The organism is Streptomyces sp. NPDC053427 (assembly GCF_044544985.1).
GTDB lineage: Bacteria > Actinomycetota > Actinomycetes > Streptomycetales > Streptomycetaceae > Streptomyces.
In genome coordinates this window covers 410,163-591,492 of sequence record NZ_JBITYA010000006.1, presented here as the reverse complement: position 1 = coordinate 591,492, position 181,330 = coordinate 410,163, and the positions used below count along the sequence as shown (strand labels likewise).

Sequence of the window (181,330 nt, the reverse complement as noted above, 5' to 3'; positions counted from 1 at the left end):
GTCGTAGCGGCGGAGCCGTGTAGGCCCGGTGCCGCTGCCGAACAGCCCCGCGCAGCGGCAACCAGCCCGCCGCAGGCGCAACGGCGAGAAAGCCCTACGGCGGGGAAGCCGACAACGTACGGCCACGGCAAAGCGCAGCGAACGGGCCGCAGGCGAAACGGCGAACAACCACCACGGCGGGAAAGCCAAAAACGTGGGGCCCAAGCAAAGCGCAGCGAAAACGTAGGGCGCCCCCACCGCGTTGGTGGGGGCGCCTCAATACGGCTGCAGCTCCCGTACGGGGTCGGCCTTGCCGGCCCCGGGCGGCATTGCCGGATGGCTGCCGATCAGGACGATCCCCGCGATCACGGCCACTATCCCGGCCGCCTCCCAGGCCAGCGCGCCCGGCGTCACCCGCAGCTGGTCGCCCAGGAAGCCCACCCCGCAGGCGATCCCGGCCAGCGGCTGGGCGGCGGTCAGTGCGGGCAGCGACATCCGCAGCGGTGCGGTCTCGAAGGCGCTCTGCACCATCACGAGTGCCAGGATGCCGAGGACGAGGATGGCGTACGGCTGCCAGCTGATCAGCAGGCCGGCCCAGCCGCCCTGCCCGAAGCGTTCGCCGCTGATCCGGGTCAGGGCGTCCTGCAGTCCGTACAACAGCCCGGCCGCCACGCCCAGCAGCGCCGCCTCCAGGCTGACGTGCACCCGCTCGCGTTTGGCGACGGCCGCCAGCACCAGGGCGGTCGCCAGCACTATGCCCATGATCAGCCACTGGGCGGGCCGCCCGGCCTCGCTGGTGCCGCCGTGCGGCTGCCCGGCCACGATGAACGCCGTCACCCCGCCCGCCAGCAGCCACAGCCCCGCCCAGCCGCTGCGCCCGAGCCGCTGTCCGCTCAGCCGCCGGGCCAGCGCCATCGCGAACAGCAGATTCGTCGCCAGCAGTGGCTCCACCAGAGTGATGTCACCCATTCCCAGCGCCAGCGCGCCGAGTGCCATGCCCACGATGAAGAGCGCGATACCGGCCACCCAGCGCGGCATCCGCACCAGGTCCAGCAGCAGGCGCAGGGAGAGGTAGTCCTTGGGCGGGGCGTGCTGCGCCGCTTCCTGCTGGAAGACGAAGCCCAGTCCCAGACAGCAGGCCGCCCCAAGGGCGAGCAGAATCACCGTCACGTCGCACTCCTCGTATCGCGCGGGGGCGGGGGATTGCGCCTGAGGACAGTCGGCCGGCGACGGCCCTGGGTGGCCCTCAACACCCACCATTCTTGCGCGCACCCGCCTGTACCACCGGGTAACAAAGGGTTGACGGCATGGTCCGGCGCGCCAAGGATCGTGTGCACCACGGCGGCCGGGGCGTCCGGCGGGCACCGGCGAGGAGAGCTGAGATGGCGTACGACGCTGATGTGATCGTGATCGGGGCGGGCCTGGCGGGACTGGCGGCCACCGCGGAACTGGTGGATGCCGGGCGCAAGGTCATCCTGCTCGACCAGGAGCCCGAGCAGTCCCTCGGCGGTCAGGCCCACTGGTCCTTCGGCGGCCTCTTCCTCGTCGACTCCCCCGAACAGCGCAGGCTGCGCATCCGCGACAGCCGCGAGCTGGCCTGGCAGGACTGGCTGGGCACCGCCGGCTTCGACCGGCCCGAGGACCACTGGCCGCGCAAATGGGCCGAGGCGTACGTCGACTTCGCGGCGGGTGAGAAGCGCGCGTGGCTGCACCGGCAGGGCGTACGGATCTTCCCCGTCGTCGGCTGGGCCGAACGCGGCGGCTACGACGCGACCGGGCACGGCAACTCCGTCCCCCGCTTCCACGTCACCTGGGGTACCGGGCCCGGCCTCGTTGCGCCGTTCGAGCGCCGGGTGCGGGCCGGGGTCGCGCGCGGACTGGTGGAGCTGCGCTTCCGGCACCGCGTCACCGGGCTCTCGCGCAGCGCGGGGAACGTGGACACCGTCGGCGGGGAGATCCTCGCGCCCTCGGGTGCCGAGCGGGGCACGCCCAGCAGCCGGGAGGTCACCGGCGCCTTCGAGCTCAAGGCGCAGGCCGTGATCGTCACCTCGGGCGGTATCGGCGGCAACCACGATCTCGTCCGCGCCAACTGGCCGGAGCGGCTGGGCACGGCCCCCGAGCGGATGCTGTCCGGGGTGCCCGCGCATGTGGACGGCAAGATGCTGGGCATCACCGAGGCGGCCGGCGGCCGGATCATCAACCGCGACCGCATGTGGCACTACACCGAGGGCATCGAGAACTGGAACCCCATCTGGCCGATGCACGGCATCCGGATCCTGTCCGGCCCCTCCCCGCTGTGGCTGGACGCCCGCGGCAAGCGGCTGCCGGTGCCGCTGTTCCCCGGCTTCGACACCCTCGGCACGCTCGAGCACATCATGCGGACCGGCTACGACTACACCTGGTTCGTACTCACCCGGAAGATCATCGAGAAGGAGTTCACCCTCTCCGGCTCCGAGCAGAACCCGGATCTGACGGGCAAGAGCGTGCGCGACGTACTGGGGCGGGCCAGGGCCGGGGCGCCGGGGCCGGTGCAGGCGTTCATGGACCACGGTGCGGACTTCATCGTCGAACGGTCGCTGACGACTCTCGTGCGGCGGATGAACGCCCTCACCGAGGACCCGCTGATCGACGAGGTCGAGCTGCGCCGCGAGATCGTCGCGCGCGACCGCGAGATCGCCCACCCCTTCACCAAGGACCTCCAGGTCACCGCGATGCGCGGGGCCCGTAAATACCTCGGCGACCGGCTGATCCGCACCGCCGCCCCGCACCGCCTGCTCGACCCCGGGGCCGGCCCGCTGATCGCCGTACGGCTCAGCATCCTCACCCGCAAGACGCTCGGCGGCCTGGAGACCGATCTGTCCTCGCGGGTGCTGACCGAGGGCGGCGAGCCCCTGCCCGGTGTGTACGCGGCGGGGGAGGCGGCGGGATTCGGCGGCGGCGGGGTGCACGGCTACCGCTCGCTGGAGGGCACCTTCCTCGGCGGCTGTCTCTTCTCGGGGCGCGCGGCGGGGCGGGCGGCGGCCGGGGCGGTTTCCTAAGAGGAAGTAAAACGCGGTCGATTCCGGTCGACGATCGGTCAATATCGTGTTCCGGAAGGGGACTTGGCGTGGATCCAGCCATTCCCTTTCCGGCCTTGACGCGAAGCTGTGCGGAACGCTTTGCTGTGCGTGAAATTCCCGCGGTGGACCAGACCACTTTCCGCTGACGTGCTACGCGCGCAGACCCGGTCCGCTCCCACTCGGACGACACGGTTCCCCCGGGCGACACGGTGCGCCCGGACGACACAGCGAGGTGGAAGATCGGTGCAGCGCGGCATGGAGTGCCCCGGTCCATGAACCCGCGCCCGTCATCTCCGCTGGGACGCTCCCGCCGCAAGGACACCCCGGCCCTCACCCCGATCCTGGACGACGCCGAACTGGCCTCCGCGGCAACGGCGTTGACCCACGGCCGGTGGGGCGAGGTGCGCACCCTGCTCGCCGAGACCAGCGAGGAATGGGACCTGCGGGGCCACCGATTAACGGTCCTGGGCACCGCGCCGGGCTGCGCCGCCTGGGCCCGCGACTGGCAGCTCGCCGAACCGGACAGCGGCGACGCCGCCACCCTGCTGGCCTGCGCCACCGTCCACCTCGCGCTGGCCGGCAAGGGCGGCATCCAGGCCGCCGCCGAGGCCTGCCGAACCGCCGCCGCCATGCTGCCCGCCGACCCCACCCCCTGGCTCGGCACGCTGCTCCTCGCCCGCCACACCGGCACCGTCGACGAACGCGAGCAGGCCTTCGACCGGATACGGGCCCGCCACCCCGACCATCACCACGCACACCACCTCATGACGGCCTGCCTCGCCGAATTCCAGGAGGGCGACCGCGACGACCCCCTGCACCAGGTCTACGACTTCGCCGCCTGGGCCGCCGAACAGGCCCCGGCCGACTCCCCGCTGGCCGTCCTCCCCGTCATCGCGCACGCCGAGCGCTACCGCGTCCTGGTCGCCCACGGCCTGGAGCCCGCCGACCCCGCCGCCTCCGGCCACTGGTCCACCCGGCGCGCCCGCCAGGCCATGAAGGCCGCCTTCGACTGGTGGCTGGAGTGGGAGGGTGAGGACCACCCGCGCTCCAAGGTCGACCTCAACTTCCTCGCACACGCAAAGTTCCACGAGGGGCGGATGGCCGAGGCGGCCGCGCTCTTCCACCGCATCGGCAACCACGTCACCCCCGAACCGTGGTCGTACGCGGGCCGCCACCCCGTCAAGGCGTTCAAGGCCGCCCGCGCCGCCGCCCTCGGCGCCACCTGACCCCAACCCCCTTCCCTGGAAAGGACAACCCCGCCATGCCGATCGGCAGTTCGGGAAAGACGAACAGCGCCCTCGCCACCGCCGGCCCCGGGCGCACGACCGGCCCCGGCGGTGCGATCCGCACCTTCAAGGGCACCGAACGCGCGCTGCGGGCCGACCGGATCGGCACGCCGGGCCTGCTGCTGTCGGTGCTGGCCGCCAGCGCCCCCTTGATGGTCGTCGCCGGCATCATGGTCACCACGTACCAGGTCATGGGGATCGTGGGGCAGCCGCTGCTGTTCGTCGCCCTGGGCGTGGTGATGGCGCTGTTCAGCGTCGGCTATGCCGAGATGAGCCGGCACGTCCACAACGCCGGTGCGTTCTACGCCTACATCGCCCGCGGCCTGGGCGGTACGGTCGGCGCCGGCGCCTCCTTCGTCGCGCTCGTCTCCTACAGCATCATGCAGACCGGCATCTACGGCATGTTCGGCTTCGAGGTCTCCGCGCTGCTGGAGCGGTATCTCGGTGCCTCCGTCGCCTGGTGGATCCCCGCGCTGCTGGGCGTCGCCGTCGTCGGCGCGCTCGGCGCCCTGAAGATCGACCTCAACGCCAAGGTCCTCGGCGTCCTCCTGCTCCTCGAGGTCGTCATGATCGTCATCTTCGATCTCGGCTTCGCCGCCCAGCCCGGACCGCAGGGCCTGTCCCTGCACGCCTTCGACCCCGCCACCCTCGGCGGCGCGGGCCTGGGCACCTCCCTGTGCTTCGCGGTCACCGGCTTCGTCGGTTTCGAACAGGCCCCCGTCTACGCGGAGGAGACCAGCCGGCCGGGCACCGTCGTGGCCCGCGTGATGTTCCTGACCGTCGGCTTCGTCGCGGTCTTCTTCGCCCTCAGCTGCTGGCTCATCGGCGTCGCCACCGGCCCGGACCACGTCGTGGCCGCCGCCGGCGAACACGGCCCCGGGCTGATCTTCACCCTGGCCGAACAGCGCCTGGGCACCCTCTTCACCGACGTCCTGCATCTGTTCTTCGTCACCGGCATCTTCGCGGCGATGCTCAGCTGCCACAACGTCGTCGCCCGCTACGCCTTCGCGATGGGCCGCGAGGGCCTGCTGCCCGCCCCGCTCGGCCGTACCGCCAAGGCCAGCGGCGCCCCCGCGCTCGGCTCCCTCCTCCAGACCGTTCTCGCGCTGGTCGTCGTCACCGCCTTCGCCGTCAGCGACGACAAGCCCGCGGGCGACCCCACCGCCCCCGTCATCCACCTGTCCGCCTGGGCCGGGAACATCGGCGCGTTCGGCGTGATCCTGCTGATGGCCACCGCCTCCCTCGCCGTCATCGTCTTCTTCGTACGCCGCGGAGCGGGCCGCGCCCAGGCCGGCCGGCTGACGGCCTCCGGGCTCGCCGCCCTCGCCCTGCTGGCCGTACTCGTCTACGGCGTCAAGGACTTCGACATCCTGGTCGACGCCGGGGAGGGCTCCGTACTGGGCTGGCTGCTGCCCTCCCTCATCGGGGTCGCCGCCGTCATCGGCCTCGTCCACGGCAGCCTGCTGCGCGCCCGCAAGCCGGCGGTGCACGCCCGGATCGGGCTGGGCAACGAGGCCTTCCAGCTGGACAAGGCGGCCGGCGCCTCGGCCCCCGGCGGCGCGGACGCCCCCGCCCCGCACAAGGAGAGCCGCCCATGACCGCCGCCCACCCGCTCGACCCGCTGACCGCCGACGAGATAGCCACCGCCCGCGCCGTCCTGGAAGAGGCCGGCAAGGCAGGGGAGACCACCCGGTACCCGCTCGTCCTCCTCGACGAGCCGGACCGGCACACCGTCACCGCGCACCTCCCCGGCACCCCCGTCGTCCGCCGGCTCCGCGTCACCCTCCTCGAACCGGCCACCGGCACCGGCCACGAAGCCCTGGTCGACGTCACCGCCCGCACCCTGCTCACCTACCGCGCACTCGACCCGGAGACCGACGGCCGGCCGCCGATCCTGGTCGAGGAGTACGAGCGCTGCGACGCGATCGTCAAGGCCGACCCGGGCTGGCGCACGGCCATGGCCGAACGCGGCATCACCGACACCGGCCCGGTCATCTGCGCAGGCCTCGCGGCCGGCAACTTCGCCGTCGAGGCGGAACGCGGCCGCCGGATGCTGCGCGCCCTGACCTTCCTGCGCTGCGACACCACCGACAACCCCTTCGCGCACCCCGTCGCCGGCCTGGTCGCCGACGTCGACCTCACCGAAGGCCGCGTCATCCGCCTCATCGACACCGGCCCGGTCCCCGTCCCCGCCGAATGCGGCCGCTACGAGGCCGAGTTCACCGGCCCGCCCCGCACCGACCTCAAACCGCTGGAGATCACCCAGCCCGACGGCCCCTCCTTCACCCTCGACGGACCGGTCCTCACCTGGCAGAACTGGCAGCTGCGGATCGACTTCAACGCCCGCGAGGGCCTGGTCCTGCACCAGCTCTCCCACCGCGACGGCGACCGGCCGCGCCCCGTACTGCACCGCGCCTCGCTCGCCGAAATGGCCGTCCCCTACGCCGATCCCGACGCCTCCCGCAACTGGGTCTGCTACCTCGACGTCGGCGAATACACCCTCGGCCGCCAAGCCAACGCCCTGCGCCTGGGCTGCGACTGCCTCGGCGAGATCCGCTACCTCGACGCCGTCGTCGCCGACGACCACTGCGCCCCGCAGACGCTCCCCAACGCCATCTGCATCCACGAGGAGGACCACGGCCTCCTGTGGAAGCACACCAACATGTTCGACGACTTCGCCGCCGAGAGCCGCCGCTCCCGCCGCCTGGTCATCTCCTTCATCGCCACCCTCGGCAACTACGACTACGGCTTCTACTGGTACCTCTACCAGGACGGCACCCTCGAGTTCGAGGCCAAGTCCACCGGCCTGCTGCAGACCACCGCCACCGTGCCCGGCGAGCACACCGGCTACGCCACCGAGGTCGCCCCCGGCCTCCAGGCGCCCTTCCACCAGCACCTCTTCTGCGCCCGGCTGGACCCGGCGGTGGACGGCCACGCCAACACCGTCGAGGAGATCGACGTCGTACCGCTCCCGACGGGTCCGGACAACCCCTACGGCAACGCCTTCACCACCCGCGCCACACCCATAGCCGACTCCGCCGAGTCGGGCCGGCTCGCCGATGCCGCCGCCGGCCGCCGCTGGGCGATCACCAACCCCGCCGCCCACAACCGCATGGGCCGCCCCGTCGCCTACACCCTCACCCCTCAGCCCGCCCCCACCCTCCTCGCCCGCCCCGGCTCCTCCGCCGCCCGCCGCGTCGGCTACGCCACCCGCCACCTCTGGGTCACCCGCGCCCGCCCCGAACGCCGCTTCCCCGACGGCGACTACCCCAACCAGCACCCCGGCGGCGCCGGCGTCCTCGAGTGGTCCCGGCCCGGCGAATCCCTCCTGGCCACCGAACTCACCCTCTGGCACACCTTCGGCCCCACCCACCTCCCGCGCCTGGAGGACTGGCCGGTCATGCCCGTCGACCGCTGCGGCTTCACCCTCCGCCCCACCGGCTTCTTCGACCGCAACCCCGCCCTCGACCTCCCGCGGGAGAGCGGCGGCCACTGCGCGAGCGCCGCCGGCCACGGATGACGAAAGTCTGACGCCGGGGCCGCGGCACTGGCCCCGGCCGCCCTCCGGTGTTCGAATCCAAGGGTGAACACGGACGATGCGATTCCGCCCCGCGCGGCGGACGACGACGGCAGCGGTGCGGACCGGCGCGGGACCCCCGTCGGCCGCCGCGTGGTGCTCGGCATGCTCGCCGCCGGCGCCGCGGGCGTCGCCGCCGCCCCCCTCCTGCAGCGCGCCTACGACAACACCATCGGCGCCGCCGCCCGGAACGACCCCACCGGAATCTCCGGCCTGCTCCCCGCCGGCGGCGGCTTCCGCTACTACTCCGTCACCGGCTCCGTCCCGCACAAGGACGAGCGCACCTACCGCCTCACCATCGACGGCCTGGTACGCCACCGCACCAGCTACCGCCTCGCCGACCTGCGCCGGCTCCCGCAGACCCGGATCGTCCACGACGTCCAGTGCGTCACCGGCTGGCGGGTGCCCGGCACCCCCTTCGAAGGCGTACGCCTGTCCACCCTCCTCGACGCCGCCGGCGTCAGCCCCCGCGCCAAGGCCGTCCGCTTCACCTGCTTCGACGGCGCCTACAGCGAATCCCTCACCCTCGCCCAGGCCCGCCGCAAGGACGTCCTGGTGGCCCTCCGCATGCAGGACAAGCCCCTCGGCCACGACCACGGCGGACCGGTACGCCTCTACGTCGCCCCCATGTACTTCTACAAGTCGGCGAAATGGCTCTCCGGCATCACCGTCACCGACCGGGTCGAACCCGGATTCTGGGAGGAGCGCGGCTATGACGTCGACGCCTGGGTCGGCCGCTCGAACGGACGTGACGATGCCCCGACCGGCTGAGCACACCGAGAGCGGCACCGGGAACGGCACGGGCACGGCCCGCATCCCCCGCTTCACCCCCGCCGAACACTGGGTGCACCGCGCCACCGCCACCCTGCTGACCGTCTGCGTCCTCACCGCGGGCTGCCTCTACCTGCCCTTCCTCGCCGAACTCGTCGGCCGCCGCGCCCTGATGGTCACCGTCCACGAATGGTCCGGCATCCTCCTGCCCGTTCCCCTCCTCCTCGGCCTCGCCTCCCGCGCCCTGCGCGCCGACCTCACCCGCCTCAACCGTTACGGCCCGCACGACCGCCGCTGGCTGCACTCCGCCCTGCGCCGCCGCCGCACCGGCCGCCCCGCCGGCAAGTTCAACGCCGGCCAGAAGCTCTACGCCGCATGGATCGCCGGCGCCGTCCTGGTCATGTTGGGCACCGGCCTGCTGATGTGGTTCACGCACCTCGCCCCGCTGGCCTGGCGCACCGGCGCCACCTTCGTCCACGACTGGCTCGCCCTCGCGGTGATCGTCGTCGTCGCCGGCCATGTGTGGAGGGCGTTCGGCGACCCGGAGGCGCGGCGAGGGATGCGCACCGGGTCGGTGGACGCGCAGTGGGCACGGCGGGAACATCCGCTGTGGGTGCACGACAGGAACCGGCACTGAGAGCCGCCGCGGCGAACGCGGCGGCACTTTCGAGGAGCCCGGCGCCGCAAGTGCCCCCGGTCCGCGGGCCGAAGGCGGCGAACACCGGAGCCGTCCGTGAGATCATGCGTTCGCCTGTGCGCCGGTGGCGACCGACTGTGGAAGGTGTCGATGTACGCGATATCCCTGGGCGACGACGGAGCCGAACTGCGCCCGCTCGAGCCGTGGCGGGCCGAGGAGTTCCTGGCCCATATGAACCGGGGCCGGGAGTTCATCGGGCAGCACAACGCGCTGCCCGACATCGTCACGGACCTGGCGTCGAGCCGGGCGTTCCTCCAGGCGTACGCCGAGAAGACCGCGGCCGACACCGGTCGGATCCACGGCATCTGGACGGACGGCCGACTGGTCGGCGCGGTCATCTTCCGCACGATGAACGTCGCGCAGGGCACCGCTGAGGCGGGCTGCTGGCTGGAGCCGTCGGCGGTGGGCAAGGGGCTGGTGACCCGGGCCGCGCGGATGATCATCGACTGGGCCGTCGAGGAGCGGGGCATCCACCGCGTGGACTGGTGGGTCTCGGCGTCGAACGCGCCCAGCATCGCCGTGGCGCGGCGGCTCGGGATGACGAGGGACGGCGTGCTGCGGGGGAGCCATCTGCACCGGGGGCAGCGGCACGACGAGGAGATCTGGTCGGTGCTGGCGCCGGAGTGGCGGGCGGGCAAGCGGGCCGCGTGAACCGCCGACCCGCTGCCTCCCCGACCCGCTGACCCGTTCCCCCGGCCCTCACTCCGCGGGCGGCCCCGGCTGCGACTCCGCGGGCGGCTCGGCGGCCGGCAGCTCCACCTCGAACCGGCACCCCGCCCCCGTGTTACGGACCGTGGCCCGGCCCTGGTGCGCCTCCACGATGCCCCGCACGATCGCCAGCCCCAGCCCCGCGCCGCTCTCACCGATGGGGGCACCTCCCGCTCGGGAGAAGCCGGGAGCGGGGGAGCGCGGCGTGCGGGCCGGGGCGCCGCGCCAGCCGGTCTCGAAGACCCGGGCCAGGTCCTCGGGCGGGATGCCGCCGCAGCCGTCCTCGACCGCGAGGACCACCCGGCCCTCCTCATGGCGCGCGCTGACCGCGACGGTACCGTCGGCCGGGGTCGCGCGGATCGCGTTGACCAGCAGATTCCCCAGCACCCGGGTGATCTGCTGGGCATCGACGCGGACCGGCAGCGGCGCCACCCCGCCGTCCACCAGCCGCACCCCGCTCGCCCGCGCCAGCGGCCGCGCCCCCGCCAGCGCATCGTCCACCAGGTCGTACACCGACACCCGCGACATCGTCAGCGCCAGCGCACCGGCCTGGATACGCGACAGTTCGAAGAGGTCGTCGACCATCGCCGCCAGCCGGTCCACCTCGATCCGCATCCGCGAGTGATAGCGCCCGGTGTCCTCGGCGACGCCGTCCTCGAGGGCCTCGGCCATCGCCCGCAGACCGGCGAGCGGGGTCCGCAGATCGTGCGAGATCCCGGCGATCAGATCCCGCCGCGCGGCGTCCAGCGTGCGCTCCCGCTCCCGCGCCGCCGCCAGCCGTCCGCTGGTCTCCTCCAACGCCCGTGACAGCGCGGCCAGTTCCGCCGTCGGCGGTTCGGCGGGCGCCGCGAATCCGCCCTCGCTTCCGACCGTACGGGCGGACCGGGCCAGCTCCCGGCTGCCCGCCGCGATCCGCCGCCCGAACAGCAGCGCGGCGGCCAGCGACACCACCCCGGAGACACCGACCACGGCCATCACCACGCCCAGGTCGTGCCCCGACAGAAACATCGCCTGGGCGACCGCCACGGTGCCCGCCGCCATCGCGGCCACCGCCAGCGCCGCCACGGCGAACAGCGACAGCACGACGGAGCGCCGCCGCAGCACCCGCACGGCGGGCGCGGCCAGCAGCCCGACGAGCGCCGCACCGAGCGCCGCCAGCGCGACGATGACCAGGAAGTCCGTCATGCCCGCACCTCGTCGCCCGCCCGGGAGACCGCCACCCTGACCACCCTCGTCCGCACGTCCGTCATGCCTGCGGCCCGTCCCCCGCCGGGTCGAAGCGGTAGCCCGCGCCCCATACCGTCGTCACCAGCAGCGGCGCCGCCGGATCGTCCTCGATCTTCTCGCGCAGCCGGCGCACATGCACGGTCACCGTCGACAGATCGCCGAACTCCCAGCCCCACACCCGGTGCAGCAGCTCCTCCCGGGAGAACACCCGCCCCGGGTTCCGCAGCAGAAACACCAGCAGGTCGAACTCGCGGGCGGTGAGGGAGAGGTCGCGTCCGGCGCGGTCGGCGCGGCGGGCCGCGGGATCGGCGGTGAGGTCCCCGGCGCGCAGGACGGGGGCGTGGCCGGCGGCCGGCGGCGCGGCCTCCGCCCGGCGCAGCACCGAGCCGATCCGCAGGACCAGTTCGCGCGGGCTGAACGGCTTGGTGACGTAGTCGTCCGCGCCCAGTTCGAGCCCGAGGATCCGGTCCGCCTCCTCGCCGCGCGCCGTCAGCATCACCACCGGGACGGCCGGCCCGTCACCGGCCCGGCGCAGCCGCCGGCACACCTCCAGGCCGTCGATGCCCGGCAGCATCAGATCGAGGACGACCAGATGCGGGCGGAACGCCGCGGCCCGGTCGAGGGCGGCGAACCCGTCGGCGGCGTGCTCGGTGACGTACCCGGCGCGGGAGAGATAGCCGGTGACGACCTCCGCGACCGTCGGATCGTCCTCGACGACCAGGACACGCCGCGGCGGCCCGTGCGGGGCAACCGGCGCGGGCGGCGGGGATGCGGCGGACATCATGCTGACAGCCAACACCACCGGACGCCATGCCGGGCAATCGCCCCTGGGCCCGTAAGACTCCGGTAACCGGCGCGCGTCCGGCCCCCGGCCCCCGGCCCCGCGGCCGGACCCGGCCCGGCCACGCATGCGGTTGCGGTGGTTGCCGGACCGGTCCTTCAGTCCTTCAGCCCCTCCCGGACCCGCCGCGACACCGTGAGCGCGTACAGATCGAGAACCCCGGGCGGTTCGGCGATCCCGGGTCCCCCGGCCCGTATCCAGGCGGCGATGTCCGCCAGCGCGTCGTCGTCGTTGACCAGCCCCAGCCACACGGGCCGTCCGCCCGCCGCCCGCCCCGCCGCCGACGGCTGGACCACGACCACGTTCGCCTGGTCGCACACGTCCAGACACTCCGAGGCCCGCACCGGCGCCGCGCCCGCGAGCGCCGCGCGCAGCCGCGGTATCTGCCCGCTGTGGTCGACGCCCGGAATCTTGGCCGGATCGCCGCAGCAGCAGCCGCGGCAGACGGTGACACGACAGGGAGCCTCGCCGGCCGCCCGGCCGGAGCGCTTGGTGATCATCCGGCCCATGCTACGTGCCATATCCGGGCCGCCGCTGGACAGGAATGCGTCATGACTCCTCCCACGGCCTCCCGCGCCGCCGCACCCGGCCCGGCCGGCCTGCCCCTCCTCGGCTCGCTGCTCGACCTGCGCCGCGACTCCCTCGGCACGTTCTTACGGGCCCGGCGCACCCATGGCGAGGTGGTCCGCCTCCAGGCCGGCCCGCCCGGCCTGCGCAGCGTCTTCCACGCGGTCTTCGCGCCCGAGGGCGTCCAGCAGGTCCTCGCCTCCGAGGCCGCCGGCTTCCGCAAGGACCACCCGCTGTACGAGGAGGTCCGCCAGTCCTTCGGCAACGGCCTGCTCACCAGCCAGGACAGCGATTACCTGCGTCAGCGGCGGCTGGTGCAGCCGCTGTTCACCAAGCGGCGGGTCGACGGCTATGCGGGGGCGGTCACCGCGGAGGCCGGTGCCGTCGCCGCCCGCTGGCGTACCGCGGACGGCGGCACCGTCGACCTCGTACGCGAGATGAACCGGCTGGCCCTGGGCACGGTCTCCCGGATCCTGTTCGGGACGGACGCGGCGGCCGCGGCGGACGCCATCGACCGCTGCGCACCGGTCATCAACGCCTATGTCGTCAGCCGTGCCTACGTACCCGTGAAGCTCCCGCGTGAATGGCCCACGCCCGGGAACCGGCGGGCGCGGGCGGCCACCGACGAGCTGAACGCGCTGTGCGACCGCATCCTCGCCGAGCGGCGGGCGGCGGCCGGGACACCGGCGGACGGTGCCGTCGAGGGCGAGGACCTGCTGTCCCTCCTCACCCGGGCCGGCAACGACGCGGACGGCTCCCTCGACGCGACGGAGATCCGCGAGCAGGTCCTGATCTTCCTGCTGGCCGGGCACGAGACCACGGCGACCTCGCTGGCCTTCACCCTCCATCTCCTCGCCCGGCATCCGCAGGAGCAGCAAAGGGTCCGGGAGGAGATCGACCGGGCGCTGGGGGACCGCGTCCCCACCGCCGCCGATCTGGACCGGCTGCCGTATCTGACGCAGGCCCTCAAGGAGTCGATGCGGCTGTACCCGGCGGCGCCGGTCATCAGCCGCCGGGCGGTCGAGGCCACCGAGATCGGCGGATTCCCGATTCCGGCGGGCGCCGATGTGGTCGTCGCGCCCTGGGTCACGCACCGCGATCCGGAGCTGTGGGAGGACCCCGAGCGCTTCGATCCGGGCCGCTTCACCCCCGAGCGCGAGGCGGCGCGTCACCGCTACGCATGGTTCCCGTTCGGCGGCGGCCCCCGCGCCTGCATCGGGCAGCACTTCTCGATGCTGGAGTCGGTGCTGGCGCTGGCGACGCTGCTGCGGGCGTGCGAACTGGAGGCGGTGGACCAGGAGGTGCCGGTCGCCGCCGGCATCACCCTCCAGGCGACGGGACCGGCCCGGGTGCGGCTGCGCCACCAGTAAACGCAACCAAAATAGCGTTTGCATTTCGGGGGCGGTGCGCGTACGGTCGATACCGGTCCAGCGCGCGCCGCCATGGCGCCCCCCGCCCGACAGGAGAAGGCCGTTGCTCGTCTGAGGTCCCGAGACACCGCGCCCGCGCAAGGTGGAACTCCCGTACCCGTTCAGGGTCATGAGGAGCACCGCGCGGCCCGTCCGCGACCTCGGCGTACCCCTCGGCGTACTCCGGCGCACCTCGACGTTCTCCCGCGGTGTCTCCCTGCGCAGTCCTTACCTTCATCCCGCGCACCAGGAGACCTGTATGTCAAAGTCCCCCACCCCCGCCGCCTCCGCGGCCTCCGTCGCCTGCACCGGCCTCGGCTTCGCCTGGCCCGACGGAACCCCCGTCTACGACGGCTTCCAGCTCGCCGTCGGCGCCGGCCGCACGGGCCTCATCGGCCTCAACGGCTCGGGAAAATCAACCCTGTTGAGGCTGATCGCCGGCGAACTGACCCCGACCGCCGGCCGCGTCAAGGTCGCCGGCGACGTCGGCTACCTCCCGCAGCACGCCCCGCTCGACACCCACCTCCGCGTCGACCAGGCGCTCGGCATCGCCGCCGCCCGCGCGGCCCTGCACGCCATCGAGAACGGCGACGCGAGCGAGGAGCACTACACCGCCATCGGTGACGACTGGGACGTCGAGGAACGCGCCCGCGCCACCCTCGACCAGCTCGGCCTCCCCGCCGTCGACCTCGACCGCACCATCGGCGAGGTCTCCGGCGGCGAATCCGTCCTGCTCCGGCTCGCCGCGCTCCTCCTGCGCAGGCCGGACGTCCTGCTCCTGGACGAGCCCACCAACAACCTCGACCGCGCCGCCCGCCGGCGGCTCCACGACGCGGTCACCGGCTGGTCCGGCGTCCTCCTCGTCGTCAGCCACGACCGCGAACTCCTCGAACGCGTCGACCGCATCGCCGACCTCCGCGACGGAGAAGTCCACTGGTACGGCGGCAACTTCACCGCATACGAACAGGCCCTGGCCGTCGAACAGGAGGCGGCCGAGCGGATGGTGCGGGTCGCCGAGGCCGACGTCCAGCGCCAGAAACGCGAACTGGCCGACGCCCACGTCAAGTTGGCCCGCCGGGTCCGCTACGGCAACAAGATGACCGCCAACAAGCGCGAACCCAAGATCATCATGAACGAGCGCAAAAGAGAGGCCCAGGTATCCGCCGGCAAACACCGCATCATGCACACCGAACGCCTCAAGGAAGCCAGGGAACGCCTCGACGAAGCCGCCGAAGCCGTCCGGGACGACGACGAGATCCGCATCGACCTGCCGCACACCGCGGTACCGCCCGGCCGCACGGTCCTCACCCTGAACGACCTCACCGCCCGCCACGGCGCCCACGCCCACCTCGAGGTCCGCGGCCCCGAACGCATCGCCCTCACCGGCCCCAACGGCTCCGGAAAAACCACCCTGCTCCGCACCCTCGCAGGCGAGCTCCCACCCGAGTCCGGCACCGCCCACACCCACGTCCCCTACCGCTTCCTCCCCCAACGCCTGGAGGTCCTCGACAACGACCTGACCATCGTCGAGAACGTCGCCCGCTACGCCCCGGACGCCACCAACAACCGCATCCGCGCCCGGCTCGCCCGCTTCCTGTTCAAGGGAGCCCGCGCCGACCAGCAGGCCGGCACCCTCTCCGGCGGCGAACGCTTCCGCGCCTCCCTCGCCGCCCTGATGCTCGCCGAACCGGCCCCGCAGCTCCTGATGCTGGACGAGCCGACGAACAACCTCGACATGGCCTCCGTACGCCGCCTCGTCACGGCCCTGGAGTCCTACGAGGGCGCGCTCGTGGTCGTCAGCCATGATCTGCCGTTCCTGCGCGAACTGGGGATCACCCGCTGGCTGGCCCTGGAGGACGGCGAACTGACCGACGCCGAGCCGCTGTAACGGGCGCCGGCCGCCGCACCCCGGCGAGCGCCGCCCGCTGCGGTGCGCCGGTACGCCGGTGCGCCGGTACGGACCGCCGTACCGGCGCACCGCCGCACCGCAACGGCATCCGCCACCAACACACCGGCCGACGAAGTCGCCCCGCGGCCGAGGCGGTTCAGAAGTGCCGCACCAGTTCCCCGAACGCCGCCAGCCGCAGAACCTTGTCATCGGCCGGATCCAGCTCGCTGTGCTCCAGCACCCAGGTGTGGTCGTTCGGAATGAACACGGCGTTCAGCCCGGCCGACCGCGCCGGCAGAATGTCCGACTTCGGGGAATTCCCGATCATCCACGTCGCGTCCGGCACCAGCGCATACGCGCGCACCAACTCCTCGTACGTGGCCACATCCTTCTCCGCCACGATGTGCACACCCTTGAAGTGCCGCGTCAGCCCCGACGCCACCACCTTGCGCTCCTGCTCCTCGCGCGCCCCCTTGGTCAGCAGCAGCAACTCGTGCCGCCGCGCCAGCTCCGCGAGCGTCTCGGCCACCCCCGGAATCAGCTCCACCCGGTCGACCTCGAAGGCCGCCGCCCACCCCGCGATCCGCGCCGACTCCTCGGCCGTCGCCGCCCGCCCCCGCAGCCGCGCAACGCACTCGCCCAGGCTCCGCAGGAACACCTTGCTGCCGTACCCGTGCGTCAGCGCATTCTCCGCCTCGATCCCGTCGAGCACCGCCCGCGCCTCGTCCCGGTCGAGCCCGGGAAGCGTCATCCACCCCAGGAACTCGTCGATGACCCGCTCGAAGATCACGTTGTTCTCCCACAACGTGTCATCCGCATCGAAGATCAGCACCGTGGCCCCTCTCCTGCCTCAGCCGTACTGCCGCGGCTCTCCCGCCTCGGCGCCCCGCGCAGCGTAGACATGCCCCGTCCCGGCCCGCACCGGAAATTCAGCGCGGCCGAGCGGCGGAGTCCCACGCCGCCAGCCGCAACCCGCTCTCGAACCGGCACACCCGCCCGTCCACCGGATCCGTGAACTCCAGCCGCTTCGCCAACAGCTGCAACGGTGCACGGAAATCACCCGGATCCGGCTCCGGACGCTCGCCCCCACCCGGAAGGACCGGATAGACCGGATCGTTCAGAATCGGCAGCCCGAGCCGGTTCATGTGCACCCGCAGCTGATGGGTACGCCCCGTCGCGGGCAGCAGCCGGTACCGCCCGAGCCCGCCCCGCCGCTCGACCAGCTCGACCCGGCTCTCCGCATTGACCTCACCCGGCACCTCCCGGGCGGCCATCACCCCACGCTCCTTCACGATCCGGCTGCGCACCGTCACCGGCAGCGCCACCCCCGCGTCGTACGCCGCCACCGCCTCGTACTCCTTGCGCACCCGCCGCCCGGCGAACAGCCCCTGATACGCCCCCCGGTCCTCGGGCCGTACGACGAACAGCGCCAGCCCCGCCGTCAGCCGGTCCAGCCGGTGCGCGGGCTGCAGCGCGGGCAGCCCCAACTCACGCCGCAGCCGGGCCAGAGCGGTCTCGGTGATGTGCCGCCCCCGCGGCGTCGTGGCGAGAAAGTGCGGCTTGTCGACGACCACGATCCGCTCGTCCCGGTGCACGACCCCCACCTCGAACGGCACCGCGACCTCCGCCGCGAAATCCCGGTGGAACCACACATGGCGCCCCGCCCGGTACGGCTCGCCCCCGCTCAGCGCCCCGTCCGCCCCGACGAACCGCCCCTCGCCCAGCATCTCCTCCACCCGCGCGGCCCCGATCGCCCCCTCGAACCGGCCGACGAGATGATCGCGCACCGTCCGCCAGACCCCCTCCGGATCGGCCGGCAACCGCACCCGCACGGGGTCGATGCCGTGACGCTGGGGGAGCGGGGCGGGCGGAACGGGGGATCGGCGTCTCACGGAGCCAAGGGAACCCCAGCCCGGCCACCGTTCACAAGTCGCACCGGCGGGCGGGCACCAGGGCTCCACCCCGGTCGCCCGCCCGCCGCCCGCGCGGCAGGTCAGCCGCCCGCCGGCACGACGTTGGTGGCATCCACCGCGGGCCGCAGGGCACGGGCGAGCCTGACGGCGTCACCGACGGCCCAGAAGTGGGTGAAGAACAGCCGGGGCTTGTCCGTCAGGCCGTGGTTGTGCAGCTCGACCAGCGAGGCCCCGGCACGCCGCAGGGCCACCAGGACGTCCCGGACCTCCGAGGCGATCATGGCGCAGTCGGCGCTGACCGCCGCCCGGCCGCCGCCCAGCGGCTGGAAGTTGAACGCACTGGTCGACCCCAGCCCCGGGGGCAGCACCAGACGGCCGTCGGTGATCTTCTCGCGACGGACGAAGATGCACTTGTAGATCCCGTCGTCGTCGTTGGACCCCTTGGCACCCAGCGCGGCATCGATACCCCGGGTGTCCAGATCGGCGGGCGGCTGCGGAACGGACGGCATCGCGGGCGGGGTGCCGGTGCGGTCGAACGCCGCGCGCAGTCCCCGGGCGAGCGCCACCGGATGGTGGCCGTGTCCGTGGATGTGGATCCACCAGATGTCGGGGGTCTGGGACAGCAGATGCTTGTGGATCGCGGTCTGCTCGAGCCCGTGCTCCTGCAGGGCGTCGACGAACTCCTGCAGTTCGTCCTCCGTGACCACCACATCGCCCATCACCAGCGTGCTGCCGTCCGCGTAACGGACGAAGGACACATGCGAACCCAGAGCGAGCGCCGGTTTGACGACGACGCCATGTGAGACCACCAGGAGATCCCGGCGCGGCAGGCCCGTGTGGTACATGACCTTCCGCTTCATGTCGCCGGTCCGGCCCAGCGCCCTGGCCACGCCCTTCCAGTCCGACAGCGTGGTGTGCACCGGCTCGACCAGCTCGCGGCTTCGCGACCCGGCGGACCGGGCGCGGGCCGGGGCCGGCGCCCCGGCCAGCACCGGAGCCAGAGCGGCCGCGGCCAGCACGCGCCGCCGCGGCGCACCCGCCCCGGGATGGGTGTCCTGCTGTCGGTCTCCAGCCATCACGTCAGCACCTCCATGACGAGATGGAAGCACGGCGGGCCCGGGACACCGTCGCCATCGGCATCGCTCGGGGCCAGGTGGGGCCGGCTGGGCTAAGCACCCGCCACGACGGGTGCGGCAACCGGGTGTACCGGCGGCGGGCGCCCCCCCCGCGGGGCGGACCATCGCGCCGCCGGCACCGCTGACCGTCCGCGGCCGACGACCGTCCGAGACCGGTATCTGTTGCGCATACCGCGCAGGTGTGAAGCCATGGGCATACCGACGCAGTCGGTGAGGCGCAGCGTGCCGTGACTCCGGTTTCCTTCCGCATCGCGAGCCCGGCCCGGCAGCAGGAGAAGCACAGTGAAAGGCTTGCAGCCCACGCCGGTGAAAGTGCCATGGATGCTCGTGGCGCTGTCCCTGGTGACCGGCGTCCTGCTGGACCTCTTCGGGCCCGAACCGTACCTGGGACTGCCCCTCCTCGCCGCCGGACCGCTGATCGCCGGCGCCACCCTGCCGTTCCGCTCCGCGGTCGCCGTCGTAGGCCTCGCATGCGGACTCTCGATCGGGCTGGACATCGAGCGCCGACGGCCGGCGACGCCCCTGCTCGTCGATCTGGCCGTGGTCGGCCTGATCGGTGCGCTGGCCCTGGCCATCAACGCCCTCATCGCGCGGCAAGGGCGCGATCTGGCGCTGACCCGGGACCTCGCGGAGGCGGTCCAGCTGGCGGTCCTCCCGGACCCGCCCAGCGGAGCCGGCCCGCTGGCCGTCGCCGCCGGATACACCGCGGCACAGGCCGAGGCACGGATCGGCGGTGACCTGTACGCGGTGCAGGAGACCCCCTTCGGCGTGCGAATGATCATCGGCGATGTACGGGGCAAAGGCATACACGCCGTCGCCGCCGTCTCCGTCGCCATCGGCGCCTTCCGACAGGAAGCCGAGTACGCCCCCACGCTGGCCACGCTGGCGCAGCGGCTGGACGAGGCGATGGCCAGAGCGGCCGCCCGCGGCGGCCCCATCACCTCGAGCGAGGGCTTCACCACCGCCGTACTCGCCGAGGTGTCCGCCGACGGCGAGCTGCTGAGCCTCGTCAACCGAGGCCATCCGCCCCCGTACCTGAGCCACGACGGACAGCTCGTACGACTCGACCCCACCGTCCCCCAGCTGCCCCTCGGCATGGGCCTGAACGACCTCGCCCCCGCGGGCCATCCACCGGTCGACGTGGTGCGCCTGCCCCCGGGCGCCTCACTGCTCCTGGTCACCGACGGTGTCACCGAGGCGCGCGACAACCGGGGAACCTTCTACGACCCGCTGCGCTCCCGGCGCATGGGCCGGCGCTTCACCCACCCCGACGCCCTGGTCGACGCCCTGACCAAGGACGTCGGCCGCTGGACCGGCGGCGCAGGCCACGACGACATGGCCATCCTGGCCGTCACCCGCCGCCGCCCTCCCCGCGCCCCCTGACAACCGCCACCGACGCGACCGGCCACCCAAGAGGCCTCCTGCACCCCGAACCACACACGCACACCCGGGCCAGGACAAAGCCGTTGCGTACGGGCCACCGCACCACCAAGATCTCGACCCGGGGCGGGTCCGCCGCCGCGCCGAGGAGAGGGCCCGATGGAAACGCCGGAACACCGCAGACGCGAAGCGGGCCCCGAGCGGGCACTCGTCACGGCGGTACGGGCACGCAACGCCGACGCGGTGCGCACGCTGCTGGACGAGGGCGCGGATCCCGACGCGGCCGGCGCGGACGGACTCCCGGTGCTGTGCGCGGCCCTGGCGGCGTACGACGAACCGGTCGCCGAGGCGCTGATGGCCGGCGGCGCGAACCCGGACCGGCCGCTGCCGGACGGCACGACACCCCTGCTGCGGGCCGTCGACCTCGGCTCCCCGGCCATGGTCACGGCCGTCCTGGGCAACGAACCGCGGCTGCGGCTGCCGCCCGCCGCACGAGAACGGCTGCTCGCCCTGGCCAGGAACTGGTACGAGACCGGCGCGGCCGAAGAGTTGCGCCGCAGGACGGGAGCGCCGGGCCCGGCCGAAACATCCCTGGTCCACGACGACGCGTACGACCACGTCGAACAGGTCTCCCTCGGCGGGCTCACCGTACGGGCAGGGCACGGCGCCGTCCTCACCTCGCTGGAGTGGGCCTTCCGCATCCTGACGCCGGCCGACGAACTGGTGGCCCGCGCCGTCCGGCACCCCGACGAGAACCATGTGGACCGGTCCGCGTCCTGCTTCGTCCTCAGCAATCGCCGCAGCAAGGAAACCTGGTCGGCCGTCGTGGCCCACCGCCACCACCCGTCGCCCGCCCACCGCCGGTTCGTGGCCCGCTACCTGTGGACCAGAGCGGTCCTCGACACCGCCGGCCCCCACTCCTCCGCCGACGAGGAGAGCCGACTCCTCGCCGTCTGGGCGGCCGAAGAGACCGACAGCGAGGTGCTCGCCCAGATCCTCGAGGCCTGCACCACCCGCCAACACCCCGACCAGGAAGCCATCGGGCTCCGGCACGCCGACCACCCCGACCCCCGCGTGCGCCGTGAAGTGCCCTACTGCTTCCTCACCCACGGCACCCCCCGCACCCCCACGGCCACCGGCGCGCTGTTCACCCTCGTCCACGACCCCGATGCCGAGGTCCGCAGCGCCGTATGCACCGTGCTCGGCAGGGAACGCGAGCCCACTCCCCGGACCAGGCACGCGCTGCTCGCCCTGATCCGGGACCCCGACACCGCCGTACGGGCCTCCGCCGCGGCCGCCCTGTCCACATCCGCCGACCGCACGCCCGCCGTCACCGACACGTTCGTGGCACTGCTCGACGACGACGACCGACAACTACGCCTGGAGGGCGCCTACGGCCTCGCCCGGCGCGACGATCCCAGGACCGAAGCGGCGTACGAACGCGTGGGACCGCTCGGCCCCCACCTCGACCACGACCACCGCGCGGACGAACTCTGGCGCTGGAGACGACGCAACACCCCCGACCGACCCTGACCGCCCCCGCACCGCCGCCGGCTGCCGACTGCGCAACACCGACCTCCGCCCTCGGCGCAGTGGACCACGGTTAGGCCGAACTCGCCTACGCGCGCCACCTGTTGACGCAACCCGGTGCCCGCGACCACATCCGGAACAACGGGGCAACGGCACCCCTCGCCCCCTCGGAGACCTCACCGACCGGCCGCTCGCCACCGAGCCCGACCGCAAGGCACCAGCCTCTTGGCCCTTCTCAGCCCTTCGGTCCCCCATGACCTGTAACGCGAAGAAGCGGACGGTGACTGTAGAGTCACCACCCGCTTCTCCGGTGTACACAAGATCGTGTCCGAGGGGGGACTTGAACCCCCACGCCCGATAAAGGGCACTAGCACCTCAAGCTAGCGCGTCTGCCATTCCGCCACCCGGACAAGGTGTCTGCCGTTGCGGCCTGGGCCGTTCCGACGTGGAAAACAATAGCAAACCTTCGGGGGTGGTCGATCACCCGTGCATCCGGCCGGGGCCGTGGCTGTGACCAGCACATGTCGGGGGTATTGCGGCCTTGGGTGTGGCGGGCGGGAGGGGGAGGATGGCCGTGGACCCCCGCCGGTGAGCGCGCTTCTCCGGGAGCGCGACGCGGCCGTGAACCAAGAGGAGGCAGTGTGAGCGAGCTCCGCGAGCGAACCATGGAGAGGTGCGAGTCCCGCGAATGCGGGGCCGAGCGAAGCGAGGTGTCGGCATGAGCGAGCTCCGCGAGCGAATCATGGAGAGGTGCGAGTCCTGCGAATGCGGGGCCGAGCGAAGCGAGGTTCCGGCATGAGCGAGTCGCAGCCGGCCCGCACGGTCACCGGTGAGGACGAGGTCGTCGACCTCTGCCGTGATCTGATCAGGATCGACACCAGCAACTACGGGGACCACTCGGGGCCGGGTGAGCGGGCCGCCGCCGAATACGTCGCGGAGAAGCTCGCCGAGGTCGGCCTGCAGCCGCGGATCTTCGAGTCGCACAAGGGCCGGGCCTCCACCGTGGCCCGGATCGAGGGCGAGGACCGCTCGCGGCCCGCGCTGCTCATCCACGGGCACACCGACGTCGTGCCGGCCAACGCCGACGACTGGACCCACCACCCCTTCTCCGGCGAGATCGCCGACGGGTGCGTCTGGGGCCGCGGCGCGGTCGACATGAAGGACATGGACGCGATGACGCTCGCCGTTGTACGCGACCGGCTGCGTACGGGGCGCAAACCGCCGCGGGACATCGTGCTGGCGTTCCTCGCGGACGAGGAGGCGGGGGGCACGTACGGCGCGCGTTTCCTCGTCGACAAGCATCCCGAGCTGTTCGAAGGCGTCACGGAGGCGATCAGCGAGGTCGGCGGCTTCTCCTTCACCGTCAACGATCAGGTCCGGCTCTATCTCATCGAGACTGCCCAGAAGGGCATGCACTGGATGAAGCTGACGGTGGACGGCAATGCCGGGCACGGTTCGATGATCCACAAGGACAACGCGATCACCGAACTGTCCGAGGCCGTCGGCCGGTTGGGGCGACACGAGTTCCCGGTACGGGTGACCAAGACGCTGCGGTCGTTCCTGGACCAGCTCGGGGACGCGCTGGGCACCGAGCTCGACCCGGAGAACATGGACGCCACGCTCGCCAAGCTCGGCGGTATCGCCAAGCTGATCGGCGCGTCCCTGCGCAACACCGCCAACCCGACGCAGCTGGGCGCCGGCTACAAGGTCAATGTCATTCCGGGGCAGGCCACCGCGCATGTCGACGGACGCTTCCTGCCGGGCTACGAGGAGGAGTTCCTGGCCGATCTGGACCGGCTCCTGGGCCCGCGCGTCAAGCGCGAGGACGTCCATGCGGACAAGGCGCTGGAGACGACCTTCGACGGGGCGCTGGTGGACGCGATGCAGTCGGCCCTGCAGGCCGAGGACCCGATCGCGCGCGCGGTCCCGTACATGCTCTCCGCCGGTACGGACGCCAAGTCCTTCGACGACCTCGGGATCCGCGGATTCGGGTTCGCGCCGCTGAAGCTGCCGCCGGAGCTGGACTTCGCCGGGATGTTCCACGGCGTGGACGAGCGAGTGCCGGTGGACGGGCTGAAGTTCGGCGTGCGGGTGCTCGACCGGTTCATCGACCAGAGCTGAACACCGGTTCGGTGCGGCCGAATTCGGCACGAATCCCCTGCCGTTCGTGTCGAATTAGCTGAAAAGAGTGAATGTTGCGATGTGTTCGTAGCTTCAACGGCTCGGTCCTCGTTGCAGTGTGTGCGGTCCGCGGCTGGGATCGCATTGCCTACAAGGAGGAACAATGATCAAGAAGGTCGTCGCAGCTGCGGCAATCACCGGTGGTCTCGTACTCGCCGGCGCGGGGCTCGCCGTTGCCGACTCGGGCGCTCAGGGCGCGTCCCTGAACTCCCCCGGTGTGGCGTCCGGCAACACGGTCCAGATCCCGGTCCACGTGCCGGTCAATGCCTGCGGCAACACCATTTCCGTGATCGGGCTGCTGAACCCGGCCTTCGGCAACACCTGCATCAACAAGTGACGTTCTGACGTTCTTAGACGTTCTGACGTTCTTAGGCGTTGTACAAGAGCCCATAAGGGCCTGATCCAGTTCGGCTCCGGAATGCATGCCATGCATTCCGGAGCCTCTGGGTATTTCTGCGCCGGGTCGATCTCGAAAGAGGTCCGCCCGCGTGCATTCCCGTAAGGCACAAGGCAGGGGAACAACCTATGAGGCAGGTCGCAAGAAGGGGCCTGATCACGATGGCGGCCGCGGGTGGCGTACTCGCCGCCGTCAGCGGATCCGCACATGCGGACTCGGGCGCCACCGGAGGCGCGGCGAATTCGCCCGGCGTGGGGTCGGGCAATTCGGTGCAGGTACCGGTCGATGCCCCGGTGAACGTGTGCGGCAACACCGTCGACGTCGTCGGACTGCTCAATCCGGCGTTCGGCAACGACTGTGCGAACGGCTCCGGCGGCAAGCACCGCGGCGGCCACCACGGCCACGGTGGCCAGCATCAGGGGGGCGGCTCGGGCAGGCACGCCGGAGCCACCGCCACGGGCGGGACGTCCCGTTCGCCCGGCGTTGCCTCCGGAAACAACGTTCAGGTACCGGTCAATGTGCCGGTGAACGTGTGCGGCAACACCGTCGACGTCGTCGGACTGCTCAATCCCGCGTCGGGCAACGACTGCGGCAATGAAGCCCACCCGCAGTCGCCGCACCACCCGGGCCACCCGGGTCACCCGCACCACCCGGGTCACCCGCACCACCCAGGTCACCCAGGTCACCCAGGTCACCCGGGCCACCCCACCCACCCGAGCCCCGAGCAACCGCCGGGCCCGGGCAACCCGCATCACCCGGGGACCAAGGGAGGCTCGGAGACCACCCCCGAGCACCCGCGCACCCCGGGCGACCTGGGTACCCCGGAAGGCCCGGGCATGCGACCGCAGGCCGAGGCGCCGGGGAAGGCCGCCATCGTCACGACCCCGAACGGCCCCGGGCATCTCGCCCAGACCGGCACCGGCATGATCGGCTACGCCGTACCGGCGAGCGCCGGACTGCTGCTCGGTGGGGCCGTGCTCTACCGCCGGGCGCGCACCGCGCGCAGGTGATTCACGCCACGTAGCGCGAGCACGTGGCGGAGCACACACAACGGAGCGGGCCCTGTCGCTATGGGGCCCGTTCTGCTGGGGTCACGCCCTGCCGGCGCTCACCACGTGGCGCGGAGCTGGCGGATGATCCGCCGACGCAGCCGCACTCTGCGGCTCCCGTCGGGGTTGAGACGAAGTCGGTCCAACTCCCAGTGTCCGTACTCGGCATGGTCGGTCAGCAGGCGCGTGGTGGCCGACCGGGAGACCCCCCGGGGCACATACACATCGCAGAATTCGTATTCCGGCATCGCATCTATTGTGCGGGACCGGCCCCGGTACGGATAGCGTCTGCACTATGTCTGATGCTGCGCAGCCTTCCGCTGCCGAGGTACGTGCCGCCGCCGAGGCGGTCAAAGCCGCGCTGGACCGTCACCTCGACGCGGTCGAACGCCGCTCGGGGCCGGACGATCCGGCTGTCTACGCCGCGTTCGACGAGCTCGCCGCGGCGGCCGAGGTCTATGACGAGCTGCTGTACGACACCCACGACGAGGTCACCCCCTTCGAGATCCCCGGGAACGAGGCGCTGCCCGCCTATGCGGGCCCCGAGGAACCGAGCGCGCTGAGCGTGCTGATCCGGCGCGACTACATCGTCGCCGAACCGCAGCGGCTGCTGCATCAGGCACAGCGCATCGCCGATCTTGATCCGGACGCCGTCGACGAGGCGGCGGCGAACGGCTCCGGCGAGGCCGCCGGCGTGGTCGGCACCAGCGTGCATGCGGCGCTGGGAGTGCTCTTCGGAGAGTTCGAACCGGACGAGATCGCCTCCCGGCACAAGGAGTTCGGCCTGGAGGAGGGCGACTCCACGCTGTGGGTGGCGGCCGCCGACGAACCGACCGAGCCGGGGGAGTGGCTGTCCGCGCCGTTCGATCAGGCCGATCCCCAGCGGGTGGTGTGCCGCTTCGACGTCAGCGCGGTCTTCGATGAAGAGCTGGGCGACGACGATGACTTTCTGGAGCCGCTCGACCGGTAACGCCGATCCAGCGAAGGCGGTAACCCTGATGCAGCGAAGGCTGATCCGGCGAACGCGGAACCCCGAGGGATGGTGATCCCCGGGGGTGCTGAACCCCAGGGGACGCTGATCCCTCGGGGTGCTGATCCCTCGGGGGTACTGAACCCATCGCCGCGGAGCGGCGGGGGGCCGCGGGCGGTCGGGGAGCCCACGGGGCGCGGTCCGGGAACCCACGGGGCCGGGGAGCCCACGGGGCTGGGTCCGGGAGCCCGCGGGGCCGGGTCGTGAGGCGCTGGGGCCGTGCAATGGGCCAATGGGTCAATGGGCCCCAAGGGCGGGCGTGAATTCTCCGGGGTCCGGGCGCGCTCCGGGGGCGCAGCGCTCTGCCGCCGGAGCGGCGCGCTGCGGTGCTGCTCCGGCGGCGCGGTCGGTCTCGCGGCCGACCGCGGTTTGTGGGGTGGGTGGCGTGGGCCGGGGCGGGCCTGGGGGGATTGCGTCGCCCTTGGGGCGTTTTTCAGTCGCGGTGAACGGCCTGTAACCGTTCAGGCCATTCGCCGCGACTTTCGTGCGTCCGCCTTTAGTGCGCCCGCCCCTTGGCGCTCCCGCCCCGTGGTTGGCCCGTCCCGTGGTTTCTCTGCCCCGTGGTTCGTCCGGCCCGTGGTTCCTCCGGCCTTGGATTGCCGTGACGGGCCTCGTGCGCCGCGCCTTCCTCTTTCGGCAACGATTACGGAGAGTTAATTGTTCCCGTGGATCGTCACTCTTTGTTACTGGGGTGTGGTGGGGGTGGGGGTGGGGGCGGCGTCTGCTTCGGGCTGGGTGTTTTGGAGTTGGAGGAGTGTGCGCAGCCGGGTGGTGCGTTCCTTTACGGGGACTTCGGCCACCGCGCGGGGCAGGGCCTGGTCGGCGCCTTGGACGACCGAGAGGTGGCGTTCGCCGCGGCTGAAGGCGGTGTAGGCCCAGGCGCGGGTCAGGCCGCCGGCGGCGTCGCCGGGCAGCACGACCACCGCGGCGGGCCAGCGGAGGCCGACCGCCTGGTGGGCGGTGAGGGCCCAGCCATGGCGAAGCGCGCCGGCCTCGACCTGGTCGCGCGGTACGGCGACGGGGGTGCCCTCGCAGTCGAGGTGGAGGCCCGCGGCGTCGGCGCCCGTGACCGTGCCGGGCAGTGTGCGGCCGGGGGTGGGGGTGTAGGCGATGCGGTCGCCGGGGTCGAAGCCGGCGAACCGGCCGGGGCCGGGGTTGAGGCGTTCCTTCAGGGCCGCGTTCAGCGCGCGGGTGCCGGCCGCGCCGCCGTGGCCGACCGTGATGACCTGGGTCTGGTCGGTGGGGACGCCGAGTGCCCGGGGTACGGAGTCGGCGACCAGCTGGACGGTGCGGTGCACCGCCTCTCCGGCGTCGCGCACCGGGACGATCACGACCTCCTTGCCGGGCGCCTCGACCTCGCTCAGCTCGCCGATGCCGATGCCCGACACCAGCTCGCCGATCGGGCCGAAGTCCGGGGTCCGGGAGGCGACCTGGGGGCAGAAGCGGGCGCCGAGGAGGTCGGCGAAGAGGCGGCCGGGGCCGGCGGACCACAGGACGCCGGGGTCGCCGCTCAGGATCAGCCGGGTGCCGTCGGTGAGGGATTCGACGAGCACCGCGGCGGTGTCCAGGTCCAGCTGCGGGGCGTCCAGCACCACCAGGAGGTCGAGGGCGAGTGCGCCGTCGGCGTCCCGGCCCGGGCCTTCCCGGCCGGAGAGCAGGCCCGATACGGTCACCGCTGCCGAGCTGAGGTCGTCGGCGGGCCGGTCGGGTGCGGCTTCGGTGAGGTGGGTGGCCAGGCGTCGGCGGCCGTTCTCGGTGTGGGTGGCGCCGTAGGCCCGTAGTCCCAGGGAGCGGGCGGCGGCGATCAGCGCGGCGGGCTCGGCGCGGGCCGCCTCGGCGCCGGTGTGGGCCACCAGGCCGCTGCCCGCGGCGGCCCGGATCAGTTCGGCGGCGGACGGCGAGGGGGCGGCGTCGGCCGCGGCCTCCCAGTCGGCGAGGGAGGGGGTGGGGCGGGCGGCGGTTTCCTCCGGGGCGGCCGGGGCGGCTGAGGTGGTGGCGGGCTTTCCGGCGTCGGCCGAATCCGGTTCGTCGGCCGAATCCGGTTCGGCGGCCGGCGCCGGTTCGGCGCTTTGTGGTTCGTCGCCCGTTGTCTCCGCCGCGTGCTCCGTCGTCGCCTCGAAGGTGTTGAGCAGTCGTGCCAGGCCGTCGGCCACGCTTTCCTCGGCCATGGCGAAGCGGTCCAGGCCGAGCAGGATCCGGACCGGTCGCTCCTCCTCGTCCTCGTCGCTCGTCGCGGGACGGGCCTGGCCCGGGGTGTCGAGTGCGTCCTGGAAGACCAGCACCGTGCCCTCGGCGATGGCCGTCTGGAGGGCGTCATCGGGGTCCGGTACGGCCCGCTGGGCGAGCGCGGCGCGGAGGGCGGCGGCCTCCAGGGCGGAGTGGCCCGCCACGGCGGCCTGTTCCAGCAGCCACCGGACCAGGGCCTGGGCGCGCCGCTCGTCGTCGGGGCCGCAGGCGGGGCCGAGCAGCGCCCGCGCGAAGCCGTCGGCCTGGTCGGGGCGCACCCCGGGCACGCCGAGCAGCTGCCAGGGGTCGTCGCTCAGCGTCTGCGCGGCCCGCTCGCCCAGCGCGGCGGCGGTCTTCTCGGCCAGCGCCGGCGGGGCACCGCCGGCGGTGAGGAGCTGCCGTACGCCGTCGAGGCCGGGGGCCGTCGCCGCGGCGGGACGGGCGGCGGGGGCGGCAGGGGCGGCGGGCGGCTGGGGGGCGGCCGGGGCGGGGCCGCGCTGGGCCGCGACCGCCGGTGCCGGGCGGGTGCGTTCCGACGGGGCGCCTTCCGGCTTCCCGGCCGGCGGCTCGGCAGCGGCGGCCGGTGCGGCCGCGCGCGGCTTCTCGGCGAAGAAGGAGGCGGCCGAGCGCTCGCCGCTCTCCACGGCCCGTACCGCCGCGGCGAGCTGCGCCGCAGTCGCCGCGGCCGGGCCGGACGGCTTGGCGCTCGGCTCGGTGCCCGGCCCGGCCGTCTTCGCGGGCGCGCCGCCCGGGGACGGTGCCGTGGTGCCCGCCTCGCCGGTCGCGCCCGCCTGCGCCGCGTCGCTCGCTGCTGCGCCGTCCGCCGTCGTGCCGTGCTCGGCCGGCCGGGCATCCGTGGCGGCGGGCGCGGCCTCCTGCTCGGGCGGGGTTTCGCCGGCGAGGCGGTCGGTACTCACAGCGTGCTCCAGTCGTGATCGGGATAGTGGTGCACCGGAGCCGATACATCGTCCAGCGCCCGGCGGATCTCGTCAGGAAGACTAAGGGTCTCCACTGACAATGCCGCTCTGAGCTGCGGCGCCGTGCGGGCGCCCACGATCGGGGCGGTGACGCCGGGACGGTCGCGGACCCAGGAGAGCGCGACGTGCAGTGGGGTGACGGCCAGTCCGTCGGCGGCCGTGCTGACCGCTTCGACGACCCGGCCCGCCGTCTCGTCCAGATAGGGGGCGACGAACGGCGCCAGCTGCTCGGAGGCGCCGCGCGAGTCGGCGGGGGTGGCGTTGCGGTACTTGCCGGTGAGCACGCCGCGGCCCAGTGGGGAGGACGGGAGGAGGCCGAGGCCGAGGTCGAGGGCGGCGGGCAGTACTTCGCGTTCGACGCCGCGCTGGAGCAGGGAGTACTCCATCTGCGTACTGGCCAGCCGGTTGCGTACCCCAGGTGCCGTCAGCTGCCAGGTGGCGGCCTTGGCGAGCTGCCAGCCGGAGAAGTTCGCCAGCCCCGCATAGCGGGCCCGGCCGCTGGTGATGGCGAGGTCGAGGGCCTGGAGGGTTTCCTCCAGAGGGGTGTGCGGGTCGAAGGCGTGCAGCTGCCACAGGTCGACGTAGTCGGTGCCCAGCCGCTCCAGGGAGGCGTCGAGGGCGGCGAGGAGGTGGCGTCTGGAGCCGTCGACGCGGCGGTCCGTCTCCAGGACGCTGCCGGCCTTGGTGGCGATCACCAGGTCCTCGCGCGGAACGAGCCCTTCCGTCAGCCGGCCCAGGAGGTACTCGGCGCCGCCGTCGGCGTAGATGTCGGCGGTGTCGACGAGGGTGCCGCCGGCCTCCCAGAACGTCTTGAGCTGGTCGGCGGCTTCCTGCTCGTCGGTGTCGCGCGCCCAGTTGAGGGTGCCGAGGCCGAGGCGGGACACGCGAAGGCCCGTACGGCCGAGGTGCCTTTGCTCCATGGGCCCTGAGGTTACGCGCCGCGGACCGGGATCAGGGGACCTGTGGACAACCAGCCGATGACGGCCGGCGGGGTCCCGCGCTAGAGTCCCCGCAACAGCGACGTTACTGATCAGTAAGGGGAGCGGCATGAGGCTTGGCATCAACCTCGGCTACTGGGGTGCCGGGATGGACTCGGACAATCTCGCGGTGGCACAGGAGGCCGATCGCCTCGGCTATTCGGTCTGCTGGGCCGCCGAGGCCTACGGTTCCGACGCCCCCTCCGTGCTGTCCTGGGTGGCCGCCCAGACGGAGCGCATCGACATCGGCTCGGCGATCTTCCAGATCCCGGCCCGTACGCCCGCGATGACGGCCATGACGGCCGCGACCCTCGACTCGCTCTCCGGCGGCCGCTTCCGGCTGGGCCTGGGCGTCTCCGGCCCGCAGGTCTCCGAGGGCTGGTACGGCGTCAAGTTCGACAAGCCGCTGGCCCGCACCCGTGAGTACGTCGACATCGTCCGCAAGGCCATGTCGCGCGAGCGGCTGTCGTACGAGGGCGAGCACTGGACGCTGCCGCTGCCCGGCGGCCCCGGAAAGCCGCTGAAGCTGACCGTGCACCCGCAGCGCGAGCACATCCCGCTCTACATCGCCGCGATCGGCCCCAAGAACCTGACGCAGACCGGTGAGATCGCCGACGGCGCGCTGCTGATCTTCCCGTCCGCCGACCACCTGGAGGAGACCGCGATCTCCCACATCCGGGCGGGCCGGGAGAAGGCCGGCCGGACGCTGGACGGATTCGACGTCTGCCCCACGCTGCCGCTGGCGGTCGGCCAGGACAAGGACGTCAGCGCGCTGGCCGACATGTTCCGCCCGTACACCGCCCTGTACGTGGGCGGCATGGGCAGCCGCAAGCAGAATTTCTACAACCAGCTGGCGCAGCGGATGGGCTACGAGAAGGAAGCCGCCGAGATCCAGGACAAGTACCTCGCCGGCGACAAGGACGGTGCGGCCGCGGCGATCCCGGAGCGGCTGATCGACCAGACCACGCTGCTCGGCTCCGTCGACCGGATCGCGGAGCGGATGCAGGCGTACGCGGCGGTCGGGGTCACCACGCTGACGCTGGCTCCGGCGGGCTTCACGCTGGAGGACCGGCTGGCGTCGCTGCGGGCGGGTACCGAGGCCCTGGAGCGCGCGGGACTGGCGTAGGGCCTTTCGTAGGGCCCCCGGCAATGCGAAGGCCCGGCGCTCCTGGGCGCCGGGCCGGTGCGGCTCTGCGGCCGTGGTGGGGGCTCGGGGGTCTTCCCCGCCACGGCCGTCACGCAGCACAACGCCGCGGTGGCGACCTGGTTACGCCCCGCGGCCACCAGGGCGTCCTTCGAACGGGCGCAGGCGCCGGGCCGTGCGGTTGCCCTGCCCGCAGGGCCGCACTTGACTGGGTTGCGGTGTGGTCCTGCGGAAGGTGGCGCGGATGCTCTCGGCCAGGAGTGTGTTCCAGGAGATCGTCGACAACGACGACGCCTACCGGTTGTTCTGCTCCATCGCGGCCAGCGGGGAGTCCCAGGGCGGGTGGGAGAACGGCCGGATCGCCGCGCTGATCCCCGCCTCGCAGCGGGAGCTGGCACCCAAGGTCACCCGGCACGGCGCCGACGAGGACAAGCACGGCCGGATCTTCCACGCCCTGCTGCGCAAGCGCGGCCTGACTCCCGCCGAGGTTCCCGAGGCGGCCGACTACACCATGCTGCTGGAGCGCAGCGGAATCGGCCTCGCCCACGACAAACTCCGCCGCGACGAGCCGCTCACCGAGCTGGACGTCATCACCTACCTCGCGCACAGCAGGGTCACCGAGCAGCGCGCCTCGGATCAGATGGACATGCTCAGGTCCTGCTTCGGAGACCACCCCGAGGTGGGCAGGGCGATCCGGATGATCTCCCACGACGAGGACAACCACCTCGCCTACTGCCACGAGGAGCTGCTGCGGCTGGCCCGCGCCGGGCACGGCCGGACCATTCAGCGGTTGCTGCGCGACTGCGCGCTCGCCGAGGTCGGCATCTACCGGGACGTCAGCCTCGCGGTGATGGACCACATGGGCCGTATCCTGCGCTGGCCGGCGGCCAAGTCCGTGCTGCTCAAGGCCGCGATCTGGGGGATGTACGGCTATGAGCGGGCGTGGGGCTGGCGGCGGATGGTGCAGCTGCGGATGCCCGAGCGGCGCAACGCCCTGGGCGGGCCGGCCGCCTCGGCGCGGGAATTCGCCTGAGCCGCAGCCGTCCCCGGGACGGCGCCCTCACAGCCACCCGCGCCGCTTGAACAGCCGGAACAGCGACACCTCGATGACCACCATCACCAGCAGGATCGCCGGATAGCCGTAGTGCCACTTCAGCTCGGGCATCCACTCGTAGTTCATGCCGTAGATGCCGGCGATCAGGGTGGGGACGGCCGCCAGCGCCGCCCACGCCGAGATCTTGCGCATGTCGTCGTTCTGGCGGACGCCCATCTGCGCCAGATGCGCCGAGAGAATGTCCGAGAGCAGCCGGTCCAGGCCGTCCACCGACTCGTTCGCGCGGGTGAGGTGGTCGTCGACGTCGCGGAAGAACGGCCGGGCGTGTTCGTGGACGAACGGCACCCCGGGGTTCTGCAGACGGGCCATGGGCTCCACCAACGGGCCCGTGGCGCGCCGGAATTCCATGACCTCGCGCTTGAACTGGTAGATCTCGGCAGCGGTGTTCTTGGTGTCGCCGCGGACCGGGGCGAACACCTCGGCCTCCAACTCCTCCATGTCCTGCTGGAGTTCGGCGGCGACCTCGATGTAATGGTCGACCACCGCGTCGCTGACCGCGTAGAGCACCGCCGTCGGGCCGTGCCGCAGGATCTCCGGCTGGTGCTCCAGCCGTTTGCGCACCGCGCCCAGCGGGCTGGCCTCGCCGTGCCGGACGGTCACCACGAAGGAGTCGCCGACGAACAGCATCAGCTCCGACGACGTCACGGTGTCCGCGGCCACGTCGTACGTGATCGGCTTCAGCACCAGGAAGAGCGAGTCGTCGTACACCTCCAGCTTGGGCCGCTGGTGGGCGTTGAGGGCGTCCTCGATGGCCAGCGGGTGCAGCGCGAATTCGGACGTGACCATGTTGAACTCCTCCTGCGTCGGCTCGTACATGCCCAGCCAGAGGAAGGAGTGGCCCTCGGCCCGTGCCGCGCCGAGGGCGTGCGCGAAGTCGGCCGCGCAGTCGATCCGGCGGCCCTCCCGGTAGATGGCGCAATCCACGATCACATCTGGCATTCTCGCCCGTCACCCGGCGGCCTGCCAGGAATGGCCGCCGGGAACGTAGGGTGGCGGTCATGCCCACGCTGATCCTGGTGCGGCACGGCCGCTCCACCGCCAACACCTCCGGGGTGCTCGCCGGACGGCTGCCCGGCGTCGCCCTCGACGAGCGGGGCCTCGCCCAGGCCGCGGCGCTGCCCGCCCGGCTGGAGCCGATTCCGCTGGCCGCCGCCGTCTCCAGCCCGCTGCAGCGCTGCCGGGAGACGCTGCGGCCGCTGCTGGCCGCCCGCCCCGGTCTGCCGCTGTACACCGAGGACCGGATCAGCGAATGCGACTACGGGGACTGGGCGGGCCGCAAGCTCGCCGAGCTGAACGACGAGCCCCTGATGGAAGCCGTTCAGCGGCACCCGTCGTCGGCGGCCTTCCCCGGTGGCGAGTCGATGCGGGCCATGCAGGCCCGCGCGGTCGATGCCGTACGGGACTGGAACGCCCGCATCGAGGAGCGGCACGGCGCCGAGGCCGCCTATCTGATGTGCTCGCACGGCGACATCATCAAATCCCTCGTCGCGGACGCCCTCGGCATGCATCTCGACCTCTTCCAGCGGATCTCCGTCGAGCCCTGCTCGGTCACCGTCATCCGCTACACCCGGCTGCGGCCCTTCCTCGTGCGGCTCGGCGACACCGGCGACTTCGCCTCCCTGGTGCCGCCCGACGGGGGCGCCGCGGCCGCCGACGGGCGGGACGCCGCCCTGGGAGGCGGTGCGGGAGCACCGTGATCAGTCGGCGCAGTAGGGTGGTGCGACGGCGCTGCTCTGCCGTGCCCCTGTGAACCGCGCAGTGACCGCAGGACCGCGCAGCGACCGCAGTGCCCCCGAAGTCGAGCAATCGGAGCAGGACGTTGTCCCGTCAGGTGTTCTTCTACGACGCGCCGGACCGCTTCGTGGCCGGTACGGTCGGGCTGCCCGGACGCCGTAGCTTCTTCCTCCAGGCGACCGCGGCCGGCCGCACCACCAGCGTCGCCCTGGAGAAGACCCAGGTCGCCGCCCTCGCCGAGCGGATCGACGAGCTGCTGGACGAGGTGGTGCGGCGCAGCGGCGGCAATGCCCCGGTGCCCGCCGTCCCGCCCGTCGAGCTGACCGACACCGCGCCGCTGGAGTCGCCGGTCGAGGAGGAGTTCCGGGTCGGCACCATGGCGCTGGCCTGGGACGGCGAGGACCAGCGCATGATCGTCGAGGCGCAGGCGCTGGTCGAGCTGGAGGGCGACAGCGACGAGGACCTCGCCGACGCCGAGGAGCGGCTCCTCCAGGACGACGAGAACGGCCCGCCGATGCTGCGGGTGCGCCTGACCGGCATGATGGCCCGGGCCTTCGCCAAGCGGGCCCTGGAAGTCGTCAACGCGGGCCGCCCGCCGTGCCCGCTGTGCAGCCTGCCGCTCGACCCGGAGGGACACGTATGTCCGCGCCAGAACGGATACCGACGGGACGCCTGAGCGCCATGGAGCCCGCCGCCGAACCGGCCGTGCCCGCCGCGTCCGCGGATCCGCAGCGGAGCGCGCAGCAGGCCGCACACGGTTCCCCGGAGCCCGCACAGGGTCTTACGGATGCGTTTCTCGCCGACGGCGAGCTGACCGTCCGCGGGCAGATCCGCGAGGCGTCCAACGCGGTGCTCTACTGCATCGTCGAACGCGACGGCCGCAGCGCCCCCGCCGTGTACAAGCCGGTGGCCGGTGAGCGTCCGCTGTGGGACTTCCCCGACGGCACGCTCGCCCAGCGCGAGGTCGCCGCCTACGAGATCTCCCGGGCCACCGGCTGGGACCTGATCCCCGCGACGGTGCTGCGGGACGGCCCGTACGGCACCGGCATGGTCCAGGAGTGGATCGAGCCGCCCGACGGCGACGGCGACGAGCTTCCCGAGCTGCTGGCCCTGGTGGAGGACGAGGAGCCCGGGCCGGGCTGGAAGGCGGTCGGCCGCGCGGACATCGGCGAGGGCCGCACCGCGCTGCTGGTGCACGCCGACCACCCGTGGCTGCGGCGGCTCGCCGTACTGGACGCGGTGATCAACAACGGTGACCGCAAGGGCGGGCATCTGCTGCCCGGTGCCGGCGGCCGGCTCTTCGCCATCGACCACGGCGTCACGTTCAACGCCGAGGACAAGCTGCGCACCCTGCTGTGGGGCTGGGCGGGGGAGCCGCTGACCGAGGAGGCGCTGGAGGTCCTGCGAGGCCTCCAGGAGGCGCTGGCGGACGGTGCGCCGCTCGCCGCCCGACTGGCCGAACTGATCACCGATGACGAGAACGAGGCGCTGCGGGAGCGGGTGGCGGCGCTGCTGCGCACCGGCAAACACCCCGGGCCGAGCGGCGAGTGGCCCGCCATTCCCTGGCCGCCGGTCTGACCGCCGCCGCTGCCACCGGCCGCCCCGAAGCACGCTTCGCCACGGAACACAAGAGCGCGAATTCGGCCAAGACCACTGGTCCGGTTCGTATGCGGAACATGCGTCCGGTTACGCTCAAGGCATGCATGCATGGCCCGCTTCTGAGGTCCCCGCCCTGCCTGGCCAGGGCCGCGACCTGAGGATCCACGACACCGCGACCGGCGGCCGGGTAACCCTCGACCCCGGTCCCGTCGCCCGTATCTATGTCTGCGGCATCACGCCGTACGACGCCACCCACATGGGGCACGCGGCGACCTACAACGCGTTCGACCTGGTTCAGCGCGTGTGGCTCGACACGAAGCGCCAGGTTCACTACGTGCAGAACGTCACCGACGTCGACGATCCGCTGCTGGAGCGGGCCGTGGCCACGGGTGACGACTGGACGGCGCTCGCCGAGCGCGAGACCGCTCTCTTCCGCGAGGACATGACGGCGCTGCGGATGCTGCCGCCCCGCCACTACATCGGCGCGGTCGAGTCGATACCGGGCATCGTCCCGCTGGTGGAACGGCTGCGCGAGGCAGGCGCCGCCTACGAGCTGGACGGTGACACCTACTTCTCCGTCGCCTCCGACGCCCACTTCGGCGAGGTCTCCGGGCTGGACGCCGAGGCGATGCGGCTGCTGTCCGCCGAGCGCGGCGGCGACCCGGAGCGCGAGGGCAAGAAGAACCCCCTCGACCCGATGCTGTGGATGGCCGCCCGCGACGGCGAGCCGAGCTGGGACGGTGGCTCGCTGGGCCACGGCCGGCCCGGCTGGCACATCGAGTGCGTCGCCATCGCGCTGGAGCACCTCGGCATGGGCTTCGACGTCCAGGGCGGCGGCTCCGATCTGGCCTTCCCCCACCACGAGATGGGCGCCTCGCACGCCCAGGCCCTCACCGGCGAGCACCCGTTCGCCAAGGTCTATGTCCACGCCGGGATGGTGGCGCTCAACGGCGAGAAGATGTCCAAGTCCAAGGGCAATCTCGTCTTCGTCTCCAAGGTGCGGCGCGAGGGGACGGACCCGGCCGCGATCCGCCTGGCGCTGCTCGCGCACCACTACCGCGCCGACTGGGAGTGGACCGACGCGGTGCTGACCGAGGCCGTGGAGCGGCTGGCACGCTGGCGTGCCGCGGTCTCCCGTCCCGACGGCCCGTCCGCGGACGCCCTGCTGGAGCAGATCCGTACGGCGCTCGCCGACGACCTGGACTCACCGGCCGCCCTCGCCGCGGTGGACGCCTGGGCCGCCGCCCAGGAGTCCGGCGGTGGCACGGACGAGGGCGCGCCCGGCCTCGTCTCGCGCGCCGTCGACGCGCTTCTCGGGGTGGCGCTGTGACGTAGCTGCGCTCGGCCCGGGCCCCACGTTGTCGGCCGTCCCGCCGTGGTGGCTTGTCTTTCCCGCCGTGGTGGGCGGGCGGTGCCGCTGCGCGGGGCTGTTCGGCCAAGGGGCCGGCCCGCAGGACTTCGTCCTGCGGGCCGGCCCCTTCCCGTTGGGGGTGGGAGAAGGGCCGGTGGGGGTGTGCGTCGGTGGTTCCGACCAGGTTGTGGATGCCGGATTGCCGGACTGCCGGACCCGTGTCCGTGCCGTGGATGCTGCTTCCCGGTTCCTGATCGGAGGGGCCAGGGCTCCCCGTCCGGCGTGAAGTTCAGGACGAACGGGGGGACCAGCAGGAGCCGCAGGAGCTCGGGCAAACCGCTCGCCATCCCTCTCGGCGCCGCGCGTCCATCGGAGTCCGCATACGGGACCGGATGCCCCTCGCCCCCTCGGTCCAGGTCGATGTCACCCGGCCGGGCGGGGCAGTGGGAGGCCTCGTCGGACGTCAAACGCCCGCCGCCACCGGCCTCTTACCCCCCACTCACGGGAGGGGACGTCCCGCAGGACGAAGTCCGGAGGGCCGGCACCGCTCCCGACGATCCCGCGCCCGCCGCAGGCGCAACGCCACCACGGCGGGAAAGCCGACACCGTGGGGCGCAGGCCGGGCGGCAAGGCGGAGGGTCAGTCCTCGTCCTCCGGCTGGTCCGTGGGGCCGGTGGAGGGTGGGCCCGGGTCGTCGGTGGGTCTCGGTTCGCGGGGTTCCTTGGGGGCCGGGCGGGGTGGGCGCGTCCGGCCGCTGGAGGTGTCGCGCAGGTAGGAGCCGTCGCGGCCGTCGGCCAGCCCGCCGTCGGTGGCCAGGCCCGGTCCGGCCTGGGGGTCGCGGCGGCGGAGATAGCGCTCGAATTCGCGGGCGATGGCCTCGCCGGACGCCTCCGGCAGTTCGGCGGTGTCCCGGGCCTCCTCCAGCGACTGCACGTACTCGGCGACCTCGCTGTCCTCGGCCGCGAGCTGGTCCACGCCCAGCTGCCAGGCGCGCGCGTCCTCGCTGAGCTCGCCGAGCGGGATGCTGATGTCGAGCAGGTCCTCCAGGCGGTTGAGCAGCGCCAGGCTGGCCTTCGGGTTGGGCGGCTGGGAGACGTAGTGCGGCACCGCCGCCCACAGGCTCACCGCCGGGACGCCGGCGTGGGTGCAGGCTTCCTGGAGGATGCCGACGATGCCCGTGGGGCCTTCGTAGCGCGACTCCTCCAGGTCGAGCCGGGCCGCCAGATCCGCGTCGGAGGTGACGCCGCTGACCGGCACCGGACGGGTGTGCGGGGTGTCGCCGAGCAGGGCGCCCAGCACCACCAGCATCTCCACGCCCAACTCGTGGGCGAAGCCCAGGATCTCGTTGCAGAACGAGCGCCAGCGCATGCTGGGTTCGATGCCGCGGACCAGGACGAGGTCGCGCCGCCGCCCCTTGCCGCCTCCGTCGCCGACGCGGACGACGGAGAGCCGGGTCGTCGGCCACGTGATTTTGCGTACGCCGCCGTCGAGGAAGACGGTCGGGCGGTTCACCTGGAAGTCGTAGTAGTCCTCCGCGTCCAGCGCGGCGAACACCTCGCCCTTCCATTCCCGGTCCAGATGTGCGACCGCGGCGGAGGCGGCGTCGCCGGCGTCGTTCCAGCCTTCGAACGCGGCCACCATGACCGGGTCGATCAGCTCGGGAACCCCCTCGAGCTCGATCACCCAGCGCCTCCTTCCGACCGGTCCGGCCGCCCCGCGGCGGCCACCGGTTGCCGTTCCATTGCGTGCGGTCCCCACACTACGGCGTCCGGGGCGCCCGCTCGCAGCCCCTGTGCACGAATGGGTACGTATTCATCCGACCTGTTGCGGGGATGCCGGCCGTCGGCCGCTCCCTTTTCCGTACCAGGTTTCCGTACGAGGTCTGGACGCGGTCTCGGGAGCGGGTCTATACATCGGATGACCCGGAAAGGTCCGATGTTCCGCTCTGTTGTTCCGTGCCCGACGCTCCGCCGCGACACCCCGGTCCTCAGCCCAGTCTTCCGCGACACCTCAGGGGGCGTGCCCATGGCCGCAGACATCGTCACCGAGCTGGAGGTCCACGACGTCCGCTTTCCCACCTCGGAGCGGCTCGACGGCTCGGACGCCATGAACCCCGACCCCGACTACTCCGCTGCCTATGTGGTGCTGCACACCGACGGCGGGCCGCCGGGCCACGGCTTCTGCTTCACCATCGGGCGCGGCAACGAGGTCATGGCGGCCGCGATCCGGGCGCTGGCGCCGTATCTCACCGGCCGCCCGGCACCCGCCACGGCCGGTGACCTCGCCGCGCTGCACCGCGATCTCACCCATGACTCCCAGCTGCGCTGGCTCGGCCCGGACAAGGGCGTGATGCAGATGGCGGCGGGCGCGGTGGTCAACGCCGCCTGGGATCTGGCGGCCGCCCGCGCGGGCCTGCCGGTCTGGGAGTTCCTCGCCGCGATGACCCCCGAGGACCTGGTCTCGCTCGTCGACTTCCGCTATCTGACCGACGCGCTGACGCCCGACGAGGCGCTGGCCATCCTGCGCGCCGCCGAGCCCGGCCGCGCCGAACGCGCCGCCCGACTCAGGGCGGAGGGCTACCCCGCGTACACCACCTCACCGGGCTGGCTCGGCTACGACGACGGCAAGCTGGTGCGCCTCGCCAAGGAGGCGGTGGCGGACGGCTTCGGGCAGATCAAGCTCAAGGTGGGCGCCGATCTCGAGGAGGACAGGCGCAGGCTGCGGCTGGCCCGGGACGCCGTCGGCCCCGGCGTACGGATCGCGGTGGACGCCAACCAGCGCTGGGACGTGGCCGAGGCGGTCCGCTGGATGACCGCGCTGGCGCCGTTCACCCCGCACTGGATCGAGGAACCGACCAGCCCGGACGACGTCCTGGGGCACGCCGCGGTGCGCGCCGGGCAGCCCGTGAAGGTCGCCACCGGCGAGCATGTCGCCAACCGGGTCGTCTTCAAGCAGCTGTTGCAGGCCGGCGCCGTGGACTTCGTCCAGATCGACGCGGCCCGGGTGGCCGGGGTCAACGAGAACCTCGCCGTTCTGCTGCTCGCCGCGAAGTACGGCGTGCCGGTCTGTCCGCACGCCGGCGGGGTGGGGCTGTGCGAGCTGGTCCAGCACCTCGCGATGTTCGACTACGTGGCGGTGTCCGGGAGTTGGGACGACCGGGTCATCGAGTACGTCGACCATCTGCACGAGCACTTCGCCGATCCCGTGGTCGTCGAGCGGGGACGGTACCGCGCCCCGGCCGCGCCCGGATTCTCGGCGCGGATGAAGCCCGAGTCCGTATCCGCCCACCGCTTCCCGGACGGCCCCGTCTGGCGCAGCCGTCGGGAACGGCACGAGCAGGAGGTCTCCGTATGAGCGACGGCCGGCGGCCCGCCGATTTCGCGGGCATGGCCGCCCTGGTCACCGGCGGCGGTTCCGGCATCGGCGCGGCCACCGCCGCCCTGCTGCTGGCGCGCGGCGCCGAGGTCGCCGTCCTGGACCGCGATCCGTCCGGCGCGCCCGACGGGGCTCTCCGGGTGACGGCCGATGTCACCTCCGGCGCCGCAGTGCGGGCCGCCGTCGACGCCGCCGTACGGGAGCTGGGCGGCGCCCTGCACACCGTCGTCGGCAACGCCGGAATCGGCGCCGTCGGCACCGTCGAGGACAACGACGACGCGGAGTGGGGCCGGGTCCTGGACGTGAACCTCCTGGGTCTGGTGCGCACCGACCGCGCCGCGCTGCCGCATCTGCGCCGCAGCGCGGCCGGGGCCCCGGGCCGCGTCTCCATCACCCACACCTGCTCCATCGCCGCCACCGCCGGCCTGCCGCAGCGCGCGCTCTACAGCGCCAGCAAGGGCGCGGTCCTGTCGCTGACCCTGGCGATGGCCGCCGACCACGTCCGCGAGGGCATCCGCGTCAACTGCGTCAACCCCGGCACCGCCGACACCCCCTGGATCGGCCGCCTCCTCGACCGGGCGGACGACCCGGGCGCCGAGCGCGCCGCCCTGAGCGCCCGCCAGCCGATGGGGCGGCTGGTCACCGCCGACGAAGTGGCCGCCGCCATCGTCCACTTGGCGTCCCCGTACGCCTCCGCCGTCACGGGTACCGCGTTCGCCGTCGACGGCGGCATGCAGGGCCTGCGCCTGCGCCCCGCCACCTGACCCCACCGCCCCGTATCCCAGCCGCACACCACGACCGAGGGACCACCATGAGACTGCGTACGACCGGCGCGGCGGCCTGTGCCGTGCTGCTCGCCACCGCCGCGCTCGCCGGCTGCAACCGCGGCAGCGACGCCGCGGGCGGCAAGGTCGGCATCGACATGCCCCGTACGGACACCGACTTCTGGAACTCCTACCAGCAGTACATCGAAAAGGGCCTGGACCGCGGCGAGGTCTCCGCGCTGCCGCTGTCCAACTCGCAGAACGACATCGCCAAGGTCGTCTCCAATGTGCAGGCGCTGACCGACCAGGGAGCCAAGGCGATCGTGATGGCGCCGCAGGACACCGGCGCCATCGCCGCCGAACTGCGGCGCCTGGCGGACAAGAAGATCCCGGTGGTGAGCGTGGACACCCGCCCCGACGAGGGCAAGGTCTACATGGTCGTCCGCGCCGACAACCGCGCCTACGGCGAGAAGTCCTGCGACTACCTCGGCAAGCGGCTGGGCGGCCGGGGGCGGGTCGCCGAGCTCCAGGGCGACCTCAGCTCCATCAACGGGCGGGACCGCTCCCAGGCGTTCGCGTCCTGCATGAAGAAGAAGTTCCCGAAGATCACCGTGCATGAGCTGCCCACCGACTGGAAGGGCGAGGTCGCCTCCGCCAAGCTGCAGAGCCTGCTCGCCCAGCACAAGGACCTCGACGGGATCTATCTGCAGGCCGGGGGCGCCTTCCTCCAGCCGACGCTGGCCCTGCTGGAGCAGCAAGGGCTCCTCCGGCCCGCCGGGACCAAGGGCCACATCACCATCATCTCCAACGACGGCATACCCGACGAGCTGGCCGCGATCCGCGCCGGGAAGATCGACGCCACCCTCTCCCAGCCCGCGGACCTCTACGCCGAGTACGCGCTGTACTACGCCAGGGCGGGCCTGGAGAAGAAGACCTTCCGGCCCGGCCCGACCGGCCACGGCTCCACCATCGTGAGGATCCGGAACGGTCTGGAGGACCAGCTGCCGGCGCCGCTGGTCACCAAGGCCAACGTCGACGACGGAAAACTCTGGGCCAACCAGCTCGGGAAGAAGAAGGAGCCGTGACCGTCGCCATGGAGGAGCGGCCCGCGGTCCGCGCCGCGGGCATCGTCAAACGCTACGGGCCCACCCTGGCCCTCGACGGCGCCGGGCTGACCGTACGGCCGGGGGAGGCGCATGCGCTCGTCGGCCGCAACGGCGCGGGAAAGTCCACCCTGGTGTCCGTACTGACCGGAATGCAGCGGCCGGACGCGGGGGAGGTGGGCTTCGGCGGCGAGCCGGCGCCCGGCTGGGGCGACACCGCCGCCTGGCAGCGCAAGGTCGCCTGCGTCTACCAGAAGTCGATGACCGTGCCGGAGCTGACCGTCGCGGAGAACCTCTACCTCGGGCGCTTCCAGGGCGGGCCCACCATCCGGTGGCGGGCGCTGCGCGAGCGGGCCGGCGAGCTGCTCGCCGAGTACGGCGTCGAGGTCGATCCGGCCGCCCGCATCAAGGAACTGGGCGTCGAGCAGCGGCAGTTCGTGGAGATCGCCCGTGCGCTCTCCTTCGGCGCCCGTCTGATCGTCCTCGACGAGCCCACCGCCCGGCTGGACGCGGCCGGCATCGCCCGGCTCTTCACCAAGCTGCGCTCCCTGCGCGCCCAGGGGGTCGCCTTTCTGTTCATCTCGCACCACCTCCAGGAGGTCTACGAGCTGTGCGACACCGTCACCGTCTTCCGTGACGCCCGGCAGGTGCTGACCGCGCCGGTCCAGGGGCTGGCGAGGAACGAGCTGGTCGCGGCGATGACCGGGGACGAGGCGGGCGCCGTGCGGCGGGGGCGGACGGCCGCGGGAGGGGCGGCGCGCACGGTGGGGGAGCCGGTGCTGCGCACCGAAGGGCTGGCGCTGGCCGGGCACTTCGCGCCGCTCGATCTGACCGTGTGTGCCGGTGAGGTGGTCGGCCTCGCGGGCGCCACGGCGAGCGGGAACACCGCGATCGGCGAGACGTTGGCGGGGCTGCGGGCTCCGGACGGCGGGCGGATCACGGTCCGCGGGCGGCCGGTCCGTACGGGCAGCGTGCCGCACGCGCTCGATGCGGGCATCGGCTACGTCCCCGAGGACCGGCACCGCGAGGGGCTCGTCCTGGGCCGGAGCGTGGCCGAGAACGCCACCCTGACGGTCGCCGCCCGGCTGGGGCCCCTGGGGACCGTACTGCCCTCCCGTACCCGTGAGTTCGCCCGGCGGATGATGGCGTCACTGGACATCAAGGCGACCGGGCCCGGACAGCCGGTGTCCGGGCTCTCCGGCGGCAACCAGCAGAAGGTCGTGATCGCCCGCGCGCTGGCCCGCGAGCCGAGCGTGCTGGTCGCCGTACGTCCCACCAACGGCGTGGACGTCAAGGCGAAGGATGCGCTGCTGGGTGTCGTACGGGAGGTGGCGGACGGCGGCAGCGGCGCCGTGATCGTCTCCGACGAGCTGGACGATCTGCGGGTCTGCGACCGGGTGCTGGCGGTCTTCCACGGCCGGGTCACCGCGGTATTCGGCCGGGGCTGGCGCGAGCACGAACTGGTCGCCGCGATGGAGGGGATGGCAGGCGAAGGCGGCCGGGAGACCACCCAGGACACGGAAGGGACCGCGCCATGACCGGGACCGCATCGACCGACAAGTCGTCGTCCGGCAAGACACCGGCCGGGAAGGCATCGCCACCGGTCACCGGCGCGGCGGACGAGCCGCCGGTGCGCAGCCGGCCCCGGATCGGTCCGGCCCGCTGGCGGGACTTCTCCCTCGTACCGGTGATCTTCGTGCTGGGCGTCATCGGCTTCATCGTCTCGCCCGCCTTCCTCACCCAGGACAACCTCATCGGCGTCGTCCAGCAGTCCACGGAACTGGGCCTGCTGGTGCTCGGCGAGGCGCTCATCCTGATCAGCGGGCGGATGGACCTGTCGCTGGAGTCGACCATCGGGCTGGCCCCGGTGGTCGCCCTGTGGCTGGTGATGCCCGCACACGGCGCCCGCTTCGCCGGCCTGGAGCTCTTCCCCGCCTGGACGGCGGTCCCGCTCTGCCTGGCCGTCGGCGCGGTGGTCGGCGCCGTCAACGGGTTCCTCATCCTCACCCTGCGGGTCAACGGCTTCATCGCCACCCTGGGCATGCTCACCATGCTCCGCGGCCTCCAGGTGGGCCTCTCCGAGGGCCAGTCCATCGGCAATGTCCCCGACTCCTTCGCCTATCTGGGCAAGGCCGACTGGTTCGGCATCCCGGCCGCCGTCTGGATCTGCCTCGCCCTCTTCGCGCTCGGCGGCGCGGTCCTGGGCTATTTCCGGCACGGACGGGCGCTGTACGCCATCGGCGGCAACCCGGAGGCGGCGCGCGCGGCCGGTATCCGGGTGGACCGCATCACCTGGACCGTGCTGGCCGTCGGCGGGGTGCTCGCCGCCTTCGCGGGCATCCTCTACACCGGCCACTACGGCGCGGTCTCCGCCTCCCAGGGCGACGGCTGGATCTTCCAGGTCTTCGCGGCCGCGGTGATCGGCGGTATCGGCCTCAAGGGCGGGCGCGGCACCCTCTTCGGTGCGCTCACCGGCGTCCTCACGCTCCAACTGGTCATCAACGTCATGACGTTGGGCGGCGTGCCGCCCCTGTGGACGCAGTTCCTCAACGGCATGATCATCATCATTGCGCTGGTCATCTCCCGCTTCACCAGCGGCGAGAAGCAGGACTGAGAGGCTCTCGCGCCATGCCGTATCCGCCCCGCGGGCCCCGGGAGCTGGGCCGTACCGGCGTCACCGTCCCGCCGCTGGGCCTGGGCTGCGCGCCGCTCGGGAACCTCTACCGCGCCGTCCCCGAGGAGCGCGCGCGGGACGTCGTCCGTGCCGCCCTCGCCACCGGCGCCGCCTACTTCGACACCGCCCCGCACTACGGCCTCGGCCTGTCGGAGGAACGCCTGGGCCGGGCCCTGCGCGGCCGGGACCGCGGCACCTACACCCTCTCCACCAAGGTCGGCCGCCGGCTGCGCCCGCTCGCGCCGGGGGAGGCGGTGGACGGGCAGGGGTTCGTGGACACCCCCGCCCGCGCCAGGGCCTGGGACTTCACCCGCGACGGCATCCGCGCCACCCTCGAGGCGTCGCTGGCACGCCTCGGCGTGGACGCGGTCGACATCGTCTACCTCCATGACGTCGAGGACCATCTCCCCGAGGTCCACCGCACCGGCTTCCCGGCCCTGGCCGAGCTGCGCGACCAGAAGATGGTCCGCGCCATCGGCTTCGGCATGAACCACAGCGGCGTCCTCGCCCGCCTGGTCGCCGATCTCGACGTCGATGCCGTGCTGTGCGCGGGCCGCTGGACGCTCCTGGAGCGCACCGCCCTCGACGACCTTCTGCCGGTGTGCGAGCGCCGCGGCACCTCGGTGGTCGTCGGCGGCGTCTACAACTCCGGTCTGCTGGCCGACCCGTCCCCCGGCGTTCCGTACGACTACGCGCCCGCGCCCGCCGCCCTGCTGGAGCGGGCCCGTCAACTGGCGGCGGTCTGCGCCGAGTTCGATGTCCCGCTGAAGGCCGCCGCGCTCCGCTTCCCGTTCGGGCACCCCGCCGTCGTCTCGGCCGTCGTCGGCGCCGCCACCCCCGAGGAGGCCGCCGAGAACGCCGTACTGTTCGCCCGGGACATCCCCGACGGCCTCTGGCACACTCTCGTCGCCCGCGGGCTGCTCGCCCCGGACCTGCCGCTGCCCCTCACCGCCCCGGGAGACTGATGCGTATCGACGCCCACCACCACCTGTGGGACCTGACCCGACGCGACCAGCCGTGGATGGACGGGCCGTGGGCCGACCCGATCCGCCGCAGCTACGCGCTGGCCGACCTCGCCCCGCAGCTGGCCGCGCACCGCGTGGCGGGCACCGTCGTCGTCCAGTCCTCCTCCTCGTACGAGGAGAGCGCCGAGCTGCTCGCGGTTGCCGCCGGGGACGGGCCGGTGCTCGGCGTCGTCGGCTGGGCCGACCTCACCGATCCCGGGCTCGCCGGCGTTCTCGCGGCGCTGCGTCTCGGGCCGGGTGGCCTGGTGGGCATCCGCCACCAGGTGCAGGACGAGCCGGACCCCGGCTGGCTCGCCCGCCCCGAGGTGCGGCGCGGCCTGGGCGTTCTCGCCGATGCGGGCCTGGTCTACGACCTCCTGGTCACCCCGCGCGAACTGCCCGCCGCACGGGCCGCCGTGAGCGCCCTGCCCGCGCTGTCGTTCGTCCTCGACCACGCCGGGAAACCCGGGGTCGCGAAGGGCGACTGGCAGCCCTGGGCCGACGAGATCACCGCGCTGGCCCGCCATCCGAACGTCAGCTGCAAACTCTCCGGCCTGGTCACCGAGGCCGGCCGGTCCGGCTGGCGCCCGCAGCAGATCCTCCCCTACGCCCGCCATGTCCTCGACGCCTTCGGCCCCGACCGCCTCCTCTTCGGCTCCGACTGGCCGGTGTGCACCCTCGCCGCCGACTACGACGATGTCCTCGCCCTCGCCGAGTCCGCCACCGGCCGGCTCACCGCGGCCGAGCGGGCGGCCGTGTTCGGGGGGACGGCGGGGCGGGTCTATCGGCTCGGTGAGCCGGGCCGGGCCTGACCGCGGGAGTGCCGGACGCCTCGGCTTCCCGTCCGGATTCCGCCAGCCCCGGCCTGCGCGCCGCCGGACCATGGAGACGTGCCGCTGCCACGCACGGCGCGGCGTACGGGACGGACGCGAGACGTACGAGGTGATGACGATGGCGACAGCGGTGACGGCTCACGGTGCGGGGCCGCTCGGCGGCAAGGCGGCGCTGGTGACCGGCGGCAGCCGGGGGATCGGCGCGGAGACGGCGGTGCGCCTCGCCGCCGAGGGGGCCGCGGTGGCGCTGACGTACCGGAGCCGGAAGGACCTCGCGGAGCAGGTGGTCGAGCGGATCGCGCGGGCGGGCGGAGTGGCCTGGGCGGTACGGGCGGACTGCGCGGACCCGGAGGAGGTGTGGGCCGCGGTCGAGGGGGTCGCCGACCGGTTAGGCGGGATCGACATCCTGGTCAACAACGCGGGCATCAATGTGGTGGGTCCGTTCGAGGGGATCTCCGTGGAAGACGTCGACCGGGTGCTGCGGACCAATGTCCGGGGGCCGTTCCTGGTGACGCAGGCCGTGGCCCCGCATCTGAGCGAGGGCGGGCGGATCATCTGCATCGGCAGCTGTCTGGCCGAGCGGGTGGTGATCCCCGGCAGCACCCTGTACGCCACCAGCAAGGCCGCGCTCATCGGCCTGACGAAGACGCTGGCCAGGGAGCTGGGGCCGCGCGGCATCACCGCCAACCTGGTGCAGCCCGGCCCGATCGACACCGACATGAACCCGGCCGACGGCGCGACCGCGACGACCCAGGCCGGGCTGACCTCGCTCGGCTCCTACGGGCGGGCGTCGGACGTGGCGGCGACCGTGGCCCATCTGGCGGGCGAGGGCGGGCGGTACATCACCGGCGCCGCCATCACGGTGGACGGGGGATTCGCGGCCTGAGCGGGGGCACGGCCCGAGCCGGCGGCGGGGCGGGCGGGGGAGCGGCGGCGAGCGGGCGGGGGAGCGGCGGGCGTCACAGCGACGCGCGCAGCCACTGCTCCACGCTGGCGATGTGCACCGTCGCCCAGGCCCGCGCGGCCTCCGCGTCCCGGTCGCGCAACGCGCCGAGGATGGCGCGGTGCTCGGTCAGGGTGCGGGTCACCGCGTCCTTCTGCGTCAGGCCGCGCCAGATCCGGGCCCGGGTGGTGGGGCCGGACAGGCCGTCCAGCAGGGAGCAGAGCACGGAGTTGCCGGACGCGGCGACGATCCCGCGATGGAACTCCAGGTCGCAGGCGACCAGGTCCTCGACGGACGGCTTCGGGCCCAGCGCATCCAACTGCCTCTCCAGGGCGTCCAGTTCCGCCGCGGCCATCCGGCCGGCCGCCATCGCCGTCGCGGCCGGCTCCAGGATCCGGCGGACGGCGAGGAACTCCAGCACGGTGTCATCGCGGTGGAAGTCCACCACGAAGCTCATGGCCTCGAGCAGGAGCTGGGGATCGAGACTGGTGACGTAGGTGCCGTCGCCCTGGCGGACGTCGAGGATCCGTATCAGCGACAGGGCGCGCACCGCCTCGCGCAGCGAGTTGCGGGACAGGCCGAGCTCGGAGGCCAGCTCGCTCTCCTTCGGCAGCCGGTCGCCCGGCCGCAGCGCGCCGGAGACGATCATGCCCTTGATCTTCTCGATGGCCTCGTCGGTGACCGCCATGGCCGCCCTCCCCGCAGACATCCGATGTCTGGGCCATTATGACCCCTCGCGCCCTCCCCACCCGGTCCCGTACGCCGACCAGTCCTCCTCCGTGGCCGCGAAATCGACATACAGCGCCGTTCCGAACCGCTGCCGGCCCCGGTCCTCCCGGGTCAGACCCAGCCGGACGCCCCGCACCGCGGCCCGTACGGTCTCCGCCGAGGCGTGGTGGCCCATGTCGTCGGTGTGGAAGAACGGCAGCCCCATCAGCAGGTCGGTGTCCTTGGGCGTCGCCTCCAGCGCGAGCCGGGTCTGCTGCGCCACATAGCCGCCGTACAGGCTCTCGGCCGGCAGCGCGGTGTCGTACGACATCAGCGCGATCTGATCGACGCGGCGCGCCACCTGGCCGAAGAACCGCTGGGATATCCACTTGCGGTGGCCCGTCAGGGCGTTGCTGACCGTGTGCAGATGGGGCAGCGGGTCTATCTGGTGGACGGCGACGGACAGGACGCCGCCGCGCGCGTGGACCGCGGGGCCGAGCCGGTCCAGCAGCCGCAGATAGTCGCCGTTGTCGGAGTGGAGCGGTTCCACGTCGAGATGGACCCCGGCGAAACCGTCGGCGAGGACCTGCCGGGCTCCGGCCACGATCGCCTTACGGGCCGCGGCGTCGGACAGCCGCAGCCCGCCGCGCTCGCCCGGCTCGTAGACCAGCCGGTCGCCCAGCCAGGCGTGCACCCTGACCTTCGGCAGCTCGCGGTGCACCGCGGCGATCAGCCACCGCGCCCGAGGGTAGGCCTTGCGGGCCGGCGGCAGGGTGCCGTCGTGTTCCAACGGCCCGGCGTGGACGTACAGATCGCGGATGCCCGTGCGCTCGAGGCGTCGGCCCAGCGCCGCCACATCGGAGGCGCCGCGCCGCCCGTCCACCCAGGCGTGCCCGAGCCAGAGCGCATCGCGCCCGCGGGTGACGGCATCGGGCGCGGCGGTCCCCGCGTACCCGGCGCGCAGCGCCGTCGCCGCCACCGTCGTCGGCAGGACGACCAGCACGGCCACCAGCCAGGCCGCCCATTTCCCCGCACGCCGCAGCCTTCGCCGATCCATCGCAGCCCCCCGTGTTCGCCCGTGTCCCCCGCCGAGGCGCTTCGCGTCCCGGCCGAGGTGTCTTGGTGAACATCATCGCAGTCGTCACTGACAGTGACCATCCGGGCCGCCCGGCCTGTGGACAACCGCGCGCGGACACGGCGCGCGGAGACGACGATGGGGCGGCCCCGCGGCCCGCCCCATCGTCGTCGCCTGCTCCGGCCTGACGTTGCGTCAGCCGGCGAGCATGTCCTTGACCTTGGCCCGGACGTCCTCCGTGTCCAGTCCGCGGATCGTCAGCGTGGTCCGGCGGCGCAGCACGTCGTCGACCGTCTCGGCCCACTCGTGGTCGCGGGCGTAGGCGACCTGCGCCCAGATCTCCGGCGCGTCCGGGTGGATGCGCTCGGCCAGCGCCGGGTCGTCGTTGGCCAGCCGGGCGATGTCGAAGGACAGCGAGCCGTAGTGGGTGGCCAGGTGGCGGGCGGTCTCCGGGGCCATCCGCGGGCCGGGCGTGCCGCCGTCGATCAGCAGCCGGTGGGCGACCGCGTTCGGGTTGGCGATACCGGGCAGCGGGAGCTTCTTCGGCAGATGCGCGATCGGCTCCATGTCCTCGGCCAGCGGGTGGCCGGGCAGCGCGGCGAGCTTGTTCATCACCGTGCGGCCGATGTGGCGGAAGGTCGTCCACTTGCCGCCGGCGACCGACAGCATGCCGCCGCTGCCCTCGGTGACGACGGTCTCGCGCTTGGCCTTGGAGGTGTCGCCGGGGCCGCCGGGCAGCACCCGCAGACCGGCGAAGGAGTACGTGATCAGGTCGCGCGAGAGCTGCTGGTCGCGGATGGAGAAGGCGGCCTCGTCCAGGATCTGGGCGGTGTCCTTCTCGGTGACCGCGACGTCCGCCGGGTCGCCCTCGTACTCCTCGTCCGTGGTGCCCAGCAGCAGCATGTCCTCCCAGGGGAGGGCGAAGGTGATGCGGTACTTGTCGATCGGGGTGGCCAGCGCGGCCTTCCACGGGGCGGTTCGCTTGAGGACCAGGTGGGCGCCCTTGGACAGGCGGATGGAGGGCGCCGCGTTGGGGTCCTCCATCTTGCGCAGGTGGTCCACCCACGGGCCGGTGGCGTTGAGCACCAGGCGGGCGCTGACGCCGAACTCCTGGCCGTCCATCCGGTCCTTGAGCTCGGCGCCGGTGACCCGGCCCTGGGTGAAGCGCAGCCCGGTGACCTCGGCGTGGTTGAGGACCGTGGCGCCGGCCGCGACCGCCGCGCGGACGGTCATCAGGGCCATCCGGGAGTCGTTCATCTGGTCGTCGCCGTACACGGCCACGGCCTTGAGGTTGTCCGTCCGCAGCTCGGGAACGTCGCGCTGCGCCTTGGCGGGCGATATGACGTGGCCGACGCCGTCGCCGAACGCGGACAGCGCGGAGTAGGCGAAGACGCCCGCGCCGAGCTTGGCCGCGCCGTGCGGGCCGCCCTTGTAGACGGGCAGGTAGAAGGTCAGGGGGTTGGCGAGGTGCGGTGCCACCTGGCGGGACACCGCACGACGCTCGAAGTGGTTCTCCGCCACCAGCTTGACCGCGCCGGTCTGCAGGTAGCGCAGACCGCCGTGCAGCAGCTTGGAGGAGGCGGAGGAGGTGGCGCCGGCGAAGTCACCGGCGTCCACCAGGGCCACCCGCAGTCCGGCCTGCGCGGCGTGCCAGGCGGTGGAGATGCCCAGGATGCCGCCGCCGATCACCAGGAGGTCGTACGTCGCCTTGGAAAGCTGCTCCCGGGTCTCGGCGCGGCTCGCGGTCGAACCGTTGGCCGGGTGCGTCCCGAGTGCCGGGACGCTCTGCAGGGTGCTCATGTTGTGCTCCTCGTCAGCTCTCGTCGTCGATCCAGCCCATGGTCCGCTCGACGGCCTTGAGCCAGTTCTTGTATTCGCGGTCACGGGTGTCCGCGTCCATGCGGGGGGTCCACTCGGCGGCCCGGCGCCAGTTGGCGCGCAGCTCGTCGGTGCTGGACCAGAAGCCGACGGCCAGACCGGCCGCATAGGCAGCGCCGAGGCAGGTCGTCTCGGCGACCATCGGGCGCACCACGGGTGCGTCCAGGAAGTCCGAGATGGTCTGCATCAGCAGGTTGTTGGAGGTCATTCCGCCGTCGACCTTGAGCGCGGTCAGTTCGACGCCGGAGTCCTTGGTCATGGCGTCGGTGATCTCGCGGGTCTGCCAGGCGGTGGCCTCCAGTACGGCGCGGGCGATGTGCGCCTTGGTGACGTAGCGGGTCAGGCCCGCGATCACGCCGCGCGCATCCGAGCGCCAGTAGGGGGCGAACAGGCCGGAGAAGGCCGGTACGAAGTAGGCGCCGCCGTTGTCGTCGACCGTGCTGGCCAGCGTCTCGATCTCGGCCGCGCTGTTGATCAGGCCCATCTGGTCGCGCATCCACTGGACGAGCGAGCCGGTGACGGCGATGGAGCCTTCCAGGGCGTAGACCGGCTGCTGGTCGCCGATGCGGTAGCCGACGGTGGTCAGCAGCCCGTTGTAGGAGTTGACCGGCTCGTGGCCGGTGTTCATCAGCATGAAGGTGCCGGTGCCGTACGTGGACTTGGCCTCGCCCTGCGCGAAGCAGGTCTGGCCGAAGAGCGCGGCCTGCTGGTCGCCGAGCGCGGAGGCGACCGGGACGCCGGCGAGGACGCCCGCGGCGGCGGTGCCGTAGACCTCGGCGGAGGACTTGATCTCCGGCAGCACGGCGGCCGGGATGTCCATCGAAGCGAGGATCTTGTCGTCCCACTCGAGGTTGTGCAGGTTCATCAGCAGGGTGCGCGAGGCGTTGGTGACGTCGGTGACGTGGTGGCCGCCGTCGACGCCGCCGGTGAGGTTCCAGATGACCCAGGAGTCCATCGTGCCGAAGAGGATGTCGCCGCGCTCGGCGCGCTCGCGCAGGCCCTCGACGTTGTCGAGCAGCCAGCGGATCTTCGGGCCCGCGAAGTAGGAGGCCAGCGGGAGGCCGGTCTCGCGGCGGAAGCGGTCCTGGCCGACGTTGCGGCCGAGCTCCTTGCAGAGCGCGTCGGTACGGGTGTCCTGCCAGACGATGGCGTTGTGGACGGGCTCACCGGTGTTCTTGTCCCAGAGCACGGTGGTCTCGCGCTGGTTGGTGATGCCGATGGCCTTCACGTCGCGGGCGGTGATCCCGGCCTTCTCGACGGCGCCGTCCACGACCTGCTGGACGTTGGTCCAGATCTCCGTCGCGTTGTGCTCGACCCAGCCCGGCTTCGGGAAGATCTGCTCGTGCTCCTTCTGGTCGACCGAGACGATCCGGCCGTCCTTGTCGAAGACGATGCAGCGGCTGGAGGTCGTGCCCTGGTCGATCGCGGCGATGAACGGGCCGTGGCCGTGCGAGGAGGTGGTGGGGGTGTCGCTCATGGTGTGCTCCAAGAAGTCTGTGCGGGCGGAGTCGGGGCGGTCAGGCGGCTCAGGCGAATGCCACCTGGTAGATGCCACCGGCGATGGCTCCGCCGATGAGCGGGCCGACGACCGGGATCCATGCGTAGCCCCAGTCTGAACCGCCCTTGTTGGGCAGCGGCAGCAGCGCGTGCACAATGCGCGGGCCGAGGTCGCGGACCGGGTTGATGGCGTATCCGGTCGGGCCGCCCAGCGACAGACCGATGCCGACGACGACCAGCGCGACCAGCAGCGTGCCGATCGTGCCGACGCCCTTTCCGTTGTCGCTCAGGCCGAGCGTGAGGATCGACAGCACGAGCACGACGGTGGCGATGATCTCGGTGGCCAGGTTCTGCACCGTGTGACGGATTTCCGGGCCGGTCGAGAAGATGCCGAGCACCGGGCCGGCCTTCGGGGCGGTCTTGAGGTCGACCATGCCCTCTTCGCTGGTGTGGTCGGCCAGCACCTCGGGGTCGGTCAGGTGGGTCTGGAACTGTCCGTAGTACACGACCCAGACCAGCACCGCGCCGATCATGGCGCCGAGCATCTCGCCGGCCAGGTACACCGGCACCTGGCTCCACTGGATCGCGCCCTTGATGGCGAGACCGAGGGTGACCGCGGGGTTGAGATGCGCGCCGGACTTCGCGGCGATATAGGCACCCGTGAGGACGGCGAAGCCCCACCCGAAGGCGATGGCGACCCATCCGGCGTTGAACGCCTTGGAGCGCTTGAACGTGACGGCGGCGCAGACGCCGCCACCCATCAAAAGCAGTACAGCGGTACCGATGGTCTCGCTGAGGAAGATGTCGGAGCTGGACACCGGCGACTCCTTTGTCCTTCGTCCAGGGGAAGGCGAACCCCGGGTCCCTCCGGTGGTCCGCGCCCTCCGAGAGGGCGGTGGTCGGCCGGCGGCAGTGCCCACCATAGCGAATATTGTCGTTAGGTGTTCGACAATGCCGACCGACGAACGGCAGTTTTGTTCACCCTAAGAACCCCGTCAAGGGTTCTGTGGCGAAAAACTTAGGCGAACAAAAGGGGTGAATGCGGTCAAAATCGCCCTGCGCCAAGATCCCTTGACACTGCACGCGCGCAATCCCTCACGGCAGCGATGATTTCCGGCCGCAGTTCACCCTCCCGGCAGACCCGCTCGACGGCACCCGTGACCCCCACCGCCCCCACCGGCATCCGCCGCCGGTCATGGATCGGCGCGGCCACCGAGGCGACGCCGTCCCAGGTCTCCTCCACGTCCGCGGCCCAGCCGCGCGCCCGGGTCAGGTCCAGCAGCTTCTCGAAGTCGTCCAGGCCGGTCACCGTGCGCGGCGTGAACGCCTCCCGCTCCGCCTCGGCCACCTCGCTGTGCGCCACCGGGTCGTACGCCGACAGCACCTTGCCCAGCGCCGTGCAGTGCAGCGGCTGCATCGCCCCGACCTCGAGGACCTGCCGGCTGTCGTCGGGCCGGAAGACGTGGTGCACGATCAGCACGCCCTGCTGGTGCAGGACCCCCAGATAGACGCTCTCCCCGCTGGAGCGGGCCAGATCGTCGGTCCACACCAGGGCGCGGGCGCGCAGCTCGTGCACGTCCAGATAGCTGTTGCCCAGGCGCAGCAGCTCCGCGCCCAGCTGATAGCGGCCGGACGCCAGGTCCTGCTCGACGAACCCCTCCTGCTGCAGCGTGCGCAGGATGCCGTGGGCCGTCCCCTTGGCCAGTCCCAGGGAGGAGGAGATGTCGGAGAGTCCCAGTCGCCGTTCCCCGCCTGCGAGCAGCCGCAGCATCGCGGCTGCTCGCTCCAGCGACTGGATGGTGCGTGCCATCGGGCAACCTCCGAATGTATGCGGTTCGACAATGCCAAACGATATCGGTCCATGCCGACTCTTGGTTAGAGATCAGGGTCTCCCAGCGATCATGGATAGTCCATGGACCCCCCGCCCGGCCCCGCTGTCCACGGCGTGGAATGGGGAACCCCTGTACGGGACCGCCAGCTACGCTGACCGGGTGCGCCCTCTTCCGGAGGACGCAAAGCCGACAGCCGTCGCAACCAGGGAGCATCTCCATGGCCTCGTACACGCCATCGTCCACCAGCACATCCCGAGTCGAATCACTGCGTGAGGCACTGGCCTCCCGGGTGGTGGTAGCCGACGGGGCGATGGGCACCATGCTGCAGGCGCAGGACCCGTCGCTCGAGGACTTCCAGCAGCTCGAGGGCTGCAACGAGATCCTCAACCTCACCCGCCCGGACATCGTCCGCTCGGTGCACGAGGAGTACTTCGCGGTCGGCGTCGATTGCGTCGAGACCAACACCTTCGGCGCGAACTTCGCGGCGCTGGCCGAGTACGACATCCCCGAGCGGGTCTTCGAGCTGTCCGAGTCCGGCGCCCGCATCGCCCGCGAGGTGGCCGACGAGTACACCGCCTCCACCGGGCAGCAGCGCTACGTCCTGGGCTCCATGGGCCCCGGCACCAAGCTGCCGACCCTGGGCCACGCGCCGTACGTCACCCTGCGCGACGCCTACCAGCAGAACGCCGAGGGCATGATCGCCGGCGGCGCCGACGCGCTCCTGGTGGAGACCACCCAGGACCTGCTGCAGACCAAGGCCGCGATCCTGGGCGCCCGCCGCGCCCTGGACGCCACCGGCACCCACCTGCCGATCATCTGCTCCGTCACCGTCGAGACCACCGGCACGATGCTGCTGGGCTCCGAGATCGGCGCCGCGCTCACGGCCCTGGAGCCGCTGGGCATCGACATGATCGGCCTGAACTGCGCCACCGGACCGGCCGAGATGAGCGAGCACCTGCGCTACCTCGCCCGGCACTCCCGCGTCCCGCTCTCGTGCATGCCGAACGCCGGTCTGCCGGTGCTGGGCAAGGACGGTGCGCACTACCCGCTGTCCGCCACCGAGCTGGCCGACGCCCAGGAGACGTTCGTCGCCGAGTACGGGCTGTCGCTGGTGGGCGGCTGCTGCGGTACCACCCCCGAGCATCTGCGGCAGGTCGTGGAGCGGGTCCGGGGCGTGGCCCCCACCGCCCGCGAGCCGCGCCCCGAGCCCGGCGCCGCCTCGCTCTACCAGACCGTGCCGTTCCGCCAGGACACGTCGTACATGGCGATCGGCGAGCGCACCAACGCCAACGGTTCGAAGAAGTTCCGCGAGGCCATGCTGGAGGCCCGCTGGGACGACTGCGTGGAGATGGCCCGCGACCAGATCCGCGAGGGCGCCCACATGCTCGACCTGTGCGTCGACTACGTCGGCCGGGACGGCGTCGCCGACATGCAGGAGCTGGCCGGACGCTTCGCCACCGCCTCCACGCTCCCGATCGTCCTGGACTCCACCGAGGTCCCGGTGATCGAGGCGGGGCTGGAGAAGCTCGGCGGCCGCGCGGTGATCAACTCCGTCAACTACGAGGACGGCGACGGCCCCGAATCGCGGTTCGCGAAGGTCACCGCGCTGGCCAGGGAGCACGGCGCGGCGCTCATCGCGCTGACCATCGACGAGGAGGGCCAGGCCCGCACCGTCGAGCACAAGGTCGCCATCGCCGAACGCCTCATCGAGGACCTGACGGGCAACTGGGGCATCCATGAGTCGGACATCCTCATCGACTGTCTGACGTTCACGATCTGCACCGGCCAGGAGGAGTCCCGGGGCGACGGCATCGCCACCATCGAGGCGATCCGCGAGCTGAAGAAGCGGCACCCCGACGTCCAGACCACGCTCGGCCTGTCGAACATCTCCTTCGGTCTCAACCCGGCCGCCCGCGTCGTGCTGAACTCCGTCTTCCTGGACGAGTGCGTCAAGGCCGGCCTGGACTCCGCGATCGTCCATGCGTCCAAGATCCTGCCGATCGCGCGCCTGGAGGAGGAGCAGGTCAAGGCCGCCCACGACCTGGTCTACGACCGCCGCGCCGAGGGCTATGACCCCCTGCAGAAGCTCATGGAGCTCTTCGAGGGCGTCAACATGAAGTCGATGAAGGCCGGCAAGGCGGAGGAGCTGGCCGCCCTCCCGCTGGAGGAGCGCCTCAAGCGCCGCATCATCGACGGCGAGAAGAACGGCCTGGAGGCCGACCTGGACGAGGCCCTCCAGGACCGCCCCGCGCTCGAGATCGTCAACGACACCCTCCTGGAGGGCATGAAGGTCGTCGGCGAGCTGTTCGGCTCCGGCCAGATGCAGCTGCCGTTCGTCCTGCAGTCCGCCGAGGTCATGAAGACCGCGGTGGCCTTCCTCGAGCCGCACATGGAGAAGTCGGATGCCGAGGGCAAGGGCACCATCGTGCTGGCCACCGTGCGCGGCGACGTGCACGACATCGGCAAGAACCTCGTCGACATCATCCTGTCCAACAACGGCTACAACGTCGTCAACCTCGGCATCAAGCAGCCGGTCTCCGCGATCCTGGAAGCCGCCGAGGAACACCGCGCCGACGTCATCGGCATGTCCGGGCTCCTGGTCAAGTCGACCGTGATCATGAAGGAGAACCTGGAAGAGCTCAACCAGCGCAAGATGGCCGCGGACTTCCCCGTCATCCTCGGCGGCGCGGCCCTCACCCGCGCCTATGTCGAGCAGGACCTGCACGAGATCTACGAGGGCGAGGTCCGCTACGCCCGCGACGCGTTCGAGGGCCTGCGCCTGATGGACGCCCTGATCGCCGTCAAGCGCGGCGTGCCCGGCGCCGTGCTGCCCGAGCTCAAGCAGCGCCGCGTGGCCAAGAAGGACACCGCGGTCCTCGAGGTCGAGGAGCCCGAGGGCTCGGTGCGCTCCGACGTCTCCATCGACAACCCCGTCCCCACCCCGCCGTTCTGGGGCACCCGCGTCGTCAAGGGCATCCAGCTCGCCGACTACGCGTCCTGGCTGGACGAGGGGGCGCTCTTCAAGGGCCAGTGGGGCCTCAAGCAGGCCCGCACGGGCGACGGCCCCAGCTACGAGGAACTGGTGGAGACCGAGGGCCGTCCCCGGCTGCGCGGCTGGCTGGACAAGCTGCAGACCGAGAACCTCCTCGAGGCCGCCGTCGTCCACGGCTACTTCCCCTGCCACTCCAAGGGCGACGACCTGATCCTCCTGAACGAGGACGGCACCGAGAGCACCCGCTTCACCTTCCCGCGCCAGCGCCGCGGCCGCCGCCTGTGCCTGGCGGACTTCTTCCGCCCGGAGGAGTCCGGCGAGCCCGATGTCGTCGGCCTCCAGGTCGTCACCGTCGGCTCGAAGATCGGCACGGAGACGGCCAAGCTCTTCGAGGCCAACTCCTACCGCGACTACCTCGAACTGCACGGGCTGTCCGTCCAGCTGGCCGAGGCGCTCGCCGAGTACTGGCACGCCCGGGTGCGCGCCGAACTCGGCTTCGCGGGCGAGGACCCGGCCGACGTCGAGGACATGTTCGCGCTCAAGTACCGCGGCGCGCGCTTCTCGCTGGGCTACGGCGCCTGCCCCGACCTGGAGGACCGCGCCAAGATCGCGGACCTGCTCCGGCCGGAGCGGATCGGGGTCGAGCTCTCCGAGGAGTTCCAGCTGCATCCCGAGCAGTCCACGGACGCCATCGTCATCCACCACCCGGAGGCGAAGTACTTCAACGCGCGATAGGGCGGCGCGGCCGGCCGGGGTCCGTTACCGCGTCCCCAGGGCGCGGTAACGCCGGGTAACACCGCGTCCCGGACGATTTCCGTCCGCTTGACCGCGCGGATCGGCCCGCACCGTCGTACACTGGTCGGTCCGGTAGAGGCCGGTCGCAACCCCCACCGGGGGCGGCGACCGGCCCTTTCGTCCCTTCGGGGACGTCTCAACGGAGGTGGATGGATGACCAGCAGCATCCCCGCAGTCGGCACCCGGACGGCCGAGCCGGCCACCCTGCAAGCCGTCTTCCTCGACCTGGACGGCACCCTCGTCGACACCGAGGGTTTCTGGTGGGAGGCCGAGGCGGAGGTCTTCGCGGAGCTGGGCCACGACCTGGACGACGGTCACCGTGAGGTCGTCGTCGGCGGCCCGATGACCCGTAGTGCCGGCTATCTCATCCAGGCCACCGGCGCCCAGATCGGCCTCGCCGAGCTCAGCGGACTGCTCAACGCCCGCTTCGCCGCCCGGATCGGCCGCGGGGTGCCGCTGATGCCGGGTGCGCGCCGGCTGCTGGCCGAGCTGAGGGCCCATCAAGTGCCGACCGCCCTGGTCTCCGCCTCGCACCGCGCCATCATCGACCGGATGCTGCACTGGCTGGGCCGCGAGCACTTCGACCTGACCCTCGCCGGCGACGAACTCGAGCGCACCAAGCCGCACCCGGACCCGTATCTGACGGCCGCCGCCCGGCTGGGCGTGGACCCGGCGCGCTGTGCCGTCATCGAGGACACCCTGACCGGCGTGACGGCCGGGGAGGCCGCGGGCTGCCGGGTCGTGGCCGTGCCGTCGGTGACGCCGATCCCGCCCGCCGACGGCCGGACGGTCGTCGGCTCGCTGGAGGACGTCGATCTCGCATTTCTCCGCGCGCTCATCACGGAAAGCCGCTGAATCGTGCACTGAGCGTGTCCCGGCCGCTCGGCGCGGAATACGTCGGGGACCGCGCCGGGAACTCAGCGGAACGGTGCGCTCATTTTCCGTAACGCAGGCGCGGGCGGAATTCCCCCGGCATCCGGAGTACTGGAATACGTGACGTTTCTCACGTGCCACGCCGTCGACAGCGGGGTCGATAGGTGTTCCAGGGGGTGAACTCGGGGGTTTCTACGGGGGGAACTGTCCCTATTGATGGAGCAAACACGTGAATCGTTCCACCGTCCGGATATCGGTCACCCCGGCGCCGTTATCCCATGGCGATATTGATTCAACTCCGTTGTGTCCCGGACCGACTGACGACCGGCTGACTGTTCCTACTAATGTCGACGCGAGCAACACCTCTGCGCTGATAAGGAACCTGCCGACGATGAACCGCAAGACCTTGGTGCTGCCGGTCGTGGCCGGTCTGCTCGCCCCCGTCCTCGCTGCCTGCGGTAGCACGGACGGTGCGGGCGACGGCGGCGACCCCATCGTCGTCGGGGTCGCCTCCCAGATCGAGGCCACCGAGGCGGCGCCCGCCCCCCTCGACCCGGCGCAGGCCTACGACGTCGACGCCTGGAACATGCTGCGCGGCACCCTCCAGACGCTGATGCGGCTGCCCCGCACCGGCACCGCTCCGGTGCCCGAGGCGGCCGAGTCGTGCGGGTTCCGGGACACGCAGAACGAGCAGTACCGCTGCACCCTGCGCAAGGGGCTGAAGTTCTCCAACGGGCACGCGCTGACGGCGCGGGACGTCAAGTTCTCCATCGACCGGATGCTGAAGATCGACAACACCAGCGGCCCGGTGTCGCTGCTCTACGGCATCGACAAGGTCGAAACGCCCAACGACTCCGAGGTCGTCTTCCACCTCAAGAAGCCGGACGCCACCTTCCCGCAGAAGCTCGCCACGCCGGCCGCCGCCATCGTCGATTCCGAGGTGTATCCCAAGGACCGCCTCTACAAGGGCTTCGACCTGATCGGCTCCGGCCCGTACACCCTCAAGGCCGAGCACTCCTCCGACCGCGTCACCAAGGCCGTCTTCACCAAGAACCCCCAGTACAAGGGCGGGATCGAGGTCAAGAACGACAAGGTCGAGATGCGCTTCTTCGGTGACTCCGGGGCCATGGAGAAGGCGCTGCGCAAGGGCGATATCGATGTGATGAACCGCGGGATGTCGCCGGACCAGATCAAGGGCTTCGAAAACGCCCGGGGCCAGCACATCGTGCTCCAGGAGGTGCCCGGCCAGGAGATCCGCTACATCGCCTTCGACACCAAGGACCCCAAGGTCGCCAACAAGGCCGTGCGGCAGGCGATGGCGCAGCTCGTCGACCGCTCGCAGCTGGTGCGCGATGTCTACGCCTACACCGGCGACCCGCTGTACTCCCTGGTCCCCACCGGTCTGACCGGCCACATCAACTCGTTCTTCAACAAGTACGGGAACCCCAGCGTCGCCGCCGCCGGCAAGACCTTGCAGCAGGCGAACATCACCACCCCGGTGAAGTTCACCCTCTCGTACACCACGAACCACTACGGCTCCAGCACCGCCAAGGAGTTCCGTGCGCTGCAGTCGCAGCTCAACGACAGCAAGCTGTTCGACGTCAGCATCAAGGGCGTCGACAGCTGGCAGCAGTTCCGCGCCGACTCCCGGGCCGGGAAGTACACCGCCTACGGGATGGGCTGGTTCGCCGACTTCCCGGACGCGGACAACTACATCGCGCCGTTCATCGGCAAGGGCAACTTCCTCAACACCCCGTACCGCAACTCCAGGATCGAGTCGCAGCTGATCCCCGCCACCCGCCAGCAGACCGACCGCAACGCCGCGGCGGACGGCTTCAAGCAGGTGCAGAACGCCCTCGCCGACGACGTCCCGATCCTGCCGCTGTGGCAGGGCAAGCAGTACGTCGCCGCCCGCGACGACATCACCGGCGTGGGCTGGGCCCTCAACTCCTCCTCGGCACTGCAGATCTGGGAGCTGGGCCACGGCGTCGCCGACTGACCCCGGCAGCCACATCACTCGTACGCACACCCGCGCCGCGGCGGCAGGCCCGCCGCGGCCGCAGCGTGCGCCCGCACACCATGCACCACAGCGAAATCCGCGAGATCCGCGGCACCGCACCATGCACCACAGCGATACCGAACGTGAGGAACCACTTAGTGAGGCAGCGTGACCAGTGGCTGGCCGCCCCGATCGGAGCAGGGCTGGCGACAGCTCTGCTCGCGATCGCAGGATGCAGCGCCGATGACTCGGGGGCGGCCGGCCAGGGCGAGCCCGTCGTCATGGGAATGACGGACAAGGTCGTCGCCATCGACCCGGCCGCCGGCTACGACCCGGGGTCCTGGCTGCTGTTCAACAACGTCTTCCAGTCCCTGCTGAGCTTCCCCAAGGGCAGCACCAAGCCGGAGCCGGAGGCCGCCAAGAGCTGCACCTTCACCGACACCCGCAGCCAGGTCTACCGCTGCACCCTCAAAAAGGGTCTCACCTTCAGCAACGGCGACGCGCTGACCTCGAAGGACGTCAAGTACTCCTTCGACCGCACCCGGCGCATCAAGGACAAGAACGGCCCCGCCGTCATGTTCTCCGCCCTCGACAAGGTCGAGACACCCGACGCCGAGACCGTGGTCTTCCGGCTCAAGACGCCCGACGCCACCTTCCCCATGAAGATCGCCTCGGGCGCCGGCTCCATCGTCGACCACACCGCCTACCCCGCCGACCGGCTGCGCACCGACGGCAAGGCCGTGGGCTCCGGCGTCTACACCCTCAAGGAGTACGGGGCCAAGCAGGCCGTCTTCGGCGTCAACTCCTCCTACAAGGGCCCCGCCAAGGTCAAGAACTCCGGGATGACCGTGAAGTTCTTCCACGACCCCGGCACCCTGAAGAAGGCCGTCCGCAGCGGCGACGTCGACGTCGCCTACCGCGGACTGTCCATGCACGACATCGCGGCGCTCTCCAACGCCTCGCTCCACCAGCAGCACGGCACCCAGGTGATCGAGGGCGGCAGCGCCGAGATCATGCACCTGGTCCTCAACCTCAAGGACCCGGTCGTCGGCAAGCTCGGCGTCCGCAAGGCGATCGCCTACCTCCTGGACCGCTCCACCCTCGTCCGCGACGTCTACCAGCACACCGCCGAACCGCTGTACTCCATCGTTCCCGCGGGCATCACCGGCCACAACACCGCCTTCTTCAACACCTACGGCGACCGGCCGCACCCCGACAAGGCGGCCGCCGCCCTGCGCGACGCGGGCATCACCGGCAAGGTCCCGCTCACCCTGTGGGCCACCCCCGACCGCTTCGGCCCCGGCACCGTGCCCGCCGTCAACGAGATCGCCCAACAGCTCAACGCCGGCGGCCTGTTCGACGCCAAGGTGCGCACCGCGCCCACCAAGGAGTACGAGCAGGGCGTGGAGTCCGGCCGCTTCGGCGTCTACGTCAAGGGCTGGATCCCCGACTACCCGGACCCGGACAACTTCACCCAGCCGTTCTTCGGCAAGGACAGCGTGCTGTCCAACCACTACAACTCGCCGCAGATCGCCGGCCGGCTGCTGCCCAGGACCGCCGACCAGCCCGACCGCGGCGCCACCAAGGACACCTTCCGCCAGGTGCAGGACATCGTCGCCCGCGACGTGCCGGTCATCCCGCTGTGGCAGGGCAAGCAGTACGCCGTCGCCCGCGACGGGGTCTCCGGCCTGGAATGGACCCTGGACTCCTCCACCGTCTTCCGGTTCTGGGAGATCAGCAAGGCGGCCGACGCCTGATCCGGCACCGACAACGGTGGGGCGGGTCCGGGGCATCCCCGGACCCGCCCCACCGGCGTTCCACCGCCGCCGGCTACTGCGCGCCGGGGCGCACCAGCCCGCTCTCGTACGCGTACACCGCCGCCTGCACCCGGTCCCGCAGCCCCAGCTTCGTCAGCACATGGCCCACATGCGTCTTGACGGTCGTCTCGCTGACGAACAGGTCCGCGGCGATCTCGGCATTCGACAGCCCGCGCGCCACCAGCTTCAGCACCTCCACCTCGCGCTCGGTGAGGGTGCCCAGGGTGTCCGGCACCGACTCCTCGCCCGACGGCAGATGGCCGGCGTACTTGTCCAGCAGCCGGCGCGTGATGCTGGGCGCCAGCATCGCCTCGCCCGCCGCCACCACCCGGATCGCCTGCACCAGCTCATTGGCCGGCGCATCCTTGAGCAGAAAGCCGCTGGCCCCGGCCCGCAGCGCCTCGACGACGTACTCGTCCAGGTCGAAGGTGGTCAGCACCAGCACCTTGGCCGGGCCGTCCTTCGCCGGCCCGGTGATCTGCCGGGTCGCCTCGACACCGTCCATCCGGGGCATCCGGATGTCCATCAGCACCACATCGGGCTGCAGGGCCCGCACCTGGTCCAGCGCCTGCAGACCGTCACCGGCCTCCCCGACGACCGCCAGATCCTGCTCGGCCTCCAGGATCATCCGGAATCCTGTGCGCAGCAGGGGCTGGTCGTCGACCAGCAGGACGCGGATAGCCACAAGCTCTCCTTCGTTAGACCGGCTCCATTCTGCCCTGCTCATCGCCGCCGCCCGCCGCCGGGCGGACCGTCAGCGGATAGACCGGGGGAGTACCGCCGAATTCCGGACAGTGCGCCTGGTGGTCGCACCAGCCGCACAGCTTGGTCTGCCGCGGCCGCCAGTCACCGGTCTCCGTCGCCAGCCGGATCGCCTCCCACAGCGCCAGCAACTTCCGCTCCACGCCCCGCAGATCGGCCTCGGTCGGGTCGTACGTCACCAGATCGCCGCTGCCCAGATACACCAGCTGCAGCCGCCGCGGCACCGCACCGCTGCGCCGCCACATCACCAGCGCATAGAACTTCATCTGGAACAGCGCGCCCTCGGCGAACTGCGGCCGCGGCGCCTTACCGGTCTTGTAGTCGACGATCCGCACCTCGCCCGTCGGCGCGACGTCGACCCGGTCGATGAAGCCGCGCAGCTGCAGCCCGGACTCCAGCACCGTCTCCACGTACAGCTCGCGGTCGGCCGGCTCCAGCCGCGTCGGATCCTCCAGCGAGAACCACCGCTCCACCAGCGCCTCGGCCTCCGCCAGCCACGCCGCCAGCCGCTCGCCGTCCGCGTCGTCCGCGAACAGCTCCGCCAACTCCGGCCGCTTGGCCAGCAGCTTCGCCCACTCGCCCGGCACCATCGCCCGCGCGCCGGGCGCCGTACGCTCCGCCGCCGGCGCGTCGAAGAGCCGCTCCAGCACCGCATGCACCACCGTGCCCCGGGTCGCCGCCGCGCTCGGCTTCTCCGGCAATTTGTCGATCACCCGGAAGCGGTACAGCAGCGGACACTGCATGAAATCGCTCGCCCGCGACGGCGACAGCGCGACCGGCGGCTGCGCCCCGCCCGCCGCCCGCTCGCCCTCCGGCGCCACCCGCTGGGCCCCGGGCCCGCCCGCGGTCCGCTGCCCGCCCTGCCCGCCCTGCGTGGCCGCCTCGGCCCTCTCGGTGCTCGTTCCCATACCACCGACCCTACGGCCCGCCACTGACAAGCGCGTACGGCCCACGCGAGGCAGGGCCCCGCAGCGGATACGGTCCGAACGCTCCGCATACCATCGACGCCGTACCCCTTTGCCCTGCATGATCGGGAGATCACACCACGCAGGCGCAGAGGCCGCATTCGACGAGGGGACGCCGTGGACGACAGCGGGAAGCCGCAGGACCCCCAGGAGTCCGTGCAGCACCGGCCGCCCGAGCCGCCCAGGGACGCCAAGGAGCCCAAGGAGCCCAAGGAGCCGGGGCGCAGGAAGGGCGGTGGCATCCTCATGGGCCGCCCCTTCGGCGTGCCCGTGTACGTCGCCCCCAGCTGGTTCGTCGTCGCCGCCCTGATCACCTGGGTCTTCGGCGGCCAGCTCGAGCGCGTCCTGCCCGAGCTGGGCGGCGCCCGCTACCTCGTCTCCCTCTTCTTCGCCGTCGCCTTCTACGCCTCGGTGCTCGTCCACGAGCTCGCCCACACCGTCGCCGCGCTCCGCTTCAAGCTCCCCGTACGCCGTATCCAGCTGCAGTTCTTCGGCGGCGTCTCGGAGATCGAGAAGGAGTCCGAGACGCCCGGCCGGGAATTCGTCCTCGCTTTCGTGGGCCCGCTGCTCTCCCTCGTCCTGGCCGGCGTCTTCTACATCGGCATGCTGCTGGTCGAACCCGGCACCGTCCCCGGCGTCCTGGTCGCCGGCCTGATGATCTCCAACCTCATCGTCGCGATCTTCAACCTGCTGCCCGGCCTCCCGCTCGACGGGGGCCGGATGCTGCGCGCCGTCGTCTGGAAGATCACCGGCAAGCCCATGACCGGCACTGTCGCCGCCGCCTGGGTCGGCCGCGCGCTCGCCGTCACCGTCCTCATCGGCCTCCCGCTGCTCACCCACACCGGCGCCCTGGGCACCGCCCCCGAAGAGATCGGCGGCGCCGACTCGCTCACCGACGCCCTGCTGGCCGCGATCCTCGCCGCCATCATCTGGACCGGCGCCGGCAACAGCCTGCGCATGGCGCGGCTGCGCGAACGCCTCCCCGACCTCACCGCCCGCACCCTCACCCGCCGCGCCGTCCCCGTGGAGACGGACACCCCGCTCTCCGAGGCGCTGCGCCGCGCCAACGATGCCGGTGCCCGCGCTCTGGTCGTCGTCGACCGCCAGGGCAACCCCACCGCCGTGGTCCGCGAGGCCGCCATCGTCGGCGTCCCCGACCACCGCCGGCCCTGGGTCCCCGTGGGCACCCTCGCCCAGGAACTCAAGGACGGCATGCGCGTCTCCGCCGAACTCGTCGGCGAGGACCTCCTGGAATACCTGCGCGCCACCCCCGCCACCGAGTACCTCGTCGTCGAGGAGACCGGCGAGATCTACGGCGTCCTGTCGACGGCCGACGTGGAGCGGGCCTTCGTCGCGGCGATGGCCCGCCCGTCCTGACACGCGGGCCCCTTCCCGGCCGCCCGGCCGACTGCCCGGGCCCTGTGAGCGGGCGGGCGGGCTTCGCCTCCGTCACGCCTGGGTAACCCCCAGCCGGGGGGACAGCGGTGTTCGACCGGCCGGTTGGCGCCGAGGTCCACGACGTACCCCCGGCAGCCGCAGCCGACCGGAACCAGCCGACCGGAACCAGCAGCGCGAACCCGCCCGGCCCGCCCCAGCGCCCCGCCGGCGACCCGCCCGGCCCGCCGGCCCACCCGCCCGCCCCGCCCACTGGTCCGCCCCGCTCCCATCGGCCGGTAGGCTGGTCACATGTCCGAACCGACCGGTGCCGCCCGCCGTCGCGGGCCCTTCAAGGTCGGGGACCAGGTCCAGCTCACCGATCCCAAGGGACGCCACTACACCTTCACGCTCGAAGAGGGAAAAAGCTTCCACACCCACAAGGGAGCTTTCCCCCACGACGAGCTGATCGGTGCTCCCGAGGGCAGTGTTGTCCGTACCACCGGGAACGTCGCCTACCTTGCGCTGCGCCCGCTGCTCCCCGACTACGTCCTGTCCATGCCCCGCGGCGCCGCCGTGGTCTACCCCAAGGACGCGGGGCAGATCCTGGCGATGGCCGACATCTTCCCCGGCGCCCGCGTCGTCGAGGCCGGTGTGGGCTCCGGCTCGCTCAGCAGCTTCCTGCTGCGCGCCATCGGCGACGACGGCATGCTGCACTCCTACGAGCGCCGCGCCGACTTCGCCGAGATCGCCACGCAGAACGTCGAGCGCTACTTCGGCGGCCCGCACCCCGCGTGGACCCTCACCGTCGGCGACCTCCAGGACAACCTGTCCGACACCGACGTCGACCGCGTCATCCTCGACATGCTCGCCCCCTGGGAGTGCCTGGAGGCCGTCTCCAAGGCCCTGGTGCCGGGCGGCATCCTCTGCGCCTACGTCGCCACGACGACGCAGATGGCCCGCACCGTCGAGGCGATCCGCGAGCACGGCACCTTCAACGAGCCCTCGGCCTGGGAAACCATGGTCCGCACCTGGCACGTGGAGGGCCTCGCCGTCCGCCCCGATCACCGCATGATCGGGCACACCGGCTTCCTGCTCACCGCCCGCCGCCTCGCCGACGGCGTCGAGCCCCCGCTGCGCCGCCGCCGGCCCGCCAAGGGCGCGTACGGCGAGGACTACACCGGCCCCGGCAAGAAGCCCCAGGGCACGGCCTCCGACGGCGCCGACGCCACCGAAGGCGCCACGGACCGCGGCTGACGGTCCCGGACCGCCGACGAACCACCGGGCGCCGCCGACGAGTTCCCCCAGGGGGCCGTCGGCGGCGCCGTTCGTTCACCTCTGCGTGCACCGCGTGTTCAGCACGTAAAACTCCGGTCCCGCTGGTTCCCCGCCGCCGCCTGCTGTGGAACGATGCTGGGCACTCCCACCGCAACAGCTCTTCACAGGAGTTACCCCGCGTGCAGCCCTTGGCAGGCCAGGACCTTTTGCACACCCAGCCCCATCCCATGCACTGGCTCGCCACTGCCACCGCCGTCTCGGCGGTCGTCGCGGCCGCGTCCTTCATCCAGCCGCCGGACGCCACGGCCACCACCGCCCACGGCGCAAGGACCGGCCGGCACATCACGGCCGCCCCCGACCCGGCCAAGGTCACCTTTCCCGTCAACTGCGGACCCAACCGTCTCGACGTGGTCAAGAAGACCTCCGGCGACCTCGACGGCGACGGCACCACCGAAACCGTCGCGGTGGTCCGCTGCCACAGCGAGACCGGCACCCCGCCCAGCGGCGTCTTCGTCCTCGCCCGGCCGACCGACCCCAAGGCCGCGCCGCGCGTCGTGGCGACCCTCCTCGCGCCCGCGCAGAGGCTCAGCGTCCAGGACTTCGCCCTCCAGGACGGCGAGATCTCCGCGACGCTCCTGGGCTACTCCACGCTCGACGTCCCGCACTGCTGCCCCGACGTCCACAAGAGCGCCAAGTGGCAATGGAAGGGCGGGAAGTTCATCGAGAGCGAACTTTCCGCCGATGCCAGCACCGAGGGTGTCTGATCCGTCACATGCTGTGCGCGTAGGCGAGGCGTTTCCTACGCTTCGCCTACGCCGTGTCTGCGCTGCGTCTACGCTGTGTCGCGGTCAGTCCGCGTCCGGCCCGTAGACCTCGACCCGGTCGGCGACCCGGCGCACATGAATGCAGTCCCCGGGGCACTCCTTGGCCGAGTCCCGGACGTCGTTGAGCAACGTCAGCGGGACGGGCGTTGTGGCCCCCTTGTCCTGGAGCAGCTCGTCATCGGTGCTCTTGACATAGGCCAGGCCGTCGATATCGAGCTCGAAGACCTCCGGGGCGTACTGCACGCAGATCCCGTCGCCCGTGCACAGGTCCTGGTCGATCCAGACTTCAAGCTCTGGAGAGGCTTCATCCTGCGCGGTCATCTCGCCTGCCGTTCCTGCGTACGTGAACCGTTTTTGTCTAAGTGGCGCCAGCCCTGACGGGTGTTGACCGACTCGACGATACAACCGGTCGCTTTCCGATGTTGTTGGGTGGGTATTCCCTTGGCGTGAGGACGTGCGCAAGGGTGAAGATCGGACACGCCCCGACAGTCTTTTCGATCTAGGGGTTTCAACCTGCACCGGCCCAGGTAGGGTCAGGAAGCGTCCAGCTCCTTGGAGGAGGTGAGGACCGTGGCAGCCCACGACGACGACATCAACCGCGGCATCCGGCCGGGGCGAGGGTCTGAAGATCCAGCCGGCCAGGTTGCCTATCTTGAGCAGGAGATCGCCGTCCTGCGACGCAAGCTCGCCGACTCTCCGCGACACACGAGGATTCTCGAAGAGCGGATCGTCGAGCTGCAGACCAACCTGGCCGGCGTTTCCGCCCAGAACGAGCGACTCGCCAATACTCTCCGCGAGGCCCGCGACCAGATCGTCGCGCTCAAGGAGGAAGTCGACCGGCTCGCACAGCCCCCGGCCGGCTTCGGTGTCTTCCTGCAGGCGAACGAGGACGGCACGGCCGACATTTTCACCGGAGGCAGAAAGCTCCGGGTGAATGTCAGCCCCAGCGTCGAGCTCGAGGACCTCCGGCGCGGCCAGGAGGTCATGCTCAACGAAGCGCTCAATGTGGTCGAGGCCATGGAGTTCGAGAGCGCCGGCGACATCGTCACCCTCAAGGAGATCCTTGAGGACGGCGAGCGTGCCCTGGTCATCGGGCACACCGACGAGGAACGGGTGGTGCGGCTCGCCGAGCCCCTGCTGGACATCACCATCCGCCCCGGCGACGCCCTGCTGCTCGAATCCCGCTCCGGCTACGTCTACGAAGTCATCCCGAAGAGCGAGGTCGAGGAACTCGTCCTCGAAGAGGTCCCGGACATCGACTACACCAAGATCGGCGGTCTGGGCGGCCAGATCGAACTGATCCGGGACGCGGTCGAGCTTCCGTACCTCTACCCCGACCTCTTCAAGGAGCACGAACTGCGCCCGCCCAAGGGCGTCTTGCTCTACGGCCCTCCCGGCTGCGGCAAGACGCTCATCGCCAAGGCGGTCGCCAACTCCCTTGCCAAGAAGGTCGCCGAGGTGACCGGGCAGCCCGCGGGGAAGAGCTTCTTCCTCAACATCAAGGGCCCCGAGCTGCTCAACAAGTACGTCGGAGAGACGGAGCGGCACATCCGGCTGGTCTTCCAGCGGGCCAGGGAAAAGGCCAGCGAGGGCACTCCCGTCATCGTCTTCTTCGACGAGATGGACTCCCTCTTCCGCACCCGGGGATCCGGCGTCAGCTCGGACGTGGAGAACACCATCGTCCCGCAGCTGCTCTCCGAGATCGACGGCGTGGAGGGCCTCGAGAACGTCATCGTCATCGGTGCCTCGAACCGCGAGGACATGATCGACCCGGCGATCCTGCGCCCCGGCCGCCTCGATGTGAAGATCAAGATCGAGCGTCCGGACGCGGAGGCCGCCAAGGACATCTTCTCGAAGTACCTCACGGCGAATCTTCCGCTGCACGCCGATGATCTCTCCGAGCACGGCGATTCCCGTAAGGCCGCGGTCAGCGCGATGATCCAGTCGGTCGTCGAGCAGATGTATGCGGAATCCGAGGAAAATCGCTTCCTCGAGGTCACCTATGCCAATGGTGACAAGGAAGTCCTTTACTTCAAGGACTTCAACTCCGGAGCGATGATCGAAAACATCGTCGGACGTGCAAAGAAGATGGCCATCAAGGCTTTCCTCGAGCACAATCAAAAGGGCCTGCGGGTCTCCCATCTCCTCCAGGCATGCGTGGACGAGTTCAAGGAGAACGAGGACCTTCCCAACACCACCAACCCGGACGACTGGGCCCGTATCTCCGGCAAGAAGGGCGAGCGGATCGTATACATCCGTACGCTGGTCACCGGAAAGCAGGGCGCCGACACCGGCCGCTCCATCGACACGGTGGCGAATACCGGCCAATACCTGTAACACCGCACTCCGGCTGCGGATGTCCTGCACGGGGCGTCCGCAGCCGGACGCTTTTCCGGGGCCGCAGGGGCCGGCCCCCGTCAAGAGCGCGAGGGACCAGGGAAAACCGGACTGGAGCAATGACTGTAATGATCTCCCCAGAGCCGCAAAGGCGTTCTAGGCTCGTCGGTACCGCCGCGTCACGCTGTGCGGGAGCGGGGAACGCACACGGACCGGAAGCGCAGCGGTACTTGAGCGCCGACCCCATCCGGGGGCGCCGCCGGGCAAGGAGGGCCGCATGACCGTACGGCGAGTAATGGGGATCGAGACGGAGTACGGGATCTCCGTCCCCGGCCACCCGAATGCCAATGCCATGCTCACCTCGTCCCAGGTCGTCAACGCCTACGCGGCCGCGATGCACCAGGAACGACGTGCTCGCTGGGATTTCGAGGAGGAGAATCCGCTGCGGGACGCCCGTGGCTTCGACCTCGCCCGCGAGGCCGCCGACTCCAGCCAGCTCACGGACGAGGACATCGGCCTGGCCAATGTCATCCTCACCAACGGGGCCCGGCTCTACGTCGACCACGCACACCCCGAATACAGCGCTCCTGAGGTCACCAATCCGCGTGACGCCGTCCTGTGGGACAAGGCAGGCGAGCGGATCATGGCCGAGGCCGCCGCGCGGGCCGCCCAGGTCCCCGGCGCCCAGCCCATCCACCTCTACAAGAACAACACTGACAACAAGGGCGCGTCCTACGGCACGCACGAGAACTACCTGATGAAGCGGGAGACCCCCTTCTCGGACATCGTGCGGCATCTGACCCCGTTCTTCGTCTCCCGCCAGGTGGTCACCGGCGCCGGCCGGGTCGGCATCGGCCAGGACGGCCACGAGCACGGCTTCCAGCTCAGCCAGCGCGCCGACTACTTCGAGGTGGAGGTCGGCCTGGAGACGACCCTCAAGCGCCCGATCATCAACACCCGCGACGAACCGCACGCCGACGCGGAGAAATACCGCCGCCTGCATGTGATCATCGGCGACGCGAACCTCTCGGAGATCTCCACCTACCTCAAGCTCGGCACCACCTCGCTGGTCCTGTCCATGATCGAAGACGGCTTCATCGCCGTCGACCTGGCCGTCGACCAGCCGGTACGCACCCTCCACCACGTCTCCCACGACCCGACGCTGCGGCATCTGATCACTCTCCGCAGCGGGCGCACGCTCACCGCCGTACAGCTCCAGATGGAGTACTTCGAGCTGGCCCGCAAGTACGTCGAGGACCGCTACGGCGTGGACGCCGACGAGCAGACCAAGGACGTGCTGACCAGGTGGGAGGACGTGCTGGGGCGGCTGGAGAACGACCCGATGAGCCTGTCGGGCGAGCTCGACTGGGTGGCCAAGCGCGAGCTGATGGAGGGCTACCGCCGGCGTGACGGCCTCGAGTGGGACGCGGCGCGGCTGCACCTCATCGACCTGCAGTACGCCGACGTACGCGCCGAGAAGGGCCTGTACAACCGTCTGGCGGCCCGCGGCAAGATGAAGCGGCTGCTGGACGAGGCCGACGTCGAGCGGGCCCAGCAGAAGCCGCCGGAGGACACCAGGGCCTACTTCCGCGGCCGCTGCCTGGAGCAGTACGCCGATGACGTCGCGGCCGCCTCCTGGGACTCGGTCATCTTCGACCTCCCGGGCCGGGACTCGCTGCAGCGGGTCCCCACCCTGGAGCCGCTGCGCGGCACCCGTAAGCACGTCAAGGAGCTCCTGGACCGCTGCCGTACGGCCGAGGAGCTGGTGAGGACGCTTTCCGGCCGCTGACGTGCGGCGGAATCGCGACAGATTCATGGCGATCGACGGCTGATCCGCGGCTGAACCGGCCGCGGTCCGGGAATGATCCTGGGGACTCCCGGACGTTGCACCAAGTGCAGGGCCGATGTCGGACCCTGCTTGTAGGGTCGGATCTTGAAGGTCACATCGAGCGGGGCGAACCGAGCGGGGTGAGGGATATGGCGACCAAGGACAGCGGCGGCGGACAGCAGAAGGCCACGCGTTCCACCGAAGAGGTCGAGGAGCAGACGCAGGACGCGCAGGCCTCGGAAGACCTCAAGGAACGCCAGGAGAAATTGTCGGACGATGTCGATTCCGTTCTGGACGAAATCGACGATGTGCTCGAAGAGAACGCCGAGGATTTCGTGAGGTCATTTGTCCAGAAGGGCGGCGAGTAGTCCGAAGGGCGTCCGCCCTTGCATGCAGCGGGGAATCCGCGCCATGCGGGCGGACGGCGTCCTCGGACGTATTCGCCGGTCACCCCTCGCTATGTGACGGGCTGCGGGCGTAATGCCGGGAGTGCTCCGCGGAGCGCTCCCGGCAGCGCCGGGCAGCCAAGGGGCGGACGGCCCGTGAGAAGGCGCCGGCGCCTTTGGGCGCCGGTCGACGGAACCGGGAGACGCTCTTCCGGTGCGCATACGGTACGACCGGGGCGGGATGCGTCGCGATGATCCCGGTCCCGGCATGTGGATCACGGCCAGCAGACGGGTAAGGTCCGAGACGTACTGTGCTTCAGCTGCAACGCAGCCTTGGGCCAATTCAAGGATCGGCCGGACGTTTTGAGGCGGGCGGCCGAGTATCCGGAAGGAAACGTGTGGAAGCCAACACTCGTAGCACCGGGCGTCTGCCAGCGGCCTTCCTGACGCCTGGATCCTCGTCGTTCATGGACTTTCTCGGTACGCACTCGCCCGATCTGCTGCCGGGCAACCGCCCGTTGCCGCCCGTGCAGGGGGCCATCGAGGCGCCGCACGGGACGACGATCGTGGCGGCGTCGTTCCCCGGCGGTGTGGTGCTCGCTGGTGACCGCCGGGCGACGATGGGCAATGTCATCGCGCAGCGCGACATCGAGAAGGTCTTCCCGGCCGACGAGTACTCCGCGGTCGGCATCGCCGGTACGGCCGGACTCGCCGTGGAGATGGTCAAGCTGTTCCAGCTGGAGCTGGAGCACTTCGAGAAGGTGGAAGGCGCCCAACTCTCCCTGGAGGGCAAGGCGAACCGCCTCTCCACGATGATCCGCGGCAACCTCGGGATGGCCATGCAGGGCCTGGCGATCGTGCCGCTGTTCGCCGGCTGGGACGTGGACCGCCAGAAGGGCCGGATCTTCTCCTACGACGTCACCGGCGGGCGCTCCGAGGAGCACGGCTTCGCATCGACGGGCTCGGGTTCCGTCTTCGCCCGCGGTGCCCTCAAGAAGCTCTACCGCGACGACTTCACGGAGAATCAGGCGGCCACGGCCGTGGTCCAGGCGCTGTACGACGCGGCGGACGACGACTCGGCGACCGGTGGGCCCGATCTGGCCCGGCGGATCTATCCGATCGTCACCGTGATCACCGAGGACGGCTTCAAGAAGCTGACCGAGGCCGAGGTGTCGGAGATCGCCCGTGCCATCCATGAGCGCCGCCTCGACCAGCCCGACGGCCCGCGTGCCGCGCTGCTCTGACGGGACGGACGATCATGCATGCGCCAGTGAGAGAGCCATTGACAGAAAGGGACGGATAGCCGGTGTCGACGCCGTTCTATGTCTCACCCCAGCAGGCCATGGCCGATCGCGCCGAGTACGCCCGCAAGGGCATCGCGCGCGGCCGCAGCGTCGTGGTGCTGCAGTACACCGACGGCGTGGTTTTCGTCGCCGAGAATCCCTCCCGCGCCCTGCACAAGGTCAGCGAGATCTATGACCGCATCGCCTTTGCGGCGGTCGGCAAGTACAACGAGTTCGAGAATCTGCGGATCGGCGGTGTGCGCTATGCCGATCTGCGGGGCTACACCTACGACCGCGCGGATGTGACCGCGCGCGGTCTGGCGAATGTCTATGCCCAGACGCTCGGCACGATCTTCTCCAGCGCCGCGGAGAAGCCGTACGAGGTCGAACTGATCGTCGCCGAGGTCGGCAACGGCCCCGAGGACGACCAGATCTACCGGCTGCCGCACGACGGATCGATCGTGGACGAGCACGGCTCGGTCGCGGTGGGCGGCAACGCCGACCAGATCAGCAGCTATCTCGATCAGCATCACCGCGAGGGCATGACGCTGGGCGAGGCGCTGAAGCTGGCCGTGGAGTCGCTGTCGCGGGACACGAGTGGCAGTGAGCGCACGCTGACCGCGGAGCAGCTCGAGGTCGCCACGCTGGACCGTACGCGGCCGCAGCAGCGCAAGTTCAAGCGGATCCTGGGGCGTCAGCTGTCCCGGCTGCTGGACGAGCACGGTGGCGCGGACGGCGGGAAGTCCGCGGACGATGCCGGGGAGGCGGAGGCGGAGGCGGGCGCGGAGGGCGATGCGGCCGCCGAGGGCTCCGGCGCGAAGGCCGCGGGCGCTTCGGACACCGCGGCCAAGTCCCGTAAGGACGATTCCGGTTCGGGATCCTCGAAGGACGGCGGCGGTTCCGAGGGGACGTCGGCCGACTCGTAGGACCGAGCGGTTTTCCTCGCGCGCCCCGGTGGGTCATTCCCCGCCGGGGCGCGCGGCGTTGTCGGCGTCGGCGGGCGGCGGGGCCGTGGAGCCGCGGGGGATCAGTTCCACCGGGAGGGTGGGGGCCTCGGGGCGGGCGCCGTCGAGCACGGCCATCAGGGCCCGCATTCCGGCCTCGCCGAACTCTTCGGCGGGCAGCCGTACGGTCGTCAGCTCCGGTTCGATCGCCACCGCGAGCGCCAGATCGTCGAAGCCGGTGACGGAGATGTCCTCGGGGATCCGCAGGCCCAGCCGGCGTACGGCCTTGCAGGCACCGGCGGCGATGATGTCGTCGTCGCACAGGAGGGCCGTGGGGCGGGGGCCGGGGGCGGTCAGCGCGGCGTGTGCGGCGTGCAGGCCGGACTCGACGGTGAGGGCGGCCGGCTGCCGGCGCAGCAGCGTGCCGGGGACGTCGGCGAGCGCCTCGGTGACGGCGCGGGCGCGGAGCGCGAAGGTCCAGGAGTCCACGTCGGCCGCGAGGTGGGTGATGCGGCGGTGGCCGAGGGCGGTCAGGTGGGCCGCCAACTGGCGTGCGCCGTCGGCGATGTCGAGGTTGACGGTGGCGGTGGCGCGGTCGTCGCCGGGGTCGCTGTCCAGCATGACCAGGGGCAGGCCGGCGTCGCGCAGCGCGGCCAGGGCGCCGGCGGCCATGGAGGAGGCGATCACGCCGTCCAGGGCGGCCGCGGCGGAGTCGAAGGGGTCGCGGGCGGGGCCGATGCCCTCGGGGGAGGGGTAGAGGACGACGCCGAAGCCGTGGTCGGCGGCGGCGCGGGCGGCTCCGGTGTAGACCCGGGCGAAGAACTCGGTGGTGAGGGCGGGGACGACGAGAAGCGCGGTGCGGGTGCGGCCCATGCGCAGGCTGCGGGCGGCGAGGTTGGGGCGGTAGCCGAGCTCGCGGGCGGCGGTGCGGACCGCCTCGGCCTTGGCGGGGGAGACCCGGCCGCGCCATTTGTCCCCGAGGACGAGGGAGACGGCGGCCTGCGAGACACCGGCGGCGCGGGCCACGTCCCGGCTGGTGACGCGGGCCACGGCGGCCGGGCCACCGGGGGGCGCGGCGTCGGCCGTGCCGGTGCTCGTCCCGGCAGGCGTCGGGGTCTCGTGGTGGGTCACCGGGTGTGTCACTCCTCGCGTTCGGCCGTCGCGGGGTGGACCGCGGATTGTCGTCATGGTACGTATGACGTCGAAGGTTATACGTAACACCTCCGGGTCGGTCCGGACGGAAAGGGGCAGGGATGGCCACGGGATACGGTGAGCTGCTGAGGACCCGGCATGCGGTCCGCCTGCTGACGGGGACGCTGGTCGGCAGGCTGCCGAACGCCACCGCGGCGCTGGCCGTGGTCCTTTTCGTCCGCGCCGAGGGAGGCAGCTACGCCCTCGCCGGTGTGCTCTCCGCGCTCTACGGCGTCTGCAACGCCATCGGCCAGCCGCTGCTCGGCCGCGCCGTGGACCTCCACGGCCAGCCACGGGTGATGCTGCCGGCCTCGGTGGTCTCCGCCCTCGGCATGGCGCTGCTGGCCGCCGTCGGCCTGGACCCGCTGTGGCTCGCCTGCGCCGCCATGGTGATCGCCGGTTTCTTCACCCCGCCCCTGGAGGGCGGTCTGCGCGCCCTGTGGCCGGGTGTCCTCAAGCGGGCGGACCGGGTGCATGCGGCGTACGCGCTCGACGCGGTGGCGCAGGAAGTCATGTTCGCGGTGGGGCCGTTGCTGGTGACCTTGTGCGTGGCGGCCTGGTCGGCGGGGGTGGCGCTTCTGGTCATCAACGTGATCGGGGTGCTCGGCGCGCTCTCCGTCGTCGTCTCCGAGCCGTCGCGGCAGTGGCGCAGCGGGCCGCGGGAGGCGCACTGGCTGGGCGCGCTGCGCTCCGCCGGACTGCTCGTGCTGATCGCCGGGTTCTTCTTCGTCGGGCTGGCGCTGGGATCGATAGCGGTCGCGGCGGTGGCGTACGCCGACGAGCACGGCGGGGGAATGGTCTCCAGCTATCTGCTCTCCGCGCTCGGCTTCGGGGCGCTGGCCGGCGGTGTGGTCTACGGCGCGCGGGAGTGGCCGGGGCGGCCGGAGAGCCGGCTGCGGCTGCTCATCGGGCTGCTGGCGCTGGGCTATCTGCCGCTGGCGCTGGCCCCCGGTGTGGTGGGGATGACGGCGCTGACCGGGGTCGCCGGGGTGTTCCTGGCGCCCGCGCTGGCCTGTGCGTTCGTGGTGGTGGACCGGCATGCGCCCAAGGGGACGGTGACGGAGGCGTTTTCGTGGCTGGTGACGACGTTCGGGGTCGGATCGGCCGTGGGTGCCTCGGTGGTGGGACCGGCGGTGCAGGCCGGTGGCGCGGTGGCGGGATTCGCCGTCGCGGGCGCCGGGGGGATCGCCGCGCTGGTCGTCCTTTTGTCGACGAAGCGATTTCTGGGGGATCCGGTGCAGGGTACGGCGGGTGCGGCCCCGGCGGAAAATGATCGGAACGGGGCCGTCGAACCCGGTTTCAGAGCAGGCCATCAGGCGTAATGTTCAGTCATGGACCGCCGCATTTTCGGGCTGGAGAACGAGTACGGCGTCACGTGCACGTTCAGGGGACAGCGCCGACTGTCGCCTGACGAAGTGGCGCGGTACCTCTTCCGCCGTGTTGTGTCATGGGGCCGCAGCAGCAATGTCTTCCTGCGGAACGGCGCCCGCCTGTACCTGGACGTGGGATCGCATCCGGAATACGCAACTCCCGAGTGCGACAACGTGACCGAGCTGGTCACCCACGACAAGGCCGGTGAGCGCATTCTCGAAGGCCTGCTCGTCGATGCCGAACGCCGCCTGCACGAGGAGGGAATCGCGGGCGACGTCTATCTCTTCAAGAACAACACCGATTCGGCGGGAAACTCCTACGGCTGCCACGAGAATTATCTCGTCGCCCGCCATGGAGAGTTCTCCCGGCTCGCGGACATCCTCATTCCGTTCCTCGTCACCCGCCAGCTGCTGTGCGGCGCGGGCAAGGTGCTGCAGACCCCGCGCGGCGCCGTCTACTGCGTCAGCCAGCGCGCGGAGCACATCTGGGAGGGCGTCTCCTCGGCGACGACCCGCTCCCGGCCGATCATCAACACCCGCGACGAACCGCATGCCGACGCCGAGCGCTACCGCCGGCTGCATGTCATCGTCGGTGACTCCAACATGTCCGAGACGACCATGCTGCTCAAGGTCGGGGCCACCGATCTCGTCCTGCGCATGATCGAGGCGGGCACGGTCATGCGGGATCTGACGCTGGAGAATCCGATCCGCGCCATCCGCGAGGTCAGCCACGACATCACCGGCCAGCGCAAAGTACGACTGGCCAGCGGGCGGGAGGCATCGGCGCTCGAGGTGCAGCAGGAGTACTACGAAAAGGCCGTCGACTTCTGTGAGCGCCGCGGAATCCGTACGGGAACCGTCGAGCAGGTCCTGGAGTTGTGGGGCCGCACCCTCGAGGCAATCCGGGACCAGGAACTGGACCGTATTGCGACCGAGATCGACTGGGTGATGAAACATCAGCTCATCGAGCGGTATCGCGCAAAGAACAACATCACCATGTCCCACCCGCGGGTGGCGCAGATAGACCTCGCGTATCACGACATCCACCGCCGCCGGGGGCTTTACTACCTCCTGGAACGGAAGGGGCAAGCGGCGCGGATCTGCAACGACTTGAAGATCTTCGAGGGCAAGTCGGTCCCGCCGCAGACCACCCGCGCCAGGCTGCGCGGCGATTTCATCCGGCGCGCCCAGGAGCAGCGCCGCGATTTCACCGTCGACTGGGTGCATCTCAAGCTCAATGACCAGGCGCAGCGCACGGTTTTGTGCAAGGACCCGTTCCGCTCGGTGGACGACAGGGTGGAGAAGCTGATCGCCGGGATGTGACCGGCATTCCGTGCGTGCCGTACGGGCGGGAATCCGGCCCGTCGCAGTGGCGGTGCCCACGGCGTCCGGTGACGGTTCGGAGGGAACGGTGGCGGGGTCCGTGTGACACGGACCCCGCCACCGCCGCGTGGCGTGGTTAGAGTGGCTCTGTCCATTCACTTGATCGCAGCCCGTTTTGAGGGATATACGTGCGCCGACGCCGAATCGCAGCCCTGATCGCCGTGCCCCTGCTTCTTGTTTCCGCAGCGGCCTGCGGCGATGACGACTCATCCAAGGCCGGCTCAGCGCCGACGGTGAGCGGAAAGGCGGATGCCAAGCCCAAGGTCGACAAGGGTGAGGGCGACCCGCCGAAGAAGCTTGTGGTCAAGGTCCTCAAGAAGGGCGACGGGCCCGCGGTGAAGAAGGGCGACGCCCTCAACGCCAACTACCTCGGCCAGACCTGGCAAGGCAAGGCCTTCGACAACAGCTGGGACCGTGGCGTGCCGGCCACCTTCGAGATCGGCAGCGGCAAGGTCATCAAGGGCTGGGACGAGGGCCTGGTGGGCCAGAAGCTCGGCAGTCGCGTCGAGCTGGTCATCCCGCCGGACAAGGGGTACGGCCCGGAGGCGAAGGAAGGCATTCCGGCCAACTCCACGCTGGTCTTCGTCGTCGATCTCAAGAAGATCATGCCGAGCAAGATCGAGGGCAAGCCGGTCGCGCAGGACAACGCCGATCTCCCCAAGGTCGGGACCGCCATCGACGAGAAGGCGCCGAAGATCACCCTGCCCAAGGGCAAGGACGCGCCGAAGGACATCACCAGCGCGACGGTCGTCGAGGGCAAGGGCGCGAAGATCGGTGACAAGAGCATCGTGCGCGCCAACTTCGAGGCGGTCGCCTGGAAGGACGGCAAGGTGCTCGCGGACACCTGGGCGCCGGGGCAGCCCGGGGCGCAGGACGTGCCGGTCACGCAGTACCCGGGCTGGAAGGAAGGCCTCAAGGGCAAGAAGGCCGGCAGCCGGGTGCTGATCGTGGTGCCCAAGGGCAAGCTGCCGCCTCAGCAGCAGAAGGCCATCGGCTCCGATCTGGTGTTCTCCGTGGATGTCCTCAGCGTCAGCTGACGCCGATCTGCGAGACTGACGCCGTAATCGTAAAGATTCGTAAGTAGGAGCACATTCGTGAGCATCGACAAGCCCGAGATCGACTTCCCCGACGGCCCGGCTCCGACCGACCTGGAGATCGTCGACGTGTGGGAGGGCGACGGGGCGGTCGCCAAGGCCGGAGACTTCGTCAAGGTCCACTACGTCGGCGTCGCCTTCAGCACCGGCGAGGAGTTCGACGCGAGCTGGAACCGCGGCAACCCGCTGGAGTTCCAGCTGGGCGCCGGCCAGGTCATCGCCGGCTGGGACAAGGGCGTGCAGGGCATGAAGGTCGGCGGCCGTCGCAAGCTGACCATCCCCGCGCACCTGGCGTACGGCGACCGTGGCGCCGGCGGCGGCCGGATCGCCCCGGGCGAGACGCTGATCTTCGTCTGCGACCTGGTCTCCGTCTGAGACCGCGTCCGACGCACCCGTAGGGCCCCTGCCGCCATGGCAGGGGCCCTCGGCTTTGCCCGGAGCACCCCGAGGGGTACGGTCAGCGATCGGGAGTTCCACGAGAAAGGGCGTCGATGGCCATTGCCAAGGCCGAGCGGCTGATGAATCTGGCGCTGTGCCTGCTGGGGACGCGACGCCCGCTGACCAAGCGTGAGCTCAGGTCGTCCATCGAGGCCTATATCGAGGCGAACAGCGACGATTCCTTCAACCGCATGTTCGAGCGGGACAAGGACGATCTGCGCGAACTCGGGCTGGTCATCGCGACCGTGGACGCCATCGACGGCGAGGTCGGCTATCTCGCCCGCCGCGACAGCAACCGCCTCCCCCCGATCACCCTGGACGCCGAGGAGGCCGCGGCCCTCGGGCTCGCCGCCAAGATCTGGCAGCAGGCCCGGCTCGCCGGCGCCGCCAGCGGCGCGCTGCAGAAGCTGCGGGCGGCCGGTATGCCGCTGGCCGCGGAGGGCGAGGAGTACGACGACCGGCAGCCGCACAGCGCCCTCGAACCCCGCATCCCGGCCCATGAAGCCGCCTTCGAACCGCTGATGCTGGCCTGCCGCGACCGCCGCCCGGTGGTCTTCGACTACCGCAAGGCCAACGCCGCCCGCCCCGAGCAGCGGCAGGTCGAACCGTGGATCCTGGAATGCTGGCGCGGCCACTGGTACGTCGCCGGCTGGGACCGGGACCGCAAGGCCGAGCGGGTCTTCCGGCTCTCCCGGATCACCGGCAAGGTCCGTTCCCGGCAAGGGGCGTTCACCGCGCCGGTGCCCGATCACGTCACCGTACGGGAGACCGTCGAGAGCTGGGCCGGGGAGACCGCCACCGGCACCGCCCGGATCAAGCTCCGCGCCGACCACGGCTACCCGCTGCGCTCCCGCGCGCTCTCCGTCCGGGACCTGGGCGACGGCTGGGACGAGCTGGAGATCCCCAACGGGCACGGGCTCGACGCCTGGCTGGTGGAGTTCGGGCCCGATGTGGTGGTGCTGGAGCCGGCCGAACTGCGGGCCGATGTCATCGACCGGCTGCGCGCCGTGGCCAAGGGCTGAGAGGGATACGTAACCCATGGCGACGAACGCGATCGACCAGACCCGCCGGATGCTGTCCCTGGTGACCTATCTGCGCGAGCGCCCCGGCGCCCGCGTCGGGGATGTGGCACGCGCCTTCGGCATCACCGAGGACGAGCTGATCGCCGACCTGGACGTGCTGCCGATGTGCGGTACGAGTTTCCGCGGCGGCGACCTCCTGGACATCGACACCGACGGCGACCGTATCTGGTGGCACAACCCCGACGACGTGGCCGAGCCGCTGCGGCTGGCCGCCGATGAGGCCACCGCCCTGCTGGTCGCGGCCCGTGCGGTGGCCACCCTGCCCGGGCTGCGCGAGGGCGACCGGCAGGCGCTGCTGCGCGCCACCGCCAAGCTGGAGGCGGCGGCGGGCGAGGCGGCGGGCGCCAGCTCCCGGCTGTCGGTGACCTTCGAGTCCGAGGGCGGGGTCTTCGCCGACGTGGACCGCGCCATCGCCGAACGCCGCCGGCTGTGGCTGCGCTACTACTCCCCGGCCCGCGACGAGCTGACCGAGCGCGAGGTCGACCCGATCCGGCTCTTCGCCGTCGGCCACACCTATGTGGAGGCCTGGTGCCGGCTCTCCGAGGCGCGCCGGACCTTCCGGCTCGACCGGGTCGCCGAGATCAAGCTGCTGGACGCGCCCGCCGACCCGCCGCCCATCGAGCTGCGCGATCTGTCGGAGGGCCTGGTCCAGCCCGCCGCCGAGGACCCCGAGGTCTGCATCGAGGTCGGGCCCGGCGGCCGCTGGGTCGCCGAGTACTACCCGCACGACAGCGCCGAAGAGCTCCCCGACGGCGGGCTGCGCATCACCCTGCGGACCCCCGACCCTGCGTCGCTGCGGCGCCTCGCGCTGCGGCTGGGCCGGGACGGGCGGATCGTGGCGCCGCAGGCGCTCGCCGACAGCGCGCGGCGCGCGGCGGCCGCGGCCCTCGCGGCATACGGCGAGTGAGCGCGGCGCGCCGCTCACCGTAAGGTCCAGCGAGATCCGTAAGGAGGAGGCAGCGAAGGATGACGACCACCACTGTGGGGACCTCGACCGCTCCGGTGCTCTTCAAGGCGGCCTGCCCGGACTGCCGGGGCCGCTTCGAACTGGCCTCGGACGCCTTCCGGCTGGCCATCGGCGCCAGCCGCCGTACCACCTTCTACTCCTTCACCTGCCCCGACTGCGGCCGCGCGGTACGCCGCCCGGCCGGCGAGCGGATCGTGGAGCTGCTCACCGGCGGCGGGGTCCGCACCCTGCGGCTGCACACCGGCTGACCGATAGGCTCGCCCCATGCTCTGGCCCATGATCGCTGTCGCCCTCGGCTTCCTCGGGATCGCCGTGCTCGGCGTTCTCGCCGTCCGCGTCTTCGTCGAGGTACGGCGGCTGGCCCGGCAGGTCGGCGCGGCGTCGGCGCGGATCCAGCGGGCCGCCGAGGATCTCGAGCGGGCGGCCACCCCGCTTGCCGCGTCCCTGGATCTGACGAAGAAGTAACGGTCCGGCGGTCGGGTCCGATCCCCTGTTCCCCATGGGCGGTACGCTGTTGCCCAGGGCCGATGGTCGAGGCGCGGCCCCGCAACCGGGAGTGCGCACAGGGGTTGCCCCGTATTCACCCGTGAGCGTTACGATCGCTGCAAGTACGGCGGGCGGACGGATGTCCTGCCAAGTCGAGCTAGTTCCATCCCCAGCCGCCTCGGTGAGAAGGTAAAAACTTATGTTCGGTGGAAAGATCGGCGTCCCTGAGCTTGTCCTCATCGTCGTCGTCCTCCTTCTTCTGTTCGGCGCGAAGAAGCTTCCCGACATGGCCCGCTCGCTGGGCAAGTCCGCCCGCATCCTCAAGAGCGAGGCGAAGGCGATGAAGTCCGAGGCCTCCCAGAAGCAGGAAGCGCCGGCCGACCCGCCGAAGGACGAGCCGCAGGCCGAGTACAAGACCATCAAGGCTGCTCCGGGGGATGTGACCAGCGCGCGGCCGGTCGCCGATCCCGAGCACACCGCGCAGCGCTGACCGAGGGCTTGACTGCGGCGGCGGCCGGGCCGCCGCCTGTGGCATGAGATGAGGACGAGGGTTGCGCAAGTCTGCCCCTGAAAAGCGAGCCAAGGAGAAGGACCCCGAGGGGCGCATGCCGCTCGTGGAGCATCTGCGTGAGCTGCGCAACAGGCTGGCCAAGGGAATTCTGGCCATTGTCATCGCGACGGTCGTGGCCGCGTTCTTCTACGAAGCGATCATCGATTTCTTCACCAAGCCGGTGCTGCGGTCCGTGGGCTGCGATTCGCTTTTCACCGACCTCGCGAAGCTGGGCAAGACCGACCTGAGGAACCTGCACAGGGGGCAACCCTGCGCCAACATCGTGATGATGGACCTTCTCGGGCCGTTCACCCTGGCCCTGAAGGTCTCCCTGATGGCGGGCGTCGTGCTGTCCTCGCCGGTGTGGCTGTATCAGCTGTGGGCCTTTCTGGCGCCCGGTCTGCACCGGCATGAGAAGAAGTACACGCTGAGCTTTGTCGCGGCCGGCTTCCCGCTGTTCCTCTGCGGCGCCTATGCCGCGTACTGGATGCTGCCGACCACGGCGAAGGTGCTGACCAGCTTCACGCCCGAAGGCGTCGGCAACCTCCTCCAGCTGGACATGCTGCTCGACCTGATCACCCGCATGGTGATCGTCTTCGGGCTGTCCTTCGAGCTGCCGCTGCTGCTGGTCATGCTCAACTTCGCCGGAGTGATCACCGGCAAGCGGATGCTCGGCTGGTGGCGCGCGATGGTCATGGGCATCACGGTCTTCTCGGCCATCGCGACGCCGAGCACGGACCCGCTCACCATGCTCGGGCTGGCCGTGCCCATCGCCATCCTCTACTTCGCGGCCGTCGGCATCTCGCTCTTCAACGATCTGCGGCGCAGGCGCCGGGAAGAGGCGGGCCCCGACGACGACGAGGCCTCCGAGCTGGATCTGACGCCCGACGACATCGGCGAGCTGGAGCCGGTGGCCGCTCCGCCCGCGCTCGGTGACGGTACGGGCACCGACGACGCCGGACGCGGCCGCGGCGGCTACGACGACGTCACCTGAGGACGCCGGACGCGGACGGAACGCCGGCCGCGGACGAAACGAAAGAGGCGGGGAGCCCGGGGCTCCCCGCCTCTTTCTCGTCGATCAGCGCGTCAGCACTTCTTCAGGCCCTGCAGCGCGCCGGTGCCCCGGTAGTAGAGGCTCTTGTTCGGCTTGACCGTGTGGCAGCTGCTGTCCGGCCACCAGCGCTCGGCTATCCGCACCTTGATCGACGACTTGCAGCCGTTGTGGATGTTCACCGCGTTCTTGTTCATGTGCCACGTCGCGCTGACGCACTTGCCGAACTCGGAGCTCGCGGCGGCGGCCGGGCCGGCGGTGGCCATCGGGATGCCCATCGCGGTCACGGCGAGCGCCGCGGTCACCGTTGCTGCCTTGAACTTGTTCATCGTTCCCCTTCATCACGGGGGTGTCCGCTGCCCCCTCCTCTTCCGCCCGCGGATGTCGCGCCTGGTCAGGGGCGTGACGTACGAGATCCAGCGGTACGCGCGGAATGATCTTGATGAGTATGAGCAGACCGTTTTGGCGTGATCGAATCGGGTTTCGGAGGGTAAAGGGCCCGCATAAAGATCCGGTCGTTGTCAGAGGTGGCCGGTAGGCTCGTAAGCACGATGACCGAGGACATGTCCCCTGCTGAGCGCTATGCCGCCGCCAAGCTCCGGGCGGCCGAGCAGGCCACCGCACTCGCCCCTTTCCGAGAGATGTACGACTTCGAACTGGACGAGTTCCAGCTCGAGGCGTGCCGTGCCCTGGAGTCCGGCAAGGGAGTGCTGGTCGCGGCACCCACCGGATCCGGCAAGACGATCGTCGGCGAATTCGCCGTCCACCTGGCCCTGGAGCAGGGCCGCAAATGCTTCTACACCACCCCCATCAAGGCGCTGTCCAACCAGAAGTACCAGGACCTGGTCAAGCGTTACGGGGCCGACAAGGTCGGCCTGCTGACCGGCGACAACAGCGTCAACTCCGAGGCGCCGGTGATCGTGATGACCACCGAAGTGCTGCGGAACATGCTCTATTCCGGCTCACAGTCCCTGATAGGCCTCGGCCATGTGGTCATGGACGAGGTGCACTACCTTTCCGACCGCTTCCGCGGCGCCGTCTGGGAAGAGGTGATCATCCATCTCCCCGAGTCGGTGACGCTGGTGTCGCTGTCGGCCACGGTCTCCAACGCCGAGGAGTTCGGCGACTGGCTGGACACCGTCCGTGGTGACACCGAAGTGATCGTCGCCGAGCACCGGCCGGTGCCGCTGTGGCAGCACGTCCTGGCGGGCCGGCGGATGTACGACCTGTTCGAGGAGCGGGACGGCGGCCAGGGCGGCGGCCGCCGCGAGGTCAACCCCGACCTGGAGCGGATGGCGCGGATGGAGAACAGCCGCCCCACGTTCGGCCGGGACAAGCGGCGCGCCCGCACCATGCGCGAGGCGGACCGCGAGCGCGAGCGGCGCCAGCGGGCCCGCATCTGGACGCCCAGCCGGCCCGAGGTGATCGACCGCCTCGACAACGAAGGCCTGCTGCCCGCGATCACCTTCATCTTCAGCCGCGCCGGCTGCGAGGCGGCCGTCCAGCAGTGCCTGGCCTCGGGCCTGCGGCTCAACGACCAGGAGGGCCGCGAGCGGGTCCGGCGCACAGTGGAGGCGCGTACGGCCGGCATTCCGGACGACGACCTGCATGTGCTGGGCTACTTCGAGTGGCTGGAGGGCCTGGAGCGGGGCATCGCGGCGCACCACGCCGGCATGCTGCCGACGTTCAAGGAGGTCGTCGAGGAGCTGTTCGTCCAGGGGCTGGTCAAGGCCGTCTTCGCGACCGAGACGCTGGCCCTGGGCATCAACATGCCCGCCCGGTCGGTGGTGTTGGAGAAGCTCGTCAAGTGGAACGGCGAACAGCACGCCGACATCACCCCCGGCGAGTACACCCAGCTCACCGGTCGGGCCGGGCGCCGGGGCATCGACGTCGAGGGCCATGCCGTGGTGCTGTGGCAGCGCGGCATGGACCCCGGTGCGCTGGCGGGGCTGGCCGGAACGCGGACGTACCCGCTGCGGTCGTCGTTCAAGCCGTCGTACAACATGGCGGTCAACCTCGTCTCGCAGTTCGGGCGGCACCGTTCGCGGGAGCTGCTGGAGATGTCCTTCGCGCAGTTCCAGGCCGACAAGTCGGTCGTCGGGATCTCCCGGCAGGTGCAGAAGAACGAGGAGGGGCTGGCGGGCTACAGCGGCTCGATGACCTGTCATCTGGGCGACTTCGAGGAGTACTCGCGGCTGCGGCGGGAGCTGAAGGACCGTGAGACGGAGCTCGCCAAGCAGGGCGCGGCGCAGCGGCGGGTGGCCGCCGCGTCGGCGCTGGAGAAGCTGAAGCCGGGCGATGTCATCCATGTGCCGACGGGCAAGTACGCCGGCCTTGCGCTGGTGCTGGACCCCGGCATGCCCTCGGGCCGTACGGACCGGCACCGCGGCTTCGAGAGCCAGGACGGCCCGCGGCCGCTGGTGCTGACCGCCGAGCGGCAGGTCAAGCGGCTGGCATCGATCGACTTCCCGGTGCCGGTCGCGGCGTTGGACCGGATGCGGATCCCCAAGTCCTTCAACGCCCGCAGCCCGCAGTCGCGCCGCGATCTGGCGTCCGCGCTGCGTACGAAGGCCGGTCATCTCGTGCCCTCGCGGCACCGCAAGCAGCGTTCCGAGGCGGCCGACGACCGCGAGATCGCCCGGCTGCGTACGGAGATCCGCGCGCATCCCTGCCACGGCTGCGCCGAGCGCGAGGACCACGCCCGCTGGGCCGAGCGCTACCACCGGCTGCTGCGCGACACCCGCCAGCTGGAGCGCCGTATCGAAGGCCGGACGAACACCATCGCCCGCACCTTCGACCGGATCTGCGCGCTACTGACCGAGCTGGACTACCTGGAGGGCGACACCGTCACGGAAGAGGGCCGGCGGCTGGCCCGGCTCTACGGCGAGCTGGATCTGCTGGCCAGCGAATGCCTGCGGGACGGCGTCTGGGAGGGGCTGGGCCCCGCGGAGCTGGCGGCCTGCGCCTCGGCGCTGGTGTACGAGGCGCGGCAGGCGGACGACGCGGTGGCCCCCAAGCTGCCGTCCGGCAAGGCCAGGGACGCGCTGGCGGAGATGGTCCGGATCTGGGGGCGGCTGGACGCCCTCGAGGAGGACCACAAGATCAACCAGGCGGAGGGCGTCGGCCAGCGCGAGCCGGACCTCGGCTTCGCCTGGGCCGCCTATCGCTGGGCCTCCGGCTTCGGCCTCGACGAGGTGCTCCGCGAGGCGGAGATGCCGGCCGGCGACTTCGTCCGCTGGTGCAAGCAGCTGATCGACGTCCTCGGCCAGATCGCGGCGGCGGCCCCGGCCGGCAGCTCGGTGGCCCGGACGGCCCGTAAGGCGGTGGACGGGGTGCTGCGGGGCGTCGTGGCGTATTCGTCGGTGGGGTAGCTGAGCCGATGACGGTGCTCGCCCCCGGACCCTTTGGTCCGGGGGCGAGCGCGTTCGTTCGTATGCCTTAAGGGGTGGGGGAACAGATCCCTTAGGGGGAGCGAGCGCCCCTTGTGGGCCACAACGCGGGGGATCCCGGGGGGTATTCCCGTGGCGGATCGTGCGGGGGAGGGCCCGTGGCGCACAGTGGGGTCGGCGAGACGTCGCCTGCGCCCAGGAACATGAGACCTGCGGCTCCGCGGGGATCCGTGGTGCTGGTGCAGGGCTGTCGCTCCGCGGGGATCCGTGGTGCTGCGGTAGGGCTGTCGCTCCGCGGGGATCCGTGGTGCTGGGGGAATCCGTGGTGCTGGTGCAGGGCTATCGCTCTGCGGGGATCCGTGGTGCTGCGGTAGGGCTATCGCTCTGCGGGGATCCGGAGCGCCGCGGGGGTCTGGGGCGCCGTGGGGGGCTGTCGTTGTGCGTCGCGTTTGGCGACTTCCTCGCGGACGAGCGGGATGACATGGCGGCCGAAGTCGATCGCGTCGTCCAGCAGGTCGTAACCGCGCGCGGAGATGATGTCCACGCCCAGGTCGTAGTAGTCCAGCAGGGCCTGTGCGACGGTTTCCGGCGTGCCGACCAGGGCCGTGGAGTTGCCCGCGCCGCCCGTTTCCGCGGCGGTCGCGGTCCACAGCGCCCGGTCGTGACGCTCGCCCGCGGCGGCCGCCGCGAGCAGCCGCTGGGAGCCGGCGTTCTGCGGGTTCGTGCGCCCCTGACGGCGGTTGAGCGGCGCGCCCGCCGCGCGGGCCTTGATCCGCTCCAGGGTGCGGTGCGCCTTCTCCCAGGCCAGCTCCTCGGTCGGCGCGAGGATCGGCCGGAAGGCGACCTGGATCCGGGGGACGTCGCTGCGGCCCGCCGCCCGTGCCGCCGCCTTGACCGAGGCGATCTGTTCGGCGGTCTGCGCCAGCGGCTCGCCCCACAGGCAGTAGATGTCCGCCTCGGCGCCGCCCGCCGCATAGGCCGCGGCCGACGAGCCGCCGAACGACACCTGGGGATACGGCTGTTGGAGGGGGAAGGTGTCGGAGACGAAGTCGTGGAAGCGGTAGTGGGTGCCCTCGTGGTCGAAGGGCTGGTGGCTGGTCCAGATCTTCTTGACGATGCGGATGTACTCCCGGGTGCGGTCGTAGCGCTCGTCCTTGGTGAGCGTGTCGCCCTCGCGGCCCTGCTCGTGGTCGTTGCCGCCGGTGATGAAGTGCACGGCCAGCCGCCCGTCGCTGATCCGGTCCAGCGTGGCGAAGGTCTTCGCGGCGAAGGTGGGGTAGGAGACGTTGGGGCGGTGGGCGACCAGCAGTTGCAGGGTCTCGGTGCGGGCGGCGACATAGGCGGCGGCCGGGGAGGGGTCGGGCGAGCCGGAGGCGTAGGCGAACAGCACCCGGTCCCAGCCGTACTCCTCATGGGCGCGGGCGAGTTCGAGCGTGTAGTCCTTGTCGAAGGATGCGCCGGAGCGGGCGGTGACTTCGGATCCGTCGTGGGTTGCGGCGATGCCGAGGAACTCGACAGGCATGGGGTGGCCTCGTCTTCTCGTAGATCATGCGGGGCATGCGAAGGCGGCATGCGAGAGGGCATGAGAGGTCGCTTGCGAAGCGGCATGCGGGCGTACGGGAGAGCCGTACGGCAAAAGGGGGAAGCGTGCGCTACGGAGAAGTCAGCGGCAACAGGAGGCCGACCACACCCGACCGAAGTCGATGTGGTCGCGGGTGACCAGCCGCTGCAAAGGACGCATGGCCTCAGTGGAACAAAGAGACGTATGCGCCGTCAACCAGATCTTTCGGCGGGGCAGTTGGCCGAAGGCGCCGCCACGAGTGCCGTCGGCCCGCCGGGGGAGTGGTGGGGCGCCGATGGGGGCGGTGGTCCTTCCTTACCGCCGGGGCCGCTGCCGGTCGGGTTCCTGGATCAGGTTCCTGGATCGGGTTCCTGGATCGGTTTCCCGTTCGGTTCCGGGGCCAATTCCGGTTCAGCTCCCGGTTCGGTTGGCGGTCGTCAACTCCCGGGCGAGGGCGGTCAGTTCGGGTGCGCGCAGCACGGTGTCGCCGGATCCGGGCAGCGGTACGTGCAGTGGCTGCGTCCACGCCTCGGGGATCGCGGCCGCGCCGTGGACCGCCCCCGCCAGGGCGCCGGTGACGGCCGCGACGGTGTCGGTGTCGCCGCCGAGGTCGATCGCGGCGCACACCGCGGCGGCGTACGTACCGGTGGTACGCAGCGCCCACAGCGCGGATCCCAGACAGGGCCAGACCGCGCCGTTGAACTCGGTGGCCAGGTCCGGGTGCCAGTCGGGGGCCAGGACGACGGCCCAGCGGTCGCGGTGGGCGGCGGGGACGGCGGCGAGGGCGTCCGGTACGGCGGCGAGCGGATCGCCGCCGTCGAGGGCGGTGCGGATCAGCTCGTGGAAGACGGCGGTGCCCTCCCAGGCCGCGGGGTCGCCGTGGGTGAGCGCGGAGAGCCGGCGGCCGGCCTCCATGGTGGCGGCGCGGCCCCGCCCGGCGAAGTACACCGCGGACGGGGCGGCGCGCATCAGCGCTCCGTTGCCCGCGGCGCGCCCGTTGATCTCGAAGTGGGCGGCGGCCGCGCGGTCCCAGGGCAGTCCGCTGCCGAGTACGTCCTCGGTCTGGAGCCCGATGTCCTTGGGGCCGGCCGCGGCCCAGCGCTGGAAGCGGCGGAAGAGGTCGGGGAGGTCGAGGCCGTCGCGCTCCAGGAGGGACCGGGCGGTGAGCACCGCCATCTGGGTGTCGTCGGTGGCCTCGCCGCGGTCCCAGCCGCCGCCCGCGTGGGGTGCGCCGATGCCCTCGGGGAAGCGAGCCGTGTAGGCGCCGGGTGCGCCGAATTCGAAGGGTGCGCCGAGCGCGTCGCCGACGGCGGAGCCGAGTACGGTGCCGATCGCGCGCTGGGTGCGGTCCGCTTCCACGGGGCCTCCGGTCGTCAACTGGATAGTTTGGCTATCTACCATGGGTGGGTGAACTGGCGAGGAAGGGGCAGCGGATGCGCATCGGGGAATTGAGCCGGCAGACGGGTGTGGCGGTCCCGACGATCAAATATTACGTACGGGAGGGACTGCTCCCCGCGGGCCGCCTGACCAGCCCCAATCAGGCCAGCTACGACGACACCCATGCGCGCAGGCTGCGGTTGATCCGCGGGCTGATGGACGTCGGCGGGCTGTCCGTCTCGGCCGTCCGCGAGGTGCTGGCCGCCGTCGACTCGACCGAGAAGTCGGTGCACAAGGTGCTGGGTGCGGCGCAGGAGGCCATCACCCCGCCGTCCGTGGGGGAGCCGGCGGGGCTGGCGGAGGCGCGGCGCACGGTCGCGGAGCTGGTGCGCCGCCGGGGCTGGCGGGTCGAGCCGGACAATGTGACCGCCGCCGAGTCGCTGGCCGTCGCGCTGGCCACCTTCCAGGGCATCGGGCACGGCGCCATCGAGGAGGTGCTGGACGACTATGCCGACGCGTGCGAGCGGATCGCCGCCACGGATCTGGCGTTCGTGGGGCGCAATGCCGAGGTCGACACCCTGGTGGAGAGCGTGGTGGTGGCGACCGTGCTGGGCGATGCGGTGCTCAGCGCGATGCGGCGGCTGGCGCATGTGGACGCCTCGGCCCGCCGGTACGACGAGGGTGCCCACGACGCGTCCGGCGGGCCGGAGCCGGTTCACTGAGCCCGTTGCCCGTTAGCCGTTGGCCGTATCGCGGTGCGGGCCGGCCGCCGGGACGGCGAGCGGTTCAGGAAGCCGCCGCCGGGGCGGCCTCCTGCTCCTCCTCCACCCGCTGGTTCCAGTCGCGCTTGGAGGCCTGCCAGCCGTCCTCGTCGTGGCCGGTGCGCCAGTAGCCCGAGATGGACAGGGCCTCGCGGGGGATGTCGTGGTCGATGCGGAGCAGGCGGCGCAGTTCCTTGACGAAGCCGGCCTCGCCGTGGACGAATGCCTGGACCCGGCCGGGCGGGAACTCCAACTCCCGGACGGCGGCGACCAGTTCACGGCCGACCGGGGCGGCGCCGCGATGAAGCCAGGTGATCTCCGCGCCGACCGGGGCGTCGAGTTCCTGGCGTTCCTCGGGGCCCGCCACCTCGATGAAGGCGTGCACGGGCGCGCCCGCGGGCATCCGGGCGAGCGAGGCGGCGATGGCCGGCAGCGCGCTCTCGTCGCCCGCCAGCAGATGCCAGTCGGCATCGGCGGCCGGGGCGTAGGCGCCGCCGGGGCCGAGGAAGAGGATCTCCTCGCCCGGCTTCGCCCCCGCGGCCCACGGCCCGGCCAGCCCTTCGTCGCCGTGCACCACGAAGTCGAGGGCCAGCTCGCGGGCCGCGGGGTCCCAGGAACGCACGGTGTACGTACGGGTCCTGGGCCACTGGTCGCGGGGGAGGTCGGCGCGGATCCGGCCCATGTCGAACGGCTCGGGATAGACGACCTCGGGCAGCGGGAAGACCAACTTGACGTAGTGGTCGGTGTATTCGCCCGCCGTGAAGTCCGCCAGGCCGTCACCGCCCAGCACCACGCGCACCATGTGCGGGGTCAGCTGCTCGGTGCGCACCACGCGGCCGCGGTGCAGTACGGGCTGTTTGCGGGCCGGACGGTCTGCTGCCACGACATTCCCCTGACGTGATCGCCGGATGATGGGAACCTGCTCAAGACATCACCCATGGTCTCTTAGGTATGCCTAACCTAACAGGTTAGCGGTGCAGGGTGGCGAGCAGCCGCTGCAAAGATCCGCCCAAGCCCCATTGTGCGGCGAGCGCTTCCAGGCGCTCGGGATCGGCCGGTTCGGCGGGCAGGGTGTGATCGACGTCGGGAACCGGCACGTCGGTGGCCACGCGGACGACCTTCGGCGCGACCTCGAGATACGGGCCTGCCTCGGTCAGGCGCTTGCGCTGCGTGGGGGTCAGCTTCGCGGCCGGGTCGTCGGCGGCGGCCACGATGCCCGCCAGATCACCGAAGGCGTCCAGCAGTTTGGCGGCGGTCTTCTCGCCGATCCCCGGTACGCCGGGCAGGCCGTCGCTGGGGTCGCCGCGCAGCAGCGCCAGATCGGCGTAGCCGGAGCCGTCCACGCCGTACTTCTCGTGCAGCAGGGCGCCGTCGGTGAGCTGCAGGGTGCCGACGCCCTTGAGCGGGTACAGGACGCGGATGCCGCGCGCGTCGTCGACGAGCTGGAAGAGGTCGCGGTCGCCGGTGACGATGTCGACCGGGCCCGTCGCCCGCGCGGTCAGGGTGCCGATGACGTCGTCGGCCTCGTAGCCCGCGGCGCCGATCCGGGCGATGCCGAGCGCGTCCAGGACGTCCTCGATGACCGGGACCTGCGGGGAGAGGGTGTCGGGGATCTCTTCCTCGTCGGGCTCGGCGGATCCGGCCGGGGCTTCCTCGGCGACCCGGTGTGCCTTGTACGAGGGGATCAGGTCGACCCGCCACTGGGGGCGCCAGTCGAAGTCCATGCAGGCGACCAGATCGTCGGGGTGGTGGTCCTGGACGAGACGGGCGATGAAGTCCAGCAGCCCGCGCACCGCATTGACGGGGGTGCCGTCCGGGGATTTGACCGATTCCGGTACCCCGAAATAGGCGCGGAAGTAGAGGGAGGCGGTGTCGAGGAGCATCAGGCGTCGAGTCACACCCCGCATGATGCCGTATGCCCCATACGTCACACCGATGTGATCTGGAACACCGTCTTGTTTGAGCCCCATAAAGACGGGCAGGCGCGCATCCGGAGCGGACCCGGTAGCGAATTCAACTATTCCACCGGGTGAACCCGGGCCGAACCCGTGCCGTTCCACGACCTGCCGGCGGGGGTGGCAGGTCGTTTCTCGTGCGACAAGAGAGGTCAATGTGGCCAGGCTGCAAGCCGAGCACTTGTACAAGGTGTTCGGCAAACGACCCGAGGACGCGGTCCGCAAGCTCGAAGACGGCGTCGGCCGCGACGACCTGCGGGCCGAAGGCACCACTGCCGCCGTGATCGATGCGTCGATAGAGGTGGCCGAGGGCCAGATATTCGTCGTCATGGGTCTGTCCGGGTCCGGCAAGTCCACGCTGCTGCGCATGCTCAACGGGCTGCTGGAGCCGACCGCCGGTACCGTCCGGATCGACGGCCAGGACCTGACCTCACTCAGCGACAAGGAGCTGCGCAAGGTCCGCTCCGAGAAGATCTCCATGGTCTTCCAGCACTTCGCGCTCTTCCCGCACCGCAGCGTGCTGGAGAACGCCGCCTACGGGCTCGAGGTGCAGGGCCTCCCGCGCGCCGAGCGCGAGCGGCGGGCGACCGAGGCGCTCGAACTCACCGGGCTCAAGGGCTGGGAGAAGTCCTGGCCGGACGAGCTCTCCGGCGGTATGCAGCAGCGCGTGGGCCTGGCCCGTGCGCTGGCCACCAACGCCGATCTGCTGCTGATGGACGAGTCCTTCAGCGCGCTCGACCCGCTGATCCGCCGCGATATGCAGGACCAGCTGCTGGAGCTGCAGAAGACGCTGAAGAAGACCATCGTCTTCATCACCCACGACCTCAACGAGGCCATGCGGCTGGGTGACAGGATCGCGGTGATGCGCGACGGGCGGATCGTGCAGACCGGCACCGCCGAGGACATCCTCGTGCGCCCGGCCAACGACTACGTCGCCTCCTTCACCCAGGACGTCGACCGCAGCCGGGTGCTGACCGCCGGCGCGATCATGGACGAGATCGGCACCGTGCTCGGCATGACGACCGCCGACGGCAAGAAGCTCGCCACCGCCGCGGAGTTCCAGGCCGCGGCGCCCGCCACCGTCGGCGAGGACACCCCCGTCGCCGAGCTGTTCACCCCCTGCTCGTCCAGCACCGTCCCGGTCGCCGTCACCTGCGCGCAGGGCAAGCTGATCGGCGCCGTACCGGCCGCGCGGCTGCTCGGCGTCCTCGGCGAGGCCGCCCCGCAGGACGCGGCCCCCGACGTTCCCGCCCCGTCCGCGGGCGGCACCACGTCCCTGGACAAGAAGACCGAGGGCAAGGTGATCGCCGGTGCCTAGGATCCCGGTAGGCAGCTGGGTCAGCGACGGCGTCGACTGGCTGCGCGACAACCTCAGCTGGCTCTTCGACTTCGTCACCCACATCCTCAACGGCCTGTACGGCGCGATCCACACGGTCCTCGCCGCGCCCGCGCCGCTCATCCTCGTCGGCATCCTCGCCGTCATCGCCTGGTGGCTGCGCGGCCTGCCGGCCGCCCTGTTCACCTTCCTCGGCTTCGCGCTGATCATCTCCATCGAGCAGTGGAACGAGACCGTCTCGTCGCTGTCGCTGGTGCTGGTGGCCTGCCTCATCACGATCGCGGTCGCCATCCCGCTGGGCATCCTGGCGGCCCGCAGCCGGGCCGTCGGCGGCGCGCTGCGCCCGGTCCTGGACCTGATGCAGACGATGCCCGCGATGGTCTACCTGATCCCCGGCATCCTCTTCTTCGGCCTCGGCGTCGTCCCCGGCATCGTGTCGACCATCGTCTTCTCCATGCCGCCCGCGGTCCGCATGACCGAGCTGGGCATCCGGCAGGTCGACGAGGAACTGGTCGAGGCGGCCGAGGCGTTCGGTACGCATCCGCGGCGCACCCTCTTCCGCGTCCAGCTGCCGCTGGCGCTGCCCACGATCATGGCCGGTGTCAACCAGGTCATCATGCTGGCGCTGTCCATGGTCGTCATCGCCGGCATGGTCGGCGGCGGCGGTCTGGGCGGATCCGTCTACAACGGCATCAGCTCCGTCGATGTGGCGCTAGGCTCCGAGGCCGGCCTCGCGGTCGTCATCCTCGCCATGTACCTGGACCGGATGACCGGCGCGCTCAACCAGCGGGTCTCCCCGCTCGGCCGGCGCGCGCTGGCCAAGGCGCAGGCCGCGCTCGGCGGCTGGAAGTTCCTCCAGTGGAAGCCCGCCACCTCCCTCGCGATGGCCGGTGTGATCGTGCTGGCGCTGCTCGCCGGCGGGCTGAGCTTCCTCGGCAAGGACAGCGGCGGCGCGGGCGCGACCTCCGACGGCAAGGGCCGCCCGGTCAGCCTCGGCTACGTCAACTGGGACGAGGGCAAGGCCACCACGTACCTGTGGAAGGAGATCCTCGAGCAGCGCGGCTACAAGCCCAAGGTCCAGGCCCTGGAGGCCGGTCCGCTCTTCGCCGGGCAGGCCCGCGGCGACATCGACGTCCAGACCAATGCCTGGCTGCCGACCACGCACGCCGAGTACTGGAAGAAGTACCAGGACAAGCTCGAGGACCTGGGCACCTGGTACGACAAGACGTCCCTGGAGATCGCGGTCCCGTCCTACATGAAGGGCGTCAAGACCCTCGACGATCTCAAGGGCAAGGGCGGCGAGTTCGGCGGCAAGATCACCGGCATCGAGCCGGGCGCCGGCGAGATGAAGCTGCTCAAGGACAAGGTTCTCAAGGACTACGGTCTGGGCGGCGAGTACAAGGTGCAGGAGTCCAGCACCTCCGCGATGCTCGTCGAGCTGGACCGCGCCCTGCACGCCAAGAAGCCGATCGCGGTCACGCTGTGGTCCCCGCACTGGGCCTACAACAAGTACAAGCTCACCAAGCTGAAGGACCCCAAGGGCTCGTTCGGCTCCGGTGACGGCCTGCACCTGCTGGGCCGCAAGGGCTTCGCCAAGGACGAGCCGCAGGTCGCCAAGTGGATGAAGAACTTCCACCTGGACGAGAAGCAGCTCACCAGCCTGGAGGACGACGTCAAGACCGCCGGCGTGGGCCATGAGCAGGAGGGCGTGCGCACCTGGCTCAAGAAGAACCCGGGCCTGGTCGACAAGCTCGCCCCGTCCGCCCACGCCGCCTACGCCAAGGGCAAGGACGCGGGCAAGGCGCCGAACATCGGCTACCCCGCGTGGGACGAGGGCATCGCCACCACGTACCTGTGGAAGAGCGTCCTCGAAAAGCGCGGCTACAAGCCGAACATCCGCAACCTCGACGTCGGCCCGATGTGGACCGGCCTGTCGACGGGGCAGATCGACGTCGAGACCGACGGCTGGCTGCCGGTCGCGCAGAAGCAGTACTGGGACAGGTACAAGAAGGACGTCGTCGATGCCGGCGCCTGGTACGACAAGACGTCGCTGGAGATCGCGGTGCCGTCCTACGTCAAGGGCGTCAAGACCATGGACGATCTGCGTGAGCACAAGGACGAGTTCAAGGGCAAGATCATCGGCATCGAGCCGGGCACCGGCGAGATGAAGCGCCTGCACGATGTCGTCCAGCCCGCCTACGGGCTGAAGGACTTCCAGGTCACCGAGGCCGGCACCGGCGCCATGCTCGTCGAGCTGGAGCGGGCCTACGCCAAGAAGGAGCCCATCGCGGTCGTCCTGTGGTCCCCGCACTGGGCCTACAGCAAGTACCACCTCACCAAGCTCGCGGACCCCAAGGGCACCTGGGGCGCCAACAACCAGATCAAGTCGGTCGGCAACAAGAGCTTCCCCGAGAAGTTCCCCGAGTTCGCCGGCTGGCTGAAGAACTGGAAGATGACGCCCGACCAGCTCGGCAGCCTGGAGAAGGACATCCAGGACGCCGGAAAGGGGCACGAGAACAAGGGCGTGGAGAAGTGGATCGACGACCACCCGGGCATCGTCGACAAGATGGCGCCGGTGAAGTAGCCGCGTCCCCTTGAGCGCGGGCCCCGCCCCCGGCAGCAGCCGGGCGGCGGGGCCTGTCGTTTCCCCCGCCGTATGCGCGGTCACCGGCCCGCCGGGGGAGGGGCGGGGGCGCCCCGATGGAGTACCGGCTCCACCTACCGGCCGCGCCCGCGTCGCGACGCCGTGCGCGCGATGATTCGCTCCCCTTGTGCCGGTCTTCCCGCGCGGCCGCCGAAGCCGCGGCCGGCGCAGGAGGCGACCGTGAACCCTGTACGTACCGCCGCCGTCGCCCTGGCCGGCGCCGCCGTCCTGGGACTTGCCGCGCCCTCCTCCGCTCTCGGCTCCTCCCCCGAGCTCTCGGCTCCCCCCGCACTCTCGGCTCGGCTCGAGCGGGGGGACCCCCAGGAGCAGGGGGGAACCCCACGAGCGGGGGGACCCGCACCGGCGGCGCTGGTCGAACCGGACCCGATGGCGGCCGGGCAGCGCGTGAACGTCAGCGACGGCCGGCGGTGCGCGGCGGACCGGGGCGCCACGGCCGCCTCGCCGCTCTTCGGATCGGTGGTCCTCGAACCGGCCACGCGCGGGATGGCGGCCGATACGACGGTGGCCCGCAGCGCCACGCCCGGCCGCTACCAGGTCACCATCGACTGCGGGACCGGCAGCGCGAAGTACACCGGGACCGTGACCGTACGCGACGGGCGGTCCGAGGGGGTGAACGCCAGCCAGGCGGCCGGCGGGCTGGCCCTGCTGGCGCTGGCGGGCGGCGCCGCCTATCTGCTCCGGCGCAACGCCAACGCCCGTTCCTGAGCGGCGGGTCCGCGTCCGGCGCAGGCCGCGGGCGGCGGGCCGGGCCGCGTACCGTGGGGAGATGACTCCCAGCCCTCCCGGCGCCTCCGTCCGCCGCGTGGTGTCCCTGGTGCCCTCCCTCACCGAGGCGGTGGCCGCCGGCGCGCCCGAGCTGCTGGTCGGCGCCACCGACTGGTGCAGCCACCCCGCCGGGCTCGACGTCCTCCGCATCGGCGGCACCAAGAACCCCGACACCGCGGGGATCGCCGCCCTCGCGCCCGACCTCGTGATCGCCAACGAGGAGGAGAACCGCCCGCAGGACCTGGACGCGCTGCGGGCCGCCGGGCTGAATGTCCTGGTCACCGAGATCCGCACGCTCGACCAGGCGCTGAGCGAGCTGGAACGGGTGCTGGTGCGCGGCTGCCGGCTGCCCCGGCCCGACTGGCTGGACGCCGCCGAGGCCGCCTGGCGGGACCTGCCCGGCGAGGCGGCGCAGCGGAGCGCGGTGGTGCCGATCTGGCGGCGGCCGTGGAGGGTGCTGGGGCGGGACACCTTCGCCGGTGATCTGCTCGCCCGGCTCGGGGTGCGCAACCTCTACGCCGGGCACGCCGAGCGCTACCCCCGCATCCCCCTCGACGAGCTCAACGCCACCGCCGCCGATCTCGTCGTGCTGCCCGACGAGCCGTACCGCTTCACCGCCGAGGACGGGCCCGAGGCGTTTCCCCACCTGCCCGCCGCGCTGGTCAGCGGGCGCCATCTGACCTGGTACGGGCCGTCGTTGGCGGAGGCCGCCGGGGTGCTGGCGGCGGCGGTGGCCGGGGCGCGGTGACTGCCGCGGCGCCGTGACTACCGGACCGCGGGCTGCGGCCTCGGCGGCGCCAGGAGCTGTCCGCGCGCCAGACCGAGCCCGGTGCGCGCGGCGGCCACCGCCACCGCCGTCACCAGGACGGCGAACAGCGCCACCGCCAGCCAGGTGTACGCGGCGAGCCCGGTGTTCCGGGCGAGTCCCGCCGCCCCGGTGACACAGGTGCCGACCGGGAAGGTGAAGCCCCACCAGGTCATGGCGAAACCCATGCCCCGGCGGAACGCCCGCACCACCATCGCCGTGGCGATCGCCAGCCACAGCAGCGCGAAGCCCATCACGGGCACGCCGTACAGGACGGCGAAGGCGGCCATCGCGTGCGCGCAGGGTGCGGCGACGGCCCCGGGGGCGGCGTCGGCGAGGTTGTGCACGGCGGTGGTGGACTGGCCCAGCGGGCCGAGGACGAGGAACAGCGTCGGGGTCAGCGCGAGCGGCAGCGGGCCGTGGTGGAACAGCCGGTTCAGGACGAGCGGCAGCATCACCAGCGTCGCGAGCAGCGACATCCCGAACATCGCGTAACAGGCCAGCAGCATGCCCGCCCGCTCCTGCCCGGCCGGCAGATGCGCCACCAGGGCCGGTCCGGTGGCCGCCGACACCATGGGCGCGACCAGCGGCAGGAGCCACACCGGGGAGGCGCTGCCCGGCTCGATGCGGTGCCGGGTGACCATCAGATACGGGATCGCGGCGGCGGCCGTCAGCCCGATGAGGGTGCCCGCGGTCCACAGCACGGCGTCGGTGGCGACCGCGGCCCCGGCGCCCAGGACGTTCCGGCCGACCGCGAGGGTGCCGGCGCCGACCGCGAGCAGCGCCATCGACAGGCACCCGTAGAACGGCGCGACCGCCGGGTCCAGCAGGTGCTGCCGGGCCTGGTCGGGGTGCCGGACCCAGTGCACCGTCCGGGCGCCCAGCAGCGTCAGCAGCATCAGCGCCGACAGCGCCCAGATCACCGTGTACGCGCCGCGCAGCCCAGGTGTGCCGAGCGGCAGGGCCGTGCCGGCGTTGGCGACGATCGCGGTGCCCATGACGGCGGCGTACCAGTTCGGGCCGAGATGGCGGAGGGAGGAAGCGGTGCCGCGGGTGCCATGGACGGCGCCCGCGGTCCGCGAAGGTGCTTGCGCGGTGAGGGTCATGGTTCGAGCGTCGCCGTGCCGGGCCGCCGCCACCAGGGCCATTGCGTCTATGAGGGCATAAGCTGGGTTTATGTGCAGCGCAGAGGGTCAACCCGCCGCCGTACCGCTCGCGCACCGGGTCCCGGACCTCGGCGCGCTGGAGCTGCTGCTCGCCGTCGCCCGGCTCGGCAGCCTGGGGCGGGCCGCCCGCGCGACGGGCATCACCCAGCCCGCCGCCAGCAGCCGGATCCGCTCGATGGAACGGCAGCTCGGCGTGGCGCTGGTGGAACGCTCGCCGCGCGGCTCCCGGCTCACCGACGCCGGGGTGCTGGTCACGGACTGGGCGCGGCGGGTGGTGGAGGCGGCCGAGGCGTTCGACGCGGGTGCGCAGGCGCTGCGCGGCCGCCGCGACTCCCGGCTGCGGGTCGCCGCCAGCATGACCATCGCCGAGTATCTGCTGCCCGGCTGGCTGATCGCGCTGCGCTCCCAGCGCCCCGGGACCGCCGTGTCGCTGCTCGCGGGCAACTCCAGCGCGGTCGCCGAACGGCTGCTGGCGGGCGAGGCCGACCTCGGCTTCGTCGAGGGCCTTCAGGTGCCGGCGGGGCTGGACGGCGCGGTCATCGGCCACGACCGGCTGATCGTGGTCGCCGCCCCCTCCCACCGCTGGTGCAGGCGCCGTACGGAGGTGACCGCCGCCGAACTGGCCGCCACCCCGCTGATCCTGCGCGAACGCGGCTCGGGCACCCGCCAGGTGCTGGACGCGGCGCTCGCCCGGCACGGCGGCCTGGCGGAACCGCTGCTCGAACTCGCCTCGACCACCGCGGTGAAGGCCGCCGTCGTCAGCGAGGCCGCGCCCTCCGTCGTCAGCGAACTCGCCGTCGGGGAGGAGCTGACCGCCCGCCGGCTGGTGGAGATCCCCGTGCAGGGCCTGCGCCTCGGGCGCGATCTGCGGGCCGTATGGCCGACCGGTCAGCGACCCGCGGGTCCGGCGCGGCAGCTGCTGGGGCTGACGCAGGGGGGCTGAGGCTCGACGGGGGAGCGGGGCGGCCGGACCCGCCCGAAGAGCGCCGACAGCACGACCGCCGTCAGGGCGGCGGCCGGTACCCCGCTGCCGAACAGGGGGCGGGCCCAGCCGGGCAGCGGGGCGTACAACTGCGGGGCCAGGACGGGGAGCAGGCCCGCCAGCAGGGTGAGCGCGACGACGGTGGACGCAGCGCGGTCGGCGAGGTCGGTGCGGCGGAGCATGTCGATGCCCATGGCCGCGATCACCGCGTAGATCACCAGGGCCGCGCCGCCGACCACCGCGGTGGGCAGCGCGGCGAGCAGCCGGGCGACCGGCGCGAGCAGACCGCTCAGGACCAGCAGCGCGCCGGCCGCGGCGGTCACGAAGCGGCTGCGGATGCCGGTGAGCCGGACGATGCCGATGTTCTCCGCGCTGGTCACCATCACCGGGCCGCCGAGCAGCCCGGCGCCCAGCGAGGTGACCGCATCCGCGCGGGCGGTGCGCGGCACATCGCGCGCCGGGTCGGGAGTACGGCCCACCGCCTCGCTGTTGAGGACGGTCTGCCCGGTCGCCTCGGCGAGCGAGGCGAGGGCGAGGACCATCAGGGGGAGGGCCGCCAGGAGATCGAAGCGCGGGGCGCCGTACGGGAGCAGCTGCGGCAGTGCCAGCACCGCGTCGCCCGGGACGGTACGGAACGCGTCGCCGCCGGTGAGCGCGGCGGCGGCGGTGCCGGCCACCATGCCGATCAGCACCGACAGCTGCCGCCAGGCACCGCGCAGCATCAGGAAGCACAGGGCGGTGGCGGCGATGGTGACCAGTGCCGGCCGGCGGCCCGCGACCGCCATGGGCGCCGCGACATGGACCATGTTGATGCCGATGACCAGCACCGTCGTGCCCATCACCAGCGGCGGGAAGAACCGCAGCAGCCGCCCGTACAGCGGCAGTACGGCCAGCAGCAGGGCGGCCGCGAGCAGCACGGAGCCGGAGGCGGTGGCGGCTCCGTGGGCATGGGCGGTCTCCAGGAAGACGGCCACCGCCGCGCCGCCCGGCAGCATCATGAACGGCAGCCGGGCCCCGGTCCCCAGCACCCCGAAGGACTGCAGCAGCGCCCCGGCCCCGCACAGCACCAGGGTGGCGCTGAGCAGGGACGCGGTGCGGGCGGGCGGCAGATGCAGCCCGGCCGCGATCAGGAAGACCGTGGAGACGGGGGCCGCGATCATCGCGAGGACGTGCTGCGCGGCGAGCGGCAGCAGGCGCAGCAGCGGAAGCCGTTCGTCCACCGGGGGCGCGGCGGGCGCCGGGGGCCCTGGCGAGGCGGTCATCGCTCACACCCGCCGGGTCAGCCAGGGCAGTTGCCCGGCGTCGTAGCGGTAGGCGCGGAAGACCGCGTTGTTCAGCGACGGGAAGAGTGCGCCGACCTCCGGCTCGCGGTAGCTGCCGAACTGCGGGACGACGTACTCCCAGCACAGCACGCCCTCCGCCGTCACCTCGAAGAGCCGCCCGGCGGGGGAGTCGGTGATCAGGGTGTTGCCGTTGGGCAGCCGCTGGGCGCTGCCCATGAACGGCGCGAAGAACGCCTCGCGGGCCGGGTCGTGGTACTCCCACACCACCTTGCCGGCCGGCCGCTCCACCTCGATGACACGGGAGAAGGGCACGTCGTGGCCGGGCCGGAAGACGCCGTTGTCGAAGATCAGGATGTTGCCGTCGGGCAGCTCGGTGGGGTGGTGCTGCTGGGAGACCAGGCCGGGCTCCGTACGCCAGAGGATCTCGCCGGTGGACCGGCTGATGACGATCACCGCGGAGACGCTGCGCAGGCCGGCCAGGATGTTGCCGTCGGCGAGCGGGAGGACGGAGTTGATCAGCGGCCAGTGTTCGCGGGAGTAGCCGGGGTGCAGGGCGTACGCGTCGCGGTCGAGGTGGTCGGCGACCCGCCAGGACCACAGCAGCCGGCCGTCCGCGTCGACCTCGCGGAGGGTGTCGGCGTACACCGTGCCGCCGTCCGCCTCCGATCCGGCCACGCCGCCGCGGACCGCCGCCGCCCGCTCGCCGGTCAGCGGCTCCAGCGCGGTGTAGAGGATCCGCCCGTCGCCGTAGTGGTGCGCGTCGTGGTGCTGGAGCGGGTCGGTGAACTCCCGCAGCACCGTCCCCTCCGGGTCGATCTCCTGCATCAGCCCGCCCCGGTACTTGTGCCACATGGGGAACAGCGCGGCCTGGTCCGGGAGGGTGGCGTTGTAGGCGAGGTTGCCGTTCGGCAGGATGCGGGCGTGCCGGCCGGGACGGTGCGGCAGCCGCCAGCGGTGGGCGACGGTGCCGTGGAGGTCGATGAGCAGCACCTCGCCGCCGCCGGTCAGCGGAGCGTAGAGGGTGTAGCCGGCGTACGCGGCCTGTTCGTCCAGGGCGATCAGGCCGGTGCCCCGGCGGCGGCGTGTGTTTTGATCGACTGCGGTCATGAGGAATCCCCTGGTCAAACGTGCTGTCGTAGATCGTGGAGATTGATTCCGTCAAACTTTGTTTGATGGGATCAAACAGCGTAGACGTTAGGGGCGCGTTGTTGCAGATCTGTGAACGCACCGATAAGGAGCGAACGATGAGCGAGGCGGCGGACACTCCCCGGGTCGGGGCCGGAGTACGCAGACGCCGCCGCGCCCTGGAGCTGACGCTGGCCGAACTCGCCCGCCGCACGGGACTGTCCGCCCCCTTCCTCAGCCAGGTCGAGAACGACCGCGCCCGCCCCAGCATGCGCTCGCTGCAGAAGATCGCCGACGCGCTGGAGACCACCGCGGTCCGCCTCCTGGCCGCCGCCGACGGCCCCCGTACGGTCGACGTCGTCCGCGCCGGCTCCCCGGCCGTCCCCGAGGACGGCGACCGCGGCCGGGTGCGCCCCCTGGTACGCGGCCGGCAGCAGCTGCACGCCCTGGAGTTCACCGGCCGGCACGACTGGCAGCGCGAATTCCGGCATCCGCACGACGAGTTGATGTACGTCATCGAGGGCTGCGTGGAGGCCGAGGCGGAGGGCAGCCGCCACCGGCTGGGGCCGGGCGACACCTTCTACTGCTCCGGCGGCGTCACCCACCGCTGGCGCTCCCTCGTACCGGAGAGCCGGGTCCTGCTGGTCGGCGTGGCGGACGACTTCCGGGGCTAGGGCGAGGCCCGTACCGGCACATTGTGCGCGGATGCACGAGCAGGCGCACCCTGGTAACAGCGGTTCCGGAGGTGATCGTCATGGTGAAGATGCAGACCGCTGTCGGATGGCATGTCGAGCTGGAATTCGAGGAGGACCACCACCGCACGCGTGCGGCGGCCCTGGTGCGGCTGGCGGACGGGAGCGAGGTACGTGCGCACGGCTACGCCAGCCGTCATCCGGCCGATTCGGACCAGCCGAGGGTCGGCGAGGAGGTCGCGGGAGCCAGAGCGCTCAACGAACTGGCGATGAAGCTGCTGACCAAGGCGCACGACGAGATCGACGCGGCGTCCGGCCGGGCGTCGTATCCGCTGACGCACTGAGGTGCCGAGGCGCCGACGGGCGGGGGCGCGGCCGGTCGCCGGTCGGCCGCGCCCCTGCCCGACGCCCTTGCGGGGGCGGGGAGTTGAGCGGTGGCGGCGGCGCTCACGGGCCCGCCGGGAGCGTTGATCACTCTGCGCATATTTCGCTAGCATGCGCGAATCGTCGGCGTGTCCAAGGCGCTCGACATCATGCGCAAGGGGGAACCACCACATATGAGGCTCAAGTTCATCGCGCCCGCCGTCGCCTCGGCGGCCCTGCTCGGCACCGCCCTGACCAGCGGTGTCGCCACGGCAAGCACGCCCGGGACGGCGCACACCGCCGCCGTGGCCACCGCGGCAGCGCCGGCCTCCTGCGTCCGCGCGGAGGCGCAGGAGAGCGTGAAGATCCGCACGGAGAAGAAGGTGGGCGCCACCGCGCTCGGGCTCTTCCCCAAGGGCAAGACCGCCTGCATAGTCGGCGGTCTTGCCTCGGAGGGGGGCTCGTACAACCTGTGCGGGCACAAGGACAACACCTGGCTGAAGATCTCTTACGCGGGCAACCGCGGCTGGATCCCCTACTTCTGCGGGTCGAGGGAACTCTGAGATAGCCGCTCAGGCCGGGGACGCCCCGCGCGCCGCCGCCACCAGCGCGTCCATGACGCGCGGGTCGTCCCCGGCCTCCGGATGCCACTGCACGGCCAGCGCGAAGCCGTGCGCGATCGGCAGCTCCAGGGCCTCCACGGTGCCGTCCTCCGCATACGCCGAGACCACCAGCCCGCGGCCGAGCCGGTCCACCGCCTGATGGTGGTAGGTCGGTACGGAGACCGGCTCGGGCAGCGTCCGCTCCAGCAGGGTGCCGGGAACGGGCTTGATGTCGTGGCGGCCGAAGACCCCGGGCGCGCCCGCATGGCCGTCGAGGTGCTGGATGAGCGTGCCGCCCAGCGCCACGTTCAGCAGCTGAAGCCCCCGGCAGATGCCCAGCAGCGGCGTACCGGCCGCCAACGCGGCCTCGATCAGGGCCAGTTCCCAGGCGTCCCGGTCCCGTGCGGGCGGGCCGGTCCTGGGGTGCGGCTCGGCGCCGTACCGCGCGGGCTGGACGTCCGCGCCGCCGGCGATCACCAGCCCGTCCAGCCGCGCGACGGTCGCCGCGGCGGTGGCCGGGTCGCCGGGCGGCAGCAGCGCCGGGAGCCCGCCCGAGCGCTGTACGTGCCGGGGGTATCCGGCGGGCACCAGCGCGGCGGGCAGCGTCCAGACCCCCCACCGGGCCTCTTCCTGGTAGGTGCTGATGCCGATGAGGGGCTGGGACATCGGGTCGTCCTCCGTAGGTGGTGTGGCAGGGGTGCGGTTTCAGTCGCGGGAGAGTTCGGCCTCGGCGGCCGCCAGCGCGGCGAACTCCTCCTCGGGGGCCGCGGCCACCAGGCGGTGCCGGGAGTAGAAGGCGAAGTAGGCCAGCGCCACGACGTACACGCCGAGCGCGATGAAGGCGGCGTCCTTGTCCACCAGGAACGTCGCGACCAGCGCCGAGAGGGCCAGGACGAAGGCGACGGACGAGGTGAGCATGCCGCCGGGGGTGCGGTACGGGCGGTGCAGGCCGGGCTCGCGGCGGCGCAGCACGATGTGGGAGAGGGCCATCAGGGCGTAGGAGATGGTGGCGCCGAAGACGGCGACGTTCAGCATCCGGGCGCCGTCGCCGGTGGCCGCGGCGAGCGCGAAGCCCAGCGCGCCGGGGACCAGCAGGCCCAGGTAGGGGGCCTTGCGGCGGCTGGTGAGGGACAGGAACCGGGGGAGGTAGCCGGCCCGGGAGAGGGCGAACAGCTGCCGGGAGCCGGCGAAGATGAGGGAGAAGAAGGACGCTACCAGGCCCGCGAGGCCCGCGTAGTTGACGATCCGGCCGACCGTGGTCGGCTTGCCGTGCGGCTGGAGCGCCTGGACCAGCGGATCGCCGACCGACTGGATGGCGGCCGAGCCGCGCGCCCCGGTGGCGGCGGCGAAGGTGATCAGCGCGAGCAGCAGCAGGATGCCCATCGCGGCGGCCATCGCCTTGGGCAGCGAGCGCGCCGGGTCCTTGGTCTCCTCGGCGGCCAGCGGGACGCCCTCGACGCCGAGGAAGAACCACATGCCGAACGGGAACGCCGCCCAGATGCCCAGAACGCCGAACGGGAGCCAGGAGCTGGCGCCGAAGGCACCGGCCTCGACGGGGATGTCGTTGAGCGCGTCCACATGGAAGTCGGTGAGCGCGGCGAGGGCGAAGACGACGAGCGCGGCGACCGCGATGGCGGTGACGATCAGGCTGAAGCGCAGTGCCTCGCCCACACCCCACAGATGGATGCCGATGAAGATCACGAAGCAGGCGAGATAGACCGGCCAGCTGGAGTGCAGGCCGAAGAGGCCGAGGGATTCGACGTAGTCGCCGATGAAGATGGAGATCGCGGCGGGGGCGAGGACGTATTCGATGAGGATCGCGGTGCCGGTCAGAAAGCCGCCCCAGGTGCCCAGGGCGCGCCGGGCGAAGCCGTAGCCGCCGCCCGCGGTCGGCAGGATCGAGGCCAGCTCGGCCAGCGCGAAGACCAGACAGGTGTACATCAGGCCCATCAGGACGGCGGCGATCGCCAGGCCGCCGAAGCCGCCCTGCGCCAGGCCGTTGTTCCAGCCGGAGAAGTCGCCGGAGACGACATAGGCGACGCCCAGGCCGGTCAGCAGCAGCGGGCCCGCGCTGCCGCGGCGCAGGGTCCGGCGTTCCAGATAGGCCTCGTCGGACGATGCGGCGCCCGGGGCCGTGGGGGGCGGTGCGCTCTGCGAAGTGGTGCTGTCGGCCATGAGCCGCTCCTGCCTTGCCGAGGGGGAATCGTGCAAAGGTTCAGCGGCATACCTTTGCTCTCCGTGCCGGGGCGGCGCAAGACCCCTGGGTAAAAGACTGGTTAACGCGGGGTCTCGGACCGCTGGTCTCAGGCCCCGGGCCGGGCCGGCGGGGCCGTGAGGAATCCGCGCAGCAGGGCGGCGGTCCCGCAGCAGTGCTCGCGCATCACCTCGCGCGCGCCGTCCGCGTCGCCCTCCAAGATGGCCTCCACCAGCGCGGCGTGCTGGGTCTGGGAGTGCTCCAGGTTGCGTACGAGCAGCGGGATGCAGTCCAGGAGGTCGTTCACGCCCGCCCGTACGGCCGCGTACTGGGCGGCCAGCGACGGCGAGCCGGACAGCTCGGCGAGGGTGAGGTGGAGCAGGGTGTCGCGGCGGCGGTAGTCCGCGAGCGGGGCGTCCTGGGTCGCCGCCAGCGCCTCGCGCAGCCGGTCGGCCTGCTCGTCGCTCAGCCCGTGGGCCGCACAGAGCCCGGCCGCGCCCACCTCCAGCACCTCCCGGAAGCGCAGGGTGTCCTCGACGTCGATCTTCTCGATCCGGCGCCGCAGCTCCGGCTCGCCCGGATGCGTCGTCCGCCGCCGGACGAACGTGCCGCCGTAGCGTCCGCGGCGGCTTTCCACCAGGCCCTCGTCCTGGAGCACCTTCAGCACCTCGCGCAGCGTGACCCTGCTGATCTGCAGCCGCTCCGCCAACTCCCGCTCCGCCGGCAGCCGTTCGCCCTGGGGTACCAGGCCGAGCCGGACGATCTGGAGTATCTGCTCCAGGGCCTCCTCGAAACCGTTGCCCGCCCGCACCGGCCGCAGCACGGGTGCCAGCCGATCAGCCGCACCGTCCATCGCAACCCCTTCCCAATCAATGGTTCGTGTGCCTACCTTATGACTTCCGGATGCAGTGACAGGAGGCAACACCGTGGCAGACCGCACGCCCCCACTCTCCGTCGAGGAGCTCAGAGTCCTCGTCGATGCCGGGGAGATCGACACTGTCGTCCTCGCCTTCACCGATATGCAAGGCAGGCTCCAGGGCAAGCGGTTCGCCGCCCGCTACTTCCTCGACACCGTCCTCGACCACGGCACGGAGGGCTGCAACTACCTCCTCGCCGTGGACGTCGACCTCAACACCGTCGACGGCTACAAGATGTCCTCCTGGGAGCGCGGCTACGGCGACTTCGCCATGCACGGCGACACCGCCACCCTGCGCCGCACCCCCTGGAACCCCGGCACCGCCCTGATCACCGCCGACCTCGCCTGGCACGACCGCTCCCCGGTCGCCGCCTCGCCCCGGCAGATCCTGCGCCGCCAGCTGGACCGGCTCGGCGAGCTGGGCTGGAGCGCGCACGTGGGCACCGAGCTGGAGTTCATGCTCTTCAAGGACACCTACGAGGACGCCTGGTCGCGCGGCTACCGCCAGATGAACCCCGCCAACCAGTACAACGCCGACTACTCCGTCCTGGGCACCGGCCGCGTGGAGCCGCTGCTGCGCCGTATCCGCAACGAGATGGGCGCGGCCGGCATGACCGTCGAGTCCGCCAAGGGCGAGTGCAACCTCGGCCAGCACGAGATCGTGTTCGTCTACGACGAGGCGCTCACCACCTGCGACCAGCACAGCATCTACAAGACCGGAGCCAAGGAGATCGCCGCGCAGGAGGGCATGGCGCTCACCTTCATGGCGAAGTACGACGAGCGCGAGGGCAACTCCTGCCACATCCACCTCTCGCTCCAGGACGAGCAGGGCCGGCCGGTGATGGCCGACGACGACGGCCCGTACGGCATGTCGAAGATCATGCGGCACTTCCTCGCCGGGCAGATCGCCGCGATGCGCGACTTCACGCTCTTCTACGCCCCCAACATCAACTCCTACAAGCGCTTCCGCCCCGGCTCCTTCGCGCCCACCGCCGTCGCCTGGGGCCCGGACAACCGCACCTGCGCCCTGCGGGTCGTCGGCCACGGCCGCTCGCACCGCCTGGAGAACCGCCTGCCCGGCGGCGATGTGAACCCCTACCTCGCGGTCGCCGCCATGGTCGCGGCCGGCCTGTACGGCATAGAGAACGAGCTGGAACTCCCCGAGGCGACCACCGGCAACGCCTACGCCGGCGACGCCGCGCACGTCCCCACCACCCTGCGCGAAGCCGCCGAGCGGTGGGAGAACAGCCCGATCGCCCGCGCCGCCTTCGGTGACGAGGTCGTCGACCACTACCGCCACATGGCCCGCGTCGAGCAGGACGCCTACGACGCCGCCGTCACGGACTGGGAGCGCTTCCGCTCCTTCGAGCGCATGTAAGGAACCCGACCGTGTCCAATGGTCTGCACGAACTGAACATCCTCAACCCGGCCACCGAGGAAGTGGTGGCCACCGTCCCCACCACCTCGCCCGCCGAGGTCGACGCCGCCGTCCGCCGGGCCGCCGCCGCCCAGGAGGCCTGGGCCGCCGTCGCCCCCGGCGACCGCGCCCGCCTCCTGCGCCGCTTCGCCGACGTCGTCGACGCCCACATCCCGCAGCTCGCCGAACTGGAGCTGACCGAGGCGGGCCACCCCCTGGGCAACGCCCAATGGGAGGCGGGCAACGTCCGCGATCTGCTGCACTACGCCGCCGGGGGAGTGGAGCGCCTGACCGGCACCCAGATCCCGGTCGCGGGCGGCCTGAACATCACCGTCCAGGAGCCGCTCGGCGTCGTCGCCGTCATCGCCCCCTGGAACTTCCCGATGCCGATCGCCGCCTGGGGCACCGCCCCCGCGCTCGCGGCCGGCAACGCCGTCCTCCTCAAGCCCGCCGAGACCACCCCGCTCACCGCGCTCAGGCTCGCCGAACTCGCCCTGGAGGCCGGGCTCCCCGAGCACCTCTTCCAGGTCCTGCCCGGCGAGGGCCCGGTCACCGGCACCGCGCTGGTCGACCACCCCGGCGTCGCCAAGGTCGTCTTCACCGGTTCCACCGCCACCGGCCGCCAGATCGCCGCCCGCTGCGCCGAGCAGACCAAACGGCTGACCCTGGAACTCGGCGGCAAGAGCCCCAACATCGTCTTCGCCGACGCCGACCTCGAGGCCGCCGCGGCCGCCGCCCCCGGCTCCTTCCTCGACAACACCGGCCAGGACTGCTGCGCCCGCAGCCGGATCCTCGTCCAGCGCTCGGTCTACGACCGCTTCATGGAGCTGCTGGAGCCCGCCGTCCAGGCCTTCACCGTCGGCGACCCGGCCGACCCGGCCACGCAGATGGGCCCGCTGATCTCCGCCGCCCAGCGCGAGCGGGTACGGTCCTACGTCCCCGAGGACGCCCCGGCCGCCATCCGCGGCGAGGCCCCCGCCGGGAAGGGCTTCTGGTACCCGGCCACCGTCCTGGAGGGACGCCCCGGCGACCGTACGGCGGTCGAGGAGATCTTCGGCCCGGTCGCCGTCGTCCTGCCCTTCGACGACGAGGCCGACGCGGTACGCCTGGCCAACGCCACCGACTACGGCCTCTCCGGCTCCTTGTGGACCCGCGACGTCGGCCGCGCCCTGCGCGTCTCGCGCGCCGTCGCCGCGGGCAACCTCTCCGTCAACTCCCACAGCAGCGTGCGCTACTGGACCCCCTTCGGCGGGTTCAAGCAGTCCGGACTCGGCCGCGAGCTGGGCCCGGATGCGCTCGCCGCCTTCACCGAGACCAAGAACATCTTCATCAGCACCGAACCCAGCACCCAGCACAGCACCGAGGAGAGCAAGTGACCGACCAGACCGCAGTGTGCCGCCGCCTCGTCGGCCGTACCGCCGTGATCACCGGAGCCGGCAGCGGCATCGGCCTGGCCACCGCCCGCCGCCTGGCCTCCGAAGGCGCCAACGTCGTCTGCGCCGACATCGACGAGACGGCCGGCAAGGCCGCCGCCGAAGAGGTCGGCGGCACCTTCGTCAAGGTGGACGTCACCGACTCCGACGAGGTCGAGGCGCTCTACAGGACCGCCTTCGACACCTACGGCTCGGTCGACATCGCCTTCAACAACGCCGGCATCTCGCCGCCCGACGACGACTCCATCCTCACCACCGGCCTCGACGCCTGGAAGCGCGTCCAGGAGGTCAACCTCACCTCGGTCTACCTCTGCTGCAAGCACGCCCTCCCGTACATGCAGCAGCAGTTCGAGCAGACCGGGCGCGGCGGCTCCATCATCAACACCGCCTCCTTCGTGGCCGTGATGGGCGCCGCCACCTCCCAGATCAGCTACACCGCCTCCAAGGGCGGCGTGCTGGCCATGTCCCGCGAGCTGGGCGTGCAGTTCGCCCGCGAGGGCATCCGGGTCAACGCCCTGTGCCCCGGGCCGGTCAACACCCCGCTGCTCAAGGAGCTGTTCGCCAAGGACCCCGAGCGCGCCGCGCGCCGCCTCGTGCACGTCCCGGTCGGCCGGTTCGCCGAGCCCGAGGAGATCGCCTCCGCCGTCGCCTTCCTCGCCAGCGACGACTCCTCCTTCGTCAACGCCGCCGAATTCCTGGTCGACGGCGGCATCGCGGGCGCGTACGTCACCCCTGTGTAAGCGCCAGTTGTTCACTTCCGGCAAAGCGTCATGGCAGCCGGGCGTCGCGCGACGCCCGGCTGCCATGCGTTAGCGTCCGCCTTCGATCCCTCGTTCGACAGGAGTGCGTTCCATGCTCAACAAGCATCGCTGGCTGGCGGTGGGTGCCGCCGCCGTCGTCGTCGTGGGAGGCGGCATCGCGGCCACGCAGCTGGCCACCACGGATGCGGCCCCGCGCCGGTGCCCCACCCTCCATGTCGCCAAGGGGTGGTACGGCGACAACCGCGCCAAACTGCAGAAGACGATCGACCAACGGGGCAGCTGCTCGGGATCCGAGGGCGCCAAGCCGGTCGCGACCTTCGACTGGGACAACACCGTCGTCAAGAACGACATCTCCGACGCCACGCTGGCCTGGATGCTCCGGCACGACAAGGTGCTGCAGCCCACCAGCTGGAAGGCCACCAACAAGTGGCTGACCGACGACGCCCACCGCGCGCTCACCAAGGCCTGCGGCACGTCCGTACGCCCCGGCAGCCCCCTGCCGACGTCGACCGACACCGACTGCACCGACGAGATCCTCGACGTCTACCAGGACGAGAAGACCTCCGACGGGAAGACCGCGTTCGCGGGGGAGTGGAACCACCGGCGCACGGTGCCCTCCTACGTCTGGATCACCCAGCTCTTCGGCGGGCGCACCCCGGAGCAGCTGACCGCGCTCGCCCGCCAGGCGCGCACCGAGAACCTCGCCGCGCCGGTCGGCAAGGAGCAGAAGGTCGGCACGCACACCATGGCCGGCTATGTGCGCTACTACGACCAGCAGCGCGACCTCATCCACACCCTTCAGAAGGCCAACTTCGACGTCTACATCGTCTCCGCCTCCTCCGAACCGGTCGTGCGGGCCTGGGCGCCCGGTGTGGGCATCGACCGCGACCACGTCATCGGCATCCGCAACATCGTCCGCGACGGCCGGCTCACCAACGGCGTCCAGGGCTGCGGCGACGTCGAGGACACGCACGGCGAGGTCCTGACGTACATGGACGGCAAGCGCTGCTGGATCAACCAGGAGATCTACCACGTCAAGGGCGCCAAGGCCTGGCAGCAGCAGGACCCGGCGCACCGTCCCGCCCTCGCCGCGGGCGACGCCGAGACCGACGTCACCTTCGTCGGCGACGCGACCGGGGCGCACCTGGCCCTCAACCGCAACAAGACCGAGCTGACCTGCCGCGCCTACGACAACAGCGACGGCCGCTGGCTCATCAACCCGATGTTCATCGAGCCGGAGAAGCGGCAGACCGCCGCGTACCCCTGCTCGACCGCCGGCTACGTCCGGCCGGACGGCAAGCTCGCCCCGCTCCACCGCCCCGACGGTTCGGTGATCCCGGACCAGAAGGACCGGGTGTTCTGAGCGACCGGGCGTACGGCCGGGGGCCGCACCGCGTCACAGAAAGGTGCGGCCCTCGCCCCGGTACGTCGGCACCGTCTCCACCACCCGGTCCCCGTCGACCAGCTGAAGCTGCGCGAACCGCTCGCACAGCTCACCGGCCTTGGCATGCCGGAACCACACCTTGTCGCCGATCGCCAGCGCGTCCGCGGCCGTCCCCAGCAGCGGCGTCTGCACCTCGCCGGGCCCCTCCTGCGGGTCGTAGCGCAGCCCGGCGGGCAGATACGGCTCCGGCAGCCGGTCCGCGCCCGCCACCCCCGACGCCGGATAGCCGCCGCCCAGCACCGTGACGACCCCCGGACCGGGCCGGCGCACCACCGGCTGCGCGAACAACGCCGCCGGACGGCCGCTGAACGAACGGAAGTTGTCGAACAGCCGCGGCACGTACAGCCCCGACCCGGCCGCGATCTCCGTGACCGCCGCCTCCGCCGCGGTGTGCTGCACGCTGCCGGTCCCGCCGCCGTTGACGAACTCCAGCCGCGGCGCCACCGCCCGCACCGCCCGTACGGCCTCCCAGCGCCGCTGCGCCAGCTCCTTGCGCGCCGCCGCCTGCATCACCCGGATCGCCCGCGAGAACACCGGCTTCCCGGCGACCTCGTCGCCCACCCCCGCCACATGCCCCTCGTACGCCATCAGCCCCACCAGCCGGAACCCGGGGCGGCGGGCCACCGCCCTCGCCAGCGCGCCCAGTTGGGCGGGCGCCCGCAGCGGTGACCGCCGCGCACCGACCCGCACCTTCCCGCCCAGCACCCGGTAGGCGGTGTCCAGCTCCAGGCACACCCGTATCTCCTCACCGGAGCCGCCGGCCGGCCGGGCGGCGTCGATCAGATCCAGCTGGACGGGGTCATCGACCATCACCGTCACGGCCGCCGCCAGCTCGGGATCGGCGGTCAGCTCGGCGAATCCCGCCCGGTCCGCCGAGGGATACGCCAGCAGCACGTCCGAGAACCCCGAACGCGCCAGCCACAGCGACTCGTCCAGCGTGAAACTCATGATCCCCGAGAAGCCGTCCCGCGCCAGCACCCGCTCCAGGAGCGCCCGGCAGCGCACCGATTTGCTCGCCACCCGGATCGGCTTGCCCTGCGAGCGGCGCACCAGATCGGCGGCGTTGGCGTCGAAGGCCCGCAGATCGACGACGGCCAGCGGGGCGTCGAGGTGGGCGGTGGCGCGGTCGTACCGGTCTTTGTCGCCATACGCGTCGGCGGTGTACTGGGGCATGGCCGCAGCCTGCCAGACGCGACTACCACTGGGTAGGGGAGAGTTCGCGACAGAGTGGACACAGGTTGCCGCGGTGGCGGCAGCAGCCCGTACAGTGTCGGGACGCGGCAACCGGCAGGTCAGCGGCGTGATGTCCGGATACGAGCAAGCCTGCCCCGATTGCGGATCGACGCCGGGGCGGCAGCGCAAGGGGGAGCGCGGGTGGGTACGGACGCCGACTGCGCGGACACGCAGCACACCCCTCCCATACCCCCGCAGCCGCCGCACCGCCCCGCGCCCTCCGTACCCCCCGCCGCGGACGAGGACCCGCGGACCACCGTGCTGCGCCCGGTGCCCGCCGACCCCACCGTCCCGCCGCCGGCCGCCCCGCCCGTCCAGCGGCCCACCGGCCCGATGCCTCCGACGGCCCCGCCGCGTCCCGCGACCCCGCCGCCCGCCCCGCCCCGCCCCCGTACGCCGCCGCCCGCCGCCGGCCCGCAGCTGCCGCCCCGCCCGGCCCAGGGGCCGGCCGCGCCCGCCCCGGCGCCCCCGGCCGGCCGCCCCGTGTCCTTCCGCGACACCGCCGCCTTCCACCTGGCCCACAGCGAGGCGCTGTGGAACGCACGCCGCGACGGCGCGCACGGCGGGGCGCCCGCGGCTCCGGAGAGCGCCCCCGCGGCACCCCCCGCGGCCGCCCGCCCGCCCGCTCCCCCCTGGCCGGGAACCGCCCTGCCGCACCAGGGAGCCGGACCGCGCCCGGCCGCCCCGGTCGCACCCCTGCCCGCAACCCGCCGCTCCCGCCGGCGCCGCCTCGTCATCGCCGCCTGCCTGGTCCTCGGCATCGGCCTCATCGGCGGTGCGGCGGCCGGGAGTTGGCTCACCGAAGGGTCCGACGCGCCCCCGACTCCCCAGGCCACGTTCGCCAAGGGCCGCGACGTCTGGCGCAACACCCCCGTCGACACGCTCTTCCCGCGCACCGTCGACGGCCTGGGCGTCGGCCCCGGCGGCGCCGACCGGCGCTGGACCCGCATCGCCGTGGCCCCCGACAGCACCTGCGCCAAGGGCCTCGACCCGGCGCTGGCCGAGACGCTCGCCCCGGTGGGCTGCGCCCGCCTGCTGCGCGCCACCTACGTCGACGCCACCCGCTCCGGCGTCATCACCGTCGGCGCCCTGACCGCCAAGGCCGACGCCCCCGGCATGCTGGCGATGAACTCCCGCTTCAGCACCAAGAGCCTGGCCGCCCGCGCCACCATGATGCCGCTGCCGTACGCCGCCGAGGGCACCCCGGCCGCGCACTTCGGGAACGCCCAGCGGGCGAGCTGGACCGTCCGGATCCTCACCGACATCCCGGTCGTCGTCTACGCCGTCTCCGGCTTCGCCGACGGCCGCACCGTCACCGATCCGCAGCCCGCCGAGGCCGCGGTCCGGCCCGGCACCACCACCGCCCCCGCCGAGTCCGGCCTCGGCCACGACGCGAAGAGCCTCGCGGACCGCATCGAGGACATCTTCCGCAAGCAGTCGGGGATCTCCGGGCAGAACACGGAGGAGCCGTGAGCCGTAGGAACCTGCGGCGCGGTCTCGCCGTCGCGTGCGCCACCGCCGCGCTGTCCGTGCTGCCCCCGCCGCCCGCGCAGGCCGACACCGTCCGCGCCCAGGAGTGGGCCCTGCAGGCGATGCACGCCCAGCAGGCCTGGCGGACGACCAAGGGCGCGGGCATCACCGTCGCCGTCCTGGACACCGGCGTGGACGCGAACCAGCCCGACCTCACGGGCCAGGTGCTGCCGGAGAAGGACCTGGTCGGCTTCGGCGCCGGACCGGGCGACAAGACCTGGGCCGACCACGGCACCGGCATGGCCAGCGTCATCGCCGGCCACGGCCACGGCGCCGGCCGCCAGGACGGAGTCCTCGGCATCGCCCCCGAGGCCAGGATCCTCCCCGTCCGCGTGATCCTCGAGGACGGCGACCCCCAGCGCGAACGGGCCCGCACCGAGAAGGCCGGTGCCCTGGCCGACGGCATCCGCTGGGCCGCCGACCACGGAGCCGACGTCATCAACATGTCCCTGGGGGACGACAGCGACACCGCGCACCCCGAGCCGCGCGAGGACGCCGCCATCCAGTACGCCCTCGGCAAGGGCATCCCCGTCGTCGCCTCGGCGGGCAACGACGGCGGAAAGGGCGACCACATCTCCTACCCCGCCGCCTACCCGGGCGTCATCGCGGTCACCGCCGTCAACCAGGCGCGCGAGCGGACCACGTTCTCCACCCGCCACTGGTACGCCACGGTCTGCGCCCCCGGCGAGACGATCATCATGTCCAACCCGGACCGCACCTACTACAACGGCAACGGCACCAGCCCCGCCGCCGCTCTGGTCTCCGGCGCCATCGCCCTGATCCGCGCCGAACACCCCGATCTGAGCCCCGCCCAGATCAAACAACTCCTCACCGCCACCGCCCAGGACACCCCCCAGGGCGGCCGCAACGACGACTTCGGCGCCGGCCTGGCGGACGCGGCCGCCGCCCTCGAACGGGCCGCCGCCCTCAAGCCGGTGCCCCAAAAGCCCAGCTCGGCCGCCTACGCCCACCGCTACTTCGGCCCCGGACCGGCCCCCGCGCCGGACGTCGGCTCTCCCACCGCCTGGCTCGCCTGGACGGTGGGGGCGGCCGGCGCGGCGCTGCTGGTGGCCGGCGTCGTCATCTGGCGACGCCGCCCCCGATAGGAAGCGGCCGGCCGCGCCGCACGTCAGCCGAGGCCGGCGGCCCCGCCCGGGAAGAAGTCGGCGCCCTGGACGTACTCCATCGCCTTGACGAACTCCGGGTCACCGAGGCGTCGTTCGATCTCCGCGGGCTCGAGTTCCTCCACGCGGGTCTGGACCCAGTACAGGTTGCCCTGGGGATCGCGCACCCGCCCGACCCGGTCGCCGAAGGCGAGGTGGGTGACCTCGGTGACCGACGTGCCGCCGGCCGCGACGGCCTGGCGGTGCACGGCGTCGGCGTCCTCGACGTAGAGGCGCAGGAAGCCCGGGGTCGGCGGCCACTCCGGACGCGCGTCGAACATCATCACCACCGAGTCGCCCATCCGCACCTCCGCGTGCCCGATGCTTCCGTCCTCGTTCGCCAGGCACGCGATCTCCTCCGCCCCGAAGGCCCGCTTCAGATAGTCGATCAGCTGGACCGTGTCGCGGGAGATGATCCACGGCGTCACGGTGGTGTAGCCCTGGGGAATCGGGTTGACGGACATCTGACTGCCTCCTGGGTCGGCGCGTCTCAACGTGAGGAAGACGCTAGACCCCTTGTAGGACAATTTCTGTCCTCTTAAGGAATCCACCGTGGAGCCGACCGCCGCCCGCCGCCCGGCGCCGCACCGGACACCGGCCGCGAGCGCCCGCCCGTTACGCTCGCGACGTGCAGAAAAACATCCCCGACCCCGGCTTCTCCGACGACGACGGATCGGCCGACCCGGCCCTCGCCGCCGCGCTGACCGCCTACGGCCAGGACCGCGGCACCGAGCCCGGCCTGCTGGCGGCGCTGGCCGACGCACGCGTCCTGGTCCCCGTGGTCGCCGTCCTGGGAGAGGTCGAGACCGGCCCCGACGGCCTCCGCCGCGAGAAGACCAGCGATATGGCCGTTCCCACCCTCCAGGCCCCCGACGGCCGCCGCGCCCTCCCCGCCTTCACCTCCATGGACGCCCTCCGGCGCTGGCGCGCCGACGCCCGCCCGGTGGCCGTCCCGATGCGGCAGGCCCTGCTCGCCGCCTCCCACGAGCAGGCCGACACCGTCGTCGTCGATCTCGCCGGCCCGGTCACCTACCAGCTCACCGGAGCCGCCCTGCGGGCCCTGGCCGAGGGCCGACGGAGCACCGACCCGCTGGCCGACCCGGCCGTCACCGAGGCCCTGCGCGCGCTACTCGCCGCCGAGCCGGCCGTCCTCGTCGCCCGCCTGGCACCCTCCGACGAGACCGACGCGACCCTCGCCCTGGGCCTGGCCCCGGACGCGCCCACCGCCGAGGTCGCCCAGCGTCTGGCACACGCGCTGGCCACCGACGAGGTGCTGCGCGAGCGCCTGGTCAAGGGCCTCGACCTGGCCCTGCTGCCGCCGGGCGGCGACCGGCCCACGGAGGCCTTCTACCGCCGCTGACCTGGCCGCCGCTGACCTCCCGCGATCCCCTCGCCAACGAGCGCGTTCGGCTCCTCGCCCGCACTATGGGATGAGCTCAAGATCCACGCGAGGAGAGCCCATGGAGACCACGGAGACCCGCACAGTCGTATCCGAATTCCTCGGCACGCTGCTGCTGGTGTTCTTCGCCGTCGGCGCGGCCGTGCTGGCGGGCGAGTACATCGGCACCTTCGGCATCGCCCTGGCCTTCGGCTTCACCATGCTGGCGCTGGCCTACGCGCTCGGCCCGATCTCGGGCTGCCACATCAACCCCGCCGTGACGCTCGGCATGCTGCTGGCCCACCGGATCTCCCTGCACCGGGCGGTCTCGTACTGGATCGCGCAGGTGCTCGGCGGCATCGTCGGCGCGGCCCTGCTCTTCCTGGTCGCCAAGCAGGTGCCGGGCCTGAAGACGCACGACGCGTTCGGCACGAACGGCTGGGGCGACCGCTCGGCGGTGCACCTCAACCTCGGCGGCGCGTTCATCGCCGAGATCGTGATGACGTTCCTGTTCGTCTTCGTCGTGCTCGGGGTCACGCACCGGGTGGCGGTGATCGGTTTCGGCGGTCTGGCAATCGGTCTGGCGCTGGGCACCGTCCACCTCATCGGCATCCCGCTGGACGGCACCTCCGTCAACCCCGCGCGAAGCATCGGCCCGGCCCTGTTCGCGGGCGGCGGCGCCATCACCCAGCTGTGGCTGTTCATCGTCGCCCCGCTGATCGGCGGCGCGCTGGCCGCCGTGGTGCACCAGATCACCCACCCGCCGCACGAACCGCGGCTCGTCGCGGACGAGGAGGCCGGTGAGTCCGAGTCCGGCGAGCGGGTCTGAGCGCGCGACGCCCGCGCCCACACGACGACGAGCCCCGGCCGTGGCGGCCGGGGCTCGCGGATGCGCAGAAGCGCCCTAGCCGTAAACGGGCCCGGTGAACTTCTCCCCGGGGCCCTGGCCCGGCTCGTCCGGTACGACCGACGCCTCGCGGAAGGCCAGCTGCAGCGACTTCAGGCCGTCCCGCAGCGGCGCCGCGTGGTACGAGCCGATCTCGGTGGCGCTGGCCGTGACCAGCCCCGCCAGCGCCTGGATGAGCTTGCGCGCCTCGTCGAGGTCCTTGTGCGCCTCGCCGTCCTCGGCCAGCCCGAGGTTGACCGCCGCCGAGCTCATCAGATGCACCGCGACCGTCGTGATCACCTCGACCGCCGGCACCTCTGCGATGTCACGGGTCATGTCCTCGAAGCCGGGGTTCGCCGGCTCGGCCGGGTGCGCCGCGTCGGGCTGCTGCTCCGGCTGCTGCGGGGTCTGGTCGCTCATGTCCTGGTGCTTCACTTCCTGCCGAGGGGATCGCCTCCAGCCTATGGCCCGCGCCGCCGGACACCGCGGCCGGGAGTGCCCGCACGCGCGTGGGCGGGTCCGCGCTCGCACAGGAGTGGGTGTCACCCCTTGACTCGTGTATTCTGGTGTGAACGACCGGCCGGACACCTATGTGACCGGCCCACAAGTGGAGGCTCCGATCTCCCACCCGCACCGACCTCAGGGTTGGCGGGTCAACGGTCCGGCTGCGCCCCGCGGAGACTTCGCGGCGGTGTTCCTGATCCTTTCCGGAGCCCCGCCTGTGTCCCGTCCGGGGCATTTTTCATGTACCGGCGCGGTTGGTCACACCGAAACAGACGTTACGCGGCAGTCCGCCAGGCCGTCGCGTGGTGCTACCGAGGAGGATCCATCAGCGCCGAGCCCCGCATCAACGACCGGATTCGCGTCCCTGAGGTGCGACTCGTCGGTCCCAGTGGCGAGCAGGTCGGCATTGTGCCGCTTGCCAAGGCCCTGGAGCTTGCGCAGGAGTACGACCTCGACCTGGTCGAGGTGGCGGCGAACGCCCGTCCGCCGGTCTGCAAGCTCATGGACTACGGGAAGTTCAAGTACGAGTCGGCCATGAAGGCCCGTGAGGCGCGCAAGAACCAGGCGCACACGGTCATCAAGGAGATGAAGCTCCGGCCGAAGATCGACCCGCACGACTACGACACCAAAAAGGGTCACGTCGTCCGGTTCCTCAAGCAGGGTGACAAGGTCAAGATCACGATCATGTTCCGTGGTCGCGAGCAGTCCCGTCCCGAGCTGGGCTTCCGACTGCTGCAGCGTCTCGCGTCCGACGTGGAGGACCTCGGCTTCATCGAGTCGAACCCGAAGCAGGACGGCCGAAACATGATCATGGTTCTCGGTCCGCACAAGAAGAAGACCGAGGCGATGGCCGAGGCCCGCGAGGCGCAGGCCGCCCGCAAGGCGGAGCGCCAGGGCGGAGTTCCCGCGGACCAGTCCGTGGAGGAGCCCGCCGAGGAGCCCACCGAGGAGCACGCCCAGGCGTGATCCCCGAGGCGTGCGCCCCGGATCCCATCCGGGGCACCGCGCCCCGGACAGCAACCGATACATCTGACGCTCCCGCTTGCCGGATCGTGCCTGCGGGGGCGCCACTGACGAGGAGAGTACGGCGCATGCCGAAGAACAAGACGCACAGCGGTGCCAGCAAGCGCTTCAAGATCACTGGCTCCGGCAAGGTGCTGCGCGAGCGCGCAGGCAAGCGCCACCTGCTCGAGCACAAGTCGTCCCGTGTGACGCGTCGCCTCACCGGCAACGCCGAGATGGCCCCGGGCGACGCCGCGAAGATCAAGAAGCTTCTCGGCAAGTGAGTCCGGGCGCCCCGCCGAACGGCCGGGGCGCTGGACCAGACCGGGACCCAATCGAAACCGGGCCGCGTGACGACAACCGCGGCCCCGCTACAAGGAGTTAACAAGTGGCACGCGTCAAGCGGGCAGTCAACGCCCACAAGAAGCGCCGGGCGATCCTGGAGCAGGCCAGCGGTTACCGCGGCCAGCGCTCCCGCCTTTACCGCAAGGCGAAGGAGCAGGTCACCCACTCGTTCGTCTACAACTACAACGACCGCAAGAAGCGCAAGGGCGACTTCCGTCAGCTGTGGATCCAGCGCATCAACGCCGCTGCCCGCGCCAACGGCATGACGTACAACCGCTTCATCCAGGGTCTGAAGGCCGCCAACGTCGAGGTGGACCGCAAGATCCTGGCCGACCTCGCGGTGACGGACGCCAACGCGTTCGCCGCGCTCGTCGAGGTCGCCCAGAAGGCGCTTCCGAGCGACGTCAACGCCCCGAAGGCCGCCTGAACTTCGGCCTGACGACGTTGTGACGCGGACCCGCAGGCCCCGGCCTGCGGGTCCGCCGCTTTTCCGGTCCGGGACGCCAGCGTCCCGGCCCCCGCACCGAACGAAAGAAGCGAGCCGCCGCCCATGGGCACCCCCGAGCTGATCTCCCCGCGTTCCCCGCGTGTCTCCGCCGCCCGGCGGCTGGCCCGCCGCGCCTTCCGCGGCAAGGAGCGCCGGTTCATCGCCGAGGGCCCGCAGGCCGTACGGGAGGCCATCGCGCACCGCAGGGACGGCGAGCCCACGCTCATCGAGCTGTTCGCCACCCTCGAGGCCGCCGACCGGCACGCCGAGATCGTCGAGGCCGCCCACGCGGCCGGGGTGCGGGTGCACTTCGCCGACGACCGGACCGTCGCCGACATCTCCCAGACCGTCACCCCGCAGGGTCTGCTCGGCGTCTGCCGGTTCCTCGACTCGCCGTTCGAGGAGATCCTCGCCGCCCGCCCGCAGCTGATCGCGGTGCTCGCCAACGTCCGCGACCCCGGCAACGCCGGTACGGTCCTGCGCTGCGCGGACGCGGCGGGCGCGGACGCGGTCGTGCTGACCGATGCCTCGGTGGACCTCTACAACCCCAAGTCCGTGCGCGCGTCGGTCGGTTCGCTCTTCCATCTCCCGGTGGCGGTCGGCGTACCCGTCGAGCGGGTGGTGGGCGGACTCCAGGGCGCCGGGGTGCGCATCCTCGCCGCCGACGGCGCGGGCGAGTGCGACCTGGACGCCGAACTGGACGCCGGCTCCATGGGCGGCCCCACCGCCTGGGTCTTCGGCAACGAGGCCTGGGGGCTGCCGGAGGAGACCCGGGCGCTGGCGGACGCCGTCGTACGGGTCCCCATCCACGGCAGGGCGGAGAGCCTCAACCTCGCCACGGCCGCCGCGGTCTGCCTCTACGCCTCCGCCCGCGCCCAGCGCACGGCCGGCGGATGCCGCCACGGATCACCCGCCTGAGGGGTGTCCGGCGGATCTCCTGGCGCATCCGACCCGAACTAGTAGTGTGGCGTGCTCGGGGGCCCGGAAGGGGGTAACGGGGATGGGTGTGAGGACTTCCGGCAGCACGGTCACCGCCGACAGCGGCCTGTCCGACGGGCCCGGGCGCGGGCCGTCGGACAGCGGAACGGCCGCCCTGGGCGGCCTGGGGCTCGATCCCGACGATCTGCCCGACGGCCTGGTGGTCGCCGACGAGGCCGGCCGGGTGATCGCCTTCAACGCCGCGGCCGCCAGGATCACCGGCATCGCCCCCCGCAACGCCCTCGGCCGCCTCCTGGAGCACGCGCTGCCGCTGCAGGACGTCGAGGGCCGCCCCTGGTGGCAGCTGACCGCCCCCTACAGCGGGCTCGCCATCCGCCGCGGCCAGCCCGAACGCAATCTGCTGCTGGGCGGCCGCGAGGTGCTGGTCTCCGCGCGCTATGTCCGCGGCCGGCCGACCGGCCCCGTGGAGCGGCTGGTGATCGCGCTGCGCGGCACCGAGGCCCGGCGGCGTACGGAGCTGAGCCACGCCGAGCTGATCGCCACCGTCGCCCATGAACTGCGCTCGCCGCTGACCTCCGTCAAGGGCTTCACCGCCACCCTCCTCCAGAAGTGGGAACGTTTCACCGACGACCAGAAGCGGCTGATGCTGGAGACGGTGGACGCCGATGCCAACCGCGTCACCCGTCTGATCGCCGAGCTGCTGGACATCTCGCGGATCGATTCGGGACGGCTGGAGGTGCGGCGGCAGCGGGTGGACATGATCGCCGCGGTGCGCCGGCACGTCCAGGCCCAGACCACCGCCGGCCAGCGGCCCGACCGCTTCCTGATCCGGATGCTGGAGCCGCTGCCCGATCTGTGGGCGGACCCGGACAAGGTCGACCAGGTGCTGGGCAACCTGCTGGAAAATGCGGTGCGGCACGGCGAGGGAACGGTCACCATTGAGGTCGGTCCGGCAACGGACGTGACCAGTGCAGAGGCGACGACATCAGAGGGGACGACCGTCACCGTGAGCGACGAGGGCCCCGGCATCCCCGAGGAGTCGATGAGCCGCGTCTTCACCCGCTTCTGGCGGGGCAGCAAGCGCGGCGGCACGGGCCTGGGCCTCTATATCGTCAAGGGCATCGTCGAGGCGCACGGCGGGACGATCACCGTCGGCCGGGCGCCGGCCGGCGGCGCGCAGTTCCGATTTAGCCTGCCCGTCGCGGCTCCGGCTTTCATGGCCTAGGAGCAATCGCGGCGGGCGCCCCCACGGGGCTCGGACCTGCCGCGTCGGCCGGCCCCCTTAGACTTGACCTTTGGCACCTTTGGCGCACCAGCATCGCGGGCGAGCCGAGGCGACGCGAGCCATGCCAAGCCAGTCCACCGGAAGCACGGGAAGAGATGTCCGCACCCAATAAGTCGTACGACCCTGTCGAGGTCGAAGCCCTGAAACCGGAAGAGATCGCCGCACGGCTGGACGAGGCGCTGGCCGCCATCGCCGCCGCGTCCGATCTCGAGGCGCTGCGCGAGGTGAAGGTCGCGCACGCCGGCGACCGCTCGCCGCTCGCCCTCGCCAACCGCGAGATCGGCGCCCTGCCCCCGCACGCCAAGGCGGACGCCGGCAAGCGCGTCGGCCAGGCCCGCGGGCGGGTGGGCCAGGCGCTCAAGGTCCGCCAGGAGGAACTGGAGGCGGAGCGCGACGCGCGCGTGCTGGTCGAGGAGGCGGTGGACGTCACGCTGCCCTACGACCGCATCCCGGCCGGCGCCCGGCACCCACTGACCACGTTCATGGAGCGGGTCGCCGACGTCTTCGTCGCGATGGGCTACGAGGTCGCCGAGGGCCCCGAGGTCGAGGCGGAGTGGTTCAACTTCGACGCCCTGAACTTCCTGCCGGACCACCCGGCGCGCCAGATGCAGGACACCTTCTTCGTCCAGGGCAACGGCGCCAAGGGCGAGGAGAGCGGCGTCGTGCTGCGCACCCACACCTCGCCGGTGCAGGCCCGTTCGCTGGTCGACCGTGAGCCGCCCGTCTATGTCGTCTGCCCGGGGCGGGTCTACCGCACCGACGAGCTGGACGCCACGCACTCCCCGGTCTTCCACCAGATCGAGCTGCTGGCCGTCGACGAGGGCCTGACCATGGCCGACCTCAAGGGCACCCTCGACCACATGGTCCAGGCGCTGTTCGGGCCGGACATGAAGACCCGGCTGCGGCCGAACTACTTCCCGTTCACCGAGCCGTCCGCCGAGATGGACATGGTCTGCTACGTCTGCCGTGGCGAGTCCGTGGGCAACCCCGACCGGCCCTGCCGCACCTGCTCCAGCGAAGGCTGGATCGAGCTCGGCGGCTGCGGCATGGTCAACCCCAAGGTGCTCATCGCCTGTGGCGTCGACCCCGAGAAGTACAGCGGGTTCGCGTTCGGGTTCGGCATCGACCGGATGCTGATGTTCCGGCACAACGTGGAAGACATGCGTGACATGTTCGAAGGCGACGTCCGGTTCACCCGGCCGTTCGGGATGGAGATCTGATGCGGGTCCCGCTTTCTTGGCTGCGGGAGTACGTCGACCTGCCGGCGACGGAGACCGGCCGTGACGTACAGGCCAAGCTCATTGCCGTCGGCCTCGAGGTCGAGACCGTCGAGCGGCTCGGCGAGGGCCTCAAGGGCCCGCTGGTCGTCGGCCAGGTGCTGACCATCGAGGAGCTGGAGGGCTTCAAGAAGCCGATCCGCTTCTGCACGGTCGACGTCGGCGACGCCAACGGCACCGGCGAGCCCCAGGAAATCGTCTGCGGCGCGCGGAACTTCGCGGTCGGCGACAAGGTCGTGGTCGTTCTCCCCGGCGCCGTGCTGCCCGGTGACTTCAAGATCGCCGCGCGCAAGACGTACGGCAAGAAGTCGCACGGCATGATCTGCTCCGGCGACGAGCTCGGCATGGGCGACGACGGCACGCACGGCATCATCGTGCTGCCGCCCGAGTACGAGGTCGGCACCGACGCCATCGAGCTGCTGGAGCTCGTCGACGAGGTGCTGGACATCGCCGTCACCCCGGACCGCGGCTACTGCCTGTCGATGCGCGGCGTGGCCCGCGAGGCCGCCATCGCCTACGGTCTGCCGCTGCGCGACCCGGCGCTGCTGGACGTGCCGCCGCCGAACGCCGGCGGCTACCCGGTCAAGGTCTCCGACCCGATCGGCTGCGACCGCTTCACGGCCCGCACGGTCACCGGCCTGGAGCCCGAGGCACGCTCCCCGCTCTGGCTGCAGCGCCGCCTCCAGAAGGCGGGCATGCGCCCGATCTCGCTCGCCGTCGACATCACCAACTACGTGATGCTCGAGATCGGCCAGCCGCTGCACGCCTACGACCGCGCCACGGTCGAGGGCCCGATCGGCGTCCGCCGGGCCACCCCCGGTGAGCAGCTGACCACCCTGGACGGCAGCAAGCGGGTGCTGGACGCCGAGGACCTGGTCATCACCGACAACCGCGGCCCGATCGGCCTCGCGGGTGTCATGGGCGGCGCCCACACCGAGATCGGGGCCGCGGTCGCCGACCCGGAGACCGGTCAGCTGCGCGGCACCACCGATGTCGTGATCGAGGCCGCGCACTTCGACGCGGTCGCCATCGCCCGGACGGCCCGCCGGCACAAGCTGTCCTCCGAGGCGGCCAAGCGCTTCGAGCGCGGCGTCGACCCGGAGGCCGCGTCCGCCGCGGCCCAGCGCACCGTCGATCTGCTGGTGCTGCTCGGCGGCGGCACCGCCGAGGACGGCGTCACCGAGGTCGTCTCGCCCCGCGGGCCGCGGACGATCGCCGTCCCTGCCGACCACCCGGACAAGGTCGCCGGTGTGACCTACGGTCGGGAGACCGTCGTCCGCCGCCTCCAGCAGGTCGGCTGCGACGTCTACGGGACGGACGAGCTGGTCGTGACCGTGCCGTCCTGGCGGCCGGACCTCGGCGACCCCAACGACCTGGCCGAAGAGGTCATCCGGCTGGAGGGCTACGAGAACCTGCCCTCCACGCTGCCGAAGCCGCCGGCCGGCCGCGGGCTGACCGAGCGTCAGCGGCTGCACCGCCGGGTCGGCCGGGCGCTGGCCGGAGCGGGCTACGTCGAGGCGCTGAACTACCCGTTCACCGGCTCGCACGTCCTCGACCAGCTCGGCATCGAGGCGGACGACCCGCGCCGGGACGCCGTCACCCTCCTCAACCCGCTCTCCGACGAGGAGCCCGACCTCCGTACGACCCTGATCCCGGGGCTGCTCGGGGCGCTGCGCCGCAACTACGGCCGCGGCACGCACGATCTGGCGCTCTTCGAGACCGGCCCGGTCTTCCGCGCGAGCGGCGACGAGAAGCCGGCCAGCCGTCTGGTCGTCGACCGCCGCCCGACCGACGACGAGATCGCCTCGCTGGACGCCTCGCTGCCGCAGCAGCCCCGGCGCGCCGCGGTGGTGCTCGCCGGGGGCCGCGAGCAGGCCGGCTGGTGGGGCGAGGGACGCCCCGCGGTCTGGGCGGACGCCATCGAGGCGGGCCGTACGGTCGCGCGCGAGGCGGGCGTCGAGCTGATCGTCCGCCAGGACCAGCACGCGCCGTTCCACCCGGGCCGCTGCGCGGCGCTGCTCGCCCTCGTCGAGGGTGAGGAGATCCTCGTCGGCAACGCCGGTGAGCTGCACCCGCGGGTCATCAAGACCCTCGCCCTGCCGGAGCGCACCTGCGCGATGGAGATCGACCTGGACCGTATCGAGCGGGCGTCCGCCGGACCGCGGCGTGCCCCGCGGATCTCGGCCTTCCCGGTCGCGACCCAGGACGTGGCGCTCATCGTCGACGACGCCGTTCCGGCGGCCGACGTCGAGACGGCGCTGCGCGACGGCGCCGGGGAACTCCTCGAGTCGCTGCGGCTGTTCGACGTCTTCACCGGTGAGCAGCTCGGCGCGGGCAAGAAGTCCCTCGCCTATGCGCTGCGGTTCCGCGCCGAGGACCGGACGCTGACCGCCGAGGAGGCCTCCGCGGCCCGCGACGCGGCGGTCGCGACGGCGCTGGAGCGTACCGGGGCGGTGCTGCGCGGCTGACCGCCACGCCGTGACACCCGAGGGCCGTGCGTACACCGCGCGGCCCTCGGTCGTTCCCGGGTCCGTACCCGTCACTCCATCGGGTGAGATGGCGCTCACGACGGCCGCACCGACGCGGAACGTCGTAAGAATCGTTGCGGTCTAACTAGGGGGACCGTCGGCATGATCCGGGCCTGGGCGAGGGGCGTCGCACCCGCGGGTGCGACACGTGCCCGGCAGGTCTTTGTCCTGGTGCTGCCCGGTGTCTGGGTCCTCGCCGTGGTCGGCTGGGAGCTGTGCCGGCCGACCGGCGGTCAGCTGCTCCAGCTGCTGGCCGCCGCGCCGGCCATCGCCTGTGCCGGGACCGGCCGCCGCCAGTGTGTGCTGCTCGGCGGGGTGTGCGCACTGCTCGCGCTGCTGCCGTTCGGTGCGGTGGAGCCCGCGGCCGGGCTCGGTACCCGGGCGGCGACGTGCGGGGCGGTCCTCGCGGTCATCTGCGCCAGCTATCTGACGGCGGGCCGGCGGCGACGGCTGCTGCGGGAGCTGGAGCGCAGCAGGGAGGTCGCCGGTGCCGCGCAGCGGGTGCTGCTGCGGCCGCTGCCCTCCCGTATCGACGGCATGGCGCTGGCCGCCGACCACCTTTCCGCGAGCGAAGGCGCCGTGGTGGGCGGGGACCTCTACGACGTGGTGGGCACCCGGTACGGCGTACGGGCGGTGATCGGGGACGTCCGCGGGCACGGGCTGGAGGCCCTGGGCACCGTCGCCGCGATGCTCGGCAGTTTCCGCGAGACGGTCCATGACGAACCCGAACTGGGCGGCGTGCTGCGCCGGTTGGAGCGCGCGCACCGGCGGCATCTGCGGGAGCGGGCCGACGGCGGGCAGCCGGCCGGACCGGTCGCGGAGGAGTTCGTGACGGTGCTGCTGCTGGAGGTGGACCAGGGCGGCGTGGTGACGGCGCTGAACTGCGGGCACCCGTGGCCGTACCGGATCGGCGGCCCCGAGCCGGTCTCCGAGGCGGCTCCGGCCGCGCCCGCGCAACCGATGCCGCCGCTGGGGATCCTGCCGCTGCCCGACGAGCTGCCCGCGGCGTTCTGCGGGCGGCTGGGGCCCGGCGAGGGGCTTCTTCTGCACACCGACGGAGCGGCCGATACCCGCGACGCCGCGGGGGAGTTCTTTCCGCTGGCGCGGGAGGTGCGCCGGGCCGCCGAGGCGCCGGGGCGGGCCCCGGCCGCCGTCGTCGAGGGCGTACGCGAGGCGCTGCTGCGGCATGCGGGCGGGCACCTGACCGATGACGTGGCGCTGGTGATGCTGTGCAACGACCGGCCGCCCGGGCCGACTTCCGCCCCCTTCACACCCCGTGTGAAGCGCGGTTCACTACGCTGATTCCGCGGAGTAGTCACGTCGACAAGGCCATGAGCCAGGGGGCCGCCGGAAGACGGGCCGGGCTCACCGGGAGGCCGGCATGGAGCCCAACACCCTGCTCGATGCGATCCTCGACGAGGCCGGTATCTCGCACGCCGGGCTCGCCGCGCGCATCAATCACCTCGGCCGCAGCCGCGGGCTCGCCCTGCGCTACGAGCACACCGCGGTCGCCCGCTGGCTGAAGGGGCAGCGGCCGCGCGGCCAAGTACCCGATCTGATCTGCGAGATACTCGGCGAACGGCTGCACCGCGCGGTCGGCCTCGACGACATCGGGCTCAGCCGCCCCGGCCTGCGCCGGGCCCCCGACACCCCGCTCTCCGGCTTCGTCGAGCGCGCCACCGCTCTGTGGCGCTCCGACGAACAGCAGCGGCCGCACATCCTGGCCGCGCCCGCACTCACCGGCACCTCGGCGGTCATCCCCGTATGGGAATGGGAGAACCCGCCGGAGGACCACGATGTCTCCCGCGACGGGCTGACCCGGGTCGGCATGGCCGACATCGACATGCTGCGCGCCGCGCGGGCCCACTACGAGCAGATGTACCGGAAGGCGGGTGGTATCGCGACCAGAGCACGCATCGTGGGGTTCCTCAACACCGAGGCGGCGCCGCTGCTGCGGGGCAGCTACAGCGATGCGACGGGCCGTCAGCTCCACCGGGCCACCGGGGGACTGGTCGCCGTCGCGGGCATCTGCGCGTACGACTCGGACGCTCTCGGGCTGGCCCAGCGCTACTTCCATCAGGCGCTGCGGCTGGCCAAGGCCAGCGGGGACCGCGGCCTCGGCGCGTATGTCATCGCGCTGCTGGTCAATCAGTCCCTCTTCGTACGGGAATACCGCCAGGCGGTCGCCTTCGCGGAGGCGGCGCTGCGGGCCGCGGGCCCGCAGATCACCCCGGCGCTCTCCGCGGACCTCTACGCGATGCAGGCCAAGTCCTACGCGCGGCTCGGCGACGGCGCCGGCGCGCTGGCGTGCATCCGGCGCGCGGAGGCGGCCGCGGAGCGCATCCGGCCCGGACTCGAGCCGGCCGAGACGGGCTATGTCCAGCCCGGCCTGGTGAACGTACAAGTGGCGGAGGCGCTGCTCAGCCTCGGTGACCTGCGGGCCGCCCGGGAGCAGGCGGACGCCGCCGTCGACACCCCCGCACACGACCGCGGCCGGGTCCACCGGCTGGCCATGCTCACCCATATCGAGCTGCGCCAAGGCGATGCGGACCGGGCCGTGGCCAATGCCGCGCAGATGACGGAGCGGGCTCGGGGCATGGAGTCGCACCGGCTGCGGGACCGGCTGCGGGCGGTGCGCGAGCATCTGGCCCGGACCGGGAGCTCCGCGACGGACGAGGCTGCCGATCTCATCGACGAGGTGCTGCGCGTTCCGCTGTGACCGGGCCCGTGTCACCTTGCCTGCTCAACAGCGGAAGGTGGCAGTTACGTGCGTTGGAACAATCTCAGCGAAAAGCCCGTCTATGCGAATCCGTGGTTCCGGGTCAATCTGGCCGATGTGGAACTGCCCGACGGCAGCCATCTCGATCACTTCCTGATCCGGATGCGGCCGGTCGCCGTGGCCACCGTGGTCAATGCGGCCCATGAGGTGCTGCTGCTGTGGCGGCACCGTTTCATCACCGACACCTGGGGGTGGGAGCTGGCCGCCGGGGTCGTCGAGGACGGCGAGGACGTCGCGGCGGCGGCCGCGCGGGAGATGGAGGAGGAGACGGGGTGGCGCCCCGGCCCCCTCCGGCATCTCCTGACGGTGGAGCCGTCCAACGGCCTCACCGACGCGCGGCATCACATCTACTGGTCGGACGAGGGCGAGTACGTCGGCACCCCGCAGGACGACTTCGAGTCGGAGCGGCGGGAGTGGGTGCCGCTCAAGCTGGTACCCGACATGGTGGCGAGGGGGGAGGTACCGGCCGCGAACATGGCCGCGGCGCTGTTGATGCTGCATCATCTGCGCCTGGGCTGACCGTACCCGGCCGCCGTGCGGCGGTCACCGTCCGGCCGCCTGCCACAGCGCGACCATCAGCGCCGCGAGCCCGGTGAGCGCGGCGAGGGAGGGCAGTGGCCAGCGGGTGCTTTCCAGTCGCGTGACGCGGGCCTGCAGTTCGTCCGCGTCACGCTCGCTCTGTTCGGCGCGCTGGGCGAGCAGCGCCAGGTGTCCGTCGACCCGTGCGGTGCGCACATCGAGGCAGCGCCTCAGCTCCGCTAAGTCGGCGGTCACCGGGTCGGTTTCAGGGTGGGCGGTCACGGTCCGCATCCTCTATTCCTTGTGCCGGGGGACTCCGTCGTCCGTACACCCCCAGTCAACTGCGCTGCGGCGACGGACGGGAGAGTGTGCGGCGAGGAGATACGGGTCCCCGGAACACACCCCGTGTGAAGTGACGGGGGGTGACGGCGTGCCGGGCTTCGCACGGGGTGTGAACCGTGTGCACCGGGCGGGGCCCTTCACACTCCTGCGCCCGCGCCCGTCAAGGAGTTGACTTGTCACTCCACGGGGGCCGACGCCGGCGGACGGGCGCCCGCCGGCCCGGTGTCCGCCCGCCGGTACTCCCCCGAGCGGCGGGCGGACCCACCCCGTGCGGTGCGGGTGCTCAGTACGAGTAGAAGCCCGACCCGGACTTGCGGCCCATCCGGCCCGCGTCCACCATGCGCGCGAGCAGCGGGGGAGCGGCGTAGAGGGGCTCCTTGTACTCCTCGTACATGGAGGCGGCGACCGAGGCCACGGTGTCCAGGCCGATCAGGTCGGACAGCTTGAGCGGGCCCATCGGGTGGGCGCAGCCCATCTCCATGCCGTTGTCGATGTCCTCGCGGCTGGCGATGCCCGACTCGAACATCCGGATCGCGGAGAGCAGATACGGGATGAGCAGCGCGTTGACGACGAAGCCGGAGCGGTCCTGGGCGCGGATGGCGTGCTTGCCCAGGATGTTGTGGACCAGGGCCTCGGCGCGCTTGATGGTCTCGTCGCCGGTGGTCAGGGCGGGGATGAGCTCCACCAGCTTCTGGACCGGGGCCGGGTTGAAGAAGTGGATGCCGATGACCTGGTCGGGGCGGGAGGTGGCGACCGCCAGCTTCACCAGGGGGATGGAGGAGGTATTGGACGCCAGGATCGCGTCCGGGCGGGTGATCACCTGGTCGAGGACCTGGAAGATCTCCGTCTTGACCTGCTCGTTCTCCACGACGGCCTCGATGACGAGGTCGCGGTCGGCGAACTCCCCGAGGTCGGTGGTGAAGTTCAGCCGGCCGAGTGTGGCGTCGCGTTCGGCGGGGGTGATCTTGCCGCGCTCGGCGGCCTTGCCGAGCGAGTTGGTCAAGCGGGTGCGGCCCAGCTCCAGGGCTTCTCCGGTGGTCTCGGCGACCATGACGTCCAGTCCGGCGCGGGCGCACACTTCGGCGATGCCGGCGCCCATCTGGCCGCAGCCGACCACTCCGACGCGTGCGATGTCGGTGAAAGTGTCCGTCACCTCGTGCCTTTCGCTGATCTTCAGGACCCTGCGGTACGCCGTAAGGGTCCGACGCCCGCCTCGGCCCCGACGTTACTCCGCGCGGCGCTGTGCTACGGCCGCCGGGGCGGGCATCCTGAGCCCTCAGGACGGGACAAACAGGACAAGCTGAGGGTTTTTCATGAGACGGATCACACGGCGGGGATTCGCGGCGGGCGTGCTGGGCGCGGCGTCGTCGCTGCTCGTAACGGGACAGGGGACGGCCGAGGCGGCGGGTGAGGCGGGCTCTGCGCCGATGCGCGGCATGTGGCTGGCCACCGTCGCCAACCTGGACTGGCCCACCAAGCCCGGGCTGGCCCCCGCCGAACAGCAGCGCCAACTGCTCGACCTCCTCGAGGTGGCCGTCGAACGCCGCCTGAACACGGTGTTCTTCCAGGTCCGGCCCACCGCCGACGCCCTGTGGCCCTCCCCGCACGAGCCCTGGGCGCAGTACCTGACCGGACAACAGGGCAAGGATCCGGGCTGGGACCCCCTCGGCTTCGCCGTCGCCGAGGCGCACCGGCGCGACCTCCAGCTGCACGCCTGGTTCAACCCGTACCGCGTCGCCAACCACGCCGATGCCGACCGGCTGGTACCCGGCCATCCCGCGCGCCGGCACCCGCAGTGGGTGCTCCCCTACGGCGGCAAGCTCTACTACAACCCGGGGCTGCCCGAGGTCCGGAGCTTCGTGCAGGAAGCGATGCTCGACGCGGTGCGCCGCTACCCCGTCGACGGGGTGCACTTCGACGACTACTTCTATCCGTATCCGGTCGCGGGCGAGCAGTTCGAGGACGATGCCGCCTTCGAGGAGCACGGCGCGGGCTTCGCGGACCGCGCCAGCTGGCGGCGGGACAACGTCGACCGGATGGTGCGGGAGATGAAGCAGAAGGTGGCCGCCGTGGGGCGGCCGGTGCGGTTCGGCGTCAGCCCCTCGGCCATCTGGCGCAACCGGGAGACCGACTCCTCGGGGTCCGACACCCGCGGACTGCAGACCTACGACGACCTGTACGCCGATACGCGGCGCTGGGTGCGCGAGGGCTGGATCGACTACATCGTGCCGCAGGTGTACTGGCACCTCGGCTTCCCGGCCGCCGACTACGCCAAGGTGGTGCCGTGGTGGTCGGAGGCGGTGTCCGGCACCGGCGTGGACCTCTACATCGGGGAGGCCCTCTACCGTGCGGGCGACCCGGAGCAGGACACCCCCTGGCAGGACCCGGACGAACTCTCCCGCCACCTCGCCTTCGCCCGCGGTTACCCGCAGGTCGGCGGCCATGTCTTCTTCTCGGCGCGGGATGTCTCCAGGGACCGGGCCGGGGCGCTGGCCCGGGTCGTACGTGACCACTACGGCGGCGCGGCGCGGCCGTAGTGGTCACCGTTCCCGCGGTCGGTCGGTGGTGTCCGTCGGGTGTGGACCTGTCGGTCGTGGACCTAGCGGCCGGTGACGTCGGTGGACTTGCCGTGCTGGACGACGCAGTCGGGGCCGGGCGACACGATGGCTTCGTGTCCGTCGTCGGCGCGGACGCGGTAGGGGGGATCGCCGTTGGTACCCAGTACCTCGATGATTTCGACGACGTGGTCGTGATGTCCGACGGTTCTGCCGTGCACCAGCAGCCGGTCGCCCGTGGTTGCGTGCATCAGGGTCCTCCCGCTTCGGGCGGCCGTGCGACCGGGACGGCCCACAGGGAGCTGTGGCCGGGCGGTTGAACGGCCAACGGTTTTACCTGTTGACGGGCCGGCTGGCGGCCCGGACGGCGGTACGTGCCATCGCGGCAAGTTTACGTCTCCGGCGGGACCCCGCACCCGGCGGACGACCGGCGGCTCCGGTGCGTCAGCCGCGGGTCCGCTGGGTGACGGCGATGCAGAGCAGCACCGCGACCGCCGCGACGGGGGCGGCCGGCGGCAGCCGCTCGCCGAGCAGCAGGACCGACCACACCAGCGTGAGCAGCGGCTGGGCGAGCTGGAGCTGGCTCGCCTTGGACGCGCCGATCGCGGCCATCCCGCGGTACCAGACGACCAGGCCCAGGAACTGGGAGCCGAACGCCAGCCACAGCAGCCCGCCGACCGCGTGCGCGGTCAGGTGCAGCGGCTCGGCGGGGAGCGCGACGGCCGCGCCCGTGACCGTCACCGGCAGGGCCAGCACCAGCGCCCAGCCGACCACCTGCCAGCCCGGCATATGGCGGGCCAGCCGGCCGCCCTCGGTGTAGCCGGCCGCGCACACCAGCAGCGCGGCGAACAGCAGCAGATCGCTGGTGCCGGGCGCCCCGCCGCTCTGCTGCACCGTGAAGCCGATGACGACGGCTGCGCCGGCCAGCGCGGCGGCCCAGAAGGTGCGCGAGGGCCGCGCCCCGGTCCGTACGGCGGAGAAGGCGGCGGTGGTCAGCGGCAGCAGCCCGACCACGACGGCCGCGTGCGAGGTGGTGGAGGTCTGCAGGGCCAGGGTCGTCAGGAGCGGGAAGCCGAGGACCACGCCGCCCGCCACGACCGCGATGCCGGCCCAGTGGCGCCGCTCGGGGAGGCGGACGCGCAGGGCGAGGAGGCAGCCGCCGGCGAGGGCCGCGGCCAGCACGCTGCGCAGCATGACGACCGTCCACGGGCCCATGCCCTCCAGGGCCCAGGCCGTGCCGGGGAACGTCAGGGAGAAGGTGGCGACGCCCAGCGCGGCGAGCAGCGCGCCGGGGGCGGCCGAGGAGGCGGGGCGGGCGGCGGGCCGCTCCGGGGCGGAGGCGGCGCTGACCGCTATCGCACCCGTCGCAATAGCGCTATCGTTGTCTCTCATGCAAGAGCGTAGCAGTGTCGCTGACCTGGCCTCCATCCTCCGCAGGGATCTGGACCGCTACTCTCCTGGGGAGAAGCTGCCCTCAAGTCGCGCCCTGGTCGAGCGGCATCGCGTGAGCCCGGTGACCGTCTCCCGGGCGCTCGCCGAGCTCGTCGCCGAGGGCCTCGTCGTCACCCGGCCCGGCGCCGGCGCCTTCCGGGCGGTACCGCGCCCCGAGGCGCCCCGCCCCGCCGACACCTCCTGGCAGGAGATCGCTTTGAGCGCCGAGGCGGCCGGCGACCAGGTGCCGCGCAGCGTCGACGCGTCCGGCGTCCTGGCCACGATCGCCACACCCGCCCCCGGCGTCATCGAACTCCACGGCGGCTATCTGCACCCCGATCTCCAGCCCGAACGCGCCCTCGCCGGGGCGCTGGCCCGCGCCGGACGCCGGCCCGGCGCCTGGGGACGGCCGCCGGTCGAAGGCGTCCCGGAGCTGCGGGCCTGGTTCGCGCGGGAGATCGGCGGGCCCGGCGGCGCGCTCGCCGCCAGCGATGTGCTGGTCACCGCCGGCGGCCAGAGCGCGCTGACCACCGCCCTGCGCGCGGTCGCCGCGCCCGGCGCGCCGGTGCTCGTGGAGTCCCCGACCTACCCGGGCATGCTGTCCGCCGCCCGCGCCTCCGGGCTGCGCCCGGTCCCCGTACCGATGGACGCGGACGGCGTCCGTACCGACCTGCTCGCCGACGCCTTCCGGGCCAGCGGTGCCCGGCTGTTCGTCTGCCAGCCGCTGTTCCAGAACCCGACCGGCGCGGTGCTCGCGGCCGAGCGGCGGCGCGAGGTGCTCCGGGTGGCCCGCGCGGCCGGGGCGTTCGTGGTGGAGGACGACTTCGCCCGGCGGCTGCTCCACGACGGCGCCCCGGTACCCCCGCCGACCCTGATGGCGGACGACCGCGACGGCACCGTCGTGCACGTCTGCTCCCTGACCAAGCCGACCTCGCCCAGCCTCCGGGTCGGCGCGCTGGCCGCCCGCGGCCCGGTCCTCGACCGGCTGCGCGCCATCCAGGTCGTCGACAGCTTCTTCGTCCCCGGACCGCTCCAGGAAACCGCCGTCGAACTGGTCGGCTCGCCCGCCTGGACCCGCCATCTCCGGATGATCTCCGGCGAGCTGGTGGCCCGCCGGGACACCATGACCGCCGCGCTGCACCGCTACCTCCCCGCCCTCGCCGGCGGCCTGCACGTCCCGCCCGGCGGCTATCTCCTCTGGCTCCGGCTGCCGGACGGTACGGACGAGGCGGCGCTCACCGGCGCGGCCCTGCGGGCGGGCGTCGCCGTCGCGGACGGCCGCCCCTACTTCGCGGCCGAGCCGCCCGCCCCGCATCTGCGCCTGAGCTTCGCCTCCGCGTCCGGGGCGGCGGAGCTGACGGAGGGGGTCCGGCGGCTGCGTACGGCCTGCGACGCGCTGGGGATCCCGGTCGGGTGAGCGGGTCACCGTTGCGTCCGGATGCGGCCGTTCGGATATCGGTTCGACGCCGCCCCCGCGCTTCTGCCAACCTCCCCGCATGACTGCTGCGCCGCTCGACGGCTACGAGATCTCCACCGACCCGGCCCGCCTGGACGGGGACCTGGTGCACCACTGGCTGTCCACCGACGCCTACTGGGCCGTGGGCCGCACCCGCGAGCGGCACGACCGCGCGGTCGCCGGTTCGCTCAACTTCGGCCTGTACGAGACCGGTTCGGGCCGCCAGGCCGCCTACGCCCGGGTCGTGACCGACCGGGCCACCTTCGCCTGGCTGTGCGATGTCTACGTCGCCCGCGACGACCGCGGCAAGGGCCTGGGCACTGCGCTCGTCCAGGCCGTCGCCGACCACCTGGAACCCTGCGGGCTGACCCGGATCACGCTCGCGACCCAGGATGCGCACGGCGTGTACGAGAAGATCGGCTTCCGCCCTCTGGTGGCGCCGGAGCAGTGGATGACGCTGGGCCTGATCGACCCCGGCCCCATCGACTTCTGATCAACCCGGCCGCACGGCGCCGCAAGGCTCTTACCATCGGCGAATGCATGTTCGTCTCAAGCTGCTCGCCGCCGCCCGCAGCTCCGCGCTGCTCGAGACCCGGTTCGACGACGACCGCCCGCTCGACGCCGCCGGATGGCACGAGGCCGAGCGCGCCGCCCCCGTCCTGTGCCGGCTCGCCGCCGCCGAGCTGCGCTACTGCTCGCCGTCGGCGCGCTGCCGGGAGACCGGAGAGGTCCTCGGCCTCACCCCGCTGGCCCAACCCGCCCTGCGGGACTGCGACATGGGGCGCTGGCGCGGCCGCACGCTGGGCGAGGTGACGGCCGCCGAGCCACGTGCGGTCGACGCCTGGCTCGCCGACCCCCGCTCCGCACCCCACGGCGGGGAGTCGCTGCTGGCCTTCATCACCCGCGTCGGCAGCTGGCTGGACACCCGCCCCGTGGAGGAGGGCGCCGGACTGGTGGCCGTCGCCGAGCCCGGGGTCGTCCGCGCGGCCCTGATCTACGCGCTCCAGGCGCCCCCGCACACGTACTGGCGGATCGATGTCCAGCCGCTCTCGGTGACCACCCTGACGGGGCGGGCCGGCAACTGGAGCCTGACCCTGGAGGCATGAGCCGGCGCACCCCGCGCGGACCCGTCGCCCACGAAAGACCACCCGTAGAGCCCATCGGAGCCCGCCACCGACGTGCGCGCGGTGAGCGGGGACGCTTGGCTCGGACCATGGACACTCACGCCGCGCGCCGCCCTTTCCGTCGTCACCCCCTCGTGGCCGGTGCCGCGACGGCGTCCCTGGCGCTGTGCGGCTCCGGCGTCGCCACCGCCGCGGACGACGCGGACGCGGTGGTCGTCCAGCCCGACCCGGTGGCGCCCGGCGGCGAGTTCTCCGTCTTCGACGGCGGCAACTGCACCGGCGAGACCGGCGAGGCCACGTTCGAGGGCGCGGACATCCCGAAGCTGAAGCTGTCCATGCTGCGCAACCAGGTCGGCGGCACCGGTACGGTCCCGCGGTCCGTCAAGCCGGGCCGGTACACCGTCACCCTCACCTGCGGCGGCGGCAAGGGCGGCGAGCTCACGCCCCAGGGCGGCGCGGAGCGCGAGGCGCGGGGCGACGGCGGCCACGGCCACGGCGAACGCGGCACCGGTGACCGCGGCGAGGCCCGCCGCACCTTCACCGGGACCCTGACGGTCTCCGTCGAAGCCGATGTCGACGCCGGAGCCGAACCCGGCGCCGGGTACCGCGCCGATGCCGGCCCCAAGGGCGCCCCCGACGCCGGCAGCGACGCCGGCCCCGACCAGGCCGTCCCCAAGGGCGGTGCGCGCACCGGCCTCGGCGGCGGCTCAGGGGTCGGCACCGGCGTCACGGTGCTCGGCGGCCTGCTGCTGGCCGGCGCGGTCGGCTGGGGCGTCGTCGCCTGCCTCCGGCGCCCCCGGGGCGGCCGGGGCTGACGCGGACGGCGCCGCTACGGCGTCAGATCGAGCGCCGCCCGCCCCGACCCGTCCATCAGGAACGGCACCGAGCTGTGCGTGTGCGTGATCTTCCAGACGCCGTCGGTCCTGCGCAGGCCGACCGTCGCCCGGCTCCACAGCCGCACCTCGAAGCCGTCCGCCTTCGTCCCGCGCATCAGGTCGATGCTGTGTGCGAAGGCGACGTCGTCGCCGACCGCGATCTCGACCTCGGTCATCGTCACCTCGATCGGGCCGTCCCAGGTCGCGTACCAGGCTTCGAGGGCCTGCTGGTCCAGCGCCTCCGGACCCTTGAACCGGAGCGGGGGAGCGAGGCTGAAGTCCACCGTCTCCGGCGCACAGTGCGCCAGGAACCGCCGGGCGTCCCGCTGCCCGGTCGCGGCCGCCCGGTCCGCCAGCACCTCCCGGATCCGTTCCTCGTCCGCGTGCCGCTCCCTTGCCTTCCGTTCGGTGTCGGTGGTCATGAGCAGGTCTCCCGTCTCCCGGCGCCGCGGCGCCCCGAATCGCTGTCGAAGAGGTGGACGCCGACGGCGGCCGGAACTCATCGGCCCCGGGCGCCCGCGTACCCCCTACGACGTCAGCTGCGCCGCATCGCTCCTGGTCAGCCAGGCGTTTGCGGCCTCCACGCGGCCGCCGACGCGGAGCTTGGCGTAGGCGTGCTCCAGGTGCTTGTCGACCGTGCGGGGGCTGATCGCCAGACGGTGGGCGATCTGCTGGTTGGTCAGGCCGTGGGCGAGCAGGGCGAGGACGGCGGACTCGCGGCGGGTGACCAGGCCGAGGGTGGGCGCGGGGGCCGGCGGCGCGAGGCGGCCCAGGACGTGGGCGAGGCGGGTGCGCAGCAGGGCGGCGGCGGCGACGTCGTGGTCGGTGAAGTCGCTGCCGCTGCGGTTGACGGCCAGGCAGATGCTGCGCGGCACCCCGTTCGCGTAGCCGCCGGGGAACGCCATCGCGAGCTGGCGCTCGGCGCCGATGGGGCGGTAGACGTCGGTGTAGGCGGCCAGCGCGTGGTACTCGCGGTCGGTCTGGAGGGTCGAGCGGCACAGGGGGGCGCCGGTGCCGAGGGTGGTGTGGGCGACCAGCGGGTCGGCCGGCGCGTCCCGGGCGAAGGCCTCCCAGGCCGACCGCGGGAGCAGGTCCGCGGGCAGGGTGAGCGGCCGGTGCGCCGGGTCGGGCCGGGGCGTCCACACGATGCTGTCGCCCGGTACGGCGCCGAGCAGCAGGGGGAGCAGGGCCGGGACGAGGGATTCCTCGTCGACGGCGTCGATCAGAAGGTCCACGACGGCGAAGATCCGCCGCAGGCCGGCCTCCGCGGCCGTGCTCATGGATCCAGCGTGGGCAGCGGGCGGGGGCCCGTCAAGGTGCCGTTCGGCCCTGGCGGCCGGGGCCGCGCGGGCGAGGACCGTCCGCGGCGAGGGCCGTCCGCAGGGGATTGCCTCCCGGCCGGCCGGGGGAAGACCGGCCGGGGGCGTCGGCCGCGGTCAGCGGCCGACGGCATAGACGCGGTTGACCGGGCTCTCGGCCGCCAGCCTCCAGCGGCGCAGCCCGGCATCGGCGGCGATGGTCCGCAGCGCCGCCTCTCCCGCGTGATTTCCCAGCGCCTGCGGACCGTGCTGGGCCAGCGCGGAGGGCAGGCACACGGCGACCGACGCGCCGGTCAGCGCCCGGCCGACGGGGCTGACGTTCTCCTGGACGTCGGCCGAACCGTTCGGCTCCACGATCATGCAGACGCCGTCGTCGGCCAGCGCCTGTTCGGCGCGGCGGAGCGCGCGGCCGGGGTCGCCGGTGTCGTGCAGGCAGTCGAAGAAGGTGATCAGGTCGAAGTTCCTGCCCGGGAAGTCCTGGGCGGTCGCGACGTCGAAGCGCACCCGGTCGGCCAGCCCCCGCTCGGCCACGATGTCGCGGGCCGCCCGGATGGAGGGCCGGTGGAAGTCGAAGCCGTGGAAGCGCGAGGCGGGGAAGGCCTGGGCCATCAGCATCGTCGAGTAGCCGTAGCCGCACCCGACGTCCGCGACCCGCGCGCCCCGCTCCAGCTTCTCCACCACGCCGTCCAGCGCGGCCAGCCACTCGGGGACCAGCGCGGCCGCGTAGCCGGGCCGGAAGAACTTCGCGGTGCCCGCGAACAGCGCCGGTCCGTGCTCCTCCCAGCCCACGCCCTCGCCGGTGCGGAAGGCGTCCATGAGGGTGTCCTCGGTGGCGTAGACGGCCTGCAGCGTGGTGAAGAAGCCGGCCGCGTAGTGGGGCGACTCGGGGTCCGCCAGTACGGTGGCGTGCTCGTCCGGCAGCTCGTAGGTGTCGGTCCCCGGCGCGTACGTCACATACTCGCCGGCCACCTGGGCGGCCAGCCATTCCCGTACATAGCGCTCGACCAGCCCGGTCCGGGTGGCGAGCTGGGCGGAGGTGAGCGGCCCGGCCCCGGCCATGGCCGTGTACAGGCCGAGCCGGTCGCCGAGGGAGGTGCACAGGCCCGCCACCGCGGCCCCGGCGTCGACGATCACCCGCTCCAGGAACCGCGCGACCCGGTCCTCGTCCGTCCGGTCCTTGCCCAGTGTGGAACCGGGGGTGACACCGGCGGACGTGGCCATGCCCTCACCTCCTCGTACGCACCCCACTCCACCAGGGCCGCGGGCCCGCGCGCCATACGGGATTCGCCGTATGCGGCGGACGGATCCAGGGCTGACATCCACGACATTCCGGGCCGACACTGGAGGGGAGGAGGTGCGTCATGCGGAAGATGGTCGACTGCCGGGATCACCCGAGCGAGATGAACTGCACCCTCGTCATCGCCGGCGAGGAGGAGGAAGTGGTGCGCGCCGCCAGCGAGCACGCCGTAGCCGTGCACGGCCACCCGGACGGCCCGGAGCTGCGGGAACAGATCCGGTCCTCCCTCAAGGACGAGGTTCCGCAGCACGCCTGAAACCGCGGCGGGTACCGCCGCCGTGGAAGAGCGCGGCAGCTGTCCGCCGCCCCGGGTGCGGGGCGGCGGTCCCGGCATGCGTGGGGGTCCGGTGCGTACGGTCCGGTGCGCACGGAAGACGTCATTGCATAAAACTGCTGCGATCCGTATAGTCATGCCATCGAGGAGGAGGGTCCATGACGGTACGAGCAGCAGTGGCCGGAGCGAGCGGGTACGCGGGGGGTGAAGTCCTGCGTCTGCTTCTGGCACACCCCGAGGTCGAGATCGGCGCGGTGACCGGGCACTCCAACGCGGGCCAGCGCCTGGGTTCCCTGCAGCCGCATCTGCTCCCGCTCGCCGACCGGGAGGTGCAGCCCACCTCCGCCGAGGTGCTGGCCGGACACGACGTCGTCTTCCTGGCGCTGCCGCACGGCCAGTCCGCGGCGGTCGCCGAACAGCTCGGGCCCGATGTGCTCGTCGTCGACTGCGGCGCCGACTTCCGGCTGACGGACGCCGCCGACTGGGAGGCGTTCTACGGCTCGGCCCACGCGGGCACCTGGCCGTACGGTCTCCCGGAACTGCCCGGGGCCCGCGCCGCACTGCAGGGGTCGAAGCGCATCGCGGTCCCGGGCTGCTACCCCACCGCCGTCTCGCTCGCCCTGTTCCCGGCCTACCAGGCCGCCCTCGCCGAGCCGGAGGCCGTCGTCGTTGCGGCGTCGGGCACCTCCGGTGCGGGCAAGGCGGCCAAGCCGCATCTGCTGGGCTCCGAGGTGATGGGCTCGATGAGCCCGTACGGCGTCGGCGGCGGCCACCGGCACACCCCGGAAATGATCCAGAACCTCAGCGCGGTGGCCGGCGAGCGCGTCGGCGTCTCCTTCACCCCGACCCTGGCGCCGATGCCCCGCGGCATCCTCGCCACCTGCACGGCCAAGGCCAGGCCCGGCGTGGACGCCGCCGCCGTGCGGGCCGCGTACGAGAAGGCGCTCGCCGACGAGCCGTTCGTCCGGCTGCTGCCGGAAGGCCAGTGGCCCGCGACCGCCGCCGTCTACGGCTCCAACGCCGCGCACCTCCAGGTGACACTGGACGCCGCGGCCGGCCGGATCATCGCGATCTGCGCCATCGACAACCTCACCAAGGGGACCGCGGGCGGCGCCGTCCAGGCCATGAACATCGCCCTCGGTCTCGACGAGACCACCGGACTTTCGACGATCGGAGTCGCGCCGTGACCGTGACGGCAGCCAAGGGATTCACCGCGGCGGGCATCGCCGCAGGAATCAAGGAGAACGGCAACCCGGACCTCGCCCTCGTGGTGAACAACGGGCCGCGAACGGCCGCCGCTGGCGTCTTCACCTCCAACCGCGTGAAGGCGGCACCGGTCGTCTGGTCCGAGCAGGTCCTCAAGGGCGGCCGGGTCTCCGCCGTCGTCCTCAACTCCGGTGGCGCCAACGCCTGCACGGGCCCGCTGGGCTTCCAGGACACCCACGCCACGGCCGAGAAGGTCGCCGAGGTCCTCGACGGACACAGCGCCGGCGAGGTGGCGGTCGCGTCCACCGGGCTGATCGGCCTGCGGCTCCCGATGGACAAGCTGCTGCCGGGAGTCGAACGGGCCGCGGCCGAACTGACCGAGCACGGCGGCGAGAAGGCCGCCATCGCCATCAAGACCACCGACAGCGTGCACAAGACCGCGGTCGTCACCAAGGACGGCTGGACGGTCGGCGGGATGGCCAAGGGCGCGGGCATGCTCGCGCCGGGCCTGGCCACCATGCTCGTCGTGCTGACGACCGACGCCGATCTGCCGGCCGCCGACCTGGACAAGGCGCTGCGGGCGGCGACCCGTACCACCTTCGACCGGGTCGACTCCGACGGGTGCATGTCGACCAACGACACCGTCCTGCTGCTGGCCTCCGGCGCGTCCCAGGTCACGCCGGAGCACGAGGAGTTCGCCGAGGCGGTCCGCACGGTCTGCGACGACCTCGCCCGCCAGCTCATCGGCGACGCCGAGGGCGCCAGCAAGGACATCCGCATCGAGGTCGTGAACGCGGCCAGCGAGGACGACGCCGTCGAGGTCGGGCGCTCCATCGCCCGCAACAACCTCCTCAAGTGCGCCATCCACGGCGAGGACCCCAACTGGGGCCGGGTGCTCTCCGCGATCGGCACCACCTCCGCCGCCTTCGAGCCCGACCAGCTCAACGTTGCCATCAACGACGTCTGGGTCTGCAAGAACGGCTCGGTGGGCGAGGACCGCGACCTGGTCGACATGCGCTACCGGGAGGTACGGATCACCGCCGACCTCGCCGCGGGCAGCGAGTCCGCGGTCATCTGGGCCAACGACCTGACCGCCGACTACGTCCACGAGAACAGCGCGTACTCGTCATGAGCGCGCGTAAGCACACCGCGCTCCCCAAGGCCCGCACCCTCATCGAGGCGCTGCCCTGGCTGACCCGGCACCACGGCAAGACCGTCGTCATCAAGTTCGGCGGCAACGCCATGATCGACGAGGAGCTCAAGCGCGCCTTCGCCCAGGACGTGGTCTTCCTGCGGCACGCCGGCCTGCGCCCCGTCGTCGTGCACGGCGGCGGCCCGCAGATCAGCGCCCAGCTGGACCTGCTCGGTCTGGAGTCGGAGTTCAAGGGCGGCCTGCGGGTCACCACGCCCGAGGCGATGAACGTCGTACGGATGGTGCTGGCCGGCCAGGTGCAGCGCGAGCTCGTCGGACTGCTCAACGAGCACGGCCCGTTCGCCGTCGGCATGACCGGCGAGGACGCCCATCTCATGACCGCGACCAAGCACTACGCGGACATCGACGGCGAGCGGGTGGACATCGGCCGGGTCGGCGAGATCACGGCCATCGACACCGGCGCGGTCCAGGCGCTGCTGGACGACGGCCGGATCCCGGTGATCTCCTCCATCGCCCGCAGCAGCGACACGGAGGACGAGGAGCACACCGCCTCCGGAGCCTCGGGCGTCTTCAACGTCAACGCCGACACCGCCGCGGCCGCCCTGGCCGCCGCCCTCGGCGCCGAGACGCTGATGGTCCTCACCGACGTCGAGGGCCTCTACGAGGACTGGCCCAACAGCGACGAGGTGATCTCCCGCCTCACCGCCACCCAGCTGGAGAAGCTGCTGCCCGACCTGGCCAGCGGCATGGTCCCCAAGATGCAGGGCTGTCTGCACGCCGTACGCAACGGGGTGCACACCGCCCGGGTCATCGACGGGCGGGTCCAGCACTCGATCCTGCTGGAGATCTTCACCGACGAAGGAATCGGCACGATGGTCGTGCCGGACACGAACGCGCACACGAACGAGGGGGAGTCATGAGCGGGGCGGCAGACACCCGGGGCCCGGCGGACAACGCCGGCCTCACCCGGCGCTGGCAGGGCGCCATGATGGACAACTTCGGTACCCCGCGCCTCCCGCTGGTGCGCGGCGAGGGCGCCGTGGTGTGGGACGCCGACGGCAAGGAATACCTCGACTTCCTCGGCGGCATCGCGGTCAACGCCCTGGGCCACGCCCACCCGGCGGTGGTCCGTGCGGTCTCCGACCAGGTCGCCACCCTCGGCCATGTCTCCAACTTCTTCGTCGCCGAGCCCACCGTGGCGCTGGCCGAGCGCCTGCTGGCGCTGGCCGGCGGACGCCCCGGGCGGGTCTACTTCTCCAACTCCGGCGCCGAGGCCAACGAAGCCGCCTTCAAGATCGGCCGGCTGACCGGGCGCACCCATATGGTCTCCACCGCCGGCGGGTTCCACGGCCGCACCATGGGCGCCCTCGCGCTGACCGGCCAGCCCGCGAAGCAGGCCCCGTTCGTCCCGCTGCCCGGCGACGTCGACCACGTCCCGTACGGAGATGTCGAGGCGCTGCGCGCGGCGGTGACCACCGACACCGCCTTCGTCATCCTCGAACCCGTCCAGGGCGAGAACGGCGTGGTCGTCCCGCCGGCCGGCTACCTCCGGGCCGCCCGCGAGATCACCGCCGCCACCGGCACCCTGCTCGTCCTCGACGAGATCCAGACCGGCATCGGCCGCACCGGCCACTGGCTGGAGTCCCAGGCCCAGGGCGTCGAGGCGGACATCGTCACCCTCGCCAAGGGCCTGGGCGGCGGCCTGCCCATCGGCGCCACCCTCGCCTTCGGCCCCGCCGCCGACCTCCTGACGCCCGGCTCGCACGGCTCGACGTTCAGCGGCAACCCGGTCGTCTGCGCCGGAGCCCTCGCCGTCCTGGACACCATCGAGAAGGACGGCATCCTCGACGACGTCAAGCGCGTCGGCGAGCGGCTGCGGGACGGAATCGAGGCGCTGGGACACCCATTGGTCGGCCAGGTCCGCGGCGCGGGCCTCCTCCTGGGTATCGTCTTGACCGAGTCCCTCGCGCCCCGGGTGCAGCAGGCGGCTCAGGACGCGGGCCTCCTGGTGAACGCGGTCGCGCCGGACGTCATCCGGCTCGCCCCGCCGCTGATCGTCTCCGACGAGCAGGCGGACACGTTCCTCCGGAGGCTTCCCGCCGTCCTCAACACGGCCCGCCAAGGGGCCGACGGGGAACAACGATCCGGAGACTGACGACACCGATGACCGAGCCGCAGGACACCGAGTCGCACAACGGCGGCCAGGCCGTACCGCAGACCCGCACCGCCCGCCACCGCCGGATCGTGGACATCCTCAACCGGCAGCCGGTCCGCTCCCAGAGCCAGCTCGCCAAGCTGCTCGCCGACGACGGCCTGTCCGTCACCCAGGCGACGCTCTCCCGCGATCTGGACGAACTGGGCGCGGTCAAGATCCGCAACACCGGCGGCGAGCTGATCTACGCGGTGCCCAGCGAGGGCGGCGACCGCACGCCGCGGGCGCCGCTGGGCGAGTCGGCCAAGGAGGAGCGGATGCGCCGCCTCTCCGGCGAACTCCTCATCTCCGCCGAGGCCTCCGCCAACCTCGTCGTCCTGCGCACCCCGCCCGGCGCCGCCCAGTTCCTGGCCTCGGCCATCGACCAGGCGGAGCTGCACGACATCCTCGGCACCATCGCCGGCGACGACACCCTGATGCTGATCAGCCGCGACCCGGCGGGCGGCCAGGCGCTGGCCGAGCATCTGCTGCGGCTGGCGCAGGGCGCCCGCTGAGCGGGGGACCCGCCCGGCACGCCGGGTTCAGCGGGTGAACTCCGCTATCAGGGCGGCCAGTTCGGCCAGGGCGGTGCGCCGGCCGTAGCGGCCGTGGACGCCGTTGAGGGCGATGACGATCTCGTCCACACCGGCGTCCGCGTAGGCGGCGCAGCGCTCCGCCAGCTGGGCGGGCGTGCCGTACAGGAACGCGCCGCAGTCGACGAGCTTGCCCGCCCTGGCCTCCGGGCCGTCCTGCGGTGCGATGCCGGCCCCGGCGCGGTTGAGCATGTCGACGTAGTGCGGGACGGCGACATGGGCCCGGTTGGCGGTGAGCGCCAGCTCCACCGGGTCCCGGTCCGCCTTCGCTCGACGGCCTCCGCCACGCCGTCGCGCGCCCACACCTCGCGCAGCCAGTCCCGCCACTGCGCCACGTCGGCCCCCTCGCCCAGATCCGGCCAGGGCGGCAGCTCCCGGCCTTCCGGACGGGCCACGGCCCGCACGAGTGCCACATCCATGTGTCTGTACAACCGCATGTGTTCCCCCACTCCTCAGCAACCGCGACAAGGTCTGCCGGCCCTCCGCCCGCGGGCGCTCATCCCAGGGCGCCCAGGACCGTCTCCAGCTCCGCCAGCGCCCCCTGCGCACCGTCCTTCATCCACACACCGGTGACGTTCAGGACGACGTCGTCCACCCCGGCCTCCGCGAACGCGGCCAACTCCGCGACCACCCGGTCCAGTTCCCCGTACACAAAGGCGCCGCCGGCGATGACGGCCGCGGCGCTGCGCCGCGGCGCGCTCATGTCCAGCGCGATACCGGACCTGCGCAGCATGTCCGCGTAGTGCGGCAGCCGCATATGGCCCTCGTTGCTCTCCAGCGCCAACTCCGCCCCGTCGCGGCCCGGTCCGGCCAGGGCGAGCGGCACCATGGCCACCAGCCGGGGCATCGGCCGGCCCGCCGCCTCGGCGCCGGCCCGCAGCTGCGGGATCACCACCGTGCGCAGATAGGACGCCGGTGTCAGCCACGTGACGGCCACATCGGCCACCTCGCCGGCCAGCCGCGCCATCCGCGGCCGCAGCACGCCCAGGCCGATCTCCACCGGCGGCCGCGGTATCTGCCACAGATGCGCCTGGCAGGTGTAGTACTCGCCCACATGGTCGGCGGAGCCCTTCTCCAGCAGGCCCCGCATGACCGTGAGGTACTCCCGGGCGGCGGCCAGCGGCCGGGCGTAGGGCGCACCGAGCAGGCTGCGCTGGAGGTCGACGGCGCCGGGCCCGTAGCCGACCGTCACCGGCTGCCCCATCGTCTGCGCCAGGTTGGCCGCCTGGAGCGCGGCGTCGTAGGGATGGCGGAACGGCATCAGCGCGACGCCGATGCCCACCGGCACCCGGAAGCCGCTCGCCGCCGCGAACGTGAAGGTCTGATGCGGGTCGTTGGCCGGTGCCTGGCCCTGCCACAGCCGGTGCGCGCCGCTGCGGTGGACCAGCTCGGCGAACGGCAGGATCTCCTCCGGTTCGCTCGGCGCAAAGGGCATCAGGACGGAATACGTGGTCAATGGGTCCCCAAGTCGTCGTCGACCCGGGCGTACGGCCTCCCGCCGCGCGTCCGGTCGGTACGGGTGCCGGCCCTCGGCGGGCGGCACGCTCCGCGGAAAACTTTTTCCTCATCGCGGACGCTACCGCCGGGAACACCCGTACGGCTCGGGTTCCGGGAAACCGGATCTTCGGCAAACACAACGAAAGGCCGCTCCCGCATCTCTGCGGAAACGGCCTCCGACCTGCGAAAACGCTGGTCGGGACGACAGGATTTGAACCTGCGACCCCTTGACCCCCAGTCAAGTGCGCTACCAAGCTGCGCCACGTCCCGGTTGCCCGTACCGGCCGGAAAGATCCCGGCCGGGGCGTGCAGAAGAAAAATACCCTGTCCCCGCCCATGAATCCAAAGCGGGTCCTCTTCCGGTCCCTTTCCGCGGGCCGACCGCGCGTGTTTGGATCGGTTATGGCCAAAAATGACCCGAATTCCGGGATTCGCGTGCGCCGGGTGTACGACCCCGTGGACCCCGCCGACGGCGCCCGCGTGCTGGTGGACCGGCTGTGGCCGCGCGGGCTGTCGAAGGATGCCGCGCAGCTGACCGAGTGGTGCAAGGACGCGGCGCCCTCGTCGGAGCTGCGCCGCTGGTACCGGCACGAAGGCGAGCGCTTCGAGCCCTTCGCCGAGCGCTACCGCGAGGAGCTGGCGCAGGAGGCGGCGCGGCCGGCGCTGGACCGGCTGCGGGGGCTGGCGGAGGAGGGGCCGCTGACCTTGCTCACCGCGACGAAGGAGGTGGGGCAAAGCCACGTCATGGTGCTGCTGGGCGTCCTCCGTGAGGGGTCCTGACCGCGTGCGTCGCCCCGCCGGACCGCCGCCGGCCTGCGCGTTCATCGATGCATTGACGAAACATACGAAGGACTGCATACTTATACCCATCAGCGTGTGCACTGTAAGGAGAGACCCGTGACCGAGCGCGTCGTACTCGCCTATTCGGGCGGCCTTGACACCTCTGTCTGCATCGGCTGGATCGCCGAGGAGACGGGCGCCGAGGTCATTGCCGTTGCCGTGGACGTCGGCCAGGGTGGTGAGGACCTGGACGTCATCCGCGAGCGCGCCCTCGCCTGCGGCGCCGTGGAGGCCGAAGTCGCGGACGCCAAGGACGAGTTCGCCGAGGAGTACTGCCTCCCGGCGATCAAGGCCAACGCCCTCTACATGGACCGCTATCCGCTGGTGTCCGCCCTCTCCCGGCCGGCCATCGTCAAGCACCTGGTCGCCGCCGCCGAGAAGCACGGCGCCACCACCGTCGCCCACGGCTGCACCGGCAAGGGCAACGACCAGGTCCGCTTCGAGGCCGGCATCTCCTCCCTCGCCCCCGACCTGACGTGCATCGCGCCGGTCCGTGACTACGCGATGACCCGGGACAAGGCGATCGCCTTCTGCGAGGAGAAGAACCTCCCGATCGCGACGACCAAGAAGTCGCCGTACTCCATCGACCAGAACGTCTTCGGGCGGGCCGTGGAGACCGGCTTCCTGGAGGACATCTGGAACGCGCCGATCGAGGACGTCTACGAGTACACCCAGAACCCGGCCACCCCGCGCGAGGCCGACGAGGTCGTCCTCACCTTCGACCAGGGCGTCCCGGTCGCCGTCGACGGCCGGAAGGTCACCGTCCTGGAGGCCGTCCAGGAACTCAACCTGCGCGCCGGCGCCCAGGGCATCGGCCGGATCGACATGGTCGAGGACCGCCTGGTGGGCATCAAGTCCCGCGAGGTGTACGAGGCGCCCGGCGCCCTCGCGCTGATCACCGCGCACCAGGAGCTGGAGAACGTCACCGTCGAGCGCGAACTGGCCCGCTACAAGCGGCAGGTCGAGCAGCGCTGGGGCGAACTGGTCTACGACGGCCTGTGGTTCTCCCCGCTCAAGCGGGCCCTGGACGGCTTCATCAACGAGGCCAACCAGCACGTCAGCGGCGACATCCGGATGACCCTGCACGGCGGCCGCGCGGTGGTCACCGGCCGGAAGTCCGACGCCTCGCTCTACGACTTCAACCTGGCGACGTACGACACCGGCGACTCCTTCGACCAGTCGCTCTCGAAGGGCTTCATCGAGCTCTTCGGTATGTCCAGCAAGATCGCGGCACAGCGTCAATCGCGGGCATAGCCCGGCGCGACCAGGCCTGAGGCCGCTCGTTTACCTTCGTACGACTGCCGCTTCCCCGCCCCCGCGGCGGGGAAGTTCCGGCACATCCCTAGCAGCCTTGAGGAGCACAGCAAGTGAGCAACGGCAACAGCGGTGACGTACGGCTCTGGGGCGGCCGGTTCGCCGCCGGTCCGGCCGAGGCGCTGGCCCAGCTGTCCGCGTCCGTCCACTTCGACTGGCGGCTGGCCCCGTACGACATCGCCGGCTCCCGCGCGCACGCCCGCGTGCTCCACAAGGCGGGCCTGCTCACCGAGGACGAGCTCGCGCGGATGATCGCCGGGCTCGACCGGCTCGAGGCGGACGTCGCCGACGGCTCGTTCACCGGCACCGTCGCCGACGAGGACGTGCACACCGCCCTGGAGCGCGGGCTGCTGGAGCGGCTCGGCCCGGACCTCGGCGGCAAGCTGCGGGCCGGCCGGTCCCGCAACGACCAGGTCGCCACCCTCTTCCGGATGTATCTGCGCGACCACGCCCGGATCGTCGGCGGCCTGATCGCCGACCTCCAGGAGGCGCTGATCGGCCTCGCCGAGGCGCACCCGGACGTCGCGATGCCCGGCCGCACCCATCTCCAGCACGCCCAGCCGGTGCTCTTCGCGCACCACGTCCTGGCGCACGTCCAGTCGCTGTCGCGGGACGCGGAGCGGCTGCGGCAGTGGGACGACCGCACGGCCGTCTCGCCGTACGGCTCGGGCGCCCTGGCCGGGTCCTCGCTCGGCCTGGACCCCGAGGCGGTCGCCGCCGACCTCGGCTTCGAGCACGGCTCGGCCGGCAACTCCATCGACGGCACGGCCTCGCGCGACTTCGTCGCCGAATTCGCCTTCATCACGGCGATGATCGGGGTCAACCTCTCGCGGATCGCGGAGGAGATCATCATCTGGAACACGAAGGAGTTCTCCTTCGTGACGCTGCACGACGCCTTCTCCACCGGCTCGTCGATCATGCCGCAGAAGAAGAACCCGGACATCGCCGAGCTGGCGCGGGGCAAGTCCGGGCGCCTCATCGGCAACCTGACGGGCCTGATGGCGACCCTCAAGGCCCTTCCCCTCGCCTACAACCGCGACCTCCAGGAGGACAAGGAGCCGGTCTTCGACTCCTGCGACCAACTGGAGGTGCTGCTCCCGGCGTTCACCGGCATGATGGCCACGCTGACCGTCAACCGCGCGCGCATGGAGGAGCTGGCCCCCGCCGGGTTCTCGCTGGCCACCGACATCGCCGAGTGGCTGGTCAAGCAGGGCGTGCCGTTCCGGGTGGCGCACGAGGTCGCGGGGGAGTGCGTCAAGGAGTGCGAGGCGCACGGCATCGAGCTGGACCAGCTCACCGACGACCAGTTCGCCAAGATCTCCCCGCATCTGACCCCCGAGGTCCGCGGCGTCCTCAACGTCCCCGGCGCGCTGGCCTCGCGCAGCGGCCGCGGCGGCACCGCGCCCTCCGCGGTGGCGGTGCAGCTCGGCGAGCTGAAGGCCGATCTGGCGGCGCAGCAGGCCTGGGCCACGGCCAAGCAGAAGTAGCGTACGGACGCGTACGGCGGCCCCTGCCCGGGAACGGGCGGGGGCCGCCGTCGTATGCGCCGGTGCCGGTGAGGTGCACCCCGGCCGGAAGGCCGCCGGCCGTACCCGGGTGGCCCAGTGGCCCGCATGGCGTCCGGGCTCGGCAGCGGCGACATATCGATGAGACATTGATGTCTCATTCGGATACTCTATGTCTCATGGCCGTGGATCGTGAACAGGTACTCACCCAAGCCGCCGCGCTGCTCAGCCGCCGCGCGACGACGTCGATGGACGAGATCGCCCGGGCCGCCGGCATCAGCCGGGCGACCCTGCACCGGCACTTCGCCGGACGGGACGCGCTGATACGCGCCCTCGAACAGCACGGCATCGAACGGTTCGCCCAGGCCATGGACGCCGCCCGGCTCGACGACGGCACCGCCCGCGACGCGCTGCGCCGGCTGATCACCGAGGCCGAACAGGTCGCCGGCGTACTGGCCTTCCTCTTCACCGAGAACCAGCTCTTCGAGGGCGAGGAGGTCAACGCCGGCTGGGCCGGCCTGGACGCCCGCATCAACGCCCTCTTCCGCCGCGGCCAGGAACAGGGCGACTTCCGCATCGACCTCAGCGCCGCCTGGCTCACCGAGGCGTTCTACGGCCTGATCGGCGCCGGCGCCTGGGCCGTCCACGAAGGGCGCGTCGCCCGCAACGACCTCAACCACTCGATCGCCGAGCTGCTGCTCGGCGGCATCCGACGGAGCATGGAGAAATGACCGAGACCATAGCGCCAGGACCGGCCGGTTCGGCCCATGTGGACGACCAGCCCCGCCCGGGCCGCTGGCTCGCTCTCGCCGTCCTCGTCCTCGCCGTCCTGCTGGTCGGCGTCGACGCCACGGTCCTCGGCCTGGCCACGCCCTTCCTCAGCGAAGACCTCAAGCCCTCCGGGACGCAGCTGCTGTGGATCGGTGACATCTACTCCTTCGTCATCGCCGGTCTGCTGGTCTCCATGGGCAGCCTCGGCGACCGCATCGGCCGCAAGAAGCTGCTGCTGATCGGCTCGCTGGCGTTCGGCGCGATGTCGGCGGTGTGCGCCTACGCCACCACCCCGGAGATGATGATCGCCGCCCGCGCCCTGCTGGGCGTGGCCGGCGCGACGCTGATGCCCTCCACCCTGGCGCTGATCCGCAACCTCTTCCACGACCCCAAGGAACGCAGCCTCGCCGTCGGCATCTGGGGCGCGATGGCCTCGGCCGGCACCGCCGTCGGCCCGGTCCTCGGCGGCTTCCTGCTGGGCCACTTCTGGTGGGGCTCGGTCTTCCTCATCAACCTGCCGGTGATGGCGCTCCTGGTGGTCGTCGGCATCAAGGTGATCCCGGAATCGCGTAACCCGGACCCCGGCCCCTGGGACGTCCCCAGCGTCGCCCTGTCCCTGGTGGGCATCGTCGGCGTCGTCTACGCCATCAAGGAAGCGGCGGTGCACGGCTACCGCTGGGACATCCTGCTCTCCGGCCTCATCGGCGCACTCGCCCTGATCGTCTTCGTACGCCGCCAGCTCACCCTCCCCTCGCCCCTGCTCAACATGAAGCTCTTCCACCACCGGGGCTTCTCCGGCGCCGTACTGGCCGATCTCCTCACCATCCTCGGCCTGTCCGGGCTGGTCTTCTTCCTCTCCCAGTTCCTGCAAATGGTGCAGATGCGCTCGCCGCTGAACGCCGGGCTCACCGAACTCCCTGCCGCGGTCGGCGCGGTCGGCGCGGGCCTGGCCGCCGGCTACGTCGCCCGCAGGCTCTCCGTACGCCTCGTGGTGGCCGGCGGCCTCGCGATCGTCGGGCTCTCCCTCGTCGGCTCCACGACCCTGCACGCCGACACCGGCACCGCCTCGATCGGCCTCATCCTCTTCGTCGTCGGCGTCGGCGCGGGATTCTCCTTCACCGTCACCGCCGATGTGATCCTCTCCAGCGTCCCCAAGGAAGAGGCGGGCGCCGCCTCCGCCGTCTCCGAGACGGCCTACGAACTCGGCTCGGCGCTCGGCATCGCGCTGCTCGGCTCCATCGTCACCGGCGTCTACCGCGGCTTCACGGCACCCGCCGGCCTCCCCGTGGCGGCCGACCACGCCGCCCGCGAATCCCTCGGCGGCGCCGTCGAGGCCGCCAAGGACCTCCCCGCCGACCAGGCCGCGGCCCTGATGAAGGCCGCTCAGCAGTCCTTCGTCGACGGCCTGGACATCGCCGTCGGGGTCAGCGCCGTGGTGCTGCTGGGCGCCGCGGTCGCCGCATGGTCCCTGCTCCGCGGGCAGGAACTGGGCAACAGCCCCGCCGAGCCCGGGACGAAGCCGGGCGCCCGCCCCGAGTCGGAGGCCGAGCCGACGGGCGGCGGGGGCGCCTGAGACGGCCGGGTGCCGCTCGGCCCTTGTCCGATGCCGGCGACCTCTGCGACGTTGGGACGGTGCGGGAATGCTGGTTGTGCGGTGAGCCGGTAGAGGCTCGGCAGGTGTACCGCGTCGAGTTGGAGGGCAGCCGCGGCCCCCGAACGGTGGAAATTCCCGGGTGCGGGGACTGCGTGCACAGGTACGAGACCCACCGCAACGAGGGAACCACCGTCGCGGAAGCCTGCTTCTTCGTCGCGCTGACAGCGGGCCCGGCGACAGGCGTCTTCGCCATCGGTCTGCGCTCGTCCGTTCTCGGTGCCGCGGCCCTGCTGCTGCTCGGGACATGCGTGATCTCCATGGTGGCCCTGATCGAACGGGACCGCAGGAAGACCCCACGGCTGACATCCGCACACGGGGGATGGCAGCAACGGCTGAGCAGGCAGCCGGACGTCGCCGCGCTGCTCCAACAGGGTTGGTGGCTGAAGGGAGACCGGCCCGAGCACAGGCAGGGGCCCGGCGGTCCCTGAGATCCTCCGCACGCGGAGCCGCCCGGCGCGGGCAGGAGGGGAACGACCCGCCGGAGCGCATACGGGCCCCGGCCGCGCGGACTCCGCACCTGCGCCTGGCGACATCCGGGTCATGACGAGCCGCTGACGGGCGTGTCCTGCGCGGCCCCGCGCCGCCCACCGGCCATGATCCACACGACACGCCCCGGGGGCGACTGTCCCCGGCCGTTCATGCCCGGTACGCGTCCAGGTGGCCGGACGTCCCGCACGGCTGGCTTGACTCTCCCGTCGTCCCCCTACGGCCGGCCCGCTCAGGAGAGTGACGCAGTGCGCGACATCGGACGACGGTTCTTCTTCACCGCGGCGGGAGCCATGGCGACCACGAGCGCCATCGGCAGCAGCGCCTACGCCACCGGACACGCCCGCGACGCGGGCACCGCCGACGAATACGTCGATGTGCAATTGCTCAACATCACCGACCTGCACGGATATCTTCAGGGCGCGCCGGGCGGCAATTCCGTCATTACCGGGGCGGGCGGCAAGGCGTACACCGTGGGCGGCGTCGCGTACATGGCGGCCCATGTGGAACGGCTACGGGACGGCCACCGCAACTCCCTCTTCTTCGCACCCGGTGACCTCTTCTCCGGCTGGGAGTTCGACGCCGCATCCTTCGCCGAAGAATCCACCATCGAGGCCCTCAACGCCCTGGGCCTGGACTTCGCCTCCGCCGGGAACCACGAATTCGACAAATCCGCGGCCTTCCTCACCTCGCACATCGGAAAGGGCACCACCTACCCCGTCATCGGCCGTGACGACTCCTTCGACGACTCGACCGGCCGACGCTTCCGCGGCGCGAAATTCCCGTACTACAGCGCCAACCTGGTCTGGAACGAGAGCGGCGAGACCGTCCTGCCGCCGTACAACATCGTGCACGTGGACTCCGGCCGCGGCCACACGCTGCCCATCGGCTTCATCCACCTCACCGCCCTCGGCACCGAATCGTTCCCCGGCTCCTACCAGCCGGGACTGCGCACCCTGGACGAACTGGACACCGCCAACCGGTGCGCCGCCGAACTGAAGTCACGCGGCGTCAATGCGATCGTGCTCAGCATGCACGACGGCGCGGTCGCCGGCGGCGACTTCTCCAGCGGCAGCAACCCCTCCGGCCCCGCCTACGAACTGGCGCTCCGGGTCTCGTCGGACATCGACGCCATCGTCACCGGCCACTGGCACTGCGCGTTCACCATGATGCTGCCGGACCCCAACGGCAACCCCCGCCCCTTCGTCGAGGCGGGCTGCTACGGCCAGCTGATCAACGAGATCACGCTGCGCCTCGACCCCGACACCGGCGAGGTGATCCGGCCGCTGACCACGTCCACCAACCACCCCAACACCCGCGACGTGACCCCGCACCCCGAGCTGCGCTCGATCGCCGACTACTGGGCGGGCTACGGCACCCGGCGCGCCGCCACCCCGCTCGGCAAGCAGACCGCCTCCTTCACCCGCCGGCGCAACGCCGCGGGTGAGAGCACCATGGGCGACCTCGTCGCCGACTGGGCACTGTGGGCGGGCGGGCGGCCGCGCGGGCCGATGGACGACGCCGCCACCAACCCCGACACCCCCGCCGAACTCGCCGTCATCGCGGTCGCGCCGCGCGTCGGCCAGGCCGTCATCGCCGGCGACCTGGTGCGTGACGAGGCGTCGGACGGCACCATCACCCTCGGCCGGGCCTGGAGCACCGTCGGCTTCGGCGACCCGATCATGACGGTGACCGTCACCGGCGCCCAGATCCACGACGCGCTCGAGGAACAGTGGGCGCCCACCGCCGGCGGCGGCCTGGGCTTCGCCCCGCTGGCCGTCTCCGCCAACGTCCGCTACACCTTCGACGCCGCCGGCCCGGTCGGCAAGCGCATCGACCCCGCCGATGTCTTCATCGACAACACCGCGCTCGACCCGGCCCGCAGCTACCGCCTCGCCGCCCCCTCGTACACCCTCATCAACCAGGACGGCTACAGCGCCTTCTCCGGATTCACCGCGCCCGTACGGCACACCCGCGACTTCGAGAGCTTCGTGGAATTCGTCCGCACCCGGCAGCAACTGACGCCCGCTCCGCTGAACCGGGTGGCGGTGAAGAACGCGGACGTGCCGGGCGCCCGGATCGGCGGCGTCACCGAACGGCCGCAGCTGATGCAGTCCGACGGCAGCAAGATCCCGCGGCCCGAGGCGGCGCTGCGTACGGCACTGACCGGCGGCCCCGAAGGCCAGCGCGCGCCCGGAGGCTTCCGGGTGCCCTGCTGACCGCCACGCACCGGGACCCGTCCGATCTCGGACGGGTCCCGTTTGTGCCCTGGTGCCTCAGCCATCAAGTGAGGAACCCCGACGGCGAGCAGCCACCTCCGCGAGAGCGGCGGCGGCTTGGCCGCAAAAGAGGGGTTCAGGCGGCCCTGGCCTTGGTGGCGTAGATGTCGACGTACTCCTGGCCGGACAGCTCCATGACGTCGCTCATCACCTCGTCGGTGACGGCCCGCAGGACGTAGCGGTCGCGGTCCATGCCGTCGTAGCGGGAGAAGTCCAGCACCTCACCGAAGCGCACCGTCACCGGAGCGATGCGCGGCCGGCCCTTGCCGCCGGGCTGCACCTTGTCGGTGCCGACCATCGCGAACGGGACGACCGGGGCGCCGGTCATCAGGGTGAGCCGGGCGATACCGGTACGGCCGCGGTAGAGGCGCCCGTCGGGGGAGCGGGTGCCCTCGGGGTAGATACCGAAGACGCTGCCCTCCTCCAGGACGCGCCGGCCGGTCATCAGCGCCGCGACGCCGCCGTGCCCGCCGTCGCGGTCCACCGGGATCATGCCGGCGCTGGTGAAGAACCACGCCATCAGCCGGCCCTTGAGGCCCTTGCCGGTGACGTACTCGTCCTTGCCGATGAAGTAGACGGGACGCTTGACGAGCAGGCTCAGGAACAGCGAGTCGATGAAGGTGACGTGGTTGCCGGCCAGGATCACCGGACCGGTCTCCGGAATGCGCTCCATGCCCTCGACCTTCGGGCGGTAAAGGACGCGCATGAGGAATCCGAGAATCGCCTTGAGCACAATGCGGGACAACGGGTCCTCCGGGTCGTGGCTGGTCAACGTCGAGGCAGCAGCGAACTCTGCAGCCCAGGACGATACTCGCGGGTCACCTGCGCGCGCACATCGGGTTCATGAGGTCGATACGGAGAGTTGACGCTCAGTTGACGTGTGTTACCGCCGTGTTCCGTCCGATGTCGCCGCGCGTCTCCCCGATGCGGCCCGTGCGTGCTTACGATCGGCGGGTGCTTTGGCAGGTGCGGGACAGGAGTGCGGGCCCCCTGGGTTGCCCCAACGGCCCGGGCTGCGCGAACAATTCCGAGGTGGGGGAAGAACGCGGAAAAACGCGGAAAAACCAGGGAGACCCCTGAACCGGCCACGACGAAGCCCTGACGAAGCCCTGAGGCGGCGCCCCCGAGGGCGCACCGCCGAAGCGCCGAGGGAGCCCCGACGGGCCCGACCCCACCCGGAACGCTCGCGCCCCGCCACCACCCCGGCCCCTGGGGCCACCTCCCCCGGGACCGTTGCACCTACCTCCGGATTCACCCCGGACCCATACGACCAAAGGAGCGCGAGCATGCAGAAGCGGCAGCAGCCGGGACGGCGGATGGTGCTGGGGGCAGCGGCCCTCGGCGCGGGTGCGGCGGTGTTCGGCGGGGCCGGGCAGGCGAGTGCGCGCGAGACCGGCGGGGCGAGCGGGGGCGGGGCGGCCCGGGAGCTGCCCGTGCCGCTGATCGTCGGGCACCGCGGGGCCAGCGGTTACCGGCCCGAGCACACCTTCGGGTCGTATCAACTGGCCCTCGACATGGGCGCGGACGTCATCGAGCAGGACCTCGTCCCCACCAAGGACGGGCATCTGGTCTGCCGGCACGAGAACGACATCACGGCCACCACCGACGTCTCCGCGCACCCCGAGTTCGCCGGCCGCAGGACCACCAAGACCGTCGACGGGGTGAAGCTCACCGGCTGGTTCACCGAGGACTTCACGCTCGCCGAGCTCAAGACGCTGCGCGCCAAGGAGCGCATTCCGGGCACCCGCCAGCACAACACCCTCTACGACGGACAGTGGGAGGTGCCGTCCTTCGAGGAGGTGCTCCAGTGGGCCGAGCGGGAGGGCCGCAAGCGGGGCCGCCGGGTCTGGCTGCACATCGAGACCAAGCACCCCACGTACTTCCGCAAGCTGGGGCTGGGCCTGGAGGAGCGGGTGGCCAAGGCGCTGCGGGCGCACGGCCGGCACCGTAAGAACGCGCCGAACTTCCTCCAGTCGTTCGAGCCGAGCAGCATCCAGCGGCTGGGCAAGCTCGTCGGCTGCCCCAAGGTCGTGCTGCTGTCGACGCTCGGCTCGCGCCCGTGGGACTTCGTCGAGGCGGGCGACCCGCGCACGGTCGCCGACCTGGTCACGCCCGAGGGGCTGGCCTGGATAGCCGGGTTCGCCGAAGGCATCGGCCCCGACCTGAGCGTCATCATCCCGCGGGACAAGGACGGCAAGCTCGGCACGCCCACCTCCGTCGTCGAGGACGCGCACGCGGCGGGACTCGTCCTGCACCCGTACACGGTCCGCAACGAGAACAGCTTCCTGCCCGCCGACTTCCGCCGCGGCACGGACCCGAATGCGTACGGGGACGCGCTCGGCGTCTTCAGGGCCTATCTGGGCACCGGCATCGACGGGTTGTTCTCCGACAACCCGGACACCGCGCTGCTGGCCGCCGCGGAGTTCCGCAAGCGCTGACGCCCGCCGCGCCGGACCGGCCCCGCTTCCCGTGGATCCCCTGGAATCTCATCTGAGTTGGGAATGTCACAGAGGAGCTTGGGGCCGGTCCGTTCCCCATGTCCCATATGCCCGCGCACAATGCTCCCGACGGGGATTGCCACTGCCACATTCCGGGGAATCCGGAAGCACGCAGCGAACCGAATAGGGGAGGCATACGCGCATGGGCACGAGCGTGACCATCTCTGCGGCGACCGATCAGGATGCCGAGCAGATCCTCAAACTGCAGTACCTCTGCTACCAGTCGGAGGCCGCGCTCTACGACGACTACGGCATCGAGCCGCTCACCCAGAGCCTGGACGCCCTGCGTGCGGAACTCGACGAGGGGTGCGTGGTGGTGGCCCGGCTCGGTGGCGAGGTCGTCGGGTCCGCACGCGGCACGGTCGACGCGGACGGCACCGCGCAGATAGCCAAGCTCATGGTGCACCCGCGGATGCAGCGGCACGGGCTGGGCGGCCGGCTGCTCGGGGCCGTCGAACAGCGGCTCGCGGCCGAGCGCTCCGCCAAGCGCTACCGCCTCTTCACCGGCCGTCGCAGCGAGGGCAATCTGCGGCTCTACCGCAGTCACGGTTATGTGCCCGTCGGCACCGAGCGCCTCAGCCGCAGGCTGAGCGAGGTCACCCTGGAGAAGGACCCGGGCAAGGGCCCGGTAGCGGACCCAGGGAAGGGCCTGGCGGCGGCCGAGGTGTACGTGGCCGGGGCGTAGCAGCCCCCGCCGCGCCCCGAGAACAGGTGTGCGGGCCCGCTGTGGGGGCGGGCCCGCACACCGTAGCCGTACGGCCCGGCCGCTATGCCGCGGTGCGGGACCGGCGCAGCCACATCAGGCCGGTGACGGGCAGGACGACCGGGATGAAGAGGTAGTCCATCCCGTAGTCCGACCACACGGTGGCGTCGGGGAAGGCGGACGGGTCGACCAGCGTCCAGGTGCCGATGCCCACCACCCCGATCAGTTCCAGCGCGCAGGAGACGACCGCCGCCTTGCGGGCGCCCTCGCCGCCGCGCACCAGCGAGAAGAGGATGAAGCCGTAGACGACCGCGGAGACCGCCGAGAGGCTGTACGCCAGCGGGGCCACATGGAACTGGGCGATCAGCTGGTAGAGGGAGCGGGAGGCGGCGGCGACGGTGAAGACGCCGTAGACGGTGACGAGGAGGCGTCCGGGGCCGGTGCCCAGCGAGCGCCTGGCCGGGGCCGCGGTGACCTCCGCCGCCGTGGTCGTGGTCGGTTCAGGCACTGCCGCCTCCCCAGATGTCGAAAAGCCGTACTTCCAGCACCGCCAGCACGACGCCGCCCGCGGCGACGGTGGCCGAACCCCAGCGGGTGCGCTCCGAGAGCGACATGAAACCGGTCGCCGGGATGCAGGCGGCGGCACCCAGCAGATACGCCACAAAGATCGCGGTGCCCTGGTCCGGCGACTGGCCGCGCGCCAACTGCACGAAACCTATGACCAGTTGGGCGATGCCGAGCACCGACACAAGGGCCATGCCGATGAAGTGCCAGTCCTTCGTCGGCTGGTCGCGGTAGGTGGCGAAGCCGCACCAGGCGGCCAGCGCGAGAGCGGTCACGGCGACCGCGAGCGTCAGCGCGTCGATCACCGGGACCTCCGCGCGGCGCCGAGGTGCGCCGAGGGGATGTGGGGCATGGGGTGATGCTAATCGCCCCGCGGCGGCCGACCGCGTCCGGCCCTGCCGCGGCACGTACGCTCGTGAAACATGAAGATCTCCGCCGATGCGCTCCTTTTCGACAACGACGGCACGCTGGTCTCCTCCATGGAGTCCGTACGCAGGTGCTGGACCCGGTGGGCGCAGGAGTACGGCCTGACCGAGGACGACTTCGTGCGGGTGGGGCTGCACGGCCGGCCGGCCGCCGAGATCGTCGCGGATCTGCTGCCCGCGGACCGGGTGCCCGAGGCGCTGGCCCGGATCGAGCACCTGGAGGTCGAGGACGTCGAGGGCGGCGTCGTCGCGCTGCCCGGCACCCATGCGCTGCTGGCGAGCCTGCCGCCCGAGACGTGGGCCGTGGTCACCTCCGCCACCCTGCGGCTGGCCGAGGCCCGGCTGGGCGAGGCCGGGATACGGCCCAAGACCCTCATAGCCGCCGACGACATCACCCGCGGCAAGCCCGACCCGGAGCCCTTCCTGCTCGCCGCCGAGCGGCTGGGCGTGGACCCGGCCCGCTGCGTCGTCTTCGAGGACGCGCCGGCCGGGCTGGCGGCGGGCCGCGCGGCCGGGATGACGACCGTGGCGTTGACCACAACGCACCGTGCCGAGGAACTGACCGCGGATGTCGTCGTCGCCGATCTGTCGGCGGTATCCGTGCAGGCCACGGCCGGGACGGTGGAGATCACCGTCGGGGAGTAGGGCGCTGTCCACTGGTCGATCAAGCCTGTCCGGTATTCGGACAGGCTTGATCCGGCCGCACCGCTGTCTGGTTTACTTGCCGCCATGACCACGACGAGCAACCGCATCCCTGCGACCGAGGCGATCACGACGCCCGGTGCTCGTTGCATGTGTCGAATGTGTGACCGCTGAGGGCCCCCGCCTGAGCCTCGCGCCCCGAAGCGAGACCCCCCACGCTCCCGTGGAGCAAGGGGGACCTCATTGCGCCGTACGTCATCGACGACGCACCGGCCGCCCCGCGTCACCGGAACCCGAAGCCGGGCCCCTACCCCCCGGGTTCCTCTCAGCCGCACTCGCAAGAATGCCCCGTACCCGGTGGGCGAGCCGCCGGGCACTCGACAGTGACGGAATTCCCTGTGATCACCACAACGGGCCTGACCAAGGTCTACCGTTCAGGAGACCGCGAAGTCACCGCCCTGGACGGCGTCGATCTACACGTCCGCGAGGGCGAGGTGTACGGCGTCATCGGCCAGAGCGGCGCCGGTAAATCCACCCTCATCCGCTGCCTCAACCTCCTGGAGCGCCCCACCTCCGGCACGGTCACCGTCGCCGGCCAGGACCTGACCGCCCTCGCCGGGCGCGGACAGCGCGCCAACGCCGCGCTGCGGGCCGCCCGCAGCCATATCGGCATGGTCTTCCAGCACTTCAACCTGCTGTCCTCGCGGACCGTCCAGGACAACGTCGAGCTGCCCCTGGAGATCCTCAAGGTCGACCGCCGTGAGCGCTCCCGCAAGGCCCTGGAGCTGCTGGACCTGGTCGGTCTCGCCGACAAGGCCCAGGCCTACCCCGCCCAGCTCTCCGGCGGCCAGAAGCAGCGCGTCGGCATCGCCCGCGCCCTGGCCGGCGACCCCAAGGTCCTGCTGTCCGACGAGGCCACCAGCGCCCTGGACCCCGAGACCACCCGCTCCATCCTCCAGCTGCTGCGCGACCTCAACCGCAAGCTGGGCCTGACCATCGTGCTCATCACGCACGAGATGGACGTCGTCAAGACGATCTGCGACTCGGCCGCGCTGATGAAGAACGGCCGCGTCGTCGAACAGGGCACCGTCGCCGAGCTGCTCGCCACGCCCGGCTCCGAGCTGGCCCGCGAGCTGTTCCCGGTGGGCGGCGAGCCCTCCGCCGAGGACCGCACCGTCGTCGACATCACCTTCCACGGCTCGGCCGCCACCCGCCCGGTGATCTCCGAGCTGGCCCGCACCTACAACGTCGACATCTCCATCCTCGGCGCCGCCATGGACACCGTCGGCGGCAAGCAGATCGGCCGGATGCGGATCGAGCTGCCCGGCCGGTTCGAGGAGAACGTCGTCCCCATCGGCTTCCTGCGCGAGCAGGGACTCCAGGTCGATGTCGCGGACATCGCCCCCGCCGACCCCGATCCGGCGATCCCGGCGCCCGCCGCCCCGCTCCAGAAGGAAGGTGCCAAGTGAGCTGGAACGAGATGCAGCCGCTGCTGTACGACAACACGCTCGACACCCTCTTCATGGTGTGGTGGTCGACGTTCTACGCGGTGCTCTTCGGCATACCCGTCGGCGTGGTGCTGCATCTGACCGACCGCGGCGCGATGCTCCAGAACGTCGTGGTGAACAAGGTCCTCGGCGCGATCGTGAACATCGGGCGGTCCTTCCCGTTCCTGATCCTGATCGTCTGGCTGATCCCCTTCACCCGGCTCCTGGTCGGCGTCTCCATCGGCCCGACCGGCGCGGTCGTCCCGCTCAGCATCGCCGCCATCCCGTTCTTCGCACGGCTGGTGGAGGCGGCGCTGCGCGAGGTGGACAAGGGCCTCGTCGAGGCCGGCCACGCGATGGGCGGCGGCACCTGGACGATCATCTTCAAGGTGCTGCTCCCGCAGGCGCTGCCCGCGCTGGTCGCGGCCGCCACCACCACCGTCATCACGCTGATCGGCTACTCCGCGATCGCCGGCGCGGTCGGCGGCGGTGGCCTGGGCAACCTCGCCTACACCTACGGCTACCAGCAGTACGAGACCTCGCTGATGGTCATCACCGTCGTCGAGCTGATCGTCCTGGTCACCCTCGTACAGCTCCTGGGCGACTTCGTCGTCCGCCGCCTCGCCGGCCGCGGCACCCGCGCCTCCTCCGTACGCGTCGGCCTGCGCCGCGCCCGCACCGAGGAGCCGGCCGCCGTCACCGAGGCAGCCTGACCCACCCCCGCATCACCCCTGAGCCCGGACCCTTTGCCGGGCGGACCACCACGCGCGACACGCGCGTGAACAAGAAAGAGGCACTCTTCGTGCGCACCACCGTAAAGATCACCGTGGCGATAGCCGCCGCCTCCGCCGTCGCCCTCGGGGCCAGCGCCTGCAGCGCCCCCTCCGACACCACCGCCAGCACCGACAAGAGCGACAAGAACGCCCCGCTCGTCGTCGCCGCCAGCCCCACCCCGCACGGCGCCATCCTCGACTTCGTCAAGAACGAGCTGGCGGCCAAGGCCGGGCTCAAGCTGGTCGTCAAGCCGTTCAACGACTACAAGATCCCCAACAAGGTCACCGACGACGGCCAGGTCGACGCCAACTTCTTCCAGCACAAGCCGTTCCTGGACACCTTCAACAAGGAGAACGGCACCCACATCGTGCCCGTCCAGAACGTGCTCATCGAGCCGCTGGGCGTCTACTCCAAGAAGATCCACAAGATCTCGGACCTCACGTCCGGCTCCACCGTCTCGGTGCCCAACGACCCCTCCAACGAGGGCCGCGCGCTCAAGCTGCTCGCCGACAACGGCGTGATCACCCTCAAGTCCGGCGTCGGCGCCGACGCCAAGCTCACCGACGTCAAGGACGACAAGGGCGTCAAGATCACCGAGCTGGAGGCCGCCCAGACCGCGCCGCGCATCGACGACGTCGACGCCGCCGTCATCAACGGCAACTTCGCCATCGGCGCCAAGCTCAAGCCCTCCAAGGACGCCCTGGCCCTGGAGAGCACCAAGAACAACCCCTACGCGAACTTCCTGGCCGTCAAGAAGGGCAACGAGAACGACCCGCGGATCAAGAAGCTCGCCAAGCTCCTGAACTCCCCCGAGGTCAAGAAGTTCATCGAGGACAAGTACAAGGACGGCTCGGTCATCCCGGCCTTCGGCCCCGCCAAGAGCTGAACCCCGCCGCTCGTGCACAGGTCGCCGGAGAGCGACCGGCCGCACGGCGGAGCAGTGGGCCCCGGATCCGCGCGTGCGCGGCCGGGGCCCCACGCGTGGCACACCCACGCGTGCATGCTGCATGCTGGTGCACTCAAGACGGTCAATACGGCCCGTGACCTCGCGGTGAACACTCCGCGACGTCCCGGAGCACCTTCGGTCAACGGCGTGGGAGCAGCGGCATGACATCCACCTTTCCGGACATCTCCATCAGCACGGAACGGTTGGTGCTGCGCCCCCTCGACGAGGACGACATCCCCGCCCTGACCGAGATGATGAACGACGAGCTGGTCGCGGCCTGGACCGCGATACCCCAGCCCTACACCGAGGCCAACGCCCGCCACTGGGTCACCGAGTACGCGCCCGCCGAACGCACCGCCGGCCGCGGCATCGACTTCGCCGTCACCGAGTTCCTCACCCAGCGCCTGGTCGGCATCGTCCAACTGGGCAACACCAACTGGCGGGTGCGCTCCAGCGAGATCTCGTACATCGTCGCCTCCTGGGCCCGCGGCGAGGGCTACGCCTCCGAAGCCACCCTCGCCACCGCCCAGTGGCTCTTCCAGGACGAGAAGTTCGAACGCCTGGAGCTGCGCACCGCCGCCGGCAACACCGCCTCCCAGCAGGTCGCCCAGAAGATCGGCTGCATCAGCGAGGGAGTGCTGCGCAACGCCTCGATAGCCCGCAGCCGCACGGAGGACGGCGGCTGGACGGACATCCGCACGGACATGATCGTGTGGAGCCTGCTGCCCGAGGACCTCGAAGGGCTCCCCGGCCGGATGGCGGACGCCAACGGATTCGCGTACCCCGAGTGGAACTGACCCCACACCCACACAAAGGTACGTATCGCTCGGGGTACTCTCGGCCTGCCGCACCCCTCGCCACCAGCGGGGAGCACACCACGGCCCGGCACCCCCGCCGCCCCGCCCGCGTACCCCCAGCAGCCCCAGGAGACTGACGAGCATGGCCGACCGGGTCACGGTGATCGGATGGGACGGCTCCGCGCTGACCGCCCCCGCCCGCTCCGCCCTCGGCGCCGCGACGCTGGTGGCCGGCGCCGCCCACCACCTCGCACTGCCCGAAGTCCCGCCGAACGCCGAGCGCATCCGCCTCGGCAGCGTCGGCCTCGCCGCCCGCCGGATCGCCCAGCACCGCGGCACCGCCGTCGTCCTCGCCGACGGCGACCCCGGCTTCTTCGGCGTCGTCCGCACCCTCCGCGCCCCCGAGCACGGCCTCGAGGTCGAAGTGGTGCCCGCCGTCTCCTCCGTCGCCGCCGCCTTCGCCCGGGCCGGCATGCCCTGGGACGACGCCCAGATCGTCGTCGCCCACAGCCGCGACCTGCGCCGCGCCGTCAACGTCTGCCGCGCCCACACCAAGGTCGCCGTCCTCACCTCACCCGGCGCCGGCCCCGCCGAACTCGCCCTGCTGCTCGGCGGCGTCCACCGCACCTTCGTCATCTGCGAGGAACTGGGCACCGACCGGGAACGGGTGACGGTCCTCACATCCGACAAGGTCGCCGACCATGTCTGGCGCGACCCCAACGTCGTCATCGTCATCGGCGGCTCACCCGGCGGCGCCGCCGCCCAGGGCACCGGCTGGATCGCCGCCCACGAGGTCGGCCACCCGACCGGACCGCGCGGCTGGGGACTCCCGGACGGCGCCTACGGCGGCGCCCTCGACGAGGGGGAGTCCAGCCAGCTGCGCACCGCCCAACTGGCCCGCCTCGGGCCCCGGGTGGGCGACCTGGTCTGGGACATCGGCACGGGCAGCGGCGCGGCCGCGGTGGAGGCCGCGCGGTTCGGCGCCGCCGTCATCGCCGTGGACGCCGCGCCCGACGCCTGCGAGCGCGCCGCCGCCGTCGCCCGCCGCCACGGCGTGCAACTCCAGGTCGTCCAGGGCCGCGCGCCGGGGGTCCTGGAGGACCTCCCCGAACCGGACGTGGTGCGCATCGGCGGCGGGGGAGCGGCCGTCGTCACCGCCTGCGCGGACCGCCGCCCCGAACGCATCGTCACCCACGCCGCCACCCGCGACGAGGCCGAAGCGCTCGGCAGGGCGCTGGCCGACGGCGGCTACCAAGTCGAGTGCGCGTTGCTGCAGTCCGTCGACCTGGACACCACGGCCTGGGTCGAACGTGAACGTTCGGTGGTCTTTCTGCTCAGCGGGTATCGCGTTCCTCACCCATGACCTGGAAGGCAAGCCGTGGGAGGTAGGCTGGCGGATCGTTGCGCCGCTGTTCCGCGTTCGGGTGAGTACGTCAAAATCCGGAAATTGCCGTGGTTTTGGCGGAAAATGAAGCACTAGAGGGCGGACGTGCCGCGCGGCGCGCTCGCTCGTTCTCGCTATCGGGGCGTCGGCGCGCCCCGGTCGAGCGCGTCGCACGAGCGGTTGGAAGGAGCACTAGCACATGGGCGAGGGGTACGCATGACCGACACCGGCCAGGTCCCGGGCGAGGGACAGCCGGAGAACGCAGGCGGGCATCCCGGGCAGCCGCAGCCGGCGGCCGTTCCCTCCCCTGCCGACGCCGGACCGACGCAGCAGCCAGGCACGGTCCCGCAGGCGGACGCGTACTCCTACCTCGAGCCGGCCAATGGCGTCGAGGACGACGATCTGCTGCTGATGCCGGGCGCCCAGGGCGCCTGGAGCGAGCAGCAGGCGCAGCCGATGCCGCAGCAGGCCGCACCCGGCCAGAGCACGCAGCTGCCCGCGCAGGCCGGCGACCACGAGAGCGGCGGCCGGGACTCCGGCGCGGTCGACCTCAGCGCCGTGCGCATCCCGCAGCCCGCGGCACCGCAGCAGGAGCGGATGCAGGCGACCGCGCAGGCCGCGCCCGCACGCCGGCCGCTGCACATGGGCCCGCCCGTCCCGGACCCGACCGGCGGCGTGGTCCGTTCGCTCGCCGACCGCGGCCCCGCGGACGCACCCTCCCAGATGCCCGGCCGGCACGCCGGGCCGCCGACCACCGAGCCCGAGTACCTCGATGCCCAGGCGGCCGCGCCCGGCGAGCCTTCCGCGGCCTTCGCCGGGGAGCAGCCGGTGGCGGCCGAGCAGGCCGCCGTCCAGCCGCCCGCCGGACAGCCGGGCGTGGCGGCGCAGCCGGAGCAGCCGGTCGCGATGCCGCCGTACGGTGAACAGCCCTACGACGGCCAGCTCTATGCCGAACAGTCGTACGGGGCCGCCGGCCAGGGCCCGCTGCCCGGCCCGCAGCTGGGCGAGATCCCCTCGCAGATGCCGCCGTGGAGCGAGACCTCGGCACAGGCGGCCGCGGTCCCGCCCGCCGGAATGCCCGCCGAGACGGTCGCCCCGGTGGCGGCCGAACCGGCCCCGCAGGACGCCGTGCTGCCCGCCGAACAGCCGCCGGCGCAGCCGATGCCGCTGCCGGAAGGCCAGGCTCCGGAGGCGGCGGCCGTCGCGGACGCGGTGGTCGAGGAGGTCGCGGCTGCCGATGCCGCGGCCGATGTTCCGGCCGACGCGGTCCAGGTGGCGTCGCAGGACGAGGTGCCGGCAGCCGACGGTTTTGTGGCCGACACGGCGGCAGCCGATGCCCCGGCACCCGACGTCGAGGCGCCCCCGGCCCCGGAGCAGGTGCCGCAGGCCGAGGCGCCCGCCGAGGAGCCGCACGAGGCCGGGGAGCCGGCCGAACAGCCGGTGCAGGAGGACCAGGGGCAGGCCGCCGAGGCCGCGGCCGCCGCGGTTCGCGCCGCCGCGCCCGTCGAAGCCGCCGAGTTCGCGGACGCCGGTCAGGAGGCAGCGACCGAAACCCCGGTGGCGGCGCAGCCGGTCGCCGCGGCAGCCGACGCCGCGACCGTGACCGACGCGGACGCCGCCGACGCGGACCGGACCCCGCAGGCCGTCGAGCCGCCGCAGGCCGTCGAGGCGGCCGAACCCGGGCCCGAGGCGCCCCAGGTGCCCGAGGCCGCGCCGGTGCCCGACGCCACGGTGCAGGGCCCCATCGCCCTGCCCGCCCCGGAACACAGCGCGCCCCTGGACGAGCCCGCCCCGGAGCAGCCCGAGGCGCCGCTCCCGGACGCCGAACTCCCGCGGCCCGCCGAGGCCGAGGAGACCCCGGCCGACGGACAGGCCGAGGGCCGGGAAACCCCCGCCGCACTCGCCGCCGAGGCCCCGGCGGAGACCCCCGCCGAGCCCGTCGCCGAGCAGCTTGCCGACGACGCCCCCGGCGAGGCGCCGGAGCCCGACGCCGCAGCCGCGGAGCAGGCCGAGGCCGTCGAGCTCACCGAGCCCGCCGCCGAACCGCAGCCCGCCGCCGTCCACATCCCGGCCCAGGCAACCACCGAGCCGGTTCCGGCCGACGCCCCGGTCGTCGCCCCGGCCGACGCCGACGCCGACGCCGACGCCGAGGACCGCCCCCACCAGCAGGACGCCGCCGAACTCGTCCAGCTCGGCGAGGGCCACGACGACGAGCAGCTCCAGGAAGCGGACCCCTCCGGCCCGCAGGCCACCGCCGAGGCGGCCGACGGCGACGACGCCGCCCCGGCCGCCGCCCAGAGTGCCCCCGCCGCCGGATACGACGACTCCGAGCGCGCCGCCGTCCACCGCGTGATCCGCGAACGCCGCGACATCCGCAACGGCTTCCGCAGCGACCCGATCCCCAACGACGTGCTGCTGCGCGTCCTGGAGGCGGCCCACACCGCCCCCAGCGTCGGCCACTCCCAGCCCTGGGACTTCGTCGTCATCCGCTCCGACGAGACCCGCGAGCGGATGCACCAGCTCGCGACGGCGCAGCGCGACGCCTACGCCAAGTCGCTGCCCAAGGCCCGCGCCAAGCAGTTCCGCGAGCTGAAGATCGAGGCGATCCTCGAGACGCCGGTGAACATCGTCGTCACCGCCGACCCGACCCGCGGCGGCCGCCACACCCTCGGCCGGCACACCCAGCCGCAGATGGCCCCGTACTCCTCGGCGCTCGCCGTCGAGAACCTCTGGCTCGCCGCCCGCGCCGAGGGCCTGGGCGTCGGCTGGGTCAGCTTCTTCGACGAGCGGGAGATGGTCCGCGAACTGGGCCTGCCCGAGCACCTCGAAGTCGTCGCCTACCTGTGCGTCGGCTACGTCGACGAGTTCCCCGACGAGCCCGAGCTGCTGCAGGCCGGCTGGTCCAAGCGCCGCCCGCTGTCCTGGGTCGTCCACGAGGAGACCTACGGCCGCCGCGCGCTGCCCGGCGAGGACCCGCACGACCTCCTCCAGGAGACGCTCCAGGGCATCCGCCCGCTGGACGCCAAGGCGCTCGGCGAGGCCTGGGAACGGCAGAAGCGGATGACCAAGCCCGCCGGGGCGCTGGGCATGCTGGAGATCATCTCCGCGCAGCTGTGCGGACTGTCCCGCAAGTGCCCGCCGCCCATCCCGGAGCCGGCCGCCGTCGCGATCTTCGCCGGTGACCACGGCGTGCACGCCCAGGGCGTGACCCCCTGGCCCCAGGAGGTCACCGGCCAGATGGTCGCCAACTTCCTGGGCGGCGGCGCGGTCTGCAACGCCTTCGCCAACCAGGTCGGCGCCGAGGTGTGCGTCGTGGACGTCGGCGTGGCGGGCGAACTCCCCACCACCCCGGGTCTGCTGCCGCGCAAGGTGCGGGCCGGTACCGCCGACTTCACCGCGGGCCCGGCGATGACCCAGGAGGAGGCGTACAAGGCGATAGAGGTCGGCATCGAGACCGCCCGTGACCTCGTCGCGGCCGGCAACAAGGCGCTGCTGACCGGCGAGATGGGCATCGCCAACACCACCACCTCGGCCGCCCTGATCTCCGTCTACACCGGCGCCGACCCGGTCGAGGTCACCGGCCGCGGCACGGGCATCAACGACGAGACGCACGCCCGCAAGGTCGACGTCGTCCGGCGCGCCCTGGAACTCCACCAGCCCGACCCCGCCGACCCCATCGGCGTCCTCACCGCGGTCGGCGGCCTGGAGCACGCCGCCCTCGTCGGCCTGATCCTCGGCGGCGCCTCGCTGCGTACGCCGGTGATCCTCGACGGCGTCAGCGCCGGCGCCGCCGCCCTGGTGGCCCGCGCCATCGCGCCCGAGGCGCTGGCCGCCTGCATCGCCGGTCACCGCAGCGCCGAGCCCGGACATGTCGCGGCGCTGACCAAGCTCGGCCTGCGCCCGCTGGTCGACCTGGACCTGCGCCTCGGCGAGGGCACCGGCGCCCTGCTCGCGCTGCCGGTGGTGCAGAGCGCCGCCCGCGCCATGCACGAGGTTGCCACGTTCGACTCCGCCGGAGTGACGGAGAAGAGCTGACCGGCCGCGGCCGGGACCGGCCGCCCCCGCATGACCCCCGGCCCACAGCCCCATAGGCTGTGGGCCGGGGCACTACCCCTCACCCGGTGTCCCGCGCCGTACCACCCTCCCCAGCCGCTCCAGAGCCGCAGCGACTGAGCCGGTCGTCGACCTCGCACCACCCGCACAAGGAGCCGTATCACCATGGCTGAGCACGTCGCCGAACACGCCGCCTACCCCGTCGGACTGCGGCTGTCCGGCCGCCGCGTGGTCGTCCTCGGGGCCGGCCAGGTCGCCCAGCGCCGGCTCCCCTCGCTGGTCGCCGCGGGCGCCGACGTCCTGCTGATCTCCCCGTCCGCCACCCCCTCCGTCGAGGCGATGGCCGATACCGGCGAGATCCGCTGGGAGCGCCGCCGCTACCGGGACGGCGACCTCGCCGAGGCCTGGTACGCGCTGATCTCCACCGACGACCCCGAGGCCAACGCCGCCGCCTCCCAGGAGGCCGAGCGCCGCCGGGTGTGGTGCGTACGCTCCGACGACGCCGCGGCCGCCACCGCCTGGACCCCGGCCACCGGCCGCAGCGAGGGCGTCACCGTCGCGGTCCTGACCGGCCAGGACCCGCGCCGCTCGGCCGCCGTACGCGACGCCATCGTCGAGGGCCTGCGCGACGGCAGCCTCGCCGCCCCGCACCACCGCCGCCCGCACACCCCCGGCGTGGCCCTGGTGGGCGGCGGCCCCGGCGACCCCGACCTGATCACCGTCCGCGGCCGCCGCCTGCTCGCCGAGGCCGACGTGGTGATCGCCGACCGCCTCGGCCCCCGCGACCTGCTCGCCGAGCTCCCCCCGCACGTCGAGGTCATCGACGCCGCGAAGATTCCGTACGGCCGCTTCATGGCCCAGGAAGCGATCAACAACGCCCTGATCGAGCACGCCAAGGCGGGCAAGGCCGTGGTCCGCCTCAAGGGCGGCGACCCGTTCGTCTTCGGCCGCGGCATGGAAGAGGCCCAGGCGCTCGCCGAGGCCGGCATCCCCTGCACGGTCGTCCCCGGCATCTCCAGCACCATCTCGGTCCCCGGCGCCGCCGGCATCCCGGTCACCCACCGCGGGGTCGCCCACGAATTCACCGTCGTCAGCGGCCATGTCGCCCCCGACGACGCGCGCTCCCTGGTCGACTGGCCGTCGCTGGCCAGGCTGCGCGGCACCCTCGTCGTCCTGATGGGCGTGGAGAACAGCGGCGCCATCGCCGCCAAGCTCATCGAGCACGGCCGCCCCGCCGACACCCCCGCGGCCGTCATCCAGGAGGGCACCACCGCCACCCAGCGCCGCGTCGACGCCACCCTGGCCACCCTGGGCGAGACGGTGCGGGCCGAGGGCGTCCGTCCCCCCGCGGTCATCGTCATCGGCGACGTCGTCACCGTGGGCACCCCCACCCCGGGCACCACCCCCACCTCAGCCGATCCCGCGTAACACGCCATAACCCCGGGTGACCGACCCCCTCCCCGCTCTGGGAACCTCGACACCGACAAGGCACTATCTCTCCGTGGCAGAAATCATCACCGTCGACGACCCGGACGACCCGCGGCTGGCCGACTACACCGGCCTGACCGACGTCGAGCTGCGGCGCCGGCGCGAACCCGCCGAGGGGCTGTTCATCGCCGAGGGCGAGAAGGTCATCCGGCGCGCCAGGCACGCCGGATACGAGATGCGCTCCATGCTGCTCTCGGCCAAGTGGGTCGACGTCATGCGCGATGTCATCGACGAGGTCCCGGCCCCGGTCTACGCCGTCAGCCCCGACCTCGCCGAGCGGGTGACGGGCTATCACGTCCACCGCGGTGCCCTGGCCTCCATGCAGCGCAAACCCCTGCCCGCACCCGCCGAACTCCTCGCCGGTCAGGGCCGCACCGCGGCCACGGAAGCCGTCGACGACCACACCGACACCGGCGCCGTGTCGCCGTCGGGTCTCCCCAAGGGCGCGGGTCGGCGCGTCGCCCTCTTCGAGGACATCGTCGATCACGCGAATCTGGGCGCTGCCTTCCGCAACGCAGCCGCTCTGGGCGTGGACGCCGTGTTCCTCACGCCGCGCTGCGCCGACCCCCTCTACCGGCGGGCCGTGAAGGTGTCGATGGGCGCCGTCTTCCACGTCCCCTGGACCCGGCTGACCTCGTGGCCGCAGGACATCGAGCTCTTCCGCCGGCACGGCTTCGTGACGGCCGCCCTGTGCCTCGGCGAGAAGTCGATCACGGTCGACGAACTGGCCGCCCGCCGGTACGAGAAGCTGGCACTCATGCTCGGCACCGAAGGCGACGGCCTGTCGGTCGACGCCCTCCGCGCGGCCGACGAATGGGTGCGGATCCCGATGGCCGCGGGAGTGGACTCCCTCAACGTCGCCGCGGCCTCCGCCGTCGCCTTCTACGCGACGAGGCTCTGAGAACGCCTGCCGGAACCCACACACGGCAATGGCCGTTCGGTGGATCTGCCGGATGAACGAGCCGGTCGCATCACCCCATGCCGCCGGAAACCGGCGACAAACGCTCCGGTAGGTCAGGCGCTGCCCGTGGTGGACGACTGCAGCACAGCGCACTCGGAATCCCACCACGGAAGGCCTTGGCGGACCTCGCCCAGATGGCGGTCCGTGAACAGCGGCGGAGCGTCCGGGAGCGCTGCGACCTCCAGGAGGTGGAAGTCCGCTCCCTTGCCGACGACGGACAGCTCACCGTCCGGGCAGAGGCCGATGTCCATCCGCCATTCCTTCCCGGCCGTCGACGGCCGGGATCGACATGACTAGGAGCAGCCCGGCACGGCCGGTGAGGGGACACACCCTGCAGCCGAGGAGGCCGACCTCTTGCAGGGCGTCGGGCTCGCGCAGCGGATCCCAGTCGAGGGGATCCGCTGCCTCGCCGTATGCGCCGGCGAAGAGATCTTCAATGGAGGTCATGGCATCGGGAGGTGGTGGGAGGAAGTGGCCTTGCTGTGCAGGGGGCGCATACAACCCCTACGGGATCTGTTCGCCCGCCCCCTGAGCGCGCAGCCCTAGGACGCGCCCGCGCTCCAGTACGACGAGACCGGCGCCGGACGCTCCCAGCCCAGCCCGCGGGCCGGGCCCTGGCAGCCCTGCGCCGCCGCGATGCCGAGCGCCACCAGCAGCGTCACCACCACGAACACGATGACCCGCTGCCGCAGCAGCCTGCGGTCCGGTCCCGGGCGTCGCCCGCCCGGTCCCGTACGGACCGGGGTACGCGAACCGTTTCGCCCCGTGGGCCGCGGCGCCGGGACCCGTCCCGCAGTGCGACCGCCGGTCCGCGGGTTCGTGCCCTTCGTGCCCGATGCCGGCCCCGGGCCGGACGACCGGGAGGTCGCCTCGCGCGGCGCCGGAGGCCGAGAGGCGTGCGGCCGCGGCGGGGGAGTGCCCGCCGTCCGCCGCTCGGTGCGCTGCCGTGCGTACTCCTCCGCGCGCTGCCCCGTCGGCCGAGCCTGCGGACGGCGCTCCGGGCGTTCCCAGCCCGCCCCGCTGTCCACGGGATCGTCCGACAGACCGTGCGCCTCGCGGGCCGCGATCTCCTTGAGCCGCAGCGACAGCGACAGCGTGCTCGGGCGGTCCGCCGGGTCCTTGGCCAGACACGTCGCCAGCAGCGGCGCCAGCGCGTCCGGCACCCCGGCCAGCTGCGCCTCCTCGTGGACGACCCGGTAGAGCATGACCTCCGAACTCCCCTGCCCGAAGGGCGAGTCCGCGGTGCAGGCGTAGGCGAGGGTGGCACCGAGCGCAAAGATGTCGGTCGCCGGCGTCACCGCGGCGCCGCGCACCTGCTCCGGCGCCAGAAAGCCGGGCGAGCCCACGGCCGTACCGACATGCGTCAGGGTGCTGGCGCCGGTGGCCCAGGCGATACCGAAGTCGATGATCCGCGGCCCCTTGGGCGACAGCAGGATGTTCGACGGCTTCAGATCGCGGTGCACCACGCCCGCGTCATGGACGGCCAGCAGGCCCTCGGACAGCGCCGCGCCGATGGAGGCGACCTGTGCCGGGGAGAGCGGCCCTTCCTCGTTGACCTTGTCGTGCAGCGAGGGCCCGGGGACGTACTGCGTGGCGAACCAGGGGCGGTCCGCGTCCAGATCGGCCGCAACCAGGCGGGCCGTACAGCCGCCGCGGATCCGCCGGGCCGCCGACACCTCGCGCGCGAACCGCGAACGGAACTCCTGATCCTCCGCCAGATCCGGCCGGATCACCTTCAGCGCCACCCGCTGCCCGCGCTTGTCCGAGCCGAGATAGACCACGCCCATCCCGCCCGCGCCGAGCCGGCGGTGCAGCCGGAACGTCCCGACGACACGCGGGTCCTCGCGTCGGAGCCGCATCATCGCCATGTCCGTCCCCTACCTGCGGTGGGGAGTCCCCTCCGCTGCCAACCGTCTGACGTGGCACAGCTTACGGATTGACGGCTCGCTGTGCTGAGAGGCCGCGCATGCGTCGGCGACCGGATTGTCAGTGGCGGGTGCCATCCTCGAAGAGCGGGACGGAACCGGCCGCCGTGCGGCCCGACTTCCCGTGCGAGATCCCAATGATCCGTCATAAAAGGGGTTTTGACGCGACGAAAGATGATCGGGGGGAGAGAGCCGTGAATGCCGAAGACACCACCACGGCGTACGACGTGGCGGCGAGTGGAGCGGAGCGCAGGGTGGGGACGGCACTCCACAGGGGAGCGGTCGAAGTGAGCGAAGTCACCCGGGCGGGCCCGGTGGTGCGTACGGCCGGACTCCTGGCGGGCAGGGTCCTCGCTCTCGTCGCACATCCGGTGGCGCGTACGTCTCGGTCCGCGCGTCCTCTCGGGGATGTCCCCAGGTCCTGGCCCCGCTCTCTCCACCCAGGGGAGTACGCCGGGCGCCTTCCCGTCATCCTCTTGGAGGCCAGGAAAGCGGTACGACGGCATGATGCCCGGCGTCCGGCGCTTGCCTACTGTGGTCTCCAAGCGGCGGGCGCAGCACTCGTCCCCCGAGGTCAGACGCCCGCCGCCCCAACACGACAGGAGCGGTGCGATGGCGGAGACCTCAGGACGGACGGCCGACGGTCGACCTTCCGGTACCCGCCACCCGCTGGTCGCCGTGGCCATGGTGGTGCCGCTGGCGATACTCCTGACCGTGGTCTTCGGCGGCTGGGAAGCCGTCGTCACACAGGCGTCGTCCGTGGCCGGAATGCTGGGGCGCTGAGCGGCGCCCCGGTCCCGGGAGAGCGGCCCGGGACGGGGGACCTCCGGCCGAAACCCCGTGGGGACGGGGGTGCGGCGGACGGCACGAATGGCCGGGCATCTGGGGAGATGCCCGGCCATCGAGTTTCCCCGGGCAGCCGCCGCCCGCACGGTCCCGCACCGCGCGTACGATCCCAGGCCGGGCGCCGTACGGCCCGACCGCACCACGCGCACAACCGGCGCAGCACGCACGGCTCGCAGGACCCGGGGGCACCATGACCACCACCGCAGCGCTGCTGCGCCGTCTCACCACCCTCGCGGCGCCGACCACACCGGGGGCCGCCTCCGAGGTGCTCGCCGACCGCCCCGACGGCACGGTCGTCCGCAGCGGCCGCACCGTCGCCAAGGCCCACGCCTGCGACTGCGACCCGCACGACCTGTCCGCCCGGCTCCGTATCGCCGCGCACCCCCTCCTGCACGGCATCCTGCTGCCCCCGCTCCCGGTCACCGCGCCCGACGGCTTCCTCACCCTCACCGACGACGGCCGCGCCCTGACCCGCTGGCCCTACGGCAGCCCCGTCCCGCCGGACGACCCGGACGCCGCGCCCTGGGAAGACGCCGCCCGCCTGCTGGCCCGCCTGCACTCCGTGGACGTCCGCCAACTTCCCGGCGCCCTCGCGCCGATGCGCGGCCCCGCCAAGGCCGCCCGCGCCCTGACCCGTATGCGTACCGCGCTCGCCCCCGGTGCCCGTCCCGCGCCCCTTCCCGCGGCCGCCGCCGCCGTCGAACGCGCCTGGGCCCTCCTCCCGCCCTGGGCCCGCGCCGCCGCCCCGCCGCCCCGTACGGACCTCCTCTGCCACGGCGACCTGCACCTGGGCCAGCTCGTCCGCCACCCGGCCCCCGACGGCCCCTGGCTCCTGATCGACATCGACGACCTGGGCCCGGGCGACGGAGCCTGGGACCTGGCCCGCCCTGCCGCCTGGTTCGCCACGGGCCTGCTCGCCCCCGCCCTCTGGTCCCGCTTCCTGGCCGCCTATCGCGCCGCCGGCGGCCGCGCCGTACGCCCCGACGGCGACCCCTGGCCCGGCCTGGAGATCCCCGCCCGCGCCCTGACCGTCCAGACCGCCGCACTTGCCGTCGCCAAGGCAGCCACCGCATCCCGCCCCCTGGACGAGATCGAGACCGCGGTCGTCGACGCCTGCGCCCGGATGATGTCCCTGCCGCGCCAGTTGGCACCCGCCGGTCCCGACGTAGGGTGAACCCCTCATCGCCGGGAGGCCGTTCCGGCGGTGCCGCAGTGAGCGGCAGTCGATGACGGGAGTTGAGCCGACGATGCAGTGCCCCAAGTGCCATGCACCGATGCATACGTACAACCGCAATGGCGTCCAGATCGAGCAGTGCGCCGGCTGCCGGGGGGTCTTCCTGGACTACGGCGAGCTGGAGTCGCTGACCCGCCTCGAGGCGCAGTGGGCCCAGCAGGCCCCGCCGCCGCCCGCCCCGCAGGCCTACCCGGCCGCCCCGGCCTGGGGCGCCCCGCACCAGGGCCACCATGGTCACCACGGGCACCACGGCCATCACCGCAGCTTCGGCCACATGCTGTTCTCGTCCTGACCGATGACCGCCTGAACGACGGAAAAACACCGTAGGGCCGGAGCGATCGCTCCGGCCCTACGGCTCAGATGTGGACGATACTGGGATTGAACCAGTGACCTCTTCCGTGTCAGGGAAGCGCTCTCCCGCTGAGCTAATCGTCCTCGGGACCGCGGCCGGGGGCCGCGGGGCACTGCGTGCGCGATACTGGGATTGAACCAGTGACCTCTTCCGTGTCAGGGAAGCGCTCTCCCGCTGAGCTAATCGCGCGGGGCCCGGTGGAACCGGACCAGTGGACGATACTGGGATTGAACCAGTGACCTCTTCCGTGTCAGGGAAGCGCTCTCCCGCTGAGCTAATCGTCCTTGGAGGTGGAGACGGGATTTGAACCCGTGTAGACGGCTTTGCAGGCCGTTGCCTCGCCTCTCGGCCACTCCACCAGGAGTGAGGGGGTTCGGGAAGATCCCCCACATCGAGCGGACGACGAGACTCGAACTCGCGACATCCACCTTGGCAAGGTGGTGCTCTACCAACTGAGCTACGTCCGCAGGTGTCTCTCCCAGACTACGTCCGGGAGCTACTTGGCCTCCGGGGCGTTGCTGCGTCCCGGCGACGTGTTGAACTCTAGCGGATTCCGGGGCCAGTACAAAAACGCGTTTGTGCAGCGTGCTGCGCTGCTCACTCGGCCAAGGCGGTGGTCGGGCCCCCGCCATAGACTCGGTGACGTGCGCGACTTCCCTCCCTTGGCCCGCTTCGACGGCCTGATAGCCACCGACCTGCGCGATGTCACCACCGATCCCGCGGCCCTGGACTCCGAAGGCTGGTGGGCCGTGGTGGCCGGCTTCGAAGGGGATGTGGTCTGCGCCCGCTTCGGCGACGTCCGCCCCGCCACCGCCGCCGACGGGCCCGCCCCCGACGGCTGGACCGGCCCCGCGCGCGAGGACTGGGGGAGTTCCATGGACCGCGACGCCTATACCGCCGGCGTGCGGCGGGTCCGTGAATACATCGCGGCGGGCGAGGTCTACCAGGTGAACCTCTGCCGGGTGCTGTCCGCTCCGCTGCCCGATCCCGCCCGCAGCGACGTGGACGCGCTCTCCGCGGTGCTGGCCCGCGGCAACCCCGCCCCGTACGCGGGCACGATCCGGCTGCCCGCGCACGGCGTCGAGGTCGCCTCCGCCTCACCGGAGCTGTTCCTGCGCCGCGACGGCCGTACGGTCGAGTCCGGGCCCATAAAGGGGACCGGCCGGACGGCCGAGGACCTGTCCGGGAAGGACCGCGCGGAGAACGTGATGATCGTGGACCTGGTCCGCAACGATCTCGGCCGGGTCTGTGCCACCGGCACGGTGACCGTCCCGGCACTGTGCGCCGTCGAGCCGCACCCCGGCCTCGTCCACCTGGTCTCCACGGTGCGCGGCGAACTGGCCGAGGCCCACGAGAAGACGGCCTGGGCGGATCTGCTGGCCGCCACCTTCCCGCCCGGCTCGGTCACCGGCGCCCCCAAGTCCAGTGCGCTGCGGATCATCGACGAGCTGGAGACCGCACCCCGCGGCCCGTACTGCGGCGGCATCGGCTGGGTCGATGCCGACCGCCGCACCGGCGAGCTCAACGTCGGCATCCGCACGTTCTGGATCGACCGCGCCGCGCCCGGCGGGCCCCTCCTGCGGTTCGGTGCCGGCGCCGGGATCATCTGGGACTCCGACCCGGAGCGGGAGTGGGCGGAGACCGAACTGAAGGCGAGCCGACTGCTCGCGGTAGCGTCGGGCGTGCACGAAGTGAGCGGAGGAAAGCGACGATGAAGATCTGGCTCGACGGGGGACTGCA

The 181,330-nt window shown here is 72.0% G+C and carries 164 protein-coding genes and 7 tRNA genes (1 of these 171 running past the window's edge); 114 read left to right on the top strand and 57 right to left on the bottom strand.

Features of this window, described 5'->3' with window-relative positions:
- Positions 1-255: 255 nt before the first annotated feature.
- Positions 256-1,149 carry a DMT family transporter gene (locus ACIGWZ_RS20160; protein WP_400066432.1) on the bottom strand — a complete coding sequence of 298 codons (894 nt, stop codon included), beginning with the start codon at positions 1,147-1,149 and terminating at the stop codon, positions 256-258.
- A 212-nt stretch (positions 1,150-1,361) separates the two neighbouring features.
- Here ACIGWZ_RS20160 and ACIGWZ_RS20155 point away from each other — a divergent pair, with 212 nt between their 5' ends.
- The 7 genes from ACIGWZ_RS20155 (at position 1,362) to ACIGWZ_RS20125 (ending at position 10,020) form a co-directional block, all read left to right on the top strand.
- On the top strand, positions 1,362-3,017 hold the full coding sequence (locus tag ACIGWZ_RS20155; protein ID WP_400066430.1) for an FAD-binding dehydrogenase: 1,656 nt from the start codon (positions 1,362-1,364) through the stop codon (positions 3,015-3,017).
- Positions 3,018-3,310: 293 nt separating this feature from the next.
- Positions 3,311-4,264, top strand: coding sequence for a hypothetical protein (locus ACIGWZ_RS20150; RefSeq protein WP_400066427.1), 954 nt, complete (start codon positions 3,311-3,313; stop codon positions 4,262-4,264).
- Positions 4,265-4,299: 35 nt separating this feature from the next.
- Positions 4,300-5,922: an APC family permease gene (locus ACIGWZ_RS20145; protein WP_400066425.1), complete on the top strand. Its 1,623-nt coding sequence runs from the start codon at positions 4,300-4,302 to the stop codon at positions 5,920-5,922.
- A complete protein-coding gene (locus tag ACIGWZ_RS20140) occupies positions 5,919-7,844 on the top strand; it encodes a primary-amine oxidase (protein ID WP_400066423.1) in 1,926 nt (641 codons plus the stop codon). The genes ACIGWZ_RS20145 and ACIGWZ_RS20140 overlap by 4 nt, the downstream gene beginning before the upstream one ends.
- An 81-nt stretch (positions 7,845-7,925) precedes the next feature.
- Entirely contained in the window at positions 7,926-8,672 is a 747-nt protein-coding gene (locus ACIGWZ_RS20135) for a molybdopterin-dependent oxidoreductase (protein WP_400066479.1), read from the top strand.
- On the top strand, positions 8,656-9,309 hold the full coding sequence (locus ACIGWZ_RS20130; protein ID WP_400066421.1) for a cytochrome b/b6 domain-containing protein: 654 nt from the start codon (positions 8,656-8,658) through the stop codon (positions 9,307-9,309). The genes ACIGWZ_RS20135 and ACIGWZ_RS20130 overlap by 17 nt, the downstream gene beginning before the upstream one ends.
- Before the next feature lie 150 nt (positions 9,310-9,459).
- A complete protein-coding gene (locus ACIGWZ_RS20125) occupies positions 9,460-10,020 on the top strand; it encodes a GNAT family N-acetyltransferase (RefSeq protein WP_400066419.1) in 561 nt (186 codons plus the stop codon).
- Between the two features lie 48 nt (positions 10,021-10,068).
- Here ACIGWZ_RS20125 and ACIGWZ_RS20120 read toward each other — a convergent pair whose 3' ends face one another.
- The 3 genes from ACIGWZ_RS20120 to ACIGWZ_RS20110 all read right to left on the bottom strand — a co-directional run bounded on the left by ACIGWZ_RS20120 (position 10,069) and on the right by ACIGWZ_RS20110 (position 12,645).
- On the bottom strand, positions 10,069-11,262 hold the full coding sequence (locus ACIGWZ_RS20120) for a sensor histidine kinase (RefSeq protein WP_400066417.1): 1,194 nt from the start codon (positions 11,260-11,262) through the stop codon (positions 10,069-10,071).
- Between the two features lie 61 nt (positions 11,263-11,323).
- Positions 11,324-12,085: a response regulator transcription factor gene (locus ACIGWZ_RS20115; RefSeq protein ID WP_400066477.1), complete on the bottom strand. Its 762-nt coding sequence runs from the start codon at positions 12,083-12,085 to the stop codon at positions 11,324-11,326.
- Positions 12,086-12,243: 158 nt separating this feature from the next.
- Positions 12,244-12,645: a (2Fe-2S) ferredoxin domain-containing protein gene (locus ACIGWZ_RS20110; RefSeq protein ID WP_400066415.1), complete on the bottom strand. Its 402-nt coding sequence runs from the start codon at positions 12,643-12,645 to the stop codon at positions 12,244-12,246.
- A gap of 51 nt (positions 12,646-12,696) precedes the next feature.
- Here ACIGWZ_RS20110 and ACIGWZ_RS20105 point away from each other — a divergent pair, with 51 nt between their 5' ends.
- The gene (locus tag ACIGWZ_RS20105; RefSeq protein ID WP_400066413.1) at positions 12,697-14,082 is read left to right on the top strand and encodes a cytochrome P450; all 1,386 of its coding nucleotides are present in this window, start codon (positions 12,697-12,699) and stop codon (positions 14,080-14,082) included.
- A gap of 298 nt (positions 14,083-14,380) precedes the next feature.
- Positions 14,381-16,009, top strand: a complete 1,629-nt coding sequence (locus tag ACIGWZ_RS20100) for an ABC-F family ATP-binding cassette domain-containing protein (RefSeq protein WP_400066411.1) — start codon at positions 14,381-14,383, stop codon at positions 16,007-16,009.
- A 157-nt stretch (positions 16,010-16,166) separates the two neighbouring features.
- Here ACIGWZ_RS20100 and ACIGWZ_RS20095 read toward each other — a convergent pair whose 3' ends face one another.
- The 3 genes from ACIGWZ_RS20095 to ACIGWZ_RS20085 form a co-directional block, all read right to left on the bottom strand.
- Positions 16,167-16,841 (bottom strand): HAD family hydrolase, encoded by a 675-nt coding sequence (locus tag ACIGWZ_RS20095; protein ID WP_400066409.1) that lies wholly within the window; start codon positions 16,839-16,841, stop codon positions 16,167-16,169.
- Positions 16,842-16,938: 97 nt separating this feature from the next.
- The gene (locus ACIGWZ_RS20090; RefSeq protein WP_400066408.1) at positions 16,939-17,901 is read right to left on the bottom strand and encodes a pseudouridine synthase; all 963 of its coding nucleotides are present in this window, start codon (positions 17,899-17,901) and stop codon (positions 16,939-16,941) included.
- Positions 17,902-18,002: 101 nt separating this feature from the next.
- On the bottom strand, positions 18,003-18,998 hold the full coding sequence (locus ACIGWZ_RS20085) for a DUF1259 domain-containing protein (protein WP_400066406.1): 996 nt from the start codon (positions 18,996-18,998) through the stop codon (positions 18,003-18,005).
- Positions 18,999-19,379: 381 nt separating this feature from the next.
- Between ACIGWZ_RS20085 and ACIGWZ_RS20080 the strand changes: the two genes are divergently transcribed.
- Together ACIGWZ_RS20080 and ACIGWZ_RS20075 are read left to right on the top strand one after the other, a co-directional pair.
- A complete protein-coding gene (locus ACIGWZ_RS20080) occupies positions 19,380-20,441 on the top strand; it encodes a PP2C family protein-serine/threonine phosphatase (RefSeq protein WP_400066403.1) in 1,062 nt (353 codons plus the stop codon).
- 156 nt (positions 20,442-20,597) lie between these two features.
- Positions 20,598-21,971 (top strand): HEAT repeat domain-containing protein, encoded by a 1,374-nt coding sequence (locus ACIGWZ_RS20075; protein WP_400066401.1) that lies wholly within the window; start codon positions 20,598-20,600, stop codon positions 21,969-21,971.
- A gap of 322 nt (positions 21,972-22,293) precedes the next feature.
- Here the strand turns inward: ACIGWZ_RS20075 and ACIGWZ_RS20070 are convergent.
- Positions 22,294-22,378, bottom strand: a tRNA-Leu gene (locus tag ACIGWZ_RS20070).
- A 385-nt stretch (positions 22,379-22,763) separates the two neighbouring features.
- On the opposite strand from ACIGWZ_RS20070, the gene ACIGWZ_RS20065 reads away from it, so the two are divergent.
- The 3 genes from ACIGWZ_RS20065 (at position 22,764) to ACIGWZ_RS20055 (ending at position 25,556) form a co-directional block, all read left to right on the top strand.
- Positions 22,764-24,089, top strand: a complete 1,326-nt coding sequence (locus ACIGWZ_RS20065; protein WP_400066400.1) for a M20/M25/M40 family metallo-hydrolase — start codon at positions 22,764-22,766, stop codon at positions 24,087-24,089.
- A gap of 163 nt (positions 24,090-24,252) precedes the next feature.
- On the top strand, positions 24,253-24,486 hold the full coding sequence (chpH, locus tag ACIGWZ_RS20060) for a chaplin ChpH (RefSeq protein ID WP_400066398.1): 234 nt from the start codon (positions 24,253-24,255) through the stop codon (positions 24,484-24,486).
- 188 nt (positions 24,487-24,674) lie between these two features.
- The gene (locus ACIGWZ_RS20055; RefSeq protein ID WP_400066396.1) at positions 24,675-25,556 is read left to right on the top strand and encodes a chaplin; all 882 of its coding nucleotides are present in this window, start codon (positions 24,675-24,677) and stop codon (positions 25,554-25,556) included.
- 98 nt (positions 25,557-25,654) lie between these two features.
- Here ACIGWZ_RS20055 and ACIGWZ_RS20050 read toward each other — a convergent pair whose 3' ends face one another.
- Positions 25,655-25,843: a DUF5703 family protein gene (locus ACIGWZ_RS20050; RefSeq protein WP_400066394.1), complete on the bottom strand. Its 189-nt coding sequence runs from the start codon at positions 25,841-25,843 to the stop codon at positions 25,655-25,657.
- Positions 25,844-25,890: 47 nt separating this feature from the next.
- Here ACIGWZ_RS20050 and ACIGWZ_RS20045 point away from each other — a divergent pair, with 47 nt between their 5' ends.
- Positions 25,891-26,565, top strand: a complete 675-nt coding sequence (locus ACIGWZ_RS20045; RefSeq protein WP_400066392.1) for a hypothetical protein — start codon at positions 25,891-25,893, stop codon at positions 26,563-26,565.
- A gap of 743 nt (positions 26,566-27,308) precedes the next feature.
- On the opposite strand, the gene ACIGWZ_RS20040 is transcribed toward ACIGWZ_RS20045, so the two are convergent.
- Both ACIGWZ_RS20040 and ACIGWZ_RS20035 read right to left on the bottom strand, forming a co-directional pair.
- A complete protein-coding gene (locus ACIGWZ_RS20040) occupies positions 27,309-29,768 on the bottom strand; it encodes a helix-hairpin-helix domain-containing protein (RefSeq protein ID WP_400066390.1) in 2,460 nt (819 codons plus the stop codon).
- Complete coding sequence (locus tag ACIGWZ_RS20035) at positions 29,765-30,748, bottom strand: aldo/keto reductase (protein WP_400066388.1); 984 nt, start codon at positions 30,746-30,748, stop codon at positions 29,765-29,767. Before ACIGWZ_RS20035 ends, ACIGWZ_RS20040 begins: the two co-directional genes overlap by 4 nt.
- Positions 30,749-30,875: 127 nt before the next feature.
- Between ACIGWZ_RS20035 and ACIGWZ_RS20030 the strand changes: the two genes are divergently transcribed.
- On the top strand, positions 30,876-31,931 hold the full coding sequence (locus tag ACIGWZ_RS20030; RefSeq protein WP_400066386.1) for an LLM class F420-dependent oxidoreductase: 1,056 nt from the start codon (positions 30,876-30,878) through the stop codon (positions 31,929-31,931).
- Positions 31,932-32,193: 262 nt separating this feature from the next.
- A complete protein-coding gene (locus tag ACIGWZ_RS20025; protein ID WP_400066383.1) occupies positions 32,194-32,982 on the top strand; it encodes a ferritin-like domain-containing protein in 789 nt (262 codons plus the stop codon).
- A 27-nt stretch (positions 32,983-33,009) separates the two neighbouring features.
- Here ACIGWZ_RS20025 and corA read toward each other — a convergent pair whose 3' ends face one another.
- The gene (corA, locus tag ACIGWZ_RS20020; protein WP_400066381.1) at positions 33,010-34,002 is read right to left on the bottom strand and encodes a magnesium/cobalt transporter CorA; all 993 of its coding nucleotides are present in this window, start codon (positions 34,000-34,002) and stop codon (positions 33,010-33,012) included.
- A gap of 59 nt (positions 34,003-34,061) precedes the next feature.
- Here corA and ACIGWZ_RS20015 point away from each other — a divergent pair, with 59 nt between their 5' ends.
- The 4 genes from ACIGWZ_RS20015 to mshC all read left to right on the top strand — a co-directional run bounded on the left by ACIGWZ_RS20015 (position 34,062) and on the right by mshC (position 37,726).
- Positions 34,062-34,760 carry a histidine phosphatase family protein gene (locus tag ACIGWZ_RS20015; RefSeq protein WP_400066379.1) on the top strand — a complete coding sequence of 233 codons (699 nt, stop codon included), beginning with the start codon at positions 34,062-34,064 and terminating at the stop codon, positions 34,758-34,760.
- 122 nt (positions 34,761-34,882) lie between these two features.
- A complete protein-coding gene (locus ACIGWZ_RS20010; protein ID WP_400066377.1) occupies positions 34,883-35,473 on the top strand; it encodes a DUF3090 domain-containing protein in 591 nt (196 codons plus the stop codon).
- A 5-nt stretch (positions 35,474-35,478) separates the two neighbouring features.
- Positions 35,479-36,375: an SCO1664 family protein gene (locus tag ACIGWZ_RS20005; RefSeq protein ID WP_400066475.1), complete on the top strand. Its 897-nt coding sequence runs from the start codon at positions 35,479-35,481 to the stop codon at positions 36,373-36,375.
- Between the two features lie 121 nt (positions 36,376-36,496).
- Positions 36,497-37,726 carry a cysteine--1-D-myo-inosityl 2-amino-2-deoxy-alpha-D-glucopyranoside ligase gene (gene mshC / locus ACIGWZ_RS20000; protein WP_400066375.1) on the top strand — a complete coding sequence of 410 codons (1,230 nt, stop codon included), beginning with the start codon at positions 36,497-36,499 and terminating at the stop codon, positions 37,724-37,726.
- 660 nt (positions 37,727-38,386) lie between these two features.
- Here the strand turns inward: mshC and ACIGWZ_RS19995 are convergent.
- Positions 38,387-39,430 carry a PAC2 family protein gene (locus tag ACIGWZ_RS19995; protein WP_400066373.1) on the bottom strand — a complete coding sequence of 348 codons (1,044 nt, stop codon included), beginning with the start codon at positions 39,428-39,430 and terminating at the stop codon, positions 38,387-38,389.
- 342 nt (positions 39,431-39,772) lie between these two features.
- Here ACIGWZ_RS19995 and ACIGWZ_RS19990 point away from each other — a divergent pair, with 342 nt between their 5' ends.
- From ACIGWZ_RS19990 to ACIGWZ_RS19955, 8 genes are all read left to right on the top strand, one after another.
- Positions 39,773-41,101 carry an enolase C-terminal domain-like protein gene (locus ACIGWZ_RS19990; protein WP_400066371.1) on the top strand — a complete coding sequence of 443 codons (1,329 nt, stop codon included), beginning with the start codon at positions 39,773-39,775 and terminating at the stop codon, positions 41,099-41,101.
- Positions 41,098-41,886 (top strand): SDR family NAD(P)-dependent oxidoreductase, encoded by a 789-nt coding sequence (locus tag ACIGWZ_RS19985; RefSeq protein ID WP_400066369.1) that lies wholly within the window; start codon positions 41,098-41,100, stop codon positions 41,884-41,886. The genes ACIGWZ_RS19990 and ACIGWZ_RS19985 overlap by 4 nt, the downstream gene beginning before the upstream one ends.
- Before the next feature lie 47 nt (positions 41,887-41,933).
- Positions 41,934-42,971, top strand: a complete 1,038-nt coding sequence (locus ACIGWZ_RS19980) for a sugar ABC transporter substrate-binding protein (RefSeq protein ID WP_400066367.1) — start codon at positions 41,934-41,936, stop codon at positions 42,969-42,971.
- A gap of 8 nt (positions 42,972-42,979) precedes the next feature.
- On the top strand, positions 42,980-44,527 hold the full coding sequence (locus ACIGWZ_RS19975; RefSeq protein WP_400066473.1) for a sugar ABC transporter ATP-binding protein: 1,548 nt from the start codon (positions 42,980-42,982) through the stop codon (positions 44,525-44,527).
- Positions 44,524-45,603, top strand: a complete 1,080-nt coding sequence (locus ACIGWZ_RS19970; protein ID WP_400066365.1) for an ABC transporter permease — start codon at positions 44,524-44,526, stop codon at positions 45,601-45,603. Before ACIGWZ_RS19975 ends, ACIGWZ_RS19970 begins: the two co-directional genes overlap by 4 nt.
- 14 nt (positions 45,604-45,617) lie before the next feature.
- Positions 45,618-46,628: an aldo/keto reductase gene (locus ACIGWZ_RS19965; protein ID WP_400066363.1), complete on the top strand. Its 1,011-nt coding sequence runs from the start codon at positions 45,618-45,620 to the stop codon at positions 46,626-46,628.
- A complete protein-coding gene (locus tag ACIGWZ_RS19960; RefSeq protein WP_400066361.1) occupies positions 46,628-47,479 on the top strand; it encodes an amidohydrolase family protein in 852 nt (283 codons plus the stop codon). The genes ACIGWZ_RS19965 and ACIGWZ_RS19960 overlap by 1 nt, the downstream gene beginning before the upstream one ends.
- A gap of 139 nt (positions 47,480-47,618) precedes the next feature.
- Positions 47,619-48,386 carry an SDR family NAD(P)-dependent oxidoreductase gene (locus tag ACIGWZ_RS19955; RefSeq protein WP_400066360.1) on the top strand — a complete coding sequence of 256 codons (768 nt, stop codon included), beginning with the start codon at positions 47,619-47,621 and terminating at the stop codon, positions 48,384-48,386.
- Positions 48,387-48,459: 73 nt separating this feature from the next.
- Here ACIGWZ_RS19955 and ACIGWZ_RS19950 read toward each other — a convergent pair whose 3' ends face one another.
- The 6 genes from ACIGWZ_RS19950 to ACIGWZ_RS19925 all read right to left on the bottom strand — a co-directional run bounded on the left by ACIGWZ_RS19950 (position 48,460) and on the right by ACIGWZ_RS19925 (position 55,411).
- On the bottom strand, positions 48,460-49,131 hold the full coding sequence (locus tag ACIGWZ_RS19950) for a FadR/GntR family transcriptional regulator (protein ID WP_400066358.1): 672 nt from the start codon (positions 49,129-49,131) through the stop codon (positions 48,460-48,462).
- Positions 49,132-49,167: 36 nt separating this feature from the next.
- Complete coding sequence (locus tag ACIGWZ_RS19945) at positions 49,168-50,208, bottom strand: hypothetical protein (protein ID WP_400066356.1); 1,041 nt, start codon at positions 50,206-50,208, stop codon at positions 49,168-49,170.
- Positions 50,209-50,421: 213 nt separating this feature from the next.
- Positions 50,422-52,026, bottom strand: a complete 1,605-nt coding sequence (locus ACIGWZ_RS19940; RefSeq protein WP_400066354.1) for an FAD-dependent oxidoreductase — start codon at positions 52,024-52,026, stop codon at positions 50,422-50,424.
- A gap of 13 nt (positions 52,027-52,039) precedes the next feature.
- Complete coding sequence (glpK, locus tag ACIGWZ_RS19935; protein ID WP_400066352.1) at positions 52,040-53,581, bottom strand: glycerol kinase GlpK; 1,542 nt, start codon at positions 53,579-53,581, stop codon at positions 52,040-52,042.
- A gap of 49 nt (positions 53,582-53,630) precedes the next feature.
- A complete protein-coding gene (locus ACIGWZ_RS19930; RefSeq protein WP_400066350.1) occupies positions 53,631-54,419 on the bottom strand; it encodes an MIP/aquaporin family protein in 789 nt (262 codons plus the stop codon).
- A gap of 227 nt (positions 54,420-54,646) precedes the next feature.
- Positions 54,647-55,411, bottom strand: a complete 765-nt coding sequence (locus ACIGWZ_RS19925) for an IclR family transcriptional regulator (protein WP_400066348.1) — start codon at positions 55,409-55,411, stop codon at positions 54,647-54,649.
- A gap of 239 nt (positions 55,412-55,650) precedes the next feature.
- Here ACIGWZ_RS19925 and metH point away from each other — a divergent pair, with 239 nt between their 5' ends.
- The 4 genes from metH (at position 55,651) to ACIGWZ_RS19905 (ending at position 63,849) form a co-directional block, all read left to right on the top strand.
- Positions 55,651-59,160 (top strand): methionine synthase, encoded by a 3,510-nt coding sequence (metH, locus tag ACIGWZ_RS19920; RefSeq protein ID WP_400066346.1) that lies wholly within the window; start codon positions 55,651-55,653, stop codon positions 59,158-59,160.
- A 213-nt stretch (positions 59,161-59,373) separates the two neighbouring features.
- Complete coding sequence (locus tag ACIGWZ_RS19915) at positions 59,374-60,075, top strand: HAD family hydrolase (RefSeq protein ID WP_400066344.1); 702 nt, start codon at positions 59,374-59,376, stop codon at positions 60,073-60,075.
- A gap of 409 nt (positions 60,076-60,484) precedes the next feature.
- Positions 60,485-62,092: an ABC transporter substrate-binding protein gene (locus ACIGWZ_RS19910; protein WP_400066342.1), complete on the top strand. Its 1,608-nt coding sequence runs from the start codon at positions 60,485-60,487 to the stop codon at positions 62,090-62,092.
- A gap of 158 nt (positions 62,093-62,250) precedes the next feature.
- Positions 62,251-63,849, top strand: a complete 1,599-nt coding sequence (locus ACIGWZ_RS19905) for an ABC transporter substrate-binding protein (protein WP_400066340.1) — start codon at positions 62,251-62,253, stop codon at positions 63,847-63,849.
- Between the two features lie 73 nt (positions 63,850-63,922).
- Here ACIGWZ_RS19905 and ACIGWZ_RS19900 read toward each other — a convergent pair whose 3' ends face one another.
- Together ACIGWZ_RS19900 and ACIGWZ_RS19895 are read right to left on the bottom strand one after the other, a co-directional pair.
- On the bottom strand, positions 63,923-64,594 hold the full coding sequence (locus ACIGWZ_RS19900) for a response regulator (RefSeq protein WP_400066338.1): 672 nt from the start codon (positions 64,592-64,594) through the stop codon (positions 63,923-63,925).
- A 13-nt stretch (positions 64,595-64,607) separates the two neighbouring features.
- The gene (locus ACIGWZ_RS19895) at positions 64,608-65,579 is read right to left on the bottom strand and encodes a RecB family exonuclease (RefSeq protein ID WP_400066336.1); all 972 of its coding nucleotides are present in this window, start codon (positions 65,577-65,579) and stop codon (positions 64,608-64,610) included.
- Between the two features lie 174 nt (positions 65,580-65,753).
- On the opposite strand from ACIGWZ_RS19895, the gene ACIGWZ_RS19890 reads away from it, so the two are divergent.
- The 3 genes from ACIGWZ_RS19890 (at position 65,754) to ACIGWZ_RS19880 (ending at position 69,052) form a co-directional block, all read left to right on the top strand.
- Complete coding sequence (locus tag ACIGWZ_RS19890; protein ID WP_400066334.1) at positions 65,754-67,013, top strand: site-2 protease family protein; 1,260 nt, start codon at positions 65,754-65,756, stop codon at positions 67,011-67,013.
- Between the two features lie 309 nt (positions 67,014-67,322).
- A complete protein-coding gene (locus ACIGWZ_RS19885) occupies positions 67,323-68,267 on the top strand; it encodes a tRNA (adenine-N1)-methyltransferase (RefSeq protein ID WP_400066332.1) in 945 nt (314 codons plus the stop codon).
- A 200-nt stretch (positions 68,268-68,467) separates the two neighbouring features.
- The gene (locus tag ACIGWZ_RS19880) at positions 68,468-69,052 is read left to right on the top strand and encodes a hypothetical protein (protein WP_400066330.1); all 585 of its coding nucleotides are present in this window, start codon (positions 68,468-68,470) and stop codon (positions 69,050-69,052) included.
- A gap of 84 nt (positions 69,053-69,136) precedes the next feature.
- Here the strand turns inward: ACIGWZ_RS19880 and ACIGWZ_RS19875 are convergent, their stop codons facing one another.
- Positions 69,137-69,433, bottom strand: coding sequence for a ferredoxin (locus tag ACIGWZ_RS19875; protein WP_400066328.1), 297 nt, complete (start codon positions 69,431-69,433; stop codon positions 69,137-69,139).
- Positions 69,434-69,682: 249 nt separating this feature from the next.
- Between ACIGWZ_RS19875 and arc the strand changes: the two genes are divergently transcribed.
- The 6 genes from arc to prcA all read left to right on the top strand — a co-directional run bounded on the left by arc (position 69,683) and on the right by prcA (position 75,872).
- Positions 69,683-71,449 (top strand): proteasome ATPase, encoded by a 1,767-nt coding sequence (gene arc, locus ACIGWZ_RS19870; protein ID WP_400066326.1) that lies wholly within the window; start codon positions 69,683-69,685, stop codon positions 71,447-71,449.
- Between the two features lie 277 nt (positions 71,450-71,726).
- Positions 71,727-73,238 (top strand): depupylase/deamidase Dop, encoded by a 1,512-nt coding sequence (gene dop / locus ACIGWZ_RS19865; protein WP_400066324.1) that lies wholly within the window; start codon positions 71,727-71,729, stop codon positions 73,236-73,238.
- 188 nt (positions 73,239-73,426) lie between these two features.
- Positions 73,427-73,645, top strand: a complete 219-nt coding sequence (locus ACIGWZ_RS19860; protein ID WP_363151457.1) for a ubiquitin-like protein Pup — start codon at positions 73,427-73,429, stop codon at positions 73,643-73,645.
- Between the two features lie 288 nt (positions 73,646-73,933).
- Positions 73,934-74,110 carry an endonuclease domain-containing protein gene (locus ACIGWZ_RS19855; RefSeq protein ID WP_400066321.1) on the top strand — a complete coding sequence of 59 codons (177 nt, stop codon included), beginning with the start codon at positions 73,934-73,936 and terminating at the stop codon, positions 74,108-74,110.
- Positions 74,062-74,907 carry a proteasome subunit beta gene (prcB, locus tag ACIGWZ_RS19850; RefSeq protein WP_400066320.1) on the top strand — a complete coding sequence of 282 codons (846 nt, stop codon included), beginning with the start codon at positions 74,062-74,064 and terminating at the stop codon, positions 74,905-74,907. The genes ACIGWZ_RS19855 and prcB overlap by 49 nt, the downstream gene beginning before the upstream one ends.
- Positions 74,908-74,969: 62 nt before the next feature.
- Positions 74,970-75,872 (top strand): proteasome subunit alpha, encoded by a 903-nt coding sequence (gene prcA, locus ACIGWZ_RS19845; RefSeq protein ID WP_400066318.1) that lies wholly within the window; start codon positions 74,970-74,972, stop codon positions 75,870-75,872.
- Between the two features lie 33 nt (positions 75,873-75,905).
- Here the strand turns inward: prcA and ACIGWZ_RS19840 are convergent, their stop codons facing one another.
- Positions 75,906-77,021, bottom strand: a complete 1,116-nt coding sequence (locus tag ACIGWZ_RS19840; RefSeq protein ID WP_400066316.1) for a LacI family DNA-binding transcriptional regulator — start codon at positions 77,019-77,021, stop codon at positions 75,906-75,908.
- 122 nt (positions 77,022-77,143) lie between these two features.
- Between ACIGWZ_RS19840 and ACIGWZ_RS19835 the strand changes: the two genes are divergently transcribed.
- The 10 genes from ACIGWZ_RS19835 (at position 77,144) to tatC (ending at position 85,445) form a co-directional block, all read left to right on the top strand.
- Positions 77,144-78,403: an MFS transporter gene (locus tag ACIGWZ_RS19835; RefSeq protein ID WP_400066314.1), complete on the top strand. Its 1,260-nt coding sequence runs from the start codon at positions 77,144-77,146 to the stop codon at positions 78,401-78,403.
- Positions 78,404-78,412: 9 nt separating this feature from the next.
- A complete protein-coding gene (gene pafA, locus ACIGWZ_RS19830) occupies positions 78,413-79,774 on the top strand; it encodes a Pup--protein ligase (RefSeq protein WP_400066312.1) in 1,362 nt (453 codons plus the stop codon).
- A 293-nt stretch (positions 79,775-80,067) separates the two neighbouring features.
- Positions 80,068-80,871 carry an FKBP-type peptidyl-prolyl cis-trans isomerase gene (locus ACIGWZ_RS19825; protein ID WP_400066311.1) on the top strand — a complete coding sequence of 268 codons (804 nt, stop codon included), beginning with the start codon at positions 80,068-80,070 and terminating at the stop codon, positions 80,869-80,871.
- Between the two features lie 57 nt (positions 80,872-80,928).
- A complete protein-coding gene (locus ACIGWZ_RS19820; RefSeq protein ID WP_400066309.1) occupies positions 80,929-81,303 on the top strand; it encodes an FKBP-type peptidyl-prolyl cis-trans isomerase in 375 nt (124 codons plus the stop codon).
- A 116-nt stretch (positions 81,304-81,419) separates the two neighbouring features.
- Complete coding sequence (locus ACIGWZ_RS19815) at positions 81,420-82,388, top strand: helix-turn-helix transcriptional regulator (protein ID WP_400066307.1); 969 nt, start codon at positions 81,420-81,422, stop codon at positions 82,386-82,388.
- Positions 82,389-82,404: 16 nt separating this feature from the next.
- On the top strand, positions 82,405-83,355 hold the full coding sequence (locus ACIGWZ_RS19810) for a helix-turn-helix transcriptional regulator (protein ID WP_400066305.1): 951 nt from the start codon (positions 82,405-82,407) through the stop codon (positions 83,353-83,355).
- 59 nt (positions 83,356-83,414) lie between these two features.
- Complete coding sequence (locus ACIGWZ_RS19805) at positions 83,415-83,663, top strand: hypothetical protein (RefSeq protein ID WP_400066303.1); 249 nt, start codon at positions 83,415-83,417, stop codon at positions 83,661-83,663.
- 16 nt (positions 83,664-83,679) lie between these two features.
- Positions 83,680-83,880: a hypothetical protein gene (locus tag ACIGWZ_RS19800; RefSeq protein WP_046928899.1), complete on the top strand. Its 201-nt coding sequence runs from the start codon at positions 83,680-83,682 to the stop codon at positions 83,878-83,880.
- 220 nt (positions 83,881-84,100) lie between these two features.
- Positions 84,101-84,391: a Sec-independent protein translocase subunit TatA gene (gene tatA, locus ACIGWZ_RS19795; protein ID WP_400066301.1), complete on the top strand. Its 291-nt coding sequence runs from the start codon at positions 84,101-84,103 to the stop codon at positions 84,389-84,391.
- A gap of 61 nt (positions 84,392-84,452) precedes the next feature.
- Positions 84,453-85,445, top strand: a complete 993-nt coding sequence (tatC, locus tag ACIGWZ_RS19790) for a twin-arginine translocase subunit TatC (protein WP_400066300.1) — start codon at positions 84,453-84,455, stop codon at positions 85,443-85,445.
- 92 nt (positions 85,446-85,537) lie between these two features.
- On the opposite strand, the gene ACIGWZ_RS19785 is transcribed toward tatC, so the two are convergent.
- Entirely contained in the window at positions 85,538-85,831 is a 294-nt protein-coding gene (locus ACIGWZ_RS19785; protein WP_400066298.1) for a hypothetical protein, read from the bottom strand.
- A 222-nt stretch (positions 85,832-86,053) separates the two neighbouring features.
- Between ACIGWZ_RS19785 and ACIGWZ_RS19780 the strand changes: the two genes are divergently transcribed.
- Positions 86,054-88,873 (top strand): DEAD/DEAH box helicase, encoded by a 2,820-nt coding sequence (locus ACIGWZ_RS19780; RefSeq protein WP_400066296.1) that lies wholly within the window; start codon positions 86,054-86,056, stop codon positions 88,871-88,873.
- Positions 88,874-89,267: 394 nt separating this feature from the next.
- Here ACIGWZ_RS19780 and ACIGWZ_RS19775 read toward each other — a convergent pair whose 3' ends face one another.
- On the bottom strand, positions 89,268-90,413 hold the full coding sequence (locus ACIGWZ_RS19775) for an LLM class flavin-dependent oxidoreductase (RefSeq protein ID WP_400066294.1): 1,146 nt from the start codon (positions 90,411-90,413) through the stop codon (positions 89,268-89,270).
- A gap of 450 nt (positions 90,414-90,863) precedes the next feature.
- Complete coding sequence (locus ACIGWZ_RS19770; RefSeq protein ID WP_400066292.1) at positions 90,864-91,853, bottom strand: ADP-ribosylglycohydrolase family protein; 990 nt, start codon at positions 91,851-91,853, stop codon at positions 90,864-90,866.
- Positions 91,854-91,885: 32 nt separating this feature from the next.
- Here ACIGWZ_RS19770 and ACIGWZ_RS19765 point away from each other — a divergent pair, with 32 nt between their 5' ends.
- Positions 91,886-92,551 carry a MerR family transcriptional regulator gene (locus ACIGWZ_RS19765; RefSeq protein WP_400066290.1) on the top strand — a complete coding sequence of 222 codons (666 nt, stop codon included), beginning with the start codon at positions 91,886-91,888 and terminating at the stop codon, positions 92,549-92,551.
- A 64-nt stretch (positions 92,552-92,615) separates the two neighbouring features.
- Here the strand turns inward: ACIGWZ_RS19765 and ACIGWZ_RS19760 are convergent, their stop codons facing one another.
- Positions 92,616-93,473: a siderophore-interacting protein gene (locus ACIGWZ_RS19760; RefSeq protein ID WP_400066288.1), complete on the bottom strand. Its 858-nt coding sequence runs from the start codon at positions 93,471-93,473 to the stop codon at positions 92,616-92,618.
- 85 nt (positions 93,474-93,558) lie between these two features.
- Entirely contained in the window at positions 93,559-94,473 is a 915-nt protein-coding gene (locus ACIGWZ_RS19755; protein WP_400066471.1) for a 5'-3' exonuclease H3TH domain-containing protein, read from the bottom strand.
- Between the two features lie 229 nt (positions 94,474-94,702).
- On the opposite strand from ACIGWZ_RS19755, the gene ACIGWZ_RS19750 reads away from it, so the two are divergent.
- The 4 genes from ACIGWZ_RS19750 (at position 94,703) to ACIGWZ_RS19735 (ending at position 100,059) form a co-directional block, all read left to right on the top strand.
- A complete protein-coding gene (locus tag ACIGWZ_RS19750; RefSeq protein ID WP_400066286.1) occupies positions 94,703-95,863 on the top strand; it encodes a glycine betaine/L-proline ABC transporter ATP-binding protein in 1,161 nt (386 codons plus the stop codon).
- Positions 95,856-98,465, top strand: coding sequence for an ABC transporter permease/substrate binding protein (locus tag ACIGWZ_RS19745; RefSeq protein WP_400066285.1), 2,610 nt, complete (start codon positions 95,856-95,858; stop codon positions 98,463-98,465). The genes ACIGWZ_RS19750 and ACIGWZ_RS19745 overlap by 8 nt, the downstream gene beginning before the upstream one ends.
- 240 nt (positions 98,466-98,705) lie before the next feature.
- Entirely contained in the window at positions 98,706-99,251 is a 546-nt protein-coding gene (locus ACIGWZ_RS19740; protein WP_400066283.1) for a hypothetical protein, read from the top strand.
- 61 nt (positions 99,252-99,312) lie between these two features.
- Positions 99,313-100,059, top strand: a complete 747-nt coding sequence (locus tag ACIGWZ_RS19735) for a helical backbone metal receptor (protein WP_400066281.1) — start codon at positions 99,313-99,315, stop codon at positions 100,057-100,059.
- 17 nt (positions 100,060-100,076) lie between these two features.
- Here ACIGWZ_RS19735 and ACIGWZ_RS19730 read toward each other — a convergent pair whose 3' ends face one another.
- Positions 100,077-101,222 (bottom strand): TDT family transporter, encoded by a 1,146-nt coding sequence (locus ACIGWZ_RS19730; RefSeq protein ID WP_400066279.1) that lies wholly within the window; start codon positions 101,220-101,222, stop codon positions 100,077-100,079.
- Positions 101,223-101,292: 70 nt separating this feature from the next.
- Here ACIGWZ_RS19730 and ACIGWZ_RS19725 point away from each other — a divergent pair, with 70 nt between their 5' ends.
- Positions 101,293-102,225 carry a LysR family transcriptional regulator gene (locus ACIGWZ_RS19725; protein ID WP_400066277.1) on the top strand — a complete coding sequence of 311 codons (933 nt, stop codon included), beginning with the start codon at positions 101,293-101,295 and terminating at the stop codon, positions 102,223-102,225.
- Here the strand turns inward: ACIGWZ_RS19725 and ACIGWZ_RS19720 are convergent.
- Positions 102,171-103,526, bottom strand: a complete 1,356-nt coding sequence (locus ACIGWZ_RS19720) for a uracil-xanthine permease family protein (protein WP_400066275.1) — start codon at positions 103,524-103,526, stop codon at positions 102,171-102,173. The genes ACIGWZ_RS19725 and ACIGWZ_RS19720 overlap by 55 nt on opposite strands.
- A gap of 3 nt (positions 103,527-103,529) precedes the next feature.
- A complete protein-coding gene (locus ACIGWZ_RS19715) occupies positions 103,530-104,654 on the bottom strand; it encodes an aryl-sulfate sulfotransferase (RefSeq protein WP_400066273.1) in 1,125 nt (374 codons plus the stop codon).
- Between the two features lie 137 nt (positions 104,655-104,791).
- Between ACIGWZ_RS19715 and ACIGWZ_RS19710 the strand changes: the two genes are divergently transcribed.
- From ACIGWZ_RS19710 to ACIGWZ_RS19700, 3 genes are all read left to right on the top strand, one after another.
- Positions 104,792-105,346, top strand: coding sequence for a helix-turn-helix domain-containing protein (locus ACIGWZ_RS19710; protein WP_400066270.1), 555 nt, complete (start codon positions 104,792-104,794; stop codon positions 105,344-105,346).
- 80 nt (positions 105,347-105,426) lie between these two features.
- On the top strand, positions 105,427-105,708 hold the full coding sequence (locus tag ACIGWZ_RS19705; RefSeq protein WP_400066269.1) for a DUF1876 domain-containing protein: 282 nt from the start codon (positions 105,427-105,429) through the stop codon (positions 105,706-105,708).
- Positions 105,709-105,876: 168 nt separating this feature from the next.
- Positions 105,877-106,290, top strand: a complete 414-nt coding sequence (locus ACIGWZ_RS19700; protein ID WP_400066267.1) for a hypothetical protein — start codon at positions 105,877-105,879, stop codon at positions 106,288-106,290.
- Between the two features lie 9 nt (positions 106,291-106,299).
- On the opposite strand, the gene ACIGWZ_RS19695 is transcribed toward ACIGWZ_RS19700, so the two are convergent.
- The 3 genes from ACIGWZ_RS19695 to ACIGWZ_RS19685 form a co-directional block, all read right to left on the bottom strand.
- Positions 106,300-106,995, bottom strand: a complete 696-nt coding sequence (locus ACIGWZ_RS19695) for a gamma-glutamyl-gamma-aminobutyrate hydrolase family protein (RefSeq protein WP_400066265.1) — start codon at positions 106,993-106,995, stop codon at positions 106,300-106,302.
- A gap of 39 nt (positions 106,996-107,034) precedes the next feature.
- Positions 107,035-108,504 (bottom strand): ethanolamine permease, encoded by a 1,470-nt coding sequence (eat, locus tag ACIGWZ_RS19690; protein WP_400066263.1) that lies wholly within the window; start codon positions 108,502-108,504, stop codon positions 107,035-107,037.
- A gap of 128 nt (positions 108,505-108,632) precedes the next feature.
- Positions 108,633-109,376 carry a FadR/GntR family transcriptional regulator gene (locus tag ACIGWZ_RS19685; protein ID WP_400066261.1) on the bottom strand — a complete coding sequence of 248 codons (744 nt, stop codon included), beginning with the start codon at positions 109,374-109,376 and terminating at the stop codon, positions 108,633-108,635.
- A gap of 73 nt (positions 109,377-109,449) precedes the next feature.
- Here ACIGWZ_RS19685 and ACIGWZ_RS19680 point away from each other — a divergent pair, with 73 nt between their 5' ends.
- The 4 genes from ACIGWZ_RS19680 (at position 109,450) to ACIGWZ_RS19665 (ending at position 114,413) form a co-directional block, all read left to right on the top strand.
- Complete coding sequence (locus tag ACIGWZ_RS19680) at positions 109,450-110,817, top strand: glutamine synthetase family protein (protein ID WP_400066259.1); 1,368 nt, start codon at positions 109,450-109,452, stop codon at positions 110,815-110,817.
- A gap of 11 nt (positions 110,818-110,828) precedes the next feature.
- The gene (locus ACIGWZ_RS19675) at positions 110,829-112,232 is read left to right on the top strand and encodes an aldehyde dehydrogenase family protein (RefSeq protein WP_400066257.1); all 1,404 of its coding nucleotides are present in this window, start codon (positions 110,829-110,831) and stop codon (positions 112,230-112,232) included.
- Positions 112,229-113,029: a 3-oxoacyl-ACP reductase gene (locus tag ACIGWZ_RS19670; protein WP_400066255.1), complete on the top strand. Its 801-nt coding sequence runs from the start codon at positions 112,229-112,231 to the stop codon at positions 113,027-113,029. Before ACIGWZ_RS19675 ends, ACIGWZ_RS19670 begins: the two co-directional genes overlap by 4 nt.
- 112 nt (positions 113,030-113,141) lie before the next feature.
- Entirely contained in the window at positions 113,142-114,413 is a 1,272-nt protein-coding gene (locus ACIGWZ_RS19665) for a haloacid dehalogenase-like hydrolase (RefSeq protein WP_400066253.1), read from the top strand.
- Between the two features lie 33 nt (positions 114,414-114,446).
- Here ACIGWZ_RS19665 and ACIGWZ_RS19660 read toward each other — a convergent pair whose 3' ends face one another.
- The gene (locus ACIGWZ_RS19660; protein WP_400066251.1) at positions 114,447-115,667 is read right to left on the bottom strand and encodes an amino acid deaminase/aldolase; all 1,221 of its coding nucleotides are present in this window, start codon (positions 115,665-115,667) and stop codon (positions 114,447-114,449) included.
- Positions 115,668-115,868: 201 nt separating this feature from the next.
- Here ACIGWZ_RS19660 and ACIGWZ_RS19655 point away from each other — a divergent pair, with 201 nt between their 5' ends.
- Together ACIGWZ_RS19655 and mycP are read left to right on the top strand one after the other, a co-directional pair.
- Positions 115,869-117,200 carry a hypothetical protein gene (locus ACIGWZ_RS19655; RefSeq protein WP_400066249.1) on the top strand — a complete coding sequence of 444 codons (1,332 nt, stop codon included), beginning with the start codon at positions 115,869-115,871 and terminating at the stop codon, positions 117,198-117,200.
- Entirely contained in the window at positions 117,197-118,363 is a 1,167-nt protein-coding gene (gene mycP, locus ACIGWZ_RS19650; RefSeq protein WP_400066247.1) for a type VII secretion-associated serine protease mycosin, read from the top strand. Before ACIGWZ_RS19655 ends, mycP begins: the two co-directional genes overlap by 4 nt.
- Positions 118,364-118,386: 23 nt before the next feature.
- On the opposite strand, the gene ACIGWZ_RS19645 is transcribed toward mycP, so the two are convergent.
- Positions 118,387-118,884: a VOC family protein gene (locus ACIGWZ_RS19645; RefSeq protein WP_400066245.1), complete on the bottom strand. Its 498-nt coding sequence runs from the start codon at positions 118,882-118,884 to the stop codon at positions 118,387-118,389.
- A gap of 164 nt (positions 118,885-119,048) precedes the next feature.
- Here ACIGWZ_RS19645 and ACIGWZ_RS19640 point away from each other — a divergent pair, with 164 nt between their 5' ends.
- Complete coding sequence (locus tag ACIGWZ_RS19640) at positions 119,049-119,780, top strand: SseB family protein (protein WP_400066243.1); 732 nt, start codon at positions 119,049-119,051, stop codon at positions 119,778-119,780.
- A 100-nt stretch (positions 119,781-119,880) separates the two neighbouring features.
- Positions 119,881-120,627 carry an MIP family channel protein gene (locus ACIGWZ_RS19635; protein ID WP_400066241.1) on the top strand — a complete coding sequence of 249 codons (747 nt, stop codon included), beginning with the start codon at positions 119,881-119,883 and terminating at the stop codon, positions 120,625-120,627.
- Between the two features lie 75 nt (positions 120,628-120,702).
- Here the strand turns inward: ACIGWZ_RS19635 and ACIGWZ_RS19630 are convergent, their stop codons facing one another.
- Positions 120,703-121,104, bottom strand: coding sequence for a DUF1844 domain-containing protein (locus tag ACIGWZ_RS19630; protein WP_400066239.1), 402 nt, complete (start codon positions 121,102-121,104; stop codon positions 120,703-120,705).
- A 324-nt stretch (positions 121,105-121,428) separates the two neighbouring features.
- Between ACIGWZ_RS19630 and infC the strand changes: the two genes are divergently transcribed.
- The 10 genes from infC (at position 121,429) to ACIGWZ_RS19580 (ending at position 132,349) form a co-directional block, all read left to right on the top strand.
- Positions 121,429-122,154, top strand: a complete 726-nt coding sequence (gene infC / locus ACIGWZ_RS19625; protein ID WP_393541210.1) for a translation initiation factor IF-3 — start codon at positions 121,429-121,431, stop codon at positions 122,152-122,154.
- A 125-nt stretch (positions 122,155-122,279) separates the two neighbouring features.
- Positions 122,280-122,474, top strand: a complete 195-nt coding sequence (gene rpmI / locus ACIGWZ_RS19620) for a 50S ribosomal protein L35 (RefSeq protein WP_006607578.1) — start codon at positions 122,280-122,282, stop codon at positions 122,472-122,474.
- A 104-nt stretch (positions 122,475-122,578) separates the two neighbouring features.
- The gene (gene rplT, locus ACIGWZ_RS19615; RefSeq protein WP_393541208.1) at positions 122,579-122,962 is read left to right on the top strand and encodes a 50S ribosomal protein L20; all 384 of its coding nucleotides are present in this window, start codon (positions 122,579-122,581) and stop codon (positions 122,960-122,962) included.
- Positions 122,963-123,085: 123 nt separating this feature from the next.
- Positions 123,086-123,940 carry a TrmH family RNA methyltransferase gene (locus ACIGWZ_RS19610; RefSeq protein ID WP_400066236.1) on the top strand — a complete coding sequence of 285 codons (855 nt, stop codon included), beginning with the start codon at positions 123,086-123,088 and terminating at the stop codon, positions 123,938-123,940.
- An 82-nt stretch (positions 123,941-124,022) separates the two neighbouring features.
- Positions 124,023-125,186, top strand: coding sequence for an ATP-binding protein (locus ACIGWZ_RS19605; protein ID WP_400066234.1), 1,164 nt, complete (start codon positions 124,023-124,025; stop codon positions 125,184-125,186).
- 155 nt (positions 125,187-125,341) lie between these two features.
- Positions 125,342-126,466, top strand: a complete 1,125-nt coding sequence (gene pheS, locus ACIGWZ_RS19600; protein WP_400066232.1) for a phenylalanine--tRNA ligase subunit alpha — start codon at positions 125,342-125,344, stop codon at positions 126,464-126,466.
- Positions 126,466-128,991, top strand: coding sequence for a phenylalanine--tRNA ligase subunit beta (pheT, locus tag ACIGWZ_RS19595; RefSeq protein WP_400066230.1), 2,526 nt, complete (start codon positions 126,466-126,468; stop codon positions 128,989-128,991). Before pheS ends, pheT begins: the two co-directional genes overlap by 1 nt.
- Before the next feature lie 162 nt (positions 128,992-129,153).
- On the top strand, positions 129,154-130,353 hold the full coding sequence (locus tag ACIGWZ_RS19590; RefSeq protein ID WP_400066228.1) for a PP2C family protein-serine/threonine phosphatase: 1,200 nt from the start codon (positions 129,154-129,156) through the stop codon (positions 130,351-130,353).
- Positions 130,354-130,432: 79 nt separating this feature from the next.
- Positions 130,433-131,770 carry a transcriptional regulator gene (locus ACIGWZ_RS19585; protein WP_400066226.1) on the top strand — a complete coding sequence of 446 codons (1,338 nt, stop codon included), beginning with the start codon at positions 130,433-130,435 and terminating at the stop codon, positions 131,768-131,770.
- Positions 131,771-131,818: 48 nt separating this feature from the next.
- On the top strand, positions 131,819-132,349 hold the full coding sequence (locus tag ACIGWZ_RS19580; RefSeq protein ID WP_400066224.1) for an NUDIX domain-containing protein: 531 nt from the start codon (positions 131,819-131,821) through the stop codon (positions 132,347-132,349).
- A 24-nt stretch (positions 132,350-132,373) separates the two neighbouring features.
- On the opposite strand, the gene ACIGWZ_RS19575 is transcribed toward ACIGWZ_RS19580, so the two are convergent.
- On the bottom strand, positions 132,374-132,631 hold the full coding sequence (locus tag ACIGWZ_RS19575) for a hypothetical protein (RefSeq protein WP_400066469.1): 258 nt from the start codon (positions 132,629-132,631) through the stop codon (positions 132,374-132,376).
- A gap of 343 nt (positions 132,632-132,974) precedes the next feature.
- Positions 132,975-133,844 (bottom strand): 3-hydroxybutyryl-CoA dehydrogenase, encoded by an 870-nt coding sequence (locus ACIGWZ_RS19570; protein ID WP_400066222.1) that lies wholly within the window; start codon positions 133,842-133,844, stop codon positions 132,975-132,977.
- Positions 133,845-134,004: 160 nt separating this feature from the next.
- Between ACIGWZ_RS19570 and ACIGWZ_RS19565 the strand changes: the two genes are divergently transcribed.
- Positions 134,005-135,228, top strand: coding sequence for a glycoside hydrolase family 10 protein (locus ACIGWZ_RS19565; protein WP_400066220.1), 1,224 nt, complete (start codon positions 134,005-134,007; stop codon positions 135,226-135,228).
- A gap of 62 nt (positions 135,229-135,290) precedes the next feature.
- Here the strand turns inward: ACIGWZ_RS19565 and ACIGWZ_RS19560 are convergent, their stop codons facing one another.
- Both ACIGWZ_RS19560 and ACIGWZ_RS19555 read right to left on the bottom strand, forming a co-directional pair.
- Positions 135,291-135,497 (bottom strand): DUF1918 domain-containing protein, encoded by a 207-nt coding sequence (locus tag ACIGWZ_RS19560; protein WP_400066218.1) that lies wholly within the window; start codon positions 135,495-135,497, stop codon positions 135,291-135,293.
- Between the two features lie 193 nt (positions 135,498-135,690).
- The gene (locus ACIGWZ_RS19555; protein WP_400066216.1) at positions 135,691-136,638 is read right to left on the bottom strand and encodes a DMT family transporter; all 948 of its coding nucleotides are present in this window, start codon (positions 136,636-136,638) and stop codon (positions 135,691-135,693) included.
- Here ACIGWZ_RS19555 and ACIGWZ_RS19550 point away from each other — a divergent pair.
- The 4 genes from ACIGWZ_RS19550 (at position 136,637) to ACIGWZ_RS19535 (ending at position 140,072) form a co-directional block, all read left to right on the top strand.
- Complete coding sequence (locus ACIGWZ_RS19550) at positions 136,637-138,094, top strand: PLP-dependent aminotransferase family protein (RefSeq protein ID WP_400066214.1); 1,458 nt, start codon at positions 136,637-136,639, stop codon at positions 138,092-138,094. The two genes, ACIGWZ_RS19555 and ACIGWZ_RS19550, sit on opposite strands and share 2 nt — an antisense overlap.
- 79 nt (positions 138,095-138,173) lie before the next feature.
- Positions 138,174-138,626 carry a GNAT family N-acetyltransferase gene (locus ACIGWZ_RS19545; RefSeq protein WP_400066212.1) on the top strand — a complete coding sequence of 151 codons (453 nt, stop codon included), beginning with the start codon at positions 138,174-138,176 and terminating at the stop codon, positions 138,624-138,626.
- Between the two features lie 43 nt (positions 138,627-138,669).
- Complete coding sequence (locus tag ACIGWZ_RS19540; protein ID WP_400066210.1) at positions 138,670-139,239, top strand: histidine phosphatase family protein; 570 nt, start codon at positions 138,670-138,672, stop codon at positions 139,237-139,239.
- A 107-nt stretch (positions 139,240-139,346) separates the two neighbouring features.
- Entirely contained in the window at positions 139,347-140,072 is a 726-nt protein-coding gene (locus ACIGWZ_RS19535) for a hypothetical protein (protein ID WP_400066209.1), read from the top strand.
- A gap of 14 nt (positions 140,073-140,086) precedes the next feature.
- Here the strand turns inward: ACIGWZ_RS19535 and ACIGWZ_RS19530 are convergent, their stop codons facing one another.
- The 3 genes from ACIGWZ_RS19530 to ACIGWZ_RS19520 form a co-directional block, all read right to left on the bottom strand.
- Positions 140,087-140,554 carry a YybH family protein gene (locus ACIGWZ_RS19530; RefSeq protein WP_400066207.1) on the bottom strand — a complete coding sequence of 156 codons (468 nt, stop codon included), beginning with the start codon at positions 140,552-140,554 and terminating at the stop codon, positions 140,087-140,089.
- A gap of 105 nt (positions 140,555-140,659) precedes the next feature.
- A complete protein-coding gene (locus tag ACIGWZ_RS19525) occupies positions 140,660-141,412 on the bottom strand; it encodes a LuxR C-terminal-related transcriptional regulator (protein ID WP_400066205.1) in 753 nt (250 codons plus the stop codon).
- Positions 141,413-141,568: 156 nt separating this feature from the next.
- Positions 141,569-142,672 carry a class I SAM-dependent methyltransferase gene (locus ACIGWZ_RS19520; RefSeq protein WP_400066203.1) on the bottom strand — a complete coding sequence of 368 codons (1,104 nt, stop codon included), beginning with the start codon at positions 142,670-142,672 and terminating at the stop codon, positions 141,569-141,571.
- Between the two features lie 140 nt (positions 142,673-142,812).
- Between ACIGWZ_RS19520 and ACIGWZ_RS19515 the strand changes: the two genes are divergently transcribed.
- From ACIGWZ_RS19515 to ACIGWZ_RS19490, 6 genes are all read left to right on the top strand, one after another.
- Positions 142,813-143,004, top strand: a complete 192-nt coding sequence (locus ACIGWZ_RS19515) for a DUF1059 domain-containing protein (protein ID WP_400066201.1) — start codon at positions 142,813-142,815, stop codon at positions 143,002-143,004.
- Positions 143,005-143,180: 176 nt separating this feature from the next.
- A complete protein-coding gene (gene argC, locus ACIGWZ_RS19510; protein ID WP_400066199.1) occupies positions 143,181-144,209 on the top strand; it encodes an N-acetyl-gamma-glutamyl-phosphate reductase in 1,029 nt (342 codons plus the stop codon).
- Positions 144,206-145,360, top strand: a complete 1,155-nt coding sequence (gene argJ / locus ACIGWZ_RS19505) for a bifunctional glutamate N-acetyltransferase/amino-acid acetyltransferase ArgJ (protein ID WP_400066196.1) — start codon at positions 144,206-144,208, stop codon at positions 145,358-145,360. The genes argC and argJ overlap by 4 nt, the downstream gene beginning before the upstream one ends.
- The gene (gene argB / locus ACIGWZ_RS19500) at positions 145,357-146,301 is read left to right on the top strand and encodes an acetylglutamate kinase (RefSeq protein ID WP_400066194.1); all 945 of its coding nucleotides are present in this window, start codon (positions 145,357-145,359) and stop codon (positions 146,299-146,301) included. Before argJ ends, argB begins: the two co-directional genes overlap by 4 nt.
- Positions 146,298-147,536, top strand: a complete 1,239-nt coding sequence (locus tag ACIGWZ_RS19495) for an acetylornithine transaminase (protein ID WP_400066191.1) — start codon at positions 146,298-146,300, stop codon at positions 147,534-147,536. The genes argB and ACIGWZ_RS19495 overlap by 4 nt, the downstream gene beginning before the upstream one ends.
- A gap of 8 nt (positions 147,537-147,544) precedes the next feature.
- Positions 147,545-148,087, top strand: coding sequence for an arginine repressor (locus ACIGWZ_RS19490; protein ID WP_400066189.1), 543 nt, complete (start codon positions 147,545-147,547; stop codon positions 148,085-148,087).
- A gap of 27 nt (positions 148,088-148,114) precedes the next feature.
- Here the strand turns inward: ACIGWZ_RS19490 and ACIGWZ_RS19485 are convergent, their stop codons facing one another.
- From ACIGWZ_RS19485 to ACIGWZ_RS19475, 3 genes are all read right to left on the bottom strand, one after another.
- On the bottom strand, positions 148,115-148,414 hold the full coding sequence (locus ACIGWZ_RS19485; protein WP_400066187.1) for a hypothetical protein: 300 nt from the start codon (positions 148,412-148,414) through the stop codon (positions 148,115-148,117).
- Between the two features lie 247 nt (positions 148,415-148,661).
- On the bottom strand, positions 148,662-149,600 hold the full coding sequence (locus ACIGWZ_RS19480) for an LLM class flavin-dependent oxidoreductase (protein ID WP_400066185.1): 939 nt from the start codon (positions 149,598-149,600) through the stop codon (positions 148,662-148,664).
- A gap of 255 nt (positions 149,601-149,855) precedes the next feature.
- Positions 149,856-149,932, bottom strand: a tRNA-Pro gene (locus ACIGWZ_RS19475).
- 132 nt (positions 149,933-150,064) lie between these two features.
- Between ACIGWZ_RS19475 and ACIGWZ_RS19470 the strand changes: the two genes are divergently transcribed.
- The 7 genes from ACIGWZ_RS19470 (at position 150,065) to ACIGWZ_RS19440 (ending at position 158,451) form a co-directional block, all read left to right on the top strand.
- Positions 150,065-150,442, top strand: a complete 378-nt coding sequence (locus ACIGWZ_RS19470) for a DUF488 domain-containing protein (protein ID WP_400066183.1) — start codon at positions 150,065-150,067, stop codon at positions 150,440-150,442.
- Between the two features lie 117 nt (positions 150,443-150,559).
- Positions 150,560-151,756: an argininosuccinate synthase gene (locus ACIGWZ_RS19465; RefSeq protein WP_400066181.1), complete on the top strand. Its 1,197-nt coding sequence runs from the start codon at positions 150,560-150,562 to the stop codon at positions 151,754-151,756.
- A gap of 113 nt (positions 151,757-151,869) precedes the next feature.
- A complete protein-coding gene (gene argH, locus ACIGWZ_RS19460) occupies positions 151,870-153,303 on the top strand; it encodes an argininosuccinate lyase (protein WP_400066179.1) in 1,434 nt (477 codons plus the stop codon).
- 197 nt (positions 153,304-153,500) lie between these two features.
- Positions 153,501-154,052, top strand: a complete 552-nt coding sequence (locus ACIGWZ_RS19455; RefSeq protein ID WP_400066176.1) for a TetR/AcrR family transcriptional regulator — start codon at positions 153,501-153,503, stop codon at positions 154,050-154,052.
- Positions 154,049-155,665, top strand: a complete 1,617-nt coding sequence (locus tag ACIGWZ_RS19450) for an MFS transporter (protein ID WP_400066174.1) — start codon at positions 154,049-154,051, stop codon at positions 155,663-155,665. Before ACIGWZ_RS19455 ends, ACIGWZ_RS19450 begins: the two co-directional genes overlap by 4 nt.
- Positions 155,666-155,838: 173 nt before the next feature.
- Positions 155,839-156,174 carry a hypothetical protein gene (locus tag ACIGWZ_RS19445; protein WP_400066173.1) on the top strand — a complete coding sequence of 112 codons (336 nt, stop codon included), beginning with the start codon at positions 155,839-155,841 and terminating at the stop codon, positions 156,172-156,174.
- A 306-nt stretch (positions 156,175-156,480) separates the two neighbouring features.
- A complete protein-coding gene (locus tag ACIGWZ_RS19440; protein ID WP_400066171.1) occupies positions 156,481-158,451 on the top strand; it encodes a bifunctional metallophosphatase/5'-nucleotidase in 1,971 nt (656 codons plus the stop codon).
- 136 nt (positions 158,452-158,587) lie between these two features.
- Here the strand turns inward: ACIGWZ_RS19440 and ACIGWZ_RS19435 are convergent, their stop codons facing one another.
- Complete coding sequence (locus ACIGWZ_RS19435; RefSeq protein ID WP_400066169.1) at positions 158,588-159,256, bottom strand: lysophospholipid acyltransferase family protein; 669 nt, start codon at positions 159,254-159,256, stop codon at positions 158,588-158,590.
- Positions 159,257-159,797: 541 nt separating this feature from the next.
- Here ACIGWZ_RS19435 and ACIGWZ_RS19430 point away from each other — a divergent pair.
- Both ACIGWZ_RS19430 and ACIGWZ_RS19425 read left to right on the top strand, forming a co-directional pair.
- The gene (locus ACIGWZ_RS19430; RefSeq protein ID WP_400066167.1) at positions 159,798-160,949 is read left to right on the top strand and encodes a glycerophosphodiester phosphodiesterase; all 1,152 of its coding nucleotides are present in this window, start codon (positions 159,798-159,800) and stop codon (positions 160,947-160,949) included.
- Positions 160,950-161,151: 202 nt separating this feature from the next.
- Positions 161,152-161,694 carry a GNAT family N-acetyltransferase gene (locus ACIGWZ_RS19425; protein WP_400066165.1) on the top strand — a complete coding sequence of 181 codons (543 nt, stop codon included), beginning with the start codon at positions 161,152-161,154 and terminating at the stop codon, positions 161,692-161,694.
- An 82-nt stretch (positions 161,695-161,776) separates the two neighbouring features.
- Here ACIGWZ_RS19425 and ACIGWZ_RS19420 read toward each other — a convergent pair whose 3' ends face one another.
- Positions 161,777-162,220 (bottom strand): hypothetical protein, encoded by a 444-nt coding sequence (locus ACIGWZ_RS19420; protein ID WP_400066163.1) that lies wholly within the window; start codon positions 162,218-162,220, stop codon positions 161,777-161,779.
- Positions 162,213-162,581: a hypothetical protein gene (locus ACIGWZ_RS19415; RefSeq protein ID WP_400066161.1), complete on the bottom strand. Its 369-nt coding sequence runs from the start codon at positions 162,579-162,581 to the stop codon at positions 162,213-162,215. Before ACIGWZ_RS19415 ends, ACIGWZ_RS19420 begins: the two co-directional genes overlap by 8 nt.
- Positions 162,582-162,698: 117 nt before the next feature.
- On the opposite strand from ACIGWZ_RS19415, the gene ACIGWZ_RS19410 reads away from it, so the two are divergent.
- The 9 genes from ACIGWZ_RS19410 to ACIGWZ_RS19370 all read left to right on the top strand — a co-directional run bounded on the left by ACIGWZ_RS19410 (position 162,699) and on the right by ACIGWZ_RS19370 (position 175,173).
- Positions 162,699-163,346 (top strand): HAD-IA family hydrolase, encoded by a 648-nt coding sequence (locus ACIGWZ_RS19410; RefSeq protein ID WP_400066159.1) that lies wholly within the window; start codon positions 162,699-162,701, stop codon positions 163,344-163,346.
- Positions 163,347-163,741: 395 nt separating this feature from the next.
- Positions 163,742-164,812, top strand: coding sequence for a methionine ABC transporter ATP-binding protein (locus ACIGWZ_RS19405; protein ID WP_400066157.1), 1,071 nt, complete (start codon positions 163,742-163,744; stop codon positions 164,810-164,812).
- On the top strand, positions 164,809-165,543 hold the full coding sequence (locus tag ACIGWZ_RS19400; RefSeq protein ID WP_400066155.1) for a methionine ABC transporter permease: 735 nt from the start codon (positions 164,809-164,811) through the stop codon (positions 165,541-165,543). The genes ACIGWZ_RS19405 and ACIGWZ_RS19400 overlap by 4 nt, the downstream gene beginning before the upstream one ends.
- An 89-nt stretch (positions 165,544-165,632) precedes the next feature.
- On the top strand, positions 165,633-166,490 hold the full coding sequence (locus tag ACIGWZ_RS19395; protein ID WP_400066154.1) for a MetQ/NlpA family ABC transporter substrate-binding protein: 858 nt from the start codon (positions 165,633-165,635) through the stop codon (positions 166,488-166,490).
- A gap of 221 nt (positions 166,491-166,711) precedes the next feature.
- Entirely contained in the window at positions 166,712-167,347 is a 636-nt protein-coding gene (locus ACIGWZ_RS19390; RefSeq protein ID WP_400066152.1) for a GNAT family N-acetyltransferase, read from the top strand.
- 142 nt (positions 167,348-167,489) lie between these two features.
- Complete coding sequence (gene cbiE / locus ACIGWZ_RS19385; protein ID WP_400066150.1) at positions 167,490-168,710, top strand: precorrin-6y C5,15-methyltransferase (decarboxylating) subunit CbiE; 1,221 nt, start codon at positions 167,490-167,492, stop codon at positions 168,708-168,710.
- Positions 168,711-168,947: 237 nt separating this feature from the next.
- Positions 168,948-172,766 (top strand): nicotinate-nucleotide--dimethylbenzimidazole phosphoribosyltransferase, encoded by a 3,819-nt coding sequence (gene cobT, locus ACIGWZ_RS19380; protein ID WP_400066148.1) that lies wholly within the window; start codon positions 168,948-168,950, stop codon positions 172,764-172,766.
- 183 nt (positions 172,767-172,949) lie between these two features.
- On the top strand, positions 172,950-174,212 hold the full coding sequence (gene cobA, locus ACIGWZ_RS19375) for a uroporphyrinogen-III C-methyltransferase (RefSeq protein WP_400066145.1): 1,263 nt from the start codon (positions 172,950-172,952) through the stop codon (positions 174,210-174,212).
- Positions 174,213-174,285: 73 nt separating this feature from the next.
- Positions 174,286-175,173 (top strand): TrmH family RNA methyltransferase, encoded by an 888-nt coding sequence (locus tag ACIGWZ_RS19370; RefSeq protein ID WP_400066143.1) that lies wholly within the window; start codon positions 174,286-174,288, stop codon positions 175,171-175,173.
- A gap of 113 nt (positions 175,174-175,286) precedes the next feature.
- Here ACIGWZ_RS19370 and ACIGWZ_RS19365 read toward each other — a convergent pair whose 3' ends face one another.
- Complete coding sequence (locus ACIGWZ_RS19365) at positions 175,287-175,484, bottom strand: hypothetical protein (RefSeq protein ID WP_400066141.1); 198 nt, start codon at positions 175,482-175,484, stop codon at positions 175,287-175,289.
- A gap of 291 nt (positions 175,485-175,775) precedes the next feature.
- On the bottom strand, positions 175,776-177,101 hold the full coding sequence (locus ACIGWZ_RS19360) for a protein kinase (RefSeq protein WP_400066139.1): 1,326 nt from the start codon (positions 177,099-177,101) through the stop codon (positions 175,776-175,778).
- A 669-nt stretch (positions 177,102-177,770) separates the two neighbouring features.
- On the opposite strand from ACIGWZ_RS19360, the gene ACIGWZ_RS19355 reads away from it, so the two are divergent.
- The 3 genes from ACIGWZ_RS19355 (at position 177,771) to ACIGWZ_RS19345 (ending at position 179,530) form a co-directional block, all read left to right on the top strand.
- The gene (locus ACIGWZ_RS19355; RefSeq protein ID WP_400066137.1) at positions 177,771-177,941 is read left to right on the top strand and encodes a hypothetical protein; all 171 of its coding nucleotides are present in this window, start codon (positions 177,771-177,773) and stop codon (positions 177,939-177,941) included.
- 253 nt (positions 177,942-178,194) lie between these two features.
- Positions 178,195-179,178, top strand: coding sequence for a phosphotransferase (locus tag ACIGWZ_RS19350; RefSeq protein WP_400066135.1), 984 nt, complete (start codon positions 178,195-178,197; stop codon positions 179,176-179,178).
- A gap of 73 nt (positions 179,179-179,251) precedes the next feature.
- Positions 179,252-179,530 (top strand): zf-TFIIB domain-containing protein, encoded by a 279-nt coding sequence (locus ACIGWZ_RS19345; RefSeq protein WP_400066467.1) that lies wholly within the window; start codon positions 179,252-179,254, stop codon positions 179,528-179,530.
- 71 nt (positions 179,531-179,601) lie between these two features.
- Here the strand turns inward: ACIGWZ_RS19345 and ACIGWZ_RS19340 are convergent.
- The 5 genes from ACIGWZ_RS19340 to ACIGWZ_RS19320 all read right to left on the bottom strand — a co-directional run bounded on the left by ACIGWZ_RS19340 (position 179,602) and on the right by ACIGWZ_RS19320 (position 180,057).
- Positions 179,602-179,673: transfer RNA gene (locus ACIGWZ_RS19340), tRNA-Val, on the bottom strand.
- 34 nt (positions 179,674-179,707) lie between these two features.
- Positions 179,708-179,779: transfer RNA gene (locus ACIGWZ_RS19335), tRNA-Val, on the bottom strand.
- A 23-nt stretch (positions 179,780-179,802) separates the two neighbouring features.
- Positions 179,803-179,874, bottom strand: a tRNA-Val gene (locus ACIGWZ_RS19330).
- A gap of 1 nt (position 179,875) precedes the next feature.
- Positions 179,876-179,949: transfer RNA gene (locus ACIGWZ_RS19325), tRNA-Cys, on the bottom strand.
- 35 nt (positions 179,950-179,984) lie between these two features.
- Positions 179,985-180,057, bottom strand: a tRNA-Gly gene (locus ACIGWZ_RS19320).
- 177 nt (positions 180,058-180,234) lie between these two features.
- On the opposite strand from ACIGWZ_RS19320, the gene ACIGWZ_RS19315 reads away from it, so the two are divergent.
- On the top strand, positions 180,235-181,305 hold the full coding sequence (locus ACIGWZ_RS19315; protein ID WP_400066133.1) for a chorismate-binding protein: 1,071 nt from the start codon (positions 180,235-180,237) through the stop codon (positions 181,303-181,305).
- A protein-coding gene (locus tag ACIGWZ_RS19310; RefSeq protein WP_400066131.1) for an aminotransferase class IV crosses the window boundary here: on the top strand, positions 181,302-181,330 show its 5' portion. The gene runs 796 nt beyond the window's last position; the window shows 29 of its 825 coding nt (coding positions 1-29); its start codon is at positions 181,302-181,304; the stop codon falls past the right edge of the window. Before ACIGWZ_RS19315 ends, ACIGWZ_RS19310 begins: the two co-directional genes overlap by 4 nt.

Bases quoted from the DNA above. Each gene is read 5' to 3' on its own strand.
- mshC (WP_400066375.1), top strand. From the start codon at position 36,497: ATGCATGCATGGCCCGCTTCTGAGGTCCCCGCCCTGCCTGGCCAGGGC.
- ACIGWZ_RS19985 (WP_400066369.1), top strand. From the start codon at position 41,098: ATGAGCGACGGCCGGCGGCCCGCCGATTTCGCGGGCATGGCCGCCCTG.
- ACIGWZ_RS19730 (WP_400066279.1), bottom strand. From the start codon at position 101,222: ATGACCCTCACCGCGCAAGCACCTTCGCGGACCGCGGGCGCCGTCCAT.
- ACIGWZ_RS19480 (WP_400066185.1), bottom strand. From the start codon at position 149,600: ATGCCCTTTGCGCCGAGCGAACCGGAGGAGATCCTGCCGTTCGCCGAG.
- ACIGWZ_RS19560 (WP_400066218.1), bottom strand. From the start codon at position 135,497: ATGCACGCAACCACGGGCGACCGGCTGCTGGTGCACGGCAGAACCGTC.
- ACIGWZ_RS20055 (WP_400066396.1), top strand. From the start codon at position 24,675: ATGAGGCAGGTCGCAAGAAGGGGCCTGATCACGATGGCGGCCGCGGGT.
- ACIGWZ_RS19390 (WP_400066152.1), top strand. From the start codon at position 166,712: ATGACATCCACCTTTCCGGACATCTCCATCAGCACGGAACGGTTGGTG.
- ACIGWZ_RS19725 (WP_400066277.1), top strand. From the start codon at position 101,293: ATGTGCAGCGCAGAGGGTCAACCCGCCGCCGTACCGCTCGCGCACCGG.
- ACIGWZ_RS20015 (WP_400066379.1), top strand. From the start codon at position 34,062: ATGCCCACGCTGATCCTGGTGCGGCACGGCCGCTCCACCGCCAACACC.
- ACIGWZ_RS19785 (WP_400066298.1), bottom strand. From the start codon at position 85,831: ATGAACAAGTTCAAGGCAGCAACGGTGACCGCGGCGCTCGCCGTGACC.
- ACIGWZ_RS20100 (WP_400066411.1), top strand. From the start codon at position 14,381: ATGTCAAAGTCCCCCACCCCCGCCGCCTCCGCGGCCTCCGTCGCCTGC.
- ACIGWZ_RS19805 (WP_400066303.1), top strand. From the start codon at position 83,415: ATGACGACCACCACTGTGGGGACCTCGACCGCTCCGGTGCTCTTCAAG.
- ACIGWZ_RS20075 (WP_400066401.1), top strand. From the start codon at position 20,598: ATGGAAACGCCGGAACACCGCAGACGCGAAGCGGGCCCCGAGCGGGCA.
- ACIGWZ_RS20035 (WP_400066388.1), bottom strand. From the start codon at position 30,748: ATGGAGCAAAGGCACCTCGGCCGTACGGGCCTTCGCGTGTCCCGCCTC.
- ACIGWZ_RS19455 (WP_400066176.1), top strand. From the start codon at position 153,501: ATGGCCGTGGATCGTGAACAGGTACTCACCCAAGCCGCCGCGCTGCTC.
- ACIGWZ_RS19915 (WP_400066344.1), top strand. From the start codon at position 59,374: ATGACCAGCAGCATCCCCGCAGTCGGCACCCGGACGGCCGAGCCGGCC.
- ACIGWZ_RS19635 (WP_400066241.1), top strand. From the start codon at position 119,881: ATGGAGACCACGGAGACCCGCACAGTCGTATCCGAATTCCTCGGCACG.
- ACIGWZ_RS20025 (WP_400066383.1), top strand. From the start codon at position 32,194: ATGCTCTCGGCCAGGAGTGTGTTCCAGGAGATCGTCGACAACGACGAC.
- corA (WP_400066381.1), bottom strand. From the start codon at position 34,002: ATGCCAGATGTGATCGTGGATTGCGCCATCTACCGGGAGGGCCGCCGG.
- ACIGWZ_RS20115 (WP_400066477.1), bottom strand. From the start codon at position 12,085: ATGTCCGCCGCATCCCCGCCGCCCGCGCCGGTTGCCCCGCACGGGCCG.
- ACIGWZ_RS19495 (WP_400066191.1), top strand. From the start codon at position 146,298: ATGAGCGGGGCGGCAGACACCCGGGGCCCGGCGGACAACGCCGGCCTC.
- ACIGWZ_RS20080 (WP_400066403.1), top strand. From the start codon at position 19,380: ATGCTCGTGGCGCTGTCCCTGGTGACCGGCGTCCTGCTGGACCTCTTC.
- ACIGWZ_RS19610 (WP_400066236.1), top strand. From the start codon at position 123,086: ATGGGCACCCCCGAGCTGATCTCCCCGCGTTCCCCGCGTGTCTCCGCC.
- ACIGWZ_RS19960 (WP_400066361.1), top strand. From the start codon at position 46,628: ATGCGTATCGACGCCCACCACCACCTGTGGGACCTGACCCGACGCGAC.
- ACIGWZ_RS19695 (WP_400066265.1), bottom strand. From the start codon at position 106,995: ATGTCCCAGCCCCTCATCGGCATCAGCACCTACCAGGAAGAGGCCCGG.
- ACIGWZ_RS19910 (WP_400066342.1), top strand. From the start codon at position 60,485: ATGAACCGCAAGACCTTGGTGCTGCCGGTCGTGGCCGGTCTGCTCGCC.
- ACIGWZ_RS19945 (WP_400066356.1), bottom strand. From the start codon at position 50,208: ATGGATCGGCGAAGGCTGCGGCGTGCGGGGAAATGGGCGGCCTGGCTG.
- ACIGWZ_RS19355 (WP_400066137.1), top strand. From the start codon at position 177,771: ATGGCGGAGACCTCAGGACGGACGGCCGACGGTCGACCTTCCGGTACC.
- ACIGWZ_RS19545 (WP_400066212.1), top strand. From the start codon at position 138,174: ATGACTGCTGCGCCGCTCGACGGCTACGAGATCTCCACCGACCCGGCC.
- infC (WP_393541210.1), top strand. From the start codon at position 121,429: ATGTACCGGCGCGGTTGGTCACACCGAAACAGACGTTACGCGGCAGTC.
- ACIGWZ_RS19425 (WP_400066165.1), top strand. From the start codon at position 161,152: ATGGGCACGAGCGTGACCATCTCTGCGGCGACCGATCAGGATGCCGAG.
- ACIGWZ_RS19555 (WP_400066216.1), bottom strand. From the start codon at position 136,638: ATGAGAGACAACGATAGCGCTATTGCGACGGGTGCGATAGCGGTCAGC.
- ACIGWZ_RS19735 (WP_400066281.1), top strand. From the start codon at position 99,313: ATGACTCCCAGCCCTCCCGGCGCCTCCGTCCGCCGCGTGGTGTCCCTG.
- ACIGWZ_RS19775 (WP_400066294.1), bottom strand. From the start codon at position 90,413: ATGCCTGTCGAGTTCCTCGGCATCGCCGCAACCCACGACGGATCCGAA.
- ACIGWZ_RS20110 (WP_400066415.1), bottom strand. From the start codon at position 12,645: ATGATCACCAAGCGCTCCGGCCGGGCGGCCGGCGAGGCTCCCTGTCGT.
- ACIGWZ_RS19430 (WP_400066167.1), top strand. From the start codon at position 159,798: ATGCAGAAGCGGCAGCAGCCGGGACGGCGGATGGTGCTGGGGGCAGCG.
- ACIGWZ_RS20030 (WP_400066386.1), top strand. From the start codon at position 30,876: ATGAGGCTTGGCATCAACCTCGGCTACTGGGGTGCCGGGATGGACTCG.
- ACIGWZ_RS19720 (WP_400066275.1), bottom strand. From the start codon at position 103,526: ATGACCGCCTCGCCAGGGCCCCCGGCGCCCGCCGCGCCCCCGGTGGAC.
- ACIGWZ_RS20155 (WP_400066430.1), top strand. From the start codon at position 1,362: ATGGCGTACGACGCTGATGTGATCGTGATCGGGGCGGGCCTGGCGGGA.
- ACIGWZ_RS19490 (WP_400066189.1), top strand. From the start codon at position 147,545: ATGACCGAGCCGCAGGACACCGAGTCGCACAACGGCGGCCAGGCCGTA.
- glpK (WP_400066352.1), bottom strand. From the start codon at position 53,581: ATGAGCGACACCCCCACCACCTCCTCGCACGGCCACGGCCCGTTCATC.
- ACIGWZ_RS19990 (WP_400066371.1), top strand. From the start codon at position 39,773: ATGGCCGCAGACATCGTCACCGAGCTGGAGGTCCACGACGTCCGCTTT.
- ACIGWZ_RS19970 (WP_400066365.1), top strand. From the start codon at position 44,524: ATGACCGGGACCGCATCGACCGACAAGTCGTCGTCCGGCAAGACACCG.
- ACIGWZ_RS19715 (WP_400066273.1), bottom strand. From the start codon at position 104,654: ATGACCGCAGTCGATCAAAACACACGCCGCCGCCGGGGCACCGGCCTG.
- ACIGWZ_RS19360 (WP_400066139.1), bottom strand. From the start codon at position 177,101: ATGGCGATGATGCGGCTCCGACGCGAGGACCCGCGTGTCGTCGGGACG.
- ACIGWZ_RS19950 (WP_400066358.1), bottom strand. From the start codon at position 49,131: ATGGCGGTCACCGACGAGGCCATCGAGAAGATCAAGGGCATGATCGTC.
- pafA (WP_400066312.1), top strand. From the start codon at position 78,413: ATGGACCGCCGCATTTTCGGGCTGGAGAACGAGTACGGCGTCACGTGC.
- ACIGWZ_RS19540 (WP_400066210.1), top strand. From the start codon at position 138,670: ATGCATGTTCGTCTCAAGCTGCTCGCCGCCGCCCGCAGCTCCGCGCTG.
- ACIGWZ_RS19450 (WP_400066174.1), top strand. From the start codon at position 154,049: ATGACCGAGACCATAGCGCCAGGACCGGCCGGTTCGGCCCATGTGGAC.
- ACIGWZ_RS19685 (WP_400066261.1), bottom strand. From the start codon at position 109,376: ATGGACGGTGCGGCTGATCGGCTGGCACCCGTGCTGCGGCCGGTGCGG.
- ACIGWZ_RS19810 (WP_400066305.1), top strand. From the start codon at position 82,405: ATGGCGACGAACGCGATCGACCAGACCCGCCGGATGCTGTCCCTGGTG.
- ACIGWZ_RS19565 (WP_400066220.1), top strand. From the start codon at position 134,005: ATGAGACGGATCACACGGCGGGGATTCGCGGCGGGCGTGCTGGGCGCG.
- ACIGWZ_RS19860 (WP_363151457.1), top strand. From the start codon at position 73,427: ATGGCGACCAAGGACAGCGGCGGCGGACAGCAGAAGGCCACGCGTTCC.
- ACIGWZ_RS19605 (WP_400066234.1), top strand. From the start codon at position 124,023: ATGGGTGTGAGGACTTCCGGCAGCACGGTCACCGCCGACAGCGGCCTG.
- argC (WP_400066199.1), top strand. From the start codon at position 143,181: ATGACGGTACGAGCAGCAGTGGCCGGAGCGAGCGGGTACGCGGGGGGT.
- ACIGWZ_RS19705 (WP_400066269.1), top strand. From the start codon at position 105,427: ATGGTGAAGATGCAGACCGCTGTCGGATGGCATGTCGAGCTGGAATTC.
- ACIGWZ_RS19585 (WP_400066226.1), top strand. From the start codon at position 130,433: ATGGAGCCCAACACCCTGCTCGATGCGATCCTCGACGAGGCCGGTATC.
- ACIGWZ_RS19770 (WP_400066292.1), bottom strand. From the start codon at position 91,853: ATGGTAGATAGCCAAACTATCCAGTTGACGACCGGAGGCCCCGTGGAA.
- ACIGWZ_RS19365 (WP_400066141.1), bottom strand. From the start codon at position 175,484: ATGGACATCGGCCTCTGCCCGGACGGTGAGCTGTCCGTCGTCGGCAAG.
- ACIGWZ_RS19470 (WP_400066183.1), top strand. From the start codon at position 150,065: ATGGCCAAAAATGACCCGAATTCCGGGATTCGCGTGCGCCGGGTGTAC.
- ACIGWZ_RS19660 (WP_400066251.1), bottom strand. From the start codon at position 115,667: ATGCCCCAGTACACCGCCGACGCGTATGGCGACAAAGACCGGTACGAC.
- ACIGWZ_RS20150 (WP_400066427.1), top strand. From the start codon at position 3,311: ATGAACCCGCGCCCGTCATCTCCGCTGGGACGCTCCCGCCGCAAGGAC.
- ACIGWZ_RS19645 (WP_400066245.1), bottom strand. From the start codon at position 118,884: ATGTCCGTCAACCCGATTCCCCAGGGCTACACCACCGTGACGCCGTGG.
- metH (WP_400066346.1), top strand. From the start codon at position 55,651: ATGGCCTCGTACACGCCATCGTCCACCAGCACATCCCGAGTCGAATCA.
- ACIGWZ_RS19895 (WP_400066336.1), bottom strand. From the start codon at position 65,579: ATGGGAACGAGCACCGAGAGGGCCGAGGCGGCCACGCAGGGCGGGCAG.
- dop (WP_400066324.1), top strand. From the start codon at position 71,727: ATGACCGTACGGCGAGTAATGGGGATCGAGACGGAGTACGGGATCTCC.
- cbiE (WP_400066150.1), top strand. From the start codon at position 167,490: ATGGCCGACCGGGTCACGGTGATCGGATGGGACGGCTCCGCGCTGACC.
- ACIGWZ_RS20130 (WP_400066421.1), top strand. From the start codon at position 8,656: ATGCCCCGACCGGCTGAGCACACCGAGAGCGGCACCGGGAACGGCACG.
- pheS (WP_400066232.1), top strand. From the start codon at position 125,342: ATGTCCGCACCCAATAAGTCGTACGACCCTGTCGAGGTCGAAGCCCTG.
- ACIGWZ_RS20125 (WP_400066419.1), top strand. From the start codon at position 9,460: ATGTACGCGATATCCCTGGGCGACGACGGAGCCGAACTGCGCCCGCTC.
- ACIGWZ_RS19875 (WP_400066328.1), bottom strand. From the start codon at position 69,433: ATGACCGCGCAGGATGAAGCCTCTCCAGAGCTTGAAGTCTGGATCGAC.
- ACIGWZ_RS19835 (WP_400066314.1), top strand. From the start codon at position 77,144: ATGGCCACGGGATACGGTGAGCTGCTGAGGACCCGGCATGCGGTCCGC.
- eat (WP_400066263.1), bottom strand. From the start codon at position 108,504: ATGGCCGACAGCACCACTTCGCAGAGCGCACCGCCCCCCACGGCCCCG.
- ACIGWZ_RS20050 (WP_400066394.1), bottom strand. From the start codon at position 25,843: ATGCCGGAATACGAATTCTGCGATGTGTATGTGCCCCGGGGGGTCTCC.
- ACIGWZ_RS19965 (WP_400066363.1), top strand. From the start codon at position 45,618: ATGCCGTATCCGCCCCGCGGGCCCCGGGAGCTGGGCCGTACCGGCGTC.
- ACIGWZ_RS20145 (WP_400066425.1), top strand. From the start codon at position 4,300: ATGCCGATCGGCAGTTCGGGAAAGACGAACAGCGCCCTCGCCACCGCC.
- tatA (WP_400066301.1), top strand. From the start codon at position 84,101: ATGTTCGGTGGAAAGATCGGCGTCCCTGAGCTTGTCCTCATCGTCGTC.
- ACIGWZ_RS19815 (WP_400066307.1), top strand. From the start codon at position 81,420: ATGGCCATTGCCAAGGCCGAGCGGCTGATGAATCTGGCGCTGTGCCTG.
- ACIGWZ_RS19940 (WP_400066354.1), bottom strand. From the start codon at position 52,026: ATGAGCACCCTGCAGAGCGTCCCGGCACTCGGGACGCACCCGGCCAAC.
- ACIGWZ_RS20005 (WP_400066475.1), top strand. From the start codon at position 35,479: ATGGAGCCCGCCGCCGAACCGGCCGTGCCCGCCGCGTCCGCGGATCCG.
- ACIGWZ_RS19765 (WP_400066290.1), top strand. From the start codon at position 91,886: ATGCGCATCGGGGAATTGAGCCGGCAGACGGGTGTGGCGGTCCCGACG.
- ACIGWZ_RS19520 (WP_400066203.1), bottom strand. From the start codon at position 142,672: ATGGCCACGTCCGCCGGTGTCACCCCCGGTTCCACACTGGGCAAGGAC.
- ACIGWZ_RS19665 (WP_400066253.1), top strand. From the start codon at position 113,142: ATGCTCAACAAGCATCGCTGGCTGGCGGTGGGTGCCGCCGCCGTCGTC.
- ACIGWZ_RS19710 (WP_400066270.1), top strand. From the start codon at position 104,792: ATGAGCGAGGCGGCGGACACTCCCCGGGTCGGGGCCGGAGTACGCAGA.
- ACIGWZ_RS20085 (WP_400066406.1), bottom strand. From the start codon at position 18,998: ATGGCTGGAGACCGACAGCAGGACACCCATCCCGGGGCGGGTGCGCCG.
- ACIGWZ_RS19780 (WP_400066296.1), top strand. From the start codon at position 86,054: ATGACCGAGGACATGTCCCCTGCTGAGCGCTATGCCGCCGCCAAGCTC.
- ACIGWZ_RS19630 (WP_400066239.1), bottom strand. From the start codon at position 121,104: ATGAGCGACCAGACCCCGCAGCAGCCGGAGCAGCAGCCCGACGCGGCG.
- ACIGWZ_RS19410 (WP_400066159.1), top strand. From the start codon at position 162,699: ATGAAGATCTCCGCCGATGCGCTCCTTTTCGACAACGACGGCACGCTG.
- rpmI (WP_006607578.1), top strand. From the start codon at position 122,280: ATGCCGAAGAACAAGACGCACAGCGGTGCCAGCAAGCGCTTCAAGATC.
- ACIGWZ_RS19980 (WP_400066367.1), top strand. From the start codon at position 41,934: ATGAGACTGCGTACGACCGGCGCGGCGGCCTGTGCCGTGCTGCTCGCC.
- ACIGWZ_RS20120 (WP_400066417.1), bottom strand. From the start codon at position 11,262: ATGACGGACTTCCTGGTCATCGTCGCGCTGGCGGCGCTCGGTGCGGCG.
- ACIGWZ_RS19350 (WP_400066135.1), top strand. From the start codon at position 178,195: ATGACCACCACCGCAGCGCTGCTGCGCCGTCTCACCACCCTCGCGGCG.
- ACIGWZ_RS19955 (WP_400066360.1), top strand. From the start codon at position 47,619: ATGGCGACAGCGGTGACGGCTCACGGTGCGGGGCCGCTCGGCGGCAAG.
- ACIGWZ_RS19800 (WP_046928899.1), top strand. From the start codon at position 83,680: ATGCTCTGGCCCATGATCGCTGTCGCCCTCGGCTTCCTCGGGATCGCC.
- ACIGWZ_RS19530 (WP_400066207.1), bottom strand. From the start codon at position 140,554: ATGACCACCGACACCGAACGGAAGGCAAGGGAGCGGCACGCGGACGAG.
- chpH (WP_400066398.1), top strand. From the start codon at position 24,253: ATGATCAAGAAGGTCGTCGCAGCTGCGGCAATCACCGGTGGTCTCGTA.
- ACIGWZ_RS19755 (WP_400066471.1), bottom strand. From the start codon at position 94,473: ATGCTCCTCGACACCGCCTCCCTCTACTTCCGCGCCTATTTCGGGGTA.
- ACIGWZ_RS19975 (WP_400066473.1), top strand. From the start codon at position 42,980: ATGGAGGAGCGGCCCGCGGTCCGCGCCGCGGGCATCGTCAAACGCTAC.
- ACIGWZ_RS19885 (WP_400066332.1), top strand. From the start codon at position 67,323: ATGTCCGAACCGACCGGTGCCGCCCGCCGTCGCGGGCCCTTCAAGGTC.
- ACIGWZ_RS19525 (WP_400066205.1), bottom strand. From the start codon at position 141,412: ATGAGCACGGCCGCGGAGGCCGGCCTGCGGCGGATCTTCGCCGTCGTG.
- cobT (WP_400066148.1), top strand. From the start codon at position 168,948: ATGACCGACACCGGCCAGGTCCCGGGCGAGGGACAGCCGGAGAACGCA.
- ACIGWZ_RS19345 (WP_400066467.1), top strand. From the start codon at position 179,252: ATGCAGTGCCCCAAGTGCCATGCACCGATGCATACGTACAACCGCAAT.
- ACIGWZ_RS19515 (WP_400066201.1), top strand. From the start codon at position 142,813: ATGCGGAAGATGGTCGACTGCCGGGATCACCCGAGCGAGATGAACTGC.
- argB (WP_400066194.1), top strand. From the start codon at position 145,357: ATGAGCGCGCGTAAGCACACCGCGCTCCCCAAGGCCCGCACCCTCATC.
- ACIGWZ_RS20045 (WP_400066392.1), top strand. From the start codon at position 25,891: ATGTCTGATGCTGCGCAGCCTTCCGCTGCCGAGGTACGTGCCGCCGCC.
- pheT (WP_400066230.1), top strand. From the start codon at position 126,466: ATGCGGGTCCCGCTTTCTTGGCTGCGGGAGTACGTCGACCTGCCGGCG.
- ACIGWZ_RS20140 (WP_400066423.1), top strand. From the start codon at position 5,919: ATGACCGCCGCCCACCCGCTCGACCCGCTGACCGCCGACGAGATAGCC.
- ACIGWZ_RS19925 (WP_400066348.1), bottom strand. From the start codon at position 55,411: ATGGCACGCACCATCCAGTCGCTGGAGCGAGCAGCCGCGATGCTGCGG.
- ACIGWZ_RS19550 (WP_400066214.1), top strand. From the start codon at position 136,637: ATGCAAGAGCGTAGCAGTGTCGCTGACCTGGCCTCCATCCTCCGCAGG.
- ACIGWZ_RS19590 (WP_400066228.1), top strand. From the start codon at position 129,154: ATGATCCGGGCCTGGGCGAGGGGCGTCGCACCCGCGGGTGCGACACGT.
- ACIGWZ_RS20105 (WP_400066413.1), top strand. From the start codon at position 12,697: ATGACTCCTCCCACGGCCTCCCGCGCCGCCGCACCCGGCCCGGCCGGC.
- ACIGWZ_RS19535 (WP_400066209.1), top strand. From the start codon at position 139,347: ATGGACACTCACGCCGCGCGCCGCCCTTTCCGTCGTCACCCCCTCGTG.
- cobA (WP_400066145.1), top strand. From the start codon at position 172,950: ATGGCTGAGCACGTCGCCGAACACGCCGCCTACCCCGTCGGACTGCGG.
- ACIGWZ_RS20065 (WP_400066400.1), top strand. From the start codon at position 22,764: ATGAGCGAGTCGCAGCCGGCCCGCACGGTCACCGGTGAGGACGAGGTC.